This window comes from Pseudomonas sp. 05N431 (genome assembly GCF_056397005.1).
The window spans coordinates 228,122-458,807 of record NZ_JBFTMN010000004.1; the positions used below are offsets into that span (position 1 = coordinate 228,122).

194 protein-coding genes, 1 tRNA gene and 11 pseudogenes (2 of these 206 cut by a window edge) are annotated in these 230,686 nt (G+C 54.9%); 106 read left to right on the plus strand and 100 right to left on the minus strand.

Translation table 11 applies throughout. From position 1 onward, the window contains the following. From mdcH to madM, 3 genes are all read left to right on the plus strand, one after another. Positions 1 to 45, plus strand: partial view of a malonate decarboxylase subunit epsilon gene (gene mdcH / locus AC1DIG_RS08685; protein WP_477766962.1) — the end only. 876 nt of this gene lie to the left of the window's left edge; 45 of the gene's 921 nt are visible here — the last part of the coding sequence; the start codon falls outside the window, past its left edge; it ends in the stop codon at positions 43 to 45. A gap of 64 nt (positions 46 to 109) precedes the next feature. Then, positions 110 to 526, plus strand: a complete 417-nt coding sequence (gene madL, locus AC1DIG_RS08690; protein WP_477766963.1) for a malonate transporter subunit MadL — start codon at positions 110 to 112, stop codon at positions 524 to 526. Between the two features lies 1 nt (position 527). After that, a complete protein-coding gene (madM, locus tag AC1DIG_RS08695; protein ID WP_477766964.1) occupies positions 528 to 1,292 on the plus strand; it encodes a malonate transporter subunit MadM in 765 nt (254 codons plus the stop codon). Between the two features lie 110 nt (positions 1,293 to 1,402). Here the strand turns inward: madM and AC1DIG_RS08700 are convergent, their stop codons facing one another. From AC1DIG_RS08700 to ribBA, 8 genes are all read right to left on the minus strand, one after another. Next, entirely contained in the window at positions 1,403 to 2,317 is a 915-nt protein-coding gene (locus AC1DIG_RS08700; RefSeq protein WP_477766965.1) for a LysR family transcriptional regulator, read from the minus strand. A 177-nt stretch (positions 2,318 to 2,494) separates the two neighbouring features. After that, positions 2,495 to 3,538 carry an LLM class flavin-dependent oxidoreductase gene (locus AC1DIG_RS08705; RefSeq protein ID WP_477766966.1) on the minus strand — a complete coding sequence of 348 codons (1,044 nt, stop codon included), beginning with the start codon at positions 3,536 to 3,538 and terminating at the stop codon, positions 2,495 to 2,497. Positions 3,539 to 3,574: 36 nt separating this feature from the next. Beyond that, the gene (locus AC1DIG_RS08710) at positions 3,575 to 4,060 is read right to left on the minus strand and encodes a flavin reductase family protein (protein ID WP_019690471.1); all 486 of its coding nucleotides are present in this window, start codon (positions 4,058 to 4,060) and stop codon (positions 3,575 to 3,577) included. Positions 4,061 to 4,158: 98 nt separating this feature from the next. Further along, positions 4,159 to 5,313, minus strand: a complete 1,155-nt coding sequence (locus tag AC1DIG_RS08715; protein WP_477766967.1) for an ABC transporter ATP-binding protein — start codon at positions 5,311 to 5,313, stop codon at positions 4,159 to 4,161. A 17-nt stretch (positions 5,314 to 5,330) separates the two neighbouring features. Next, the gene (locus AC1DIG_RS08720; protein ID WP_477766968.1) at positions 5,331 to 6,140 is read right to left on the minus strand and encodes an ABC transporter permease; all 810 of its coding nucleotides are present in this window, start codon (positions 6,138 to 6,140) and stop codon (positions 5,331 to 5,333) included. Between the two features lie 6 nt (positions 6,141 to 6,146). Continuing rightward, a complete protein-coding gene (locus AC1DIG_RS08725; protein WP_477767293.1) occupies positions 6,147 to 7,091 on the minus strand; it encodes an ABC transporter permease in 945 nt (314 codons plus the stop codon). Then, the gene (locus AC1DIG_RS08730; RefSeq protein WP_477766969.1) at positions 7,088 to 8,113 is read right to left on the minus strand and encodes an ABC transporter substrate-binding protein; all 1,026 of its coding nucleotides are present in this window, start codon (positions 8,111 to 8,113) and stop codon (positions 7,088 to 7,090) included. Before AC1DIG_RS08730 ends, AC1DIG_RS08725 begins: the two co-directional genes overlap by 4 nt. A 227-nt stretch (positions 8,114 to 8,340) precedes the next feature. Next, positions 8,341 to 9,450: a bifunctional 3,4-dihydroxy-2-butanone-4-phosphate synthase/GTP cyclohydrolase II gene (gene ribBA, locus AC1DIG_RS08735; protein WP_477766970.1), complete on the minus strand. Its 1,110-nt coding sequence runs from the start codon at positions 9,448 to 9,450 to the stop codon at positions 8,341 to 8,343. A gap of 71 nt (positions 9,451 to 9,521) precedes the next feature. On the opposite strand from ribBA, the gene AC1DIG_RS08740 reads away from it, so the two are divergent. Beyond that, a complete protein-coding gene (locus tag AC1DIG_RS08740) occupies positions 9,522 to 9,815 on the plus strand; it encodes a DUF1330 domain-containing protein (protein WP_477766971.1) in 294 nt (97 codons plus the stop codon). A 6-nt stretch (positions 9,816 to 9,821) separates the two neighbouring features. On the opposite strand, the gene AC1DIG_RS08745 is transcribed toward AC1DIG_RS08740, so the two are convergent. The 8 genes from AC1DIG_RS08745 to AC1DIG_RS08780 form a co-directional block, all read right to left on the minus strand. Beyond that, positions 9,822 to 10,385, minus strand: coding sequence for an NUDIX hydrolase (locus tag AC1DIG_RS08745; RefSeq protein WP_477766972.1), 564 nt, complete (start codon positions 10,383 to 10,385; stop codon positions 9,822 to 9,824). 2 nt (positions 10,386 to 10,387) lie between these two features. Continuing rightward, positions 10,388 to 11,140, minus strand: coding sequence for a GntR family transcriptional regulator (locus AC1DIG_RS08750; RefSeq protein ID WP_019690463.1), 753 nt, complete (start codon positions 11,138 to 11,140; stop codon positions 10,388 to 10,390). A gap of 88 nt (positions 11,141 to 11,228) precedes the next feature. Beyond that, on the minus strand, positions 11,229 to 11,618 hold the full coding sequence (locus tag AC1DIG_RS08755; RefSeq protein WP_477766973.1) for a carboxymuconolactone decarboxylase family protein: 390 nt from the start codon (positions 11,616 to 11,618) through the stop codon (positions 11,229 to 11,231). Further along, a complete protein-coding gene (locus tag AC1DIG_RS08760; RefSeq protein ID WP_477766974.1) occupies positions 11,615 to 13,090 on the minus strand; it encodes an NAD-dependent succinate-semialdehyde dehydrogenase in 1,476 nt (491 codons plus the stop codon). Before AC1DIG_RS08760 ends, AC1DIG_RS08755 begins: the two co-directional genes overlap by 4 nt. Before the next feature lie 45 nt (positions 13,091 to 13,135). Further along, a complete protein-coding gene (locus tag AC1DIG_RS08765) occupies positions 13,136 to 13,621 on the minus strand; it encodes a flavin reductase family protein (protein WP_123581620.1) in 486 nt (161 codons plus the stop codon). Positions 13,622 to 13,633: 12 nt separating this feature from the next. Then, positions 13,634 to 15,115, minus strand: coding sequence for an aldehyde dehydrogenase (locus tag AC1DIG_RS08770; protein WP_477766975.1), 1,482 nt, complete (start codon positions 15,113 to 15,115; stop codon positions 13,634 to 13,636). After that, the gene (locus AC1DIG_RS08775; RefSeq protein WP_477766976.1) at positions 15,112 to 15,945 is read right to left on the minus strand and encodes an alpha/beta fold hydrolase; all 834 of its coding nucleotides are present in this window, start codon (positions 15,943 to 15,945) and stop codon (positions 15,112 to 15,114) included. Before AC1DIG_RS08775 ends, AC1DIG_RS08770 begins: the two co-directional genes overlap by 4 nt. A 45-nt stretch (positions 15,946 to 15,990) precedes the next feature. Continuing rightward, complete coding sequence (locus tag AC1DIG_RS08780; protein WP_285435904.1) at positions 15,991 to 16,581, minus strand: amino acid synthesis family protein; 591 nt, start codon at positions 16,579 to 16,581, stop codon at positions 15,991 to 15,993. A gap of 918 nt (positions 16,582 to 17,499) precedes the next feature. Here AC1DIG_RS08780 and AC1DIG_RS08785 point away from each other — a divergent pair. From AC1DIG_RS08785 to AC1DIG_RS08795, 3 genes are read left to right on the plus strand one after another with little or no spacing between them, the layout of a single operon-like run. Beyond that, entirely contained in the window at positions 17,500 to 18,909 is a 1,410-nt protein-coding gene (locus AC1DIG_RS08785) for a circularly permuted type 2 ATP-grasp protein (protein ID WP_477766977.1), read from the plus strand. 3 nt (positions 18,910 to 18,912) lie between these two features. Further along, entirely contained in the window at positions 18,913 to 19,863 is a 951-nt protein-coding gene (locus AC1DIG_RS08790) for an alpha-E domain-containing protein (protein ID WP_477766978.1), read from the plus strand. Beyond that, positions 19,860 to 20,657: a transglutaminase family protein gene (locus AC1DIG_RS08795; protein WP_477766979.1), complete on the plus strand. Its 798-nt coding sequence runs from the start codon at positions 19,860 to 19,862 to the stop codon at positions 20,655 to 20,657. Before AC1DIG_RS08790 ends, AC1DIG_RS08795 begins: the two co-directional genes overlap by 4 nt. 81 nt (positions 20,658 to 20,738) lie before the next feature. Here AC1DIG_RS08795 and AC1DIG_RS08800 read toward each other — a convergent pair whose 3' ends face one another. Continuing rightward, the gene (locus tag AC1DIG_RS08800) at positions 20,739 to 21,398 is read right to left on the minus strand and encodes an MliC family protein (RefSeq protein ID WP_477766980.1); all 660 of its coding nucleotides are present in this window, start codon (positions 21,396 to 21,398) and stop codon (positions 20,739 to 20,741) included. Positions 21,399 to 21,656: 258 nt separating this feature from the next. Between AC1DIG_RS08800 and AC1DIG_RS08805 the strand changes: the two genes are divergently transcribed. The 9 genes from AC1DIG_RS08805 to otnI all read left to right on the plus strand — a co-directional run bounded on the left by AC1DIG_RS08805 (position 21,657) and on the right by otnI (position 30,253). Further along, positions 21,657 to 21,815, plus strand: a complete 159-nt coding sequence (locus AC1DIG_RS08805; protein ID WP_477766981.1) for a hypothetical protein — start codon at positions 21,657 to 21,659, stop codon at positions 21,813 to 21,815. 91 nt (positions 21,816 to 21,906) lie between these two features. After that, positions 21,907 to 22,347, plus strand: coding sequence for a CBS domain-containing protein (locus tag AC1DIG_RS08810; RefSeq protein WP_477766982.1), 441 nt, complete (start codon positions 21,907 to 21,909; stop codon positions 22,345 to 22,347). A gap of 94 nt (positions 22,348 to 22,441) precedes the next feature. Beyond that, on the plus strand, positions 22,442 to 24,061 hold the full coding sequence (locus AC1DIG_RS08815) for a methyl-accepting chemotaxis protein (protein ID WP_477766983.1): 1,620 nt from the start codon (positions 22,442 to 22,444) through the stop codon (positions 24,059 to 24,061). A 164-nt stretch (positions 24,062 to 24,225) separates the two neighbouring features. After that, positions 24,226 to 24,930 (plus strand): FadR/GntR family transcriptional regulator, encoded by a 705-nt coding sequence (locus tag AC1DIG_RS08820; protein ID WP_477766984.1) that lies wholly within the window; start codon positions 24,226 to 24,228, stop codon positions 24,928 to 24,930. 14 nt (positions 24,931 to 24,944) lie between these two features. After that, positions 24,945 to 25,862, plus strand: coding sequence for an L-threonate dehydrogenase (gene ltnD / locus AC1DIG_RS08825; RefSeq protein WP_477767294.1), 918 nt, complete (start codon positions 24,945 to 24,947; stop codon positions 25,860 to 25,862). A 10-nt stretch (positions 25,863 to 25,872) separates the two neighbouring features. Continuing rightward, positions 25,873 to 27,162, plus strand: a complete 1,290-nt coding sequence (otnK, locus tag AC1DIG_RS08830) for a 3-oxo-tetronate kinase (protein WP_477766985.1) — start codon at positions 25,873 to 25,875, stop codon at positions 27,160 to 27,162. Further along, positions 27,159 to 27,797 carry a 3-oxo-tetronate 4-phosphate decarboxylase gene (otnC, locus tag AC1DIG_RS08835; protein ID WP_477766986.1) on the plus strand — a complete coding sequence of 213 codons (639 nt, stop codon included), beginning with the start codon at positions 27,159 to 27,161 and terminating at the stop codon, positions 27,795 to 27,797. Before otnK ends, otnC begins: the two co-directional genes overlap by 4 nt. Before the next feature lie 191 nt (positions 27,798 to 27,988). Then, on the plus strand, positions 27,989 to 29,449 hold the full coding sequence (locus tag AC1DIG_RS08840) for a GntT/GntP/DsdX family permease (RefSeq protein WP_477766987.1): 1,461 nt from the start codon (positions 27,989 to 27,991) through the stop codon (positions 29,447 to 29,449). 21 nt (positions 29,450 to 29,470) lie between these two features. Next, positions 29,471 to 30,253, plus strand: a complete 783-nt coding sequence (otnI, locus tag AC1DIG_RS08845; protein ID WP_477766988.1) for a 2-oxo-tetronate isomerase — start codon at positions 29,471 to 29,473, stop codon at positions 30,251 to 30,253. A 34-nt stretch (positions 30,254 to 30,287) separates the two neighbouring features. On the opposite strand, the gene AC1DIG_RS08850 is transcribed toward otnI, so the two are convergent. From AC1DIG_RS08850 to AC1DIG_RS08860, 3 genes are all read right to left on the minus strand, one after another. Continuing rightward, on the minus strand, positions 30,288 to 31,106 hold the full coding sequence (locus AC1DIG_RS08850; RefSeq protein WP_477766989.1) for a DeoR/GlpR family DNA-binding transcription regulator: 819 nt from the start codon (positions 31,104 to 31,106) through the stop codon (positions 30,288 to 30,290). A gap of 249 nt (positions 31,107 to 31,355) precedes the next feature. Continuing rightward, a complete protein-coding gene (locus AC1DIG_RS08855) occupies positions 31,356 to 31,553 on the minus strand; it encodes a YbdD/YjiX family protein (protein WP_216742984.1) in 198 nt (65 codons plus the stop codon). A 15-nt stretch (positions 31,554 to 31,568) separates the two neighbouring features. Then, positions 31,569 to 33,626 (minus strand): carbon starvation CstA family protein, encoded by a 2,058-nt coding sequence (locus tag AC1DIG_RS08860; protein ID WP_477766990.1) that lies wholly within the window; start codon positions 33,624 to 33,626, stop codon positions 31,569 to 31,571. A 368-nt stretch (positions 33,627 to 33,994) separates the two neighbouring features. Between AC1DIG_RS08860 and AC1DIG_RS08865 the strand changes: the two genes are divergently transcribed. Both AC1DIG_RS08865 and AC1DIG_RS08870 read left to right on the plus strand, forming a co-directional pair. After that, complete coding sequence (locus tag AC1DIG_RS08865; protein WP_477766991.1) at positions 33,995 to 35,356, plus strand: cache domain-containing protein; 1,362 nt, start codon at positions 33,995 to 33,997, stop codon at positions 35,354 to 35,356. A gap of 33 nt (positions 35,357 to 35,389) precedes the next feature. Beyond that, on the plus strand, positions 35,390 to 36,022 hold the full coding sequence (locus tag AC1DIG_RS08870; RefSeq protein ID WP_477766992.1) for a response regulator: 633 nt from the start codon (positions 35,390 to 35,392) through the stop codon (positions 36,020 to 36,022). A gap of 67 nt (positions 36,023 to 36,089) precedes the next feature. Here AC1DIG_RS08870 and sorB read toward each other — a convergent pair whose 3' ends face one another. Both sorB and sorA read right to left on the minus strand, forming a co-directional pair. After that, complete coding sequence (gene sorB / locus AC1DIG_RS08875) at positions 36,090 to 36,728, minus strand: SorB family sulfite dehydrogenase c-type cytochrome subunit (protein ID WP_477766993.1); 639 nt, start codon at positions 36,726 to 36,728, stop codon at positions 36,090 to 36,092. A 10-nt stretch (positions 36,729 to 36,738) separates the two neighbouring features. Further along, positions 36,739 to 37,980: a SorA family sulfite dehydrogenase catalytic subunit gene (gene sorA / locus AC1DIG_RS08880; RefSeq protein WP_477766994.1), complete on the minus strand. Its 1,242-nt coding sequence runs from the start codon at positions 37,978 to 37,980 to the stop codon at positions 36,739 to 36,741. A gap of 364 nt (positions 37,981 to 38,344) precedes the next feature. On the opposite strand from sorA, the gene AC1DIG_RS08885 reads away from it, so the two are divergent. Next, positions 38,345 to 39,013, plus strand: a complete 669-nt coding sequence (locus AC1DIG_RS08885; RefSeq protein WP_477766995.1) for an ATPase — start codon at positions 38,345 to 38,347, stop codon at positions 39,011 to 39,013. Between the two features lie 63 nt (positions 39,014 to 39,076). Here AC1DIG_RS08885 and AC1DIG_RS08890 read toward each other — a convergent pair whose 3' ends face one another. Continuing rightward, a complete protein-coding gene (locus AC1DIG_RS08890; RefSeq protein ID WP_477766996.1) occupies positions 39,077 to 40,369 on the minus strand; it encodes an OprD family porin in 1,293 nt (430 codons plus the stop codon). A 187-nt stretch (positions 40,370 to 40,556) separates the two neighbouring features. On the opposite strand from AC1DIG_RS08890, the gene AC1DIG_RS08895 reads away from it, so the two are divergent. Next, positions 40,557 to 44,060: an AAA domain-containing protein gene (locus AC1DIG_RS08895; RefSeq protein ID WP_477766997.1), complete on the plus strand. Its 3,504-nt coding sequence runs from the start codon at positions 40,557 to 40,559 to the stop codon at positions 44,058 to 44,060. A 53-nt stretch (positions 44,061 to 44,113) separates the two neighbouring features. On the opposite strand, the gene AC1DIG_RS08900 is transcribed toward AC1DIG_RS08895, so the two are convergent. From AC1DIG_RS08900 to AC1DIG_RS08925, 6 genes are all read right to left on the minus strand, one after another. Then, complete coding sequence (locus tag AC1DIG_RS08900; protein ID WP_477766998.1) at positions 44,114 to 44,866, minus strand: SDR family NAD(P)-dependent oxidoreductase; 753 nt, start codon at positions 44,864 to 44,866, stop codon at positions 44,114 to 44,116. A gap of 147 nt (positions 44,867 to 45,013) precedes the next feature. After that, complete coding sequence (locus AC1DIG_RS08905) at positions 45,014 to 45,913, minus strand: LysR family transcriptional regulator (protein WP_477766999.1); 900 nt, start codon at positions 45,911 to 45,913, stop codon at positions 45,014 to 45,016. Positions 45,914 to 46,007: 94 nt separating this feature from the next. Continuing rightward, the gene (locus tag AC1DIG_RS08910; RefSeq protein ID WP_477767000.1) at positions 46,008 to 47,222 is read right to left on the minus strand and encodes a pyridoxal phosphate-dependent aminotransferase; all 1,215 of its coding nucleotides are present in this window, start codon (positions 47,220 to 47,222) and stop codon (positions 46,008 to 46,010) included. After that, positions 47,219 to 47,869, minus strand: coding sequence for an RraA family protein (locus AC1DIG_RS08915; protein WP_477767001.1), 651 nt, complete (start codon positions 47,867 to 47,869; stop codon positions 47,219 to 47,221). Before AC1DIG_RS08915 ends, AC1DIG_RS08910 begins: the two co-directional genes overlap by 4 nt. Continuing rightward, positions 47,869 to 48,531, minus strand: coding sequence for an RraA family protein (locus tag AC1DIG_RS08920; protein WP_477767002.1), 663 nt, complete (start codon positions 48,529 to 48,531; stop codon positions 47,869 to 47,871). Before AC1DIG_RS08920 ends, AC1DIG_RS08915 begins: the two co-directional genes overlap by 1 nt. Next, entirely contained in the window at positions 48,528 to 49,196 is a 669-nt protein-coding gene (locus AC1DIG_RS08925; protein ID WP_477767003.1) for an RraA family protein, read from the minus strand. The genes AC1DIG_RS08920 and AC1DIG_RS08925 overlap by 4 nt, the downstream gene beginning before the upstream one ends. Positions 49,197 to 49,301: 105 nt before the next feature. Between AC1DIG_RS08925 and AC1DIG_RS08930 the strand changes: the two genes are divergently transcribed. The 3 genes from AC1DIG_RS08930 to AC1DIG_RS08940 all read left to right on the plus strand — a co-directional run bounded on the left by AC1DIG_RS08930 (position 49,302) and on the right by AC1DIG_RS08940 (position 52,890). Further along, positions 49,302 to 50,195 carry a LysR family transcriptional regulator gene (locus AC1DIG_RS08930; protein ID WP_477767004.1) on the plus strand — a complete coding sequence of 298 codons (894 nt, stop codon included), beginning with the start codon at positions 49,302 to 49,304 and terminating at the stop codon, positions 50,193 to 50,195. 155 nt (positions 50,196 to 50,350) lie between these two features. Continuing rightward, a complete protein-coding gene (locus AC1DIG_RS08935) occupies positions 50,351 to 51,187 on the plus strand; it encodes an alpha/beta fold hydrolase (RefSeq protein WP_477767005.1) in 837 nt (278 codons plus the stop codon). A 320-nt stretch (positions 51,188 to 51,507) separates the two neighbouring features. Beyond that, the gene (locus AC1DIG_RS08940; RefSeq protein ID WP_477767006.1) at positions 51,508 to 52,890 is read left to right on the plus strand and encodes an LLM class flavin-dependent oxidoreductase; all 1,383 of its coding nucleotides are present in this window, start codon (positions 51,508 to 51,510) and stop codon (positions 52,888 to 52,890) included. 261 nt (positions 52,891 to 53,151) lie between these two features. On the opposite strand, the gene AC1DIG_RS08945 is transcribed toward AC1DIG_RS08940, so the two are convergent. Then, positions 53,152 to 53,394 (minus strand): hypothetical protein, encoded by a 243-nt coding sequence (locus AC1DIG_RS08945; protein ID WP_477767007.1) that lies wholly within the window; start codon positions 53,392 to 53,394, stop codon positions 53,152 to 53,154. A gap of 271 nt (positions 53,395 to 53,665) precedes the next feature. On the opposite strand from AC1DIG_RS08945, the gene AC1DIG_RS08950 reads away from it, so the two are divergent. The 7 genes from AC1DIG_RS08950 (at position 53,666) to AC1DIG_RS08980 (ending at position 61,879) form a co-directional block, all read left to right on the plus strand. Further along, positions 53,666 to 54,934 carry a cystathionine gamma-synthase family protein gene (locus AC1DIG_RS08950; RefSeq protein WP_477767008.1) on the plus strand — a complete coding sequence of 423 codons (1,269 nt, stop codon included), beginning with the start codon at positions 53,666 to 53,668 and terminating at the stop codon, positions 54,932 to 54,934. 137 nt (positions 54,935 to 55,071) lie between these two features. Continuing rightward, positions 55,072 to 56,508: an amino acid permease gene (locus AC1DIG_RS08955; RefSeq protein ID WP_477767009.1), complete on the plus strand. Its 1,437-nt coding sequence runs from the start codon at positions 55,072 to 55,074 to the stop codon at positions 56,506 to 56,508. A 51-nt stretch (positions 56,509 to 56,559) separates the two neighbouring features. Then, the gene (locus AC1DIG_RS08960; RefSeq protein WP_477767010.1) at positions 56,560 to 57,450 is read left to right on the plus strand and encodes a LysR substrate-binding domain-containing protein; all 891 of its coding nucleotides are present in this window, start codon (positions 56,560 to 56,562) and stop codon (positions 57,448 to 57,450) included. 18 nt (positions 57,451 to 57,468) lie between these two features. Further along, the gene (thrC, locus tag AC1DIG_RS08965) at positions 57,469 to 58,857 is read left to right on the plus strand and encodes a threonine synthase (protein ID WP_477767011.1); all 1,389 of its coding nucleotides are present in this window, start codon (positions 57,469 to 57,471) and stop codon (positions 58,855 to 58,857) included. Next, on the plus strand, positions 58,854 to 59,291 hold the full coding sequence (locus tag AC1DIG_RS08970) for an Lrp/AsnC family transcriptional regulator (RefSeq protein WP_427533144.1): 438 nt from the start codon (positions 58,854 to 58,856) through the stop codon (positions 59,289 to 59,291). The genes thrC and AC1DIG_RS08970 overlap by 4 nt, the downstream gene beginning before the upstream one ends. Positions 59,292 to 59,407: 116 nt before the next feature. Then, positions 59,408 to 60,448 (plus strand): homoserine dehydrogenase, encoded by a 1,041-nt coding sequence (locus tag AC1DIG_RS08975; RefSeq protein ID WP_477767012.1) that lies wholly within the window; start codon positions 59,408 to 59,410, stop codon positions 60,446 to 60,448. Between the two features lie 12 nt (positions 60,449 to 60,460). Beyond that, a complete protein-coding gene (locus AC1DIG_RS08980; RefSeq protein ID WP_477767013.1) occupies positions 60,461 to 61,879 on the plus strand; it encodes an aldehyde dehydrogenase family protein in 1,419 nt (472 codons plus the stop codon). A 105-nt stretch (positions 61,880 to 61,984) separates the two neighbouring features. Here AC1DIG_RS08980 and gfa read toward each other — a convergent pair whose 3' ends face one another. The 5 genes from gfa to AC1DIG_RS09005 all read right to left on the minus strand — a co-directional run bounded on the left by gfa (position 61,985) and on the right by AC1DIG_RS09005 (position 67,199). Next, positions 61,985 to 62,563: an S-(hydroxymethyl)glutathione synthase gene (gene gfa / locus AC1DIG_RS08985; RefSeq protein ID WP_054597402.1), complete on the minus strand. Its 579-nt coding sequence runs from the start codon at positions 62,561 to 62,563 to the stop codon at positions 61,985 to 61,987. Between the two features lie 18 nt (positions 62,564 to 62,581). Next, positions 62,582 to 63,184: an NAD(P)H:quinone oxidoreductase gene (gene wrbA / locus AC1DIG_RS08990; protein ID WP_007938311.1), complete on the minus strand. Its 603-nt coding sequence runs from the start codon at positions 63,182 to 63,184 to the stop codon at positions 62,582 to 62,584. A 302-nt stretch (positions 63,185 to 63,486) separates the two neighbouring features. Continuing rightward, positions 63,487 to 64,902 carry an amino acid permease gene (locus tag AC1DIG_RS08995; protein ID WP_477767295.1) on the minus strand — a complete coding sequence of 472 codons (1,416 nt, stop codon included), beginning with the start codon at positions 64,900 to 64,902 and terminating at the stop codon, positions 63,487 to 63,489. 159 nt (positions 64,903 to 65,061) lie between these two features. Beyond that, complete coding sequence (locus AC1DIG_RS09000) at positions 65,062 to 66,114, minus strand: ornithine cyclodeaminase (RefSeq protein WP_477767014.1); 1,053 nt, start codon at positions 66,112 to 66,114, stop codon at positions 65,062 to 65,064. A 50-nt stretch (positions 66,115 to 66,164) separates the two neighbouring features. Continuing rightward, positions 66,165 to 67,199, minus strand: a complete 1,035-nt coding sequence (locus AC1DIG_RS09005) for a histone deacetylase family protein (RefSeq protein ID WP_477767015.1) — start codon at positions 67,197 to 67,199, stop codon at positions 66,165 to 66,167. A 119-nt stretch (positions 67,200 to 67,318) separates the two neighbouring features. Here AC1DIG_RS09005 and AC1DIG_RS09010 point away from each other — a divergent pair, with 119 nt between their 5' ends. From AC1DIG_RS09010 to AC1DIG_RS09030, 5 genes are all read left to right on the plus strand, one after another. Continuing rightward, a complete protein-coding gene (locus AC1DIG_RS09010; RefSeq protein ID WP_103318934.1) occupies positions 67,319 to 67,819 on the plus strand; it encodes an Lrp/AsnC family transcriptional regulator in 501 nt (166 codons plus the stop codon). A gap of 783 nt (positions 67,820 to 68,602) precedes the next feature. After that, on the plus strand, positions 68,603 to 70,402 hold the full coding sequence (locus AC1DIG_RS09015) for a Mu transposase C-terminal domain-containing protein (RefSeq protein ID WP_477767016.1): 1,800 nt from the start codon (positions 68,603 to 68,605) through the stop codon (positions 70,400 to 70,402). Between the two features lie 183 nt (positions 70,403 to 70,585). Continuing rightward, complete coding sequence (locus AC1DIG_RS09020; RefSeq protein WP_477767017.1) at positions 70,586 to 71,485, plus strand: TniB family NTP-binding protein; 900 nt, start codon at positions 70,586 to 70,588, stop codon at positions 71,483 to 71,485. Positions 71,486 to 71,492: 7 nt separating this feature from the next. Continuing rightward, positions 71,493 to 72,347 carry a hypothetical protein gene (locus AC1DIG_RS09025; protein ID WP_477767018.1) on the plus strand — a complete coding sequence of 285 codons (855 nt, stop codon included), beginning with the start codon at positions 71,493 to 71,495 and terminating at the stop codon, positions 72,345 to 72,347. A gap of 173 nt (positions 72,348 to 72,520) precedes the next feature. After that, complete coding sequence (locus tag AC1DIG_RS09030) at positions 72,521 to 73,537, plus strand: hypothetical protein (RefSeq protein WP_477767019.1); 1,017 nt, start codon at positions 72,521 to 72,523, stop codon at positions 73,535 to 73,537. 786 nt (positions 73,538 to 74,323) lie between these two features. Here the strand turns inward: AC1DIG_RS09030 and AC1DIG_RS09035 are convergent. Further along, positions 74,324 to 74,797, minus strand: coding sequence for an XRE family transcriptional regulator (locus AC1DIG_RS09035; protein WP_477767020.1), 474 nt, complete (start codon positions 74,795 to 74,797; stop codon positions 74,324 to 74,326). Positions 74,798 to 75,133: 336 nt separating this feature from the next. On the opposite strand from AC1DIG_RS09035, the gene AC1DIG_RS09040 reads away from it, so the two are divergent. From AC1DIG_RS09040 to AC1DIG_RS09065, 6 genes are all read left to right on the plus strand, one after another. Beyond that, a complete protein-coding gene (locus tag AC1DIG_RS09040) occupies positions 75,134 to 75,538 on the plus strand; it encodes a DUF6957 family protein (protein ID WP_477767021.1) in 405 nt (134 codons plus the stop codon). 19 nt (positions 75,539 to 75,557) lie between these two features. Next, positions 75,558 to 76,043, plus strand: coding sequence for a hypothetical protein (locus AC1DIG_RS09045; protein WP_477767022.1), 486 nt, complete (start codon positions 75,558 to 75,560; stop codon positions 76,041 to 76,043). Positions 76,044 to 76,807: 764 nt separating this feature from the next. Further along, positions 76,808 to 77,290, plus strand: coding sequence for a hypothetical protein (locus AC1DIG_RS09050; protein WP_477767023.1), 483 nt, complete (start codon positions 76,808 to 76,810; stop codon positions 77,288 to 77,290). A gap of 374 nt (positions 77,291 to 77,664) precedes the next feature. Next, on the plus strand, positions 77,665 to 78,021 hold the full coding sequence (locus AC1DIG_RS09055; RefSeq protein WP_477767024.1) for a metallophosphoesterase family protein: 357 nt from the start codon (positions 77,665 to 77,667) through the stop codon (positions 78,019 to 78,021). A gap of 7 nt (positions 78,022 to 78,028) precedes the next feature. Continuing rightward, positions 78,029 to 78,289, plus strand: coding sequence for a hypothetical protein (locus tag AC1DIG_RS09060; RefSeq protein ID WP_477767025.1), 261 nt, complete (start codon positions 78,029 to 78,031; stop codon positions 78,287 to 78,289). Between the two features lie 136 nt (positions 78,290 to 78,425). Then, entirely contained in the window at positions 78,426 to 79,454 is a 1,029-nt protein-coding gene (locus AC1DIG_RS09065; RefSeq protein WP_477767026.1) for a Shedu immune nuclease family protein, read from the plus strand. Between the two features lie 322 nt (positions 79,455 to 79,776). Here the strand turns inward: AC1DIG_RS09065 and AC1DIG_RS09070 are convergent, their stop codons facing one another. Continuing rightward, a complete protein-coding gene (locus AC1DIG_RS09070; protein WP_477767027.1) occupies positions 79,777 to 80,544 on the minus strand; it encodes a hypothetical protein in 768 nt (255 codons plus the stop codon). Positions 80,545 to 80,823: 279 nt separating this feature from the next. Between AC1DIG_RS09070 and AC1DIG_RS09075 the strand changes: the two genes are divergently transcribed. The 5 genes and pseudogenes from AC1DIG_RS09075 to AC1DIG_RS09095 all read left to right on the plus strand — a co-directional run bounded on the left by AC1DIG_RS09075 (position 80,824) and on the right by AC1DIG_RS09095 (position 89,846). Continuing rightward, positions 80,824 to 82,020: a hypothetical protein gene (locus AC1DIG_RS09075; protein WP_477767028.1), complete on the plus strand. Its 1,197-nt coding sequence runs from the start codon at positions 80,824 to 80,826 to the stop codon at positions 82,018 to 82,020. Between the two features lie 72 nt (positions 82,021 to 82,092). Then, on the plus strand, positions 82,093 to 83,520 hold the full coding sequence (locus AC1DIG_RS09080) for a protein kinase domain-containing protein (protein ID WP_477767029.1): 1,428 nt from the start codon (positions 82,093 to 82,095) through the stop codon (positions 83,518 to 83,520). Positions 83,521 to 83,608: 88 nt separating this feature from the next. Beyond that, a pseudogene (locus AC1DIG_RS09085) lies at positions 83,609 to 83,836 on the plus strand (methyl-accepting chemotaxis protein); the annotation flags it as partial. A 405-nt stretch (positions 83,837 to 84,241) separates the two neighbouring features. Beyond that, positions 84,242 to 88,093: a GTPase gene (locus tag AC1DIG_RS09090; protein ID WP_477767030.1), complete on the plus strand. Its 3,852-nt coding sequence runs from the start codon at positions 84,242 to 84,244 to the stop codon at positions 88,091 to 88,093. Next, the gene (locus AC1DIG_RS09095; protein WP_477767031.1) at positions 88,086 to 89,846 is read left to right on the plus strand and encodes a GTPase; all 1,761 of its coding nucleotides are present in this window, start codon (positions 88,086 to 88,088) and stop codon (positions 89,844 to 89,846) included. The genes AC1DIG_RS09090 and AC1DIG_RS09095 overlap by 8 nt, the downstream gene beginning before the upstream one ends. Positions 89,847 to 90,060: 214 nt before the next feature. On the opposite strand, the pseudogene AC1DIG_RS09100 reads toward AC1DIG_RS09095, so the two are convergent. Both AC1DIG_RS09100 and AC1DIG_RS09105 read right to left on the minus strand, forming a co-directional pair. After that, positions 90,061 to 90,246, minus strand: a pseudogene (locus tag AC1DIG_RS09100) (hypothetical protein); the annotation flags it as partial. A 6-nt stretch (positions 90,247 to 90,252) separates the two neighbouring features. After that, complete coding sequence (locus tag AC1DIG_RS09105) at positions 90,253 to 91,602, minus strand: hypothetical protein (RefSeq protein WP_477767032.1); 1,350 nt, start codon at positions 91,600 to 91,602, stop codon at positions 90,253 to 90,255. Positions 91,603 to 92,139: 537 nt separating this feature from the next. Here AC1DIG_RS09105 and AC1DIG_RS09110 point away from each other — a divergent pair. Continuing rightward, the gene (locus tag AC1DIG_RS09110) at positions 92,140 to 92,505 is read left to right on the plus strand and encodes a histone-like nucleoid-structuring protein, MvaT/MvaU family (RefSeq protein ID WP_477767033.1); all 366 of its coding nucleotides are present in this window, start codon (positions 92,140 to 92,142) and stop codon (positions 92,503 to 92,505) included. A gap of 343 nt (positions 92,506 to 92,848) precedes the next feature. Here AC1DIG_RS09110 and AC1DIG_RS09115 read toward each other — a convergent pair whose 3' ends face one another. Together AC1DIG_RS09115 and AC1DIG_RS09120 are read right to left on the minus strand one after the other, a co-directional pair. Next, positions 92,849 to 94,189: an NAD(P)/FAD-dependent oxidoreductase gene (locus AC1DIG_RS09115; RefSeq protein WP_477767034.1), complete on the minus strand. Its 1,341-nt coding sequence runs from the start codon at positions 94,187 to 94,189 to the stop codon at positions 92,849 to 92,851. A gap of 436 nt (positions 94,190 to 94,625) precedes the next feature. Next, positions 94,626 to 95,348, minus strand: a complete 723-nt coding sequence (locus AC1DIG_RS09120; RefSeq protein ID WP_477767035.1) for an HAD-IA family hydrolase — start codon at positions 95,346 to 95,348, stop codon at positions 94,626 to 94,628. A 303-nt stretch (positions 95,349 to 95,651) separates the two neighbouring features. On the opposite strand from AC1DIG_RS09120, the gene AC1DIG_RS09125 reads away from it, so the two are divergent. Together AC1DIG_RS09125 and AC1DIG_RS09130 are read left to right on the plus strand one after the other, a co-directional pair. Then, on the plus strand, positions 95,652 to 95,996 hold the full coding sequence (locus AC1DIG_RS09125; RefSeq protein ID WP_477767036.1) for a cupin domain-containing protein: 345 nt from the start codon (positions 95,652 to 95,654) through the stop codon (positions 95,994 to 95,996). A 147-nt stretch (positions 95,997 to 96,143) separates the two neighbouring features. Continuing rightward, positions 96,144 to 97,004 carry a LysR family transcriptional regulator gene (locus AC1DIG_RS09130; RefSeq protein ID WP_477767037.1) on the plus strand — a complete coding sequence of 287 codons (861 nt, stop codon included), beginning with the start codon at positions 96,144 to 96,146 and terminating at the stop codon, positions 97,002 to 97,004. A 188-nt stretch (positions 97,005 to 97,192) separates the two neighbouring features. Here AC1DIG_RS09130 and AC1DIG_RS09135 read toward each other — a convergent pair whose 3' ends face one another. Next, positions 97,193 to 97,417 carry a hypothetical protein gene (locus AC1DIG_RS09135; protein ID WP_477767038.1) on the minus strand — a complete coding sequence of 75 codons (225 nt, stop codon included), beginning with the start codon at positions 97,415 to 97,417 and terminating at the stop codon, positions 97,193 to 97,195. Between the two features lie 434 nt (positions 97,418 to 97,851). Between AC1DIG_RS09135 and AC1DIG_RS09140 the strand changes: the two genes are divergently transcribed. Next, entirely contained in the window at positions 97,852 to 98,889 is a 1,038-nt protein-coding gene (locus AC1DIG_RS09140; RefSeq protein ID WP_477767039.1) for an ABC transporter substrate-binding protein, read from the plus strand. Between the two features lie 121 nt (positions 98,890 to 99,010). Here the strand turns inward: AC1DIG_RS09140 and AC1DIG_RS09145 are convergent, their stop codons facing one another. From AC1DIG_RS09145 to AC1DIG_RS09170, 6 genes are all read right to left on the minus strand, one after another. After that, the gene (locus tag AC1DIG_RS09145; RefSeq protein WP_477767040.1) at positions 99,011 to 99,505 is read right to left on the minus strand and encodes an amino acid kinase family protein; all 495 of its coding nucleotides are present in this window, start codon (positions 99,503 to 99,505) and stop codon (positions 99,011 to 99,013) included. A 79-nt stretch (positions 99,506 to 99,584) separates the two neighbouring features. Then, positions 99,585 to 100,946 (minus strand): aminotransferase class III-fold pyridoxal phosphate-dependent enzyme, encoded by a 1,362-nt coding sequence (locus AC1DIG_RS09150; RefSeq protein ID WP_477767041.1) that lies wholly within the window; start codon positions 100,944 to 100,946, stop codon positions 99,585 to 99,587. Positions 100,947 to 101,214: 268 nt separating this feature from the next. Next, on the minus strand, positions 101,215 to 102,690 hold the full coding sequence (locus AC1DIG_RS09155; protein WP_477767042.1) for an NAD-dependent succinate-semialdehyde dehydrogenase: 1,476 nt from the start codon (positions 102,688 to 102,690) through the stop codon (positions 101,215 to 101,217). Positions 102,691 to 102,741: 51 nt separating this feature from the next. Continuing rightward, complete coding sequence (locus AC1DIG_RS09160; RefSeq protein WP_477767043.1) at positions 102,742 to 104,061, minus strand: aminotransferase class III-fold pyridoxal phosphate-dependent enzyme; 1,320 nt, start codon at positions 104,059 to 104,061, stop codon at positions 102,742 to 102,744. Positions 104,062 to 104,188: 127 nt separating this feature from the next. Further along, positions 104,189 to 104,548, minus strand: a complete 360-nt coding sequence (locus AC1DIG_RS09165) for a tautomerase family protein (RefSeq protein ID WP_477767044.1) — start codon at positions 104,546 to 104,548, stop codon at positions 104,189 to 104,191. Between the two features lie 118 nt (positions 104,549 to 104,666). Continuing rightward, a complete protein-coding gene (locus AC1DIG_RS09170; RefSeq protein WP_477767045.1) occupies positions 104,667 to 105,911 on the minus strand; it encodes a D-amino acid dehydrogenase in 1,245 nt (414 codons plus the stop codon). A gap of 245 nt (positions 105,912 to 106,156) precedes the next feature. Between AC1DIG_RS09170 and AC1DIG_RS09175 the strand changes: the two genes are divergently transcribed. After that, on the plus strand, positions 106,157 to 107,065 hold the full coding sequence (locus AC1DIG_RS09175) for an NAD(P)-dependent oxidoreductase (protein WP_477767046.1): 909 nt from the start codon (positions 106,157 to 106,159) through the stop codon (positions 107,063 to 107,065). Positions 107,066 to 107,070: 5 nt separating this feature from the next. Here the strand turns inward: AC1DIG_RS09175 and AC1DIG_RS09180 are convergent, their stop codons facing one another. The 6 genes and pseudogenes from AC1DIG_RS09180 to gabP (AC1DIG_RS09205) all read right to left on the minus strand — a co-directional run bounded on the left by AC1DIG_RS09180 (position 107,071) and on the right by gabP (AC1DIG_RS09205) (position 112,552). Beyond that, positions 107,071 to 107,568: an Lrp/AsnC family transcriptional regulator gene (locus tag AC1DIG_RS09180; protein ID WP_477767047.1), complete on the minus strand. Its 498-nt coding sequence runs from the start codon at positions 107,566 to 107,568 to the stop codon at positions 107,071 to 107,073. 136 nt (positions 107,569 to 107,704) lie between these two features. Next, positions 107,705 to 108,988, minus strand: a complete 1,284-nt coding sequence (gabT, locus tag AC1DIG_RS09185) for a 4-aminobutyrate--2-oxoglutarate transaminase (protein ID WP_477767048.1) — start codon at positions 108,986 to 108,988, stop codon at positions 107,705 to 107,707. A gap of 258 nt (positions 108,989 to 109,246) precedes the next feature. After that, entirely contained in the window at positions 109,247 to 109,966 is a 720-nt protein-coding gene (locus AC1DIG_RS09190) for a haloacid dehalogenase type II (protein WP_019649756.1), read from the minus strand. Between the two features lie 90 nt (positions 109,967 to 110,056). Continuing rightward, a complete protein-coding gene (locus AC1DIG_RS09195; RefSeq protein ID WP_477767049.1) occupies positions 110,057 to 110,386 on the minus strand; it encodes a tRNA-binding protein in 330 nt (109 codons plus the stop codon). 293 nt (positions 110,387 to 110,679) lie between these two features. Next, positions 110,680 to 111,022 (minus strand): annotated as a pseudogene (locus AC1DIG_RS09200) (transposase); the annotation flags it as partial. 96 nt (positions 111,023 to 111,118) lie between these two features. Then, positions 111,119 to 112,552, minus strand: coding sequence for a GABA permease (gabP, locus tag AC1DIG_RS09205; RefSeq protein WP_477767050.1), 1,434 nt, complete (start codon positions 112,550 to 112,552; stop codon positions 111,119 to 111,121). A gap of 731 nt (positions 112,553 to 113,283) precedes the next feature. On the opposite strand from gabP (AC1DIG_RS09205), the gene AC1DIG_RS09210 reads away from it, so the two are divergent. After that, entirely contained in the window at positions 113,284 to 116,190 is a 2,907-nt protein-coding gene (locus AC1DIG_RS09210; protein WP_477767051.1) for an FAD-binding and (Fe-S)-binding domain-containing protein, read from the plus strand. Positions 116,191 to 116,290: 100 nt separating this feature from the next. Next, positions 116,291 to 117,856, plus strand: a complete 1,566-nt coding sequence (locus AC1DIG_RS09215) for a PucR family transcriptional regulator (protein ID WP_477767052.1) — start codon at positions 116,291 to 116,293, stop codon at positions 117,854 to 117,856. A 71-nt stretch (positions 117,857 to 117,927) separates the two neighbouring features. Here AC1DIG_RS09215 and AC1DIG_RS09220 read toward each other — a convergent pair whose 3' ends face one another. From AC1DIG_RS09220 to AC1DIG_RS09250, 7 genes are all read right to left on the minus strand, one after another. Continuing rightward, positions 117,928 to 118,644 carry an ABC transporter ATP-binding protein gene (locus AC1DIG_RS09220; RefSeq protein ID WP_477767053.1) on the minus strand — a complete coding sequence of 239 codons (717 nt, stop codon included), beginning with the start codon at positions 118,642 to 118,644 and terminating at the stop codon, positions 117,928 to 117,930. Continuing rightward, complete coding sequence (locus AC1DIG_RS09225) at positions 118,641 to 119,516, minus strand: ATP-binding cassette domain-containing protein (RefSeq protein ID WP_477767054.1); 876 nt, start codon at positions 119,514 to 119,516, stop codon at positions 118,641 to 118,643. Before AC1DIG_RS09225 ends, AC1DIG_RS09220 begins: the two co-directional genes overlap by 4 nt. Next, a complete protein-coding gene (gene livM, locus AC1DIG_RS09230; protein WP_477767055.1) occupies positions 119,513 to 120,796 on the minus strand; it encodes a high-affinity branched-chain amino acid ABC transporter permease LivM in 1,284 nt (427 codons plus the stop codon). Before livM ends, AC1DIG_RS09225 begins: the two co-directional genes overlap by 4 nt. 2 nt (positions 120,797 to 120,798) lie before the next feature. Continuing rightward, positions 120,799 to 121,713 (minus strand): ABC transporter permease subunit, encoded by a 915-nt coding sequence (locus AC1DIG_RS09235; protein WP_477767056.1) that lies wholly within the window; start codon positions 121,711 to 121,713, stop codon positions 120,799 to 120,801. Positions 121,714 to 121,773: 60 nt separating this feature from the next. Then, positions 121,774 to 122,892 carry a branched-chain amino acid ABC transporter substrate-binding protein gene (locus AC1DIG_RS09240; protein WP_477767057.1) on the minus strand — a complete coding sequence of 373 codons (1,119 nt, stop codon included), beginning with the start codon at positions 122,890 to 122,892 and terminating at the stop codon, positions 121,774 to 121,776. Between the two features lie 117 nt (positions 122,893 to 123,009). Next, entirely contained in the window at positions 123,010 to 123,921 is a 912-nt protein-coding gene (locus AC1DIG_RS09245; protein WP_477767296.1) for a DMT family transporter, read from the minus strand. Between the two features lie 51 nt (positions 123,922 to 123,972). After that, on the minus strand, positions 123,973 to 124,716 hold the full coding sequence (locus tag AC1DIG_RS09250; RefSeq protein WP_477767058.1) for a haloacid dehalogenase type II: 744 nt from the start codon (positions 124,714 to 124,716) through the stop codon (positions 123,973 to 123,975). Between the two features lie 828 nt (positions 124,717 to 125,544). On the opposite strand from AC1DIG_RS09250, the pseudogene AC1DIG_RS09255 reads away from it, so the two are divergent. From AC1DIG_RS09255 to AC1DIG_RS09265, 3 genes and pseudogenes are all read left to right on the plus strand, one after another. Continuing rightward, a pseudogene (locus AC1DIG_RS09255) lies at positions 125,545 to 125,658 on the plus strand (ParA family protein); the annotation flags it as partial. Between the two features lie 202 nt (positions 125,659 to 125,860). Further along, positions 125,861 to 126,076 carry a hypothetical protein gene (locus tag AC1DIG_RS09260; RefSeq protein WP_477767059.1) on the plus strand — a complete coding sequence of 72 codons (216 nt, stop codon included), beginning with the start codon at positions 125,861 to 125,863 and terminating at the stop codon, positions 126,074 to 126,076. A gap of 6 nt (positions 126,077 to 126,082) precedes the next feature. Further along, positions 126,083 to 126,238: pseudogene (locus AC1DIG_RS09265) on the plus strand (LysE family translocator); the annotation flags it as partial. A gap of 136 nt (positions 126,239 to 126,374) precedes the next feature. Here AC1DIG_RS09265 and AC1DIG_RS09270 read toward each other — a convergent pair. After that, positions 126,375 to 126,596, minus strand: coding sequence for a hypothetical protein (locus tag AC1DIG_RS09270; RefSeq protein WP_477767060.1), 222 nt, complete (start codon positions 126,594 to 126,596; stop codon positions 126,375 to 126,377). A 317-nt stretch (positions 126,597 to 126,913) separates the two neighbouring features. Further along, positions 126,914 to 127,888, minus strand: coding sequence for a ribonuclease Z (locus AC1DIG_RS09275; RefSeq protein WP_477767061.1), 975 nt, complete (start codon positions 127,886 to 127,888; stop codon positions 126,914 to 126,916). A 361-nt stretch (positions 127,889 to 128,249) separates the two neighbouring features. Between AC1DIG_RS09275 and AC1DIG_RS09280 the strand changes: the two genes are divergently transcribed. Then, positions 128,250 to 128,708, plus strand: coding sequence for a metallophosphoesterase family protein (locus tag AC1DIG_RS09280; protein ID WP_477767062.1), 459 nt, complete (start codon positions 128,250 to 128,252; stop codon positions 128,706 to 128,708). 33 nt (positions 128,709 to 128,741) lie between these two features. Here the strand turns inward: AC1DIG_RS09280 and AC1DIG_RS09285 are convergent, their stop codons facing one another. Genes AC1DIG_RS09285 through AC1DIG_RS09300 form a run of 4 tightly spaced genes read right to left on the minus strand, consistent with a single transcriptional unit; the run spans position 128,742 to position 132,379 of the window. After that, positions 128,742 to 128,951 carry a hypothetical protein gene (locus AC1DIG_RS09285; protein ID WP_477767063.1) on the minus strand — a complete coding sequence of 70 codons (210 nt, stop codon included), beginning with the start codon at positions 128,949 to 128,951 and terminating at the stop codon, positions 128,742 to 128,744. 49 nt (positions 128,952 to 129,000) lie between these two features. Then, complete coding sequence (locus AC1DIG_RS09290) at positions 129,001 to 129,906, minus strand: plasmid partitioning protein RepB C-terminal domain-containing protein (protein ID WP_477767064.1); 906 nt, start codon at positions 129,904 to 129,906, stop codon at positions 129,001 to 129,003. Then, positions 129,906 to 130,817: a ParB/RepB/Spo0J family partition protein gene (locus AC1DIG_RS09295; protein WP_477767065.1), complete on the minus strand. Its 912-nt coding sequence runs from the start codon at positions 130,815 to 130,817 to the stop codon at positions 129,906 to 129,908. Before AC1DIG_RS09295 ends, AC1DIG_RS09290 begins: the two co-directional genes overlap by 1 nt. Beyond that, complete coding sequence (locus tag AC1DIG_RS09300; RefSeq protein ID WP_477767066.1) at positions 130,814 to 132,379, minus strand: recombinase family protein; 1,566 nt, start codon at positions 132,377 to 132,379, stop codon at positions 130,814 to 130,816. Before AC1DIG_RS09300 ends, AC1DIG_RS09295 begins: the two co-directional genes overlap by 4 nt. A 112-nt stretch (positions 132,380 to 132,491) precedes the next feature. Here AC1DIG_RS09300 and AC1DIG_RS09305 point away from each other — a divergent pair, with 112 nt between their 5' ends. Further along, positions 132,492 to 132,836 (plus strand): hypothetical protein, encoded by a 345-nt coding sequence (locus AC1DIG_RS09305; protein ID WP_477767067.1) that lies wholly within the window; start codon positions 132,492 to 132,494, stop codon positions 132,834 to 132,836. 176 nt (positions 132,837 to 133,012) lie between these two features. On the opposite strand, the gene AC1DIG_RS09310 is transcribed toward AC1DIG_RS09305, so the two are convergent. Further along, positions 133,013 to 133,207 (minus strand): DUF7693 family protein, encoded by a 195-nt coding sequence (locus AC1DIG_RS09310; protein WP_477767068.1) that lies wholly within the window; start codon positions 133,205 to 133,207, stop codon positions 133,013 to 133,015. A 175-nt stretch (positions 133,208 to 133,382) separates the two neighbouring features. Between AC1DIG_RS09310 and AC1DIG_RS09315 the strand changes: the two genes are divergently transcribed. Both AC1DIG_RS09315 and AC1DIG_RS09320 read left to right on the plus strand, forming a co-directional pair. After that, positions 133,383 to 135,515, plus strand: a complete 2,133-nt coding sequence (locus AC1DIG_RS09315) for a DNA recombination protein RmuC (RefSeq protein WP_477767069.1) — start codon at positions 133,383 to 133,385, stop codon at positions 135,513 to 135,515. Positions 135,516 to 135,832: 317 nt separating this feature from the next. Next, entirely contained in the window at positions 135,833 to 136,795 is a 963-nt protein-coding gene (locus tag AC1DIG_RS09320; protein ID WP_477767070.1) for a phospholipase D family protein, read from the plus strand. Between the two features lie 124 nt (positions 136,796 to 136,919). On the opposite strand, the gene AC1DIG_RS09325 is transcribed toward AC1DIG_RS09320, so the two are convergent. The 3 genes and pseudogenes from AC1DIG_RS09325 to AC1DIG_RS09335 form a co-directional block, all read right to left on the minus strand. After that, on the minus strand, positions 136,920 to 138,110 hold the full coding sequence (locus AC1DIG_RS09325; RefSeq protein WP_477767071.1) for a hypothetical protein: 1,191 nt from the start codon (positions 138,108 to 138,110) through the stop codon (positions 136,920 to 136,922). Between the two features lie 402 nt (positions 138,111 to 138,512). Next, positions 138,513 to 140,564 carry a DUF262 domain-containing protein gene (locus tag AC1DIG_RS09330; protein ID WP_477767072.1) on the minus strand — a complete coding sequence of 684 codons (2,052 nt, stop codon included), beginning with the start codon at positions 140,562 to 140,564 and terminating at the stop codon, positions 138,513 to 138,515. A 46-nt stretch (positions 140,565 to 140,610) separates the two neighbouring features. Continuing rightward, positions 140,611 to 140,899: pseudogene (locus tag AC1DIG_RS09335) on the minus strand (type ISP restriction/modification enzyme); the annotation flags it as partial. A gap of 501 nt (positions 140,900 to 141,400) precedes the next feature. On the opposite strand from AC1DIG_RS09335, the gene zorA reads away from it, so the two are divergent. Genes zorA through AC1DIG_RS09355 form a run of 4 tightly spaced genes read left to right on the plus strand, consistent with a single transcriptional unit; the run spans position 141,401 to position 149,579 of the window. Then, the gene (gene zorA, locus AC1DIG_RS09340) at positions 141,401 to 143,437 is read left to right on the plus strand and encodes an anti-phage ZorAB system protein ZorA (protein WP_477767073.1); all 2,037 of its coding nucleotides are present in this window, start codon (positions 141,401 to 141,403) and stop codon (positions 143,435 to 143,437) included. Between the two features lie 3 nt (positions 143,438 to 143,440). Continuing rightward, positions 143,441 to 144,151, plus strand: a complete 711-nt coding sequence (locus tag AC1DIG_RS09345; protein ID WP_477767074.1) for an OmpA/MotB family protein — start codon at positions 143,441 to 143,443, stop codon at positions 144,149 to 144,151. Then, a complete protein-coding gene (locus AC1DIG_RS09350) occupies positions 144,148 to 145,806 on the plus strand; it encodes an EH signature domain-containing protein (RefSeq protein WP_477767075.1) in 1,659 nt (552 codons plus the stop codon). Before AC1DIG_RS09345 ends, AC1DIG_RS09350 begins: the two co-directional genes overlap by 4 nt. Before the next feature lie 11 nt (positions 145,807 to 145,817). Further along, positions 145,818 to 149,579, plus strand: a complete 3,762-nt coding sequence (locus AC1DIG_RS09355; RefSeq protein WP_477767076.1) for an SNF2-related protein — start codon at positions 145,818 to 145,820, stop codon at positions 149,577 to 149,579. Between the two features lie 63 nt (positions 149,580 to 149,642). Here the strand turns inward: AC1DIG_RS09355 and AC1DIG_RS09360 are convergent. Next, positions 149,643 to 150,171, minus strand: a pseudogene (locus AC1DIG_RS09360) (tellurite resistance TerB family protein); the annotation flags it as partial. A 241-nt stretch (positions 150,172 to 150,412) separates the two neighbouring features. Here AC1DIG_RS09360 and AC1DIG_RS09365 point away from each other — a divergent pair. Continuing rightward, positions 150,413 to 151,588 carry a restriction endonuclease gene (locus AC1DIG_RS09365; protein WP_477767077.1) on the plus strand — a complete coding sequence of 392 codons (1,176 nt, stop codon included), beginning with the start codon at positions 150,413 to 150,415 and terminating at the stop codon, positions 151,586 to 151,588. Positions 151,589 to 151,750: 162 nt separating this feature from the next. On the opposite strand, the gene AC1DIG_RS09370 is transcribed toward AC1DIG_RS09365, so the two are convergent. Both AC1DIG_RS09370 and AC1DIG_RS09375 read right to left on the minus strand, forming a co-directional pair. Continuing rightward, positions 151,751 to 152,329, minus strand: a complete 579-nt coding sequence (locus AC1DIG_RS09370; protein ID WP_477767078.1) for a peptidoglycan-binding domain-containing protein — start codon at positions 152,327 to 152,329, stop codon at positions 151,751 to 151,753. Positions 152,330 to 152,749: 420 nt separating this feature from the next. Further along, positions 152,750 to 153,028: a hypothetical protein gene (locus AC1DIG_RS09375; protein ID WP_477767079.1), complete on the minus strand. Its 279-nt coding sequence runs from the start codon at positions 153,026 to 153,028 to the stop codon at positions 152,750 to 152,752. Between the two features lie 391 nt (positions 153,029 to 153,419). On the opposite strand from AC1DIG_RS09375, the pseudogene AC1DIG_RS09380 reads away from it, so the two are divergent. Then, positions 153,420 to 153,665 (plus strand): annotated as a pseudogene (locus AC1DIG_RS09380) (DNA-binding protein); the annotation flags it as partial. A gap of 556 nt (positions 153,666 to 154,221) precedes the next feature. Here the strand turns inward: AC1DIG_RS09380 and AC1DIG_RS09385 are convergent. Then, positions 154,222 to 154,297 (minus strand) — tRNA-Phe (locus tag AC1DIG_RS09385). A 150-nt stretch (positions 154,298 to 154,447) separates the two neighbouring features. Between AC1DIG_RS09385 and AC1DIG_RS09390 the strand changes: the two genes are divergently transcribed. Next, the gene (locus AC1DIG_RS09390) at positions 154,448 to 154,744 is read left to right on the plus strand and encodes an antitoxin Xre/MbcA/ParS toxin-binding domain-containing protein (RefSeq protein ID WP_477767080.1); all 297 of its coding nucleotides are present in this window, start codon (positions 154,448 to 154,450) and stop codon (positions 154,742 to 154,744) included. A 213-nt stretch (positions 154,745 to 154,957) separates the two neighbouring features. Here the strand turns inward: AC1DIG_RS09390 and AC1DIG_RS09395 are convergent, their stop codons facing one another. Further along, the gene (locus AC1DIG_RS09395) at positions 154,958 to 155,632 is read right to left on the minus strand and encodes a histidine phosphatase family protein (RefSeq protein WP_477767081.1); all 675 of its coding nucleotides are present in this window, start codon (positions 155,630 to 155,632) and stop codon (positions 154,958 to 154,960) included. A gap of 33 nt (positions 155,633 to 155,665) precedes the next feature. Further along, on the minus strand, positions 155,666 to 155,893 hold the full coding sequence (locus AC1DIG_RS09400; protein WP_477767082.1) for an AbrB/MazE/SpoVT family DNA-binding domain-containing protein: 228 nt from the start codon (positions 155,891 to 155,893) through the stop codon (positions 155,666 to 155,668). Between the two features lie 1,546 nt (positions 155,894 to 157,439). On the opposite strand from AC1DIG_RS09400, the gene AC1DIG_RS09405 reads away from it, so the two are divergent. The 4 genes from AC1DIG_RS09405 to AC1DIG_RS09420 all read left to right on the plus strand — a co-directional run bounded on the left by AC1DIG_RS09405 (position 157,440) and on the right by AC1DIG_RS09420 (position 163,662). Then, the gene (locus AC1DIG_RS09405) at positions 157,440 to 158,423 is read left to right on the plus strand and encodes a hypothetical protein (RefSeq protein WP_477767083.1); all 984 of its coding nucleotides are present in this window, start codon (positions 157,440 to 157,442) and stop codon (positions 158,421 to 158,423) included. Positions 158,424 to 158,735: 312 nt separating this feature from the next. After that, positions 158,736 to 159,944 (plus strand): HEPN-associated N-terminal domain-containing protein, encoded by a 1,209-nt coding sequence (locus tag AC1DIG_RS09410; RefSeq protein ID WP_477767084.1) that lies wholly within the window; start codon positions 158,736 to 158,738, stop codon positions 159,942 to 159,944. Between the two features lie 62 nt (positions 159,945 to 160,006). Next, positions 160,007 to 161,911 carry an ATP-dependent nuclease gene (locus tag AC1DIG_RS09415; RefSeq protein ID WP_477767085.1) on the plus strand — a complete coding sequence of 635 codons (1,905 nt, stop codon included), beginning with the start codon at positions 160,007 to 160,009 and terminating at the stop codon, positions 161,909 to 161,911. Next, on the plus strand, positions 161,911 to 163,662 hold the full coding sequence (locus AC1DIG_RS09420; protein WP_477767297.1) for a UvrD-helicase domain-containing protein: 1,752 nt from the start codon (positions 161,911 to 161,913) through the stop codon (positions 163,660 to 163,662). Before AC1DIG_RS09415 ends, AC1DIG_RS09420 begins: the two co-directional genes overlap by 1 nt. Positions 163,663 to 163,817: 155 nt before the next feature. On the opposite strand, the gene AC1DIG_RS09425 is transcribed toward AC1DIG_RS09420, so the two are convergent. Further along, entirely contained in the window at positions 163,818 to 164,690 is an 873-nt protein-coding gene (locus AC1DIG_RS09425) for a WYL domain-containing transcriptional regulator (protein ID WP_477767086.1), read from the minus strand. A 183-nt stretch (positions 164,691 to 164,873) separates the two neighbouring features. On the opposite strand from AC1DIG_RS09425, the gene AC1DIG_RS09430 reads away from it, so the two are divergent. Genes AC1DIG_RS09430 through AC1DIG_RS09445 form a run of 4 tightly spaced genes read left to right on the plus strand, consistent with a single transcriptional unit; the run spans position 164,874 to position 171,374 of the window. Beyond that, positions 164,874 to 168,599 (plus strand): ATP-binding protein, encoded by a 3,726-nt coding sequence (locus AC1DIG_RS09430; RefSeq protein ID WP_477767087.1) that lies wholly within the window; start codon positions 164,874 to 164,876, stop codon positions 168,597 to 168,599. Then, the gene (locus tag AC1DIG_RS09435) at positions 168,596 to 169,258 is read left to right on the plus strand and encodes a hypothetical protein (protein ID WP_477767088.1); all 663 of its coding nucleotides are present in this window, start codon (positions 168,596 to 168,598) and stop codon (positions 169,256 to 169,258) included. Before AC1DIG_RS09430 ends, AC1DIG_RS09435 begins: the two co-directional genes overlap by 4 nt. Then, positions 169,255 to 170,496 carry a hypothetical protein gene (locus tag AC1DIG_RS09440; protein ID WP_477767089.1) on the plus strand — a complete coding sequence of 414 codons (1,242 nt, stop codon included), beginning with the start codon at positions 169,255 to 169,257 and terminating at the stop codon, positions 170,494 to 170,496. The genes AC1DIG_RS09435 and AC1DIG_RS09440 overlap by 4 nt, the downstream gene beginning before the upstream one ends. Further along, on the plus strand, positions 170,493 to 171,374 hold the full coding sequence (locus tag AC1DIG_RS09445) for a DUF7281 domain-containing protein (protein ID WP_477767090.1): 882 nt from the start codon (positions 170,493 to 170,495) through the stop codon (positions 171,372 to 171,374). The genes AC1DIG_RS09440 and AC1DIG_RS09445 overlap by 4 nt, the downstream gene beginning before the upstream one ends. Before the next feature lie 179 nt (positions 171,375 to 171,553). Here the strand turns inward: AC1DIG_RS09445 and AC1DIG_RS09450 are convergent, their stop codons facing one another. Continuing rightward, a complete protein-coding gene (locus AC1DIG_RS09450) occupies positions 171,554 to 172,156 on the minus strand; it encodes a DUF262 domain-containing protein (RefSeq protein ID WP_477767091.1) in 603 nt (200 codons plus the stop codon). Positions 172,157 to 172,180: 24 nt separating this feature from the next. Next, entirely contained in the window at positions 172,181 to 172,585 is a 405-nt protein-coding gene (locus AC1DIG_RS09455) for a hypothetical protein (RefSeq protein WP_477767092.1), read from the minus strand. Between the two features lie 519 nt (positions 172,586 to 173,104). On the opposite strand from AC1DIG_RS09455, the gene AC1DIG_RS09460 reads away from it, so the two are divergent. Both AC1DIG_RS09460 and AC1DIG_RS09465 read left to right on the plus strand, forming a co-directional pair. Continuing rightward, positions 173,105 to 173,731, plus strand: a complete 627-nt coding sequence (locus AC1DIG_RS09460; protein WP_477767093.1) for a hypothetical protein — start codon at positions 173,105 to 173,107, stop codon at positions 173,729 to 173,731. Between the two features lie 997 nt (positions 173,732 to 174,728). Continuing rightward, positions 174,729 to 175,286: a hypothetical protein gene (locus AC1DIG_RS09465; protein WP_477767094.1), complete on the plus strand. Its 558-nt coding sequence runs from the start codon at positions 174,729 to 174,731 to the stop codon at positions 175,284 to 175,286. A 108-nt stretch (positions 175,287 to 175,394) separates the two neighbouring features. Here AC1DIG_RS09465 and AC1DIG_RS09470 read toward each other — a convergent pair whose 3' ends face one another. Then, the gene (locus AC1DIG_RS09470; RefSeq protein WP_477767298.1) at positions 175,395 to 175,715 is read right to left on the minus strand and encodes a DUF7693 family protein; all 321 of its coding nucleotides are present in this window, start codon (positions 175,713 to 175,715) and stop codon (positions 175,395 to 175,397) included. 212 nt (positions 175,716 to 175,927) lie between these two features. On the opposite strand from AC1DIG_RS09470, the gene AC1DIG_RS09475 reads away from it, so the two are divergent. Further along, positions 175,928 to 176,869, plus strand: a complete 942-nt coding sequence (locus tag AC1DIG_RS09475; RefSeq protein ID WP_477767095.1) for a hypothetical protein — start codon at positions 175,928 to 175,930, stop codon at positions 176,867 to 176,869. Positions 176,870 to 176,997: 128 nt separating this feature from the next. Here AC1DIG_RS09475 and AC1DIG_RS09480 read toward each other — a convergent pair whose 3' ends face one another. The 7 genes and pseudogenes from AC1DIG_RS09480 to AC1DIG_RS09510 form a co-directional block, all read right to left on the minus strand. Beyond that, the gene (locus AC1DIG_RS09480) at positions 176,998 to 178,536 is read right to left on the minus strand and encodes an RNA-directed DNA polymerase (protein ID WP_477767096.1); all 1,539 of its coding nucleotides are present in this window, start codon (positions 178,534 to 178,536) and stop codon (positions 176,998 to 177,000) included. Between the two features lie 324 nt (positions 178,537 to 178,860). Then, a complete protein-coding gene (locus AC1DIG_RS09485) occupies positions 178,861 to 180,456 on the minus strand; it encodes an LA2681 family HEPN domain-containing protein (RefSeq protein WP_477767097.1) in 1,596 nt (531 codons plus the stop codon). Positions 180,457 to 180,557: 101 nt separating this feature from the next. Continuing rightward, a complete protein-coding gene (locus AC1DIG_RS09490; protein ID WP_477767098.1) occupies positions 180,558 to 181,373 on the minus strand; it encodes a hypothetical protein in 816 nt (271 codons plus the stop codon). A gap of 161 nt (positions 181,374 to 181,534) precedes the next feature. Continuing rightward, positions 181,535 to 181,912 (minus strand): hypothetical protein, encoded by a 378-nt coding sequence (locus AC1DIG_RS09495; protein WP_477767099.1) that lies wholly within the window; start codon positions 181,910 to 181,912, stop codon positions 181,535 to 181,537. After that, a complete protein-coding gene (locus AC1DIG_RS09500; protein WP_248800235.1) occupies positions 181,909 to 182,328 on the minus strand; it encodes a hypothetical protein in 420 nt (139 codons plus the stop codon). The genes AC1DIG_RS09495 and AC1DIG_RS09500 overlap by 4 nt, the downstream gene beginning before the upstream one ends. A gap of 350 nt (positions 182,329 to 182,678) precedes the next feature. Then, the gene (locus AC1DIG_RS09505; RefSeq protein WP_477767100.1) at positions 182,679 to 184,010 is read right to left on the minus strand and encodes a tyrosine-type recombinase/integrase; all 1,332 of its coding nucleotides are present in this window, start codon (positions 184,008 to 184,010) and stop codon (positions 182,679 to 182,681) included. A gap of 1,602 nt (positions 184,011 to 185,612) precedes the next feature. Beyond that, positions 185,613 to 185,734, minus strand: a pseudogene (locus AC1DIG_RS09510) (DNA-binding protein); the annotation flags it as partial. Between the two features lie 261 nt (positions 185,735 to 185,995). Between AC1DIG_RS09510 and AC1DIG_RS09515 the strand changes: the two are divergent. Beyond that, the gene (locus AC1DIG_RS09515; protein ID WP_477767101.1) at positions 185,996 to 187,423 is read left to right on the plus strand and encodes a sodium:solute symporter family protein; all 1,428 of its coding nucleotides are present in this window, start codon (positions 185,996 to 185,998) and stop codon (positions 187,421 to 187,423) included. Between the two features lie 152 nt (positions 187,424 to 187,575). Here AC1DIG_RS09515 and AC1DIG_RS09520 read toward each other — a convergent pair whose 3' ends face one another. Genes AC1DIG_RS09520 through AC1DIG_RS09535 form a run of 4 tightly spaced genes read right to left on the minus strand, consistent with a single transcriptional unit; the run spans position 187,576 to position 191,579 of the window. Then, positions 187,576 to 188,664, minus strand: coding sequence for an ABC transporter ATP-binding protein (locus AC1DIG_RS09520; protein WP_019690420.1), 1,089 nt, complete (start codon positions 188,662 to 188,664; stop codon positions 187,576 to 187,578). A 40-nt stretch (positions 188,665 to 188,704) separates the two neighbouring features. Then, on the minus strand, positions 188,705 to 189,502 hold the full coding sequence (locus AC1DIG_RS09525; RefSeq protein WP_477767102.1) for an ABC transporter permease: 798 nt from the start codon (positions 189,500 to 189,502) through the stop codon (positions 188,705 to 188,707). Further along, a complete protein-coding gene (locus AC1DIG_RS09530; protein ID WP_477767103.1) occupies positions 189,499 to 190,428 on the minus strand; it encodes an ABC transporter permease in 930 nt (309 codons plus the stop codon). Before AC1DIG_RS09530 ends, AC1DIG_RS09525 begins: the two co-directional genes overlap by 4 nt. A 23-nt stretch (positions 190,429 to 190,451) precedes the next feature. Then, entirely contained in the window at positions 190,452 to 191,579 is a 1,128-nt protein-coding gene (locus tag AC1DIG_RS09535) for an extracellular solute-binding protein (RefSeq protein WP_477767104.1), read from the minus strand. 398 nt (positions 191,580 to 191,977) lie between these two features. On the opposite strand from AC1DIG_RS09535, the gene AC1DIG_RS09540 reads away from it, so the two are divergent. The 3 genes from AC1DIG_RS09540 to AC1DIG_RS09550 all read left to right on the plus strand — a co-directional run bounded on the left by AC1DIG_RS09540 (position 191,978) and on the right by AC1DIG_RS09550 (position 195,573). Next, the gene (locus AC1DIG_RS09540) at positions 191,978 to 192,760 is read left to right on the plus strand and encodes a creatininase (protein WP_477767105.1); all 783 of its coding nucleotides are present in this window, start codon (positions 191,978 to 191,980) and stop codon (positions 192,758 to 192,760) included. Between the two features lie 72 nt (positions 192,761 to 192,832). Continuing rightward, on the plus strand, positions 192,833 to 194,227 hold the full coding sequence (gene gabP, locus AC1DIG_RS09545) for a GABA permease (protein ID WP_477767106.1): 1,395 nt from the start codon (positions 192,833 to 192,835) through the stop codon (positions 194,225 to 194,227). 329 nt (positions 194,228 to 194,556) lie between these two features. After that, positions 194,557 to 195,573 (plus strand): GlxA family transcriptional regulator, encoded by a 1,017-nt coding sequence (locus tag AC1DIG_RS09550; RefSeq protein WP_477767107.1) that lies wholly within the window; start codon positions 194,557 to 194,559, stop codon positions 195,571 to 195,573. 87 nt (positions 195,574 to 195,660) lie between these two features. Here the strand turns inward: AC1DIG_RS09550 and AC1DIG_RS09555 are convergent, their stop codons facing one another. The 4 genes from AC1DIG_RS09555 to AC1DIG_RS09570 all read right to left on the minus strand — a co-directional run bounded on the left by AC1DIG_RS09555 (position 195,661) and on the right by AC1DIG_RS09570 (position 201,103). Continuing rightward, positions 195,661 to 197,001: an MFS transporter gene (locus AC1DIG_RS09555; RefSeq protein ID WP_477767108.1), complete on the minus strand. Its 1,341-nt coding sequence runs from the start codon at positions 196,999 to 197,001 to the stop codon at positions 195,661 to 195,663. Between the two features lie 302 nt (positions 197,002 to 197,303). Further along, the gene (locus AC1DIG_RS09560; protein ID WP_427533172.1) at positions 197,304 to 198,515 is read right to left on the minus strand and encodes a M24 family metallopeptidase; all 1,212 of its coding nucleotides are present in this window, start codon (positions 198,513 to 198,515) and stop codon (positions 197,304 to 197,306) included. Between the two features lie 220 nt (positions 198,516 to 198,735). Beyond that, complete coding sequence (locus AC1DIG_RS09565; protein ID WP_477767109.1) at positions 198,736 to 199,698, minus strand: GlxA family transcriptional regulator; 963 nt, start codon at positions 199,696 to 199,698, stop codon at positions 198,736 to 198,738. Further along, positions 199,682 to 201,103 carry an L-serine ammonia-lyase gene (locus AC1DIG_RS09570; protein WP_477767110.1) on the minus strand — a complete coding sequence of 474 codons (1,422 nt, stop codon included), beginning with the start codon at positions 201,101 to 201,103 and terminating at the stop codon, positions 199,682 to 199,684. Before AC1DIG_RS09570 ends, AC1DIG_RS09565 begins: the two co-directional genes overlap by 17 nt. A 690-nt stretch (positions 201,104 to 201,793) precedes the next feature. On the opposite strand from AC1DIG_RS09570, the gene AC1DIG_RS09575 reads away from it, so the two are divergent. The 6 genes from AC1DIG_RS09575 to AC1DIG_RS09600 all read left to right on the plus strand — a co-directional run bounded on the left by AC1DIG_RS09575 (position 201,794) and on the right by AC1DIG_RS09600 (position 207,462). Continuing rightward, positions 201,794 to 202,042 (plus strand): hypothetical protein, encoded by a 249-nt coding sequence (locus AC1DIG_RS09575; RefSeq protein ID WP_477767111.1) that lies wholly within the window; start codon positions 201,794 to 201,796, stop codon positions 202,040 to 202,042. Positions 202,043 to 202,045: 3 nt separating this feature from the next. After that, on the plus strand, positions 202,046 to 202,279 hold the full coding sequence (locus AC1DIG_RS09580) for a hypothetical protein (RefSeq protein WP_477767112.1): 234 nt from the start codon (positions 202,046 to 202,048) through the stop codon (positions 202,277 to 202,279). Between the two features lie 228 nt (positions 202,280 to 202,507). Continuing rightward, complete coding sequence (locus AC1DIG_RS09585) at positions 202,508 to 203,854, plus strand: carbohydrate porin (protein ID WP_477767113.1); 1,347 nt, start codon at positions 202,508 to 202,510, stop codon at positions 203,852 to 203,854. Positions 203,855 to 203,924: 70 nt separating this feature from the next. Beyond that, positions 203,925 to 204,458, plus strand: a complete 534-nt coding sequence (locus AC1DIG_RS09590; protein WP_477767114.1) for a sugar dehydrogenase complex small subunit — start codon at positions 203,925 to 203,927, stop codon at positions 204,456 to 204,458. Next, entirely contained in the window at positions 204,451 to 206,097 is a 1,647-nt protein-coding gene (locus AC1DIG_RS09595) for a GMC family oxidoreductase (RefSeq protein WP_477767115.1), read from the plus strand. Before AC1DIG_RS09590 ends, AC1DIG_RS09595 begins: the two co-directional genes overlap by 8 nt. Positions 206,098 to 206,100: 3 nt before the next feature. Next, a complete protein-coding gene (locus tag AC1DIG_RS09600; protein WP_477767116.1) occupies positions 206,101 to 207,462 on the plus strand; it encodes a c-type cytochrome in 1,362 nt (453 codons plus the stop codon). Positions 207,463 to 207,637: 175 nt separating this feature from the next. On the opposite strand, the pseudogene AC1DIG_RS09605 reads toward AC1DIG_RS09600, so the two are convergent. The 3 genes and pseudogenes from AC1DIG_RS09605 to gbdR (AC1DIG_RS09615) all read right to left on the minus strand — a co-directional run. Then, positions 207,638 to 207,981, minus strand: a pseudogene (locus AC1DIG_RS09605) (GABA permease); the annotation flags it as partial. Between the two features lie 43 nt (positions 207,982 to 208,024). After that, complete coding sequence (gbdR, locus tag AC1DIG_RS09610) at positions 208,025 to 209,128, minus strand: choline metabolism transcriptional regulator GbdR (protein ID WP_477767117.1); 1,104 nt, start codon at positions 209,126 to 209,128, stop codon at positions 208,025 to 208,027. Positions 209,129 to 209,544: 416 nt separating this feature from the next. Beyond that, the gene (gbdR, locus tag AC1DIG_RS09615; protein WP_477767118.1) at positions 209,545 to 210,648 is read right to left on the minus strand and encodes a choline metabolism transcriptional regulator GbdR; all 1,104 of its coding nucleotides are present in this window, start codon (positions 210,646 to 210,648) and stop codon (positions 209,545 to 209,547) included. Between the two features lie 724 nt (positions 210,649 to 211,372). On the opposite strand from gbdR (AC1DIG_RS09615), the pseudogene AC1DIG_RS09620 reads away from it, so the two are divergent. From AC1DIG_RS09620 to AC1DIG_RS09705, 18 genes and pseudogenes are all read left to right on the plus strand, one after another. Next, positions 211,373 to 212,212 (plus strand): annotated as a pseudogene (locus tag AC1DIG_RS09620) (NAD(P) transhydrogenase subunit alpha); the annotation flags it as partial. Positions 212,213 to 212,227: 15 nt separating this feature from the next. After that, complete coding sequence (locus AC1DIG_RS09625) at positions 212,228 to 213,769, plus strand: NAD(P)(+) transhydrogenase (Re/Si-specific) subunit beta (RefSeq protein WP_477767119.1); 1,542 nt, start codon at positions 212,228 to 212,230, stop codon at positions 213,767 to 213,769. Between the two features lie 180 nt (positions 213,770 to 213,949). Next, on the plus strand, positions 213,950 to 215,443 hold the full coding sequence (locus AC1DIG_RS09630) for an acetyl-CoA hydrolase/transferase family protein (RefSeq protein ID WP_477767120.1): 1,494 nt from the start codon (positions 213,950 to 213,952) through the stop codon (positions 215,441 to 215,443). Between the two features lie 319 nt (positions 215,444 to 215,762). Next, positions 215,763 to 215,978, plus strand: coding sequence for a DUF1127 domain-containing protein (locus AC1DIG_RS09635; RefSeq protein WP_427531189.1), 216 nt, complete (start codon positions 215,763 to 215,765; stop codon positions 215,976 to 215,978). Between the two features lie 271 nt (positions 215,979 to 216,249). Beyond that, positions 216,250 to 216,459 carry a DUF1127 domain-containing protein gene (locus tag AC1DIG_RS09640; RefSeq protein WP_477767121.1) on the plus strand — a complete coding sequence of 70 codons (210 nt, stop codon included), beginning with the start codon at positions 216,250 to 216,252 and terminating at the stop codon, positions 216,457 to 216,459. Between the two features lie 180 nt (positions 216,460 to 216,639). Then, a complete protein-coding gene (locus tag AC1DIG_RS09645; RefSeq protein ID WP_123427845.1) occupies positions 216,640 to 216,957 on the plus strand; it encodes a DUF2388 domain-containing protein in 318 nt (105 codons plus the stop codon). 106 nt (positions 216,958 to 217,063) lie between these two features. Then, complete coding sequence (locus tag AC1DIG_RS09650) at positions 217,064 to 217,372, plus strand: DUF2388 domain-containing protein (protein WP_477767122.1); 309 nt, start codon at positions 217,064 to 217,066, stop codon at positions 217,370 to 217,372. A gap of 26 nt (positions 217,373 to 217,398) precedes the next feature. Next, positions 217,399 to 217,719, plus strand: coding sequence for a DUF2388 domain-containing protein (locus AC1DIG_RS09655; protein WP_054594970.1), 321 nt, complete (start codon positions 217,399 to 217,401; stop codon positions 217,717 to 217,719). Continuing rightward, a complete protein-coding gene (locus AC1DIG_RS09660) occupies positions 217,716 to 219,677 on the plus strand; it encodes a DUF7844 domain-containing protein (protein ID WP_477767123.1) in 1,962 nt (653 codons plus the stop codon). Before AC1DIG_RS09655 ends, AC1DIG_RS09660 begins: the two co-directional genes overlap by 4 nt. A gap of 442 nt (positions 219,678 to 220,119) precedes the next feature. Further along, entirely contained in the window at positions 220,120 to 221,427 is a 1,308-nt protein-coding gene (locus tag AC1DIG_RS09665) for a CitMHS family transporter (RefSeq protein ID WP_429539623.1), read from the plus strand. 70 nt (positions 221,428 to 221,497) lie between these two features. Beyond that, positions 221,498 to 222,265, plus strand: coding sequence for a TerC family protein (locus tag AC1DIG_RS09670; RefSeq protein WP_054594967.1), 768 nt, complete (start codon positions 221,498 to 221,500; stop codon positions 222,263 to 222,265). Between the two features lie 209 nt (positions 222,266 to 222,474). Then, complete coding sequence (locus AC1DIG_RS09675; protein ID WP_477767124.1) at positions 222,475 to 224,133, plus strand: Na/Pi cotransporter family protein; 1,659 nt, start codon at positions 222,475 to 222,477, stop codon at positions 224,131 to 224,133. Positions 224,134 to 224,192: 59 nt separating this feature from the next. Further along, positions 224,193 to 225,563 (plus strand): M16 family metallopeptidase, encoded by a 1,371-nt coding sequence (locus tag AC1DIG_RS09680; protein ID WP_477767125.1) that lies wholly within the window; start codon positions 224,193 to 224,195, stop codon positions 225,561 to 225,563. Between the two features lie 240 nt (positions 225,564 to 225,803). Next, positions 225,804 to 226,847 carry a DUF5924 family protein gene (locus tag AC1DIG_RS09685; RefSeq protein WP_477767126.1) on the plus strand — a complete coding sequence of 348 codons (1,044 nt, stop codon included), beginning with the start codon at positions 225,804 to 225,806 and terminating at the stop codon, positions 226,845 to 226,847. Between the two features lie 54 nt (positions 226,848 to 226,901). Beyond that, entirely contained in the window at positions 226,902 to 228,047 is a 1,146-nt protein-coding gene (locus AC1DIG_RS09690; RefSeq protein WP_477767127.1) for an ABC transporter permease, read from the plus strand. After that, entirely contained in the window at positions 228,044 to 228,847 is an 804-nt protein-coding gene (locus AC1DIG_RS09695) for an ABC transporter ATP-binding protein (protein ID WP_477767128.1), read from the plus strand. Before AC1DIG_RS09690 ends, AC1DIG_RS09695 begins: the two co-directional genes overlap by 4 nt. A 1-nt stretch (position 228,848) precedes the next feature. Beyond that, on the plus strand, positions 228,849 to 229,787 hold the full coding sequence (locus tag AC1DIG_RS09700; RefSeq protein ID WP_477767129.1) for an MlaD family protein: 939 nt from the start codon (positions 228,849 to 228,851) through the stop codon (positions 229,785 to 229,787). Then, positions 229,784 to 230,437 carry an ABC-type transport auxiliary lipoprotein family protein gene (locus AC1DIG_RS09705; protein WP_477767130.1) on the plus strand — a complete coding sequence of 218 codons (654 nt, stop codon included), beginning with the start codon at positions 229,784 to 229,786 and terminating at the stop codon, positions 230,435 to 230,437. The genes AC1DIG_RS09700 and AC1DIG_RS09705 overlap by 4 nt, the downstream gene beginning before the upstream one ends. Before the next feature lie 154 nt (positions 230,438 to 230,591). On the opposite strand, the gene AC1DIG_RS09710 is transcribed toward AC1DIG_RS09705, so the two are convergent. Further along, positions 230,592 to 230,686, minus strand: partial view of a nucleoside recognition domain-containing protein gene (locus AC1DIG_RS09710; RefSeq protein ID WP_477767131.1) — the end only. 1,135 nt of this gene lie beyond the right edge of the window; only the last 95 of its 1,230 coding nucleotides appear in the window; its start codon lies beyond the right edge, outside the window; its stop codon occupies positions 230,592 to 230,594.

The following is a 230,686-nucleotide window of genomic DNA, read 5'->3' on the forward strand; positions in this document are numbered from 1 at the left end:
ACGTTGCAAGCGCTGCTGCGTGAGGAGGGACGTCGCCAACTCTAGACACCGCTCAGGCTGCGAAGGACAAAAACAATAACTTCGACGATGCACTTTGAGGACGACAACAATGATTATTTACGGTGTGGCACTGCTGGCGATCTGTACGCTGGCAGGGGTGTTCGTGGGTGACATGCTCGGCGTGTTGTTGGGCGTCAAGTCCAACGTCGGCGGGGTCGGTATCGCGATGATCCTGCTTATTCTCGCGAAGTTGTGGATGCACAAGCGCGGCGGCATGACCAAGGAATGCGAGCTGGGCGTCGGCTTCTGGGGCGCCATGTACATTCCGGTGGTGGTGGCCATGGCCGCGCAACAGAACGTCGTCACCGCCCTGCATGGCGGCCCGGTGGCGGTGTTGGCGGCCATCGGTTCGGTGGTGATCTGCGGTTGCACCATCGCCCTGATCAGCCGGACCCACAAAGGCGAACCGTTGCCGGACGAACCGGTCGACAGTGTGCCGACCACGCTTGCAGCAGGAGGTCGCTGATATGTGGAGCCTCTTGGAAGCGGGTCTTAAACATAACGATCTGGTCACAGCGTTCGCCTTCGTCGGGGTGATCATGTGGATCTCCGTCGTGCTCTCCAAACGCCTGACGTTCGGACGGATTCACGGCTCGGCGATTGCCATCGTCATCGGCTTGGTGCTGGCCTGGGTCGGCGGCACGCTCACTGGTGGGCAGAAAGGCCTGGCGGATGTCGCGGTGTTTTCCGGTATCGGCCTGATGGGCGGCGCCATGCTGCGCGACTTTGCGATCGTTGCCACGGCCTTCGAAGTCCAGGCCACCGAAGCGCGCAAGGCCGGTTTGATCGGCGCGCTCGCGCTGCTGCTCGGCACGGTGCTACCGTTTATTGTCGGGGCGAGCATCGCCTGGATGTTCGGCTATCGCGATGCGGTGAGCATGACCACCATTGGCGCCGGTGCGGTAACCTACATCGTTGGCCCGGTGACAGGCGCGGCGATTGGCGCCAGTTCCGACGTGGTCGCGCTGTCGATTGCCACGGGGTTGATCAAGGCCATCCTGGTGATGGTCGGCACGCCGATGGCCGCGCGCTGGATGGGGCTTGATAACCCGCGCTCAGCGATGGTCTTTGGTGGATTGGCCGGCACCGTCAGCGGTGTGACGGCGGGCCTCGCGGCGACGGATCGGCGGTTGGTGCCGTATGGTGCGCTGACGGCGACGTTTCATACCGGGCTCGGCTGTCTGCTGGGGCCGTCGTTGCTGTACTTCATCGTTCGCGGGATTGTCGGCTAGGTTCAGGATTTGATTCGCCTGTTCTGACGCCATCGCGAGCAAGCTCGCTCCCACAGGAGAACGCATTCCAATGTGGGAGCGAGCTTGCTCGCGATGGGGGCGCCTCGGTTTCAACCCTGCCGATTGGCATACATCCGACACTCCGCCAACAACGCCAGCAAGTTCGGGTCGCGCTCCTTGGCCTTCAGAAACACCACCCCAATGTGCTGCTGCAACCGATAGCGCTCCTGCAACGGGATCAGCTTCACCCGGTTCTCGTAGACCGCCGCAATCCGCCCTGGCAGCAGCGCATAACCGACCCCGGAGCTGACCATGCTCAGCAGGGTGAAGATGTCGTTGACCTGCATCGCCACCTTGGGCTCGAACCCCGCCTGCTGGAAAACCCGAATACCATCCTGGTGCGTGGCGAAGCCCTGGGTCAGGGTAATGAAGGTCTCGTTACGCACCTCGGCAAGGTCGACTTCGGCCCGTTGGGCAAACGGTGAATCGGCCGGCGTGGCGAGGAAGATGTCGTCGGAAAACAGCGGGATCTGCTCGCAGTCCGGGTCGTTGACGCTGTCGTCCAGGGACACCAGGATCGCATCGACTTCCATGTTCTTGAGCTTGTACAGCAGGTCGATGTTCGAACCGAGGATCAGGTCGATATTGAGTTCGCTGCGGCGAATCTTCAGGCCCATGATCAGCTGCGGCACAGTCTTGACCGTCAGCGAATACAACGAGCCGAGCTTGAAGCGTTCGGCCGAAAACCCCGCGGCTTCGCGGGTCAGGCGCACGCTTTCGAGCACATCCTGAATCAGCTTCTGCGCTCGCTCTTCGAGCACATAGGCGCTTTCCAATGGCGTCAGGTTACGTCCTTCATGCTTGAACAGCGGGCAGCGCAATGCGCTTTCCAGCGAGTGAATGGCCCGGTGCACGCTGACGTTGCTGGTCTGCAGTTCGGCCGCCGCACGGGCCAGGTTGCCGGTGCGCATGAACGCCAGGAACACTTCCAGCTTTTTCAGGGTCAGTTCTTCGTCGATCAGCATGGCCACTTCTCTTTTTCAGTCCGTTGATTATGCCCATGCGCTGTTGCGTTGTCCGATGTGCGGTTGCGTTCGCCTTTGTTAACTCGCAGGGGCGCCAACCGTCGCTGAGGAAGACGCCATTGCTGGCGTCTGTTTAGGCGTGGCGCCTGTCACGCAGTGAGCAGGCGCGAGGAGAATTCAGCGAAACGCTGGTACTACCTGTTTGATGAACAGCTCCAGGGATTTCTTTTTCTCCGCATGGGGCAGGCTGTTGTCGCACCAGAAGCTGAACTCGTCGACGCCCAGTTCCTGGTAATACTTGATGCGGGCAATGATTTCTTCCGGAGTACCGATCATGGTGTTCTTGCGGATGTTATCCAGCTCGAATTCCGGGCGCCCGGCGAATTTCTCTTCCGGGCTCGGCGCCAGGAAACCGTTGACGGGCACTTCCTTGTTGCCGAACCAGGCATCGAACGTACGGTAGAACTTCGAGATCGCCTTGGCGCCGACTTTCCAACCCTCGGGATCATCAACCGCGTGCACGTGTGTGTGACGCAGCACCATCAATTGCGGGCGCGGTACGTCCGGGTTGTTATCCAGGGCGGCCTGGAACTTGTTTTTCAGATCGAGGACTTCTTCGTCGCCCTTCATCAGCGGCGTGACCATGACATTGCAGCCGTTGGCTACCGCGAAGTTGTGGGAGTCCGGGTCGCGGGCGGCGATCCACATCGGCGGGTTAGGCTTCTGGATCGGCTTGGGCACACTGGTGGAGGTCGGGAATTTCCAGATGTCGCCGTCATGGGCATAGTCGCCTTGCCACAGCGCACGAACCACCGGGACCATTTCCCGCAGCGCTTGGCCACCGGAGGAGGCGGGCATGCCACCGGCCATGCGGTCGAACTCTACCTGATAGGCGCCACGGGCCAGCCCGACTTCCATGCGACCGTTACTGATCACGTCCAGCAGCGCGCATTCGCCGGCAACCCGCAAGGGATGCCAGAACGGCGCGATGATGGTACCGGCGCCAAGGTGAATGGTTGTGGTCTTGGCAGCCAGGTAGGCCAACAGTGGCATCGGGCTGGGCGAGATGGTGTATTCCATGGCGTGGTGTTCGCCAATCCACACGGTGCTGAAACCACCGGCCTCGGCCATCAGGGTCAGTTCGCTCAGGTCCTCGAACAGCTGCCGATGGCTGATGCTCTCGTCCCAACGTTCCATGTGCACGAACAGCGAAAATTTCATGACGCTTACCTCGAATCTTTGTTATTGGCGGTCGGTTCAGGCGAGGACGGGCAGCGCGCCCATCTTGCCGTGGCAGTACACCAGCGGGCCTGCAGTGTGGTGCGGCACGATCAGGTTTTTCACCGCACCGACCATGATCGCGTGATCGCCACCTTCATATTCGCGCCACAGCTCGCACTCGATGATTGCCGTGGCGTTGTTCAGCAGCGGGTTGCCCAGCGCGCTCAACGTCCATTCGATCCCTTGCGCCTTGTCCTTGCCTTTACGGGCGAAGGCATAGGCCTCGTTTTGCTGGCCGCCGGACAGTACGTGGATGGCGAAGCGTTTGTTCTTGATCAATACCGGGTAGGAATCGGAGCTGTAGTTGGGGCAGAACAGCACCAGGGCCGGGTCCATCGACAGCGAGCTGAAGGCGCTGGCGGTGAGGCCGACGACCTGCCCATCGTCATCCAGCGTGGTGATCACGGTCACCCCGGACGGAAACGAACCCATGACTTGTTTGTAGATGGCGGCATCGATCATTGGACGGTCCTCTGGCGTTGTACGACGGTTTTTATGTTTATATTGGTCTGATGGTATACCGTAATACATCGTTTGCAAGCGCTTTTTCTGAGGCCGGATCAGTGGGCGCCAGCGGCTTTGTTCAGGTCGCTTTCGGTCCATTCGGTATACACGCAAGCATCCGCTGTGGCCCAACGTACGCGTACGGGGTCGCCGGTCTTGAGTGGCATCCCGGCGGCAGAGAGCGCCTTGACGGTCATCGACGTACCGCCTGAGGTCATGACGGTGCAGGTCTGGCTTTCACCGAGGAACAGCACTTCGCCGACCGTCGCCGAGACTTCGTTCCAGCCTGCTGCCAGGGGTTCCTGAGTGGCTTGCTGGACGCTCAATGCCTGGGCCTTTTCCGGACGCACCATCAGCAGTACATCCTGATCGGTTTTCAGCCCGGCGGTCAGGCGGATCGACAGCGACTGCCCCTCGAAACTCGCGGCTGCGTTGCCCTGGGCCTTGAGCTTGAGGAAGTTCGAGTTGCCGAGGAACGACGCGACAAAGGCATTCGGCGGGTTCTGGTAGAGGTCGTAGCCGCTGCCCAGTCCGACGATCTTGCCGTGGCTGAAGATCGCGATACGTTGGGACAAACGCATGGCTTCTTCCTGGTCGTGGGTCACGTAGACGATGGTGATACCCAGACGCCGATGCAGTTGGCGCAGTTCATCCTGAAGGTCTTCACGGAGTTTTTTGTCCAGCGCACCCAAAGGCTCATCCATCAGCAGAATGCGCGGTTCATAGACCAGCGCCCGAGCAATCGCTACCCGTTGCTGCTGACCACCGGAGAGTTGCGAAGGGCGGCGATGGGCGAACTGTTCGAGTTGCACCAGTTTGAGCATCGCATCGACGCGCCGTTCGCGTTCGCTGGCGGCCAGCTTGCGGATGGCCAGGGGGAAGCCGATGTTGTCACGCACTGACAGGTGCGGGAACAGCGAGTAGCGCTGGAACACCATGCCGATGTCGCGCTTGTGCGGCGGCACGTTGACCAGCGATTGGCCATTGACCAGGATCTCGCCGCTGCTCGGGGTTTCGAAACCGGCGAGCATCGACAGGGTGGTACTTTTACCGGAGCCACTGGAGCCGAGGAAGGTCAGGAATTCACCGTCCTTGATGTCCAGCGAGATGTTGTCCACGGCAGCAAAGTCGCCGTAGTGTTTGTTCAGGTTGCACAGGCTTACCAGCGGCTGGTCGTTCTGCTGCGAGGAATCTTTGATTACGGCACTCATGTCGTACTCCTGGGCGCTCAGGCGCTGATTTCATTGCGCCGGCGAACGGCGGTGGCGACAACCATGACCAATATCGAGAGGCCGATCAGCAGCGTCGAGGCGACGGCGATCACAGGCGTCAGGTCCTGGCGCAGGGTGGTCCACATTTTCACGGGAAGGGTTTGCAGGGTCGGGCTGGCCATCATCACGCTCAGCACCACTTCATCCCAGGACACCAGGAAGGCGAACAGGGCGCCGGCAACCATGCCCGGACGAATTGCCGGAAAGGTCACCTTGAACACCGCTTGCAGGCGTGAGGCGCCACAGATCACTGCGGCATCTTCAATCGACTGATCGAACAGCTTCAGCGAGTTGATGATCGAGATGATGGTGAACGGCAGCGCAACGATGACGTGGCTGACGACGAAGGCGAACATTGTCCCGGTATAGCCGAGCTTGAGAAACAGCGCGTACACCGCCACCGCGATAATCACCAGCGGCACGATCATCGGCAGGGTGAACAGGCCATAAAGCATTTCCCGTCCCGGGAAGCGACCGCGCACCAGGGCAAACGCGGTCGGCAATCCGAGGGCTACGGCGCAGATCGTGGTCAGTACCGCGACCTTGAGGCTGGCCAGCGCTGCGTTCATCCAGTCGGCGTTGGAGAAGAACTGGCCGTACCATTTCAGCGTCCAACCCGGTGGCGGGAAGACCAGCCACTGGGAGGAGCCGAAGGACAGCAGCACGATGAACACGATCGGCAGCAGCAGGAACAGCGCGATCAGCCCAGTGGTGAAATACAGGCCGAAACGCATGCGTCGGCTCATGGCATTGGGGGTCAGGAGCATGACGGCTTACCTCGCGTTGCTGGCGCCAACCGGAGATTCCGGCTGGAGTTTCAGGTAGAAGTAGAACAACACCAGCGTGATCACGATCAGCAAGGCGGCGCCGGCACTGGCCAGGCCCCAGTTGAGGAACGACTGCACCTGCTGAATGATGAATTCCGGCAGCATCATGTTTTGCGCGCCACCCAGCAGCGCCGGAGTCACGTAGTACCCAAGGGACATCACGAACACCATCAAACCGCCGGAAAACAACCCCGGCCGGCACAGCGGCAGGAACACCCGGAAGAAGTTGGTCCACGGGCTGGCACCACAAATCGAGCCGGCTTGCAGGATCATCGGATCGATGGCCTGCATGGTCGCCTGCAATGGCAGCACGATGAACGGGATCATGATGTAGCTCATGCCGATCACCACGCCGGTCAGGTTATGCACCATTTCCAGTGGCTGATCGATGATGCCCATCGCCATCAACGCCTTGTTGATCACCCCGGACGCTTGCAACAGCACCAGCCAGGAATAGGTCCGCGCCAGCAGGCTGGTCCACATCGACAGCAGCACGATGTTCAGGATCCAGCGGCCCCAGCCACGGGGCACCAGCGTGATCGCCCAGGCCAAAGGAAAGCCCAGCAGCAGGCTGAACAGGGTCACCAGCCCAGCCACCGAGAAAGTATTGAGCAACACCCGCGCATAGGCCGAGTTGGCGAACAGCTGTTCGTAGTTACCCAGGCCTGGAGTCGGCTCCAGCACGCCACGCAACAACAGGCCGATCAACGGCGCCAGAAAGAACAGGCCGAGGAACAGCAGGGCGGGGAGCAGATTACTCGCGCCACGCCAGCGCTGTGCCAGTGACGGGGATTGCTTCATCACAGCCGCCTTGCCTGAGGACGAGCCGGCGGCGTCAGAGACGCCCCCGGTCGCAATAGAGTGACGGGACGCAGTGGCCGTCATTTTCATTTGACTAGCCATTCGTTCCACCGTGTCGCGATGGCCGGACCGTTCTTGGCCCAGTACGCGAAATCAAGAGTGATCTGATCCTTAGCGTAGGCAGTCGGCAGGTTAGGGGCCAGCACCGAATCCAGACGTGCCACGCTGTCGACGTTGACCGGCGCGTAGGCGGTCAGGTTGGAGAAGTCGGCCTGGCCTTTGGCGCCACTGGCGGTGGCCAGGAACTTCATGGCCGCCGCCTTGTTTTTCGTGCCTTTAGGCACCACCAGAATGTCAGCCATGACCAGGTTCTGTTTCCAGCTCACGCCCACCGGTGCGCCGTCTTCTTGCAGGGCGTGGATCCGACCGTTCCAGAACTGCCCCATGCTCGCTTCGCCAGAGGCCAGCAGTTGTTGCGATTGAGCACCGCCGCCCCACCAGACGATATCTTTCTTGATGGTGTCGAGTTTCTTGAAGGCGCGATCCAGGTCCAGCGGATACAGCTTGTCCGCGGCTACACCGTCGGCCAGCAGGGCCAGTTCAAGCACGCCTGGGCTCGGCCATTTGTAGAGGGCGCGTTTGCCGGGATAAGTCTTGGTGTCGAACAGTGCGGACCAGTCCTGAGGTTTGCTGGCGCCGAGCTTGCTCTGGTTGTAGCCGAGGACGAAGGAGAAGAAGAACGAACCGACGCCGTGATCGGAGACGAAACGCGGGTCGATTTTATCGCGCTGGATCACCGAGAAATCGAGAGGTTCGAGCAAGCCTTCGGAGGCTGCGCGCAAGGCGAAGTCGGCTTCGACATCGACCACGTCCCATTGCACGTTGCCGCTTTCGACCATGGCTTTGAGTTTGCCGTAGTCGGTGGGGCCATCCTGGACCACGGTGATGCCGCTGGCTTTGCTGAACGGATCGGCCCAGGCCTGCTTCTGCGCATCCTGGGTGCTACCGCCCCAACTGACGAAGTTGACGCTTTCAGCCGCCATCAACGCCTGGCTGGTCACGCTAAGCAGTCCCGCAAAAAGTATTGCGGTTGCAGATTTGTTCAACACCATTTTCACGCCCTCATTGTTGTGTTTATGAGCGGGGCTTTTGAGTGCCCGCCTATCGGGAGCAGTAGGTCCATCTGGTCAGTTACGACTGTCCGGTCTATGGAATATCATATTATGGTATTCCAAGCTTTGTGCAAGCACTTTGCCTGACCGGCTATCCGCCAAAAGTGCTTTTTTTTCCATCAGGCCGCCGGGTAGCGGCCTACGCGGGTATAGCGACAAGCCCGGAATCATTCGATGAAAGGGATGCTCTCGACCACTTCCAGGTCGTAACCGGTCAAACCGGCGTACTTCAATGGCGGGCCCAGATGACGCAGCTTGCGCACACCGAGATCCTGCAGAATCTGCGCCCCGGTACCGACTTCAGAATAGATGCGCGATTGCGAACGGCTGAACTGCCGTGGCGGCTGGGTCAGCTGGGGGACTCGCTCGAGCAGCGCCTGCGACGACTCATGGTTGGCCAGCACCACCACCACACCGCGACCTTCTGCGGCCACTCGCTGCAACGCGGCCCACAACGTCCAGTTGGAAGGGCCGCTGTATTGCGCGCCCACGAGATCGCGCAGCGGGTCGATCACATGCACGCGCACCAGCGTCGGTTCCGCCCGATGCAACTCCCCCATGACCATTGCCATGTGTACGCCGCCTTCGATGCGGTCCTCAAAGGTGATCAACCGGAAGGTGCCATGCACCGTGGGCAGTTCACGTTCGCCGATACGCACCACGGTGCGTTCGGTGCTGAGGCGATAGTGAATCAGGTCGGCGATGGTGCCGATCCTGATCCCGTGCTTGCGCGCGAACACTTCCAGGTCCGGGCGGCGGGCCATGGTGCCGTCATCATTCATCACCTCGACGATCACCGAAGCGGGTGTGAAGCCGGCCAGGCGCGCCAGGTCGCAACCGGCCTCGGTATGCCCGGCGCGGGTCAGCACGCCGCCTTCCTTGGCGCGCAACGGAAAGATATGGCCGGGTTGCACAAGATCGGCAGGCCCGGCGTTGGCGGCAACTGCCGCCGCGACGGTTCGCGCCCGGTCGGCGGCGGAAATGCCGGTGGTCACTCCGGTGGCGGCCTCGATAGACACGGTGAAGGCGGTGCTGAAGGCGCTGCCGTTGCTCGGCACCATCTGCTCCAGCCCGAGGCGTTGGCAGTGGTCGTCGGTCAAGGTCAGGCAGATCAGGCCACGAGCTTCGCGAGCCATGAAGCTGATGGCCTCAGCGTTGCAACAGTCGGCGGCGAGCAGCAGGTCGCCTTCGTTTTCCCGATCCTCGTCATCGACCAGGAGCACCATTTTGCCGAGGCGATAATCTTCGATGATTTCTTCGATGCTGTTGAAGGCCATGCTGGAACTCTCAGTGTTGGGTGGGTATATTTATTGGTATACCATAATACAAAATAAACCGAGAGGTCACTATGAAGGCGTACTGGATTGCACATGTGGATGTCACCAACCCCGATCAATACCTCCATTACACCCAGCGGGCACCGGCGGCCTTCGCGTTGTACGGTGGGCGGATGCTGGCCCGTGGCGGGCGCAGCGAAGCTCTGGAAGGGCGGCCCACACCGCAACGCAGCGTAGTGATCGAGTTCGACTCCTACGAGCAAGCGTTGGCCTGTTACCACAGCGAGCAGTATCAAGAGGCAAAACGGCACCGTGAAGGCGCGGCTCGGGCCGAAGTGATTATTGTCGAGGGCGTAGCGCCCTGAGGGCTGTCAGCGAATGAAGTGGATCTTGCCGGTGTCGTCGTTACCGATATAGATACCGTAGACCCCGGCCTCGCGTTCCTCGATGTAGCGTTCGAGGATCTGCCGGATCGCCGGGTAGTAGATGCTGTCCCAAGGGATGTCCTCGGGCGCGAAGAATTTGTAGTCGAGAGTTTCCGGCCCGTACTGGCCGGTGATCTCCAGCGCGATGGCGCGGAAGATGATGTACACCTCACTGATCGTCGGCACGCTGAAGATCGAGTAGGGCGAGAGAATTTCCGCGCGCACGCCGCTCTCTTCCCAGACTTCGCGCAGTGCTGCCTGCTCGGTGGTTTCGCCGGCTTCCATGAAGCCCGCCGGCAGTGTCCAGGTGCCAGGGCGCGGCGGGATCGCACGCTGGCACAGCAGGTACTTGCCGTCCTGTTCGATGATGCAACCGGCGATGATTTTCGGATTGACGTAATGGATGTAGCCGCAACCGCGGCACATCAGGCGCTCGTGCGTATCGCCCGGCGGAAGCTGAGACCTGAGGTCATTGCCACCGCACTTTGGACAAAAGCTCGGGCTGAACATGGTTAGCGACCTATGCGCGGTTCTTTGAGCGCGATGGGCAGGGTGATCTCCGGAATCACGCCGGTTTCTTCCTGCTTGCGCTTGAGGTAATCCAGGGCGACCTTGGCGGCGGCGCGCACGTGGTCGACACACGCCTGGTGAGCGGCCAACGGATCGCCGCTCTTGATCGCTTCGACCATGCGTTCCATTTCCTGGTTACTGCTGCTGCGACGGTTTTCCTGGGAGACCGACGTCGCCCGCAGGTAGCTGATCCGTGCTTGCAACTGACGCAGCTGGGTGGCAGCGACATGGTTGCCGGAGCCTTCGAGCAGGACGTCGTAGAAGCCCTGGACCGAGTCGATAACCTGTTGCAGTTCGCCATCCTTGAGGGCCTTGCGGTTTTCCTCGAGGGCTTTTTCCAGGGCCTTGATGTCCTTGGCCTTGGCGCGCAGGGTGAACAGCTGGACGATCAGGCCTTCGAGCACGCAACGCAGCTCATAGATATCGACGGCATCGGCCAGGGTGATGATCGCAACCCGTGGGCCCTTGGCGTCGGCGAACTCCACCAGGCCTTCGGATTCCAGGTGGCGCAAGGCTTCCCGTACGGAAGTGCGGCTGACCCCCAGGCGATCGCACAGATCGCGTTCGACCAGACGATCTCCCGGCAGAAGCTGGAAGTTCATGATGGCGCTTCGCAATTTATCCAGCACGATTTCGCGCAGGGTAACGGGGTTGCGATTGACCTTGAAGCTGTCGTCGAGTGGCAGGCGTTTCATGGGGTCCGCTCTGAATGTGGCTGTCCATGCAAAAAGAACACTTCGATCGCAAGAATCTCCGTGCCCGGTCAGATCAAACAGCCAAGGGTTAACTGGAGGCCTCGGCATCGACTTCGGCGAAGGCTTCACGGGCGAGCCGGAAACTGTCTACGGCAGCGGGGACACCGCAATAAATACCGACCTGAAGCAGAATTTCGCGTATTTGTGCACGAGTCAGCCCGTTGCGCAAGGCTCCGCGCACATGCAGCTTGAGTTCGTGGGGCCGATTGAGGGCCGAAATCATCGCCAAGTTTATCATGCTGCGCTCTTTAAGCGACAAACCCTCACGGCCCCAGACGTGGCCCCAGCAGTACTCGGTGACCATCTCCTGCAGCGGCCGGGTGAAGTCGTCGGCGTTCTCGATGGAGCGCTTTACGTAGGCTTCGCCCAGCACCTGGGTGCGGATTTTCAGCCCTTGTTCATACTTCTCGTTGTTCATCGCTGCGTGCTCCCGAAGTCTTCAAGTCCACCCATCAGGGTGTATTTGAGTTCCAGATAATCTTCGATGCCGTACTTGGAACCTTCGCGGCCCAGACCCGAAGATTTGATGCCGCCAAACGGCGCGACTTCGGTGGAGATCAGCCCTTCGTTGATCCCGACCATGCCGTACTCCAGCGCTTCGCTCATGCGCCAGGCACGGCCCAGGTCGCGGGTGTAGCAATAAGCGGCGAGGCCGAACTCAGTGTCGTTGGCCAGCTGTACGGCTTCGGCTTCCGTGTCGAAGCGAAACACCGCCGCGAGAGGGCCGAAGGTTTCCTCTTGAGCAACTTTCATCTCACCGGTCACACCGGCCAGCACCGTCGGCTGGAAAAATCCGTGGCCCAGCGCATGACGTTCGCCGCCGCAATGCAGCTGCGCGCCTAATGCGAGCGCGTCCTGGACGTGATCTTCGACCTTGGCCACGGCGCGTTCGTTGATCAGCGGACCCTGATTTACGTTGGCATCGAAACCGCTGCCAACGCGCAGTTGTTTTACGCGCTCGGCCAGTCGCGCGACAAAGGCGTCATGAATACCGCGCTGGACCAGGAAGCGATTAACGCAGACGCACGTCTGTCCGGCGTTGCGGAACTTGGCGATCAGCGCACCTTCCACCGCGCGCTCCAGATCGGCATCGTCGAACACGATGAAGGGCGCATTCCCTCCCAGCTCCAGCGAGACCTTCTTCAGCGTTGGCGCACACTGCGCCATCAACAGCTTGCCGATGGCAGTGGAACCGGTGAACGACAGTTTGCGCACCAAGGGGCTGGCGGTGAGCTCGGCACCGATGGCAACTGCGTCGCCAGTAATCACGTTGAAGATGCCCGCTGGAATTCCCGCCTGTTCGGCCAACACGGCCATCGCAAGCGCCGAGAACGGCGTCTCCGGGGCCGGTTTGACGATACACGGGCAGCCGGCCGCCAGCGCCGGACCGGCCTTGCGGGTGATCATCGCCGCCGGGAAATTCCACGGGGTGATGGCTGCAACCACGCCAATCGGTTCTTTGCTGACAACGATGCGCGCATCGGCTTTGTGGCTGGGAATGGTGTCGCCATAAATGCGTTTGGCTTCTTCGGCGAACCACTCGATGAAGCTTGCGGCGTATAGGATTTCACCCTTGGCTTCGGCCAGTGGCTTGCCTTGCTCGAGGGTGAGGATTTCGGCCAGGGCGTCGGCATGGTCCAGCATCAGTGCGTGCCAGCGCTTGAGCGTCTGGCTGCGTTCCTTGGCCGTCAGCGCACGCCAGGCCGGCCAGGCCTTGTTGGCGGCGGCGATGGCTTGGCGAGCTTCGGTGGCGCCAAGGTTTGGCACCCGGCCGATCAGTTCACCGGAGGCTGGGTTGAAGATGTCCTGACAGGCGCCATCCGGCGCATTCAGCCATTGGCCATCGATAAAGGCCTGCTGGCGGAACAGTTGCAAGGCTGCTGGGCTCATGCCGGCTCCTGAGAAAATGAGGGGGCGCGCCCCTGAAGAGAAATATCAGGCCAGGGCGGGCAACGGCCCCAGCTTGCCTTTGTGGTAGATCATCGGCGTCACCGGTTGCTCGGGCAGAATCAGGTTCTTCACCGCGCCGACGATGATGGCGTGATCGCCGCCATCGTATTCACGCCACAGTTCGCACTCGATGATCGCCGTGGCGTTGTCCAGCAGCGGGTTGCCCAGCTCACTGAGGTGCCAGGCGATGCCTTTGGCCTTGTCTTTGCCCTTGCCGGCAAACGCATAGGCTTCGGCAGTCTGGTCGGCTGACAGCAAGTGAATCGCGAACTGCTTGCTGTCACGCAGGATCGGGTACGTGTCGGAGGCATAGTTGGGGCAGAACAGCACCAGCGCCGGATCAATCGACAGTGCACTGAAAGCGCTGGCGGTAATGCCGACGATGCCGCCGTCCGGGTCCAGGGTGGTGACCACCGTGACCCCGGAAGGGAACGAGCTCATGACGTCTTTGTAAATGCCGGGTTCGATCATGTCGGCGGTCTCCTAGCGCATCACGAAGGGATCAGGCATCGGTGCCTGAGAGAGGTTGATCCACACCGTTTTCAGCTCGGTGTAGGCCAGCACCGAATCGATGCCGCTTTCGCGTCCATAGCCGCTGTTCTTGAAGCCGCCGATCGGCGCCATGGCCGATACGGCGCGGTAGGTGTTGACCCAGATGATCCCGGATCGCACATCCCGGGCCAGGCGATGAGCCCTGCCTAGATCGCGGGTCCAGATACCGGCGGCGAGGCCGAATTGCGAATCGTTGGCGATCGCCAGCGCTTCGGCTTCATCCTTGAAACGGATGACCGAGGCCACCGGACCGAAGACTTCTTCCTGCATGATCTTCATCGAGTTACGGTCGCACTCGAACAAGGTCGGTTCGTAGAACCAGCCGTCGCCCAGATTCTGCGGACGCTTGCCGCCCAGTCGCAGGCGCGCACCTTCGGCGATGGCATCGGCCACCAGCCCTTCGACCACGGCCAACTGCTGCGCGGTGGCCATCGGGCCCATTTCGCTGCTGTCTTCCTGAGGATTGCCGATGCGGATGCGCTTGGCGCGTTCGACCAGACGCGAGACGAACTCATCGTAGATTTCGTCCTGCACCAGCAGACGCGAGCCAGAAACGCAGCTCTGACCGGAGGCCGCATAGATCCCGGCAATCGCACCGTTGATTGCACTGTCGAGGTCGGCGTCGGCAAAGATGATGTTCGGCGATTTACCGCCCAGTTCCAGCGACAGCTTGGCGAAGTTCTCAGCGCTGCTGCGCACCACATGCCGCGCCGTGGCGGCACCGCCGGTGAAGGCGATCTTGCGCACCAGCGGATGGCGGGTGAGGGCCGCGCCAGTGCTGGGGCCGTAGCCAGTGACGACATTGACTACGCCTGGCGGAATCCCGGCTTCCAGCGCCAGGCGGGCCAGCTCAAGAATGGTTGCCGAAGCATGTTCCGACGGCTTGATCACGATGGTGTTGCCCGCCGCGAGGGCCGGGGCCAGCTTGATCGCTGTCAGGTACAGCGGACTGTTCCAGGGAATGATCGCCGCGACCACGCCCATGGCTTCATGCACGGTGTAGGCAAACAGGTCCGGCTTGTCGAGGGGGAGCGTGCCGCCTTCGAGTTTGTCGGCCAGACCTGCGGTGTAGTGGAAGAACTCCGGCAGATAGCTGACCTGACCGCGGGTTTCGCGAATCAGCTTGCCGTTGTCGCGGCTTTCCAGCTGCGCCAGTTGTTCTTTGTTGTCGGCGATCAGGTCACCGAGGCGGCGCAGCAGTTTGCCGCGAGCGGTGGCGGTCAGGCCGCGCCAGGCCGGGCTGTCGAAAGCCGTCTGCGCAGCCTGTACGGCGCGTTCAACATCGGCTTCGTCGGCATCGGGTAATTCAGCCCAGGCTTGAGCCAGGGCCGGGTTCAGGCTTTCAAAAGTCTTGCCGGAGAGGGCATCGACCCATTCACCGCCGATGCACATCTGGAAGCGTGCGAGTGTCATGCAACGATCCCCTTTATTTGGTTTTGTCGGGAGTACGTAGTGTCGAGAAACTCCAGCAACAGTTGGTTGACCAGGCGCGGCGATTCTACGGGCATCATATGCCGTTGCTCGGCGAGCACGGCCACGGTGGCGCCGGGAATTCGTTCGGCCAATTGCTGGGCCATTTCCGGTGTCGAACCAGGGTCGAGTTCGCCGGTGGCGACCAGTGTCGGCACCTGAATGCTGCCCAGATCTTCTGCGCGGTACATGTCCTGGGTAGCGAACAGCTCATAGGTGGTCAGGTAGCCCTGCGGATCGTTGCCCGCCAAGGTCTGGCGCAGCGCGGCGATCTGCGCCGGGTTGGCTGCCTGGTATTCACGGCTGAACCAGCGCGACAGCGCGGCTTCAGCGTTGGCATCCGGTCCGTGTTCGGCAGCCTGGGCGGTGCGGGCAATGACCCCGGCACGCTGCTCGGTGCTGCGGTTGAACACGCTATTGAGCACCACCAGGCCTTGCAGGCGTTGCGGGTAATGCAAGGCAAAAGCACGCGCCACCAGCCCGCCCATTGAAAAGCCGATGACCGTCGCCTGCGGCAATTGCAGATGGTCGAGCAACTCCAGCAACTGGTCGGCATAGCCCAGTAGCGGCGTGCCGCTTTCCGGGCGTGGGCTGGCGCCATGACCCAGCATGTCGTAGGCAATCACGCGGTATTTAGTGGACAGGCCTACAACCTGGCCGCCCCACATTTCTTTGTTCAGGCCCACGCCGTGGATCAAAACCACAGGCTGGCCTTGGCCGGTCGCCAGGTAACTGGTGCCAGCCGGGGTGCGTTCAGCGGTGAGCCGAATCATGGAGCGCTCCTGCATGCCTTTTTGTTGTTGTGGCTTTCACCGGAATTACTGGGCTTTCTCGGCAGCCAGTTCTTCCAGATCGATGTAACGGTTGCCAATGCGTGGGTGCAGGCGGCCGCCATCGGCACACCCGAGGACCACGACGATTTCGTCGGCGCGCGGTGCATCTTCGATCTTCATTTCCAGGGTGATGTAGTGCGAACGCAGACCTTCGTCGTCCTTGTGCATCATCGGAATCTGGATCGAGGTGCCCGGACCGCCGCGTTTGTTGGTAAAGCTCAGGTAACTCTTGGCTTTAACCGCTTCGCGGTAATGGTTACCGAAGCGCAGGGTGTGGATGACGGCTGAGGCGTGTTCGATTTCACCGTCGGCGCCCACTACAGCGGCCTTGCCGTAGGCTTCGATCTTCTCGGCGCCGCCAATTATGCCCACCAGGCGTTCGACCATCAGTGCGCCGAGGTCGGAGCAGTTAGCGCGAATTTCCGGTTTCAGGTCTTCGACAAAGCCGCGGCCCAGCCAAGGGTTCTTCATCACCACAGCCAGACCGACCATGGTCACCGGCTTGTCAGTGGCCTTGCCGCCTTCAATAAAGGTTTCTTCGACGTAGCTGACGATCTTGCGGATTTCGAAACTCATGAGCTGCTCCGTATTCGGGTTGAGAGGTATCAGTGCGTATGATGGTATACCATAATACTGTTAGCGCAAGAGGCTGAAATGAGTTTCCGGCCAGAAGGCGATAAAAAGAGCGAAGGGCATCTCGCAGGGGGGGTATGCGCTGTGCCGAGGGTACGGTGGAGATCGCTTGCAGACAGGACCGATCGGTCGGTTCGAAACGGGGACATCGCAGTAGGCTGGCCTGCCTGACGACGGGGAGTTCGATGGCACTTGAACGCTCATTCAACTGAATAGCGTTGTGCATCACTAGCAGGCACTTCAATTCCATGCGCAGCCATAGTGTGYATTTGTGTGCGCATTAATGGTGCAAGAATGCAAATTGATGTACGGGGCTGAAGGATTGGTATTACAAAGCTCATAAAAAGAGTGGGTAAAAATTTCCCGTTTACAGGGCAATAAAGTCAACTTATTTACCCAATGCACCGATTTTGTTCGCGCCAGAGTTGTGCAAACGGTAAGTGCAATAAACGTTTCAGCGTGTTACGAGAAAAACACCGTAAAAATGAAAGGAAATGTCGCTTCAGTATCATTATTTGGGGCTTTTCTGATTTTTACCGGCCCTGGCGTTGGGTGGGCACAGCCCTTGCAAAAGCACTTTAAAACCACCGGAAGTGTGGTTTTTGCGAGAAAAAGAAACTGGGGGCGTTACAAGTAGGAGCGCCAGTAAGCTAATCCGGAAACGGCCAGATCTCTGACGCCAGAATGCGTCAAGACGCTGTCGGAATCGTGAGCTTCCAGCTTCATAAAGGGACAGGAAGTTCTCGATGCACACTGAGGTGCTTTACAGAAACAGTACTCACTAAAACAACGTAAGGCTTCATCTATTGAAATGACAAAGTTATAAGAAAATGCCGGCTGTATCGCGGCAAGGAGTGGGGTATGTCCCGAGCTTTTTTTAATGAAATGTATGATGCGAGTGGTGGCTGCCGCCCACATTACCAGGAGTTTGCGCGCTGGTTGGCGGACACGCCCCTGGAGCTGCTGGATCAGCGTCGTCGCGAAGCCGACCTGCTGTTCCATCGAGCCGGCATCACTTTCACGTTATATGGGGACGAGCAGGGCACCGAGCGGTTGATTCCGTTCGACATCATTCCACGCAGCATCAAGGCCAGCGAGTGGCAGATGGTCGAGCGTGGCTGCATTCAGCGGGTCCAGGCCTTGAACATGTTCCTGGCCGATATCTATCACGGACAACGGATTCTCAAGGAGGGCATTATCCCGGCCGAACAGGTGTTGGCCAACGAGGGTTATCAGGTCGCCATGCAGGGCCTGAATCTGCACCGCGGCATCTATGCCCACATCTCCGGGGTCGATCTGGTCCGCGATGGCGACGGCAGTTACTACGTACTCGAAGACAATCTGCGTACCCCCAGCGGCGTCAGCTACATGCTCGAAGACCGCAAGATGATGATGCGCCTGTTTCCCGAACTCTTCGCCGCCCAGCGTGTGGCGCCCATCGACCACTATCCGAACCTGCTGCTGGACACCCTCAAGAGTTCCAGCCCCCTGGACAACCCGACGACCGTGGTACTGACCCCGGGCCGCTTCAACAGCGCTTACTTCGAACACGCGTTCCTGGCCCGTGAAATGGGCGTGGAACTGGTTGAAGGCGCCGATCTGTTCGTCCGCGACGATCATGTCTACATGCGCACCACCGCTGGCCCGAAACAGGTGGATGTGATTTATCGGCGCCTCGACGATGCGTTTCTCGACCCGCTGTCCTTCAATCCGGACTCCATGCTGGGCGTGCCCGGGCTGGTGGCGGTCTATCGCGCGGGGAACGTGATCCTCGCCAATGCCATCGGCACGGGTGTGGCGGATGACAAGTCGATCTACCCCTATGTGGGCGACATGATCCGCTTCTACCTCGCCGAGGAACCGATCCTCAAGAACGTACCGACCTGGCAGTGTCGCAAACCGGAAGAGCTGTCCCACGTGCTGGCCAATCTTCCCGAGCTGGTAGTCAAGGAAACCCAGGGTTCCGGTGGCTACGGGATGCTGGTCGGCCCGGCCGCCACGGCGGCGGAAATCGAGGATTTCCGCGCGCGTCTCAAGGCCCGCCCCGAAGCTTATATCGCCCAGCCGACGCTGTGCCTGTCCACGTGTCCGACCTTTGTCGAAAACGGCATCGCCCCACGCCACATCGACCTGCGCCCGTTTGTGCTGTCGGGCCGTGAAACCCGCCTGGTGCCTGGCGGCCTGACCCGCGTGGCATTGCGCGAAGGCTCGCTGGTGGTGAACTCGTCCCAGGGCGGCGGCACCAAAGACACTTGGGTAGTGGAGGACTAAGACATGCTTTCAAGAACCGCTTCGGACCTCTACTGGATGTCCCGTTATCTGGAGCGCGCCGAGAACCTGGCGCGCATGCTCGAAGTCAGTTACTCGCTGTCGCTGATGCCCCAGGCCGGGCGCACCGATGGCCATGCCGAGCTGGCGATGTCGCTGCTGGCCGCCGGCACGCTGGACGACTACAACCAGCGCTATGGCGAACTCAACACCGAGCGCATGCTGCATTTCTTCGCGCTGGATGAAACCAACCCTGGCAGTATCTATTGCTGCCTGCAAGCGGCGCGGGCCAACGCCCACGCGGTGCGCGGACGGATCACCGCCGACATGTGGGAGAACATCAACGCCACCTGGCTGGAGATGCGCAACATCGCCCGCAATGGCTTGGGGCGTTATGGCATCAGCCATTTCTGCGAGTGGGTCAAGGAACGCTCGCACCTGTTCCGCGGGGCGACCTCCGGCACCATCATGCGCAACGATGCCTACTGCTTCATTCGACTGGGCACCTTCCTCGAACGCGCCGATAACACCCTGCGCCTGCTGGATGCGCGTTACGAAATGTATGGCGAGGAGTCGGAGGAGGTGAGCGACAACTCGGCTCGCGGCTACTACCAATGGAGCGCCTTGCTGCGTGCCTTGTCGTCTTTCGAGGCGTTCAACGAGCTCTACCGTAATGCACCGAACGCCGAGCAGGTCTCCGAGATGCTGCTGTTGCGCGCCGCCGTTCCGCGTTCGCTGCACGCCTGCATCGAGGAACTGGACCAGATCCTCGCCAGCCTGCCGGGCAGTAACGGGCGGGCGGCCCAGCGGCTGGCCGCCGAATTGAATGCGCGGCTGCGCTACACCGGGATCGACGAAATCCTCGGCTTCGGTCTGCACCTCTGGCTGACTGACTTCATCTCCCAGGTTCGCCATCTCGGCCAGACCGTCCACGAATCCTATCTGGAGGCCGTATGAAACTGTCCATACGCCACGACACCACCTACAGCTACACCGACGATGTCTGCACCAGCATCCAGTTCCTGCGTTTGACGCCCAAGAACACCGAGCGCCAGCACATTCTGGAATGGCATCTGGAACTGCCGCGCCTGGTGCGCAGCCAACTCGATCCTTACGGCAACATCCTGCATGTATTGACGATGGACGAACCCCACGGTGCCCTCGTGCTGACCGCCTATGGTCAGGTTGAAATCGACCAGATGCTGGAGGTCGAGCACGACAATCAGTCGCCGCTGCCGTTCTTGCGCACCAGCCATCTGACCAAGGCCGACGACGCCCTGACGGCCTTTGCCATACAGCGCTGCGGTACGCGGCGTGATCGCGGGGCGTTGATTGACCTGATGAATGGCCTCGCCGAACACATGGCCTACAGCCCGGGCGCTACAACGGTGGACACCACCGCAGCCGGTGCCTTTGCCGCCGGCGTCGGGGTCTGCCAGGACCATACCCATGCCTTCCTGGCCTGCGCTCGCAGCCTTGGAATTCCTGCACGCTACGTCTCCGGTTATCTGTGCACAGAAGATGAAAGTCATCTGGCCAGCCATGCCTGGGCCGAAGCCTGGCTCGACGATGGTTGGTACAGCTTCGACGTCACCAACCGATTGGCCCGACCCGAGCGCCATCTGAAACTGGCGGTGGGTCTTGAGTACCTCGACGCTTGCCCGGTGCGTGGCATGCGTCGCGGGGGAGGGGCCGAGCAAATGCTCGCGCGGGTCCAGGTGTCGTCCCAGTTGCAGGTTCAGCACCAGTAAAGCTCACACCATAACCGGCCATACCGTCTCCATGACGGTATGGCCGCTCTCCATCTTGCCCGTGTTACTGCGAGAGGGAAATCAACTGGCGGGCTCGGCCGTACAACTCATTTCCTCTGAGCCCGGCTTTTGGAAAAGGACCACGTTGTCGTTTTGCCAAAAGCGGTAATTCCCCTGGTAATCCTTGCCTGTGTATTGGATTCCCGAATCACTCGGCACCTGGCTCAGGGTGATCGAAGTATTCGCCCATTTCAGGTACACGACACCAGGCTGCGTGCTGAAGAAAGTGGCGGCAATCAGCGTGTCAAACCCCGTACAACGAATAGCCAGGGGGCCTTCGGTGAGCCTGTCTGGATCCTTGGTTCTCACAATTGCCGAGCCTTGGCGCAACTGGTGCGCGCGTTCGGCATAACTTCGGATCGTGCACGCCTTGGGCGCAGGCGTGGAGGCACACTGATTACGGGCGTCGATCCAGAACTGCTGGTCGATCATGACTGTGTCTGGAGCCGGTACCGAATGTTCATCCGTGAGCGCCAGGCGATAAAGACGCGTCAGCTCGATATCCATCTGTGCCAGTTGCGGATCGCGACAGATAAGCTTTTCGATGGATGCCCTTGCCTGGGCACAGTCGAAACTGGTCTTGAAGGTTGGCGAAGGAGGGGCAGCATTCGCACAGGAGCTTGTCGCCGCGCACACGCTGGCAGCGAGCAGACCGGTGAAAAGGGCGGTGACCGTTTTCATGGTGGTTTCACCCAGATCATGAGGTGATGCCACGGATTGCCGTGGGACCTATCGATCCGATGAACAGTCCTTCGTTCGCAGTGGGTGTATCGCAGTGTACGTCAGTGCTCAAAACTTGCCACACCGCCCGGCGGACCCGGGTCGACGGCCTGGATGCACTTTTATAAAGCGCTATGCGTAACGATTTGCACCAGTGGGGGACAGCGCAATGAACTTTCGCCTCCCTCTATCGCTGAGGAGCCTGGGTTCGCGCACAGGATGAAGCTTCCTGCTGCCGACTGGCACAAAGGCTGCAAGGCTCGTATCAGGTTCATCTGGAACGGATTCCAGTGGACAGCCCCCTCGGTCAACGATGATCGATTGGCCGAACAAGTCATGGGCAACGTCGCTGCATCAGGCATGGACGTCTGGTTTTAACACCGTACAAGAACAGGCAAAGGCGCCTGGAACCGAAAGGTTTCAGGCGTTTTTTTTTGCTTTTTATTCGTGATTGGCTTTGGAGGTCCGTATGAAAACAGCCGCTCAGTTGTTGAAGCTGAAGGTCGTGCAAAACCAGCAGGTGCATAGCATCGCGCCAGACCAGATGGTCCTTGAAGCGCTGAAGCTGATGGCCGAAAAGAACGTCGGTGCGCTACCCGTCATAGAGGAAGGGCAGGTGGTTGGTGTGATCAGCGAACGCGACTATGCGCGCAAGGTCGTTCTACAGGGACGCTCTTCGGTCGGCACGCCGGTCAGGGACATCATGAGTGCGCCCGTCGTGACGGCAGACAGTCAGCAGAGCATCGAGCGTTGCATGGCGGTCATGACTGACAGTCATCTGCGCCATTTACCGGTGCTGGAAGGCGACCAACTGATAGGCCTGTTGTCGATTGGTGATCTGGTCAAAGAAGCGATCGCCGAGCAGGCCGATCTGATCCGGCAACTGGAACACTACATTCGCGGACATTAAAACGACCAGGAGTGAGGTGGAACCAGGGCTTACGCGGACATGAAGTTTCAAATGTGCTGCCCGTCGGGCAGGTACTAATCAGGGAGCATTTGATTTGGCCAAGTTAAGCACGGCTCAACGTATCGTCATCGGCTTTGCAATCGCGCCGTTGGTACTGACAGGCCTGGCATTTTATGCGTTGCACGATCTGGCAACGCTGAAGGAACAGGCGATGGTGATCGTCAAACAGGACTGGCCGAAAATCGATCCGATCATGGTCATTGCCACAGGTGTTCGGGACAACGCCAGGAACACCCGGGATTTGCTGATCGACAAAGACAATCAGCAAGCGCAACAGGCCATCGATACCACCAAAAAGCGCATCAGCCAGGCACTTGAAACGCTTGAGCCGTTGTTCGATCTGCCGGAAGGCAAGGCTGCCTATGTGGCCCTGAAAAAGAATCGCGAGGCTTACGTCGCCGCGTTCACCCAGGTGCAGGCGTTGATCAGGCAAGGTGCCTTTGATGCCGCAATGGCGCAGTTGAAACAGCAAGTCATCCCCGCCGAGCAGCAGGTTTATAAAAGCCTGGACGCCCTGATGGCGCTGCAAGGACAGATCTTCGCCGATCGTGAAAGGTCGGCGCAGGCCCTGTACAGCGATGCGCGCCTGAACATGTTGGGGTTGCTGGTTTTCTGCCTGGTCTCGGTCATCGCTGCGGCGGTCATCGTAACGCGCAGTGTCACCCGGCCCGTGGGTGGAGAGCCCGATGTTGCTGCGCGGGTATTGAGTCAAATCGCGCAGGGCGATTTGACGACTCAAGTGCCAGTGAATGCCAATGCCGACGGTAGCGTGATGATGAACATGCACCAGATGCAACAAAGCCTGAACGCGATGGTTAAACACATCGCGGCGTCGGTTGATCAGGTGGCCAGTTCGTCCGAAGAGCTGAGTGCGGTCAGCAGCCAGACCCGTGACAGTTTGCAGTTGCAGGGCCTGGAGATCGAGCAGGCTGCGACGGCGATCAATCAAATGACGGCGGCCGTCGACGAGGTCGCACGCAATGCTGTCAGTACCAGTGAGGCGTCCCGGGTGTCCGAGCAAACCGCGCAGCGCGGCCGTGAGCACGTTCAGGAAACGGTGGCCTCGATAAGCACGCTGGCGGACGGTATGACGGATACCTCGCAGCGTATCCAGCAATTGGCCGGGCGCGTGCAAGACATCAGCGCGGTGCTGGACGTGATTCGCAGCATTGCCGAGCAAACCAATCTGCTGGCCCTTAACGCAGCGATTGAAGCGGCCCGTGCCGGTGATGCCGGACGGGGTTTTGCGGTGGTCGCCGACGAGGTGCGGGCACTGGCCCATCGCACTCAGGTGTCGACCCAGGAAATCGAGCAGATGATTGGCAACATTCGGCTCGATACCGGGAACGCGGTGACTGCTATGCAAAGCAGTGGGCATCTGGTGCAGGCGACCCTGGAAGTCGCGCAACGCTCCGGCGAGGCACTGGAAGCGATCACCCGGTCAATCTCGCAGATCAATGAGCGCAACCTGATGATCGCCAGCGCCACGGAAGAGCAAGCATTGGTGGCCCGTGAGGTGGATCGCAATCTGGTGAGCATTCGTAATGTTTCCGAACAGGTCTTGCTGGGTGCCGAGCAGACCCACACCGCCGGTCTGGAATTGGCGCAGATGGCAGGAGCACTGCATCAGACGGTGGCGTGTTTCAAAACCTAGTCAGGCATGGGGCGGGTTGCGGGTCAATGCACCGGCGCGGCCCTTCAAGTCGAATGTTAAAAAATGTTATTTTAAAAAACAGCTTCACATTATCCGTTCATTGGAGGATTATCTGCTCAACCTGTATGACAACCTGATAACAAGACAAAAACAGGATCGCCTCGATGTTCGACAAGGTCCCGACTCACGTGCTGAGCGACAGCGTCGCTCAGCAGTTGCTGGAGAAGATTGAGACTGGTGTCTTCGGCACCGGGAGCAAACTGCCCAGTGAAGCCATGCTTTCAGAAGCGTTCGGTGTCAGTCGCACCGTGGTTCGCGAAGCCATTTCCCGTCTCAAGAACGAAGGCGTGCTGCAGCCCCGCCAAGGGCGCGGCATCTTCGTCACCGCCAACGCCAATATCCGTCCGCTGCGTATCGATTACGCCGAAGCCCATCTGCCCGGCAGTGTCTTTCACCTGTTGGCGCTGCGGCGTGCCATCGAAGCTGAAATCGCCTCCGAGGCGGCGCTCAATCGCAGCGAAGCCGATCTGGTGCTGATTGACGAAGCGCTGGTGCGCATCGATGAAGAGGTCGCTGAAGGGCTGGACGGTGTTCGCGCCGATGTGGCGTTTCACCGGGCCATCGCTCAGGCCACAGGCAATCCTTACTTCCTCAAAACCCTCGAATTCGTCAGCCAGTACCTGGAGGCCGCGACTCGAATCACCCGTACCAATGAAGCGGGCAGGGCGGATTTCTCCCGTCAGGTCCACGAAGAACACCTGGCGATCGTCGCGGCTATTCGGCTGGGCGACCCGCTCGCCGCCGGCCACGCCGCCCGCGCTCATATCTACAACGCGGCCCGCCGTCTGCGCCTTGCTGGCGCGGAATAAGCCGCTGTTTTCTCCTGGAGTACCCCATGAATAACAAGAATGTCGGTGTTGTCGGTCTGGGCGCGATGGGCTTGGGCATTGCCCGCTCGCTGTTGCGTAGCGGTTTCAATGTGCATGCCTGTGATGTGCGGGCGGCGGTGACGGAACAGTTTGCCAGCGAGGGCGGGGTGGCATGCTCATCCCCGGCGCACATGGCTGGCGAGTGTGACGTGATCGTTACTGTTGTGGTGAATGCCGAGCAGACCGAAACCGTATTGTTTGGCGAAGGCGGCGCCGTGGCGGCGTTGCGTCCTGGCAGCCTGGTGATCGGCTGCGCCACTGTGGCCCCGACCTACGCTGTCGATCTTGGTCAACGCTTGGCCGAGAAAGGCCTGCTGTATCTGGATGCACCAATCTCCGGTGGCGCGGCCAAGGCGGCCGCCGGCGAAATGACCATGATGACCTCGGGTCCGGCGGATGCTTACGCCAAGGCCGAGGCGATTCTTGCGGGCATGGCCGGCAAGGTCTATCGCCTCGGTGACGTCCATGGCTTGGGTTCGAAGGTCAAGATCATCAACCAGCTCCTCGCCGGGGTGCATATCGCAGCGTCTGCCGAAGCCATGGCGTTGGGGTTGCGTGAAGGGGTCGATGCCGACGCGCTTTACGAAGTGATCACGCATAGCGCCGGTAACTCCTGGATGTTCGAAAACCGCGTGCCGCACATTCTCAAGGCCGACTACACGCCGTTGTCTGCGGTGGATATTTTCGTCAAGGATCTGGGCCTGGTGCTGGATACCGCACGCGCCAGCAAATTCCCGCTGCCGCTGTCGGCCACCGCTCACCAAATGTTCATGCAGGCTTCCAGTGCAGGTTTCGGTCGCGAGGACGACTCGGCGGTGATCAAGATTTTCCCGGGCATTACGTTGCCCACTGCCAAGATCGAGCCTGTTTGAGGAACGCACAATGAGTACACGTCCATTACTGGGCTGCATCGCCGACGATTTCACCGGCGCCACCGACCTTGCCAACATGCTGGTGCGTGGTGGCATGCGCACCGTACAAAGCATCGGTATCCCGAGCAGCGAAGTCGCTGCCGGGATCGACGCCGATGCGATCGTCATTGCCCTGAAATCGCGTACCACACCGGTTGCCGAGGCGATCGAACAGTCCCTCGCGGCGCTGGCCTGGCTACGTGAACAAGGCTGCGAGCAGATCTTCTTCAAGTACTGTTCGACGTTCGACTCCACGGCAGCCGGTAATATCGGTCAGGTCAGCGAAGCACTGCTGGCGGCACTGGGCAGTGACTTCACGCTCGCATGCCCGGCGTTCCCGGAGAATGGCCGGACGATCTTTCGTGGTCACTTGTTTGTTCAGGATCAACTGCTCAGCGAGTCGGGCATGCAGCATCACCCGTTGACGCCGATGGCCGATGCCAACCTGGTTCGGGTTCTGCAATCGCAGACAGGTCTGAATGTCGGTTTGTTGCGCTACGACACCATTGCCCAAGGGGCCGAACAGGTGCGGGCACGAATCGCTGAATTGCGGGCTCAAGGTGTCGGCATCGCGATCGCCGATGCCTTGTCGGACAGTGATTTGTACACCCTGGGCACGGCTTGCGCCGATCTGCCGTTGTTGACCGGAGGTTCTGGACTGGCCCTGGGTTTACCGGAAAACTTCCGTCGCGCCGGAAAATTGCGCGACCTTGATGCGTCGAAACTGGCGCCGGTCTCCGGTGGCGAAGTGGTGTTGGCCGGTAGCGCCTCGGTGGCGACCAACGGCCAAGTGGCCGCCTGGCTCGAAGCTGGCCGACCGGCTCTGCGTATCGATCCGCTGGCATTGGCCGCCGGCGAACCTGTCGTCGCGCAAGCATTGGCCTTCGCCCGTGAGCACAAGGAAACCGTATTGATCTATGCCACCAGTTCGCCGGAAGAGGTCAAGGTGGTGCAACAGCAGTTGGGTGTCGAACGGGCTGGCAGTCTGGTGGAAAACGCCTTGGGTGAAATCGCCCAGGGCCTGCGCCAGAGCGGCGTGCGTCGTTTCGTGATTGCCGGTGGTGAAACCTCGGGCGCTGTGGTTCAGGCGTTGGGCGTGCAACTGCTGCGGATCGGTGCGCAGATCGATCCAGGTGTACCGGCGACAGTCAGCAGTACGGATGAACCTCTGGCATTGGCGCTGAAGTCGGGCAACTTCGGTGGCCGTGATTTCTTTAGCAAAGCCTTGCAGCAGTTGGCCCAGGTCGGAGATGCGAAATGAGCAATGAAAACGCCCTGCGCGAAGAAATCTGTGAGGTTGGCCGTAGCCTTTACGAGCGCGGTTATACCGTCGGCAGCGCCGGCAATATCAGTGCGCGTCTGGACGATGGCTGGTTGATCACACCGACTGACGTCTGCCTCGGTCGCCTCGACCCCGCGACGATTGCCAAGGTCAATCTGGCCGGCGAGTGGGTGTCCGGTGACAAACCTTCGAAGACCCTGGCGCTGCATCGCCAGGTCTATGACCGCAACCCTGGGGTTGGCGGCGTGGTTCACACCCATTCCACCCACTTGGTGGCGTTGACCCTGGCGGGCGTCTGGCAGCCAGACGACATCCTGCCGCCGCTGACCCCGTATCAGGTGATGAAAGTCGGGCATATCCCGTTGATTGGCTATCAGCGACCCGGTTCGCCGAAGGTTGCCGAGCAGGTCGCACGGCTGGCGAACAGCGTTCGCGGCGTGATGCTCGAACGGCTCGGCCCGGTGGTCTGGGAGAGTTCGGTTTCCAAGGCCAGCTACGCCCTGGAAGAACTTGAGGAAACTGCACGGCTCTGGCTGATGAGCAACCCCAAGCCGGAACCGCTCGATCAGGCAGCGCTGGACGAGCTGCGAGAGACCTTCGGTGCGCACTGGTAGAGCGCTGATCTTCTAATACGACAGATTGATAACGCAGGCCCTGTCCGGGAGACGCGCGCGACTCTCGATGGCCCCGGCTTGCTTGAAAAAACAATAACAACAGGAAATCCAGGCATGACTTATCTTCATCGCGGTATTTTCAGATCCAGTGGCAGCACCGCTTCGTTCACCCGGCGTGGAGGGTTTCTGAAATGAGCCCGTTAATCCTGATGGTGACCGCAGGGGTGGGCATCGCGCTGTTGTTGTTCCTGGTGCTCAAATACAAATTCCAGCCCTTCGTAGCCTTGATGCTGGTGAGCATTCTGGTGGCACTGGTGGCCGGGGTGAAGCCGGCCGAACTGGTCGCCACCATTGAAGGCGGCATGGGCAAGACCCTGGGCCATATCGCGATCATCATTGCCTTGGGCGCGATGATTGGCCGGATCATCGAGCTTTCCGGCGGTGCCGAGGCACTGGCCAAGACGCTGATCACCCGTTTCGGCAACCGGCGTACGCCTCTGGCGCTGACGATTGCCGGCTTCATGGTCGGGGTGCCGGTGTTCTTCGAAGTTGGCGTGATCATCCTCATGCCGCTGGCCTATAGCGTCGCTCGCAGTGCGCGTAAGCCGCTGTTGGTGTTCGCGCTGCCGATGTGCGCGGCCTTGTTGACCGTACACGCTTTCCTGCCACCACACCCGGGTGCAGTGGCGGCTGCTAGCCAGTTAGGCGCCGACCTTGGCCGCGTGCTGATGTTCGGTCTGCCGATGACCGCGCTGCTGTGCTACGTCGGTTACCGCGTGGCCGGGCGCATGACCCGTCGGGTATACCCGATGACCGACGATATCCGTGCCGAGGTCTACGGCCCGCATGTCACCAATGAAGATCTGGTCGCCTGGTCCAATGGCAACGGCAAGAGCATTGAGCGAGCCGCCGAGGCCGTGTCACACATGGGCCTGGAAGAGTCCGTCAGCAGTATCGTCTCCAAATTGCCACCGGCACCGCCGCCAGGTTTTGGCCTGATTGTCAGCCTGATCCTGTTGCCGATCATTCTGATTCTGCTGGGCACCCTGGCCACCTCGCTGCTGCCGGCCGAATCGCTTCTGCGCGGGATCATGACCGTGCTCGGCGCGCCGCTGGTAGCGCTGCTGATCGACACCTTGCTGTGTGCCTGGTTGCTGGGTTCGCGTCGGGGCTGGAGTCGCACTCAGGTGTCCGATGTGATCGGCTCGGCCTTGCCCGGTGTGGCGATGGTGATCCTGATTGCCGGTGCCGGCGGTGTATTTGGCAAGGTCCTGGTGGACACCGGAATCGGTGCCGTGGTCTCCGACATGTTGCGTACCACCGGTCTGCCGGTACTCGCGCTGGGCTTTCTGCTGACCATGCTGTTGCGTGCGGTGCAGGGCTCGACCACGGTGGCGCTGGTGACCACCGCCGGCATTATCAGTCCGCTGATCGCGACCCTCAACCTCACCCCGAACCACATGGCCCTGCTGTGCCTGGCCATGGGCGGTGGCGGGTTGGCCATGTCGCATATCAATGATGCCGGTTACTGGATCTTCACCAAGCTGGCCGGGCTGAATGTGGCCGACGGCTTGCGCACCTGGACGGTACTGACCACCTTGCTCGGTACGTTGGGTTTCGGTATTACCTTGTTGATCTGGCCGTTTGTCTAACCCTTGACCCTGGGAGCTACCATGCCTCGTTTTGCTGCAAACCTCAGCATGCTCTACCCGGAACATGCGTTTCTGGACCGCTTCGCCGCTGCCGCCGCCGATGGTTTCGAGGCAGTGGAATATCTGTTTCCCTACGACTACAGCGCCCAGGAACTCAAGCAGCGCCTGAGCGACAACGGGCTGGTGCAGGCGCTGTTCAACGCGCCGCCTGGTGACTGGGCGGCGGGGGAGCGGGGCACCGTGACGTTGCCCGGCCGGGAGAGTGAATTTCGCAGCGGTTTTGATCGCGCCCTGGAATATGCCGCCGTGCTGGGCAATTCGCGGATCCACGTCATGGCCGGCCTGTTGCCGTCGGAGAGCGACCGGGCCCGGCATCACGGTGTTTACCTGGAAAACCTCGCCTATGCCACGGCCCAGGCGGCCAAGGTCGGCGTCACGGTGTTGCTGGAGCCGATCAATACCCGAGACATGCCGGGCTTTTTCCTCAATCGGCAGGATCAGGCCCAGGCTATCTGCAAGGAAGTGGGCGCCAGCAACCTCAAGGTTCAGTTCGACTGCTATCACTGCCAGATCGTCGAGGGCGACCTGGCCAGCAAGTTGCGCCGGGACTTCGAGGGTATTGGCCATATCCAGATTGCCGGTGTGCCGGACCGGCACGAGCCGGATATTGGAGAGGTCAACTATCCCTATCTGTTCGAGTTGATCGACCAGCTGGGTTATGACGGTTGGGTAGGGTGCGAATACCGGCCACGCGGCGACACCTCGGCGGGCTTGCAATGGCTGCGCGACTGGAAGGCGCGCTAGGTTTATACGAGAGACCCGAAGGCGCGTTAGGGCCCTACACGCCACTCCCAGAGGGCAACAGCAGTTCCACACCTTGCTTGCGAATGCCATCGGCCGCCGCAGCGGTCAGCGCGTCGTCGCTGAGGATGATGTCGAACTGCTCGAGCCCGGCGATCCGGTACATGCTGAAGGTGCCGTACTTCGAACTGCTGGCTACCAGCACCGTTTGCGCGGCCGATTGCATCGCCACTTGCTTGACTTCCACTTTCAGCGCCGAAGGTGTGGTCAGGCCGCGACGCAAATCCCAGGAACTGGTGGAGATGAAGGCGATATCAGTGACCACCTGCCGCAAAGTGGCGACTGCCAAACCGCCTACGCAGGAATGGTTGGAGTGATCCAGCTGTCCGCCGGTATGAATGACCGTGACATGCGGCGCGTCCATCAAGGCTTGGGCAACACCGAAGTCGTTGGTCACCACGGTCATGCCGGAAAGCGCCTTGACGTACGGGACGATCTCCAGAGTACTGGTGCCCGCATCCAGGTAAATCGTCATATCGGCATGCAGCAGCCCGGCGGCAAGTTTCGCCATCGCCTGCTTCTGCGGCAACTCGACCACGGCCTTGAGCTGATGGCTGGGCTCACTGTGGAGTTGGCTGGCAATTCGAACGCCACCGGTGACCGAGTAGGCCCGACCTTCCTGTTCCAGCAGGGCGATGTCACGACGCACCGTCATGTGCGAGCACTCGAACATTTCCATCAACTGATGAACGCTCAGCACCTGGTGCTTGCGCAACTGGCGCAGCATCAGTTCACGGCGCTGTTCCGGAATCATCGGTGCGCCGCTTTCGGCGGCGATGTCCTTTTGGCTAGGCATTCGGGCTCCACAATGAAGAAATCCGCGGACAGGAACGCGGAGCAAACATAGTAGCGAATCTGCGTTGAAGGAACGAGTCGTTACGGATCACTAACGAAAAATGGGAGCGGACTTTTGTGGGAGCGAGCTTGCTCGCGATGACGGCTTAACATTCAACATTGCAGTTGACTGTCAGACCGCTATCGCGAGCAAGCTCGCTCCCACAAAAGCCTGCTCCCACCTCACCTCTGATCACCCGCCGTCAGCGGGTCAACAGCACTTCGGCCCAGCCTTGCTGCCGTAACGAGCCTCCTGGCGTTCCCGAAAGAACGCCTCGTAGCTCATCACCGGTTTGTCCGGGTGTTTGGTCTGCATATGCTCGACGTAAGTGTCGTAGTCGGGCATGCCGACCATCAGGCGTGCGGCCTGACCGAGGTATTTACCGAGGCGACTCAGGTCATTGAACATGCTTGCAACCCTCGATTACGCTTCCGGAATCGCCTGGAAGGGCGATTCTTTATCCGTGCGCTCTTTGCTGCCCCAGGCGGAAATACCGACCTTGATCGCATAGAACAGGATGCTGAAGACCACGAACAGGAACAGCGCCGTCAGCGTTGCGTTGGTGTAGGCGTTGTAGATCACGTGCTGCATCTGCGTGATGTCCTTGGCCGGGGCGAGGATCTGACCGTTGGCCAGGGCATCGCTGTATTTCTTSGCCAGCGACAGGAAGCCGATCGCCGGGTTGGCGTCGAACAGCTTGATGAAGCCGGCGGTGGTGGTGCAGATCAGCAGCCAGGCGGCGGGCAGCAAGGTCACCCAGATGTAGCGCTGGCGYTTCATTTTGATCAGCACCACCGTGCCGAGCATCAGCGCGATACCGGCSAGCATCTGGTTGGAGATACCGAACAGCGGCCACAAGGTGTTGATGCCACCCAGCGGGTCGATCACGCCTTGGTACAGCAGATAACCCCACATTGCCACGCAACCGGCGGTCGCGATCAGGTTGGCGGTCCAGGATTCCGTACGTTTAAGCGCCGGAACGAAGGAGCCAAGCAAATCCTGCAGCATGAAACGTCCGGCACGGGTACCGGCGTCGACCGCGGTCAGGATAAACAGCGCTTCGAACAGGATCGCGAAGTGGTACCAGAACGCCATGGTGTTTTCACCCGGCAGAACGCTGTGCAGGATCTGCGCGATACCGACCGCCAGGGTCGGCGCACCGCCGGCACGGGCCAGAACGGTGGTTTCACCGATGTCCTTGGCCACCGCTTGCAGGGCTTCCGGGGTAATCATAAAGCCCCAGCTGCTGACAGTCTGAGCCACCTGTACCACGTCACCGCCGACGATCGCCGCCGGGCTGTTCATGGCGAAGTACACGCCCGGTTCGATCACCGAAGCCGCCACCATCGCCATAATGGCCACGAAGGACTCCATCAGCATGCCGCCGTAACCGATGTAACGGGCATGACCTTCACTGGCCAACAGTTTCGGGGTGGTCCCGGAAGCGATCAGTGCGTGGAAACCCGAGACCGCGCCGCAGGCAATGGTGATGAACAGGAACGGGAACAACCCGCCTTTCCACACCGGCCCGGTGCCATCGATGAACTGGGTCAGCGCCGGCATTTTCAGCACGGGCATGGTGATCAGGATGCCGATCGCCAGGGCCATGATGGTGCCGATCTTGAGGAAGGTCGACAGGTAGTCGCGCGGCGCCAGGATCAGCCACACCGGCAGCACCGCGGCAACGAAACCGTAGCCGATCAGCATCCAGGTGATCTGCACTCCGGTGAAGGTAAAGGCTTTGGCCCAGACCGGATCAGCGGCAATCTGCCCGCCCAGCCAGATCGAACCCAGCAGCAAAAGCACGCCGACAATGGAGATTTCACCGATGCGACCCGGGCGGATGTAGCGCATGTACACGCCCATGAACATTGCGATCGGGATGGTCGCCATCACCGTGAACATGCCCCACGGGCTATCGGCCAGGGCCTTGACCACGATCAGCGCCAGCACCGCGAGGATGATGATCATGATCAGGAAGCAGCCGAACAGCGCGATGGTGCCGGGGATGCGGCCCATTTCTTCACGGACCATGTCGCCCAGGGAACGACCGTTGCGACGGGTCGACATGAACAGGACCATGAAGTCCTGAACCGCACCGGCCAGCACCACGCCGGCGATCAGCCAGAGCGTGCCAGGCAGGTAACCCATTTGCGCCGCCAGTACCGGGCCGACCAGTGGCCCGGCGCCCGCAATGGCCGCAAAGTGGTGACCGAAAAGAATGTGTTTGTTGGTGGGCACGTAGTCCAGACCATCGTTGTTGACGACGGCGGGGGTGGCCCGACCGAGATCGAGCTGCATCACCTTATTGGCGATAAACAGGCTGTAGTAACGGTAAGCGACAAGATAGATAGCGACTGCTGCGACTACGATCCAGAGGGCGTTGATGGCTTCGCCGCGGCGCAGGGCCACGACACTCAGCGCAAAAGCTCCCAGGACAGCCACGGCAAACCAGGCGAGGTGTTTAGCCAGACGGGTCATTGCGTGTCTCCTGCCGACAGCCAGTGGACTGCGGCGGTAATTTTTATAATTGTGTCCGCTATGCGGAGCTGGCCCAATATCCACGCATGCCGTCTACAAATAAATCCGCGTTACTACGTACGCAGCATCTGCGTAGTTCTACGTAGACGCCGCTGATCTCCGTGTGGGAGCGAGCTTGCTCGCGATAGCGGTACGACAGCCAACATCAATGTTGAATGTTATTCAGTCATCGCGAGCAAGTTCGCTCCCACAGGTTTCGCATTTCAACTGAGCCGCAGGTCATTCCGTCCAGCGCCGCTACTGGACGCGCGTATCTTTGGCATATGATGCCGGGCCTTCGCTTTCCCTCGGTCCGGTCAGGAGCAGAGATGCAGCTCAAACACAAAATCGTCGCGCTCGGGATTCTGCCGCTGGTGTTGGCGATTGCCGTCATCTGCGCGCTGGTGATTTCCCTGAACCGCCAACTGGGGGATCAGCAGGCACAACTGATCGAAGACAGCATTCTGGCCAGCAAGCGTGCAGAACTGAAAAACTACGTCGAAATGGCGCAAAGCCTGATCGCGCCTCTATACGACAACGGCAAGGGTGACGCGCACGCACAGCAACAAGTCCTGGAAGAACTGCGCAAGCTCAGCTTCGGTATCAATGGCTACTTCTTCGTCTACGACCGCCAGGGCCGTAGCCTGATGCACTCGCGGCAGTCGGAACTGGTGGGCAAATACCTGTGGGACATGAAGGACCCGCACGGTCTGCCGGTGATCCAGGCGTTGCTGAAAAGTGCGGAGTCAGGGGAGGGCTTTCAACGCTACGCCTGGAACAAACCCTCTTCCGGTCAAGTGACCGACAAGCTCGCCTATGTCGTGATGTTGGATCGTTGGGGCTGGATGCTCGGTACCGGCATCTACCTCGAGGACGTTGAGCGCGCAACACAGCAGGCGCGTGACGAGGTGGCTCAGGGCATTCGCAAAACGATGCTTGCCATTGCCATTGTAGCCCTCGTGGCAGTGCTGTTCGTCTTCGCTAGCGGCATGACGCTGAACGTCAGCGAACATCGTCTGGCCGACAAAAAACTCCAGCGGTTGACCCAGCGTATCGTCAGCTTGCAAGAAGAAGAGCGGTCACGGGTTTCCCGTGAACTGCATGACGGGATCAGCCAGGTACTGGTGTCCATCAAGTTTCAGTTCGAACTGGCCAGCCATGTGCTGGAGAGTGGACAAGACACGGGCTTGAGCATTTTAAGGGAAGCCACGGAGCGCCTGGGAGATGCGATTGGCGAGGTTCGCAGCCTATCTCACGACTTGCGCTCGTCGCTGCTCGACACGCTGGGGCTGTCGGCAGCAATCGGTCAACTCGCCACGGAGTTCGAGCAACGTAGCGGACTGGTGGTGACCTACAACAACAATGAATTCGAGTGTCATCTGGTCGATGGGGCAGCGGTCTCGTTGTTTCGCATTGTGCAAGAAGGCCTGACCAACATCGAACGACATGCCCAGGCGCAAAACGTATCCGTTACCCTGCACGGGTCCGAAGAGTCCATAAGGCTGACAGTGGTCGATGACGGTGTCGGTTTCAACGTCGCTCAAGTCGAACGCCGCCACGCCGGTATAGGGCTGCGGAACATCCGCGAACGGGTCGAGCATTTTGGTGGGCGATTCGAGCTTGCATCGACGCCGGGAAGAAGTGTGCTGGACGTTCTGCTGCCAATGAAAATACCCGGTCCAAAACACTGACTCAGCCAATAACAACAAGAGTGAATGCCCCTGATGAACCTGTCCTACCCAATCCGCGTCGCCCTGGTCGACGATCATTCCCTGGTCCGTGACGGGATCAAGGCGCTGCTGGCGGTCATGTCCCCCCTGGAAGTGGTGGGGGAAGCCGAGAGTGGTGCCGAGGCGATTGAGATGGTAAGGCTCTGTCAGCCGGACCTGTTACTCGTCGACATCAGTCTGAAGGACATGAACGGACTTGAGCTGACCCGGGTGTTGAGCAAGCAATATCCGTTGCTGAAGATTCTGGTACTCAGCATGTACGACAACTATGAGTATGTGAGTGAGTCTGTACGTTCTGGCGCCAGCGGCTATGTGCTGAAGAACGCACCTTCACGGGAAATCATTGCGGCCATTGAAGCGATTTCCAGCGGCGGAACGTTTTACAGTGCAGAGATCGCACAGCGGCTCATCGCCGACAAGAACACCGAGAACGAGCTGACGCCGCGCGAGAGTCAAGTGCTGCGCAAGATGGTTCAGGGAATGAACAACAAGGAAATGGCCCGCGAGCTGGACATCAGCGTTCGGACGGTGGAAACCCATCGTTTGAGCATCCGTCGCAAACTCAACATCGACAAGCCCGCGGCCTTGGTCAAGTACGCGATGGACCACGGGATCATTTCGCATTAGGCCCGTCTGGCCCGATCGTTTGGTGAGGCTAATCAGTCGCTGATACCTCATCGAGCCGGAAATGAGCTCACTGACGCAGCACGAAAGTCGCCAGGGTGTGCAGATCGTCCGGGCTTAACTGCGTGAATGGCGGCATCGGGATATTCCCCCATTTGCCGGTACCGCCGTGCTGAATGCTGGACGTTACCTTGGCCAGTGCCTGCGGGTCATTGGCATACTTTGCGGCTACATCGTGATAGGCCGGGCCTACAACCTTATGATCGGTCGCGTGGCAGCTCAGACAGGAGTTGCTCTGCAGCAAGGCCATGGCGTCGACTTTGGTTGCAGGCGCCGTCGGGGTCTGGCCTGCCGATGGGTTCGAGGCTGCCTGCACATCGGCATCGCTCGCATGGGCACTGCCGTAGGTCACCGCAAGGTAGGCGCCGATGATGCTCACATCCTGATCGCTGATCGGAGCGCCATACACGTGCTGCATCTTGCTCGCTTCCCCAGTCCACTGCGCCAGGCTCATGCCGGGAGGCTGGAAGTTGATGTAGTCGGCAGAATGGCAGGTGGAGCACTTCTGTTGAGCCAATGGGTAGCCGGGCAGGGCACTGGGTTTGAACACAGCTGTTTCGGGCGGCAAGGTGATCGACAGTGGCGCTGCGTTAGCCAGGGTCGCCAAACAAACCTGAACTGCGCAAAGCAAGGTGGTCATGCGTTTCATGCGGGGCCCCTCAGGCGACGGTCACGTGGCTGGTTTCTACAACGTGGCGGCGGTAGCCACCGGGGTTCCAGTCGGCTCGCAACGGCTGCGTCTCGCCCGCACGGTTACTGGCCCGCACCATCAACTGTGTGGCGCCCTTGCTGGTAAAGGTGATCGGCAGTGTCCACTCACGGAAGGAGAAACGGCCAAGATCCTGCCCAAGCGTGGCATCGCGCCAACTTTTTCCGCCGTCGATCGACACTTCCACCTTGTTGACCCCAACGCCACCGTCGAACGCAATGCCCTTGAGCACCACGCTTTTTTTCAACGGCAACACATCGCCGTGTTTGACGCTGGTGATGAAGCTGCGTACCGGCAACCTGGAAATTGGCGCCGTTTGCGCCGCAGTGGTGCCGGGGGCGATGCAGAAACAATCGTTATCCGGAACCCGGTAACCTTTAGCCATGAAGAAACCGTCGTAGGTATGGTCGACGACTTCGATCTCACTTAGGTGCTTGACCCAGTACGTACCGAAATAGCCTGGCACCACCAGACGTATCGGGTAACCGTTGAGGAATGGCAGGTCAGTACCGTTCATCGACCAGGCGATCATGGGCTCGCCGTCCATGGCATGGCTGATGTCCAGGGCTTTGATGTACTCCGGCGTGCTCGGTAGCACTGGCTTGTCGAGCCCACGAAATGTCACTTGCCTGGCGTCGGCTTTCACTCCGGCCTTTTCCAATACCGCCTTGAGCGGTATTCCCACCCAGCGGGCATTACCCATTGAACCATTGCCCAACTGAGCGCCGAACACCCGTGGCATCGAGAAGCCACGGCTGTTACCCGAACATTGATTGACGGCCACCACTTCTACCGGTTCGGCCAGAGCCTTGAGTTCTGCAAGGGAAAGCGACAGCGGTGTGTTGACCGAGCCCTTGATCGTCAGGCGGTAACTGTCCGGATCGATGCTGGTAGGGATATTGGCCAGGTGGTAGCGCACAAAAAACGCGTCATTCGGCGTGATAGGCCCTTCGTTGAAGATGGGGAATGGCGTCTCAAGGTGCGGCGGGCGGGTGGTTACCAGGGTCAACGGACGTTTTTGCGGGTATTGCACCAGCGGCCGCGGACCGGCAGCAAAGGTCACTTCTTCCGGGGTTTCGTCGGCTGCCTTGGCAAGGTTAGCCAATGGCGAAGCTGCCAACGCCAGGGCGAAAGCATCGCGTAGAACGCGCCGGCGACTCGGGTTGCCGTTATCAACAAGACTGAACTTCATGCTGTTCTCTCTTTGTTTTTTTACTGAGATGTATCTGACAGCACCCCCAGTTGCAGCGATGGGGGAGGAGAGGTATCCGATGTAATGCGTAAGTGTTTTTCAATTAACTGACCGACTTCGATGAGCAAGCCAGTATCGTCATGCGCAAAACGACTGCTTTTCATTGAGCGTCAGTGACTTGGCATTTGATGACAGACGATGTCGACAGGTGAGCTATAGCCTGCCCACGCTCACCACAACTGTAGCTCATAGGCTTCCCATCATTCGTTCAGTCGATAGTTGTCATCAAGGAATGCAAGTTCTGTTTTTCCGGCAAAGGAGGAAGATGGCGCTATACCAAAGGCGCTACTGAAGGAACTGCGCGATGAGAATCTCTACTTTGCTGGCACTTGTCGCCGTTTTGACCGGCAGCGTTGCGGCCACAGCGCCGGCCTACGCGGCCGAACAGTCCTGCCACTTTTTACCCGTGGTCGACAGCACCATCAGCCTGCAGCACGCTCAATCGGTGGGCGTGCTCTATAGCGAAAACACCCTCAACACCCTCGAATACCTGGAGCAGTACCATTCGGTAGCGCTGAACGGCGCGAAGAACCCTGCGCTCGACTCACGCATCAGCAACGCGTTCGTCAACAGCTCCGATCCGAAACTCGCGATCAACTGGCTCATGGGCTCGCTACAGAAAGAGTTCGCCTCGGTGACCGTCTACGACAACCTCGACGCGGTGGTGCAAGCCCATCCGGACGTGGTGGTGATGCTGGACACTTACAGCAGTCTGGTGTCGAAGCGTAACAACCAGGTTGAAGCGCGATTCATGGCCAAGTTCTACGATTCGAACCTGCAATACATCGGCCAGGCTGAAGGCTCGCGAGAACAACAAATGCCTTCGGTCTGGGTTCATGGCAAAGCAGCGCCAGAGATTGCCGCGCAGATCAACCAGCAAACCGAGCTGCAATTGAACGCGCTGAAGCAGTTTGATGCGTCACTGAAGGCACTCGTTTCATCCGGCGAAGTGGCTCGGCTTGCAACCAATTGATCGGGGCGATTCATTTCCCCGGTCAAGACTCGTGAACGGCTGCCTTCCGCCAGATTTCTGCGTTCAGAACCCCAGCGGGTACTGAATCACCACGTAGACCCGGTCAATGTCATCACCCGCCTGAGCGCTGTTGGCCCGGTGCGAGACGTGGGACAGTTGCACCGAAAGATCCTTGGCCGCACCGGACTGGACGATGTAGCGCAGGTCGATATCGCGCTCCCAGTGACGGCCGCCGGCGCCTTGTTGTGGCTGGTATTCACCGCTGACCGCGTCGAACGGGTTATAGGCGCCACCCTTGGGTGCGTGGGTGCCGTCGATGTGGCTGCCGGAAACGTAGCGGGTCATGAAATTCAGACCGGGAATGCCGAACGCACCGAGATCGAGGTCATAACGGGCTTGCCACGATCGTTCGTGAGCGCCGTTGAAGTCAGCGTATTTGATCGAGTTGGCCAGATAGATCGAGTCACCGCCGACGAAATCGAACGGCGTATCGCCGTTGATCCGTTGCCAGCCGAGCATCACCGCATGCGGACCGAAGGTGTATTTACCTGAGAGACTGAAAGCGGTGTTATCGATTTTTCCGGCCAGTGCCTGACCGGAATCGCGGGTGTGATAGAGGTTGGCGTCGAGCAATACGCCGGACTGTTTGAAGTGCAGATTGGCATAGTACTGGTGCCAGGTTTCACTGAGGTCGGAGGCGTACAGCGCGCCACCCAGCGGACTGTCGCTGAATAGATCCACGCCGACGAAGCTGATCCCGCCGGCCTTTGTGTTGGCGCCATAGCCCTGGAAATCGCCTTTGCCGGATGAATTGTCCTGGTTCTTGAACGCCGTGAAATGCCCGGCCACCAGATTCACATTGTCGATCTCGTGGCTATTGAGCAGAAAACCCGTGGCGTATTCCGGTTGCAGGCGTTTGTCCGAGGTGTCGAATACCGGTGTCTCGACGGTCATTTCGCCAAAGGCGAGGGTGGTGCGCGAGGCTTTCAGCTTGAGCGCGCCGCCAGCACTGGAGTAGTCGCTCTCGCTGCGACCGTCACTGTTCACCGGTAGCAATCCAGTGCCGGAATGACCCTTGCCGCCGTCCAGTTTCAGTCCGTAAAAAGCATGGGCATCGAGACCGAAGCCGATCATGCCTTCGGTGAAACCGGATACGAACGTACCGATAAACCCTTGAGCCCATTCCTGTTTGTAATTTTTTCCGCTGGGCGAGGGCGAGCGGTAGTCGTTGTTCAGGTAGAAGTTGCGACTGAGTACGCCGGCTTTGGCATCATCGGTAAAACCACTGGCGAGCGCGGTTTCGGTCAGTGCGAAAAGCACTACGGACCCGATTAATGGTTTGGTGAAAACCTTCATGTTTCAATGACCCGCGACAGTGGAATGTGGGTCAATGATCAAGTGGATACGCATTGGGTGATTGAGCGAATGTGCTCAGTCGCCGACATGCGTTGATTGGAGATCGCTCTCCAACACGCTACTCTCGCATCCCATTCCCCCTCCATGAAACGTCACAGTGAGTGACGGTGCGCAGTGAATCAGGACGATGAACGACTATTCCCTCAAGCTCGCAAACTACTGGCGCAACTCCCTTGCAGATGCCGAAAACGGCAATGGCACTCTATCCACGCTCCAGGCCGACAAACTGACTGTTCTGGGCCTTGACTCGTTATGCGCCGGCTGTGTGCCGGAAGAGCAGACAAGCCTGTTGTTTGCGGACGAGCCCGCCAAGTCGACCTGTGTCGAAGTGACATTGCGTCCCTTCGTTTACAAGTCGAGGCTGGAGCATCGCAAATCCCGCAACGGTCTGCCGGCGTTCATGACGCCCGTTGTTTGTCGAGTGCTCGTCACCCGTGATGGTCGTATCTATCCCTCTGCTCACACGCTGATACCCCGTGACATTCTCGAACCATTGGATCGCGACAACTTTGCGATCGGTACCCAGGCTGATCTGGACAGTTTCCTGTCCAGCGAAAAAGTCCCGCACATCGATCCGCCCACGGACGATGAGGAGCCCGCCGCAGCGCCGTACCTCGATCGTTGGAATACCTATCTGCGGTTTTGCGCAAGAATGGTCGATAAAGTCTCCAATGGCTGGGACGGGACAGAGGATGGCTTTGATCGGGCCAACTTCTGCTATTTGTTCAAGGAAACCAAGGCCGACGGCTTCAGCCGCCATATCGTCGCGCTTTACGACCATCTGCGGGACAGCAAACCCGAAACCCCGCTGTTTGACCGTTTCGCTCAGCGCGAGCCAAGCCCCGACGAAGCTTGTTTGCCCGCCAATAGTCAGTTTGCCGCGCGCCTGGGCCACGCTGGCGACGAATATGCCTTGGCGCCCGCTCAACGCGATGGCCTGGCGCATCTGCTGGTTGCTGAGGCGGGGGATGTACTGGCAATCAACGGGCCGCCGGGGACGGGTAAAACCACATTGCTCTTGTCGGTCGTCGCTTCGCTCTGGGCCAAGGCTGCCATGGAGGGGGGCGAGCCGCCAGTCATCGTCGCCAGTTCGACCAACAACCAGGCCGTGACTAACATTATCAATGCATTCGGCAAGGACTTTTCCCACGGCAGCGGTCCTTTGGCGGGGCGTTGGCTGCCAGATATCAAAAGCTTCGGTGCCTATTTCCCCAAGGCTTCGGCCGAGGCGGAGATGGCCCGCACCTACCAGACCAAGAGCTTCTATACCGAGCTGGAGTCGCAGGATTACCTGGAAAAGGCGCAGCAAGCCTACCTGGCCAAGGCTGTGATTGCCTTTGCAGACGAGCCAGAGCCAGACCTTCGACGGATCGTCGACCGACTCCAGGACGCGATCAGGGTACGCCAGCAGCATCTCACTGCAATCGAGCAAGCGTGGGCCAAGCTGGTCGGTGTTCGCGAGGCTATTCGGGCACGGTTTGGTGATGATCCCCTGGCGACTGTCGAGCGGCTCGAGGCACAGCATCTGGAGAAGGTGCAACAACTGGCAACCGCGCAAGCCTGTCTGAAGGCGTTCAAACGTTACCTGGCTCATGAGCCACTGATTTACACGCTGTTCGGCTGGTTTGGGCCGATCGCCAGCAAACGCTTGCGTCTGGCGAAACTACAGCTAGAGGATGCCAACATCGAGTTGGACAGTGCGCTCACAGTCAGCGATATCGAAACCCGCCTGACAAGCGCCGTGGTTGACGTCACCCAAGCCAACACAGCGCTCGTGGCGCAATTGCATGAAATACGCCATTTACTGCAGGACGAGCAACGTCAGGTCATGAACTGGCAGGCCGTTATCGGTGTTTTACCGATCACGAACGACAGGCCTGCTGCCGAAGTAACGTTGGACGACTGCGATCATTGGGCGGACACCTCGCTGCGCTTCGAAATTTTTCTGCTGACGACCCACTATTGGGAGGGCCGCTGGCTGATGGAGGTTACTCAAACACTGCCGGAGATTCTCAACAATCGCAGCAAAAAAGGGCGCAAGACACTGGAAAAAAACTGGCGCCGCTGGATGAAACTCACTCCCTGTGTGGTGGCGACGTTCTTCAGGCTGCCCAAGGAGCTGCATTGCAAGCGGCATGACGGCAATGGATTCGTCGATGACTATGCGCTCAATTTCATAGATCTGTTGATCGTCGACGAAGCCGGTCAGGTGCTGCCCGAAGTGGCTGCCCCCTCATTTGCGCTCGCCAGACGGGCATTGGTGATTGGCGACACCCGGCAGATCGAACCTATCTGGTCGATTCCGGCAGCCGTCGATATCGGGAACCTGCTGAGTGCCGGCCTGCTCGCGCGCGACCAGGTCGATGACGACTATGCAAACTTTTGCAACAGCGGTCGTAGCTCGGCGAATGGCAGTGTCATGGCTATCGCCCAGTCGACCAGCCGCTATCACTATGATCGCGACCTTGACCGAGGTATCTATCTATTTGAACACCGGCGCTGCTACGACTCGATCATCGATTACTGCAACGCCCTTTGCTACAAGGGCAAGCTGCAGCCTCGACGGGGACCTAAACCGCAAGGCGGATTGCCGGGGCTGGGCTACCTGCATGTTGACGGGCTGTGTCAGCAGCGCCAGGGTGGCAGTCGTCATAACCTCCTGGAGGCGCAGACGATAGCCAGATGGATTCAGGCCAATGCCGTTGAACTGACAACCCGTTACAACAAACCGCTGTGGGAAATACTCGGGGTGATCACGCCCTTCGGCGCACAGACACAGGCGATTGTTCAGGCCTGCGCCGCGCTGGGCATCAGAACCGGAAAGGGCGAGGGCGAGTTGACTGTAGGCACGGTTCACTCGTTTCAGGGCGCGGAGCGTGCAGTGGTCATCTTTTCGGCCGTTTATTCAAAACATGCCGACGGCGAATTTATCGACCGCAGGGACAGCATGCTCAACGTCGCGGTTTCCCGAGCGAAGGACAGCTTTCTGGTCTTCGGCGACATGGACCTGTTCAACCAGGTGCCGCTCTGCAAACCGCGCGGACGTCTGGCGCGTTTTCTGTTGAGGGACCCGGCGAACGAGCTCTCGTTCGTTTACCAGCCCCGTGAAGATCTGCAGACAGCGCGGACCGGCTTGAGTCATTTGCATGAGGTGGATGAGCACGACCGGTTTTTGATGCAAACACTCGAAACCGCACGCCAGCAGGTTCAGATTGTGACGCCCTGGGTGAAGTTGCGCTGGATGCAGGAGAGCGGGGCGCTGGACTTGATGAGCAGCACAGTGGAGCGGGGCGTACAGGTCGTGGTGTACACCGACCTGCGTTTCAACACGGATATCCGGTACGCCAGCCATTCAGGCGACCCCACGAAGATTGCACAATTCAAAGAGGCGGTTGCCGCGCTGCGAACCCAGGATGTTCAGGTGCGCGTGGTCAACAAGGTGCACAGCAAAATCGTCATGGCTGACGAAGAATTGCTCTGCGTCGGCTCGTTCAACTGGTTGAGCGCGCAGCGCTATGGCGATTATGTGCACCATGAAACGTCCATGGTCTATCGCGGCCCGGACGTGCGTGGCGAACTGGCAATCAATCGTGCGAGTCTGGCGCAACGAGTAACCACCGTCGAACTGTAGAATCGGATTGCGCACCACATGGTGACGGCGGCCCGAGCCCTGAGACGAGTGAATTAGAACGAGTAGCGACGCATACCGCCATCCACCAGCAATACGGTGCCGGTGATGTAGCTTGCGCGAGGGGAAGCAAGGAAGGTCACGGCGTTAGCCACATCTTCAGGCTGGCCAAAGTCACGCAGTGCAATCTCACGGTCGGCGAATTTTTTACGTTCTTCGCCCGGATACAGACGGCGGATCTGAGCCGTATCGATCAGCCCAGGCTGTACACAGTTCACAGTGATACTGTGTCGGCCAAGCTGTTCAGAAAGACCTTTTGACCATACGACGATACCGGCTTTAGCCACCATTGCCGCGTTGACGACTTCAGGCTCAAGATTGCCGGAGAGGCTGATGATTGCTCCGGACTTACGCTGTAGAAAGTTTGGCAACAGTTTTTGGGTCAGCTGACGATGACGGTCAAAGTTCAGCGTCATGCCTTCGATCCATTGTTCTTCAGGAGCATCGATGTCCATCGGACGGCTGCCGCCCGCGTTGTTGACCAGGATGTCGATGTGACCCATAGCGGCCAGAGCCGCACTTGCAATTCTTTCCGGGCCGTCAGCCGCGACAAAATCCTGAGCGAAGGTGATCGGTGCTATACCACCCGCTTCGGTGATTTCGCCTACCAAACTGGCCAGCAGCTCTTCGTTTCGCGCAGTAGCAAATACCTTCACACCTTCAGCCGCCAGGCTTTTAACAATGGCTCGTCCGAGCCCTTGGCTAGCACCGGTTACCAAAGCAGTCTTTCCAGCAAGTTGCATATCCATGACGAGTCCTCGAATAGACAGATTGAAAAATACGGTGGAGACGAACTGAGTGTTCGCCCTGATTCGAGGAGCAATTTAGACCTTGCTGAATGTGGGATAAACGGCCTGATTAGAACTTGACTGGTACTGTGTCGTTACCAATCGCTTTCACTTAAGACCTGCCTCCGAGAACAGTTCCATCAACCACTCCATGAACACACGAACTTTTGGTGAAAGGTGACGACGGTCGGTCAGGAGCATTGATACAGGCTTTGCGACTGTACGCAGTTGCGGGAGGACTTCAATCAGTTCTCCCGAGTCGATATGCCTCTGTAGCGAGGGCCGCAATCCTTGAAGCAATCCGAGCCCGGCCAGGCCGCAAGAGAGAAAAGCTTCGGAGTCGTCGACCACGATCCCGCTTTGGACTTTGACGGAAATGACGCCATCTCCATCCTGAAATTTCCACGGCATGATCTTGCGTCGATGCTCAATGAGGAAATTGACTGCCAGGTGGTTATCCAGATCATCCAGGGATCCTGGCGTACCGAATCGCTCAAGATAAGACGGCGCGGCACAGGTCACCATAGGCACCAACCCGATACGGCGCGCTATCAAACTCGAGTCGTCCAGCTCGCCCAGGCGGACGGCGCAATCTATGCCTTCAGCAATGAGATCAATGTGATGATCAGTCGATCCCAGCGTCAGTTCGACTTGTGGGTAGCGGTCTCGAAATCCGGGAAGCGCAGGAATGATGATCGCTTTTGCCAATACGACAGGAACGTCCACCCGTAGCTTGCCTCGCGGTGGGCGTGTGGGCGAAAACCAGTCGAAGGTATCTGCAAGATCGCCCAATAATTGCTTACACCGGTTGTAAAACTCCTCACCCTCTGGAGTGACGTTGACCCGTCGAGTAGTTCTATGAAGCAGCTGGACGTTCAACTCACTCTCAAGATTCTGGATAGCCTTCGAGAGTGCAGGGCGATGCAACTGGAGAGCTTCCGCTGCGCGCGTATAGCTACGCTGCTCAACAACAGCAACGAATATCTCCATCGCCTCGATCATATTCATCTGGAAGCCTCAAAACCGCAGTCCTCAGCGGGGATCTGCCGATCGCTGCAAGTGTAATCGAGTGCGAAATATTGCACGTTCATTCACCTACGGGTTAACGCAGGGCACTACAGAACGTCCGGATGGCCTCGCAAGCCTGACGCAGTGAAGCGTCATCCAGAGCATAGGCAATACGAATGTAGGGTCCAAGGCCGAACGCGCTACCGTGCACAACGGCCACATCCGCTTCATCAAGCAGTGCATGAGCGACATCTTCATCGGTGCGCAGAACTCGCCCGGCTGGGGACGTTCGGCCAATCAGTCCGGCGCAGGAGGCGAATGCATAGAACGCACCTGCTGGAGCCGCGCATTCGAGTTCTGGAATGTCGTTTAGCAGCGTCACCATCAAGTCTCGGCGGCGCTGGAACACGACACGGCTTTCGTGGATGAAATCCTTCGGTCCCTCCAGTGCAGCGAGTGCCGCCTGCTGCGAGATCGAGCTGGCGCCAGAGGTTTGTTGCCCTTGGAGCTTTTCCATAGCCTCCAACAGCCAGCGTGGCCCGGTGGCAAAACCGATGCGCCAGCCGGTCATGGCATAAGCCTTGGATACACCGTTCATGGTCAGGGTGCGCGGTGCCAGTCGCGGTTCGACTTGAGCCAGGGTCAGGAACGCTTGATCGTCGAAGATCAGGTGTTCATAGATGTCATCGGCCAGAATCAGCACTTGGGGGTGGGCTAACAACACATCGGCCAGGGCTTGCAATTCAACCTGGCCGTATACCGCGCCCGTCGGGTTGGACGGCGAATTGAGGATCAGCCAGCGGGTCTGCGGGGTGATCGCCGCGGCTAACGCGGCGGGCGTCAGCTTGAAACCGGTATCGGCATCGCAGGTAACAATCCGGGTTTCACCGCCGCACAGTTGCACCATCTCCGGGTAGCTGACCCAATACGGCGCCGGCACGATAACTTGGTCACCTTCGTTGAGGGTTGCGGCCAGGGCGTTATAGATCACCTGCTTGCCACCGTTGCAAACCAGGGTGTCTTGCCAGCTCACATCCAGGCCGTTCTCGCGGCGGAACTTGGCGGCCACCGCTTCACGCAGTGACCGCACACCGGCGACCTGGGTGTATCGGGTGTGGCCGTGCTCAATGGCGTGAATGGCCGCCTCACGTACATGTTTTGGGGTATCGAAATCAGGCTCGCCTGCGCACAGTGAAATGATCCTCACACCTTGCGCCCGGCGTTCTGCCACCCGATCCATGATTCGATAGGTCGCGGAGGGCTGTGCACTGGCCAGACGTTGGTTCAGCCGCTGGATATCGGCGCTCATGCGCGGGTTCTCCACTCAGTCAGGCTCATCAGCTCCAGGGTCGTGCGACCTTCGGACAGCGCTTGCATCATCTGTGCTTCCTTGCTCGCGCGCGCCTCGCCTTCAGCCAGTGTACGTGCCGCATCCGCCTTGGGAATGATGATCACACCGTCATCGTCAGCCACGACCAAATCGCCCTGAGTCACGAAAGCCCCGTTGAAATTGAACGGCTGGCCCACCGATGGCGCACTGGCCTTGACGGTACCTTTTACCGAAATTCCTCGGGCAAATACCGGGAACTGGCGTTTCTTCATGGCGGCGATATCGCGTACGCCGCCGTCGATGACCAGGCCAACGACGCCGGCGGCTTCCGCCGCGACGGTTAGCACCTCGCCCCAGTAACCGGCGATGAAGCCACCTGTGCCCACAACCAGCACGCTGCCGCGAGGAACTCGTTCCATCGCCAAGTGCAAGGCAAGGTTGTCACCCGGTGAGCATTCCAGAGGGTAGGCCGGGGCGGCGATAAAAGCGCCGTCCCAGATCGGACGGATGGCACTGTCAACAGCACACGGCAGATGGGATGCCTCATATAGTGTCGAGCTGCCAAGCACTTTTGCCCGTTCTTGGAAATTCAGAGGCAGGGGGAGGGGAAGCGTGGACTGGCTCATCAGACTTTTCTCTGCAGGCTGTGGTAACCCAGGGTTGCCCGGGCTTCTTTAAGGGTTTTGCCTTGGGCGATCAAGGCGCGAATGTTGGCTTCGACCGATTCGATCTGGCGGGCACATGCCGCCACCTCAGCTGCGCGAGCGCGAGGGACGATCACTACCCCATTGGCGTCGGCGACCACGATGTCGCGGGCACAGACTCGGACCGTGCCGATAGATACCGGCTGGTTGACCGACTGAACCTGCACGCGATCTTTGCCGGTGCGCATGAAGCGGCCTTTGCTGAAAATCGGATAGCCATCGCCCAGCGCTTTGTTGACATCACGGCACACACCGTCGATGACCGTCGCCGCGATCTGTCGAGTACCGGCGTACTGAGTCATGATGTCGCCCCATACGGTGCAGTCGGTGCGGCCGCCGTTGTCGATGACCACCACATCGCCGGGTGCCACGTCTTCGATGAAATCGCCAACGGTGCCGGGAGGTACGCTGGCCGAGACGTACTGCACAGTGAAGGCCGGCCCGACGATGACCTTGCGATAATTGTCCAGTGACGCTACGCCAAGGCATTGGCCGGGCAACCCGAGTTTGTCCAGCGCATCGGACACACCAGGGGTGTCCAGGCCTTCAAATAAGGCGACCAGTTCTTTGTCTTCAAGCTTCATCGGGCGTGCTCCACGTGGATCGCTTCAAACTGAGAGTCATGCATTACCTCGGCTACCGAGCGGCCGCTGCGAACAGCCGCCACCATGCCGTCCTGGCGGTGGGCGATCCGCTCGCCAAGGTCGAGCACCTTTTGGATTTCGGCCTGGGGCACGAACACCGTCCCGCAGGTGTCAGCGATCACAAAGTCATCCTCGCAGACATCGACGCCGGCCACTTTGATTGTCACGGCCGCATCGATTTGAACCACCCGATTACGCGCACTGATCATGGTCACGCCACGGCCGTAGACGGGGTAGCCAATAGACTCGCTGCCGTCGATATCGCGACTGAATCCGTCGATTACCGTGCCACGTATGTGCTTGCCGGCCGCTGCGTTGGCGAGGATGTCGCCCCAGCAGGAAATGCCTTCGATACCACCGGCGATCACCAGCACACGGTCGTCGCTGTCGATCTGTTCAACCACGGGGGTAATCAGGTGCACAGTGGGGGTGTTGTCGGATTTGGGAGCCAGCAGCACGGTGCTGGCGCGGCCAACGATCTTTGGGCAGTTCCACAATGGGCGCAGCCCCACGGTGGCACCGGGCAGACCAAGGAAGTCGAGTGCGTCGGAGACCGTGTTGGTGTCCAGCGCCTCCAAGCGATCCAGCAAACTCTTATTAGTCATGGGGGAACCCCTGTGGTGACGGAGGCGCCCAGTTTCGGCGAGACAATTTGATAGGTATATTACTAATCACAGAACTATTAGATACGTTAAACCTATGGATTATCCATGATCAATTTTCGTCTGATTCGTCATCTTTGGTTGTTCCTGGCAGTTGCCGAAGAACAGAATTTCGGCCGCGCGGCGAAGCGTTTGGGAATGTCCCAGCCACCGCTGAGCGAGCAGATTCAGGTGCTGGAGCAGGCGCTCAAAGTCAAGCTGTTCGACCGTTCGCGGCGCGGGGCGAAACTGACCCCTGTGGGAGCGGCGATCCTGCCGGCGGTGCGCAAGTTCGCCGACCAATTGGAGCGCCTGGAGCTCGCCGTAGAGGAGGCGGTAGCGGGGCAGTCGGGGATACTGACCATTGGCGCGATTTCCACGGCCATGTTTGATGTGTTGCCGGGGTTGATCGAGCAACTGAAGAACGGTTACCCGCATCTCACCGTGTCCGTACGGGAAATCGACAGTGTCGAAGCAGTCCCGGCGCTGGAAGCCGGCGACATCGACCTGGCCTTTGCCCGACTGGACGGTGACCTCGGGACTTCGATCAAATCACTACCGCTGACCGAGGATCGCCTCGTGGTGGCCTTGCCTATCGATCATCCATTGGCTTCGCGCACGCGAATCAGTCTGTCCAGCCTGTCCAACGAACCCTTGGTGATGTTTTCCCGAAAGGTCAGTCCGGTCTACTTCGACAACTTGATCGCGACCTGCCGGGCCAGTGGCTTTTCCCCTCGCGTGCTGCATGAAGTGCGCTCTGTCGCCTCGCAAATCGCCTTTGTCAGCTGTGGCCAAGGCATCGCGCTGGTACCGGCCTCACTGAGAAAACTGGCACCCGATAATGTTGTGTTGCGACCACTTAGCCAGAAGCTCAATGTCGTGACCACTGCGGTAGCCTGGAATACGGGCCGGCCCAACCCGTTGGTGGAGGAAGTGGTTGCCCTGTTTCAGGCTAAGGTCTGATTTGACTGCCGTGATTCTTTTAGGCTGATAGGTTCAGAGTATGAAAGCATTACCGAATTAGGAATTTACAGACGTCTCGATCTCCTTGAAATTGGCAGCCTTGCTGCTGGCTAACCTGTCTTGGTGGTAGCCTTTTCGTTCAAGGAGTCATTAACGTGTCATCACGAGAAACGTTCACTCGTACTCAGCTCTCTCTGTCGGTTGAGGGTGTCCAACTGAACATCTCAGCCATTCACCGTGATGGCGCCCTCGCGCCTATTGTGTTTCTGCATGGTTTTGGCTCGACCAAAGAAGACTATGCCGACATCGTGCAGCAGGATGCGTTCGCCGGGCACCCCTTCGTCGCCTATGACGCACCGGGTTGCGGTGAAAGCAAGTGCAGCGATCTGTCCAAAGTTTCCATTCCCTTTCTGCGGCAGACGGCATTGCAGGTGTTGGAGCATTTTGGCTTCGAGCGCTTCCATCTGGTAGGCCACTCCATGGGCGGATTGACTGCGCTGATGCTGGCCCATCAGTTCCCGGACAGAGTACTCAGCTTCGTTGATATCGAGGGCAATATTGCCCCGGAAGATTGCTTTCTTAGCCGTCAGATCGTCGACTATCCGGCCGAAGATCCCGAGGCGTTTTTCTCCGCATTCATCGAGCGTACTCGGCATGCTCCGGCTTATGCTAGTGCGCTCTATTCCGCGAGCTTGAGGCACAAGGTGCGTGCCGGTGCGGTGCGCGGAATTTTCCAGTCGATGGTCGATCTTTCCGATAATGCCGATCTGATGGAAAAATTCCTCGGATTAAAATGCCCCCGTATGTTCATGTACGGCGAGAAGAATGCGTCACTGTCCTATCTGTCGCATATACAGGCTGAAGGCGTGCGGCTAGCGCAAATTCCGGCCTGTGGACACTTCCCCATGTACTCCAATCCGATTGCGATGTGGCAACAGATCGCTGACTTTCAAAAAAAGCAGCCCAAGGTCAACGTCAACGGCATGGATTGACTTTAGGCTGTGCCAGCCCCCGCCTACAAAGAAGAAAATAGCCAGGCTTTGAACCCATAAATTCTATATAGCCTGAAGCTAGCTACTTATTCAATAAAGCAAGTACAAGTGAATTTTATATTGCGTTTTAATCTAATCAGATTGCTCAACTGATTGGAGGTTCGTACTTGAAAACCACAGCATTGTTGTCCTTAGGCCTGGTGTTAGCCGCCAGTTGCTCTGCGGCTTTTGCAGGGGCCATCCAGGATAGCGTGACGAAAAAAGGTTTCAAGAATCAGTGGTGACTCTCCCCGTTTAATCACTTTTTTACAGGAACCACTATGTCCGATCCAAAGCCTCTGCTGTTTGCACTATACGAACAGGCCAGCGTCGGTTGCGGCGGTGCGCCAAGTTTATGGACACACCCGGCTGACGAACGACTGACCATCAACTCTCTTGGTTACTGGTCGAACCTGGCACGCATTGCCGACCAGGCTCATCTCGATATGCTGTTTTTCGGTGATGTGCTGGGCTTCTACGATGTGTTTGGCGGTAATGCCGACGCGGCCATGAAGTGGGCGGTGGAAGCCCCGGCCAACGATCCGTTGATGATCATCCCGGCATTGGCTGCGGTGACGGAAAACCTGGCCTTCGGCGTCACTGTCTCCACCAGTTACGAACATCCTTTCACCCATGCTCGGCGCTTTAGTACGCTGGATCACCTGACCAGTGGCCGAGTTGGGTGGAACATCGTCACCTCCTACCTGACCAGTGCCGCTCGCAACTTCGGCCTGGAGCAGATGATCAAGCACGATGATCGTTATGAGCGCGCCGAGGAGTTTCTCGATGTTGTTTACAAACTCTGGGAAGGTAGCTGGGCAAACGATGCTGTGGTTGCCGACAAGTCTCGCCAGATCTATGCCAAGGGCGATCGCGTGCGACCAATCAACCATGTTGGTGAGCACTACCGGGTGGCCGGGCCGCATTTGACTTCTCCATCACCACAACGCACACCGCTGCTGATCCAGGCCGGTTGGTCAGGTCGTGGTCGTGAGTTTGCGGCCAAGCACGCGGAACTGATTTTCATCGCCAAGTCCAACCCGCTGGAGATTCGCCACGGATTGGAAGATATATGGAAACAGGCCAGGGTTCGGGGGCGTCACGCTGAGGATGTAAAATCACTGACGGTACTTCGGATCGTCACGGCCAAAACGGAGATAGAAGCCCAACGCAAATATGATGAACTGCAAAGCAACTACCACCTGCAGGCTCAACTGGTGAGTTATGCCGGCGATACCGGTATCGATATCAGCCGCTATGCGGACGGTGACGCGTTGTCGACTCACACCGAAGGCATGACCTCCTATGTGATGCGTCCCGATGGCAGTGGCAAGCCCTTGACCGCCGGCGATGTCAAACAGCGCTTTGCCAACGTCACCCGGGGCAGTGACCTGATTCTGGTGGGAACACCGCAACAAGTGGCCGATCGGATAGAGGAGCACGCCCGTATTTCCGGCACCAGCGGCTATATGCTCAACCCGCTGATTAGCCCATGCAGCCTCGAAGACTTCGTTGAGTTGGTCATTCCTGAACTACAAAAACGTGGCTTATATCGTACCCAGCCACAGAGCGGTACTTTCCGTTCGCGGTTACGGGCCGATGGCGCTAACCATTTGCCGGATTCCGCTTATGGAGCCTCGTTCCGTTTTGATAAAGATCTGTAGGGTAAAAGTGCCTATCCCGTTGAGTCGGCACAAGAGGAGGCGGCTCAACTCGCCATGCGTACATGGTCGGCGAGAGTTGGCCCCGGCGTGCACGGATAGCTGCTTGTCATGAAGGGCGGCTTTCGATGGCAGTCACTCCGGCGTCATCATCACTGCGAGCGTCATGCTGATGAATTCTTCATTCTTGTCGATGCCGTCCTAGGCGCCGCGGACATTATCGGCACCTCGGCCGCACCTCGCTGCTCAACCCACTTTTCGCGCTCACGCGGGCTTCACTTTCTCCTCTATCCGCCGCACTGCCTCCGCATCAGCGCGGAGAAGCTTGAGTTTCAGCTCTTCAAAGTCTTCGCTGCTCACCCAATCAATTCGCCATAGCATGTACAGCATGCCTTGAGCCTTGTACAACGCTTCCAGGCGCTCGGCATGATTGTCAGTTCGGCGTATGTCATCTGTCGCTTCCTCCAGGTCATCCAGGGCCTGCGCTTTGTTCTTGCCATAGCTCATGATGGGACTCCTGATATGTTGTATTACTCACCGCCTTGGTCACGATAATACGGTCGCGTCCCGGATTATTCTGGCCACACAACCTCTTGTTCATAATCATAGCGTCGTAGTGGGCAGCCGGCAGGCCTATGACGGGAACTCGCATCCAGCCATTAAAAAAAGCACCCCTAACTCCCGGATATCATGATTTTTCACAAGCATGAGCCTTCCATATAGTCCTCCCAAGCCCACTTGGAACACGGTTGTGTTTCCCTTGATGCGAGACAATTTTATGGAAAATAACAAACGCACCGTCCAGGCTTCAGAGGTTGGGATGGGGACTCGAGTCGTATGGGGAGGAGAGCAAGTTCAACATCCCTACAATGCGACCCAGACACCCATCGTGGTCAGTGCAGCCTATGGCTATGACGATATCGATAAGTGGTATGACGTGGCATTGGGAAAGGAGCCCGGCTTCATTTACAGCCGGATGAGCAATCCCACGGTCTCTGTCCTGGAAGATAAACTCTGCGAGCTCGAAAACGCAGAGTCGGCTGTAGCTTTCAGTACCGGGATGGCCGCAATCAGCGGTGTGCTGCACACCTTCCTGTCCTATGGGCAGCGTGTGATATCTACACGTGACAGCTACGGTGGTACGAACAAAATTTTTGAGGAGTTTCTTCCACGCATGGGTGTGGAGGTAACCCTTTGCGATACGCTCGACACTGTGGCGCTTGAGCAGGAGATCGCTAAAGGCTGCAGCGTCCTGTACCTGGAAACACCCACGAACCCAACGCTGAAAATCGTCGATATTCGGCGCCTTGTGGCAGCGGCGAAGCGAGTGGGCGCTTTGGTTGTTGCGGACAATACATTCGCGACGCCTCTGAATCAGAATCCGCTCGCTTTAGGCGTTGATGTGGTTGTGCACAGCGCGACCAAATTTCTGTCCGGTCATGGTGATGTACTCGGCGGTGTGGTTTGCGGTGCCGAGCATTTGATGTCTCAAGTTCGCCATTACCGCGAAATCAATGGTGCCTCGCTGGATCCTTTTTCGGCGTATCTGATCATCCGAGGCATCAAGACACTGGCTCTGCGTCTTCGCCAGCAACAGGCGAGCGCGAAGCTTCTGGCCGAGTATCTCTGTACCGAGCCGCTGGTCGAGTCTGTGAACTATCCGGGGTTGCCTCAACATCCAGGTCATGACATCGCTCGTTCGCAAATGAACGGATTCGGAGCCATCGTCAGTTTCGTGCTGAAAGGGGGCATGGACACCGTGACTCGTTTGCTGCCGCTGCTCAGATATGCGCATCGGGCGGGTAATTTGGGCGCCGTCGAGACCATCTATGGGCCGGCTCGGACGACCAGCCACGTGGAAAATACCTTGGAAGAACGTCAAGCACTTGGAATCTCCGAAGGTTTGGTTCGAGTGTCCGTAGGTATTGAAGATTCAGCAGACTTATTGGCTGATCTAAAACAAGCTTTCGCTTTAGTACGAAGTAAACACGGTGATGCAAGCCTTCACGCTGACAGTGCCCAACGCTTCATTGAGGTCGGAGCCTGAGTACGGGCAGGACTTTCGATATTCATCTTAAGCCCTTCATGAAGAATGAAAATAATAAAATCCAGCGACAACTAAATTGTACTGCCCAACAGCCAGTTACAAGGACGCTTGTCCGCACATTTCATGAGAATAAAACTATGTCTACGCATATCGAAGATAATCAGCCCGATCCAAACTCGCTTTTCAAAAAGGAAATGCAAACACGCCACATCGTGATGTTGGCACTGGGCGGAGTGATCGGTACGGGGTTATTCCTTACTTCCGGTTACACGGTTAATCAGGCAGGGCCACTCGGCGCAGTGATCGCCTACATCATCGGTGCAGTGATGGTGTATTTAGTCATGGTCTGTCTCGGTGAGCTGGCTGTACAGATGCCAGAAACCGGATCTTTCAGTAGCTACGCGACGCGATACCTGGGCCCAGGCACAGGCTATACAGTGGCCTGGCTTTACTGGCTCACTTGGGCGGTAGCTATCGGTTCAGAGTTTACAGCTGCGGGCATACTGATGGTTCGGTGGTTTCCTGATACACCGGTCTGGATTTGGAGCGCGCTGTTTGCCATTGCAGTTTTCTCAAGCAATGTTGTCTCTGTTCGGTTGTTTGCGGAGACTGAATTTTGGCTGTCGCTGATTAAGGTTCTGACCGTTATCACGTTCATTGTGATCGGCGGAGCAGCAATTTTCGGTCTTTTGCAAGTACATAATTTGCAGGGGGCGGGACTTTCCAACTTCACACGTGAGGGGCTTTTCCCCACCGGGCTCTTACCCATTGCAATGACTCTCCTGGCTGTTTCCTTCGCATTTTCCGGAACTGAGCTGATCGGGATTGCGGCAGGTGAAGCGCAAGATCCACAAACCAGCGTGCCCAAGGCAATCCGCACGACAGTGGTACGTTTGGCGCTGTTCTTCGTGGGGACAATTTTCGTTCTTGCGACGTTACTGCCACGAGAGCAGGCGGGGCTCGTAGAAAGTCCGTTTGTCATGGTGTTTGAGCTGATTGGCATCCCGTACTCTGCCGACATTATGAACTTCGTCATTCTCACGGCACTGATTTCCGCCGCTAACTCGGGGCTGTATGCCGCATCGCGCATGCTGTGGACATTGAGCGATCAAGGACATATGCCTAAGCGCTACGCCAGGCTCTCCAGTCGGGGTACACCGGTGAACGCCATCGTTCTTAGTATGGCGGGTGCAGTGGCTTCCCTGCTCAGCAGTGTGTTTGCCCCTGATACGGTTTACTTGGCCTTGGTGTCCATCTCCGGTCTGGCGGTCGTAGTCGTGTGGATGAGCATTGCTGCAAGCCAGATCGCGTTCCGTCGTCAATATGTCGCTAATGGTGGACGAGTTGAAGACCTGCATTTCCGTGTACGAGGCTATCCATGGGTACCTATCGGCGCACTGTTGTGTTGTCTGCTGGCCTGTGTGGGTATCGCTTTTGATCCGGAGCAGCGAGTGGCGCTTTACTTCGGGCTCCCCTTTATCGGGTGGTGTTATTTCGTTTACTGGATCACTCGAAACAAGAGAGCGGAGCGGTTGGCTTTAGCCACAGGTGCTCATTCCTCTGGCACCGCGTGAATTTCTCAGGCAATGATTGAGCATAGATAAAGTCCTGATGAGGTTGCGCCGATGAGTCAAAAGTCACTACCACCCTTGAATTGGTTGAGGGCATTCGAAGTATCGGCGCGTTGTTTAAACTTTACCCACGCGGCGGAAGAACTCCATTTGACTCAAGGGGCTGTGAGTCAGCAGATCCGTCAGTTAGAGAGTCACCTCGGGGTGGCACTGTTCAAGCGCTTACCCCGAGGGCTTGGCTTGACCGAGGAAGGGCAGTCGTACCTGCCTGTCGTACAAGACGCGATCAGTCGCCTGGCAGTCGGCACGAACGAGATTTTCGGCCAGCACAATCGAAGACATTTGAAGGTGCGCGGCAGCCTTTCCTTTCTTCACTATTGGTTGGCCCCCCGACTCGCAGATTTTTGTCGGGAGTATCCCCAGATTGATATTCGATATATCAGCAATATTTGGGTGAAAGAACCGGATGGCGAGGATGACCTGGAGATTCGCTGGGGATGCGGTGAGTGGTCGGGCTTGCACGCCCAGCGATTGACGTGGGACATCCTTCAGCCTGTTTGTTCCCCAAAGCTCATGGCCAGCTCACCCATACATGAACCTCGCGACTTGATGAACCATTCACTGCTTCATGTGTTGGGGTACGAAGAAGGTTGGGGTTACTGGTTGAAGCGAGTTGGAGCAGACGACGTCGACTACTCCCGTGGCCTTCAGTTTGACACGCTGATCTCCACGATCCGCATGGCCGAATTGGGGCAGGGCGTTGCGCTAGCACGGTCTTCCGTGGTCGAGGATCTGCTTAAGAGTGGGCAATTGGTTGCGCCATTCAATCACCGAATCGAGGCAAGCGAATCCTTTTATCTGGTGCACGAACAGAATGAAGTGCTATCGCCTGATGCCGCACATTTTTCTACCTGGCTGGTGGCTCAAGCTCATCGCCTTTTGTAAAACTGATTTGGAGTTGTCATGCATTATGTAAGCACTCGCGGCGGCGACATGCGTGCTGATTTTCGCAGTGTGGTTCTGTCGGGGCTCGCCGAAAACGGTGGTCTTTATGTCCCAGCCAGTTTGCCTGTCTTCACCGAGAAACAGATTGCTAGCTGGTCGTGGCTGCCGTTTGATGAGTTGGTTTGGCGAGTGGTTTCGCCTTTTGTTGGCTCTTCCATAGACGAAAGCACCCTGCGCGCCTTGCTCAGTGACAGCTATCAACAATTCAAGCACCGCGCTATTACGCCGCTTGAGCAGATCGGGCATAACGAGTGGATACTCCAGCTGTTTCATGGCCCGACCGGTTCTTCCAAGGATTTCGCCGCGCAATTGCAGTCGCGCCTGGTCAAGCATTTTCTGGAGGAGGTCGGTAAAGAAGCATTGGTCGTCGGTGCAACTAACGGTGATACCGGCGTCGCGGCGCTTGAAGCCTTTGCTGACTGCCCGGCCGCCCGCATGGCGATACTGTATCCGCGCGACGGACTTGCGCCTGAGCAACTCAGTGCCTTGCAGGCAGCCGACCCGCAGCGGGTTCAGCTGTTTCCGGTTGACGGTAATTTCGATGATTGCCAGACGCTGGTCTCCCGACTCTTGCGTGAGTGGCCGTTGGACGGAGTGTTGCCGGTCTGTTTCAACTCGACCAATTGGATCGGCGTCCTGGCCCAGATCGTTTTTTACTTTCACGCGGCCTTGCAACTGGGCGGTGGTTCTCGTCCCGTTGGCTTTAGTGTTCCAGCTGCCAGCTCGGCCGAGATCTACGCCGGTTACATTGCGCAGAAAATGGGACTACCCATCAATCAGGTGATCATTTCCACCAACAGCAATGACGCCCTGCACCAGTTTTTTCATTGCAATCGCTACTCCACCCGGATGACTAATCGAACAGTGTCGCCGGCGATGGACTTCTCGTTGTTTTCCAACCTGGAGCGGTTTATCTGGGAGATTTACGAGCACGATAGCGGCTCAACAAAAGCGCTGATGGAGCATTTTGAAAGTTGCGGAGAAATGAGCATCGGCAACCAGCAATGGCTGCGTGCCCGAGTACTCTTCGATTCCTATGCGGTAGACGAATCTCAGGTACGCGATGAAGTGGTCGAGCTGTTCCGAGAGACAGGCTCGGCCATCGATCCTCACACCGCTGTCGGTGTACTGGCCGGCAGGCTTCATCGACGCAGCCTAGGCGCGCCAATGGTCACCTTCGGGCAAATTGCGCCGGCCAAGTCAGCGGCGCTGCTGGCCGAATTGGGCGTCTGGCAAGCAAGCGTTCCGAGCATGGTCGAGGTGCGCGTGCAACCACCGTACCTGACCAAGGGCGATCTGGACGGTCTGTGCCAGGCTCTTCGTCTGGCACAGCAGAGGCCTGCATGAAGCGCATTCTGGATCCGTTGGACGAACGCATACTGGCCGAACTTACCGCCAATGGGCGAATAGCCCATATCGAATTGGGTGCCAAGATCAACCTGTCGCGCAATGCGGTGCGCCAGCGCATCGAGCGTCTTGAGCGCGACGGTGCGATCCAGGGCTATACGGTACTGCTCGGTGAGTCGCGGCGGCCTGCGTCGCTTATCAGCGCGGTGATCTTTGTCTACCGCTACGACCGCATGCGTGGCGAAGAAGTGCTGACTGCGCTGCGCTCCATTCCTGAAGTCGTGCAATGTGAAGTACTCAGTGGTGAGTTCGATTTAATGCTGCGTGTGAATGCCGCCACACCTGAACGTGTCCATCTCGTGTGGAAAGAAATCGCGGCCATGCCTGGGGTGGAAAACACCGTGACATCGTTCGTCCTTTCTGCGGTGTTTTGACAACCATCGTGCTTGGGCAAAACGCCCAACTAATACAGCACTCTGCCATATTCAACTGCCAAAGCCCGGCTCTTAGGATGTTCCTATCGAACAACATCAATACAGGAACAGCGTTTATGACTGAGTACAAAATTGCCTTGGTAGGGTTTGGTGGCGTGAACCGTGGCTTTGCTCAATTGGTCGCCGATCGTAATGCCGAGTGGAAAGAAGCCCTGGGCTTCACTATCAAAATTGTCGGTGTCACCGACCTGTTCCTCGGCTCCATCGTTGCTAAAGACGGTCTGGATGCAAAGCAGCTGGTTGCGCTGCCGATTGAGAAAGGCGCACTCGCTCAACTGCCTGGCGGCAATGCTGAGGCCTTCAACGAAACCGTGATCAAACATTCCGGTGCAGACATCATCGCTGAGGCGACTTTCACCAATCCGGTGGATGGCGAGCCTGCAACTACCTTTTGCCGCTGGGCCTTGGAAAGTGGCATTCATGTAGTGACCACCAATAAGGGGCCTATTGCGCTGCACGGTGCCGAGCTCAAAGCGTTGGCCCGTCGCAACCAGGTTGCTTTCGAATACGAGGGGGCGGTGATGAGTGGCACCCCGGTGATTCGTCTGGCCAAGCAGGCCTTGGCGGGTGCCAACGTGCAAGGCTTCGAAGGCATCCTGAACGGCACTTCCAACTACGTGCTCACCCGGATGAAAGACGGCCTGGCGTTCAACGATGCCGTCGTACAAGCGCAACAGCTCGGATACGCCGAGGCAGATCCAACCGCCGATGTGGAAGGGTTTGACGTACGCCTCAAGGTGGTGATCCTGGCCAACGAACTGCTCAATGCACGACTGAATGTCAGCGATGTAGCGTGCTCGGGTATCAGCACTATCAGCGCGGAAGATATTGCCCAGGCAAGTGCCAATGGCGCGAGCTGGAAACTGATCGGCTCGGCCAATCGTGAAGCGGATGGCTCGGTTCGAGCGAGTGTGGAAGCTCGGTTACTGTCGAACTCACATCCGCTTGCCGGAATCAGCGGTGCTACGAATGCAGTGTCATTCAATACCGAACTGCTGGGAGCTGTCACAGTGTCCGGGCCAGGGGCGGGGCGTATCGAGACGGCCTTCGCATTGCTGTCGGACATCGTCGCCATCCACACCGCCCACGGCAAATAACAGGAGATAGTCATGAGCGTATCCAGCATGGCCAGTATCCAGCTTGTTGAAGCCAAACAGATTGATGTGTTCAGCCCATTCGATGGTCGCTTGGTAGGGAGCGTCCCTTGCCTCGATGCAGCCGCCGTTCCTGGCTTGCTGGAGCGCGCGCGAATCGGCGTGCGCGAGAGTGCGGCAATGCCTCGTCACCTGCGTGCGCGCATTCTTGAGGAGGCGGCCCGGCGTGTAGAGCTTGAAGCTGAAGTGTTTGCCAAACTCATTGTTGCAGAGGCGGGGAAGACGCTGCGACAAGCAGAGAAGGAAGTGAAACGTTGTGTGAACACGCTGAAGCTATCGGCGCAAGAGGCTCTTCGTAACGCCGGGGAAGTGATTCCATTTGGGGCTTATGAAGGATCGGAGTCGCGTCAAGGTTGGTTCACGCGGGAACCGTTGGGGCTTATCGTCGCGATCACTCCCTACAACGATCCACTGAATTTGGTCGCTCATAAACTCGGCCCGGCAATCGCTGGTGGCAACGCCGTGATTTTGAAACCCTCGGAACTCGCGCCGTTGTCTGCACTCAAGCTCGTTGAGTGCTTGGTGAACGCGGGTCTTCCGCCCTCTGTGATTACCCCGGCTACTGGTGGCGTCGACTTGGGTAAAGCATTGGTGGAGGTTCGCGAAGTTCGGATGATTTCCTTTACGGGTGGTTTTGCCACGGGTGAGGCCATTGCTCGTAGTGCAGGGTTGAAGAAGCTGGCAATGGATCTGGGAGGAAATGCCCCGGTTCTTGTGCTTGAAGATTGTGATATCGAACCGACCGTGGAGTCCTGTGTGTCGGGTGCCTTTTGGGCAGCAGGGCAGAATTGCATCGGCACTCAACGCATCCTTATACATAGTTCAATTTATGAGGACTTCCGTGAGCGTTTTGTCAGCCAAACGCGCGCCTTGGTAGTGGGTGATCCTGACCAGCGGGCAACGGATGTAGGCCCGATGATTACGGAACAGGCGGCCCGTCGTACCGAACAATTGGTCAATGAAGCACTGGCCGAGGGGGCCGTTCTTCTGTGTGGGCACCATCGCCAAGGGGGAAGCTATGCGCCGACCGTGCTTGAGCATGTGAGGCATAGCAGTACGATTTGGATGCAGGAAGTCTTCGCGCCGGTGGTTATCCTGGAGCCTTTTGATCATCTGGAAGACGCTATTGCTCTGGCCAACGCAACAGAGTACAGCTTGCATGCAGGTCTTTTTACACGTGATATTTCCAAAGCATTGAAACTGGCGCGTCAGATTGAAGCGGGTGGCGTGATGATCAATGATTCTTCAGATTATCGTTTCGATGCCATGCCTTTCGGTGGTTTCAAGTACGGAAGTTTGGGACGCGAAGGTGTTCGATTTGCGTATGAGGACATGACGCAGCCTAAAGTCGTTTGCATCAGCGAGGTGGATTAAACCTGCGAAGTAAATTCGTCATCGACTCACATCGGGTGGAGGCTTTTTTCTGATTTTGGGATGTCGGGGCCGCGGTCCGACGAAGAAACCGCGGCGGCCGATCACTCAGGCGGCGGGGAGCAGGCCTTTCTGTTTGGCGACATGAGTCGCCATTGCGTCCATCAAGTCCGGGGACAGGCAGTCATAGGGCTCCAGGCCGATCGAGCGCAGGCGTTCACGGATGGCCTTCATTTGCGCTGGCGGTGTGCCGGTTTCGATGATGGAGGACACGAACGCTGCGAAGCTCGGCGCAGCCCATCCGCTCTGGGGAGAGAGCTCGGTGTGGACGAAGTCCAGACCATAAAACGCATGGTCCTTGTTCTCGATGCGCCCGAAGAGATGGGCGTGGCACTGCTTGCAGGCGTGCCGCTGGATGGTGGCGGTTTCGTCGACAATTGACAGTTTTTCACCGTGGGCAGTGACGCTGACCTTATCCCGAGGTACTACGGCAATCACGGCGAATATCGCGTTTTGCGGTTTCCAGCATTTGCTGCAGCCACACGCATGGTTATGCAGGGTTTGTGCGTCGATCTTGATCTCGACCTTGTCGGTCGCACACAGGCATTGCAGGGTGCCACCTGTGAAATTTGCGGCGGCGGGTTGGATACCATTGTCCAGTGCAGGGTGAAGTTTCAAGGTGCTCACGTTGGCTTCTCCGTTTCGTTAACCCGCGATCTTTATTGCAAGCTCAGCGACGTGTTTACCCTGGAAACGCGCAATATCCAGTTCATTTTGTGATGGTTGCCGTTTACCGTCAGCGCCTGCCAGGGTAGTCGCGCCATAGGGCGTACCGCCGGTGATCTCGCTCATGTTGGTCAGCCCTGCGCAGGTGTAAGGCACACCCACGATGACCATCCCCTGATGCAGAAGTGTGCTGTGAAACGACGTAATAGTGGTTTCCTGGCCACCGTGCTGGGTGCCGGTCGATGCAAAGACACTGCCGATTTTTCCGACCAGCGCGCCGCTCATCCACAGTCCGCCGGTCTGATCGAGAAATGTGCGCATCTGCCCCGCCATATTGCCGAAGCGCGTCGGTGTACCAAAGATGATGGCATCGTAATTGCCCAGCTCGTCAGGCGTCGCCACCGGTGCCTTCTGGTCAAGTTTGACGCCGATGGCTGCTGCCTGTTCGGCCGGGATGGTTTCAGCGACACGCTTGAGCGTCACGTCGGCGCCGGGTACAGATCGTGCGCCTTCGGCTACTGCGCCAGCCATCGTTTCGAGGTGACCGTACATTGAGTAATAGAGAACCAGTACCTTCGCCATGATTTTTCTCCTGGATTAAGCGCCATTCGATGGATTAGGAAGATCTTGGGTTACACCACTGCCAACGAACAGCAGCGGCAGGCGCAGCACTTGGTCACGAACAAAACTGCGGCTCACACCCACCCGACTGCAGGGACTTTGACGGCATGCGGATTAACACTAGCAGCTCCGTATGCTGCCTGCTGGGCAGACAGAGACGCTTTTATTGCCCTTCCACGTTGAGATAGGTGGGAAGGGCGCGCAGCAAATCCCGCATTGCACTCAAGCTTACTGCGTCGGCACCTAAAGGCAGCAGGTGAACATCAGCTGTACTGATTGGCCGAACCAGCAGCGGATCTTAGCTTCCTGGAATGGGTCAGCTGATAAGCAATGGCCAGCCAAATGAACCACCCTGGCATGACCAGTAGGGCAATACGAGTGTCAGGTCTTAATGCCAGCAGGCAGAGTACAAATCCCAGGAACGTCAAGGAAAACCAGGCCATCGGCACGCCGCCAGGCATCTTGTAGACCGATTTCGCATGCAGGTCGGGTCGGCTTTTACGATAGGCAATGTACGACGCGAGGATGGTCGACCAAGTGAAAATCACCAGGATTGCCGACACGGTAGAGACGATGGTAAACGCTGTCATGACCTCCGGAACGATGAACAGCAGTAGTACACCCACCAGCATCAACAGTGTGGTAAACGCCAGGCTCAGCAGAGGCACGCTATTACCCGACAAGCGCCGGAAAATCCCGGGAGCATTGTCGTGACTGGCCAGTCCAAACAGCATACGACTGGATGAAAATACGCCACTGTTGGCCGATGAGGCGGCAGACGTCAGCACCACAAAGTTGACGATACCTGCTGCTGCGGGAAACCCTGCAACCAGAAACAGTTCAACGAAAGGGCTCTTGTTGGGCGAAACCTGTTGCCAGGAAGTCACCGCAATAATGCAGGCCAGTGCCAGCACATAAAACAGGATTATTCTTAGCGGAATCGAGTTGATGGCTTTAGGCAGAGTCTTCTCGGGGGAGCGAGTTTCGGCGGCTGCAGTACCGATCAGCTCGGTGCCGGCAAAGGAGAAGATTGCCATCTGGAATCCGGCAAAGAAACCAAACAGGCCGTTGGGGAAGGCTGCCTGTTTATCCAGCAGGTGGTTCAGGGATGCAGTAACGCCACTGGGTGATACAAAGGAGCTGGCAATCATCACCAGGCTAACGCCAATCAGGGTGACGACGGCAATGATTTTGATGATCGCGAACCAGAACTCCACTTCACCAAAAAGCCTGACGGTCAGTACGTTCAAGGCGAACAGCGTCATTAACATACCGATGGCCGGGATCCAGGCGGGTACATCGGGGAACCAGTACTGAAAGAATCCGCCGACCACTACGGCATCACCCACCACCGCGACGCTCCAGCTCAGCCAATACGACCAGCCGAGGAAAAATGCCGCTCGCGGGCCCAGGTAGGCACCGGCGAAATCCGCGAAGGTTTTGAAGTTCAAGTTGGAGAGCAACAGTTCGCCCATGGCGCGCATGACGAAGTAGACGAACATCCCGATGATCATATAAATGAGGATGATCGACGTGCCTGAGAGGGCAATGATCTTTCCGGACCCCATAAACAGGCCTGTACCGATGGCACCTCCCATGGCCATTAACTGAATGTGACGATTGCTGAGCGTGCGCTGCAGCGCGGGCTGTTCAACCCGCTCGGACGGAGTCGATTTCATTACAAAACCTCTTGATTTTATGTTTTTGAGTTTTGGCAGAAAGTGGGGGTCTAGCGTTGTTGTTAGAGATGCAACGGCTACCGACGGTGTTGGTTTTTGGGGTTTACAGGATGGTGAGTGGCCCCTTGGCACGCTGCTCGGGGGCATCACCCAAGGTTATCAGTTGGCTGTGCGCAGACGCGCCGGTTTAGCGGGTTGCTGATCAAGCAGTTGGTAAAGGTTTTTTATATTGGCGGGGGTCGGCACTAGATGGATGCGCTCGCCGATCTCGTGCTCTCGCGCAAGGTCGTGCAGGTAGCGCAGTGACGAAAAATCTTCGAGAGCAAAACCCACTGAATCGAACACGGTGACTTGGGCGTCATTCTCGCGCCCCGGAATTCCGCCCAGCACAATGCGGAAAAACTCGACGACGGGCGAGTCGGCTTCCAGCTGTTGAATATCGCCTTCAATCCGGGTTTGCGGTTCAAATTCAACGATGATCCGGGCGTTGCGCAGGATCTCGGCGTGCAGTTCGGTTTTCCCCGGGCAGTCACCACCGACAGCGTTGATATGCATGCCGGGTTCGATCATCTCGGGCGTCAGAATCGTTGCATAAGCTTTGTCGGCGGTGACTGTAGTGACAATGTGCGCGCCCTTGACCGCTTCCTGTACGGAGGTGGACAGAATCACTTCGATACCCGGGAATGCCGACAGGTTGCGCTTCAACTTGAGTGACGCGTCACGATCAATATCGAAAATGCGGATTTCCCTGATCGACAGCATTTCGTGGAAGGCGAGGGCTTGAAATTCGCTTTGAGCGCCGTTGCCGATGATTGCCATGATGCTTGCACCAGGGCGTGCCAAGGACTGCGCGACCAGTGCGGATGTCGCGGCGGTGCGCACGGCAGTAGTCAGCGTCAATTCACTGAGCAACGTTGGATAGCCACTGTGGACATCGGCGAGAACGCCGAAAGCCATGACGGTCAGCAAGTCCCTTTGGCCATTGCCCGGGTGACCATTCACGTATTTGAACGAGTACTGTTGGCCATCGTCGGTGGGCATCAACTCGATCACACCGTCGGCGGAATGATTGGCGGTGCGGGGCGACTTATCAAACTGCGCCCAGCGTGAATAGTCAGCTTCGATGTATGTGGCCATCTCGCGGATTGCCCGACAGATACCAACCTTGGCGAACAGGCGTGCTGCATGATCGACATCGATAAAGAGAGTCATGTTTTTATTTTCCGATTCAGTAGTTGAAATGCTGTAGGGCAGGGGATGGCTCAGGCGCGTTTGCTCTCGAAGCCATGCAGTACGTTGACTGCATTGATCCCGATTTCATCGACCATGTAGCCGCCTTCCATCACGAACAGGGTGGGGCAGCCAACGCCTGCTATCAGTTCGCCAATGCCGATGAAGTCTTCGCTTTCCAGCAGGAAGTGGCTGATCGGGTCGTCCTTGAACGTGTCGACGCCGAGTGAAATAACCAGCACTTCAGGGGCGAATTGCTGGAGTTTCTTGCAGGCGTGGAGCAGGGCATTGCGGTAGCTTTCCCAAGTGGTGTTCTTCGGCAGCGGATAGTTCAGGTTGTAACCTTCGCCGTGGCCAGCGCCGACTTCGTGGCTGAAGCCTGAGTAGTACGGATAGGACACCGTCGGCTCACCGTGTAGCGAGACAAACATGACGTCACTGCGCCCGTAGAAAATGTTTTGGGTGCCGTTGCCGTGATGAAAGTCAACGTCCAGTACCGCGACACGTTTGGCACCTTGGGTAATGGCCTGTTGTGCAGCAATGGCGGCGTTGTTGAGATAGCAATAGCCGCCCATATATTCACGCGCTGCGTGATGGCCGGGCGGACGGCACAGGGCAAAGGCACTGTCGTGGCCTTCATCGATCAGCGCCAGGCCGGTGAGGGCGATGTCTGCACTGGTTTTTGCCGCTTGCCAAGTGGTGGCGGTAATCGGAGAGCCGGCGTCCATGGCGTAGAAACCGAGTTTGCCGTCGATGAAAGTCGGGACTTGTTCGTTGGACAGGTCGCGCACTGGCCATACCAGCGGCAAGGCATCGTGGGTGCGTCCAGTCGCGCACCATTCTGACCAGGCGCTTTCCAGAAAACAGACGTAGCGCTCGCTGTGCGCATTGACGTAACACGACCGATCAAATATTCGCGGTTCGACGATCTGGCCAAGGCCCACCTGCTTGACGCGGTTATGGACAGTATCGGCCCGACTGGGCTGTTCGAACGACGGCTTGAGCACACCGTCTTTCAATTCGGTGCCGTGGTGCAAGCGATGGGAATCACTGAAAACTGTAAACATTCTGCGCATCCGTTAATGTGAACCAGTGCAAATATTTTGTTCTGGTGCGGATGCGATTTCTTTGCTTTGTTTTCATGGTTTATTAGATTATTCGGGCGTTCTTACTCAGGAATAGCGTAATGCAGAAAAAATCATCCAAACGCATCAGCCTCGACGAGACTGACCTGGCGATACTCACGTTGCTGCAGGAAGATGCGAGCATTTCCAACGCCGAGCTCAGTGAGCGCCTGTCGTTAAGCCTGACGCCTTGCTGGCGACGGCGTAAGAGAATGGAGGAAGCGGGCGTAATCAAGGGCTACCAGGCCAATCTTGATCGACGCATGCTAGGGCTGGACATTTTGGCGTTCGTGCACATCCGTTTTTCCACCCATGCGGATCATGCTCCGGACGCTTTCGAGGCGGTGATTGCGCAATTGCCCGAGGTGTTGTCTTGTCACAAGATCACTGGAGATGCCGATTACGTGTTGCAAGTGTTGGCGGAGGATCTTGATAGTTACAGCGACTTTATCGAGCACGTGCTCAGGCGTCAGGTAGGTATTGCATCCATTCAGTCCAGTCTGGCTTTGCGTGAGGTTAAGACCAGTAGTCGTATCGCGATACCCAAATCGCTCAAGGACTGATGTGCCAATCGCGATTTGAGTGGAAAGCCCTAAAACCCAGCAATTCCTAATCCAAACCTTTCTCTTACGGAAATTAGTGGAATTCTTCGCGGTTTTTCCACTCAAGAAACAAAACAAATCGTGATTTTCCGCTCATTCATTTATACCCAATTCGTGAATTTCCACTCATTGATTCGAACCATTTTCAGCGTCTCGCAGAAATCTGGCTAACGCCTGCCCCCATCCTCTCCTGTGTCTCCGCATGCGCCAGTCAGAGCAACTTGGCTGCCAAGATCCCTGTCAATACTTATATATTATTCACCGCGTTCTCCGAAAGAACTAAGGAGAAAATGGCAATATATCCATAATTATTTGGCAGTTGGATCGGCCTAGCATTTAAAAAATTTTCCATCTAAATTTTAGATGGATTTTGGCGTTAAGTAATATTATTAAATTCAAATGACTAACTGGAAGTCCTAATCGGCTGTCAATATAACCATAAAGCTATGGGCGGTTTTCAGTAATAAAAAATATTCGAAAATTCTGGAGTGCCCGTTACTTAAGGCTTTCAGCGATTTAGTGCGATAACGTAAATTCAGAAAAGTTTTTATTTTACATATATTGACACAGCCAAGGGGCGCTCTTGACCTTCAAAATGGATTTGGGTTTACTGCTCGGCATCCAATAGCTGGACAGTTACAACCCGCTCTTTAAAAAATCAAAAATGGTCGATCTAAGGTCTGGCAAGTATTTCGTTAGCAATGTGAGATCTTTAGATCTGACCACGTATTAGAGGAATGGCAAATGCAAGATGTTCCTGAGCACATTTTGGAAGCTTCTAATGTGAAGCTGGATTCAACAAGTACTCTCGCCGAAATAAGACGGCATGAAGAGGCGGTTAGGCGGTACGAGATTCTCAAAGACTATTTGACAGGAACAATCAGTGCTGATGTAGCTATGGAGATTCTCTGCGTCAAGAAGTCTCGCTTTTACAAGCTACTGAAATACATGGCAGGAGCTAAAAGTTATAGGGCACTGGTATCGGATGTAACGGGAAGAAAGCCAGGCCTCACAGTGACAGATCCTGAGACACTGAAGCTGATAGAGGAGATGTTCGAGGAACACTACCCTGAGCACAAGACCATCGCGGCGGTATGGAAGCATTGCCAAACGCAGGCTGACAATAGACGGACGCTCAGGCCGAGTTACCATACCGTTGCGACTTGGATCAAAGCCAAAACAGAGTCGCTCCTGTACAAGATGACTCACACGGGCGACCAAACCAAGCAAAGGTATGGGGCAAAGCCTGGTTATAAAGTTACGAAGAGGCCGTTGGAATGGGTGCAAATCGATCATACGGTTGTCGATCTTATGGTGGTGGACGAGGACGACAGAACAGTCGTCTTAGGACGTCCTTACATCAGTGTCGCGGTTGATCTGCATACCCGTGTGATATTGGGATTCTACGTCTCATTGCTTCCGCCAAGCGCTGTATCTGTGGCAATGCTGATGGAAAACTGCGCCTTGCCCAAAGTGGCATTCCTGCAAAGCCTAGGACTCCCAGAACACCTGCTTCCCTACTACGGACTCGCGGAAGTCATCCACACCGATAACGCAAAGGAGTTCATCTCTGACGTGTTCGTCCTCAACGCCAAGGACTTTGGCATTGACGTTGAGCACCGAGATATTCCCGAAAAGCACCAAGGCGGTCACATTGAAAGTCTGATTGGTAAGTTGATGCTCAACACGATGCATCCGCTGCCAGGCACTACAGGCTCCAATGCCCAGCAGGGTAAACATCTGAAGAGTAACAAGAAGTCCGCAATCGGGTTAGCCGGACTACGGCGTATCTTGGCGTATACCTTACATGCTTACCATCAGACAAAGCACTCGGAGCTGGGGAAGACTCCTGCGGAAGCATGGGAAGGACATTTTGCTAAAAAGCCGAATAGCCGGGTTTTGGAAGCTTCCCAGTATGAAGACTTCAAATACCGGTTCTATCCAGAAATCCCGAAAAAGAAAGTTGTGCCGGGAGGCATTGAAATTTTCCGCAGGTTCTATTATGGGCGCTTTCTTAGGGATAGGGTTCGGGATGCGGTCACGGTAAAATATGACCCTTACGACTTGAGTTTCATTTACGTGAAATCAGGGGAGATCTTTGAAAAGATCTCTTGTGTACGTAATAGTTTTAACAGGAGTGCAGACTATGAAATGTACCGCTGGCAACGTCAGCAGAAGGGAGAGCGGGATGGCACCATGACGAAAGAAGGGGCGCAGTCGTATGGTGAAGTTACCAGGCAGAAAAACAAGGAGGTGAAATTAACCACTCAGGAAAAACGCAGGAGGAAGGCGGAAAAAGGCAAAGTTGACTATAAGAAACAAGCAGGCGTACACGGCAACAAGCAAGAAGACGACAGCTCTCTGAGTCGTACGACTCCGAACAAAAATAGCAGCAACAGCGAAAATACAATCAATACCACCGGCAAGACCAATAACACCAGCAAGTCATCTAAGAAATCTAATGTTTTTGACATTGGCAGTTTCTTCAAGAAAACGGAGGATGTTGACTACAACCAACCCCCGACTTTTTACGACAGCAACTGATTATACACTTATCTCGTACTTAACCTGAACGCATGGGGTTGGGTCTCTTTGTCTATTATTTGGACATCGGTCTAACGCTTGCTGATCAGAACTATCGAAGTGCCGATAACTTGAAGCAAACTTTGATAGTCTGCTGGTCGATATCTCAGGGGAATTCATGCGCTCATACTTTTGTGGACTACTATGACTGATTACTCTCACGTACACCCTGCATCCCACATCCACTTCAATGAGCCAGACGATGTTCGTCTTATCACCTGCTCCAACGACTTCTGGGTGCACCATCCTAGCGCCCAGAAAATCATACTAAGGATGGAAATGGCAATGAAGATGCGTAACAAGATTAACGCTCCAAGTATGCTTGTTACCGCTCCAGGAGGAGGGGGAAAAACCGCTCTGATTGGCGAAATGAAGGCTAGGAATGCTACGAACGAAAACAAAATGATCTTCGTGACCATGCACCAAAGCCCTAATGGCTACTCACTTAAGGATCTTATCCTGAGCGAACTTGGTCTGGGGGTAGGACGAAGGGCGCGGCAAGGCCATAACATTACTCCAGAACTTCAATACATCATTAGGACGGAAAACATTTGCGCCATTGTGATTGATGAGATTCATGATGCACTGACATTGACCGAGCTTCAGCAGCGCATCAACCTTTCGCTGCTGAAGAATCTGTCAGGCTCCACCTACGGCCTCTCGGTGTTTGCTTTCGGGGTGCCGGCAGCTGCGCGTGTGCTCCGTCAGGATCCTCAGCTTGAACGCCGATATCCTGTAGTGGCCCTTAACGGGTGGGAAAATGGGCCAGAGTTTCGAAACTTCGTGTCCAGCTATATCCACCATTTGCCGCTGAAGAACAAAACCAACTTTCAGGATCAGATGTTGTTCCTGAAAATTATGAACAAGGGGCAGGGTATCACCGATAACGTTGTGAAGATTCTGCAGGCATCTGCTATGGCGAGCATCATTGACGGCACCGAACACATCAACCACCGCCACCTCGATAACATTGACGACATTATGGCGAGTTTCAACTACGCGCTGCGTGGCGCAGAGATGCCATTAGAGGAAGAAGGGCAGTAAAGATTAGATGAAGCGAAATCTGTCATTAAGTAAAAAGCGTCAGATTGCTCGCACGGTGCTGCAAGGCCTCCACGGGTTCCAGCATCGCTGGCCTGAACGCACAAAGGTTTACGAGGCTTTGGATGGCATAGCCAAATCCGACGACGCCATTTTTGTAATGTTGCGGGGAGATGCAGGTGCAGGAATTAGCTCGATACTCGAAGAGTTTTCTTTAAAATTTCACGACGAGGTAATTGTTGTGAAACCGCGTATTTACTCATCGAGTCTTAACATGATAGGTCAGGTATTCCACGCAATCTTTCCTTTTAGCGACTTCCGCACCTACAAGCGTGTGCCTAAAAGTTTGATTGAATGCCGTCAGGCTGCCAGAAAAATTATTATCTTCGACGATCTGGATATTATTTCTAATCAAAATAGTATGGAAGAGGTGATTTTTGACCAGCTCCATCAACTTGCGCGAAGCCTTGGTTGGTATAAAATTATCATGTCTACGAGAAACAAAAGGTTGCTTCAGCGTTACTCAAAGGTCATAGGAATTACTAGCATTGTGATCCCTGTCTCTGGGATAATTCCAGCAGTCAATGTAAAGGCCGTTGTTCAAGGATTCTATGATTGGTGCAATCAGCACTACGGGACTAAAGCTCAACCGCCCTGCATGTCTCGATTTAGCAAGCTCGATCAAGATATGCCGATCGACCGTATCATCGACGTGTGCGAAACCCTGTACTGCTCGGAACTCCTGAAAGCACATCTGGATTTTAACAGCAAGACGATCACTTTTACCGGCACGCCTTTGATTTATAAATTTCCTGATAATCTTTTAGATCTTCGTCACGAAATTGAACATAATGCTTTTACCTAAAGATCAATGCGTACAAAGCAACCCTCAGTATGCGCACAGGAGCCCTTAATACTTATAAGAAATCCTCAATGGCTTAGTGGGACTTGATAGTCCTAGCAACTATTGATGGTGCGGATGATAAAGCGGCTAGTTAAACCCCTCCCAAGAAAAGAGTAGCAATAGTGAGCCCAAGAATGCATTCAGTTCCGGAACCGCTAGCAGACGAAACCCTATCGTCATGGATGTGGAGAGTAAACTCAACAGCCCGCATACCTATCATGTCTTATATGCGATTCAGTTCGCTGGAAGGCGAGATCATAGAGCGTGATAAAATAGGACTTTGGGGAGAACGGTTCGCAGATCGCGACCTCTTGACTGAAAATGGATTTATTGAAACCTTCAAAAAAGAATTCAACATCTCTCAACCCTGGTTGAATAAACGATTTCCTGAATTCAGTCAACCCACCATACCGACTCAATTCAGAAGGGCGTTTTGCTCACAATGCTTTATCGAGTCTTTCCAGAAGATTGGCATTCCGGTTAGCAAGGTTCAGTGGTGTTATCTGACCAAGCCTCTCTGCGAGTTTCATGGTACTCCACTTCATGACTCGTCGATTTTCTTTATAGATCATGACGATTACACAATTCAGGCATTTGTATCCTACTGGGATGATCATCAGTTCAAGGAGGATTGCGATTTGATCCGTGGTGCTGGAGCGATGAGAAATTCCCTGGCGCTGAAGGCTCAACAGCAATTGGATAAGCTGACGAAGCGGGCATCCAAATCTGGCCATAGCTTTGGTGTGCAAATGTTCGTGCTGACCCTAATGAGGTCAATGATGATTCCCGCGTTCCATCACGGCTATCCCAAAATAGCATTCGCACATTGGGGTGGCAGCGACCCCTATGCGGGTCTCGGGATTCATGGCGATTTTTACAATGAAATCTATCGAAGTACTTGCCTAGCGCGGTTGTACGCTCTCTATTTCAGCGCGATTATTTTGGGTTGGATTACCAGTGAACAGGCATTAAAGACTCTCCGCGAAGGTTATTTTTCCCCTTGGAATACTCACATGATATGGTCAATACTGGATGATCGTCCGGGGATATTTAGATTGCTTTTTTCGGAACTTAAGCTTTATGAAACGCCATGCCTTAATCTTACTCATTTGAATATACCTAAACTAACTCGGATTATTTATGATGTATAAAATTACGACAGTTTATTGGATGCCGGGATGTATGTTACATCGCAACGGTAGCCGATCAAGCTATCATTTTGTCGTCGCTTTACATGTAGATGTGGTTGCATGGAAGATCTTGACTTACACGTTAGGGTTCAGGGAGGGATGTGATGGATTTTCTAAACCGACCTTGATCGACTTGAAGTACCCTAATCGGTTCTGGCTCTGGCAAGCATTTCGACGGGACTTGAAGGAGCAGACGGCTTTGGTCATCCCGCCACAGGCGGTAACCAGGCTGGATTTTGACTCCTTCGGCCCTTTCCGTGTCGTTCGGAAACTTCCAGCAGCTAAGGTAGCGCTCTTAACCAATAGCCTTATGAAGGCTTTTTACGACTTAAGCTTATGGCACATTGGTTATCTCTATAACCCTATACGAACTACTAGCGCTCAGCTGCATCGAAGAATCGATAGAGCGATTGCATGCGCGAATGGATTTGCGCCGCCGTGAGCTAATTGACCTGTTGCCTATCGACACTACAGAACGTTTTCGCTTCAATCTATATAGCCAAAACAACTATAAATTTGCGTGAGCGCTGACATCATGAAAGCAAGGTCGCGGTTTAGGGCGCATAAAAACTGCTTCGGATGTTGGATGGTTCAAATTATTACGCGCCCGTTTCGTAGTATCGTAATAGCTACATGAACCAACCTCGTGAAAAATGGGCGGCGCGCTCAGGGAGACTGGTGTTTGATTAAATCACCACTAGGACAGTACGCGCGTGAGTTCATTTGCTAGGGGTGAACACCTGATTATCAGCTCTTCCTCCAATACTCCCTCACCGACGTCAACGCCAGCCCCAACTGCGCCGCTGCCTGCTGCTGCGTTACACCTTCCGCTTTGAGTGCCAGTACCGCTCTCTCGTTATCTGCGTTCAGCGGTTTACCGCGTCCTCGTTTTATGAGGTTGCCGTCAGCGTCGAACTGGTCGCTGAGCACCTTCATTCCACCTTCAGCTTCGAAGGCCGCTACATCGGTCAATGCACGGCCGATAACAGTGAGTGGCTGCTCACCCTGGCGATGAGCAATGCAGAGGGTAAGCATCGCTATTGGATCGAGGCCAAGGGATTGCGCCAGCTCGTCAAATTGCTCGACAGTGATGCTGGTCTGCGCGTTCTCGAGAGCACTGACTTTACGCCGGTGGGTCGCATCCGAGACGTCAGCGTACCTGGCGCGCCGGACGAGGCGGAGCGCCCGAAGCACACCTGCAAATGCGGTTCTCAGTTCCATGACTTTCTCAAAAGTCAGGATATAGCCATAACTGAGCTTTACGAATAAACGTCAATATAGTGTATTATCCGTTCTGTCGGGTGCTCCTGTGGGCCAGATGCCTCGGTTTGAAGGTAGTAGGGCGCCAGCAAGGCTTTCTCTAGTAGCACTAAAACCGATGTACCTGTGGGCACCCCAGATACAGAGTTGCTTTAGATACCTCGAGCACCGAGATCGGGCGAGCGCAGACCGAGATCAGCCATCACCTTGGTTCGAGGAGGGTTCGGCTTCCGGTTGTGCGACCTATGAAGGGAGCGCGCACTGAACACATTAGCTGGATTGACGGAGATTTTGAGATTGAGCACAGATGAAAACGAAGGGGCTGACGAGCTACTCACCGGCCCTGGCGAGCCCCGCAATGGATCGATGGGCTCCTACGAGATTCTCAAAGGGCTCGTGCAAGCTCTCTATCCGTACAAGCCCTATTGCTTGGTCGAGGATTGGACGATTTTTCGAGTGGATGTCACTGAAGACGAGCTCAAAAAAATTAACGACGAAGGTCAGCAACCCCTCATCGTTTTTGCTCGAAACGTCGTCTTCGACAGCGAGAGAAGGTTCGACGTCGGTGATTGGGTGCGCTCCACTTTTGCAGTTTCGTTCGAGGAAGGGTTTTTCTTTGAAACGCGGAATACGATCTATGTGTTGATGGGGCCTGGTCACGGAAAGGTAGCAAGTCTCAAGACGGTTCTTTCTTTTTTCTAGTGAGAAATCGGTTCACGAATTGATTGAAGCTGAGGTTGAGATGTTTGGAACAGATATTGGGGATCATGCAGAGGACGAAGGAACGTTCGGAACACATATTGTTGATCGGGCGGGGTACGAGGGAATGTTTGGAGAAGGTCATTCACATTGGTACAAGGTCAGTCGGTTACTTCCGACACACTGGTATCACGTGGATCTGAAAATTAGAAACGGCGACCGGATGACCCCTATCGTCGCAATGGCGGGTGATGAGCACGCATTTGAGCAGGTACTCAAGAGCTGTGGTTCTGATGCCGTCTTAACGCAAGTCCAGGTGGTCACTCCCGCGTGGATCAACAAAACTGACGGTTGGCGCATGGACAAGCTTGTTAGCTTGTCGACTGGTTTGGATAAAAATGGCGTTCAGGTATGTCTGCTAGAAATAGCCAGTGGTGTGGTGTACGCCGACGTACACGATCCAATGTTCTGTGCCGAATCCCTGGTCGAAGTCAAAAAAGTCTACTGAATCGAGATTGAGACGATGCCAAATGACACAGAGCTCGAACTCCACTCCAAACGCTTGACCGACTTTCATATTTTGCGAATTATTCGAGCGCGTAAGCATTCATATAATGAGCCCATAACCGCCTTCTTGAGTGACGTTTTCATTTACGCAAACTCAGCGGTGGGTATCGTTTATGGTCACGTGAATCAAGGCCCTCATGGGCGCTACGCAGACGAACACCTTTTGCGCACCAGCGATATCCGTCAAGCGCAAAAGGAAGGGCGGTACTGGGTGCTAACCACTCAGAATTCCCGATACGTCGTTGCTTCTTTCAAGCGAGATAACGGCAGAGCTAGTTTTAGAAACTTTCTACGGCGAGCTGAATATAGTTTTCACTAGACGAGCTCTCACTACGAACGACGCTCAAGAAGGCTGCCAGCCTCTAGGGGCGTCTATCGGATGATCCGCGAAATTTACGGGGGTAGAAGGTGAAATTACTCATTCGCAAAGGAGAGCCACTCAGCTTATCGTACGGCATTTTTGCGTCATACAATCGTGACGGCCCATTTAGAGCTCTTCAAGATTTCGACCTTTTAGAGGCGATTGAGGTATACAAAAGTCAGACCTCTGAGGCTGCGGACGAATATTCCCTGCTGTCTAATTTCCATGATTACCTAATCGCACGCCGGTACATAGAATTAACGCCGTGCCGAAATATTCACCTCGGCGAGTTCAATGGGTTCGATGTGAGACAGAAGGTCGATTCTGATGAATGAGCGTCGAGGTTGAAGCTCTTTCTGGACTGCGAGTTTTCTCAGCTCAACAAAGACACCAAGCTCATTTCTATGGCGTTGGTGGCTGAATCAGGCCAAGAGTTTTACGTCGAGCTTTTGGATACCTATGACGTCACTGACTGCAGTGCGTTTGTCATCGAGCACGTACTCCCACAGCTCAATCCATCGGTTTACGGTCAAACCTTGGTGGAAGCTCAAGCATCCTTCAGCGGCTACCTCGCGCGCTTCGATGAAATACTCGAAATATGTACGGACGCCCCGGACTGGGACTGGAATTTTTTCTGCAATTTGGCATATGTGGGCCACCGATGGCCAACTCATGTCATTAACCGGCCGACCAACCTCATCGCGCTATTCAGCAAGGTGAGCACCGACGCGCTGCAAGATGTAGAGCTCCCAGATCTGCCGCATCATGCCCTGTGGGACGCACGGATACTTGCATTGCTCTATCAGGGCTTGGTATCAGCTTCGTAGCCCATCATATGTGGAGGATTGGTGATGGCCAAGGGTGACGACGACACAGTGTACTGCGATGTTCAAATGCCGGTCGCGCAGGGCCGAGAGTTACTGCAGGTGGTCAGTGCCTTGCGCGATTCGGGAGGTCTCCGAACCTCGATACAGTTTTTGAGCATATGCAGCTTGAGCTGACGATGGCGATTGATATTGTCGAAAACCCCTGGCCTTTGGGTGCGGTCAGACCTACCAAACACTGAATATGATACGGCTAGGCGCTGGCGCGAAGAGGCGATCGCAGGTTGCGGAATTGGGAATCGAAAGTCTTCCTTGATCAGTGTGCGTCATGCAACGGTTTCAGAATTCGCGGAGCACTGCTTAGGGCGGGTAATCCAATGAAGCTTCAAATCTATTCAGATCTACACACCGAATTTTCTCGATTCGACCCTGCGCCACGCGACGCTGACGTCCTCATTCTCGCCGGTGACATCGATCTGAAATCGAGAGGTGTGAAATGGGCCAACGAGACATTCCAGTGCCCGGTGATCTATGTGTGCGGAGATCACGAGTACTACGGTGGTCACATCGATCAAACATTGCGCAAGATGAAGGGTGCAGCTTTACCTCATGTGCATGTACTGGAAAATGAGGTGCTGATTCTGGGTGAAATTCGTTTTCTAGTTACTACGGGTTGGACGGATTACACATCGACTGGCGATGCAGAGGTGGCGATTCGCACCGCATGGGAATGACTTCCGCGTGATCAGAACTGACGCCAGCTATCGACGATTGCGTCCTGCTGATCTGATTGCCAAATCAAAGGCAGCTAACAACTGGCTAGCTCAGGAATTAGCTACGCCTTTCGATGGTAAAACCGTTGTGATCACGCATCACGCGCCGGCCATGGACTATCTATCTGATGATCATCCGGGCCACCTAGCGGTTGCTTATGCGAACGACTGGTCGGATCTGTTGGGGAAGGCTGAACTGTGGGTGTATGGCCACACTCCGCCCTCATGAAAGGCCACGGCAGCTCTACACCACGGCCACATCCTTCGTCGCGAGCATGAACGCGATGTTTTAATTGCTCGAACAGCTGTAGGTGGGCTATTTTCGGCTAAAGATGGATAGAGAGATACCAAGGGGCTAGCTGTAGATGGAGATGAGTGATGAAAGATTCGAGGAGCTTTGGGGCTCAATACAGTTGGCGCAAGACATGCGGAAAGCTAGACCCGAAGATTATGACAGGTTGGCGATTGCTCTGAGCTTCAAACTCAGTCACTCAGATTTCGCTCTAGACCCTAAAGATAGTGCGGAACATTTGCTGGAAATCGTACAGAAAAAGATCGATGAAAGGCTTGCGGAAATTTTAGGCGCTGATCGCTCACGAGAGAATTTCGCTAAACAGCTAGAGCTTGCTCCAGGATTTAAGTTTTTTATGGATGTAGCTTTACGCGCTAAGAAAAAGCTCAACGAGCTGATCCAGTATATTGATGAAGATGAACCAGATGAATTTGCAGTCGAATTTGCCGAATTTGTTTTGGAAGCTATGGATGAATTTAATTCTGTAATCGTGAATGGGGATGTTCTCCCTTTGCTCCAACGAGGAATCTATGCTTCGGATATCGCACTGGCGCTAGATGTCTGGGTTACCAAGCGCGTTGATGAAGCTGGTAGCGAGCGATTCTGGCATGAAGAGCTTGAAAAAAGAAAAGGCGTGCTCGAAAGGCTCCTTGGCGGTTATGCAGTCTTCATGCAGAGCGAATTTCATGTAGGTACGACTGACGTCAAGGGAGCCGGAAGCAAGCGTGCTGATTTTGCCTATTTGAATAAGGCTAATAATATCAGCTTGGTCGAGATAAAAGCTCCCAAAACAAAACTTCTAGGAGGAAAATATCGCGATACTTACCCATTCTCAAGCGAAGTTTCTGGCGCGATCTCTCAAGTGTTGATTCAGCGAAACGAGTTGATGGTTAACTTCTACCAGAAGCGGAGTTCGGCACCATTGCCTTTTGAGGTGTTTGCTCCTCGCTGTTTTTTGATCGTCGGTGACCTAAGTAGCATATCCGATGATAGGGAGAAGCTTATGGCCTTTGAGGTGCAGCGTCAGGCTATTGCCTCGCATGTATCGATAGTTACATTTGACGAACTTTATGAGCAGTTTGCTAGCTTCCATCAAGTGTAGTGCCTTTTTGTTAGGTCGAGGGCGGCGACTAAAAGGGAGTTGTGGTCGTTTTTTTGGGGGGGGGGCGTCAATTGTGTTTCTCAGATTTGAGAAGCCTAATCAGGGGGGCGGCGGTGGAGCTCGTCCGTGTGGAGGATCGGCTTGAAGCCACGGGCTGCTTACCTGGCGCTCAGGCGATACTTCTAATGATCCAAATCTTCCAGCAACGGGAGAAGAGGTTGAACTTGATCACAAGCTAACTGAAGGTTTGGCTGCCATGCAGGAAACAGTTCAGGTTTGGCAGGTAAGGAGCAACCTGTGAGCAGTAACGCTATTGCCTAATTCATTTAGCAGAATGGATTTTATCGAAGACAAGTAGGATTTTTTCCGCCGCCTGCTTTGCCTTTTCTGGAGAAGCACATTCGCTGGCTCGGAGACGCTCGAAATGTACACCTTCATGCAAGAGCATGGTTGTCCTCGCATGGGCCTCTGCAGGTGTTTCTTGGTGAACCGTGTCGCCGTCAACCTCAACAACCATGATGATGCCTTTACGGATCAGCACAAAGTCAGGCTCGATTCTTCGGTAGTTCGATCCACCCCGTATGAACACCGGCAGCGGCGCAAACGAGATGCCCATCGACTTAAAGGCCTTGTACATATGAATCTCAGGCTGTGACCGGAAGATTAATCCGTCCGCTGTAAGTGGCGCGACATTATCAGAACGCACTCTCCCTTGATTAGATATCTTTGATCCAGAAAGCCAAGCCGTCGCCTTTTCTCGCCACTGTGGATCTTCAACAACGGCCGGAGAAATTCTCACTTCGCAAAAGGCATCAGACGGATTTTTTCTTACTATAATTTCCAGTTTCTTAAAAAGTATTGCCTCGAGCTCTGCTTTGCGTGGCTCGATCTGCGGGTACAGATTTAAAGGTACCTCCAGTATGAGAGAGTAGTAAGTCGTGCCCCCGTTCCAATTGTCGTAATGGGACTCCACGACCTCCGGTTTAGAGAAAGTCAGTACCGCGACTTCTTGAGCTGCTCCCTCAGCAGCGAATAGTCGTGCCAGGGTTCCAAGGGTTGCTTCGAGGGTGAAAATCAACTGTAGGCTCATGCATGTCCTGATTGCCAGCAACGTGGCGGCTTCTGAAAGGAGAATAGCAGCTTGGCCTGCGGCACCTATTCCTGGAGTACGGCGCTGCTAGGTGATAAAGATGACCTACAGTGAGACATCTTGAAAGCGTTGAGTGCATTTCGCTTCTCAGTAGTCCTTTAAGCCCCATTCGGATTTGATCGGCCAAAGTGGGGCACACGAGTCCTGAACTTCGCCACAGCGTACGGGAGAGAAGCGACTTAAACGTCCGGAATACAGGCACAGAAGAAAGGAAGTCAAATGTACCTATCAATCATGAAACCTGATGCTCTCCGAGAGGTTTCCGTGCTTTGTCGTGGCCTTTGGGTCGTTGAGGGGCCGGACGGCCCCGTGCTTGTCGTCAAAGTTGGAAAAGAGTTCATTCTGGCTGCGCGTGAGAAACGTGAACTGAAGCTTTATTTGGCGCCTTACGAATCGGGTGCCGTCACTGGACTTACGTTGTTGACGACATGCTTCGACGACCCACATAGCCCGCTGATGATTAAGACGCCTCTTATGGGCGGGGATCCTCTTACACAGGCATTACAAAGCCTTCCAGATGATTTCAGTGTCTGCTTCTTCGATGAGCACAACCGCGAGCTCCTGAGCTGCTCAGCGCAGGCCTGTATCAATGAGCTTCGAGAGCGTGCAAGGCTCGTCAGTCCTCTGGAAAATGAGCACTGGCATCCGATGATGGCACAGGCGGAGATCTGGTTCAGCGTCACTACAGCTGAAGATGACGCCCGCGCCATGACGGTGAGGCTCCTGGACGATCTGTTTCCCAGCGACTTCCTGATCACCGACTTTACCCGTCAAGGATTCCAAGGCTCTAAAAAGTTTTCGTACACTCAGTTGGAACGGCCAGAGCCCGGCCCGCTTCAGGAGATTGATATCATCTATCTGCTCCAGTGGGCCTATTCAGCTGAGCAAATCATCCATGGGCCCCTGAAAGTTTCCGACGGCGAAGAGCTGGCGGATGCTGTGGTTTTGGGCCGCGAGGTAACCTTGCTGCTGCAGGCCAAGGACAGTCCTAACACCGCTGCAATTTTGGGCACAAAGCTGGAACGGAAGCGGAAAAAAGCCGTTAGCCAGTTGAAGGAAGGCCTGTCGCAGTTGCGTGGCGCGATCTCGACGATCAAGCGTGAAGGAAATCCTCTACTGAAGCTTGTTAGTGGCGAGCCCCTTGTTATCGACTTGGCAGCGCGACCGTTGGTGGGCGTTGTGATCGTCAAGGAGCTATTCATCGACGCCTACGATGAGTACGGAGCCCTGATCTTGGATTTCATGGATGAAGTTGGTATTCGCGTATTAGCATTCGATTACAACGAGTTTGCGGTCATGACCCGGCATTGCCCATCAGAGCAAGCGCTATTATCTGCGTTCTGGCAAATCTCCGAATGCGCGGTTGAGCGCCGTATCTATCCCAGACTTCGCTTCCCTGGGCTTCCGCCTCGCTGATTCGGGCGGTCGGCACTGCTGCGCGGTACTCTCTAACGCACACTCAAAAGAACACTCGAAAAGGAACATGTTTTGAGCAAGCTCGAACAAGGCGCCTCATTTGGCCAATGGACACTGACGCAGCGACTCGGCAGGGGCGGGAATGGCGAAGTATGGGAGGCCATTAATGAGATCGGAGAAAGCCGGGCGATAAAAGTCCTCATTCGTGGCGGCACAGATGAGCCGTACCAGCGTTTTTGTCGAGAAATTGAAGTGTTGAAAGGACTCGGCATCCCTGAGGGGATAGTGCCTCTACTCGATAGCTACATACCAGAAAATCCCAGAAAAGAGCGGCCTTGGTATGTAATGCCTATTGCCGTTCCTTACATGGATGACGTCGAGCGGAAAAAGCCTTTCGAAATCGCCTCCGAGTTCCAGAGTTTGGCAGCAACGTTGTGTCGGCTGCACAATCAAGACATCTCTCACAGAGACATCAAGCCTGCCAACTTCCTTATTTTGGATGGCCAAGTCTGCCTTTCGGACTTTGGCCTCGTCAAAATCCCCGATGCGGAAGGAATCACGCCCGAACGACGAGACGTCGGTGCGAAATACACGATGGCTCCTGAAATGAGAAGGACGCCAAGCGAAGCCGATGGGAAGCTGGCAGACATCTACTCGTTAGCAAAATCTCTATGGATGGTGCTCACGGGTAAAAGTCTCGGATTCGATGGGCAGTATGACGCCCACACTTCTGTAGGGCTTCGTAACTACCTGTCTGACTATTACCTGACCCCATTGGATGAGCTCTTAACCGCCTGTACCGAACACGAGCCAACTGCTAGACCAGCTCTTGACCACTTCATTGAGACGCTCGAAGCATGGATGCACATCAATGACGACTTCGATGCCCGCAATGGGCATGAGTGGCGGGAGGTTTCTGAAAAGATATTTCCGTTGGGGGCGCCGGCCAGGGCTCAGTGGGAAGACCGGCGACAGATCTGCGCCGTGTTGAACGCTGCTGCGTCGAATTCAGGGCTGAATCACATGTTTTATCCGACTGGAGGTGGCATGACGCTCCTGGGAGCAGACCTTGCCCCAGAGGCGGACATGATTGAGCTGAAGGTGAGTGATCGCATGTACGAAATTTGCTGTCCTGAGCGCCTCTTTTTCGAGTCATACGCCGGAAAACCCGAGTGGAATTACTTCAGGCTTGAGCTCAAGCCTGTTTATCCAGCGTTGGAAAATGAGACTGCCCGATACCTAGAGGATTCTGAGGAGCTGACTGAAGTTCTGCCTGGGGTATACGCGCCGCTGCAAGCTTGGTTCGACAATGAGCTAAAGGGCGAACCTCTGACCGATGCCGCCAGGCGGGTAACTCGGTTATCGGGTGGAAGCTTTGTGATCTTCAGTACCTCTTCTGTCTACAACCGTGTACCAGATACCTACGATGGCCGGCACAACACGATGTCCTCTGATGAATTCAGAGCATACATCCACCGGAATGCAGATAGGGATCGTTGAATGGAACGGTGACTAACCCTAGTCGTGCCAAAGGGCGCTTACATGATGGGATTTAGCGACAAATCTGCGCGAAGTAGGGGGGGAGAGCCAGGTGGCCAGTTCATCCGAGGAGCTGAGCGCGGTCAGTAGTCAGACCAGTAGCAGTTTGCAGTTGCAGGGTCTGGAGATCGAACAGGCTGCGGCGGCTGTGAATCAAATGACGGCGGCCGTCGACGAGGACGCACGCAACGCGGTTAAAACCAGCGAGGCGTCCCAAGTGTCGGAGCAAACCGCGCAACGCGGCCGTGAACAGGTTCAGGAAACGGTGTCCTCAATACCTGACCCTGTCTGACCTATGTTTGCTTGACCCAGAGGAAGGACTCAGTAGGCATTGTCTGGCTTTTGATTGATGGGTGAGGTAGCCCGTTTTATTTCTACTTCAGATAAATTTGGGTAAGGGTACGTCCGGCCAACACGCCTTATCTCTTCCCCCAAGAAACGCTATTATTGCGCCACTAGCTTAAGCGGGGTCTTTCAAGATCGGACGCTCGTCCGTACTCCCTTGGGTATCACGACAAGGATGGTTGCGCATGGACGATTCCGTTCAGCTTGTTTCAGCCCCCGAAGCACCCCGTTCCCAAAGCACTCAAGATCCTGGCGACGCTGGTTTCAAAGTTCAACCTAGCGGATTTCCAAAATGCTATTCCGGTAATCCGGGAGCTGCGGATCCTGAATGAGACGAATGAACGATCAGGTGAATGACAAGTTGTCCCAGGCGACCGCAGATGCGGTAGCTCAAAGCCAAGAAGAACTGGCCCGCCTTAATCAACGTATCGCTTCAGTGCTCGCGCAAATGAGCAAGACAGCGGCCTTTGCCATCAGGCAGCGTGTCGCTGGGCCTGAGGGGGAGGTAGCTCAGCGATTATCCGACGTATTGATTGAAAAGCGTCGGGAGATCCTGGATCTCGTCGAGCGTCAGCGAGCGGCCTTGAGCACCTTCAATATCGTTCTGTTCGGTCGCACCGGCGCCGGCAAGAGTTCATTGATTACCGCCTTTACCCGAGGGAGTGGTTCGGCAGTTTCTCAGGGAGAGAGCGATTGGACGACAGATGTCGAGCCGCTGTCCTGGAGCGCCTGCCGTATTTATGACACTCCCGGTATCAATGGCTGGGGGCGTCGCAACTCTCGTGATGATCTTGAAGCCCGTGCCCGTAAAGCTGTCGAGGTGGCCGACTTTGTATTGGTGTGTTTTGACAGCCAAAGCCAGCAGGCTGACGAGTTTGCGAAATTTGCCGCATGGGTGAATCAATACCGTAAACCGGTAATCGCCGTGCTCAATCCTCGCAATCCTGTCTGGCGGATACCCAGTCGCGTGCCTGCGGCGACGGCCCGCGCCAATCTGTCACGCTCGGTCAGTGAGCATGCCACCAATATTCGTGATGAGCTGTCGCGCTTGGGCTTGAATAACGTCCCGGTTGTGGCGGTAAGCTCAAAGCGTGCCGTGTTCGCGCGGGCAACGTTGCCCTTTGAGGGGCCGGACTTGGAAAGCCTGGTCAAGCAGCGGGAGGCATACGGGTGTGAAAAGCTGGAGGCGTGGTCGAATTACCTTCGCCTCGAAGATTTGCTGACCCTGGCGATTGCAGAAGGCGCGGTAGCACTGCGTCTCGGCTCGCTTAATGATCAATTGCGAGGCTTGTTCACGGGCTTGGCGCATACGATAGACGAGGTACGTGATGAAGCTCTAAGCGGTGCTGAGACTCTGGAAAGTACGTTACTCGAACCCATGATGCGGTTAGTGGGATATCCGTCCGCTGATACATCGGAGCGCCGTGAGCGTCTGGTGGTCGACGGCGTGGATCTGCTTGATGCATTGGAGCACCATCGCGGTGGCCGTTTTCAGGCACCGAGTGAAGGGCAGTACACAGAGCAAGTTACATTGAGGCTGGATACAGTAATCGGCACCCTATGCCAGGCATCGCTACGAAAGGCGGATGATTGCATCCGTGAAGCCTTTGATCGAAACCAGGCGCTTACCGAGTCGACAGTGCGAGAACGATGTTTCGATGAGGAGCTCATTGCTCAACAGACGGAGGCGGTATTCAACGATACTCTGACATTTCTGCGCGACAGCGCCGGCTTAGCGCTCAGCGACGCGAAGTTGGAGTTGGCCATCCGTATCCAAGGGTGTTCGATTGATGGTGATGCAGGCAATGGCTGGAAATACAGCGCCTGGGCAATAAAAGGCGGGGGCATTCTTGCAGGCGCCCTGGGCGCCCTTGGAGGTTTAGTTGTCACTAACTTCTGGAACCCGCTCGGTTGGAGCGCAGCCGTTGCGGCAGGTGCCGTGTTGCTTGGGGGCATTGCTTCGACATTGCTGGGGTGGGGCGGCAGTGCTGCGCGAAAAAAGGCGGAGCGGGCCCGTTTGGAAGGCCGGCAGCAGGTCACTGCAGCATTGCACGCGCTGATCTATGGCGCTTACAGTCACGTCAAGCACGACGTATTGGCCCAATCCGCAAAGGTGCAGCTTCAAGCGACGCAAGACTTACTGTTGCCAGCGGTGCGCAATGTGCTTTCACTGCGTCGTATCACTAAAAGATGCGCGACAGTACAGGCGACAATTGCTCAACAATCGCAATCTCTCGAGCCGCTTCGCGACGCGCAATTGTTGGTATGGGAAATTGCCCAACACCGAGAGCGGCAAGCCTTTGCACAGCGCGCTAGTGCATCGGCGCTTTATTGGCTTGGTGAGGACTGGATTGAAGATACTGATGGTCTGGTCAGCGCGCAGGGGGCCACCAACTCCGGTACGACGCGCTCCTATGACCCGAGCATATTCGACAAGTTATTCCTCGGCATGCGTGGATTTCTCGGCCGTTTCTCACATGATGTCACCCTGCATGCAGCTCAGGAATGGCTTGCCGAGGCTCTGTATGTTTGCGCTCAAAATAAGAGCGCCGAGAAGGCTCTGGAACCTTTGGTCAAGTTTGCTGGCGTCGGAATATCCCGCATTCACGTCGTGGGCGATTACAACACGGGGAAGTCGAGTTTCATCAAGCGCTTGCTGCTAGATGGCGGCTTACCCGTGCCAGATACGCTCAAGGTGGCGGCAAAGCCTCTGACTGACACAGCGCATACTTATGATGTCGACGGTGTTCTTCTGGTCGACAGCCCCGGATTTCAAAGTAGTCACCTGGCGCACACGCGGGAAGCTTGGGCCGCCCTAGCGGATGCCAGTGTGGTGATTTTCCTGCTGCAACCCAATCTTATCCTCGGCGATGACATGCCGCTTCGCACCGCCATCGCCGGGGACTTGTCCAAGGGTATTGTCAATAAACGCGACAGCACCTACTTCATTGTCAACCGCTCGGACGAGTTGGGTGTCGACCCAGAGCTGTCCCCCGATGTCTTTACAAAATTGGTGGAGCGCAAGCGTGTGGAGCTGCGCCAGGCCCTGGCAGCACGTTCAATTCAAATCGACGATGACCAAATATTCTTTATGTCCAGCGATCCTTATGGCTTGGTGGGAGATCGCAGTGATGCTGATGCCTCGGCGTTTGACCCATACCGTGGATGGGACGGCTTCACCCCGTTCATGGAGGAGCTACGTGCTGTACGACAGGGGTTGTCGGCTTCGGGCGCTGCGCGCTCCATCCTGCATAGCGGCATCTACCGCTTGTGGCAGCAGGTGCTTTTGATGCGGCACGATATCAATCTTCAGCGCCGACAAAGCGACGAATTGGGGCAATTGAGGCTGCTGGTAGGACAATGCGCTACCAAGGGCAAGCAACTAGGTGACCGCTACTTGCTGACACTGCAAACCTTGGTGCGCGATCGGGCTGAGGTTCTCAAGCAAGCGGTGCTGGTCGAAAGTGACCCGGCCAAGCTCAAGAACAAGGTTCAGCAGCTGGAGCGCTGGTGGAAAGATCCCGAATTAGTTGTGGGACTTGATCAGTGGCAAAAGGAGTTCAGCGAGGCGCTGGAGGCTTGGCAGCGTCGGTCAAACGAGCGTATTTCCCGTCGCGTCGCCTCCGTCACCTTCCGCCAGGCGTTTGCAGGTGAACAACCGAAGACTGGGAGTTTCAACGATGCCAAAGGCAAGGGATGGGCGTTTGAAATCTTCGATAAGGTTGGACGCTCCATGGGCGGGGCCACGCGAGAGATCGTCTATGGCACGGGCAAAGCTCTTGGCTTTAAGTTTCGGCCATGGGGGGCGGTGAAATTAGCGAAAACCTTCGCCAAGGCTGGCGCTGTTATCGCAGTAGTGGGGGTCGTGGTGGATGTTGCCTTCGTCTTCGTTGATGAGCACCGCAATGCGGAGCGCGAGCGGGCCCGGCAAAACCTCGCGGAATCGCTCGAAAAGTCGGCGGAGCAATTGATCAGTATCATAAGCCAAGGGACGGACGATAACCCTGGCCTGATGAGTGGTAAAGATGACCTAGTGGCAAGCTTCCAGGCTTTTGACCGCGAGTTGGCCAACGACCTTGCAGCGCTCAACGAGAAGGTGCAGGTGAAGCTGGAGCAGGTTGCAGCCTATCGTAGGCTATGTGGCAAAGCATTGTTACTTCTTGGTAAAAGTGGGGACGAACTTGAGTAACTCGACAGCAGAACTGATCGACAGTCTTTGGCAGCATTTGCAGACGTATGCTCCTACCTTGCATTACGTCACCCAGTACCGCGACCAATGGCGAGCATTCTCCGACATACCAACCGTTCGTACGGTGATCTTCGGTGCCTACGATGCCGGAAAGAGTAGTCTTTTGAAACGCTTGCTGGTTGAGGCTCAATGCCCAGTGCCTGATTGGGTTGTCATCAGCGCACGTCGTGAGACATTCGAAAGCCGAGAAGTCCAGGCGGGCCCTATTGTTTTTGTCGACACACCAGGACTGGGTAGCGGTAACGACGAGCACGACACCATTAGCCGCAAAACGCTGCAGTTGGCCGACGCGTATGTGTGGGTGATGCCCCCGCAGTTGGTGACCTCTGGTCAAACAGATTATGTTGCGCTCCTCAAAGGGACGTTCTTCCACCCTCAGCTGCCACCTTGGGCAGTTGCTTCGGCCACGGTCGCAGTCGTTGCACGCATGGATGAGGCTGGAGTCGACCCTGGTGAAAGCCCTGAAGGGTTTGCAACGCTGGTCGACAAGAAAATGGCAGAACTGCTCAGCATGTTATCCAAAGATGGCATTGGAGGTGCCATGGCCGGCATGCATTGCGTCGTGGCCGACCCTTATCAGATGGTCGGCAACATGCCGGATCCTGATTTCACCATGTACGACATTGGCCGCTCTTGGGATGGCATTGCCGCATTGGTAGCCACGCTGGCTGGATTGGAGTGTGACAAGTTGCGTCTACGGCAGCAGGCCGGCTTACGCTTTGTGTATGCCGTGACGCGGGAGCTTGAGGAGGCAGTGCGCACACGGGACAGCGTGTTGCAACTGGAGGCTGAGCGACTGGATAACGATACGCAACGTTACGCGCTGTTTCGGCAACGGCTTGCAAGTGTAACGGCCCACTCAGAGATGGACTTACAACGCCGTGTAGAAGAAGCGCTGCGTCCCGCTGGTCAAGCGGAGCTCGCGGATATCCCGCGGGTGGTGGCACGCCTGGAAGTGATGCTGTCAGAAACGATTGATCAGTGGGCCAGCGCCAGTTGTGCTGATCTGCAGACCTTGGCTCAGGAATTCGAGCTGGAAATACAGCGGCATGCCGTAAAGCTGGACATTGCAGGGTTACTCGATAGCGCCCGGATCCAAGCTGATGCCTCGCAGTGCGTGAGCGAGCAGCCCAACTCGTTTACACGAAATCGTAAGAGGGTATTCGGTTTCTTGCCGGTCATCAGACAAACCATCAAGAGCTTGGTGGAAACCGACTTAGGCATGTCGATTCAGGATGCGCAACACAAATTGGGTGAGCTGGAGAAGCTAACGGGCGATGCGTTGGCGGAGGCGATCAAGAAGATTTTTAAATCCAAAGAACAGATGGAGAAAGCGAGTAGCTACGTTCGCTGGGCTTCAACGATCAGTGTGGTTGCCCCGCTTGTAGACCAATTGGCATCTGTTGGCAGCGATATGTTGGAGGAGCATTTAAACCAGCAGCAAATTGAGGCCGGGATCTCGAAGCGCAAATTGATCCAGCAACAGCTTGATGAGCAGGTTGGCGTCATCCGTGCTCAAGCGCAGCGATTGTACGGCGAGTTGAGCCTTGCCCTTGACCAACAGCTGCAAGCGCGCTGGCAGCTGTGTCTAGACGGCAAGCAGCAGGTGTTGGAGCAACGCCAACAGTCCTACGATTTCCTGAAAGGGCTTGGTGATCTGTTGGCTCGAAATGAACCGCTTGGGGCGGCGTAAACCACTTCTCCGTTTCCGAGCCTGGTTGATTTGTCGATAAGCGCCCCTAATTGCAACTACGCGCCCCTCATCAGAGGGCGCCTGTGTAGTGGTCAACTAATCCCGAACACGACGTTTAGTTTTTTCTCGGCCTGAACTGGCGCTAGTCCACCGTTGAATTGATGGGGCCGAATCCAGTTGTACCGTTCGCGTCCGGGCATCACGCCTTGCGTGATTAAAGCGGTTGCCACTTATGCGGCAGCAACTGATCGATCTCACTCGCTCGTTTTGTCGGCAGGCGCGTGGGCACGTCCTTCAAAAAGCATACGGATTGCCCATTCAGTGTCCGGCGTTTCAGGCTGTAATCCAGCGCTCTACTGATGGCCGAACCTTCGGGCACGAGATCGCGCTGGGCGATCATCTAACCTCACTTCCAGTCCAGACCATCTACCGCAAACTCCATCGTGCGATTGCCTTCCTGGTAAAACTGAGCCTCGATGTAGATCTTGTCGACCTTACGCAGTTCGCTGACGAAGCTGTTGTAGCCCCTAATGAAAACGTAGGTGCTGTCGTTGTCATTCGGCTCGCCGGCAGAGAATCGCTTTGGCTTTCCGTTCCCGAAGCGCACCGACACAGCGCAACCGTCATATGAATTGCAGATGAACTGGCCTTTTTGGATGTGGAGAATCACGTCCTGACCCCAACGCGGGTGCTTGCGCAGTTGGAGCGTGGCCTGTTGCGCTCCGCGGTAAGGGAAGTCGAACGACAATCTGTTGGTCGACCTAATGAAGGCTGTCGTGACCGGTTTCTGGCTCATTGAATCCTGCGTGGTCTCATAATCCCAAGCCTCTCCGGCCATCCTGCGCTGCTGAAACTCACTGGCCTTCTTGATCTCATGAGAAGCCGCCGCGAGCTTGTCCGTGTACTCCTTGTTGCCTGGGTAGAGCGCCAGCAGGGCCTTGTAGGCTGTCTCCTGGCCGGCGTAGTCGTCCTTGCCCAGTTGCGCGAGTTGGGCCTTTAGAGAGGCGGTCTGCTCGTCTCTGGCGATGTCCTTAACCTTTGCATCGACTTTAGCGAACATGGCGTCCACGTCGGCATCACCCAGGCCCTTGTACTTTTGCAACAGATTCCTGGCTTCAATGATCTTCTTCGCATCCAGCAACTGTTGAAACTCGGCAGTGATGGCTGGCTTATTTGCAACCAAATAGTCCGCATCAACCTTCCTCTGCTCGACCTTTTTCTGTGCCGATGCAGCATCTTCCGCCGCTGTTTTGGCATTGGGCTCGTCCTTTAAATGGTTGGCGAACAGGAGTATTCCTGCGAACCCAAGCGCAACGGCGCCGATCACACGAGCAGACGGCTGCAGATCAAACTGAAATCTTGTCATGAGCGCGTTGCATATCGGTGGAAGCAACAAAATGGTCGCGATCAGAGGTGGAATACCAGCTGCAGGGGCCTGGAAGATGACCGTTAGCGTCCAACCAGCGAAAAGCAGGCCGAAGATCCAGTAGAGCAATGTGCCAATGAACGACTTGGTCTTATCAGCCAATGGCACAGGTTTAGGGTCAGCCAGCTGCACCGGAACATCGACCTTCGCCAGGCCTTCAACCCAGGAAGTCGGCTTACCATCGGGGATATCCGTCTCATTGATATCAAACACCAGTGGGGCCGGCACTATCAACGGCGATGCGCAATGTGGACATTTGCCTTGCTTGCCGGCCATCTCTTTAGAGACCTGAATCGGCTTGCTGCACTTATCGCATTTGAAGTTGATCATGTTCATCCTTGAAAGGAACTAAACCCTGCACTTCAGACTAGGTTATGACCATATGCTGGTCAATTGAAGCTGTTTTTGAATCCGTTCCGAAGCGCTTACCCCTATATGGTTCAGTAGCCGCTTACGCGAAGATGCGACGGTTTCTCTGAGAAGGTTATGGGCGTGCTGGATTCCTTCAATGGGCGATAGGGCAGGGGGACGATGCGCCTGGCGAGCGTAGCAACCGATCCGGATTGGGTGTATGCGGAGGGAGATGAGGAGCCAGAGTTTCACTATCTGTTGGCAAGCTACTCGACAGCGAAGTGATTCCGTGTGACCGCCTGCTGTTGGGAGCTTCATACGACGCTCGCTTCTTGGCTAATGTCAGCGTTTAAGTTAACTGAGCTCTGCTTCTCGTCTTACTGCTCCCTAGTAGGTGAGCATGTGCGACCTCAGTGATTCAAACTATTGGTTAAAAGATCACGCAGGACACTTATCCTAAATTCAAATTGCTGCTTTTGGTGTATTGTTAGGAGACTAACTACATAGAGATCTATCATGTCTAAGCTTGCAGAATTCCGCCAACTCGAAAAACACCTAGCCGAGCAGCTCCAAGCTCTCGAAGCGCTGAAAGACGACGCTGGGCTCAAAAAAGAAATCGAATTTGAGACCAAGCTCCGCGCTTTGCTTGCAGAGTACGGTTACAGCTTGAAGAACGTGATCAACCTGCTTGATCCGCAGGCCGGTCGTCGCGCACCAGCAACCGAGTCTAAAACCGGCTCTCGTAAGCCACGCCAAGTGAAAATCTACAAAAACCCACATTCGGGTGAAGTCGTCGAAACCAAAGGCGGCAATCACAAAACGTTGAAGGAATGGAAAGCTGAGTACGGTTCCGACACCGTCGAGTCTTGGCTTACCAAGTGATTTTGGTTTGAGTACAAGCAAGGGCCCATTCAGACTGCGTGAAAACGCACTGAAGGTCAGCCCAACAAACGCCCCGACTTGTTCGGGCCGTTTGTTTTTGTGCGAGCGATAGACAAGAAAAAGGTATTTCAGCCCATTAGCGCCATCAACTGGCGGGCTCCGAGCACGCTAATCGCTCGCTTGAGGTTATAAGCGTTCACCACCAATGCAATCTCCGCTTTTGCTCCCTCCAACTGGCGCGGCAGGAGCTGTCGCTAGCTGGCAAACGATAGCTGCGACTGTCGATTGCAATTGATTGTGAGGGGCTGTTCTGCTTGCCAGGGCAACCCCTTTTTTGGTGGCCTCAGTAGCCTAGTCGATCAAGCAACTGATACCAACCGGCGACCATCCTGACGCCAGGCTCACGCAGGGAGTAGAAAGGGATGGATTTTAGTTCAGACGCTGTGAGCATTCCCAGGGACGGATTGCCACCTGTTACGACCTCTGCAACATATTTTCCCATGTTTGAGGACATGGCAACACCGAGACCGTTGTACCCCATCGCATAGGTGGTTCTTGAGTCCAAGCGTCCTAGGTGGGGAACTGCATCGAGAGTCAGTGCTACAAGGCCAGACCAGCGATGGCTTATTTTTACGTTTTCCAGCTGTGGAAATTGTTTGTGGAGCGCGAGTTCCAAAGCGCGGAATGCCGCTTCAGAGTCAGTCTTCCCGAATGCCCCACGACCGCCATACAAAAGTCGATTACCGCTTCTACGAAACCAACGCATCATCCGGCGCGTTTCGCTGTAGCTTCGACCGTCAAAGATGGGCGTCTCCATTCCCACCTCATCAAGAGGTTCTGTAGCGATAATGGCAGACCTAAAAGGCACAATCGTTTTAGTCACCGCGCTTGTCGCCTTGGTGATGTCGGTGTATGCATCGGTTGCAATGACAACCTGTGAAGCGTTGATAACGCCACCAGACGTAATTACTTTCACGCCATTGTTGTGCGTGTGGAAATTCACGACTGGAGACTCTTCGAAGATGTCGACACCACTTTCAATAAGACCAGCAGCAATACCTCGCGCAAAGTTAAGTGGATGGATCGTGCCTCCATGCTTGTTGAGTACACCACCCACGAAATCTCTCGACCCCGTCTCGCGAGCCATTTCCTCCGCTGAGATGACGCGGGTACTTTTATCGCCCAGGAATTTGCGTATCCACTCATCTTCACCGACTAACGAGGCGAAAGCTGTCTGGTGGTGTGCGCATCGCATAGTCCCGTTTTGCTGATAGTTTGCGGAGGTGATCGAGTAGGCCTCAATCAGCTCAGCAACGTGGTCAACGGCCTCGTGGGCTAGGTTGTACATGCATCGTGATGTGTCCAAACCGAAGCGGTCAGCCACATCAGAGAAGGAAACCCTGTATTTTCCCTCAACCACCCCTCCATTCCGACCGCTTGCGCCCCAGCCGATCCTGCTTGCCTCTAGGATTACTGGAGACAGGCCTTTAGCCGCGAGGTAGCGGGCAGTGCTCATACCCGTGTAGCCGCCCCCAATAATCGCAACGTCGTATTGTAGCTCTTTCGTCAACGTCGGCAGTTTGGGGCCGTTATTTGCCGTGGACTGCCAAAGCGATGCGATGTCAGGAAATGGTGGGTGATTAGCATTCTGTTTGAAAGGTGTCGAATCCTGTGCCGTGTACATGATTAAACCTCTGCTGTCGCAATTTTTCTGCTCGCTTTGTGTCTAAAAGAGCGCACGTTAATTAGTAGGCCTGCAAACAGTACAGTTTAAATAGCTCCATTATGGGGCTTTGAAAGCGCGATAATGTTGCCGCTGAGAAGGTTGTGTTTGTAGGACAGGCCGCGTAGAGGTAGACGCACATCGTGCAAGCAACTATTTTTTTCTTGGCAATCTTTCGCATGCGAAGCTGCATGATGACGACGATTTGAGTTTCATATATATGATTTGTATTTATGCTGTCTATATGGATAGGGGGGAGGGAAGCTAGTGCTCGACGAGACTTCTCTGAGTAATGCTCTAAAGTTTTAATAAAATAAATATTGGTTGCACCTAATCAACGTTCAGGAGCAACCAACTCTTTAATTCGTGTACTTGCTGCTTAAGCACGAATTATGACCTATCGCTCCGACTCAACAGCTTGAGCAAACTCGCCCAAGGTTCTGAAGTGATAGTCTGGATTGGTTGAGCCGTGTTTCGGTGTTGGCGAACCACCAAAACCCTCCTGGTCGTGACGGCGCTCAATCCAGCACACATCGTACCCGAGTTGCTTGGCGACGCCGATGTCGTGGAATTGACTCTGCGCTACGTGCATGTAATCTTCGAGGCGATAGCCAAGCACCCGCTGGGTGCCGCGCAGATACGAAAAGAACTGCGGATTAGGCTTGCAGTTTTCGACATCCTCCGCTGTAACCATGTCGTCGAATGGTTCCTGCAAGGTCTTCGCCATTTCTCGAACAGACCAATTGTCAGCGTTGCTTGCGGCGATCAGACGGAAATGCTTGCGCAATTGTTTTAACGCATCAATCGAGTCCGGGAAAGCCGGCCAGTCTGATATGGACAAACGAAGACCCTCAACATCTGCATCAGCTTTAGAAAAGCCAAATTCGGATGCCATGATGCGATAGATATGGGGGAGCATAGTGGTGAATGATACGCCAGGAGTTTCGGCATGGAGAGCTGTTTCAGCGGCAGCGAAACTCTGAAGAATCTGCTCATCAGTCAGATCGCCTCGGCCAGCTTTCTCAGCAAGAGGGCGGATGTAGTTCACTACACCCTGTTCAAAGTCAATTAGGGTGCCTACTACGTCGAAGGTCAGGGCTTTATGCTGTTTCAGTTTCATTTTTGTCTTTCCAACATGGTATGTGGTTGTGCATTGACTCTATCTCAATGCATCGAAGCCGGAAATTGACATGTTGTCATGCTTGGATCGAATTTTGTCATGGCCTGTTTTACTTTATTTTGCGTAATAATAAAGGTGCTGCGAATTTGCGTAGTCCTTGCTTTCCAAGGCTGAGTGATTTCCAAGAGCTTGGACTCCTAATCCAGATGTGATTATTTGGCTTTTGTTCCATTTGAATTTAGGTTAGTCCTGGCTCGTAGTTCGATAGGCTGTAATCGATAATAATATTTGAGGTGAGCTCCTATGAAAGTGCAGAAACTCGGAGGTCCATCCCGCATGCTAAATTTGGCTCCATGGGGGGAAGTTGGACTTCCTGGTTCACCTGTTGTGAGCCTGTCAGGAACCAAAATAGAAATAGGTGGTGAGTCGGTTGATGCAGGTGTATTCGAATGTACTCCAGGTAGTTATCGCCGTTCGGTGAAGGAGGCTGAAGTTATGCATTTTTTGAATGGGGCAGGGAGCTTTACACCGGATGGTGAGGAGTCCCTTGAGTTCGGTGTAGGTGATACATTCTTTTTTGAGGCCGATACACACGGAACTTGGAGTGTTTCTCAAACCATGCGTAAACAGTACGTCATTCTGAAGTAGCTATTGTGGCCAAGCACTGTCGTCGTAGCTCTTCGGCATCGAGGTGGTCAGGTCAACGGACGTGTCTAGTAAGCGTCGTTGAGCGTGACGCATGGCTTTCATTGCATTAAAATTTCGCATTCACGATAAGGTGGCATGGTGCTAGTGATGCGATTGGATATCGATTCCCTACGGGCGTTCAAAACGGTTCTGGAGCTTGGTGGGGTCACTCGGGCTGCAGAAAAGCTTCACTTAACCCAGTCTGCCGTAAGCCATAAAATTTCTCGCCTAGAGGAAAAGCTAGGGCGTCCGATTTTGTATAAAGGCCCCCAGGGGGTAATTCCCACTGCTGATGGTACGCAGTTGCTTAATTTTGCGAATCGTCTTGTAGCGATACATGATGAAGCAGTTGAGTTCTTCAAACGCTCCGATTTGTCTGGTGAGATTAGATTAGGAACGACCGAAGATGCTATTGATAGCAAAATGTCAGCTGTCTTCGGACGTTTTCGACGCTCTAATCCCCTCGCTTCGATGAATATTAGGGTAGCTCAGAGTCTACTGTTGAATGAATGGCTGAATACGTCTGAAATAGATTTAGCTATTTTGCAAGTTTTTGTTGATCAAAAAATGCCTGGCGACACTGAGTTATGGTGCGAGGACTTACACTGGGTAGAGTCGGTCAACCATCCATTGACGTTTAACGGTAGTGTTCCTTTCGTCTCTTTCGATAAGAATAGTTTTTATGGTCTTGCCGCAAAACAGAAGTTGGAAGAAGTTGGGTTGAGGCTTGAAAACATAGTTGAGTGCCCAAGTAGGGATGGGGTAAAGGCTGCAGTTTTGAATGGGCTCGGTGTTACACTTCTTAGTAGCAGGAATATAACGGAAGGGTTGACTGAGGTGGCAGGGGGGCTGCCTAAGCTTTCGCAGGTTTGTCACGTGTTGAGGTCGCATCCAGTTGCTGGAGGCCCTTTGCTGAAAAATTTAGTTGACGCGGTACTTAACGAGTTTTTGGAGGCGCCGCCCTCCTAAATAGGGATCTGTACTCAGACTATTAGTTGAGTGAGGATTTTTGTTTTGTTTTGTTTTGTTTTGTTTTGTTTTGTTTTGTTTTGTTTGAGGTTGACTAGGCCGGTTTTTCGTCACGAAGTGACGGGTTTGAGCTCGCAATACCTAACCAGCAACTATATTATGAAAGCGAGGTACTGGCACGGCACCCGTTATACCCCAATTTTTGGCTCTCTTTTATCGAAAGCTATCAATATTTCATTTATCAACAAATCTCGTTGTTGTTCATCGATGATCTTCACGTGATGCAGAGCAAAAACGTATCTCTTGATTTCATGAGCGTGATTTTCCAAGCGCACGGTGTCGGGACAGTCGTTTAGGTTAGCAATCATAATGCGGGCGGTACTCAAAGCTGCTTTTATGTCGATTGCGCTCATTGTAAAGCTCCAAGGGTACTTGTAATCGCTAGATTTTAGTGCCTTACCACTATACCTATGAGCTGGCTCGGATCAGCACTGTCATCAGCAACTGTCTATTTGGTCTACATCGAGCGTTGAGCGAAGTAAGAGCGAGGTGCTTAGCAGGATACTGTCACTTTAGAGTCTATCAGCGCGCAGGCCTGGCAAAACTCCTACCAAAAGAAGCATCAGAAACTCGTAAATTTCTACTATTTATACCTGACTTAAAAAACAATATCTGAATTAATCTCAGACATCCTCCCAGCAGCGAAATCACCGAGCAACCTCTATAAAAACAACCGCCCGGTTATTTTACGTTGAACATCTAATATCGAAATCATTGCAGAACAGTAATTTTTCCTGATTTAACAACTGCCTAAAACAACAATGGTTGTCATCAATGGAGAGTTCAGATGTCGAAGAACATTATTGCAATTTCCCTGCTCGGCAGTATCGCTTTAGCGAACCAAGCAATGGCTGAGAAAATAACCGTTATCTCATACGGCGGAGCGAGCAAAGACGCTCAACAAGTCGCCTTCTACAAACCGTTCAAGGATCATTCTGGAACCGACATTGTTGCCGGAGAGTGGAATGGCGAGATGGCTAAGCTGAAAGCCATGGTCGAAACAAAAAGCGTGAACTGGGACGTCCTAGACGTTGAAGATACAGACCTTGCACGAGGTTGTGAGGAAGGTCTATTCGAAAAAATCGATTACAGCAAGATCAGCAGTAAGGGGGATTTAATCTCAGGTTCACAGCAAGAATGCGGTGTCGGAATATTTGTATGGTCGAACGTCCTTGCCTATAACCCAGATAAACTCAAAGAAGCTCCCAAAGATTGGAAAGACTTTTGGGACACCAAGAAATTTCCAGGTAAGCGTAGCCTGCGCAAATCTGCTAGGGGCTCTTTAGAGTTTGCACTCATGGCTGACGGGGTGCCCGTGGCTGACGTATACAAAATTTTGTCCACGCCCGACGGCGTCAACCGTGCATTTGCAAAGCTTGATGAGCTAAAACCGTTTATTCAGTGGTGGGAAGCCGGTGCACAGCCACCACAGTACCTTGTCTCGGGCGACGTAGTCATGAGCTCAGCCTACAGCGGAAGAATTCATGCAGTTCAAAAATCGGGCGTGAATTTGAAGACCGTCTGGAATCAGAACCTGTACCAATTTGATGATTGGGCAATTCCTAAGGGGACACCGAATCTTGCGGCAGCTTATGAGTTCATCAATTTTGCAATGCGTCCGGAGCAACAAAAAATCTATACCGAAAAAATGGCTTACGGCCCTTCCAACAACATAGCAGCAAGTTTGCTGGATAAATCTCTGGCCTCAGATCTGCCCACTGCTCCTGAAAACATGAAAAACGCACTTAAAATTGATGTTGATTTCTGGTTGGAATATGGCGAAAGTCTCGAAGAGCGCTTCATTGCCTGGTCGAGTAAAAACTAGCCTTTGTCGTGCCGGGTAATACTCGGTACGTCATCCTTTCTAGCTAGCGTCAGCTATTTGATAATTGACACCAGGACAGATTCAGCGTGAGGGACTTCGACTGCTAGTCGCGGATCAACAGTCAGCTATGACTACGCACACTCATCATTTGGTTGATCGCCTCAGCCAAAAAGTGGACTGACCCGAGAGGTGAGGGCGGAAGCGCAGACAATTCATTTTCGCTAATGATGGGTACCACTCCCATATCGAGCAAGGTTCGTAGGGTCGCCCTGATACCGGATTTTCGATGGTCGATCTTCAGATCCTCCTGGTTGAGCAACACCTGCGCGCAGATTTGGCCTGACTTAGCGAACATTGTTTCCCAAAGAGTTCCCATGGCTGTTTGACCAAATGCCATAGCCGCTAACGAGAGCGTTGTTGCCCGTTGACCTTGCAATGATTTCATCCTTGCCAGCCCTACAGATATCGCGCTGTCGCAAACCAGAATGGGCCGTTTACCCTGATCGAAGCTTGATTTTGCTTGTTCAGCCCACGCCCTTACACCGTCAGCGTCGATGGCATTCCCTTTCTGGATCAGTGATCGAGTGTCTATCACCCAGACGGCTACCTCGTACACATCGTCCCCTTTGTTATCTGTTGAGTGAGCCCCTTCTGGCAAGTGCCGAAGGGGTCAGAACAAATGAATCTCTGCTCACTTACAACTGGTAAGTGGCAGCTTTCTCGATGGAGTATTTCAAGATATCAATGAGCACATCGATGTCTGCCTCGGTGTAGTTCAAGGACGGGGCGAATCCGAGGATGTCGTCAGAGAAGGCCCTAAATACCAATCCCTCTGCAAACGCGTGCTTGAGGACTTGTTGACCAAACTGCAGAGAGGTTGGAGGCTTGGCTTTAGTCTGTTTATCAACCACGAACTCCAGTGCCGCCAACATGCCTCGGCCACGAACCTCTCCCACGCAGGCGAGAGATTCCAGTTGCTTCAATTGCTCTTGGAAGTACGCGCCGACATGCAGCCCATTTTGCAGAAGGCCACCCTCCAGATAGAGGTCGAGCGTCGCGTTTGCGATTGCTGCGCTTACGGGATGACCAGCGTACGTTTGCCCATGACCCAATGCCGTTCCATCGTTGCCTGCCTGAGCGATAGCGGCATATATCTCCTCGGAAATCAGCGTCGCGCCCATCGGGGCATAACCAGAGGTTAAGCCTTTGGCAAGCGTCAACAGATCGGGACTTACACCTTCCGACTCGCACGCGAACATCGGGCCTGTACGCCCGAATCCTGTAATCACTTCATCGACAATTAACAAAATACCTAACCGATCACAGGTGTCACGAATCGCCTTCAAAAAGCCTTTAGGTGGAACGATCACTCCACCCGAGCCTTGTATAGGTTCGCAGATGAACGCAGCGACCTTCTCCGAACCGATCTCGGCGACTTTGTCCTCCAAGGCCTTGACCGTGCTGCGCAGTACCTGACTTTCATCAGGGCCTTCTGGATGGCGGTAGGTGTAAGGGGAAGGAATGTGATGCTGTTCAGCCGTGGGCACATCGAAATAGCGATGGAACAACGGTAATGCGGTCAATCCGCTGCCGTTCGAAGAGGTGCCGTGATAACCACGCTGCAATCCTATGAATTGCTTCTTCTCAGGTCGGCCAGTCGCATTGAAGTAGTAGCGAACCAAACGGATAGCTGTATCCACCGCATCCGACCCACCTTGACCGAATACGACCCGATCCAAACCTTTAGGAGCTAACGAAGCCAGGCGAGCTGCTAGCTCTATGGCTGGCTCGCTTGCAAAGTGAAAATAACCTGTGGCGTATGGCAGCGTCTCAAGCTGTTTTTTAGCTGCCTGCACGATGGTTTGTTGCCCATAGCCGGCATTGACGCACCACAAGCCAGAGAAAGCGTCCTGAACCCGCTTGCCATGAATATCAGTGAGATGGATACCTTCCGCAGATTTCCAAATACAGGGCCCCATAGCTTCATGCTGCAACAATGCAGTTACAGGGTGAACCCAATGGCGATCCTGGCGCATTAAGCGATCTACATCGTGCATAAAAACTCCAAAGACTATCGAGTCGTTTAGCTGACTAACGACTTAAAAATAATGATGAGCACAGGTTTCAAAGCACGGCTTCATACCGTTCGCATGGCGGGCAAGAAACCAATAAAAATAGAGGCTTCGCGAAAGAAGGCGTCGCCTAATCCGAGCAGCACCCTCCATATACGAGGCGCCCAACTTTTCGCTGTCGTTGAGAGACCAATGGCAATACCGACGACACTCACCGTGTGGTCGGTATTGCCAGCGTATTAACTGCGCGGGATCAATCTAGCCCGCCTTGGCATGTGTATTTGATGTGCATGTACTCCTCCAGACCATGTGTCGAACCTTCTCGACCATAACCAGAGTCCTTCACACCGCCGAACGGGGCAGCCTCGGCAGCCAAGGCGCCTTCGTTAATGCCAACGATTCCGCACTCTAGTGCTTCGGAAACACGGGTGACTCTGCGCAGATCTGTAGTGTAAAAGTAGGACGCCAATCCGAACGGTGAGTCATTGGCCCACAACAGAACTTCTGCCTCTGTTGTGAATTTCGTGATCGGCGCAACAGGGCCAAATGTTTCCTCAAGGAAGCATTTCGAGGTTTTATCAACATCGACCAACACGGTAGGTGCGTAGTAGGTGTCACTTAGGCACTCCGCCGATTGAATACGCTTGCCCCCAGTAGCAATCCGGGCGCCACGGCTTACAGCGTCAGTCACGTGACTTTCAATCTTTTCAATTGCTTTGGCATTGATCATCGGGCCAATCTGCGATGCTGGGTTGGTGGCGGGGCCGACGACCAGAGCTGAAACTCGTGCTGTCAGCTTGTCAACGAACTCGTCGTAAACCCCGTCCTGCACATAGATTCGGTTAGGGCACACACAGGTCTGACCACCGTTTCGGAACTTGGCGATCATCAATCCTTCAATTGCGTCATTTATCACTGCGTCGTCGAAGACGATGAAGGGAGCATTGCCGCCCAACTCCAATGACAATTTTTTAAGAGTGTCTGCCGATTCTCGGGCCAGGTGCTTGCCCACCGGGGTCGATCCGGTAAAGGTGATCTTACGAACTCTTGAGTCATCCAGCCAAACATCAGCCACTAACTTGGATTTTGACGTCACCACTATATTCAGAACGCCCGGTGGGACGCCGGCGAGTTCGGCCAACTTCACCAGTGCCAGTGAGGTCAGCGGCGTTTCTGCCGCAGGCTTGCACACAACGGTACAACCAGCTGCCAATGCTGGAGCAATTTTGCGAGCAATCATCGCTGCCGGAAAGTTCCAGGGAGTAATCGCCGCGATGACACCGACAGGCTCTTTATAGGCGGCCATCCGGCGCCCTGCGGCCGGAGAAGGGATGATTTCTCCGTTGGAGCGAGTCGCTTCTTCAGCGAACCACTCAACATAGCTAGCGGCATAAGCGACTTCGCCAACACCTTCTGCCAACGGCTTGCCTTGCTCGGAGGAAATGATCTTTCCCAGATCCTGCGCGTTCGCCAGAATCAGGTCATTCCAGCACTTGAGGATGTTAGCTCGTTGTTTTGCCGGAACCTTTTTCCAGGTCTTGAATGCCTCAGCCGCTGCATCAACGGCTGCTTTGGCATCGACCTCGTCGCTATCGGGTACTGTGGCATACACTTCGCCGGTAGCCGGGTTGATAACCGGCAGGATGCTTTTACTTCGAGCATCACACCATTCTCCATTGATGAAATTCATCTGGAGCAGCAACTCGGTATTCTCAATTACAAAAGACATTTTACCTCCAAAGCAACAATTACCGTCCACACGACATATTGCCCGCGCGAACTATCGAGAAAAAAACGTGGCAGCAATAGCATTCCGAACACCCTCAACCAGGGTATCAATTTCGGCGAAGGTATAATTAAATGATGGCGCAAAGGCCAACACGTCCCCTTCAGTGACTTTGAAAACAATGCCATGCTTAAGGCCATTCAATAGAATTTTTTGACCGATGTTTTCGTGATGTGCAAAGCGCACTTTACGAAACTTATCCTCTACTATCGTAACGGTTGCGAGCAGACCCTTAACACGAACATCACCGACATAAGGCATGGCCATTAATTCATATAGGCGAAGATGGAAGTGCTCGACGATGTCGACGACAGCCTCCAAAGCCCCTCCCACGGTATAGTGCTCAAGAGCAGCAGTTAACACCGAAAAATCAGCGGGTTTTGGGTGCGAGCTATCGTCAAAGTTTTTTTCCGCCGAATTTGACCGGGAGAGGGCAACTCCAACTCGATCGGCAAGCAACGCCGCACCTGTTTTCACGTAGCCGGAACTTATTCCATCACCGATCACCAAAACATCCGGAATAACAGCTTCGTCACTGCAGAAAAATATGCCGCCGGCCCGACCAAAACCGGATAACTTTTCATTTACGACAAGTAAGATATTAAGGCGATGGCATTCACTGTGCAGCCGGGCCAAAAAACCCGGGGGTATGGACTCAAGTTCTCCAAAGATCTGGACAGGTTCGACAATGATACCGGCACACCGATCAGAACCATTCAATGCAATAAATCTTTTTACAGTGGTAATTGCTTGACTTAGCCAGTCAGCAGGGTGCTTATCCTCACTTAGCATTGTCGTTTGTGAGTAACTGTGTATTGCTGGTAGGAATAACGAGCGTACATCAAGGTCAATGTCTTGCATTGACTTTGCGGCGCCCACAGTGCGCATCGTCGCCCTTCTCGTGAATTCCAATTCTAAAAAATAAGTCTTTTGTGGTAGCCCGACCGCCACGAAATAATTTCGGACCAATACCAATGCTGTTTTCAGAGCCGCATCAGCACTCTTTCTTAAAAATACGTGGGACAGCCCAGGCGGTGTGATGTCACTCAGAGTTTTACAAAACCTGGAGGCCTGAACGTCCTGGTGCTCAAGAGACACTTCCAGTTCTGCAAATTCAGGGATATAGCCTAGATTCGTGTATCCATCGCCGGAATAACAATCCTGAAAACGCCGTCCATCGCGGTTGATCAGAAAAACGCGATCTGCCCATACCCAATCATGCATGGAATTACATTGGGTAAATGGCAGCTCGCCAACTGCCAAGAGATGGCTGTGCTTGCATTGCACGATGTCTGATCCAAGATGGACGTTCATGATCGCTCCGGCTGCTAAATTTATTATTGTAAAACTGATCATTCAGAATAAAGTGACAGCGGAACCCGACGACGTAATGATCTTAAATTCGTCTGCCGAGTTCAAACCAGAATTATCACTTTTGACTCTATGGCGCTGGGCGGCCATTACGAATGCACCAGTTCTCACGCGGCAACTCAGTTAAGCCGATGAAAATATCAACATCCTGAATGCCCAAAGCACCGAAACGCTTGATGATCTCTTGGTACAGCACTTGTTTGGCGACATCCGTTCGCCCAGGAAACATCTGAATAGTTACAAGAGTGAAATTCGCCGAACTGTCCGGAGGTGTAAAAAAATACTTAGGATCATGCTCGACATATCGCAACTGTCGATCTGACGCTGGCACATTAAATGCCTTTAGCTGGGCCTCATATACCGCTTGCAGTAGCTGCTCTATTTCTTCAGCTGTACGCTTACGGCAGACTTCGATCAGGGCCAATGGCATGGCAAACCTCCAAGTTGACTCATCTTTAGATTAAAGATCCCGGCAAACTTGAACTACGAAGCTTTCCTAGGATAAATGGACAAAAAACTCCTACGACATGCAGTAGTCTGACCTGCGCTTACTGATACATCATTCCGCTCATATCAATATCTGGTTTGCGGCCAGCGACTAGGTCGGCGGTAACCTTTCCGCTGCCACAGGACATCGTCCATCCCTGAGACCCGTGTCCGGTGTTCAGGAACACGTTACTGATCTGAGTCGCACCAAATAGCGGATTGCCGTCTGGCGTAGCAGGGCGCAAACCACACCACAACTCAGCCTTGGAGTAGTCGCCGATAGTCGGGAACAGATCCTTGGCCGCTTGGGTCATGTAGCGAAAGTCCTCTGGCGAAATTCTCATGTCATAGCCGGTGAATTCAGCTGTCGCAGTCAGGCGTAAGCGATCTCCCAAAACGGAAAATGCCAAAAGGTTGTCCTCATCCAGCCCGCCCATCGTGGGCGCCTCTTCCGGTCGTTCAATAGGTACAGTCATGGAATAGCCTTTTACCGGGAACACATCGATTTTCACGCCATATTTGCGCAGCAGAACCGACGAGTACGACCCCATAGCAACCACAATGGCGTCTGCAGAAATCACGCCTTTTGAAGTGCTCACGGAGTGCACCTTGTTGTTCTCAACGTTTAGGCCCAGTACCTGTGTGTTGAACATGAATTTGACCCCCCGTTCCGCACAGACTCGCGCCAGCTCGGAGGTGAACAGACGTGCGTCGCCAGTCCCGTCCGAAGGCACGTACACTCCCCCCACCAGCTTATCGGCTACAGGTTTGAGTGCTGGTTCTAGCTCTGCTACGCGTGCCCCTGAAACCACTTCGATTTTCAACCCGGCCTGTTCCAGGACGCGCATTTGGCGTAAGCCTTCATCCATCGAATGTTGAGTTCGGTAGACGTACAAAAGCCCTTTGTCTGTGTGGAAGAACTCAATTTGGGTGTCATTCAACACCTCGCGCATTACATCTTGAGAATACGAGGCCAATCGCAAGCGGGTGGCCGCATGCTTGTCTGCGCGAGCACGTGGGCATTCGCAGAGAAACTTGATGAGCCAAGACCACATTCGTGGATCGACTTTAGGGGCGATGCGCAGGGCTTGGTCATTCCGAAAAAATGATTTGACCATGATTCGTGGTGCGGCAGGGCTTGCCCACGGGTACGAATGGCCCTGGCATAGCAGGCTTCCGTTCGCAAAGCTTGTTTCCATCGCCGCCGATGATTGACGATCAATGACCGTTACATCGTGACCGTCTTGAGCTAGATAATAGGCCGACGGAATACCTGCAAGACCCGCTCCGAGCACCAATACTTTCATAATCAGACCTTTTGAGTTTTGAGTTCGCCACCGTTTGCCTGTGACGTCTAGGTCGTGGCTCACACGACTATTTGTTACGCGTGCGCAACACATCCCAACTAGATTCGATTATGAGCACCTGCTAATTTATTTTTATTCGAAAATTTGCCGGCGACGCTGTAAATTTTCTTTTCCTCGCGCCATAAAAGTAATTTTTTTGCACCACGGCAACTTAGTATCTATTAACTAATACTGGAGGATGCACCATGAATAAAATCGTATTTGTTGACTGTACGCCAGAACTTAAAGCTCTCTTCGATGCGGGAAAGCTAAAAGCTCCTGAGGATACCTATATAAATTTTGGCGACCCTACTTCAAACGAGATAGTTTCGTTGTGTGGTGCAGCTCAGATCCTACTGGTTGAGCACACTGTTATAGATGCGCAAACACTGGATGCCTGCCCTAACCTGAAGGCCATCGTGTTCATGGGGACAGGCGCCAGTACCTATATTCCGCTTGAGTGGACAAAGAGCAAAAATATTGCAGTGAGTACGACCCCCGGTTATGGCAGTACGGCGGTGGCTGAACATGCTATGGCCTTGACCTTCGCAGCGGCTCGAAAGATTGGCCCTATGGTGAAGGACATTAAGTGCGGTGTATGGCAGCCACGCGGAGGCATGCAACTCAAAGGTCGCAAGGTTGCAGTCATTGGTTTCGGAGAGATCGGTCGTTGCTATGCAGAGATGGCTTCTGCGCTCGGTATGGTTGTTTCGGCTTGGAATCGCTCGCCGGTCGATTCATCTTTTTTTGAGCCGGATCTAGATAGGGCGCTCAACGGGGCCGAGGTGGTTTCGCTCCATTTGGCCCTTAACGAGGACACATATGGTTTTCTCAATGCATCACGCTTGCGACTGCTGAAGTCGGGAGCGTTGGTAATTAATACCGCTCGTGCCGCTTTGATCGATCAAGATGCTCTTGCTGAAGAGTTGCGATCCGGGCAGGTCGGGCACGCCGCTCTAGACGTTTTCTGGCATGAGCCCATTGGTGCTGATGATCCATGGCGCGACTTGGAAAATGTCACGTTGACCCCCCATGCTGCGTACATGACCGAAGAGGCGTACCTTGAGTTATGGAAGCGCACTCTGAAGGCGGTATCGGAGCACGCGAAGGGGTAAATCAGTCAGGCATTCCTAGTTTCTAGGAGTGCCTGCAAGTCCACACCCTCTCTTTGAAATACTGTCCTGGTAACAAAAAACGTAAAAAACCGAGCCACACCGGCATTGCTCTGTAATAACTCATCCATAATCGCTTGGTATTCCACCACGCTTTTGCAGATGAATTTCAAAACGTAGTCAATTCGCCCCGTCACCATGTGGCACTCTTGCAGATCGTGATACTTGCAAATAGCTGCTTCGAAGCGCTGAAAGCTCTCTTTACGATGCTCATCCAGCTCAATTTCAGAATAAATGGTCAGCGATCCTGTAATTTTTGCAATGTTCAATGTTGCGGAATATCTCAAGATGTAGCCGTTTTTTTCAAGTCGCTTGACTCTGATGTAGCAAGGGCTCGGCGAGAGGTTGACCTTTTCCGCAAGGGCAGCATTGGTCAACGAGCTGTCCTTTTGCAGTTGGGCAAGAATGGAAACATCTATGCGGTCGAGCCTGGATTGATCGTGCATCTCCCTTTGCCTCTCTCGTGTGAAGCTTCGCTCAGTATCTGAAAGCACATTCATCTGTGGCCTATGATGAATGCAAAAGTCGCCAAACACGGCGACTTTTACTAACTCATTAAACCGACTCAAGGAGTATGGCGGATCAAAGACTCGCGTCCAGAGCCCGCTCGAACATACCCAATGCGTCATCAACATCGCTCTCAGAGGTGTTGAGAGGGCAGAGGAAGCGCACAATGTTACGGTGAATCCCGCACTTGATCAGCAGCAGCCCCTGATCTCTGGCTTGTTCAATCACTTTTTGCGCAATGTCGGCATCAGGAGCTTTGCTGTCCCTGTCAGTCACAAACTCTACCGCCGCCATTGCCCCTAGCGTCCGAACATCACCGATGCGCGTATGACGGGCTTTGAGCTTCTCAAATCCACTCAACAGCTGGCTGCCGATGCCCTGGCTGCGCTCCAACAGATTCTCGCTTTCGAAAATGGACAGAACCGCCAAACCTGCTGCGCAACCCAGCGGGTTACCGCCGTAGGTTCCGCCCAAACCACCTGGCGTAGGAGCATCCATGATCTCTGCCTTACCGACCACACCCGACAGTGGAACTCCGCCCGCTAAGCTTTTTGCGACAGTGATCAGGTCAGGTTGGATGTCTGAGTGCTGAAATCCAAACATTTTGCCGGTACGACCGAACCCCGTTTGGATTTCGTCGCAGATCAACACAATGCCATGTCGAGTGGTCAGTTCACGCAGCGCTTTCATGAACGCGGGCGGAGCTGCTACGAAACCTCCATCACCCAGTACAGGTTCGATGATGATGGCTGCAACGCGCTCGGGCAAAATCTGCGTATCAAAAATATCTTGAAGCGATGCGAGCGCTCGTTCAGTGGAAACGCCACGATACTCATTCGGATACGTTGCGTGGTGGATGTCCGGAGCAAACGGGCCGAAGTTTTGCTTATACGGCTGGCTGAAACCGGTTAGCGAAATCCCCAAAAGCGTGCGGCCATGGAAACCGCCCCGGAAAGCGATCACGCCGGAGCGCCTGGTATGGGCACGAGCAATCTTGATGGCGTTTTCGACTGCTTCAGCGCCCGTAGTCAAGAAGACGGACTTGTACGACTCGCCACCGCCTACAAGCGCATTCAACTTGCCGGCCAGCTCAACATAAGATTCGTAAGCGCCCACCTGGAAACAAACGTGGGTAAAGCTATCTACCTGCTTCTTGATGGCATCCACAACAGCAGGGTGATTGTGCCCAACGTTCAGAACCCCGATACCGCCGACGAAGTCCAGATATTTTTTGCCGGCCGTATCCCATACATAACTGCCGGCCGCTCGGCTTATGACGATTGGGTGAGCAGACGCCACGCCACGAGATACGTTATTTTCTCGTGCCGCCAGAATAGAATTCGAACTAACGTCAGTCATTCTAAGAATCTCCTTTGATCTTTTAAACCGCACAGAAAGCGCCTGGCCGATAATTATCAGGAGACGCCGATAGATAAATAATCAACTATTGCCGAGCGATAACTTCTTCAGGGCGCAAGGCAGTTCTTATGCCCAAAAAGAAAACAAAAAAAATAAAGTAGTACTGCAACAGCCTTGGAGGCGATATCGCGATTCAGCTATTTTCTATTTTAGTGTCGATACCACCCTTAGGTGGCATCGACCATGAGCAATGTATTATTAGCTCACTAGCTTTTTATGAGCTTCGGCCATCTCTGCCATACTGGTAAAGCGGAAATCGTATTTGGCTTCAGTGGCCGGTACGTGTGTTGCTCCGAAACCTTCCTTGCCGTGACGACGGTGAATCCATGCGCCTGCCAAGCCAGCGGCATTGCCTGGTACATGGTCGTGGTACAGGCTTTCAGCAGTGTGCAGGATATCTTTCTTCTCGATACCAGCTTTAGCAAGCAGGTCGATCATGTAGGTGAAGTTGTTCGGGTTAGGTTTGTAGGAACCGACATCCTGTGCAGTCACGATGTAATCGAACTCAACACCCAGCTTCGCTTCGCTGAACTTAAATTCAGTGCGGTCAATGTTGGAAAGAATTACCAACTTGTAGTGCTGCTTCAGGTAGCGCAGGGCTTCTACAGAGTCAGGGAATGCAGGCCAATCTTTAACCGAGGTGGCGAAGAGTTCACGCTCAGCGGCGATGGGCTCAAGTTCCCACTCCTTGGCAATACGGTCATATACCGCGCCCAGAATGACTGGGTACAAGGCGCCAGGTGTCAGAGTCTGTTGCGGCGACTCATGACGCCCAAAGACTTCCAGAATCTGTTCGCGATCAAGACCCTTGCCGCTACGCGTGGCCAGAGGCTGGAGACCGTTTACGATACCTGTCTCCCAATCGATCAGGGTGCCGTAGCAATCGAATGACAGTGTAGTGAAATCAGTGAGTTTCATTGCCTTTCCTCTTAATATACCCTTCAGGTACGACGTAAAGTTATGCTAGACCAACTTTATGAGCCGCCGCGATTCGCGCCGACGTACTTCTTAAAATACTTTTTGCCCGAGCGTAACTGCGCGCTCTGGTTTCAAAAAAACTACTCCGCCAAGAGCGCTCTCTGCCCCAAGCATCAGTACCTCTGAGGCAAAACCTGCGATATTTCGTGTGCCCAGATTGACAACGCAGACTACATATTCGCCAAGTAACTTTTCTTCCGTATAAAGCTGGGTGTATTGGGCGCTGGTTGTTTTCACACCTAACTCGCCAAAATCGATCCAGAACTTATAGGCCGGCTTCTTGGCCTTTTCATTAATTTCAATTTTTATGACTTGGCCGATACGCATATCGACGCTGGAAAATGCTTCATACGGCGTCATACATCACTCCTGACATTAAACAACGAGCCAAATCATGATCAAGCTCCATTTGATTCGACGCTTGAGCCGCGCCTGGATCCCGCGTAACGCACATCCTGCCGGAAGCTTAGCGCTGGATATGAGCCTCTCTACGCGACTACGGAAATCCGTTTAACGTTTTACAATGATAGGAAGTGTGAAACTGCTAATCCACCTATCAAAAGCAGTATGAATTTGGCTGTCTGTCGGAGGTTTCGAAGGAGAAACATTGCGCTCGGGGTCTCCGTTAGGGAGCTCTGATCAGCCGTAGGGTGTTTACCTCCGTCGTTTTTTGTCGAGCTGGGCGCGTGAATGATCGTCGCATCGACGATAGTGCCCTGGCGCAGGGAAAGGCCTTCTTCCTACAAATGACCGTTGATGACGGCAAGTATTGCAGGGGCCAACTCATGCTTTTCCAGCAAGTACCAGAAGTTCATCATCGTGGTGTCTTCGGGGATCGGTGCGCTCAGGGTCAGGCTTGCAAACTGGCGCATGGGGGGGGTGATTTCATACTGTGCTCCTCCATGGCCGGGTCGTTCAGTGAGAACCCGTTTTGCAGCAGATGAATGTGTGACATGGATCAAGCGGATAGGGTTTGCGACCGCCGTCAGCCTTCGGGTCGAACATTGCTTGTATGCAGGTCTTCTCCTAAAAGAGGCTTAGCATAAAAAAGCCCAGGTCGAATTCTCTCCCTGGGCTTTTTTATCGTTTGTGTTAGCTATTTGCGTTCTGGTGGGGACGCACTGGTGTCCATGACTTGGACACGCTGCGGCGCTTAACAAGTAATCCGGTGCAGACAACCAAGGCTGCCAGTCCCGCGGTGGCCAAAACTTCACCTTGGTGGGCGGGGAGTGTCAGCATCAAACCCAGAGCTCCTACGATAAACACGATCACGGCCCAGGTAAGACCAGGATAGAGCCACATCTTGAATTCAAGGGTGTGCCCGTGCGATACCAGTTTCTTCCGCATCCGTAACTGAGAGATCGCGATCACCAAGTAAACGAGTAATGCCACTGCGCCAGAAGTCGCTAGAAGAAAGGAAAACAATCTCTCGGGGGCGAAGTAGTTGATTATCGTAGTAAAGCATCCAATGGCGGTGCTGGCGATCACAGCATAACGGGGAACTTTAGCAAGCGTAGTGACCTTCAGAATGCCTGGGGCTTCTCCTCTTTTTGCCAAGGAAAAAAGCATACGTGAAGCAGTGTAGATCGCAGAATTCAGACAGCTGGCAACAGCAATCAGTACAACTATATCAACGATGAATTTTGCGTTAGGGATTTGGAGATATTCTAGAGCGCGCTGATACGAACCTACGGCTGCCAATGCTGGGTCATTCCACGGGACGATAGATACGATCATGAAAATCGACACAATGTAGAACAAACCAATACGCCAGATCACCGAGTTTGTGGCTCGCGCGATTTGCTTGCTTGGATTATGGGACTCCGCAGCGGCGATGGTTACGATCTCTGTGCCCATGAAACTGAACATTGTGGTAAGGAGCGCGCCCAGTACCGGGCCGTATCCATTGGGGGCAAAACCACCATTGACGCTTATTAGTGCTCCAATACCACTAACTTCCCGGTTCGGCAGTCCACCGACCAAAGCTACCGCGCACACGATAATAAAGGTGATGATTGCCAGTACCTTGGCCAATGCAAACCAAAATTCAAATTCACCGTAGCGAGCCACACTATAGAGGTTCGAAAGCGTTAGGCCACACGTAACTGTTAGCGCGAAGATCCAGGTATCAATCGTTGGAAACCAGCTATGCAAAATTGCAGCGGCTGCGATTGCTTCCAGTGGAATGACAAGCACCCAGAACCACCAATACAGCCAGCCAATTGTGAAGCCTGCCCAAGGGGCTATGGCCCGACTAGCATAGGTGGAGAAGGAGCCGGTATCAGGCGATGCGACTGCCATCTCACCAAGCATTCGCATGACTAATACGACTAAAGTTCCTGCTGCAAGGTAGGAGATAAGAACTGCCGGGCCTGCAGCTGCGATGGCATGGCCTGATCCTACGAATAAACCCGCCCCAATGACCCCAGCTATGGAAAGCATTGTGACATGCCTCTGTTTTAGCCCAGGAGCAAGTGATGTGCCTCCTTGTCCTTCAGAACCGCTCGATTTGTATATTTTTGACATATGTTCACCCGTTTTTTTTATTAGGCAGGTAGTTAAAGAGTTGTCTACGTCAGGCGAAAGCACTTTTTGTTATCTGTGCCTGCTCCTGTAGATACGAGCTCGCCCCCCCCGATCAAATATCTGGGAAGTGGCACGGTTGGGCGTGCTTAAGATGTTTATTGTGGGATTTTGACTACGCCTCGTTCATTTTTGTATTCCAGATGTAAACGAAAGGAGCTTTGTTGATCGCTCAGGCTCCTCGCGCAGCGTTGTGCGACTTGATTGTGGCTTGGGATATAGGGTCGAGAATTGAGGTGGTTTTTTCTTCAAACACCAGGTGCCAATACTAGGAAGCGCTGTCCTATGCTGAATAGGACGAATCTTGGCTAGGGGCTGGGCTGCCAAGGGGGCAAGCCGTCATCTGCGACGAGGAAAAAACGGATACGGTTGCCCTTTAGGACAGACGTAGATAGGAGAGATTTTCCAGCATTGGGGAAGGTTTGATTTTTCACCGCCTCAGGATTTCAAAAAAAGCCCACTGAAAGACGAGCCGACTAAGGTGCATCGAATAGAAGATTAGGGGGGAGGGGGATTGTTCGTATGTAAGGTAGGAGGTCTACCTTGTTTAGACCTGTCATGAGCAGGTAGTGGTGCCGCAACACGCTGTTTAAAGTGAAGTGCTTAATAGTCCATTGACCGCTCTGCCCAGCGTTCTCTGATCTCAGCCAACACAGCCCACTAAGGCCCGCTTAATGACCAAGTACGTCCCTTACAAGCCGGATTTGAATGCGCTTATCACTCTGCGTGAGCAACTGACGTCGCTGACAACCGCAGAAGTGCGCTTTGATTCTGGCACGCGCGCGATCTACGCCTCTGAAGCCTCAAACTACCGCCAACTTCCCATTGGCGTGGTCATCCCGCGCACTCTGGACGACATGGTCAAAACAGTTGAGCTTTGCAGAGCCGCTGGTCTCCCCATTCTTCCGCGAGGGGCTGGCACATCAATGTGCGGGCAGTCAGTCAATGCGGCGGTAATCATCGACGCATCTAAATACCTTTCAAAAATCGAGTTAATTGATTCGGAAAACCGCGTAGCCAGGGTCGAGCCAGGTGTGATTTGCGATCAGTTGAAAACGGCTGCCAGCCGGTCTGGCCTGACTTTTGGGCCTGATCCCGCCACGCATAGTCGGTGCACCTTGGGCGGGATGATTGGCAATAACTCCTGCGGCGCGCACTCGGTGATGGCGGGCAAAACCGTCGAAAACGTGGAGCGTCTGGAGATCCTCACTTACGACGGCGCGAGATTCTGGGTAGGGCCAACGGACGAGGCGACCTATCGTGAACATTTGCAGGCAGGCGGTCAGCGGGCGGAGATCGTCAGATCTCTAAAGGCTTTGGTCGACCGATATGAAGACGAAATCCGTCAAGGATTCCCAAAGCTCAAACGTCGGGTTTCCGGCTACAACCTCGATCAGCTGCTACCTGAAAACGGCTTCAACATTGCCCGTGCGTTGGTAGGGGTTGAAGGAACATGCGTAACGGTACTGCGCGCAGAAACACGGTTGGTGGAGAATCCGCGTCATCGTGTGTTGGTGGTGCTTGGCTATTCGGATATTTTCCTGGCAGCCGACTCTGTACCTCAGCTATTGCCACTGTCCCCCATTGCCATGGAAGGGCTCGATGAAGGCATCATCGGTGGATTACGTGAGCGCGGCTTGAAGCTCGACGACATCGCGGAACTGCCGACGGGGGCAGCATGGCTGATGATTGAATTCGGCGGGGGCTCGCCCGAGGAGGCTGCTGCAGCTGCTCGTCGAGTTATCGACATTAGCGATTCACTCCCCGGTTCCCCGGCTAGTCGCCTAATCACTGACAGTGTTTTGATGAACCGGATTTGGACAATTAGGGAGACGGGCGCCTCTGCAACGTCACTGGGGCTAGACCCAAGCCAACCAGACCCTGTGGTGGGCTGGGAAGATGCGGCGGTGGAACCAGAACTGTTGGGAGCCTATCTGCGTGAATTCTCTGCCGTTGTCGCCAGCTACGGTTACAAGACCAATCTCTATGGCCATTTCGGTGACGGATGTATTCACTCTCGAATTACTTTTGATTTGAAGTCCCAAGAAGGGCTTGATACCTGGCGTGCGTTTCTCGACGAAGCTGCTCACCTGGTGGTGAAGTACGGCGGATCACTCTCGGGAGAGCATGGCGATGGGCAAGCGAAGGGAGAGTACCTGCACATCATGTACTCTCCGGCGATCATGCAGGCGTTCTCCGAGTTCAAGCGCATTTGGGATCCGCTGAACCGGATGAACCCCGGCAAGCTGATAGACGCAATGCCCGTCGACAGCCATTTGCGAATGGGCCCTGACTATGAACGTCGGCACATACCCAGTCTATTTACGTATGACAAACGTCTCGGCGACCAAGGACTGGCGAGAGAGTCGGAGCGCTGCATTGGCATGGGTAAATGCCGCTCGCTAGAAGGTGGAACCATGTGTCCAAGCTTTCGTGCAACACGCGAAGAGCGTTACTCGACAAGGGGACGAGCGCGCCTGTTTTTCGAACTGCTCAAGGGTGAGGTTATTGAGGATCAGTGGGACAGCGCGGAGGTTAAAGACTCGTTGGATATGTGCCTGGGCTGTAAGGGTTGCAAATCAGACTGCCCGACCCATGTCGATATAGCCCGCTACAAAGCCGAATTCCTGCATCGTCATTATGCCAAGCGGCGCCGCTCTCTGATGGATGCAATGATTGGTCGCATCGGTGAGTGGTTACCGTTGGTTGGCAAAGTTTCTCCCATCCTCAATTTTGCGATGACCAATAAGCCGTTCCGTGTCATCGGTGGTTATTTTGGCCTAGCACCTTCGGTCAAGTTCCCCGCCATCGCGAGTTGTAGTTTTCGCGCAGGGGACACAGCCAAGCGGCTGATGAAACGGAAATCTGAGCCAATGAGTCAAGACGTTCTGCTCTGGGTCGACAGCTTCAACAATGGCTTCACTCCGCAGGTGCTTGAAGCAGGCGTTGAGGTGCTGGAGAAACTGGGCTTTAACGTTTTGCTCATGAAAAAACACATCTGCTGCGGAAGACCCTATTACGACGTTGGGATGCTCGATGAAGCCAAGCGCAACCTTAGCGGGATCCTGTCTCAGCTTGAACCCGCTTTGGTCGCGAAAATCCCGGTGATTGTTTTGGAGCCAAGCTGCCTATCAGTCTTTCGTGACGAGATGCCAGGGCTGTTTCCGGACGATGAGCGGGCGAGCCAGCTACGCTCGTCAATCATGACCTTAAGCGAGTTTATTCAGAGTCGGGGACTGCCTCTGCCCAGCCTTGCCAAAGATGTGCACATTCATGGCCATTGCCATCAAAAGGCTTGCGGCGGAATGGGTGCAGAGCAATCACTACTCGACAAGCTCGGCAATAGCGGCCGCATCCTGCCCACAGGCTGTTGTGGCGTTGCAGGAGCCTACGCATACCACACCAAAACGGCTCCGATAGCCCAAACCATAGGTATGAACGAGTTCAAACCACACTTGGACAAGCTTTCCGCAGAAGCTGACGTGGTCGCAGACGGGTTCAGTTGCCGAGGGCAAATTAAGAAAGTGAGTGGCCGCGATCCAATACACTTGGCTCAGTTACTGGCCAAACTGATGCGCTGAATTTGGTTGAAGCCGTTGATGAGCTTAACGTAGGGAGGCCTTTCAGAGGCTTTCCTACTTTCAAGGAACAATTCGTTCACCCTTCACTCGTGGACAAACAATGAAATTATCTACCGCACTAGAGCAGACCGTTCTGCGACAAGCTACCGTCGTGGCGGGAGCCAATGGGCTGGATCGGAAAATCGGTTGGGTTCACATCATCGATCACCCAGATATCACCCAGTGGTTGAAGAAGGGCGATCTGCTGTTGACCTCAGGCTATAACTGGCCACAGGACGATGAAGCCAGCAGAGTACTGGTGCGCACGCTCAACGAACTTGGCCTGGCCGGCGTCATACTGGCCGTGCCTCATTTTCGCGAGCATTTCTCTAAAGCCACTATTGCCGAAGCGGAACAATGCAACTTCCCGCTTCTGGAACTCCCATGGGAGGTGCCTTTTAGTGAAATCACCCAAGAAATTCTGGCCAAGATCATTAATTTACAAACCGAGATTATTCAACGCTCGGACTTAATCCATCGCAAATTGACTAAGGCTGCAATCGAAGCCGATAACCTCGATAGTCTAGGCAGTGCGCTGGCCAGCGCTCTGGAGGTCTCTGCCCTCGTTGTCTCGGCTTCTGGGGATATTCTCAGCAGGCACAACATAGACACCAATGAACAGTTCGAACGGGAGCTGATTGCCAAGTTCATAGCTGAGCGCCCCCTTGAACACCGCTTTGATGAGTCCCAAACCTTGTCGATCGTCCTGCCCGGTGTCCAACCACGGTTCAGGCTTGGTTGCGCGATCTGGCTACAAGGAGAGGTCGCCGGCATTGTCTGGCTCGAAAGTCCGACAGATCAGTTTGAAGAGTTGCATTCCCGTGCGCTTGAACACTCCGCAGTTATTGCCGCCCTTCATCTTTCTCACCAGCGAGAATTGTTGGATCAGGAAACTCGCTTAGGGCACGCCCTGGTTGCAGGTCTGCTGGAGGGCAAGTTTCCGGAGACGCCCAGTGCTATTGAGCGAGCTCTGGTCTCAGGCTGGAGCGAAACTCGTGATTACAGGATCTGTTTGGTGTTGATCGACGAACCCATCCCTCTCAGCTTGGAAGGCTTCAAAAGACGTAAAGAAAAAACGGCTCGAATTTTCAACTTAATGGTTTCGAACAGTATCTCGCCACTAATCTCCGTTTCGCTCAACCAAATCAGCTTCATAATCCCCGCAACGCTTGCGCCGGAAACGATCTGGAAGCAGATACGCCATGAAGGTGGTGCGATGGCTGTGAGCCGTACTCATCGGGGCGTCTCGGGCATGGCTCAAGGGGCCGAAGACGTCGCAGCCTTGGTGCCGTTATTGCGTCCAGGGCGCCTACATGTTTTCAATGAGGTCTTGTTTCCCCGTGCCTTGATGGGAGATAAAGAAGCTAGAGCAATGCTCCTCCAGCGTCTAATCGAACCACTGGCAAATCGAAAAAACGGCACGATGTTACTGGAAACAATCTGTGCTCTTTCGAGCGAAGGGTTCCAACTTGCCAATACAGCAAAAGCTCTGGATGTGCATATCAGTACCTTGCGCTACCGCTTAGCCCGCATAGAAAAGCTCTTGGATCTCTCTTTTGAAAATCCAGAGTCGCGGTTTCAAATTCAGGTAGCTGCGGAGATGTATCGACTGGAGCACGACGAATGAGCGATTCGTGTGTGACTCCCGCTTGAAACAAGAGGAGCAGATTGCCTGCTCCTCTCCTTTACTCACTGAGCTTAGTGCCCACCCAGGTAAGCGTTGCGCACCTCATCATTCACCAGCAGTTCCTGGCCGGTACCTGTCATCCGGATTTGACCATTGACCATTACATAGGCGCGATCAGATAACTTCAAAGCGTGGTTGGCGTTCTGCTCGACCAAAAATATAGTCATGCCTGATTTCGCAAGCTCACGCAGTATCTGAAAGATCTGTTTGACCACGATTGGAGCTAATCCCAAGCTTGGTTCGTCCAGCAGTAACAACTTCGGGCGGCTCATCAGCGCTCGGGCAATGGCGAGCATTTGTTGCTCCCCCCCCGACATGGTCATGGCGCGTTGATGTCGGCGCTCCTTCAGGCGGGGAAACAGGTCGAACATGCGCTGCATGTCCTCACTGGCGTTCTTGTCGCCAATGGGGATCGTCCCCATCATCAGGTTTTCTTCGACGGTCATGTCGGGGAACACCCGCCGACCCTCGGGCGACTGGGCGATGCCATTGGACGCAATGTAGTGAGAGGACTTTGCAGCGATGTCGGTACCCTGATAAAGAATCTGTCCGCTGCTAATTCTTGGCTGGCCGAAGATCGACATCAACAATGTAGATTTACCTGCTCCGTTGGAGCCGATCAGGCTAACTGTCTCGCCCTCATTGATCTGCAGAGACACCTTTTTTAGAGCATGGACAGGCCCGTAAAAGACGTCAATTTCTTTCAATTCTAGAATTGATTTTTTCATACCAGTTCCTCTTCATCCGCACCCAGATAGGCCGCGATTACCCTTGGGTCATTACGGATTTTTTCAGGCCCGCCGGAGGCGATAACATTCCCGTGGTCGAGTACGACAATGTCGTCGGAGATGCCCATGACCATCCCCATGTCATGCTCAATCAGCACGATGGTCATGTCATGTTCATCGCGCAGTAAACGGATCATGCCGCTTAGCGCCTCAGTTTCTTGAGGGTTAAGTCCCGCAGCAGGTTCATCCAGGCAAATGACTTGAGGGCGCGTGCACATGGCCCGAGCGATTTCGAGGCGGCGTTGTTGCCCGTAGGAGAGCTCACCCGCTAAGCGGTTAGCGCAATCCACCAGATCCACTACTTCAAGCCAATAGAAGGCAGTGTTGAGGGCATCTTCCTCGGCTTTTCTATAAGCCTTGGTGTTGAGAATGCCCGCCAACATATTGCGATTGACCCACATGTGTTGGGCAACAAGCAGATTTTCTACTACCGACATTTCCTTGAATAGGCGGATATTTTGAAACGTTCGAGCCAGCCCCGCGCGGTTAATAAGGTGGGTGCCACCGAACATTTTGTAGTACAGGCGACTGAAGAAACTCTTCGGAGACACAAAGTCTAGGGGCTTGAAGGGCTCACCTAAAAGCTGGATAACATTGGTGCTCTTTTCGCGTGTATTGAGCTTTATCTGCCCGCCGGTGGCCTTGTAGAAGCCAGTGAGGCAGTTAAAAACGGTGGTTTTGCCAGCACCGTTGGGGCCTATCAATGCAAAAATGGAGTTACGGCGCACCTTTAAACTGACGTCGCTTAAGGCCTTGATGCCGCCGAAATGCATCATCAGATTGTCAACCGAAAGGATAATTTCGTTTCTCATGATGCAACTCCTTTACGCGGAACTACGCCGGTACGGCTCACACGAATCAGGCCTCGGGGCTTCCAGATCATCATCAGTACCATCAAGACACCAAACAGCAGGACTCGGTACTCGGAGAAGCTTCTCAACAGCTCCGGTGCTACCGTCAACACGAATGCCGCAATGACCACACCCACTGTTGAACCCATCCCGCCCAAAACTACGATAGCCAAAATCAGCGCCGATTCAAAAAAGGTAAAGGAGGTCGGGTTCACAAAGCCTTGATAAGTGGCGAAAAAGACACCTGCCAAGCCTGCGGTGGAAGCACCGAGAGTGAAGGCCGAAAGTTTCACAAGTACATGGTTCAATCCCATGGCGCGGCAGGCAATCTCGTCTTCGCGTAGCGCTTCCCAGGCTCTCCCAACGGGCATGCGCGTAAGTCGATGCTTGATGTAAAGCACGGCCAATACAGCCAAAAACAGCACGCCGTAAATGAAGATGAATTTCAGGCTCGGGTTATAAGCAATGCCAAGGAATTCATGAATAGGGATACCGCCTTCCTTTGCCTTACGCCCAAACTCCAAACCAAAAAAGGTTGGTAGTGGTGCGGGAAGACCGTTCGGCCCTCCAGTAAGAGACAGCCAGTTGTTGAGGACTAAGCGGATGATTTCACCGAAGCCCAAGGTGACGATTGCCAAATAATCTCCATGCATGCGCAGTACCGGGAAACCCAATATGCATCCGGCCAACGCCGCAGCAATGGCAGCCAATGGCAGCACAGACCAGAAGCCCAGCCCCAAGTATTGATACCCAAGTGCCAAGCCGTACGCTCCAATGGCGTAAAACGCGACGTAACCAAGGTCAAGCAACCCAGCCAAGCCGACCACGATGTTCAGTCCTAACCCTAGCAATACATAGATCAGGCCCAGGATCACGATTCCTAACAGGTAGGGGTTGGCAAATTGCGGGAAGATAGCTGCGATGACAATCGTCACTGGTATGACCCAGCGCAATGCCGACTTATGGCCCGGTGCCAGAACATGCACACCAGCGCCCCCGCGTTCGAGTCCCTGAGACATTCTGATGCCGATGGGCGTCTGCAGCAGAAGGCTGATGAGGAAGCGTCCGATCATGACCGCTCCCACAATCCAAGCAACGCGGCTGGGTTCCAGCTCGAAGCTATAACCTTGCAAAACAACTCCGACGATGGGGCCGAATACGATCAAGGCCAGTAGCCCAGCGAGCACCGCATCAATCAGGCTTTTTTTGATTACTTTGGGTTTGTTTTTAGCGGCAGACATAGTTATACCTTCGCCACAAGTGGACGACCCAGCAGGCCTTGGGGACGGAAAATTAGGATCAGTACTAGCAATGCGAAGCTAAAGACGTCCTTGTAGTCGGAGTTAACCAGTCCGGCGAACAGCGACTCTGAAACCCCTAGAATGACGCCACCGAGCATAGCCCCTGGTAGAGATCCGATACCTCCCAAGACGGCAGCAGTGAAAGCTTTGATACCAATGATGAAGCCGGCATAGAAGTCGAAAGTGCCAAAGTTAACCGTGATCAGCACGCCGGCTAAAGCTGCCATAGCTGCGCCGATAACAAACACATAGGAAATCACCCTATCCGTGTTGATTCCGAGGATTGAAGCCATTTTTCGGTCTTGCTGGGTCGCCCGACACATGCGCCCGAGCTTGGTGAATTTGATGATGTAGGTCAGCGCCGCCATGCCCACAAATGCAGCAACCAGAATGAATATCTTGGTATAGGTGATCTGGACAAAATCAGAACCGATATCTAGGTGCACACCACCTGCAAGCAATGTTGGAATCCCTTGCTGGTTGGGGCCCTGCGCAATTTGTGCGTAGTTTTGCAGGATCAGAGAAATGCCGATGGCGCTGATAAGCGGCGCCAGACGTGTCGAGTTACGCAGGGGCTTATAGGCCACGCGTTCGATAACAAAGCCATAGACTCCTGTTACAACAATGGTGAATGCCAGTGTCCCGAGTATCAGGAAGGGAAAGGACTCAACGCCGAAGTACGATAAAACAGCCAAACCAATAGCGGCCAAATAGGCGGAGATCATATACACATCGCCATGGGCGAAATTGATCATCCCGATGATGCCGTAAACCATGGTGTAACCAATGGCTATCAGTCCATAGACCGAGCCAAGGGTCAGACCATTTATTATTTGCTGAAGGAAGAAAACATCCACGATCAATTCTCCGAACAAGGATGAGCCCGCATGAGACACGGGCTTCGGACGCGAAGGGAATTACAACTGTCGGTAGTGACCGTTGGCATCCCACTGGTACATCACGTACGGGGAATCCTTGAGATCGCCTTTGCTGTCCCAGCTCTTGGATCCGAGGATCGTATTCACGGGATGAGATCTCAGCCACTGGCTAGCCTTGTCTCCATCAGTGGTTCCAGCGCCTGTGAATGCTGCCGCAAGCGCTTGCATCGAGGCATACGAAAACAGCGTATAACCTTCTGGCTCGAAACCAGCGGCACGCATTTTAGTAACTACATCTTTGCCCGCAGCTGAATCACGCGGATCCGCGTAGAAAGTCATCAGCAAATCTTTTGTATATTGAGGGCCACCTGCCGTGACTACGAGTTGGTCAGTCACGACGCAATCTCCAGAAATAAATTTGGCATTCACTCCCTGCTCGCGGAGCTGACGTACCAGGGGGCCGGCTTCCGGATGGCAACCGCCGAAATAGACAACTTCTGGGTTGACCTGCCGTAGTTTAGTGACAAGAGAGCTGAAATCTTTCTCCCCCCGGGTAAGACCTTCATAGAGCACAACATCAACGCCCGACGCCTTGAGTTTAGTCTTGGTCATATCGGCAAGCCCTTGCCCATATGTGTCTTTATCGTGGATGACAGCGACCTTTTTCGATTTCAGTGTATCTACGATGTAACGGGCAGCTACTTCGCCTTGCTGATCATCGCGTCCACACATACGGAACATTGTGGATAATCCCGATTCGGTTAATGCCGGTGCGGAGGAAGCTGGCGTGATGGCGAGGATTTGAGCTTCATCATAAACTTTGGAAGCCGGGATGGTTGATGATGAACAGTAGTGGCCAATCACGCCAACAACTCCCTCTGCAGTCACCAGTTGTTTGGCTGCTGAAACCGCTTGTTTCGGCTCGCAGGCATCATCGCCTTTAACCAATACAACTTTCTCTCCATTAATGCCGCCAGCACCGTTAATGTCTACCGCTGCTTGTGTCGCACCTCGCCACATTTGTTCGCCGAATGCCGCATTCGGCCCGGTATGCGGGCCCGCGACACCAATTTTTATGTCGGCGACAGCCGCTGTCGAAGCCAAAGCAACTGCCAACATGCAGCATGAGCGAAACCTAAAATTTTTCTGCGTTTTCATATGACTGCTCCATTGTTATTAATGTAATAAGCTAATAGTTTCAGGCGCACCTACTCCGTGGAAGTGATTTTCCATTTTGGTGTTACTTGAAAAAATTATCGACTTTTTAGTCGGCAGTTATAAGAAGCTCGATCCTTTGGAGCGCTCCCAAAAAAACAGGGATATCTTCTTTTTATTTTTAGTGGCAGGGGTTCCTCCCGCCGCCATAGCCATCGATATGGCAACCATGAAAGCGCCTATCCATATAGGCATTTCCATACCTTGCCCTAGATATAGGGCTAGAAAGGCAGTAGATAGCACTGGAGTTGCATAACTTAAAATAGCGACCGTTTGATGATCAGCTTTTTTCATCGCGAAGTCCCATAGGTAAAACGCACCTCCCATGGGGCCTACACCCATATATAGCAATGCCAGGCTTTCATTGCCCGTCAATGTTGGCCAAGGAGCACTGCTCCGATACATTATCAAGCAGACTAACCCAGAAATAATGCAAAACAAGCCAACTGAGGCGCTTTTAACTTTCGAGTATCTCTTTGAAGTCAAAGAGTATGCCGCCCAGACCACGGCAGAAACAAACGCAAGTCCATAGCCTGTTAGGCTGTTCAGATCGTACAACTGTTCGGGTTTACAACTGATTAGCGCGCCAATAAACCCTGCCATTCCAGCAAGTAGGCAACGCAAGGAAATTTTTCCATTTTTTACAAAGACTGGCCCTATTAAAACAATCAGGATAGGCCACAGATAGTGGATAAGACTTACACCGATCGGATCCGCTAATTGCAACGCATAAAAGTAAATGACGTGATAGCCGAGCATGCAGGCCGTTCCCACCACAAATAACTGCGTGGGCATTTTCCAGAGACGGATCCAGGGCAATCCAATGATACCGCCAACTGTTAGCGCCGCTCCGGTGATGAACATCGGATTCACCTCATTACAGAAGGTGACGCTGACCGCAAGCGTACTCCAAATCAAAATTGCACCTAATGCCGCCAACAGGTAAAACGAAGACTTTCTGCTACTCGACATATCATTCACTAAACTTTCAAAAGGCAATTAATAGAATCTAAAAGCTACGCATTAAACATTGGGGCTCTCGGTATTCTCAGATACTAATTTTTTATGGCTCTCCACCATTTTGGCCAAGCTGATAAAGCGAAAGTTATACGTGGCCTCTGTCGCGGGGACATGGATAGCGCCAAAGCCTTCTTTACCATGACGACGGTGGATCCATGAACTTGCCAATCCAGCGGCATTGGCCGGAACATGATCGTGATACAAGCTTTCCGCTACGTGTAAAATTGAGCTTTTTTCGAAACCCATTTTTTCCAAGGCATCCATCAAATAAGCGAAATTCCTCGGGTCGGGTTTATACGATCCAACATCCTGAGCGGTAACGACAAGGTCAAACTCGATACCAAGCTTTTCCTTGCTAAACTCAAATTCGCCGCGATCAATGTTCGACAAAATTGCAAGCTTATAATATTGCTTGAAGTAATTTAACGCCTCGATGGAGTCTGGGAAAGGTGGCCAATTCTTTACTGAAGTACCAAACTCCTCACGCTCCTGCTCATTGATGTCTATCTTCCATTCTTTTGCTATACGGTCATACACTTTACGTAGAATGTCTGAATACAACGCCGTTGGTGTGGTTTTTTGCTGCGGTGACTCGTGACGGCCAAAAACTTCAAGGACTTGATCGCGAGTAAGTTTTTTTCCTGAGCGGATCACTAGCGGTCTCAGGGCATTGAATATCCCAGTTTCCCAATCAATCAACGTGCCATAGCTGTCAAAGCTTAGAACTTCAAAATCTGTCAGTTTCATGCTCAATCTCTTACATTTATGGGCGGTAAGACAGAAGTCTCTGGCACAATTTTCATCCTGAAGCAGATGCCGCATCAAACAAAGAAACTTCCCCGCCCGAGCATACCCTTTCAGCCAGATGACATCCTAGACTCCATCCATGCGAATGGACTGCGTTGAGCGCAATCGGTACCTGTGGCATTGACTCCCGTGGGGGGCAGAATCCTCCGCCCGATTTACCGCCTGCACCTCTGAACGGCTAGCTGCGCATGAGGACTGCCTACACTCCACAAACGCTGCGTATACAACTCCTCCGCCTTTAGGTCGAATGATTGCTGACCCTTTATGCCTACCCGAACGCTGACCCGGCGCAAAAAATTCATAACCCTTGCCACCTTTAGGCTCATGTTTGGCATCTCCCGCTCCGAAGGTGTTCGTAGATGATTGGGCAGAGTTCAGTTCTGAGGTGATTGCGGTTCATGATAGGAGTTGGCTTACGAGCGGGACACATAGAAAAAATAGGAATGAATAGAGCTTCTTTCCCTCTCGACGTGCAGAACCTTGCTTGTTCCGTGGATTCGATTCTTCGTCCTTTGACCCCAGCGGTCACCTACGAAGCGATCAGTACGTCGATTTGCGCACTCGGGTCTGGTTCGAAACTTCCTTTGACCGCTGACGCAAGGGAGTAAATATGAGAAGGCCTATGCGACTAGGGGCCGCAGGGTGGATGTAATTGAAAGCAATCGAAGACACGGGAAGGATTAACAGGCTTGCCAGGTGCTACCTGCTGGAGAGACTCGTGGGCACACCAACCTTCATAAAAATCTCGTTTATGAGTTGTTGGCCTAAGGTTTACCTGTGCTGCCGGTGTACCTAAGCAGCTCCGTCAAGATGCGCGAATCTCACGAAGTGTCATCACCCATCATCCATTTGGCCCCTCGGCATAAGCTTTCTCGGGAGTTTTTTTGGTTTACTGGATGCTCTCGAGCGAGCCGCTTAGCTTCATCAATGGCGGGGTGCTACAAGCGTAATCGACCCCTCCGGTTGTCCCTCCAGCTAGCGTCAAATGAGCCGGAGCCGGTGATTCAGGCCAGTTCGTGCAGCTGAAATACTGACGAAACATTCTGGCCATATGATTCGCGTCACTGAATCCAGGGAGTTGGAGATGAATCGACCATCAAGAAGCATGCGCAAACTGCTCGACTCCGTCGCCACTAACAATGAGGTTGCGGCGCTCGATATGATGCGCGCTGTAGAGCAGCTCCAAGACGAATTGCTACGCCAACGGTTGCTCAACATGATTCACCGACTCAACCAGGACGCTATTGACTTACGAATGGCGCGTGACGATATCCAGGGCGGAGCCATAAAGCTCGCGTGATTGGGCTCCGTGACGTTTCTTAGTCTGTATGTCGCACTGGTCTCTTGGGCCAAGGGCGTGTTGACCTGTCCCGAGCTATCCCGGTGGGTCAGCCGGGTAGTTGAGTCGACGTTCATCTGCTTCGGAGCAGCCATCCTGACCATGCGTCGACAGGCTGCATAAGAGGAGGGCGGCTCGGTACCGATTACCGCAGCACAGGCGCCAAAACATCACCACTGATTTGATGCAGAACCTGCCTCTTTCAAGCCAGGGTATTCATCGAGCGCAAGGCTAGATCCAGCATCGTCCCGCGAATCCCTCACCGGTTATGTTTCACACCGGCTTCAGCATCCGCACGCATCTGGTCGAGTGCCTTAATGAACGCCTTGTCCTGAACTGATGGCTTGCTCGTGTATGGCTTCCGTTCCGGCTCAGGTTTCGCTGCATAAGTAGTTACCGCATCAGGGTCGTGCTGTAGCTTTTCTTGAATTTGAGCTTCGAGCATCGTACGAAGCGCGTCTTTATCTGGGCGAGTCGGCAATTTTTAAGTCCTATCGAAAAACCATCACCCGGTAATTGACTGAGCAATTGGCCGATTAATAAAAATGAAATCGACCTGTCGAGAATCTGGGCTGCGGATGCAGTCACTCGGGTGCAGGTAGAGCGGGGCGCACAATCAATTTCTGCCAACATGGCGAAGGTGTCAAATTGGGTGGATGCCTTGGGTCAATTCATAATCGGCAGGAACGCAGGCAATGAGGACAGGGCAGGAGATCGCTTCTTTGCGGCGGATGTCGCGGCTAGGCGTGCTTGTTCAATATTTACTGAGTCTGAATTCGGAAACCGATAAAGTAAGAACTATTGCGACTGAGGGCCAATGGCAATTTTCAGGCGCCCATCCCGGTCAAGGTGGTAACGTTCTAGATCACGCGCCAGGATTAACTCACCGGTGAAATATGCCGCTGCTTCCTCGCGGATATCTCCAATGAACGGGCTTCGCTCGGGATTGGATTGATAGCGTGCACTGAAGTGGGTAAGAACCAGATTTGGAATGCGGGCCGACTCGGCAAAGCGCGCCACGCTGGCGGCACTGCTATGTCCATAAGTCTCGCGAGTACGATCGATTAGTGACTGAGTGAAGGTTGCCTCGTGCACAAGCACATCTGCACCAGAAACCACCTCGGCTAGCAGTTCGGGAGTATCGTTATCGCCACAGATGATGATGCGTTGACCGGGTCGCGCAGGACGTAAATATTGCTCCCCACGAAATAGACGTCCGGCATGCTCAACCTCACGTCCATGCGCCAACTCACCCCAAAGCGGGCCGCGAGGAATACCCTCGGCTTCCAGACGTTGCACATCCAGCCGCGGATTAGGATTTGATTCGGAAAATACAAAACCATAACAAGGCACGCGATGAGAGAGAGTAACGATGTTGACCTGAACATTGCCGTTTCGCCAGCCATTGAAAGTTTCTGTTGCATGCAAATGCAACTCGAAGGGCAGGCAGGACTTGCTGACATTCAGGCTGAGGCGCACCCAGTCATGTAGCGCAACCGGCAACACTATGTCGAGCGGTTCGAGGCGCCCTGACATCCCGGCAGTGGCCAGCAGGCCGGGTAAGCCGAAGCAATGATCACCGTGTACATGCGTTATGAAGCACCCGCGAAGCTGTTGTAAAGACAACGGGGTGCGTAGAAGTTGGTGCTGGGTGGCTTCACCGCAATCCACCAGATACCAACCCCTGCCTAAGGATTCGATCAGGGCGATGCCGCTCACGTTTCGATTTCGGCTCGGAACGGCTGATGAAGTACCAAGAAACATGAGATCCATGACCGATCCTTCATTCAGGCAGTTGATCTGAAAAGCAGTCAGCTTGCGAAGCTCTGAAAAAAATCATGATTTTTTCCTCCCGCATGCCTTTTGACACCCTCGATGTGAGTTTGGCTCTAATGAGCTTCGCTTGGTTCCTGATCGTGCATGACTGTTTTTGGCTGCAGAGCTGGACGCTACGGTAGATTTTCATCTCTATCGGTTCAGCGAGCTTGGCGACCGGGTTGTTCAACTCATAGAGGATGGGTTGTGGGATAAAATGCAGCCGCTCTTAGGCAAGCGGGGCGAACGATGACGGGAGAGACTCTCCCTTTATCCCATTACATTATGGTTCGATTCCTGAGCCTATTCTGGAGATTGCATGAAAGTTGGCGTGATTTCCGATACCCACGGCTTGCTCCGCTCTGAAGCCCTTGCTGCCCTGGAGGGATGTGATCAGATCATTCACGCGGGCGACATCGGTGGCCCGGAGATTCTTGATCAACTAGCAGCTATCGCTCCACTGCACGTCGTGCGCGGGAACAATGATCAAGACGAAGCTTGGGCAGAAAGTCTCCCTGATCTTCTACGTTTCGACGTCAACGGTTGGCAGACGCTGTTGGCGCATGACATTGCTGATGTCCCAGTCGAGCTCGATGTAGGTATAAAGCTGATAATCACCGGACACTCCCACAAGCCACGAATCGAATGGCGTGGTGAGCAGCTTTACCTCAATCCCGGCAGCGCGGGACGACGACGCTTCAAGCTGCCGGTGACTCTGGCTCTGCTTGAGGTCTCTGTGACTTCAATTGAGCCTCGGTTGATTTATCTACTGGAGTGACTCGCATCGTCCGCAGTGGGGAGGTCGACCAGTTCACTCGGGTGCCATGAGCACCGCAAGCGTCATGTTGATGAACTCCTCGTTCTTGCTGATTGTGTCCAAAGCACCACGAACGTTGCCGGCGACCTCCGCTGATCCGCGCTGCTCGACCCAGAGCGTTAGCTCCATGATCGCGGCTTCGAGAGCCAGTTGGTTCTGATTGATTTTGAAGAGAAGGGAAGGGAGCAGGTCTGCATTGGACATCGCGATTCCTCCGTGGAAAAGAAGAGAGTAGTCCTTTAATGCCTGGTCGTTATTCCCGTTCTAGCTGCCGGGCATCTGAAGTCACTGCTTCCATTATCGACACCAGCTCCACGAGCAGTTCCGCATAGTGGTGTTGTAGATAGGCAGCAATGGCCTCATTACGAAGAAGCCGCATGAGATAACCTTTCGCTACGACCAAAACCAGCATGGTTTCACCTAGGGTGTCCTCGACTTGCTTGTAGTCGTGCTGCAGATTCTCCATTTCCCGCTCCATGCGAGCGATGTCCACTGCACTAACCTCGCTGGGTGACTTTTTCTTTTGTTCAACCAACATCTCTGGCCGTGAAGCTGCCAACACCATTCGCGCGTAGTTTCTGGTGAAGCAATTTGCCGAAATCATCATTTCAACCGTTTCGATCTGCCGAATTGGCTTCATCTGTCGAAGGGATCGAAAGACGTCTTGTGAGACCATCCGAACCTTGAGCATTTCGGCCACCTCTGGGGCTATGCCCTTTAGCAGATTTTCCCTCTCGTGGACTCGATCCACATTGATTCCAAGCACCTTAGCAATGCGAGATGCTTCAATCCCCTTTTTCAGGGCGGATATGATCATCTTATGTTCTTGTATCGGCGTCAGTCGGTTGATTTGCCGATTGTAGGTAAAGCCCTCGTCATCCGTAGAGATCAGGCATAGCGCTTCAATCGCACCCAGTGCCTTGAGCGCTTCTAGACGGAGATGCCCATCCAAAAGCATGTACGAAGGTATTCCATCTGCGATGACCGGCTTGGGATGAACCACCAATGGCTCGACGACTCCCAGCTCCCTTATTGAGCTCAAAATGCTGGCGTATTTTTTACTCCCTGACATCAACTGCTCAACCCTGCGCGAGGGTAGGATTCGCTCCAGAGGGATCGCGATGACGCGTTGCTCGAATGCCTGTTTGACCTCTGACATCACGGTGTCTCCCCAAATATCCGGTCGGCCAAGGGTTTGGGCATGTCCGGAATTTCTTCGTTGCGAAGCAATGTGCTGAAATAGTCATCGGTCAGCAGTTTGCGCATTGCCGTGACGATGATCAGCAGACGCTGTTCGTTGATGTCCGACTTCTTGATCATCACTTTCTGACGTCGAACCTCTTTCTGATAAGCATTGAGGAGCTTCTGGGGAGTGGTCTTCTCTGTGCTCGCTGGCAGATGTCCATATTGCTTACCGAAAGTTCTACGCCTATCAATTAGGCGGCGTACTTTCATAAGCTGCTCGCCCTTGAGTATCCCGCTTTCGTACGCATCGATCATGGCCTGCTGGACGTCGCTGTCTTTAGAGCGAGCTATATCAATCGCCAGCTTTATGGACAACCATCCTTTCTCCACCGCAGCAATAAGTCGCTCCTCTCCTTGGCGGAGCAAAACCAGAATTCCTTGTATGTAGCCCCCATCAAGACAGGTTTTGCTGGCTATCTGCTGACACGTGTAGCCGCGCTCTGAAAGGATCTGAATGGCTATCAAGAGCTCGCGATTCGAGTGCTTCCTGCGGGCCAGGTTCTCAACCAAGCCGATCAGGTATCGATCCGCCTCACTTGCACTCACCACGATGCAGGGGATTTTTTTCTCACCTAGAGCTTGAAACGCTTCAAAGCGGCCTTGGCCACAAACGATCTCGAAGGCTTCGGCACCGCTAGTTGAGGGGGCGACCGTGATTGGACGTTTAAGGCCTAACGCCGAGATGTTCTCAACCAATTTGGCAAAGACTTGCTTATTGCGCATCCGTGGATTGAGCACCCGGATATCTTCAAGTGGGATGAGGCGAATCGTCGACTCTTCCGCGACATGCATGAGAGCTCTGTGAGGGGTTTGAATTGCCGTCATGCCACCCTCCTATAATCGGCACGGCGCGACAGTTCCGAAATGATATCCAGAGTGTCGAACCGGTAAATCTCGAGGCTGGCCTGATTGCTTTCAGCGAGGCGCAACTGAGGAGATTGCATATCGATGGTGGGTAGGATGTAGTAGTCCTGAGCGGCTTCTTCCAGCTCTTTCATTCGTACGGCGACTGTGATGTCAGGATTCAGGCCTAGGTCGAAACGAATGTTCCAGCGCTTGTAGCCAGCCATTGATACCTGACAGCGACACAGGACAAGTGAGATGGATAACTCCTGGTTCACCATCATGAGATCAGTGAGTGGGTCGACCAAGACTTGGCCACCCACCTCTGCGATTTTCATGGTCGTTTGCTGAAGCAGTATCGGGTGCATCTGGCGAAGCCGTTTGTTGGCCTCGATGTAATTGTAATCGCGCGCAGGCGTGTACCCAATGAGTGAGTAACAGCGAAGCAAGCTTCCAAACCGATGCTGGTAAGCGCTACTCGAAGGACACCCCTCGGCCTCATCTATCACTAGCCCCGATAGGAAACCTCTGCGTTCATAGATAGCCTTCAATATGTGCAACATTTCGTCATCAGGCATGCGGTACGAGCGCGTTTGGATGATCGATTGGGCAGCTTGAAACAGGATCGTGCTGACGATAGGGCAGAAGGCTCCATTTGCCCGAATCCACTCTTCAGGAGGGTTCTGGGTTCGCGTCTCCTTAAGTTTGAATGAGTTATGGTTCCAGACGTTGTTGCCAACGTATTTTTCGTTGATCAACACCTGGTGTACCGTACCCCGAGACCACAATCCTTCACGATCATTGAGTATGCCTTGAGCATTCAACCAATCGGCAATTTCACGCTCACTCCTGCCTTCCTCAACGAACAATCGATAGATGTGCAGCACCATTTCGACTTCGCCGGGTGGGCCTGGCACTAAGATCACTCGGTCTGTTTGAATGCTTTTATGTTCACCGAGTCTCAATTCGTTTTTTGGTGAACCGGTGCAGTCGATCAACTGCCGCCTCAGTCCAAAGCCTGCCGGGCCTCCTTGGCGATACCCCAGCTCAATGAGTCGAGATTGCCCCGCAAAAACTTTTACTGACAATTCCCGGCTGTACTCACCAGCCATCATCCGCTTCACGCTTTTAACGATGTTGGAAACCGGTGACCCGTCGTTGGTAAATTGCTCCGCACAGTATTGAACGGAGACACCAGCTTGGCGGCAGCGTACTTCATAGCTGGCGCTGACGTCTGGATCCTGGAAGCGGCCCCAGCGGCTGACGTCATAGACGAGAACTGTTGAGTAGTCAGCACGACCGCTTTCCACGTCGAAGAACAGTTGCTTCAGTGCATCACGGCCCTCCAGGCGAAGACCACTTTTCCCTAAATCCGTGTAGACCTTGACGATCTCAAACTCGTGGTTGGCGGCATAAATGCGGATGACGTCGAGCTGATTCTCGGTCGAGTATTGCTGGTGCTCAGTGGACATGCGGACATACGCGGCTGCCAAGGTCGTGCCTGATTCATTGTGAGTATCACCCGCACCAGTGAGCCTAAGCATCGACAACATCCTCAACCTGACCCACGGCCACTAGGGCGAAATCAAAACCGTGATCAGTCACTGCGTTTTTCGGAAAAGCACTTAAAGAAGGTAGAAGATCGGGGAGAGAAAAATGTTCACAAAAACGGGCAATTCTTTTCTGGCTCAAAAACAGTATGCAGCTGAGATCGCTAGAGCCCTTCATACGGAGCTTGGTGAAACGCATCAGGCGACGAAAACACTGATGCGTTGGACGAACGCGAACGAGCGGACAGTGAAGAATTGGCTGGCCGGAAGTAATGGCCCGCGAGGTGAGCATCTGGTGGCGTTGGTCAAGCACTCCGACCTTGCCTTGGCTGCATTCCTTGGCATGGCAGGGAGACCGCTTTTGTTGACTGCATCAGAGCTCCCGTTGCTTAGGCAGAAGCTTCAGACGGCAATAGAGGGGATTGATTCGTGTCTAACGCTTAGAGATTGATATTTTGCAGCCAAGCATTCATGGCATCGCAGACAGAGTTTCGCATTCGCGTGTTCATCCATTCACCAATACCCATTGTTGACCACAACATCTACAGAGATGCGTGTCACGCTCAGCGTAGCAGTAGGAGGATTTGAAGGGATCTTGTCGCTCGGCTATTGATGGTTCGCACAGAGTCAGAACGTGTTCAGCAGACGCTCGAGCTGCTCTTGTTCCCAGCCACTTAATAGTTCGACTGGATCTGTGCCATAGCGTTGCCAGTCTTCAATAGTCCCGACGCGACCACCAGGCGCTCTGCAATCCTCGCAGTAATCCAAGGTGCCGCAATCATTGAAAAGCGTGAGCATCTTGCCGTTGATTTCTACCGGCATGGGGCCGCTATAGATTCGTTTCAGGACTGATTGCAGGCACTCGTCATTCGTGTATCAAGCGCGACGTCCTTCAGCATCCTGTAGAAGACATTTTTTATCCTTGGGGTCAGCTACGCTAAAGACCTGAGACCTCATTCACCTTCAATAATTACAACTTGGACGTAGGAGAATGGATGTGGAAAATTTGGTGATTCTCATCGTATTACCATTGGTGACCTTCATCGCGGCCTGGGCGATCGCCAGTTGGCGTGCCCAGCGCAATAACCAGCAGCTACAGACTGATCTGGAAGTGACACAGGCCGATTTGACGCGTGTCCAGGCCGAGCTATCGGAACAACAGGCCACACTTGGCACCCTGTCTGGAGAGAAAGCGGCACTGGATATTGCTTATGGACGGTTGGAAACGGAACGGGATAGCGGTAAGGCACGGATCGACCGCCTTGAGGGTGATATGGTCGCCCAGCAAGCAGAAATAGATCGCTTGCGACAATCCGAACAAGCAGCCAGAGAGACGAGTTCGAAAGCACAAGAAGCGGCCAACAAGCTGCAAGACCAGCTAGCCACTAACAGTACCGTCTTCAAAGAACGCCTCGAAGAGAAGGATCAGCGCATTTTAGATCTGGATAAAAAGCAGGTCGCCGCAGAACTGCAACAAACCAACACGGCGAAGCTGCTGTCCGAAAGTCGCGAGGCACTGAAAAAAGCCCAGACCCAGCTCGAAGAGAAACAGGTCGTTCATGAGCGTTTTGAACGTGATTGGGGTGCCCAGAAAGCCGAACTCGAGGCCCTGCGTAATACAGAAAAACAGGCCCGCGAAGCCGGAGCTACGGCACAGGAATCGGCGAACAAGTTGAAAGAACAACTTGTCATTAACGGTACGACCTCCAAGGAGCGTATCGAAGAGAAAGATCAGCGCATCATGCAGCTGGATGAAAAGCTGGCGACCACCGACGCAGCGCAAAAGCACACTGCTGCTCAACTGGCTGAGATTCGCGAGACACTGAAGAAAGCGCAGACGCAACTGGAAGAGAAGCAAGAAGCACTCACCAACTACAAAACGTGGTGGGAGCAGTGCAAAATCGAATTGAAGACCACACAAGACAGATATGCGGAACTGGATAACACCCATGGCCAGCTTAAAACCTCCTTGGCTGAAAAGCAGCAACACTTTGACGAGCAGTTGAAGCTGCTGCAGGAGAATCGGGAGGAATTAACCAAAGAGTTCGAACGACTCGCCAACGAGGTTTTGGAGCGTAAAGGCAAAGCGTTTAAAGAGTTGAACCAGGAGAGCATCACCAACCTGCTCAATCCCCTCCATACCGAAATGAAAGGCTTTAAGGCGAAGGTAGAGGATATTCATGCTAAAGATGCGGAGCAGCGCATTGAGCTCAGAACCGAGCTGAAGAACCTACAAACACTCAACAAGGAGATCACCGATCAGGCCGACAAGCTGACTACCGCCCTGCAAGGCCAAAAGAAGGTACAGGGCAACTGGGGTGAGCTAATGCTGGAGAATGTACTGGACAACTCGGGCCTGCGACTTGATATCGACTACAAACGGGAAGTCAGCTTCACCACTGAAGAGGGTCGGCAACGTCCCGATGCGATCGTCTACCTGCCACAAAAACAGCATCTGATCATCGATGCCAAGACGTCTTTAATGTCTTACACCCAGTATGTAAACGCCGATAACGACTTGGAACGAGGTCGAGCGTTGGCGGCCCATACCAAGGCTGTGAGTGACCGGGTCAATGAGTTGGCCGATCGAGATTATTTCAAGCTGCCTGGCCTGAACTCACCCGAGGTGGTGATAATGTTTATTCCGATCGAATCCGCTTATGTCGAAGCCCTTAAGTACGACGAAACCCTGTTCCAGCGGGCTATCGAGCGTAACGTGCTGGTTGCCACGCCCACCACCCTGTTGACCAGTCTTAACATCGTCCGCCAGCTGTGGCGGTTCGAGGATCAGAACAAGCACACCGCCGAGCTGGCCAACCGAGCTGAGAAGTTTTACAACAAACTCAATGGCTTCCTGACCAGCATGCAGGGGGTGGGCAACCAGTTGAACAGAGCTCGTGAAAGTTACGACAAGGCTTTCGGTCAGTTGTACAGTGGAAAAGCGAACCTGATCAAACAAGCTGCTGAGTTTAAAGACTTGGGGGTATCTGTCCAGAAAGAGCTGCCGGCCGATCTGGTCGAACGTGCAAACTTAGAGCTAAGCAGTGCCGTCGCTGAACTCGCAGAGGTTGAAGCTACGGTATTGATAGCCTCATCTAACTCCATCCGACCTAATGGTTCACACCAATAGGAGGTGATAGACACGCGAATGATTCAGCTTGAAGATTCGATGGTGGCCGTCTCCAAGGCGAGCTGGTTTTCATTGGTTTTGCATTGCAGGCAAGGGAACACTCCTCAGAATGTGGATAAAGGACGGTAGCTAGTCGAGGTTACGCGTGGTGGCTAAAGTGGCTTATTCTACCTCTGGTGGCTGACGTCATTTAGGTACCAATATTTCCAAAGGGTGCCGTCCGATTATTCAATCAGCGGGCCCTGATCACATCCGCCGCTCTCCCGCTCCAATCTGGAAGGGTTGCAATACCATTGCCAACGGAAGGACTCTGCTCAATGTTCTTGGGAAGTCGCGAACAAATTTTGTCGGCAATCAAAACTCTCATTCAGGCCCCCGATGCCGATTACGGCGTGGCGGTCGCTTTCTGGGGTAATGGCTCAGAGGCTCTGATACCCCACCAAGGAGCCGGCAGACTGATTTGCAATCTCAGTCACCCTGGAACCAACCCTTATGCTGTGGAGCGCATCATGGCGCAGCCTGGCATCCGCATGAGGCAATCTAGCCGACTGCATGCCAAGGTAGTTGTTTCCAATGCGGGTGCTATCGTGGGGTCAGCCAACTTCTCTGACGCTGCTCTGGGGTTCGAGGGGCAGGCATTGGGCTGGAATGAAGCCGGGGTGTTGCTCGACCCTGAGCGCGATGAGTTCAAGCAAGCCTTGGACTGGTTCGAGAGCACTTGGGGAAAAGCGGCCGAGGTAGCAGAGACTGATTTGGCAGCAGCCAAGGAAAGCTGGAAAGCAAGAGGCCTGCCTGAGGCGCCCGAACCTCTTCCTAATGTGAAGAAGCCGGAAGCCACTGCAGTTCCCGAACCGAGCAGCCGAGCGCCAGATCTATACGAGGAAGACATTTTTGAGAAGAAGCCTTTTTTGCGCACCTCTCCTAACCAGATGAGGATGGTCTCCGATACCCTCCAAGGCTTGTTTGATGAGTCCGTGCTTGGGATTGAGCGTGGATCCAGAGACACGAAACCAAAGGACAAGGAGCGATATGCTTCAGCTCATGCGGCCCACATCCTATGGACAGCGAGTGGACAGATCGCTGCTACAAATATCACAGGAATCCCATTTTTCAGAAATCCTGAGGAAGTCGCCGCGCGATCCAGGGAGATGGATACCTTCGACCTCGTGCTCTCATTCGTTGAGAGGCTCGCGCATGACCCCACGCTTCCAGTAAAACCATCGATCAGGTACTGGGCCAAGATTGCTCAGAAACAGATAGGCCACAGTAGCAGCTGGTAGGCACCACGTTGGCCAACGTTAGAGTGTGGAAAAATGGGCGTTGGGTAGATTCGAAAAGCAATGTGCATGACGGAGGCTTAGGTAGTGAAAACCTCGGATATTCGAGTCATTCCGGAGCGTTCTTTCATTCTGACCACCAGTCCTTTTCTGCACATGTCATTCCATAGCCGTTGAACCAGCTTTCGATATCGACGGTGAGCGAAGTGACGGATGAAGTGTTTGGGTGAAGAGGGTCGAGTAGGTTCGCTTGCGATGTAGCCCAAGCCGCCCATAGTACAGTTTGTTGCTGGCTGTGCTCTGAGGTAGCCGCACTGGCATTGCAGGTTGCCTGGATGAATGCTCTCAATCGCTGAGCCTGCTCCCAACGTTTTGTATTCTCCATGAGTTTGTGACGTAGGCGCCTATGAGTTTCTTCACGCTTGGCGCGCTCAAGTCGTACCGCTTCTTCAGCCATTCGCTCACGACGAGCCTCTTCATTTTTCAAGCGCAGAACTTTCATCGACTCAGCTATAGCCTCGAAGCCGTCGAAAATGCTCGTTAGTTTTTCCTCGATTTTTCCGGTCTTGGTGTCCGTCCAGTTCTTCCGCTTTCCGTATTCGGTGCGTGCGTCAATCTGCAGGCTTAATTCGCCAGTGGAAGACCATTCAAACTGAGGCGCGCGCAGCAATGAGAAATCAGGTTCCCATCGAGCAGTACGCCGTCGTGGCGTTGGTGGTGGAGGCGGGATAATTTGCTTACTCAAGCGCTCAGCAATTTTGATTGCCAGGGGCTCGCCGTCGACCTCGACCAACGTCTTGTCGTCCGATGTGACCTTCCATGTGTAGCCGAGTACCTCGCTCTCTTTGATTAGGGTGTCGAAAATAAGTGCGCAGCGATCAATGAGTTCGGAGGAGATTCTCGCGTCGAGCACATGTTTGCCTGTGGTCACGAGATGGCCTTCATGAGTCTTGGCCGCTTTAACGCATTTGAACCATTTGATCACCAGCGGGTGAGGCGCGAGGAGGGTGTGAGGTATTTCGATGTTTGAACGGATTGCTTTCGGTTTTATAGGTGCAGCGCTTTGCGCTGGAAGTGTGCTTCGATCCAATACTCTGAAGCTGATGGACTGTCCGTCGACGGGAGGCTTAGGTTTGCCTGGGCGTTTTGAAACTGGTCTTGCCCAATGCCCTCGAGAGGGTAGGGCTATGCCGGCTTTCCGGCAGGCCTTGGACAGCGCGACGTCTGATATGCCGATTTCTTGGGCCAGCTTCAGAACGGGTGTTTCCCAAGCCTTGTCGAACAGCTCGCCGGGAGTGAAGTTTACGATCTTGTACATATAGGTACCCGGCGCTTGGCGTTCCGATACCAGCGTAGATTCCCTCTCTCCAATCTCAAGTTAAATCTTGCGAGTGATACCGGGGGGCGCAACGTCCAGCTATTCACCTGGTTTCTTCGTAGGGGGATCACTCCGGTGCCATTAAGAGCGTCAAGTTGATGAACTCTTCATTTGCTTTAATCGTGTCCAGCGCACCGCGCACGTTGCCTCCAACCTCACCTGTGTTGAGCGGGAGGGTGTATAGGCCTTGTGGTCACAGATCGAGATCGGGTGAACCAATCAGGCCCCCACATAAGCACAGCTCCTGGCGACCGCCACCCATCCACCAAGAAGCCAACGCTGCCCGCTACGCTATACGAATGTCCCAGGGGTGGTTCCACGTCCCCGCGAGAGGAGGGCAGGTCAGTTCCCTGAGATCGCCGATGCCACAGCTACGGGTGCGGCGCTGCCGCCTACAGGCTTCGGCCACACGAGTAGCGCGGCTTTAAGCAGGGCTTTAGAACGGTTCGCGATGGCATCGTCATCCCATGCTACAAGCGCTGTCTGCTGAAAATAGGTATTCAATAGTAGAGCGCTTTGACCCAGTCGAGACCGTTTACCTAGAACCTGTTCACTGCCTGCACCCTGGGTGTCGGCAAAGGGGCCGTTGCTGATCGAGCTGTTCAGCGGCTGAGTAAGCAACGTCAGGTTCCCAAAACCATGAACTGCCGTCTCTCTGAACTGACGCTGTGCCTCGGTCATGTCTGTTATCTGATATGTAGGCAGCTTTTCCCAGCTTTGCGGTATCACATGCTCGACGGTCAAATCAGGCTGGGCTGGCACATGATTGCTCCCTTGCTGAGAGCCACGAGCGGCATACTCCAGCGCCCGCAGGACACCGCACGTTTTAACGGGGCGAAGCTCCTTGTAAACCGGACGATGACACCACTTGTCACTAAAAAGGCTGTCATCCGGCCAAACCTCGCTGAGTGCCGTCGCTGCTTGAAGCACTTTGCGTAAAGCTATGTGTGGGGCTCCGGGTGCGCCCAACACGGCTTGCAGTACACGCATGAAAAAGCGGTTGTAGCCCTTGGTAGTCAAGCCGCAGACCGCGCGTCGTATCAGATAGGAGGCTAAGTCGCCGAGAGCCTGTTTCAGCTCCGCGCTGTCGCTTGCCAACCCCTCACGCAGTGCAAGGTAAACCGGTGTAACCGTACCCACGTCAAGTGACTTAACCAAGCGCGCAAACTCAGCCAAGTGTCCGGTACCCTCTGGAGATACTAGCTCCTGGAAGTGCCGGCTAGATGCAACAAGCTGCGCCAGCTCCACTTCAAGATCGCGTTGCTGCTTTAGCCACCAAGCTTTGAATGACTGAAACACATGACTAGCTAGGGTAATTTCGTGGCTGCGCAGGATCGTGTAGTTGTAGAAGAACAAATCAATGCGCGGATAGGTCAAACGCCCCTGGCGTTCCTTTTCCCGCCAGTAGGCATTTGCCGAAACGCCCTGGCCGGTGGTCGCAACAAGATCAAATGGGCTCCAGTACCGTTCATATAGCTGCGGCACAGCTTGTCCCTGGCGAGCGGCTTCAAGGAACACGAAATTGCGTACAAGGTCAGACGCCAGCAGTGGTTCTCCACGCGCATTAAGCGTTTCGAAGATGACTTGAGGGTCGTCCTCGGCGTCCAAGGTCAGGGTCATGATCTGCACGTGGTCGGCCAATGCCATGTAAAGCGCCTGAGCTCGCTTCGACTCTAGGGGCATATGGGCTTGCAACGGCGACACGTCGTTATTGCGGCGGATGTCCGCGATCAGCGTATCCCCGACCGTGGGGTCGGCTGTAGGATTGACAACATCAGTGAGGTCAACACCCCGCATATAGGCAAGGCAGGCGTGGTAGAGGTACAGGTAAGTCTGCACCATCAGGGGGCGCTCAATCCGAGTGCGTACATCGCGTGCCGGATAAGTCGTGTACACGTCCTGAGCGTAAGTGGCGGTATCGCTCAAGCGGCGCATCTCGTCCTGCCCTGCCTGGGTTGGCCAAACTTTGTAATGATCTTCTGCACGCTGGTAAGGGCCTGGGTTTCGCACCAAGCCATCGAGCATTTGCGGTATGGGACTGTCTATCAACTCACGCGCTGCCTGGCGGAAGGCGAGTAGTAGGAGATGTAAGGTCGTCGAACGCTGTTGGCCATCAATCACCTCGAAAGCTGGCGCCCTGCCGAAACTGTTGGGCACAGGAGTCATCACAATTGAACCCAGAAAGTGCTTCTGTAACGGCTTCAATGCCGCCGTGGTGCCCGTTGATGCTAGCGACTGTTGCTCCAGCACGGCGTCTGCACGGTCTTGGATGTCAGTCCACAGCGGGCCAACCTGCTTTTCCAGCGTCCAGACGTAACCCCGCTGAAAAATGGGAATCTGGTACTGATGAGGGGTACTGAACAGGCCGGTGACCGTAGTTTTACTGGGTTGCATCCTGAAATCCTTGTCTGAGTTTCAAAAGTAGGTGACCTCAGTCGTCCTATTCGATGTTGAGGGCAGGCAGTGCCTTGACGACCTTCTGGGTTTCCACACTTACAGCCACCACACGCAGGAACAGCTCCTGTGGATGCTTAGAGTTGCCCATAGTTTTCTATGGCCCAATTGTTGTGTCGTTGACGATACCGCTGGTTTTTCCATTTTACGCACTGGCGCTCCATCACCCCGTCCAGCGCGGCCTTGCCGTTGACCACATAGTCCCATGCCTCAAGTGGGATGCCGCGTAGAGTGATGCGCTGATTCTAGATCACGGTGGTCTTGTCGCCCTTTTTTGGAGTGCCAATACCAGCGTAGATTCCCACGCTCCAATCTCAAGTCGAAGCCTACGGGCATTTTCAAGTCTACGAGGGCGTAACTCCAGCTATCCAACAGGCCCTTTTGGTGGGTCAAGCTTCCGCGATCTAGCCCCAGTGTGGGTCGATTGTGGCGCGCGAACTCTTCAGTCCTCAGTGGCCTCAGCTTCGTTTAGATCTTTTTCTTTCAATCGCCCAGGCAGAAAACAGCCAAAAGAAGCTCTTCAGGCGTGTCTACAAAACCAGGGACGATTCAATGAGCTATACATTTGTAAAGCAAACGGCCATGTTTGAGGGAAAGGTCACTGTCAGTTTCAGAGTATCCCCACGCTTTAAGTACCTGCTCGACGAAGCGGCGGCCCGTGAGCGGCCCCCCCTTTGAAAACACGCTGAAATATTGCTCTTTGTGTATTGCGAGGAGCATGGGGGTTAGGCCCCGACCGGGCCTAAGGCCGAACGCCATCTGGGAGAAAAGTCCAAGTGAACATTCAAGCGCTGATAGGATCCGCGCCAACAATTTTGCTCGTTGTGGCCTCCATCCTGGTCATTCTTTTCGTCGCATTTCTCCTCTTCTTTCTGGTTCCTGGAGTGCTGCATTGGTTTCGATTGAGAAGAATACAGCGACGTATCGCGAAGTTTTCATCTCAAAACTTCGCTGCCGAATTCAAGAAGGTGTTCGCGGGGGATAAGCGCTTATCCCATCTGTGGAAGGAATATCAGGACTCACTTCATTTCCAACACGAAGACCGCGACGGTCAGTCCGTTGTCTCCGCAGTGAGAGCCACGATGCCGGCAGAGATCTTCTTCAACAGTCAGTTCGTTGTAGATAGCCGCCTGCGATCTGAGTTCTTTAAACACCTGCCAGGGTTATTCACTGGAATCGGAATTATTGGAACATTTTCTGGCTTGATCGAAGGGCTACGGCAGTTCCAAGTGAGCGAGAACGCAGCGACGGTTCGCTCCAGCCTTGAAACGCTGATGCATCTTGTTGGCGAGGCATTCCTGATCTCTGCCGCAGCCATTACTGCGGCCATGCTGGTGACGTTGCTTGAGAAGCTCCTCCTTGCGTCTCTGTACCGCCGCACTGAAGAAATCTCGCATGAAATCGATGCCCGTTTCGACTCTGGTGCGGGGGAAGAATACCTTTCCAGGCTGGTCAAAGCGTCGGAAGACTCTGCCAGCCAATCTAAAATTCTAAAAGATGCGTTGGTCACGGAATTGGGGGTGTTACTGCGAGAGCTTACCAATGCTCAGATCGCGTCGTCGAAGGAGCAACAAACACTACTGGTTGACCGACTCACGGAAGCGTCACGGCGGGACAACGAGGCGCTGGGCGCTACCATTGTAGAAGGCATCCAACAAAGTTTGAGAGGCCCGCTGCAGGATATTGCCGAGACAGTGAAAACCGCCAGCGGAGATCAGAGCGCAACGGCGGCACAGATACTACAAGATGTGATGGCGAGCTTCAGCCAGCGCCTGAGCGACCTATTCGGTGGGCAGATCTCGGGACTCAGCGACTTAAATCAGCAAACGGCTCGAAGCATTCAGGATGCAGTCGTTACGCTGAAGTCATTGGTTGAAAATATTGAGGAATCCAGTCGCCGATCAACGGACTCTATGGCAGATCGTATGGCGCAAGCCATCGAGAAGATGGAGGTTCGGCAGGACGCGATGAATGAACAGTCTGCTGCATTCGTCGAGCAAATTCGCCAATTGATTGCTACATCTCAGTCCGAAACCAGCCAGAAACTTCAGACCACTATGGAAACCATAGGTACTCAAGTTACTGGCATGCTCGCAATGTTGAGCGAATCTCAAGCGCAGGTGTTTGATAGCAATCGGGCTCGTGAGCAATCAATGGCCGAACGTGCACAAAGTGCCGTTGATGGGATGTCGGAGTCGGTCGAGGTCGCCATCAAGGAGATGAGCGTGGCATCGACCCATATGGCACAGAGTGTGGCGGCTTTGACCCAGGCGACGAGTACCTCCATCGGCAAGATGGAAACCAGTGCTGAGATACTCGGCGCGGCCTCGAAGGATTTTGCATTAGCGGGTGAACGTGTCGCCGGTGTCATGGAGCATGCCGCAGAGGTTTCTGTGAAGCTATCGGAAACCTCAAACTCCCTCAACGCCGGTGCTTCGACGATGCAAGAACTGCTGCGCGACTACCGGGTGCAGCGTGAAGCTGTGGTATCGATGCTCACCGAACTTCGGGCCACGGTCGAAGTCGCTCGTAAAGAAGCGACATTGACTACCGACATTCTCAATCGTATCGAGGGGTCTGCGCAACGGCTGGCCATGGCTCAGAAGCAGGCCGATGAATATCTAGATGGGGTTAGTCGTGTACTCGGTGATGCCCATGCCTCGTTCGCTGCTGAGGTTAAGCGCACGCTTGACAAGGCGAATCTCGAATTCCACTCCAAACTCACTGCTGCGGTGGGTTTGTTGTCGTCTTCGCTAGTAGAGCTTGAGTTGACTCTCGCATCAACTGGCACTCTGACGTCGGCTAAGGGGTAAGCGATGCTCGGTGCCAAGATTGTCATTAAACGCGGAGGTAAAGACGAGGCAGAGAAACCATTTTGGATTTCGTTTGCCGATCTGATGACTGCGCTCATGGTTTTGTTCCTTGTCGTTATGGGTGTGGCGTTACTGGCCGTCACCAAGAACGTCACCGAGCGCGAGAAACAGGAAGAATTGCATCGCCAGGATATCGAACTCATCCTGGAGCGCTTCACTGAAGCCGCTAGGCGATTTGACGGAATAAAGATCGACAAAGAGCGGCGGGTAATCGACTTCGGTGACCGGGCCCGCTTCGCATTTGGTAAGTCTAACTTGTCTGTGGATCAGGAAAACGTCTTGCGTCAGTTCGTTCCTGAGATCCTGACCCTCGCGAATGACGAACTTGGAAAGCGCGTGCTCAAGCGAATAGTGGTGGAAGGCTATACCGATAAGACGGGCTCATACCTTAGCAACCTCAATTTGAGCCTGCAGCGTAGTCAGCGCGTGCTCTGCACGATGTTCACAAATTCAGGCCCCAACTTACTGAGCAATACACAGAAGCTGGATGTACGCAGTCTGTTTCTTGTCGGCGGTTATTCATTCAATGCAGGCAAGGACAGTGACGAAGAGAGCCGCCGTGTAGAGATGCGCATCGAGTTTCTAGGTATTGGCGAACAGCGTGCCGGTGTTGGTGCTGCTTCCGAAAACTTCGGGGAATGCGCATTGCGATGAGCAAGCTCGATCATCTCGTAACTCTATTACAGGATGGCACCCAAAAAGGTGCTAAGCCGATGCAGGCCTTCTCTGGAATTGATGATGTTCTAGTGGAGATGGCTACTCGTGCGAAGTCAAAAACTACTGGATCGGTCTCGGAGGATCATCAGCTCGAAGCAGTGCGTCGCTTCTGGGACAGTCAGGAAGTGCCTACTTTCCGGGACGCCTATTTGCTCTCATGGGGGTTATGTCTGCCACACCACCCAATGGAGCCGTGTGTACTCGAAGATCGCCCTCGATTCCACCAGTTTTTAGATAGCTTGGATAGCTGTAATTTCAAACCTCCAGCGTACCGCCGCTGCTACCAGGGACTGGTTAAGAGCTACTTTACCTACGACGCTCTGTCAGACTCGGTTCCACCCGCTGGACGCAATAACTGGAAAATTCTTCGCGATTACCTGAGTGATCGAAATAACTTGATTCGCGATGCTCAGATCAACCCCGAGTGGGTCGAAACGGCGATTGGAAATCGACAGCTATTTGGCGAAAGCCCTTGCGAGCCCTACGTTGAAGCACTGTTGAGGGGCGATGCTGGTGCGATAGACCACCTATGCGAACAACTCGGAATCGGCAAAGCTTCTTGGTTTCTTCGAGAGCTTGTACTTGCACAGGTGCGTGGTGCGACTCAGCTTGGTCATGAGCAGTTCAAGGAGCTGATGCCGCGCCTTCTGGAGTTGTTGACCAACAACGTGGTGCTACGCGATAGAGGTCTCGCCATGATCCTGGATCGCTATGTGAATGTTCCGAGAGCTCACCTGCATCAGGGGCTTCGGGAGGCCTCGGTTCAATGTTGGGGCAATCCATGGCTTCCTTCGAACGAAACACGCTGGGGTGCTGTTGTTCCCGCAGCACGAACGATGGTCGCTGATTGGCTCAAGCTTGAATTCATCGAGACGTTCTTCACGAAACTTGCCGAGGATGGACTTGGGGATCGCCGGCGCATGGATTTCTGGAAGCGCTACGTCAAGGCAATTCAGCATATCGAGTTTGCCCTAGGTTCGACCGCTAGGAGTTCACGAGAGAGGGACTTCGTTATGCTGCGCGACAAGATGAAGGGGCTCATCTGCGATCTGGACGCATCCGGTACGAACAACGCATTCATCATGAGAATGGGCGATCTGGTCGTAGTCGAATTCAGTGGTATGGGGAATGCACTGTATGGCTACGACGCTAGCAAATTATTGCCGTTTGATTCGGCAAAAACTCTTCGCCTAGCAATTAACGCCCCGAATTCCCTAAAGCATAAGTCGCCTCATAGCGTGTTGTGGTTGCAGCATCAAAACGGAATACGTGGTTGGGCAAAGTGGGAGCAAAGGTTTGAGGGAGTGATGAAGCAGAAATTCGGCATAAAACCTGAGACCAAACTTGTCTCGGACACCCCGCCAATCACTCATTCCAGCCATTCCAATTCCGCTACCCATAGCCGTGGGGCACAACTGTACAGTCGCATGGCACTAGATAGCTTGGTAAAGGAGCATGGCTTGCATTTTGAGGACAAAAATCATCAAGGCGGCTGCCTTTGGGTGCGGGCTAATGTGGATGACACCCGTGTCTCTGAAGTTCTGACTCATTGGGGGTTCCGTTACAAGGCCGGCAAGGGGTGGTGGAAGTAAGGAGGGATCGAATGCTCAAGATCTTCAGGAAGTCGAAAGAATCCAGTAACTCCGCACTCTGGAGCAGGCGATTGTTACCCGCTGGGGTTGTGCTTTCTCGTGTCGAAGGACAAGGCGGTACTCGGGTCGAAAGCTCGCTGCTGAACGGCTTCCTGACTCAGCTCGTCGATGACGGCTTGGTGCTGGATACAGCGGATGGCTACCTGCTTGGATGGGACGAGTTTTACACGGCGACCAGTCGACCTGAGTATGTGGCATTGTCGGAATTGCTCATGCTGCCTACGCGTACTGGGGCCAGGCAATTGCTTCGAAGCAACCACTCATTGACTGACTGGGGCTTCTCGGTGGTGGTTGCCGGTTGGGAATTCGGGGATGGGCGAGCATCTCAATGTGAAATGACCGGCCCGTTGATGTCGCGTGATGAGCGGGTCGAAATGATGAGCTCGGAGCAGTGGCAACTCTTCAAGGAAGTGATTAGCTTCGCAAGACGCTCTGAAGATGAGCGGGACGATCTATCCCACCGCCAAGCCTGGAGCCGGATTCGGTCTTTGGCATTGGCCGCCAATGCCCGTCTCGATGATTTCCTATATCGCTCGGTTGTCCTAGCACCGGAGAAGCTCGAGATCGGTCTGCGGCATTCCGATGCAGTGGCCGATGATCGAGTGGTCGAGATTGAGCCCGGTTTCGCTGGTGCGCCATCCGGCTGGTTGGACGCGTTCGACCGCAGCCGCGATGTGCGGGATCGCTACGATATCGTTACGCCTGACGGCATCGTACAGGTGCTGGTGACACCCAAAGTGCGTACTGTCCTCCAAGAGATCAAGCGCCTGCCTGGCCGGCGAGTCGCAGGATCCCGTGCCCAAGCCTTTTTGCTCAATCCCTATGCCACCTTGGGTGACAATGCGGTTGATGTCATCGTCGAGTCCCAATTCGAGCAGGCCCGGGAGGCGGCGGGACTCAACTACGAGCGGTTCGTGCCAACCTTCAAGCGGGACGCCTCGGGATATCCGCTCCGTATCGGACTGCTTGTCGAAACCGCCAGTCTAAGTGGCCCTACCTCATCTGAAACCCAGTGGCTGGATGATGAACCGTTGTCTTCGTTCATAAACATTGCGGATCGTGCATTCAGTCTAGGCTACCAACTGATCAGCTGGAATGGATATGAACTGGAGATACAGGGCGATACACCACGTCATATCGAAGAACTGAAAATCGCCTTACAGCAAAGACGGGCACCACCCACCCTCGTTTCCTATGCTCAAGTTCATGATCTCAGTGGCTACTCATCACGCATCGAATCCATTGGCGTTGAGAAACCGTACTACTCGCCCTATATCGCCAAGAAAAAGGATGATGAGGGCTGGTTTCCAGAAAACGTCATGCCCGTTGTGGTCTATCTACCGGATGGTGCCGCAGAACCGTTAGCGGTTCCCACCGACAGGAAGGCCATCGAAAGGTTGGAGGAAGCTGTCAAGAAAGCTAGGACTGCAGGTGAGGAAACTGTTCACCCACCGTGGCTCCCTACAGCAATCTCACTTGAGGAGGCGGAGCGGATCACCGATACCTTCAAGGAGGTCTTTAAGGAGCTTGATGAGGGCACATTCGATCCAGAAGAAGATCGTCGTCCCACCAGGAGTGCTGATCAGGTCGCCCACAAGCAACTTATCTTGAGGGCAAATATACAGTCGCTCGATTACGAGGAATTGCGCCGCGAAGCGCTTGAAGCTGTCCCTGCGCAGCCCCGGCTGCCTAAAGCCATCCGTGCCAAGTTCACTCTGCTTCCTCATCAGCGAGCAGGACTGGCATGGATGCAGCATTTATATGACTTGCAGGCCGAGTACCAGGTGCGCGGCGCGGTGTTGGCTGACGATATGGGGCTCGGCAAGACCTTCCAGCTCTTAGCCTTGATGGCTTATCTCATCGAATGCGATCCAGTTATCGAACCGATGCTGGTGGTAGCACCCGTCTCGTTGCTGGAGAACTGGGAGGAAGAAGCAGAGAAGTTCTTTGAGCCTGGCACGTTCTCTATCCTGATGGCTTATGGTGATTCACTCACGCCGTTACGTGTACCGCGCTCTCAAGTTGATCAGCGACTGCAATCTGAAGATGGGTTAGTTAAGTTTCTGACACCAAACTGGGTAGGTCACGCCAAGATTGTGCTGACAACCTATGAGACGCTTCGTGACCTTGAGTTCTCATTTGCCTCGCAGAAATGGTCACTCATGGTGTGCGACGAGGCCCAACGCATCAAAAATCCTGCTGCGATGGTTACTCGAGCAGCGAAGAAACAGCATGCTGGATTCAAGATTGTTTGCACAGGAACGCCGGTGGAAAACACGCTGGCGGACATATGGTGCTTGTTCGATTATGTCCAGCCAGGCCTGCTCGGTGCGCTGAATGACTTTGGTCAGCGGTATCGAAAACCTATCGAAGCGAAGACCGACGAAGAAAATGCGCGTGTTGATGAACTGCGTGCCCGTATTGCGCCGCAAATACTGCGTCGGCTAAAGGTTGACGTGGCTAAGGATTTGCCTAGGAAGATCATCGTCGAAGAATGTCGTAGTCTTCGGCTCTCAGAAATACAACGTAACCTCTATGCCAAGGCGGTGGAGAGCTTTAAGCGACGTGCCGATGCTGAATCTCCATCGCCGTTTAAGAATCACCTGGGCCTGCTGCACTACCTCCGTCTGATCTGTACGGATCCGCGACAACATGGTCTGAATGTGTTCAAGCCTGAGCCCACCCACGATTACCGCCGAAAGGCTCCGAAGCTCGACTGGCTTCTGACTCAATTGCTAGACATTAAGGCCAAAGGTGAGAAGGCCATCGTTTTCTGCGAGTTCCGAGAGATTCAGCGACTACTTCAGCACTATATTGAAACGGAATTTTGCTACAAACCTGACATTATCAATGGCGATACCAGCGCATCGACGAGGCACGCCGATAGTCGCCAGAAACGCATCAAAGCGTTTCAGGAGTCGGGCGGGTTCGGTGTGCTGATTCTCTCCCCAGTAGCGGTTGGCTTCGGTGTGAACATCCAGGCAGCGAACCATGTGGTGCACTACACCCGCACTTGGAATCCCGCAAAGGAAGATCAGGCGACAGATCGGGCCTATAGAATCGGCCAGAAAAAAGATGTCTATGTGTACTACCCCGTTGTTCGGGCCGATGACTTTACGACCTTCGATGTCAAGCTCGATCAGTTGCTTGCCTATAAGCGCGGATTGGCAGAGGACATGCTCAATGGCGCTGGTGATGTCAGCCCAGGCGACTTCAACCTAGTGGATGTAGTGCCGAACGCCGATCAAGAGGGTATCGACGAGCGTGTAGACCTCGACATGGCACTCCGTATGGGGTGGCAGCATTTCGAATGTCTAGCCGGTGTGCTGTGGGCTAAGCGAGGTTACTCGTGCTACCGAACTCCAGGAAGCAACGACAACGGCGTGGATATGGTGGCCCTAGGAGAAGGAAGGGGCCAGTTGGTGCAGGCAAAAACCAGTGGCACAAACGGCGCCATGTTGAGCTGGGAGGCTGTCAAGGATGTGGTGACAGGTGAGGCCTTCTATAAACGTCGTCACCCCAACGTGATTTTTGAAAAGGTTTGCTTTACGAATCAGTTCTTCAATCGTCAGGCTCATGAGCACGCCGTGTTGAATTCGGTAGAGCTGCTAGATCAGAACAGCCTAAGAGAACTGTTGGAAAAGTACCCTATCACGATGCTGGAAGTGGAGAAGATGCTGTATTCCGAATGGCGGCAAACTGATCCTGTATAGCGCTAGAAATGGGACGTTGAGGGGGGCTCTGATCATCAGAGATCAGGAGGTTGACTGTGTGCCGGGCTCGGTTTGAGTAGAGCTTGTTGCTGGCTTAACGGGGGTAATACTCGCTCCGGACGCAGCCCCGTGAAGATCGCTGTACAGCAATTGACTATCCAGTTGCAGCGCCTTGTGAACGCGCTCAAGAAGTTTCACTTCCGAAGGGCTGACGGATGCCATCGGCTTGCGCCAGGTGGGCCAGGAAGCTGGCAATCGTGCGCTTGGCTTCGACAGTTAATGGATCGAGTTTTTTCTTCAGGCTTGCCAGCGTTGGTGGTTGCTGGATTTGGATTCGCAGGCGCGCCTTGAGACGTTTGCGATGGGCAACACTAAGGTGACTCCAGGAGTCGATGTGCTGAGCAAGTAACGTGACCTCTTCATTGGAGGTGTCGCCATCGCCAGATGCGACTGAACTGGCCAGATCAAGTGTGACTGAGGCTGCGTTGTAGGCCGCTGAAGCCCGCAGTGATCCGTCTTCGGGCTGGGTCACGAACAGCGCGATACGATCTTCAGCTTTTGGAGTTCTGCTCCCAGCGAGTACGTCGGGTTTCTCACGTGTCGTCTAAATTGCTTCTGAGTCAGCAATGGTAACGTGCTTCTGCATACAGGCTCAGAGCGCAGTCAGCAAACATTCGAGTTGTTCACTCTCGTAGACGACTTAATGGCACTGAGCTATCGTCGCAACGCAGGGGTCATGCCCTTGGGTAGGGCAAGGTCAGGTCGCGCTAAAGTCGGGCCGCTTTGGTTTTGGTGACCGATGAGTCGTTATCTTTAATTCGGGATGGAAATCGATGATTTACCAATGCAGCGGATGCAACAGGACTACTTTCGAAACAGCATGCCCTTGGTGCAATAGCTCAGAGCTTTCGCCATCGTCTGAGCTGAGCTCCCGTCATCTGACGCCTCTGGATCCGTCTTTCTACCCGGATTTTCAGTACAGATCGAAAGGCCTCCTGAAAGACTTCTTGGGGAAGAAAAAGGAACAGGCTCAGCTCAATGACCTGCTGAACAATGTCCTTAGGAAGTATTCAGAGCTGAAACAGCCATACTTCACTAATTTTATTCATACCACGCGTGAAGGGGTTGGGGGCCGTGACGACAACGGCGTTCCAGGGCCAAGAATGGGTGGTGTCTACACCGAGCGAGAGCTCTTCAGGGAGGTCTTGATCCGCAAGGGGTTTGACGAGCTTGAAGAGCTGCCGTCCCTCTTGGATAAGCTGCTCCTGACTACCGCCTTCAATTCGGCCTACCTAGGTTTTTCGAGGGAGCTCAGCCGTCATATCAAGGCTGACTTCGCTGGCACTCTAAGGTCGTGGATCGAGGAGGCCGGTACCACCTTCCGAGCTGACCTTGCCTTGTTCTACTACTACCTTTGGGAAAATGACGTTCCATATCCAGGCGTCCAATTCAATCCCCAAGCTACATCCACTGCCGGTGTTCCCCTAGTGGCGAAGCCTGCATTTCGTAATGGGCTGAGCCTTTGTGAGGAGATCTACTTCGATATCTTGGTGGAGCGATTGGGAAGTCAGCTCGAGCATTTCAATCCCAACAGGTTCATCACGATGTATCTCGTGGATGCTATGGACGGATTCCAGTTCGAAGATTTTCTGGTCGAAATCTTCCAGACCATCGGATACGACGTCAAAGAGACCAAAAGAACGGCTGACCAGGGTGCTGATCTGTTCGTGAGTCGGTTCGGCAAGAACATGGTGATTCAAGCAAAAAACTACACTGGCTCTGTGGGCAACTCCGCTGTGCAGCAGGCCATCTCAGCCAAAGCCTTTTACGGCTGTGATGAGGCGATGGTTGTCACCAATTCATACTTCACCAAATCAGCAAAAGAACTGGCGAGCACAGCGGCTGTGCGATTGGTTGATCGTGAGGGGCTTCAGAGCTATCTGGATGACTACAATCAGAAACTGATCGAAATATTCCAGGTCGAGGGGGGAATAAACAGTCCTGCCTAACTTTATTTTAGAAAACTATCGACCGGCAATCACCACTATTTGTTGTTAAGGGCGGGCGGTAATAAACTGCGGTTTCATTGCGAGCTTGTGTCAAATAAATGCATTTAGATGAACGAGATGGCAATTTTTTTGACTACATGCTTAAAGTACAATCGATTCACCTTAAGGTGTACTTTGTCGAAGGAAACTTTTTTCTGCCCGAAGTCGCAATATCTCTAACGTTTTGCTATCGGCTGCTCCAGATACAACGAGACTGTATTTACGTTGAAAATCCTCAAGTGCTGCGGTAGTAGCAGGCCCCTCGAAACCATCTGGATTTGTTATTTGATAGCCTAGAACTGTGAGCAAGTACTGAGCTTCTTGAGTTTGATTACGATACGGATTCCCATCTGGACGCAAATTATCTATTGGGCTATTTTGTGCATGATTCAGCTTCAAAGAATTGCGTGCACTTGATATTTCATCTGATTTATTGTCAGCGCTAGAATTCATGTGGCTAGAAGAATTGTTTGAATTTGCAGATGTGTTTGGTGTGGGCTTCATTTCAATTTTATTAGCGATCTCTTTTGGTGCGCCTTCCTTTGGTGAGTTGGTAATTTGCAAAAATATACGTTCTTTTATCGAGTCTGGTAATGAGCTCCAAACAGAAAAAAGTATCATGCCAATTATTGCTAATCCAATAATTGGGCGACCCCACCAGCGGCGCTTCAGCGACGCATAAATATCTTCATAAATACTCACGATTTACTCTCAATAAAGTGGAAGGGGAGATAGGTATCTAATACAAACTAATTCTATTCCGCTAACTGTGTTGAGTCTCAGGTGTACGCCTATGTAAGCTTAGCGTAGACTACGTGTGCCGGCTCGATAGGCGTACGGGCTCTATGAACTACTAGGAGATGCGCATTTTTTCTCACCCTAAAGCCCGTACAGACCGAGCCAAAGGGTATCGGTTGCCTTGGGTAGGGGTGATTTTGAGCGACATTTTGTGGTCGACGACGGTTCTGGATGTAGTAATTCTAGCTAGGTTTCTCGGAGCCGATGCCAATCCAGCATTCAAGAGGTCGACACGCGTTCCGGAGGGGCCATACGCGCACGATTGGGAAAAGCTTCTTACAGAGTGGCAGAGTGAAATGCGGTAGTTAGAGCAGCATAGAGCCGCTAGAGGCAAAACCTAGTGCAAAACTCATCGATAGACCTCTCGTGGCCAGATGAGTCGAGTAGGCCGTCGACTGCCCATCCGCCGTCGTCAAATAAGAGCTGATAACTCCAGCAATTTCTCAACGGTTCTCCTACATCGATGGCCCGAAATTCACGCATCAGATCTTGCGAGCAAGCGCGGTCTCCATACTTGATCAGCCAAGTAGTAGCTCTGATGAACTGCCCATGACTGAAGACTAGGATGTCCTGAGCATCGTGATTCGCAAGCTGGGCCAGCATCGCACTCGCGCGTCCAAGCAAATGTTCGAACGATCAGCGCCAAGCCCATCAGTCATCGTCGCGTCACCGCTCTCCCTGTAGCTTTCCGCGTATGGCTTTCGGTCGGCCTGGGTGGCGCCAGTGAATCTGCTGGGGCTCAAATAAGTGAATTCCTCGACGGGGCCCAGATCTCAAATGGCGCGTCGGGGTGGTGCTGGGCAGTGGGTAATGCCGTGGCCAAACCGACGTTCGCAGCGCTCATCACAGGTTGCCTCGAGGTCTACGCAATACAGATAATGGTAAGGTGCAATCAGATTTTGGATCGCTTGTAGATGATGCAGCTTTGCTTCAATGCTCATGGGTGTCCTAACTTTGATCTGTCCAAGTACATTGCTGGCGCGGAGTGTTAGAGATGGTCTTTACCTTCACCCTTAATTATCAATTGGCGCCTGACGAGAGCGATATGGACGCGCTTGTGTATCGCTTGGCTGAAGAAGGCTGCGATGATGCATTGGTCGGTATAGGGCTGCCGGGACGTCTAGCTCTTGAGTTTATTCGTGAAGCGTTTTCTGCGCATGAAGCAATTCAGGGAGCCATAGCGGACGTAAGTCGAGCCCTACCTAACGCACGATTGATCGAGGCAGTTTTTGCTCCTGACTGACTGCAGGCGCCTTCCATTGCGCCAGTGCCGAGCATGAGGGCTCCCAGTCCACGGTAGGTCTTGCGGGCGAAGGTGTGAAAGTGATTTTTTGCGTTCCAATCATCGCTTGCCCGTCGTCCAACTGTGCTTTGATTTAAGCAGTAGGGGCCATTCGGAATATCAACGTGATTGAACGGAGTTTTAGAATTCGATTTTCCGAGATCGAAACCGCCGTGCCTTCAGCACCAGGGCTTTATGAGATCGTGACTGATGAAGGCGGGCTGCTGAAGGTAGGCATCAGCGGCAACCTGCGCAGACGATTTTCTCAACACAGGCAATCCCGGCAGTCTCGTCTCAAGCTCAAGGAAGGAGGGGATTGGAGCAACCCGAGTGATGTGATGAGCAAGCATGGAAGAGGCCAGCTAGCAGGACGCCTAGCACTAAGCCCTCGAATCGGAGACTTGAATGCACGCGCTCTTAAAAGGGGGAGGATATTTCGTGTGTTTACAAACAGCTGCGGTGCCCATAAATAGAAAACCCCTGAAGCCATAAGGAGTCAGGGGTTTAAAAGTAATGGTGCCCAGAGACGGAATCGAACCGCCGACACGGGGATTTTCAATCCCCTGCTCTACCGACTGAGCTATCTGGGCCGCGGCGGAATTAAACGTTTTTTACGGCTGAGGCGTCAAGTACGAAATCAAAAAAAACCAATGAATACCTATGCTTACGATTGTCCGTAATGTGGAAACCTCAAAAATCGTGAGCTGGAGGTGGTTATCTGGCTCAGGTCATGAGCGAGTATGAAGTCACCCGTGCAAGGATTGGGTTCAAGGTGTCCCTTGGAAATATTGAGCAGGAGAGTAGGGGCAGAAGCAGTCCTCGATCTGATCGGTCGACTGCAGAGGGAGGGTGGCGGGATGAGCGAGTCCAGTCCGGACACATGCTCTGCGGCAAGCCGAGATCGTAAGCGAATGCTGTCTTCGACTTTATCGATCAACTGGAGAGAGGAGTCGTCATTTGAGTTTCGTCATTCGCTTCATTCAAAAGAGACGCTGATCGTTTTATCGCTCATTTGGGCAGGGCCAGGCTGTGCTTAGATTTTCCGGGATGGGAGAGCGCAATAATGAGGTGCGCTTGAGCCAGTTACGCGGTCGGATTTGAATGAAAGTTTTGAGCTCTTGATCTTGAGTTTGTTGGCTTGTAACGCAGTTTTTTATGTGTAACGTTGCGATTGTTACAATGCACAAAGTTACGTTACACCGAAGCTTCCGAGCAAGCAGGCTAGACAGCGAAGCTTGGCTGAAACGGTGTCACCGAGAACGCTCGCTTGTGCAGAACTCGTCGCGAAATCTCTCTTGATCAGAAGAGTCGATCTGGCATTCGACTATCCATCTGCCGTTTTTGAACACGAGCTGATAATTCCAGCAATTTCTGAACGGTGCCCTCACATCGAGGGCCCGAAACTCACGCATCCGGTGGAGTGAAGAAGCGAGGCCTCCATGCTTGATAAGCCAAGCGGTAGCTCTGATGAACTGCCCATGGCTAAAGACCAGGATGTTCTGAGCATCGTGATCTGCAACCTTGGCCAGCATCGCATCTGCGCGCTCGAGCAGATGATCGAACGATTCAGCGCCAGGCCCATCAGTAAACTCCGCGTCACCGTTTTCCCAGTAGCTTTCCGCGTGTGGCTTACGGTCAGCCTGTGTAGTGCCGACGAAGCGGCTTGGACTCAAATACGTAAATTCTTCGACGGGCCAGATTACGAATGGAGCGTAAGGGAAGCGCTCTGTGGTTGGTAGTGCGGTTGATATGGCGCGCTCAAAGGGGGATGAGATGATCAGGTCGGGCGTGCACGTTATGGATTCAGCAAGCTCACGAGCTTGATGCTGGCCGTTTTCAGTCAGTGGTATTGAGTCCGGTGCTGCCGTGGCTAGGCCGGCGTTAGCGGCACTCTCCGCGTGGCGGATCATCCTTACGAGCTTCATAGCGGGCCCTCAGTTTGATGTAGAGGAACTTCCTCATTTGTCCTCGGCGCTGACGTGCTGTTCGCTATCCCAGGCCTCAGTGAGTTCGTCTATTCGATCCGCGATTTGAGGTGTTTTTGATAGAACGAGGCATCGCGTGTTGCCGACAAATTCTTCAATCAGATACACAGCGTCGCCAACGTCTAACTCCAATTCCTGCAGCGCTTCATCGGGAATTCGAATGGCGCCGTCGCCGTCCCATTCTTCGATGATGATTTTCATAGGTGGCTTTCTCACGTGTGGTCTCCGTTGCTTTCAGCCGGCAAGCCGTTCCCGCATGTAGATTCTCAGCAGCACGTTTTACAGACCCGGGTAATCATCAAGTCTAAGGCTAGGAGCGGCTCCATCCTCAGACTCGCACTTAGGCGCGTGTATCACTCCAGCTTCAGCGTCCGCACGCATCTGCTCGAGTTCTTTGTGAAATGCTTTGTCTTGAGCCGTGAGTTTGCTGGTGTACGGTTTGCGCTCTGGTTCAGGCTTGGCTGCATAAGTCGTTAACGCGTCTGGGTCGTGCTGCAGCTTTTCCTGGACTTGCGATTCCAGCATCGCACGGAGGGCGTCTTTATCGGGACGGGTAAGCAATTTTTTACTCCTAAATGGCAGCCAGCGATTGGCTCATTGAATGGTGTAAATGGGGCGTCCAAGCCTTAGCTGCAACCACCTGCGGTGAATGACATTATCAAGTATGAAAATAGCAAAAACAGGACGCATGTCTCAGTCTAATGTTGGGGGCCGGCCTCGGTTTCGCAAGGCCGACTTTCAACAAGCAGCAACTATTTGCAGTTGCCTGCCTTACGATATCCCGCTGCCTGGGCCTCAGATTCTGACGTGAAGGAGATCTGATTTTATTCAGACACCTGACCATACCCAAGGCACCCTATCGAAAGGTGGTAGACCTGACTTTTCCGGTTACCAATGATCGAACCCATTCTGATTGCGCTCGCAAGGGATGGCTGGACTGGTGCCCGCGGAGGTTTGACTGGAACGACGCTAACCACCCCATCACCAACGGTCTGCTTACTGGCGAGCGCAGGGCCGTGAAGCTTGATGAGCTGAGGGGGAGGTACCGTGGAACGCAGACGGAGCAGCTACTTCAGAGGCTTTTCGAGGGCTGATTTTCTGTTCTGGAGGATTGAATTTTGGATTTTCAGGACGCGTCCACCAGCCTTACCAAAAATATATTTTCGGCCCCCCTTGAAAGTAAAATTTCAAACCGGAGATCTTATATTTGAGAACAAAAAAAAGCGACGATCTCCAGAGACCCGCTTTTACTGGCTTGCCATAAGCTGTGGGGCGATCGACCCGATTGCCCTGCTTTTGCTCTTTCAGTTTTTGCTCCTTTTGCTTTTGGTCTTTTTGCTTTTTATTTTTTCGGGTTTCTGTGCGTTGGAAAGCATGAGCGGAGGGCGGCGAAGCCTGTGTTGTGTATGCTGATCGTACCTTTGCGACGTTAGTCGCAGCTACTTTTTGATTCCAAAAGACATCAGTTTTTTTTGAAAAAACGGCCGTATGCCACCTTTTTTGGGGCGACCACAGTCATACGTCAACAGGATCACGGTTTGAGACTGCAAGGTTGGATGAATGGCTCCTATGAATCCAGAGTAGTGCCGACAATCTTCATAGAGAGTGAAGCCCTTGTTATTGCGAATGCTGAAACATTGGGTTGGCACATTCGGTAGCAGGACGTTGATAGCCAAATTCAGGTGCGAGCCCAGGAATCGCTCCACCAGCGCCTCACCACGGTTAAGGATTAAGGAGTCGAGCACAGATGGGAGTTTTCGACTGGCTGTTCAACAAAAAGAAAGTAACCCCACCGAAAGGAAAGGCAATTCAATCCAGCACTCAGACGATAGAGCTAGACAAGCCTTTCTTGAGTGTCAGCGCGATCGGGTACGGTGGGCTCTACAGTCTTTCCAAATCCAAGATGTGGGCGATTTCTTGGAGAGACTCGGATCCTGTGGCTGGCCGAGGAGGGCATCGTGAAAGCGGTTATGGGGAATATGTCCTAGCTGATCTTGCCGGCGATGTTGTGTCTGCGCATGGTCAGATGCAAAGACCAAACAATGGCTCAGTTGCTGACAACGGATCGTTCTGTCTCGAAGACTGGCATTTGGGGAGCTCTTTGTCGGGTACTTTCAACGTGTTCGATTGCGCCGGTAATCCAATCGTCAGCAAAGAGCTGACGGCCAACATCTTCGGGAGTGGTATCTCAAAAAATGGAAAGCTCGCGTATTGCGCTACTGCCAATAGCAAGACCGAGCACGGCTATAAAGTCATCCTATTTGACCTGGAAACAGGTGAAGAACTGTTCTGTGTGACGCCCCGTACGCAAGGCCTCGAAACCTACATTTTCGACGAGGAGAGGAAACTCCTGATCGCAGACGTCAAGGGCGTTGGCAAATTCAGGTATGACAGCACCGGCCATTTCGTCGATGCCAGTAATCTGGACAAGGCCAATCTCGACTCCTCCGACTACAGCCGTATCATCCGCGCAGCCGAAAAGATCCTCGGGGAACAAGACGTATCAGATGAACGTGCCACTGAGGCTCTTGAAGCTGTGATGCGGGCTAGGTCACTCGGTGCTGACTCCAACCCCGCATGGAAACCCAATGCGTTAAAGGTGCAAGGCCTTGCGCACGAGATGCTGGGGCAGTTTTGTCAGGCGATCGAAGTCTATGAGGAGGCAATCACCCTGAGCCCGAAAATAGGGGTGAAGCGCCGTCTAGATGCTCTGAAAAAAAAGGTGTGCTGACAATTACCCTGCGTAAGAAGCGCAACCCTGAAGCGCCTCAGAAAATGTCGCTTCCACGAATTGTGGTGGCCAAATCCCAAGGAAAGGACTGATAAGGAGGCCGGTGAATGGGGCGTTGCATCTGTGCAATCGCGCCGGCTGAGTGCATTTGTTCAATCGCCGCTGAATTCGGGAATTGAGATACTGATCCGCCTGTACCGTTGACTGTGGTCTATGGGATCTAGGGTTAAGATATGCATCAAATTCTGCGCCGGCTCCAGCCGATTAAAATAATGACCGTGTGAGATTTACGGGATGGGTAGAGTTCAAAGGATGTTGGAAGAAGAAATGGAGCGCGGCTACTCACGCGTTGAGGATACCTACGTCTGCGAGAGGTGCATTCAAGACGTCGGGCTGAAAAAGTTCGTTAGGAGTAATCGTAGTCCCGGTACCTGCTCCTACTGCCATAGGCCGGTCAGCGTATCAACCATGGATAATGTGATAGAGCACGTGGTGAACAGCCTCTGCTTGGAGTGGGGCGATCCGGCCAATGAAGGACTTGCCTACGAGACCCGAGAAGGTGGGTGGCAGGGTGATGTCTACAACATTTATGAGCTGCTCTATGACGTCGGCCCCGATTGCCCTGAAGAGATTCTAGATACGATTGCCGCGTCAATTCATGACACAGGATGGTGCGAGAAAGACCCGTATTCTCTCCCTCTTCACAAGATATTGGTTTACGGCTGGCAGAGCTTCAGCAAATTCATCACTCACACTGCGCGATTCGTATTTTTCAGGGCGGTCAACCCAGCATACGATCGTGACCAGCACGACGAAATGAACCCAGTTGACATCCTGGAAACATTGGGCCGAGTGGTGGGGAATCTAGGTCTTATCGATACGGTTCCGGCTGGGGAAAAAATTTATCGCGTTCGGATCGTCAGCCAGGATGAGGTCATAGCGCTGGCTAAGGATCTTGGCCCACCTCCTGCCGAAATAGCAAATATGCCTAATAGAATGAGCCCCGTTGGCATTCCGATGTTCTACGGCGCATTTGATCTCAATACAGCTATACGTGAGATTTTCGAACCTGACAATGCGAAGGGGAAGAAGGTGGCCGCTGGTGAGTTCACTGCACTTCGAGATCTCAGAGTGGTGGATCTATCGAAGTCGCTTCCTGTCCCCAGTCTATTCGATCCGAAACTCCAGAAGCTGCGTAACTATTACCGCTTCATGAACAACTTTATCGACGATTTCACTAAGCCGATTGAGCGCAGTGATAGGGCACACGCTGAGTACGTACCCACCCAGGTGGTAACTGAATATTTTCGACATGTTTACCGTACGGACGATGGAGCTCAGATAGACGGGATCATCTACCCCAGCTCAAAGACATGGCAGAAAGCGATCGTGATCTTCGCTGACTCGACAGCTTGCATTGATGCTGAAGAAACGCAGGGGAGTGGGGCGCTACTTAGGTTGGACAGGGCGGTTGATGTCAGCTTGGAGGCATATGCATCTGAAGGCACCGAAAGCTTTTGAACGTGAGCCCTTTACGCCCGTCTGGCATACGACTAAATCCAAAAAAGTAAGAAAGGACTCTCATGTATCTACGTACCCTCGACATCGTTGGCTTTAAGTGTTTTGGCGACCCCTTCACCATAGAATTCCACGACGGCCTCAACATCCTCGTTGGCGAGAACGGAGCGGGGAAGACAGGCGTCATTGCTGCTGTCCGCCAGCTCTTCAATGACTCCGAGTCCGGCAAACGCCTGATCAACGAGCGGGATTTTCATCGCGGTTTCGACCAAGGGGCGATAGCGGTAGAGAAGATAGAAATCCAAGCCACCTTTGCTGATCTTGATGAGGATGACGTCATCGCATTCGAGGACTGGTGTGGAGACCATGACGAAGCGAAACTCACCTTCACCGCGTTAAATCTAGAATCTCGCGGGCGCTTCAAACACCATATTTACGGTGGCCACGAACGCACCACTGCCCTAGAAACCGAGACGCTCGATCTCATCCATTGCATCTATCTGCCGCCACTGCGCGATGCAGAAACCAAGCTGAGGGATGGACGACAGTCTCGGCTAGCCCGGCTCCTGAAGGCGCTTTGCCGGAAAGAGCTTGAGACGGCTCGAAAGGAGGGCGCACTTCATCCCCTAGAACACCGTGTTGGCGCATTCAACCAAGAACTGTCCGAAAGCGATGACTACGCAATCAAGCAGGCCAACCAACGAATTGGAGATAGCCTCAAAGCAGCCTTGGGGATGCACCTCTCCCAAAGCACGTTGATTCAGTTCTCGGAGGTGAGCTTTTCTCGCATCGTTGAGGGGCTGCGATTACTTTACTTCCCCAATCTAGCCGAAGCCGATGCAACTCAGTTTCGTTCATTGGAAGAAAACAGCCTCGGCTACAACAACCTACTCTACATTGCCTCGATCTTGGCGGAGCTGGTACTGGAGGTGGAGGAAGAACGGGGAGAGGAAACCTACCTTCGGCTCCTACTAATCGAAGAGCCAGAAGCACACCTGCATCCCCAGCTACAAATCCGTCTACTGAAACACCTCAGCTCAGTTGCCAAGGAAAAAGGCATCCAGGTAATTATCACTACGCACTCAACAGTCATCGCGTCAGCAGTATCAGTCGATCAGATCATCCATATTTCCAACACTGGCACCCCTGTTGCGATTCCCCTACGGACATGTGGCCTTCCCGATCAAAGCCGGAAGTTTGTAGATCGGTGGCTCGACGTCACGAAATCCAATCTGCTTTTCTCCAAAGGAGCAATCTTGGTTGAGGGCATCGCGGAGGCGATTGTAGTACCCGAGCTGGCACGCTGGGTTCTCGGCCAGCGCGGCGAGGGCAAGAACACGCTAGAGGATTACGGTGTGTCAGTCATCAACCTCGGCGGAATCTATTTCAAGCACTTTATGCAGTTGTTTTGCGACGTGACTGATGAAAGTACAGGACAGAATGTGCCGGTAAGGTGTGCCGGTTTGACCGACAACGATCCGCCAAAAACGGTTGAAATCGACGACGGGAACGGTGGGCAGGTGACGGTTCCGTATTTACCGCATGCTGATGACACTCGGGTTGGAGACAACCACGCATTAGCCCACATTCCCAAAATCGACCAATCCCAGTTCGCCCGACTATTCGCCGGCAAGTACAAAACATTCGAATACGATATCGCGATGGAGGGGGCGAATCTTCAAACGATGTTCACTGTCGCTGCCGACCTCTGGCCAACGCAGGAAGGAACCGTTGCTCCTGGGTTACGAGCTAGTGCGGCGCTCGACTTTGGTGGAATGACAAGCCTCGAGAGAGCAGTCTACGCGGCCAACCTGCTTGACCGTATCGACTCCAAAGAAATTGGCAAAGGTATATATGCGCAGGCATTTGCCGAGGCTCTGGAAAAATTTGAGGGCGACTTTGAAGTGCCCCGTTGTATCCGAGACGCCATCCTCTGGGCTTGCGGTCTAGAAGAAGATCCCGCGCAATGATTGAGCTAACCAAGGAACAGCAGGCCTATATTGATGCGCCGCTCGACCAGCACGTGTACCTCAAGGCCTGCCCTGGCAGCGGCAAAACTGAGGTTGTAGCTGCCATGGTGGCAAAGGTCATTGATGAGTGGACTGCCTTCCCGTCTGGAGTAGCCGTCTTGACCTTTTCGAATAGCGCAACAGATGAGCTCAAAGTTAGGTTGCGACGTTACCTCGGCGAGCCTCTCGCATTCCCTCACTTAGTGTCGACATTTGATAGCTTCGTCTTGACTCGCATTGTGGCCAATGTCGCAAAGGAGGTCACCGGCTTCGAAGGAAGGGATGGGGATAGCCGAATCAGAGTTCTGGAAAACAAAGCAAACATTTTCCTCACCAGTACCAAGATCTGTGACCGGCGGATATCTGCCTGCAAATTCAATTACGACCTCGATACAAAAGGATTCACGTTCTCGACGGGCGATCGTATTCAAGATACAGAGCTTAATGCTGCACAGATCAACAAGCCTACACACCTAGACCTAATCGCAACCAAACAACGGCTCTGGAAGTCAGGATTCGCCACCTATAGAGATGTAGATACCATTGCCTTAGCGTTATTCAAGAGACCCAAGCTGGCAACATACTTTAAGCGCTTAGCGCGGCGATTTTCCCTGATCATTGTCGACGAGTGCCAAGACCTGTCTGCGGAGCAGCTCGCTATCGTCCGGAACCTCCATGGGCTAGGCGTCAAATTCCACTTCGTTGGCGATTTGAATCAGTCAATCTACGGGTTTAGGAAGTCAGATCCAAACAAAGTCAGGAAGCTACTTGACGACCTCAATTTCGCCGAGCTTGCCCTAACAGCGAATTGGCGAAGCGGGCAGGCCATCGTAGATTTCTGCAGCGATTTGCTACGCATCGAGCGTGTGAGGGGTAATCCTGATATCGCTCCGATCAAACCGATGCTCCTTCAGTACACGAAATGTCCATCTGAACTCCTAACTAGGATTATCGAACTCACGAACAGGTATCAAGAGGTTGTGGTCGTCGCCCGTGGCCACAGCACGCTTCAACGCTTTCGTAAAGGTGACAACTTCACGGGCACCGAAGCACTGGCTCTTGCATGCGTAGCAGCCGCTAGCGGGAGCTTGAAGGAGCTCAAGGTAGCTTTGGCACAGTTTGCAGAGTGGATCGCAGATAAGCTCGCCATGCAGGTGACGCGTACAGGCCCCCACTGTCCAATCGCCGTAGAGTCCAAACTCGCTTGGCGCAAGTTCGTCCACCAATGCTTGCAGTTCTTGGTGAGTGCCGGCGCAGGCAATCTGGATTTGACTTGGACTCAGTGGGCTGCAGTAGCTAAAGGCGCCATCCGACGGCTTCCCGATCAATCTTTCGTTCTCCCAGAAATCAGCGCAGAGGTTGATGCTCTCAGGAAATTCAATCTCAGGTCTCCCGCAGGGCAAGGAGATAAGCCGCTCTCAATTCGGTTCGATCAGGGCGTAGCTCAGCAGAACTCCGTGGACAGCTTGCGCTACGAAACCATTCACCAAGTTAAAGGCGAAACTCATGATGCAACGGTGGTCGTTTCATCACTCAAGCGCAGTGTCTATCTTTCACATTGGCAAGACTGGCTAGCCGACCCGACTTCCGAAGGTGGCAGGTTCGCGTATGTGGCCAGTTCCCGGCCACGGCATCTGCTCATCTGGGCCGTGAAAACACTGAAACCTGCAGAAACAGACATTCTTACCGCCTTAGGTTTCGAGCTCGCCTGAGCCAGAGAAACCTGAGCATACGCTCAAGCTAGACCGGACGATTACAGACCAAGGATTTCATGCAAACGTAGCGCGCAGACCCGCAGGGCCATGCCGCGATGTGAGTGATTTGTTTACATACCCAAACTGCGGCTAAACAGCTGATCGCCTTCGCTTTAGTAAAGCCAGGGGCCCAACTCATCCATGTTCGCAACCACGATCTGCTGGGCCATCGGCTTCATGTGCATCTTAGTGGTATCGATCTGGTATCGATGCAAAACGTATTGAACCAGAGCGCCGCGGGTCTCGATTACGAGTCGCCCATCTTCCATTCCGTAGTCGGCCTCAATGATTGCACGCTGCCCAGCTTTCAGCCTTGGGTCTGCTTCCAGGATCACTGTTGCCGGCGTCGTCCAGCCGGGATCTAGCAAGCGAGTGTGCTCTGTGACGTCGTTCATTAGCTCCGGAGTGCCGCGGAACCGACTCAACACAAAATCACGATACTCACCGTTTTTCTCGCAATACGCCCGGACATGCCAACGCATACCAGTGTGAATGAGCGTATGAGGGGCTATGAGCCGCGTTTCGCCCTCTGGCGTCCGGAAAGACGCGTACTCGCATTCCAATCTTTGGCCCTCCCGGCAGGCCTTTAGTAGCGGCCGAAGCACCTCGGGGCGTATGGATCGGTCTGGTACATCCAAAACATCTATGTGCGCATACGCCAGCGTTAAACCTTCGATGTGCGGGGCTCGCTCGTGGTTCTGGTTTAAGAGATGAAGGTAGGCGCTGGCGCTATCTTTCATGAATAGCGGCTTGAAGTGTTTGCTAGGTACATAGCCTTTGAGATGCTTGTCGTAAACCAGATTTCTCGGTGCATGCTCATCAATGTAGGTATTGATGTCTTTCGAGGCTTGCTGGCGGCTGATACCGAAACTTTGCATCAGGTGGTTCGTAGTCAACCGGCCTTCCCACCATGCGACTGTCTCGATCAACCTGTACCTCAATGCCAGATCCCAGCGCACGGATTCGATGGCTTTGCCCCGCTTCATGACGACCTCCATCTGCTTGAAAAGTTTACCTGTATACGTAAACACCATAGATGTGTCGTCTATATCTACATATCGTTGTTGCACAGAGCAAGCACCATGGAATCGAATTGGTGCTTATTTTTGGCAACTGCCGAGCGAGAAATCGGCTGTACTGCCTTAGGGTTTCAGCCAAAGAGGCGTCCGATGTCACAATTAATCAAGATCGTCCTGATCGATTCGCTTTGCGCGGGAGCCAAAGCAGAGCTCGTTATGGACGGAAACACCAGCGTCACCGGTGAAAATGGCATCGGGAAGTCGTCGTTCATCAAATTGATCCCCGTATTCTACGGTGCATCTCCTGGACGCTTGGTGAAGGCGAGCACCAACCGTGAGAGCTTTGCGAACTGGTACTTGCCAAGGGCATCGAGCTTTATCGTTTTTGAGTACCTCAATTATGCCGGCGACGCGCGCTGCGCGATCATGCACCGTAGTGGGGAAGGGTACTCGTACCGTTTGATTTCAAACGCCTGGAACCCTGAGCTCCTGTACCGTGATTACGAAGCAGGTCAGTTAGTGTTGCCGAGTGATCTACACGGTCGTCTTACACAGCTGGGTATCTCATGCTCCCCTGAGCTACAGCCGTATCACTACCGGCAAATCATCCAATTTAACAGCGGCACAGCTCACCTCGAGAAAATCACCGACGCCGGCAAGCGTAAGCTCGTCGTGAGCCTCCGTTCTGGTTTCTCGCTGGCACCCAAGCGGAAGGATTTCAATGGAATCGATTTGGTAACGCTGGCGCTCATAGAGAGCGGTGGCACCTTCGATACCATGAAAGCGACCATGGCCGAGATTCTTCAACAAGACAATGCCGATCCCAGTCGCACTCTAATGATGCTCAACGCACAACCCTTCAGAAGTGTTGTCGACAACCGTGCTGGCTATTTACTGATGGATTCGCTCAAACCAGACATCTTTGAATTGAATCTCCAGTCCCATGAGTTTCGCGCCGTCGTACGGCAAATGGGGACACAAAAACGTCGCGTTCTGATGCTAGATGAAAAACTGAGAGAACGTCAGAACATCCGTGCCGCGGCCTTGGCTGAGCTACATAGCGAAGACGATCAGTTACAAAAGCTGAATAGAGACCGAATGGGTGACCTGAATGGTCAAAAGGGTGTAGCGAATGCCAATGTGGCGGAGGAGAACACCTGGCTCCGGAAATTCGAAAAAAAGCTTATCGAATACCAGGACAATCGTACTCAGGAGCTTTCGGAGGAATTTGATCAGCTTCCCGAGATACGAGACCAGTTGCACGTTAAACAGGAGCATCAGATCAAGTTAAACCGCCAAGGTGCAGACATCCGCAATGTCTATCAGGAGCTCGAAGCTGCAGCGAAAGAGGTCGCCGCAGACGGCAAAGGTACTGCGTTCTCTAAGTACAAAGCAGCTTCACAAGGCATCCAGCAGCGACGAAACGAACTAGCAGGTAACCAGCAAAAGCAGCTTGATGAAACACAAACTGCTCACGAAGGCGAGCTCACCGAGTATTCGCGGATACAACTGCAAGCAACGGCCACGCACGCTCGCGAGGTTTCATACTCTGACCATCTTAAAACCCTCAGCGCTCTTCCAGCAGCTCAGCGCCTGGTGGATGAGTCTCAAGGTGGCATCAACAAGCAGATACTCGTTGTTGATGAACTCCAAAAACTCCTCAATTCTATCTCAACAGAAATCGACGGTTTGTCGCAGGAACGGCAGGTACGAGCCGCGGAGTACAGCGGTTTACAGTTTAGGATGAATGCCCAAGTTGAGAGTCGGGATGGCCTCAAGCAACAGATTAATGCTAGCGCTGAAACACTGCTTGGTTTCCTACGACGCCATCACCCTACTTGGACAGAAAATATCGCTCGACTCATCCCCGTCGAGACGCTGATGCGTACGGACTTGAACCCTGCATTCCTTGAGGAGGTTCAGCAAAATCTCTATGGCGTTGAGATCAACCTTGAGGTGCTCCCTCAGGCAGCGGTTGCAAGTACTCAAACTCTTGAAACCGAGATTGCTTCATTGACTGCTCAGATCCAGGCGCTCAGCACGGATATGGAGCTAATGGAGAAACAGCAGCGTGGAGTGGAAGATCGCCTACGACAAGCTGGTGCTCGGGCATCAGCAACTCAAAAAGACTTGAGCAATGCATGCCTGGATTTGGAAATACTGAAAAGCGATCACACAGGACTGATTGACCGTGCCCGCGAGGAGGTGGCTCAAGAAACTGAAATTCAAGCAGCACGCGTTTCGGACGCCGCATCACGGCTCGAAGAACTCACCATTCAGCAAAAAAACTTGAAGAAACGGCACAAGCGCGAGATCAGCGATATACAAGCCGCGGGCGAAAGTTCGCGATCGCAGCTGGATCAGGAGCTGGCTCAAGTTGATCGAGACCAAGAAATCACTGAAAAACGCATTGATGCAACGCTAGCGGCATCACTTCACAATGCCAAAATCGATATGGATGCTCAGCTTCTGGCTGCCGGAGTAGATGACACAGCAAGCAAACGACTCAGCTTAGAGATTGCCGATTTGGAAAAGAGGGTGAAAAGCCTTCGGGATCACGAGTCGCTGATCGATAGTTACCGGCTTTGGGTTAAAGAAACAGTGCCAGCTGTACCCGATCGGAAAGCCGCTTTAGCTCGTGCCAATGCCGATCTTGATCGTATCAACCGTGCCATCGATCAGTGGCAACTGGAGTTACAGGCTTCGCAAAGGGCGATCGTTGAGCGCAGAAAAGTATTGGTCATTCAGGGGCATGAAGATGACCTGGAACTCAACGCAGTGGCACGCGTCATGCGGGAACTTAGTCAAATCGACGCAGCCGCGGAAGCTCACCTCGCCTCAACGTTGAAGGCATCAGACATCGAAGATGAGGTCGGCAAACTCCGTCGCCGTCGAACGGAATGCCACCGCAAGGGCACAGATCTATATCGTGAGATTCACAAGCGTTTCCAGAGGGATCGTTTGGTGCACACGCCACAGGGCGCAGCGATTGAACAAATCATGAATCATGCTGCGAATGCTACCTATGAGCTCGAACTCGCATGGCTGGAAGCCGCCCCAAATCTGCAGGAATACATTGAGATTTCTCATCCTGATCAAAAAACGAAGCTGATCATCCAAGCCAAAAACCTGTCAGACGAACTATGTGACAACCGCTCTAAGCTCCAGCAACTGCACCGAAGTATCCTCAAGCTAGGCCGTGACGCGACGGCAAAAGCGAGCGAAGTTCTCAGCTCCTTTGCGCAGATTCGTCAGTTCGAATTCAAGGTCTCGTCACGAATCCACGAGATGTCGTTCTGGGATGACCTTACGAACTACGAACAGCAGTACAAGCGATGGAGCGGGATGGGAGGTGAGTACCTTCCAACTGATGGTTTCATGGAAACACTTCGAACCATCGAACGCCAGATTGAAGATGGTGCCTTCACGTCCAACCTGTCGGACTGTTTCGACGTGTCAGTCACGTGCAATGACCAGGGTAGGGTGAAGGTAGCGACAAACAACGCTGAGCTCGTTCACCTGAGCAGTACCGGCCTGACAAAGATCATCGTCGCCATGATCTACGTCTCGCTGTTCGAACTGCTACGGAATGAGGCAGATTTCCAGATGTCGATCCCGATCGACGAGGCCCTCGAGCTCTCACCTGAAAACTACGTTGCTCTGGTCAGCTACTTTAATGAACGCGGACTCTCCATGCTGGCCTGCTTCCCAGGGGGGGCGCCTGAGCTTCTTCGGCAATTCAACAACCGTTACAGCCTGGAGCGCAGGGCGGACACCGATTCAATTGTGGTGAAGGAATACGGAATTGAAGAGATGGATGAGCTTGATGACTTGAACGATGCACTTGGAAATGATGGCGGGGAGGGTGCACTGTGAGCCCTTTGAGAGATGTCCTGAACAAGCTTCTTTCTGGCTGCTTCATCTGCCAGTACGCCTACCCCGAACTGCATCGGCAGTTGCGCAATGCAGAGTTTGCCGAAGGTGTCGAGAACGCGCTGGCGCCGTTAGGGCGGAAATTGGCGACACTCGGCGAGCCCGAGGCCCCCGACACATATTTCGCACGGTTTATTGATTTTTCTGAGCCGGTTGATCGTGATGCGGCCACCGCACAATTGGTCGAGCTGCGCGATCAGATACGTCCATGTCTCGATTTCATCCGTTTGATTAATCGTGCGGGGCGCAGTGAGACCTGTTTGGCCCCGGGAGATACTATCTCCTTCGCCGACATGCTCGATTCAATCGAGAACCACCCGACCTACCGTACACAGCTTTGGGACTTGAGCGGGTACGACTTTTTCAGCAAGTCCAAGAGCGGCAAGGACAACAACGATCGGCTGAAATTGGTTCTACGTGCGTTGGCAGACGCGGGCTATATCGTGAAGCGCAGCAGCGAGTCTGCCAACTACGTAGCCACAGGAAAAATGGGCTACGTGCATACCATCCTGGCATGGATAGCTGAATACAATTCGCTTAGCCTGGACGTCGGTACGAGTGAACCGCATGACGGTGAACACCAGGGAGGGCTTAACTTGTGAAGGAGGCAGACTGGATCGAGCTGGGCGATGCCCTCACGCGAAATGCTCCCTTTCTCGAAGCATTGTCTATCGCAGACGAGGAAGGGATCGCACTGCCTGAGCGAAGGACAAAAGGCGTTTCCTACCTGATGTCCAAGGGGCTAATCGAAGAAGATGATGAGCTCTACTATCTCAGTGGCCTGCTTTTAGATGTAGGTGCACAGATTTCACTTCAGGGATTCGAGCGAGCGGCTCCTGACTTGCAGGAATCCCTCATTGCCATTGAGCAGCACTGTGAGGCATACCATGAAGCCAAGGCATCTGACTCTTCCAGTGATGCCGAACGGCACCTGAAGCGTTTGACGCACAGCTGCCGCCAAGTCACCAACCATCTCCGGAGCGAGCAAGCCCAGACACGCGCCTTCATTGAGGGCGATTACGGCTTCTCACCCCGACTCAAAGATCGGTTACGGGACATCAACAATGCAATTGGCCGCCTCAAGCGCCTACACGAGAAGCTCGGCTTGTTCACTCATGTTGGCTTATCCGTCTTGACCCGAAGCGATCGCGCATTGAGGCGCATACTCCTGGACAACCTTCTCGGTGCCGTGTCGCGGAATCGTCTCGCTCTAGATGAAATGATCGGACGTCTTGACCGGCTAAGTCTGGCGGTGCGCAAGCGCAATCATATGCGCCAGGTTGCTCACGCCGTCGATGCGTTCCTCCAGGCAGGAAACCCTATCGACTTGGAGCCTCTTTTTGACAGGAAGGATGCCGCTTCCTGGGTTCCTGCAGAACGAATGGATTTGGCTGGTAGCGTGTATTGTGATGTCGATTCAGGCGAGAGCTTGGAGGCGCTTGAGCTACTGATTGCATCGCTTCCACCACCCAAAGCTCGACGGGCGGAGGAGCCGCCAAAGCCACGTGAGTCGAAGTCCGTAATTCCCCAAGACGAGCCGCCCAAGGTACTGGAAAAACCATTCGCTCGTGATCACCTCAAGCAAATGCTGCAGAGCCTGAATGAAACCAAAAAACCTCAATCAGCCGTGGCGTATTGGGAAGAGCATGGGGATCCCGAGATTTCCATGAGCATATGGCTCTATGCTCTAGATGGCTACGTGCGCCTGCAGTCCGTGGTAAGCAAGGTACGGCATAAGCCGCTTAACTATCGGCTGAATTCGGTTTACGCGCCCTACCTTCGCGTGTCCGCAAACCGACGAGTCCTTGATTTGATTCTAGAGAGGGCCGAGCGGCTATGAGCATATTTGGCAACATGAGAGCGATCAAACCCGTAGTAATCGCGATCCGGCAAGACGCCAGGAAAGTTCAGATCAATGCAACCTGGTCGCGGCTCAATAACGACTACAAAATTGGCAAGAAACTTGGCAACAACTATCTGCTTCTAACTGAGGCCGATCTCCAAACCGTCCGTATGATGCTGAAGAAAGAAGCAGGTGTGGATGCGTTGAATGTTAGCCTCGAAGATCTAGAAGGCGATCGCCTGGCCGTCGCGAAAAAATCGCGCAATGAGAAGCTAGCTCGCTTGAAGACCGGAGACCGAATAGTCATGGTTGCCTCGGTCTCTGGCCAACTGCAACTGGCTTCCGGGGTGTACAGCCACCCAATCGGCGGATGTCTCAGCGTACCGGCAGAAGAGCTCTATGGCCTTGATACCGTGCTATTGGTGGAGAACCAGGCTGTCATGTACGCGGTTCACGAGTACCGTTGGCCAAACGAGGTGAAGCACCTGCCCATGCTCTTCCGCGGAAGCCCACAAATCACACCGGCGGCTGTCACTAAGGCTTTGTCCGAGGTTAAGCGGGTCATATGCTTCCCCGATTACGACCCTCAAGGGTGGATGAATACCCTGACTGCTAAGGCCCATGGGATCGTGGTGCCGTCGATGAGCGCAATTGAAAGCATCGTTTTCGAGGAATGGGACAAGCCCCAGGACTACGCAAAACAGCACGTTGCCCGAGAATGGTTGGGGAGGGTGGATCTACCCCGTGTGCAAGATATGCTTAGGAGGGAGCTGGCTCTTTCGCAGGAGTCCATGGCGGGGATGGAGCTGGAGTTACTCGCGCTTGAATCACCGGGAGGCTTGAGCAGTTCAGTGGCACGATTGACTTCTATGTAAGATTCAGTTGGTTCATCCGCCAACTAATTCAAGCAAACATGCAAGCGGAGCGCGCAGACCAGGAAGGTCGGAGGGCGAGAGGATGGAAGCCCGCAGGGCCATGACCCGTCGATAGACGGGGCGTGGTTTACGACAGCCGGCCCCGACGGGGCATGCCTCCAAAATCAAATATTCGAAAGCTATCTAGCTGCACGCTGATCGTGCGTGCGAGGCGTTACACCCAACGCGTAAAGATCATAGGTTTTGCGCAACGCCACCTCGTCGGCAGAGGACACGTGGGAATGAGTGAAGATCGTAGACAAGAACCGCTTGCGCTCGCCGTTCCCGGTCTCAGACCATATCCTCGGCTGCCCTTGAGCGTCAGGGACAGGCAATCGATCCATAAAATATTCTTCAAGACTATGCAAGCGCTGCTGCCCATCCAGCAGGATCTCACTGTTCTCGGCCGTGGCTCTCCCTACACCTGCGGAATCGCACCAATCGTTAGTGAGATAGCTCCCCAAATCGGCCCCTGACCACACCGCAGAAATGAAGCGGGACTTCTGGCCCACATTCCACACCAGTTGCCGCTGCCAAGATGGAACCGGAATGCCCATCACGAATCGTGCAGCCCAAGGATACCTATCATGGACAGACGATGGATCTGCCTGGTACTTCTCAAAGCGGCGGGCTAGGACACCAATTGGATACTGATGAACAGTGGTGCCCAAAATCCGCTGAGGCATTTGGATCGTGGAATCAGAAGTATCGTCGTCGCCATAGCGCTGAAATAGGGTGGACATGGATTTCCTCAGAAGAGGGCTGTGCTACAGGCTGGTCGGAATGTTCGAGTGAATGCAATGCAGTCGCCAGGCATCTATCGTGGCGATGATCAAGAGGTCACGCTCTGTGGACTTGGTGTCGATCTGTTCACCGTCTATAAGTCCTTGAGCATACCCTTCCGCTCGGGCCGCAGCTTTGTCGAACTCAGGAAGGGAACCAGATGATTCGATGTAACCGATCATTCGCTCCCATGCGCTCCGTTGGCGATTGCCTTGGGTCGTCTTGGAAAACGAAATAGCGCTCTGCAGGCACTGGATGAATACAATCGTCGATAGGTTCAAAGCTGGTTTCTCATTGTCTACATACCGATGAAAAACGGATCGTTTTGAAAAACCTTGAGCGCGATCGAAGATTTTTTTGCCGTAGCGGGATGTGAGGTAATGAATCATCGCCTCTTTTAAAGCCCCCTAAAAGGGACATTAACCTTGCTTTTGCCACTCAATGACCCATTTGGGGGTCATTAACGGATGCCCGTTTTGAGTTCGCCAGAGTGGCTACCATTCAATAAGGCTGCATTGAGCGGTGGTAATATCTTCGGGAAAGGGTAGTCACGACGACTTGGGAAATGTCCTGACCTTGTCGTTCAGCCATTGGCTTCGTGACCGAGGAAAGCGGAGCGCGCAGGCCTATGGCCGAAGGCGTGAGGATGGAAGCCCAAGGGGCCATGACTGGCGCTTGCGCCAGGCTTGGTTCACGACAGCCGTACCCGAAGGGGCACGCATAAAACTGTCGTCATCCACAGACCTTGGAATTCGCTTTTTGTCATCCAAAATATCAACTCAAAATTGAAACCACGCATTGAAATCTAGATGGGGAAAGATTTTATTTTACTTCCACGCTAAAGTTTTGCTCATTTGAATCCGTTTCCTTTATTAAGCACAAATACGATTTTCGAGGCGAGATGCGTGATGAGTTACTCACAGAATGTTTGCGATCTTGAATACGGTAGTGACCTGGAGCACGAGGAAATTGAAGAATTCCATTGGCTCGGACGTGCTGGTGACACTTACGAAGCATCACTAGCATTACAATGCAAAATAATAAGAATGACACTGGATGATTTCGAGCAATACTATACGATGCATCAAGCGGCTGATGTCGCCCGGTGTATTTTCGATGCACTCGTAGCAATTGAAGAGGTTAACCCTGGGCTCTTTTCGCCTGTAGACTCTTCGACCAAGACAAAAACATATGTAGACGAATTTAAATGCTTTGCTAACGATAGGATTATTGGCACAAAGCTGCCTGAAGATGGGCAGGGCTCCTTAGAGATTTTGCTTGATCCCGATTATCTATTTATTGCTGGTGGTGAGTTTGTTGACCCCGACCCAAGGGTTGAATTTCGTAGTAGAGAAGACGCCATATTCCGCATGTTTGTGGCGACTGAAATTGGGGACACCATTGAGATGGTATTTGGCGGTTACATGATGAAATTCACTGCCAAGCAGGCCCTGTGGCTCTGGTTCCACCTGTCGATAGCATCCGATAGCTTGAGGCATCATCGCAGAGTGGGTGTCAGTTCGGGCATCCTGTAGCTTTTGCGATTCCTGTCCTCAACAGACAGAGCAAATCCAATCCTATCCTATCTCAGAGATCTTGAAATGCGGTCTCAACTGGTTATGAAATTAGCCGCTGACGCTCACAAGTGGGGCATGCCAGAGCCGTTCACAAGAAATAGCGCCGTTTCAGTGAAAGACCTTTGCGCGCAAGCGGGGATACCTTGTCGCGCCTTTGGTCACCACGCCGAAGTGGCTGGTCAAACTCCCGAGGAGCGAGCGCTGCTCAATCATCTCATAAGCTATAAGCCTCGTAAGAAGCCTGAGCGCAACGCTAGATAATTCAGCCAGGCTACATGCCCTTAGGCTATCTCAGCGTTGATGGTGCCGAAATCCAACGTAGCGGAGAGTTTCCTTTGAGGACGTGGCTAGACACCCAGCAGCGAAAGGACAGGGGAGGTGATGCCTACGATTTTCTCACGAAACGCTTAAGCGCATGACGACTCGCAATTACGCGCTCGCGTATCTCCTGGGGATCTATCGACATGCCGCCGTCAGGCGTGACCTTCAAAGTCTTCAACCCGTTTACTGACTCGATAAACGCCCGCTCACGTGCCTGCTCAGATCGAGACCTCTTGTCCCGCCAAAACCACGCCATGCACTGCCCGAACCTATTCATGTCTTTCTCTGAACGCCAAGATTTATGGGGGCATGATTGCTGATGAGCGGGTAAATGTCCTGGGCTTTTTGTGCCAACCATGATCATTCGGTCTTGCCGTGGCAAAGACGCAACCAGGAAACAAGGTCTGTACGCATCGATCGATTGCCGCCTGTTCGGGCCCAGCAGGCTCGGCTAAGGCTCAGACTTTTCCTGCGGATTCGGAGCTTGGTCTCAAGCTTAGGTGGTCAAACCTCGCGCAGCCCTAGTTCAGATTCTTAAGGCTCTATTTTCCCAAAAAAATATTCCAACTTTTCGCTAAAGTTTTTCTACAAAGCATCCGTTGTTATTTTTACGAACATAACGATGGTGACTTTTGTGATCAAAACTGAAATGCAACCGGCAGCGTTTTTTGCAGAACGCGAATTCATATGCTGGCGTGGTCGTGAATTTGACGAACTGTATCCGTGTCAGGTATCCAGGCAGGTTGATCAGTATGTCAGTTTAAAGTTAGACATCATGCCTTTTAGGTTTGCCGACGCCGTAGCTGAAGATATCGCGCGCTGTCTTTACGATGCTGTGCTCATAACCGTGGGAAATCAGGCAGGTTTTGTACCAACGCCAGCAGATCGCGACAGTATTTTGAAAAGATCATATCGAAAAAGAATGCCTGGAGAATGGAGTTACTGCGCCGATGGTAGGTTCAACTGCCACGAGACAGAAGATGGAGTCTATGTTGTTGAGCTTGCGGTGGATGAGAGCGAAAAAACTGAAAGAGTTGGGGTGTACACAGTTGAAGACGGGGGAGTTGAGCTTGTTTTCGAATTCATGTGTTATTCGTTCAGCATGCTCGATGCCGTTTGGCTTGCTAATGCGCTGATGGAGGCGATGGGGCGTGAGCCGCTGGATCTGTTAGAGACAACGAGCGGGTTGTAGGCCTCACTGAACTCAGAGTGGTGCCATAGGCCACTCTGTGCAAATCTCTGGGCTTGCTAACAAGCGACAACAGGGACTGACGCACGAATAGCATTGCTTGAGGTGCCATCAGATATTGGTGAGCAGTTCCTCAAGCTTGCGATGCTCCTCCGGGCTCAGAAGAGCTACTGGATCAAGGGCGTTGATATCTGAGGTGAATTCGTACTTTCGGTCGTCAGGACTGCAGCAGTTATCGCAGTAGTCCAACTCACCGTAATCAATGAAAAAAGTGATCATCCAGCCATCTGCTTCAACGGTCATCAGGCCACAATAGATCTCGTTCCATGTGTGCTCTGTGATTCGGCGCATTGAGCGTAAACCGAAAGAAACATCACGGAGTACTTGGTAAATCTCTCGAGCAGTGAGCTTTGCGTCTAACACGGTGTTTATCTCAAATCGGTTGAGCTTGCCCACGAAACTGATAGCTTGGCGTATGCGTACGGCGACGGTTGCAATCAGCCCCATCCACTTGGCCTAGGGCAATCGTGCCTCTCGCATATCACGAGCTATTGCATTCAGGGTAGCGGCCCCAGGTGCACACGTATTCCCAAAGCAGTTTTCGTGCAAGATGCTTAATGTACGCTTTGGTATAAGGCTCGCCTATGTCTACTGGGCACGCAGAAACCCAAAGATGCTCTAGTGGAGTCGTTTCCAGCAACGTCATCCGAAAGGTGTTACCTCCTCCTAGCGAAAAGCAGTACCTACAGGCCGCGGTTGAGCTCACCGTCTGCACCCACTACGCGCGCTTTTTCCCTGAGGGTTTTGTGTATGAAGACGAGGTGGTGCCGCCCCGGGACGTCGATTGCTCCTTCAAAAGTGAAGGGTACAAATTCAACGTTGAGGTGAAGTGCGCTGACTACACCTTGAAGCAGCAGATTGATGAGAGCGGCGCTTTCATTATGAGGGCCGTGGGGCGGATGGACGACTATGGCGACGCGGCCACTATGCTGCAGGAAGTTTTTGCGAGTGGCGGTAACGAACTCGTGAAAGGCTTGCACATGGACAACAAGCTAAAAGCATATCTGATGGACGCCCATGGCAAATTTCCGGATGCATCACGTGAAGGTGAGTACAACGTTCTAGTCGTTGGATGTGATGATGCGGTCGACATCATGCAGTGGGAAGGGTACCTCACCGGAAGCCAAGGGCTATTTACCAATCAATCCTATGCGCCGGCGGATGAATACTCCAACGTCGACATGGTCGTCCTGACCAACCTTTACCACCGTCACAAGGCGGTAGAGAAGAAGGACAAATTGACCGCTCACTGGTGGTTCGGTGAATCATTTTCACTGTTGTATGCGAACCCTCGTTCCACCAAACCTGAATCGATGGCGCTGGCCTTTGCCAAAACCCTGCGCTTCTATAACAACGACCTGGTGCAGCACCGGATGGAAGGTGATGCCCCCGAACTAGATCTGCAGAGTCTAGCGATCCCGCATTTCGTGGGTAGGGTGTTGATGGCGAACGGGCGGTACCTGTTCCAACCGGGTAAGCCAAGAGAGCTAAAGCCAGATGAGGAAGCGGTGCAAGCCGAAACCTAATCGGCTGGCGATCCGGCTGCGCATTGGTAGATGGCAAGCCAACTAGCCTCCCATCATGCGCTCCACGGCTTCAGATTCTGCTAATGTAACGTAAACCACCTTACCAAGGCCCAGGCGGTGTCCGGAGCTCAGAAGCCCGGAGCGCCGTCTTGCACCCATTTGCAGACCCAGCCATCCAGCTTGGTCAATGACACACTGTTCTTCAGTAGTTGCAGACTCACTTTTCGTTCATCTTCAGACAGTCCGCTGAGCGCCAAGATGAAGGCTCTTCGATCCCAGGAAGCAGTACCGGATACCCTTTGCTTTGCTTCCTTTGACCACGCGCGGTTCCCTCTGGAAAGCTCGGCCGCAGTCACGATGGCGATACAGCACCGTTGGACGTACTGCTTCAACACTGGCGTGTTCGCACCCACATGCCTTGCAAGGTACCAACCCATCCATACCCTTGCGCTTTGGTTCTCCAGATGGCCCTGACGGCATGCGTGGGATAGAGCTGGCGCCAACACAAGATGATCAGCAGGGGGTAGGGAATCAAAATAGAGTGCTACGTCATTGATCACCGGCAGGTAGAACTCGAGATCTTCAGTGAGGAGAGGGGCAATCGTATAATCCCGGGCATTCTTAGCCCGTCTTATGATGGCTCGCATCACCCCAAGGTCGATCACGCCTGATTCTTTTGCGCGCATGAGGGCTTCAGAGAGGCGTTCCCCAAGGCTGGAGTCATCGCTGTCTTCCGGATCCTCCTCCTCATCCTCATCGTGTTCTGCCTGTTCGTCCTGGTACTCACCGTACTGATTGCCGGCCTCAATGCTGCGCATCAGATCAAGCTTCTCCAACTGGTAGGCGTTCTTCAGCTCCACATGGAGGAAGGTCGCTGAGTCTTGAATCTTGGTCTTTTCTGAGACCAGACCTAGCCGGTGCTGTTGGTGCAGGTACACCACCAGGTCTTCCAGGATGGTCTTCAGCTCTGCCTCAGAGTCGCTGAATATCCGGTAATCATCAACGTAACGGACATGCTCGAGCCCCCTCTGCGCGATGAATTGGTCGACGTCTATCAGCGCCGCCTCCGCAAGGATGATCGAGGCCGCGGGGCCCACGGGCAACCCTTGTGAGGACTTGATGTTGAGCCGCATCAGGAAGGATTCGATCTCCTTGGAGAGGGCGGCACCAGCGCCGATTTCCTCCAGCCCATTACGGATGCGGTGCAAGTAGATCTGGTTGTAGAAATCGCTGATGTCGGTGGAGAGCACATGGCTGTGTTGGCTCGCCAGCCGCTCACAGTTTTCACGATACGTGTCAAAGCCCGATCCCCGTGAGAAGAAACTGTTGGAACTGACCTGGATACGGTAGGCACAGGACACCTCCGGCCCCATGCGCGCCTGTTCGACCTTTTCGGCCACCAGGGAAACGAGGGCGGTGTAGATCAACGCGTCGAGTGGCTCGAGTTGATGGACAACTCGGTATCCTCCTCGCGCCTTGTGCCACGGTAAGACGCGGGGCTGACTGCTCAAAACGTCTTTTAGAGGCGTTGCCAGCAGATAGGCTTTGACCTCGTCCCAACAGTGCCAGACAGCCATAAATTCGAAGGGCTTCGGGAAGAAGTCAGTGTCGTAGTAAGCACCGATGTGCCGGCGGGCAAATTCAAGGGCATCTTCCGTGAGCAGCATTCTATTAACCTTGAGCTTCGCTGGGAGGTGGTCGTCTGCTGAGCATATTCGGGATTTAGCCAGTGGTCACCCGTCTGCCGAGGTGGTTCGGCCGGATTTCAGCTTGGATGACGAGACAAACGTACCAAGCCCGGAAGGCTCTTTCCAAGCCAGACCACGCTGCCAGCAGGTATACGGCTGCTGGATAGCTGTGATAATACGTCGCCGCGAATTGGAGGAATTTTGCACCCTTTGTCCGATCGGAGTATCCGATTCGGCCATGGCGATCCGGATCAAAGAGCTGGATTTGGTACGCTGGCCTTAGAGAGGCCAGTTTCACAAGGGTTAGATCTTCAGGTCATCAGGGTAGTCTTCCACGGGAAGCCCTACAGCAATGCCTTCGTCTTTCGACCTAGTCTGCGATTCCTCATGGTGCATGGCCAAGCACAGGTAAACCAACGCGGCTCGGCATAACCGTATGATCAGGTGGGTCTTCGCAACGAGATCCTCCCTCTCGATAACAAAGGCTAGCTGGTCGGCGTGGCGCTCCGACGCACCAGCAATCCAATGGAAAGCATCTACGACCTTGGCATGCTTGTGTTCAAGATGGTTTCTCAATCCATCCAGTGCCTGCGCATCGGGAGTTGCGACGTTCCTGAGTACTTCAGAGTAGATGTCTTGGGATAGCCAGTAGAGCGCTCGAAGCGGCGAGTTGTGGGTCGATATGAACTCTTGCCGAACAGTCCATTCCTGCGTTGGGCCTCCTTTTTTGCGTGGTTCGAACCAAAGCGTTCGGAAGCTCACGCTTCGCTCAGGGATTCCCAATTGCCAATAGCCGTTGACGAAGTACGCCACCTTATCCAGCAGCGAATAGGCGTTACGGAAAGCGGTCTTGATCTGCTCCAGCCCTATCGAATACAGGGTATAGTCACAGTTGAAAGCCAGTGCGACTTCTTTGTCAGCGTAATGGACTGAGCGGGCCTGCTCGCCCTGAAACAGACAGTGACGGGTGTAGGCATACTCCTGCTTCATCTGATTAAAAAAGGCCAAGTAGGTAATGCCCACCTCCGCATTGTGGTTAGGCAGGCGCAGCGCGTCATAGGCCGCGACGGGGAGGGCGCCTAGATCGTTCATGGGGTTCAGGAACAGCTGGTTGTCCAGGCACCACTGACGATATTCACGCTCCGCTTTGGACTTACCAAGCTTGTGGTCGAACAGCTCGGTGTCATCTTCCTGGTCGACCTCTTCAGCGAGTCTCACCTGGTACCACTTGAACGCCTGAATGGCTTCATCTGTGGTTGCTCCGTCACGGCCCACCCCACCTTCGATGGCAGACTCTAAATACCGGCGCGCGTGAACAAAAAACCAATAGGTATGCCCAGGGGCGTACAGCGCGCCGCCATAGCGCACGAGACCAATCCCTAGGTTACCGAGTGCCATCCCAAGTATGGGCTGATCCACCAAAGCCCTGCGCCACTCAGACAAAGCTTCGATCCAGCGTCCGCAGGCGCTCAGGGCGTTCCCAAGGTTGCAGTGAATCTTGGCACGACGGTCGGCCGGTATGGCCGTGAAACCCTCATGCTGAATTGCTGCACGCAGGAAATACAGCTCGTTCAGCAGGGCGGGATGGTTGACAATGGTGGCCTGGTTTTCTTGATATTCGATGACGTGCAAGTGAGCCCAGGCGTTGGCACAGGAATACAAAACAAGGCACCCTGCAGTAGGTTCGCAGAGCGCCACGACCTCGCTTGCCAGCTCAGTCGCTCGCCCGAAGAGCGCGACATCCTGCGCATCACCTGCCGAGTCTACGAGGCAATCGAATGCATTCTGCAGTTGGTCAGGATGATCCCCAGAGCTGACAAGCGTCTCGACTACCTTGAGCCAAGCATGGCGATCATCGGCTAGAGGCTGGTAATTCTTCGCTGCCAGGCGTTTGTGCATTTAAGAGTCCATTGCAGTGTGTGGACTGAAGATTACGTGTTTTCGGAGAGCAGTGTGCGACAGCTAGACCCACACCAAGAGCACTGTGACGCATCCTTCTACTATGTGTGTCGCTTGGCTTCAAACTCGCCTATTATCTTTTTATGCTTATCTACCTTATTTCTTGAGTGTCGCAAAATTGTTCTTTCAAGGTGTTCTTTAAGAGGTCTCTCGCCATGAATTTTCCCATGAACTGCTGAGTCGACGCAGTTCGTGGTGTTAGACTGGATTCCTCCTGCGTCGATTATCTTTTTGACCGACATCTCCGCATGGTTGCTTACCACTTTGTGCGCTGCTTCAGGTATGGTTTGCCAGATTTTTAGGGAGGTTTCGGATATTATTGATAACACTTCTTCACCGAATGCCACAGCTTCATCACGTGTCGGGATTTGCCCTTTATGAACAGACGAATTTCTCAGGGCTGCTTGTGGGTTTGAGAGAAGTTTAGGCTGCTTCTTGAAATGAATAGCATGCAGGTAAATATACGCTCCTAGCTGCCGTTCAGATTGGGATGCAATGTCTTTCCAACATTTAACTTCTTCGTCGTTGGGGAGCCTGTGATGCAAGGCAATCGACCGACTGGCAAACTCATAAAATCGCTCAAGGCTTGCTGCAAATGACGTGATTGCTTCTCTGTAATACCCATCGAGAATGGAGTGAACACCAATTTCGAATAATATTTCGTGCTTAAATAAATTGATAAAAACAGCTGATGAGTGGCCAAATACACACTTCACCTCATAGGATACTTCATTGGTCAATTGTATTGGGTACGGGGAAAGCCGTTTTTGAGTATTAATGGGGTCTGGAGATTCTGATGACTTTTCGTGACGCGCTTGTTCATCAACACACTCTGGGCATGATAAGTATACTTGCATAATCAATAATCTCGGTTGCGAGCTTGAGCATAATCTAATTTAAATATGCCAGCCATCTTGAAAAAGTTGGAGTCACCGTAATCAAACTGCATCCTCAGGTTCGGGGTTAGCCATCGCCATCCCCGAACGAGCGCGGGATGATGACCTCCCCCCTGTTTCAGTCAGTCCAGCCTCGCTCGCCAATACGTCACAACATAGTTGAAAACGTCCAGGTAGAACGCCTCCTCATTAACCACTTCTGCGCCGCACCTACGAGCCATGGTGAAGAATCCGGCGCCCGGTTTCCAGTCGTATTGATGCACAACGAGTGCAGTCAGAAAGCCTCGGCCCTCGGCGTACTCCTCCGTTGAGATTTCATCGAGCAGAAAGCTGAGCCGGTGATCATCGTGTGCGATGGCTAATGGGAGCTGGGCGACAAAGTTACTGTATGTCACCAGCTCATGGCCCCTCATCCGAGCTTGCCTGATCAGGATTTCTCGCGCTGCGGCTTTCGCCTGCGCCCAATCGGAGTCCGGAAAGCCGTGGGTATGGCCGATCATGACTGCTTGCTCGGGTCGAGTTCCAGATAAACCTCGTCCGCATTCATGACGATGATTTGCGGATTGAGATCGTGCAGGTGGTGGAGCTTTGCATGCTCTTCAAGCGTATGTGTTAGGGCTACGAAGACCAGTTTGTTGGTGATCTTCTGCACATGACGCAGGTAAAACATCGCATGGGGAAGATCACGTTGGATACCATCGTGAGTCGTGATCGTCCGGGTATACCCTGCCTCTTCCAGCAGCTCATGGACTTGATCGTAGTGACGCTCATGGCTGAGCTGGATGCGAATGATGAACTCTTTCGAGTCTCGTAGGGGAGCGAGTGTATGCGACTTGCTCTCATCTGCTTCGAGGCGAGCCAGTAGCTGCTGGGCTTGGCTCTGCTTGTAGTTGCGAACAACGTTATCGACCGACATCAGAAACACTCCTTGTAGGTGACGTGGGGTTGCTCGGGTGCCGCCTTGAGCGCTTGCCTAAATGTACCCATTTCTTTGGCATTGTCTAGTTCAGAGGTGTCGGGTCGTGCCCGAGCCCTCGTCGTCCACGACCAGGGTCAGGTCGATCAGGCGAGAAGCACCCAAGGTGCCTGCTGCACTCCGGCAAGCTTCCCGAGATACCAGGTGTGCAATGGATGGCAGTCCAACCTAGCCGAGATCGCAATCAGCACTTCGCATGGGGTGTTGTGCTAGGCAAGATTTCTCTAGATTGGCTGGTCGCGCATTAGCATCTAGCCCGGGGGTAGGTAGGTACGGAGCAGGTGCGTGCCTCAACCTCTGTCGCGCATGCCAACGCCACGTACTGAACGACTGCGCTCCTGGTCATGCGAGTGGTAGTAGACATTCTGAGTTGTGCTGAGGCTGCTATGACGCAAGTCCATCTGCAGATCCTTAGGACTTCGCAACGGCGCATCGAGCGTCGCAGAGGTATGCCTGAGCCAGTGCGCGGAAGCCACACGCAGACTATTCATCTCGTGCTCCTCGCGATCCTCCTCGCGCATCCGCGCCAATGCGTTATCAAATACCGATTGGAGGAGGGCGCGCACTTGCCGACCAGACAGCCCTGAACGGCCTCGCAGTGTCATGAGAAGAGGCGTCTGTTCATTCCACTCTGGCAGCGGACACAGCCCAATGTATCGACGGTAGCGCGTCAGGTACTTTGAAATGTACTCATCCCTGACCGCGACCTTCCCAACCTTGTTGCCTTTCCCGATCACGTGGTACCACCAGTTGCCCTCGGGATCCAGGCGGAAATCTCCCATTATCGGGCGCCAGTTCGGCCTGCCAACGATGTCGGACACCCGCAGATACATCGCGAAGAGAGTGGCGACGATGAACAAGGTGCGCTCATGCCGCTTGGGCTCCTCAATAGCCATCCGCTCAGCGGTTTCCAGCACGTAGTCCCATTGCAAAGGGGTCAGGGCGCGATTTACCCCATCCTCTTGTGGGGCTCTACGGCTGAGGCTCTTCTTCTTGATCATCCGAAAAGGATTGGCTGCAACCGTCCCATCTTCGACCATATATTCAAAGAACCGGCTGCAGATCGTGTAAATCTGATTGATGGTGCTCGAGGAAGCTTTGTAACGAGTTGCTCCTAGGGCCGTATCAGGTGCTTCATCCCGGGAGGCATCGTTTGGAGCCGACTCCGGCTCGTTCGAAGAGTCCTTAGGGAGCTTCAAGCTGAATGGTCTCCATTTCTCGTTTGGAATAACCGGGTCACCCCAAGCAGACTCGGTATGGTCACTGGTCACAAACCGGCCCCGCACGATTGGGCCTACCCATTCAGTTGGAGGGTTACGACAGAACTCCAGGTAGTCTTCCGCATCTTGGCGTTTGAGCTGAGAAAAAGGCTTCTGCTTTATGATGAGTGTCCATAACAACAACCTCTCAACATGAGTTCTATAAGAAGTGAAAGTAAGGCTGTTGTCCGAAAAAGCGCGAAGAAACTCCCGAGTCGTCAGATAACCCTTGTTAGCCTCCACTGATGCGGGAAACATTTCAATGTACTGGCGAACGCAAGCCATACTAGGTTCACGCAAACTAAAGTCCACATCAATGAAGATTTCGTAGGTCTCAAAAATAGGCATTGGTTGCGTAGACATGTTGGTGCACTACCGTATGATTTGGCGGTGATTAAGAACTTCCAGTAATGGAAGTAACTGGAAGTTAGGGCAGGGTAGCTGCATTTTCCACCCCCCCCCCTAATTTGAACTGGTTGACATTGCTCGATGTTAGCCCCTGAAAGACGCCGTTGCAACTACCCTTGCTCAGCGGAGATAATTTTAAGCTTCGGCTTGACAAAGGTTTTAAGTATGCACTAAGGCGATTGTTCTGTTGGTTTTTCCGCAAATTTTTTAGTGTGATTTTTTACTCCTTATGTCGCGCTCGGGATTTTTGTTAATTTAATTATATATTGTCAGTTTCAGTTTGGCTTTCCGCTTCTTTATGGGTTGCGAACTTTCTGAACGATCTCAGAAATTATTTAACCTAATATTGTCAGAATGAGTGGATAAGCAGGAATGGTTTTTCCATTTAATTTTTTAAATGGAAACGCCCTCAGGAACATCCACTTATTTCGTTGAATGCCCGAGAGAGCCATGTTTTCGTGGGTTTCACGGGTTTTTAGGTACGATTAGCACATGGCATTTCCACTTATTGTTTTAATAAACAGCGGCGCCATCTAGGAAGGCTACGATCCGGCTCCGTGTCAATGATCATGTCGTTCAGGAGCAGCGGCGAGCCGACGTGCATCAGTGCGTGATTGCAAGACGAATGGTGGTGGGTATGGCGCTGGCCCAGTATTACGGGGCTTTGAGGAAGTTGCAGCGGCTTTGAGAGGCTTCGGTTTAGGCTCTGGTGTGCAAGCGGGCGCTGAGCTTCAGCAGGTCTCCGGCAAGACCTTGGCAGCGCTCTGTCAGCATGGAGTGTCCACTTATTTCGTCTCAGGAAACGGAGGGTTGGAATGTCCACTTATTTCCTCAAAAATCGCTGGAGCCCCTGTCTTGCGTGGGTTTCAGGGCAGCCATGGATTCGCACCTTCTGATCTCAGTCCACTAATTCCTCCTTGGGCTAGAGAGCTATTCCATTCGAGCTTAATTTATAAATGTTGTTTTAAATCATTAGGTTACGAGTTTTCGCCTAACAGATTTTTCCACTGGTTTCGTTAAAAAAACCTGTCGGATTGGCATATGGGATGCGCTCAAGCCCCCAGAAATCAAGGCTTGAGGGGGGATAGCGAGGGGCTTTCCACTTAAACCGCGATTGGCGCAACTGAGCGGGCAGTCTGAGAATTAGTTCGGTGCGCTTGACCTCAAGCATAGAAAGTTCCGCTCAGACACATTATTTAACATAATATACATTATGCGCCTCTATGTATTCTTACGTGGGGGACTCGGTGATCAGATTGCAAGCTCACAAGCTCTCGGAAGTAATCTCTTTTCAATTCGAGAACTAGATTCCTTGCATAGCCGTTTTGCCGCCTGGAAAAAGAATTTAACTCTACTGATGATCTGCACTTCGGCATGGAGTTGGTGCACGGATTTCACGGGCTGCCATTCGCGGCAATACCAACGTCGACTGAGTTACATTCACCTTGGTAGCTGCTCCAAAATTTGCTTCGGTCAAATGCTCAGGTTGCTATGCCGCCTACGCACGATCGATGTCATCGAAATCTCCAACCGCGACAGCGTGCGCCTGAATCTGAGCAGACGACTCTGCCCGTTCAGCCTCTCGGCGAGCTACCCAGCAGGCCGCCCACCCGCGCCGGACTGCTGCGCCCCAGCTCCAGGCGCACCCGTTCGACGGTCGACCGTTCGCCACGGGCCAGGCCGCGAAATGCTGATGAAGACGCTCTATTGGGTTTACCTCAGCAGCGATAATCTTGAGTGTGATTCGGGAATGGAACGACCTGCAAAAAATACCTTTAAGGTATCAAGTAATACTTGTTCGATATTAGACCGCCTAAACAATAGAGAGGAAACTGCCATTAATTACAAAAATACCTAAAGAGCATAATTATGAGCCGTGCCGGAGAAAACGTTCCAGCAGTATCCCCATCAACCTTCAACGCATCGATTGGGTGATGAACATGCAGCCCTCCTCTTCCTGGATTGTCCTTTCCATCACCGGTTTCTACATGCTCAGCCTCGCGCTGATCAGCTTCGGTGTTCGTCGGCATTCTCGTAGCTCCACTAACTACACCACCGGCGGCGGGCATTTCCCTGCGTTCTTGATCGGCTTTCTGATGCTGTCGGAATTCATTGGCACGGCTGTCAGTGTCGGTACCGCTCAAACAGGCTTCAAAACCGGAATCTCTGCCGCCTGGAACCTCTTCGCGCTGGCGTTGGGCTTTGTGTTGTTCGCGTGGCTGTTGGCGCGTAAATACAAAGAATTGGGTGACAACACCATCTCCGGTGTACTGGCGCGCAACTACGGGCAAAAAACACGCTTCGCCACATCGATCATCACTATCTTCGCCCTGGAGATTGTTGCGGTTTCGATCTATGCCAGCGGCGGTGCGGTTTTGGCCAGTGTGCTGCAAGTGGATCGCACTCTGGCGATCATTATTGTGGGTGTTGTGTCAGTAATGTATGTCAGCATCGGCGGTATGCGCTCGGTCATCTACACCAACTTCGTACACGCCAGCCTCAAATACCTCGGCGTCGGATTAGCGCTGTGGTTCGGCCTGAAACAGGTCGGCGGAATCAGCGCGCTGCAGACTCAATTGCCGCAAAGCATGTTCGACTGGACCGCCATCGGCTGGGGGCAAATCATCGCCTGGATGATTGCCGGTATCGGCTCGATCTTCTCCACCCAATATGTAATTCAGGCGGTTAACACCGTCAGCGACGCAGGAAAGGCGCAGCGCGCGTGCTTCTATTGCGCAATCCTGATGATCCCATTCGGTATAGGAGCTGCATTGATCGGCATGTGCAGCGCGGCGTTATTCCCCCAGGTCGATTCGCTGCAAGCCTTCCCGCGACTGATCGCAAGCATGGACCAACTGACGGCCGGCCTGGTTGTCGCAGGTTTGGCAGGTTCGCTGTTCGGCACCATCTCGGCGGTCAGCATGGGCTCGGCTACATTGTTGCTGCGCGACTTCTACGAGCCATGGTTCAACCCGGAAAAAAGCGACGTGAAATCCCTGCGCTTTGTCCGCCTGGCCACCATCGCCGTCGGCCTGCTGCCCATCGCGCTGGCCCTGACTTCTGACAAAGTGCTGATGATTGCGTTCCTCGGCAAGGCGCTACGCGCCTCTCTGGCAGTGCTGGTACTCATGGTGTTCTACGCACCGAAATTCGGCACTGCGACAGCTGCGTTTCTGAGCATCATCGTCTCCCTGGTGGCTACCGTCGGCTGGTTCCTGGCAGGCAATCCGTGGGGCATCGACAATGCCTACATCGCCCTTTTCACGCCGCTGGTGATCATGAGCATCAGCCACGTTACGCGACGCGGTGCACCACCCGAGCCGGTTGAACCGACAGCCGTAGAACAGCTGAAACAACAGGGTGCCTGACCACTTTATTAACACAGTCATCCGGCTCAAATCGATAATGCTGCTCAGGTACTAGTGACTCATCCTTGAACAGCGGGAAAATCCGAAACCTGATATGGGTTGCGGATTTTCCTGGCGTAGCGGTTGCCAAACAGTCTGGACGGCCCCGATATTCAGTCGCCGCGTAGAATCAGCGCGTACGCGCCGTCCCACTCAGCGAAGATTTTTTGGCCGCAGTGCACGCCAAGCAGGTTGTAATCGGCATGCGGTTTCTGCACCTGCAACTCGAGCCCACTGCTGGTTTCGAGGTAGATGTTTACCATCGAACCAATGAACTCTTCACCGACCACGGTGCAAACCAGCCGGTTGCGCCGGGCAGGCTGCGCGGTCAGGTCGATATGCTCGGCACTCACGCAGACAGTGACTCGCTCTGCGGGGACAACCGACTTACCCTCCGGCAGCCGCGCCTGGAACTCGCCGTGCTCCGAGTCGATACGGACCAACCCTCCATCATCGAAGCCGGCGACAGTGCCGCAAAGGATGTTCTTGCCGCCAACAAACTCGGCGACAAAGCGGTTGTGCGGTTCGATGAAAACCGCCTGCGGCGATCCAATCTGTTCAACCCGCCCCCGACTCATGATCACAACGCGATCGGCCATCGCAAAGGCTTCGGATTGACTGTGGGTGACGTAGACAAAGGTGATACCAAGGTCTTTTTGCAGCCCGGTCAGCACGCCCTGCATTCGTACGCTCAGATGAGCATCGAGCGCGCTCAGCGGCTCGTCGAGTAGCAGGATCGGCGGTTCAGTGACCAACGAACGTGCCAGCGCCACACGTTGGCGCTGGCCACCAGAGAGCAGGCTGATATCGCGCGTGGCGAATTCCTCCAACCCAAGCCGCTCAAGCCAATGCAGCGCCTTCTTGCGCCGCTCGGCCTTGGCCATGCCTCGCATCCGCAGACCGAACTCAACGTTCTCGAGCACGTTGAGGAACGGAAACAGCGCCAGGTTTTGCCAGACCAGTGGCGTCTCCCGCTCCCAGGAATAGAGGTCATTAATCCGCTCGCCGTTCAGGCGAATCTCGCCTTCGCTCGGCTTGTCGAGGCCAGCGAGCATGCGTAGCGTTGTGGTCTTGCCGCAGCCGCTCGAACCCATGATCGCGACGAACTCGCCTTTGTAAATTTCCAGGTTCATACGCTCGACGGCCTGATAGCTGCCGAAATGCTTGACCACATTATCAAATACCACCAGTGGTTGAGTCATGGTTGAATTCCTTCGGGTTCAGGTGGTTGTCAGGGGAGCCTCAGGCGCTCGCCGGCTTCTTGCGCCGCATCAGCAGCAGCTGTGCGAGGATCACCAAGGTCATGGTCGTAATGAAGACGATCGTCCCGATCGCATTGATGGTCGGGCTCACCTGCCCTTGCAAGGTATTGAGGATGCGCACCGGCACCGTTTCGTTGAGCCCCGACACGAACCAGGCGACAGCGAACTCATCGAAGGAAACAGCCATGGTCACAAACAGCGCGGCGAAAATGCTGGGCGCCGCGAACGGCAGGATCACATAGCGCATGCCCTTCCATTGACTGGCGCCGAGGTTCCACGCTGCAGCCTCAATGTTCGGATCCATCTGCGCCAGGCGCATCCGGATCACCGCCATCGCGAACGGCGCACACATCACGATATGACTGATCATTACGGCGTATATCTCGCCGGAAAGCCCGACCCGCGACAGGAAAGCCAGCATTGCCAGCCCCATGATCACCACCGGAATGGTGGGCGGCAGCAGCGCGAGCGCCATGTATATCGACTTGCCGAAGAACTGGTAGCGCAAGTCTGTATAGGCTGCAGTGAAGCCGAGCAGGGTCGATACCAGCGACACCACCACACCCACCTCGAGACTGTTCCTGAATGCCTGCCAAACCGCCGGGTCGGCGGCGATCATCTCGTACCAGTGCAGGCTGAAGCCGCCCAGCGGCAAGGATGGAAAACGGTCGATGTTGAATGAGAACACGAAGCTGCCGGCAATTGGCGTGAAGATGAAGATGAACACCAATACGACAAAGCTGCGCAGCAAGACGTTAATCAGGCGATGCTCGTTCATGCGCGCCTCCGGTAAGCGAAGCGGACTGCACCGAAGGCCGCGATCAGTAGCGTCACGATCATCATCGTTGCGATCACCGCCGCGCGTGGCCATTGCTGGCCGGATTTGGTGGTATCGGTGATCAGCGTGCTCAAGGTCGGCGGCTGGCCACCGCCCAGGTAGAGCGGACTGACAAAGTCGCCGAACGTCAGGATGAAGCAGAACAACGCCGCGACGACGATGCCGATCCGCGCGGACGGCACCACCACCTGGACGACCGTCTTCATCCGTCCGCAGCCGAGGTTGTGCGCCGCCTCGATAAGCGAGCGGTCGATGTACATCAGGCTGAACAGTTGCAACAACACCACCAGCGGCAGGCATAGCGTGAAGTAGCCGACATAGGTGCCGAACGCAGTGTTGAGCATTGGCAACGGCTGCAGCCCGATCTGGCCTAGCGCGGCGTTGAAAATGCCGTTATCGCTGAGGAACACCTGCCATGAATAGGTACGCACCAGGTAGCTGGTGAAGAACGGTGTGATTAGCAGCAGCACTAGCAACTGCTTAGCCGACTCGCGGAACTTGAAGGCGATCGCATAGGCACAAGGGAAAGCCATCATGCTGACCAGCACCGTTGCCCCCGCGGCCATTGCAAGGGTGTGGACATAGGCGTCCCAGAAGAACCCGCGGCTAAGCATGTAGCTCCAGTTCACCCACTCGAACGTCGGCACCATCCGGAAGTTGCGCACGACCCAGAAACTGATCGCCATCAGGAATGCCAGTGGGAATATGAAGAAGATCAACTGCCAGATCAGGATAGGCATCGAGAAGCTGAGGCCGTACCAGGGCAAGCGGAATCTTTTCTTGTTGCCGCGCTGCCGCGTCGGCGTCTCAGCGGCAGCGTTGCCGGCAAGCACCGGCGGCGAAGTCTTTAAATTGTCTGAAATCATTGCGACCACCTCCACGCGTCCCGTCAAGCACCCTTGTATTGCGACCAGAAGTCGTTCCACTCCTCCAGGTTTTGCTGGACCGGGAGCTCGCGGTACTTGATGCGACCGTCACGGATGTCATCCATGACGTTGCGCTGACCAAGCACCATGCCTTGACGCTTCGCTTCGACAGGATCGGTCCGGTTCAGCAGGTCCCAGCCTCGCTTGTTGGGGATGAGGGCTGGATAGGCGGCCATCTTCGCCGACTTGACCTGGCCTTCTGGTGAGGTGATGTACTGGATGAACTTCTTCGCCAGCTCCGGGCTGTGAGCTTTTCTGGCGATGCAGTAAGACTCCGTCCATTGCAACCCACCCTCCTCCGGCAGAACGGTTTTTACCGGTGCGCCGGCGCGCTGCAAGACGCCGGTGATCCAGTCGCCGATACCGCACATTGCATGGATCTGACCGTTCTTCAGCGAAGAAAAGGTTCCGCCGTAATCGAAGAAGCCGCCGATCTGCGGGCGCAGACTCATCATCTTCTGCTGGACCACCTGCCAGTGCGCGGTATCGATGTCATAGGGACGCGCATTGCCATTCATCAAACTGATCTGCCCAAGGTTCGGCAAGTGCCAGTCGAAGTGTCCAACTTTGCCTTTGAGGCTTTTGTCCCAGAACACGTCGTAGCTGCGCACTTTGGCTTCGGGAACAAGTTGGGTGTTGTAGGCGATGCCAAGAAAGCCAAACCGAATCAGGACCGAATAGAGCTTTCCCCCCTGCCAGTGGCCGGGGAAATGCTGGAACTCGGGGTAGAAGTCATCGAAGGGGTAGTCAGCGGGGTCGAGCTGCTCGATGTATTCGGCGGCATTGAGTTGTTGAACATATTCGGCGTCGGACAGGATCAGATCGAAGGTGCCGGGTGGCGATTGCGAGATCAGCCCCAGCATGTTGTCCCCACCGGTGTAGTACTTGGCCCGGACCTTGACCCCGTACATGCGCTCGAAATTGGCGACGATGTCCGGCTCTGCGTGTCCTGCCCATGCGAGGATCACCAACTCTTTTTCCGCTGCGGCAAAACTTCTCAAGGGCAGCACACCACAAAGCGCTGCGGTACCTGCCAGGATACTGCTGGTCTTGAGGAATGTACGGCGCGAAAGGTCGATGCGATTTCTCATTATTGTCTCTCCCGGGGGGATGGAAGGTGCTCTTGTCTGCGGCCTGTTATCGCTGCCAACCTGACGCTTCATTGGCTGGCCCGATGCATTGCAGCAGTTCGCTACCACCCATTTTTGTGCACGCCCGACCTGGACTTTGTCAGATCCGACTTATCGCCGTTCTTGCTCAAAAGCGGCATCTGCGTACCTTGTTACCTAGCCATAAATGCCAAATTAGAGGGGGTTTTGTCATTTATGGGTCGGATTTAGACAAATCCATGCCCTCCCTATCTGATCGAATTGCTCTGCGCAGCCCCTTCGATTCCTGCAATCCAACGGGTTGCTCGGACAACGGGCAAACGCCCCCAGCCACTGTTTAAAAATCACCGAGCGGTCAATCACTTTCTAAGGGTGTGTAGATGAACAACAGTGTCGTTATTGGAGAACTCACCTGGCCGGAGTATGCAGAGAAGGTTGCTACCGGCTGCCCTGTCTTTCTGCCGGTTGGTGCCCTGGAGCAGCACGGTCATCACATGTGTATGGAGGTCGATGTGCTACTGCCTACCGCCCTCTGCAAGGCGGTAGCGCAAAATGTCAGCGGCCTGGTTTTGCCTGCCCTGGCCTATGGCTACAAGTCTCAGCAGAAATCAGGCGGCGGCAACCACTTTCCTGGAACTACCAGCCTTGATGGCGCCACGCTGACCAGGACCGTGCAGGACATCATCAGAGAGCTTGCACGCCATGGCACACGCAAACTGGTGATGATGAACGGTCACTACGAAAACTCGATGTTCATCGTCGAGGGCATTGATCTGGCCTTGCGAGAACTTCGCTACGCCGGCATCAGTGACTTCAAAGTTGTCGTGCTGTCTTATTGGGACTTCGTCAACGATCCCGCCGTCATCGAACAGCTATACCCCGACGGATTCCTCGGTTGGGATATCGAGCATGGCGGTATTTTCGAAACGTCCTTGATGTTGGCCCTTCACCCCGACAAGGTCGATCTGAGTCGTGCGGTTGACCACCCTCCCGCCACTTTTGCGCCATACGACGTCTTCCCCATCATCCCTGAGCGCACGCCAGCCAGCGGAACGCTGTCCTCGCCTAAAGGATCCAGTCGCGAGAAAGGCGAACTGATTCTTGAAGTCTGTGTCTCGGGCATCAGCGCCGCGGTACGGGAAGCGTTTGAATTGGAGACTTGAAGAACACACGGACGTGCCGGAACAAACGCCCACGCTTTCCCCTCCCCAAATAGAATAAAAAGGGTAAGTCTCATGTCCAGCAGCTCAAACCTGGCCCCAGGCCTCAAGCAGCGTCACGTCACCATGCTGTCCATTGCCGGTGCCATTGGCGCCGGCCTGTTCATCGGTTCAGGACACGCCATCGCCGCGGCAGGGCCTGCCGCTATCCTGGCGTACATTTTTTCCGGCACCCTGGTGGTGCTGGTCATGCGCATGCTGGGAGAGATGGCGGTTGCATCGCCGGATACAGGATCATTTTCTACCTACGCCGAGCGGGCGATGGGACGCAGCGCTGGCTTCACCATCGGCTGGCTCTATTGGTGGTTCTGGGTGCTGGTCATTCCCATTGAAGCCATTGCCGCTGCCGCCATCCTGCACGCCTGGTTTCCCGCCATTCAAACCTGGGAGTTTGCGATAGCGGTCACCGGCCTGCTGACTTTGACCAATCTATTCAGCGTCGCCCGTTACGGAGAGTTTGAATTCTGGTTCGCCATGCTCAAAGTCATCGCCGTATTGGGGTTTATCGCGCTTGGCGCACTGGCCCTGGCAGGTGCATTACCGGATACGACGGTCAGTGGTGTCGTTCAATTGAGCCACGAGTTTGGTGGTTTCATGCCCCATGGCATGACTGCCGTTATCGGTGCGATGCTGACTACAGTGTTCAGCTTCATGGGCACAGAAATCGTCACCATTGCCGCTGCTGAATCTCAGAACCCCTCCAGACAGATAACCCGCGCGACAAACTCCGTCGTCTGGCGAATGGGGATTTTCTATATCGTATCGGTGTTCCTCATCATCTCCATCGTCCCTTGGAACGACCCCATGCTTATGGAAGTCGGCTCTTATCAGAGAGCGCTTGAGTTGATGAATATTCCACACGCGAAAATGATTGTAGATATCGTCGTGCTGATTGCTGTAGCCAGCTGCCTCAACTCGGCCATCTATACGGCGTCACGCATGGTCTACTCTCTGAGCAAGCGCGGGGATGGCCCTCAAGTACTTCAGAAGACCTCGTCTTCCGGGGTGCCCTATATTGCGGTGCTGGCCAGCACGGCGGTTGGTTTCCTGACCACGGCACTCAATTATTTTGCGCCCAACGAAGTGTTCTCCTTCCTCCTGGCCAGCTCTGGAGCTGTTGCGCTGCTTGTCTATCTGGCCATTGCTGTTTCTCAACTGGTACTTCGCAAAAAAATGAATGCTTCGGGACAGCCGATCGCATTCAAAATGTGGTTTTACCCTTGGCTCAGCTACCTGGTTATTTTCTGCATCCTGAGCATCCTGATTGTCATGCTGATTTTGCCAGAGCACCGCATGGAAGTGATTGCTACGGGAGCGCTCACACTGTCCATCGTTTGCATTGGCGCAATCTTCAACTCCAAGAAAACGACATTGCAAAACGTTGATATGGCTCAAGCAGAAAACGCCTGACTCGCTATCCACATAACGCCGTATACGAACGTTCATCCTCGCTCACCTCTTTGCGGCCCGCTCTCCCCCACGAGCTGGCCGGTTTTTTTTCTTTCTCCCTCCGGCCTCTCTCCCTTGGTTTTGTACACTCCCCTTCGGCTATGGAGCCAGATCCAGTCCCACTCATATTTTGCGTGCAAATTCATCTCGTTTTGGTCTATTGATCGGACACTCGGTGTAAGATCCAGAAACCTGAAACCAGGGTTAAAAATCATAAAAACGAGAGGATGTTGCCCACGTGGGCAGYTTGCCGCAGCGCGCGTCCCTTATGCAGTTGAGGAGTAGTATTAATGGCGAAACTCCAGACGGCGCCCCCCGCTGCGAGACGTTCGGCCAGTGAACAACGGCCGGTTAAAACCGTGGGCTTTCTGGTCATCCCTAACTTCACCACCATCGGCTTCGCCTCCGCCGTGGAAACCCTGCGCATGGCCAATATGGCGGCTCGCCAACCGATGTTCCGCACGGTGATCATCGCCGCCAGCCTGGAGCCGGTCACTGCCAGCAACGGCATGCGTATCCTGCCCGACTACTCCATCACCGATGCACCCAAACTCGACATTCTGTTCGTTGTCGGATCAAACCCGATCGTCTCCAATCACAGCAGCCGACCGTTGCTCAATTGGCTACGCAAGCTGGCGCATGATCAGGTGTCACTCGGCGGGATTTGCACGGGGAGCCACTTGTTGGCACGCGCCGATTTGCTCAAGGGCTATCGCTGCACGATTCACTGGGAAGACATTGAGGCGCTGAAGGAACGTTTTCCAGGGATCATCATTTCCAACCAGCTGTTCGAACTCGATCGCGATCGCTACACCTGTTCCGGTGGCGTGGCGTCCATGGACATGATGCTGCAATTGATTGCCCGCGAACCCGGTGGTCGGGACATCGCGGCGCATGCGGCCGAGTTGCTCCTGTGTGATCGGGTACGTGGCGCGCAGGAGCAACAGCGTGTGCCATTGCGGCAAAAACTGGGCACGTCCCAGCCCAAGCTCAGTCAGATGGTGGCGATCATGGAAGCCAATCTTGAGGAACCGGTGGGCCTTGAGGAACTCGCGCGGTTGAACGAGGTGTCGGTGCGGCAGCTGGAACGCCTGTTTCACAAGCACCTGCAACGCACGCCGAGTCAGTACTACCTGGAATTGCGCCTTTCACGGGCACGGCAATTACTGCTACGTAGCGAGTCGCAAGTACGCGATATCGCCCTCGCCTGCGGCTTTGTTTCACCTGCGCATTTCTCCAAATGCTACAGCCGCTTCTTCGGGGTGTCGCCCATCGGCGAGCGCAAGCAAGTGGCCTCCTTGCATTAATCCGCAGGAGCCGGCTTGCCGGCAATGGCGTCCACGAGGTCGCCATCGCCAGTAACCCGGCTTTCTACGGTATTGCGATGTTGCGGGTCAGTCCTGCAAGGCTTTATGCGCCGTTTCCCGGCTCGCCAGCATGGCAATCAACGCCACCGCCGCTGCCGCCAGCAGATACCAGGCCGGGGCCATTTTGTTGCCGGTCAGTTGAATCAGCCAGGTCGCGATAAATGGTGCGGTGCCGCCGAACACTGCATTGGCAATATTGAAGCTGAAGGCAAAACCACTGAAGCGCACACGGGTCGGGAATATCTCGGCGAGGAAGCACGGCAAGGTGCCGTCGTTCATCGCCAGGATTGCGCCGAAGGCAATCTGGATCATCAACACCACGATCAGTGGCTGGTTGTTGAGCATGCCAAACAGCGGAAACGTCAGCGCCAAAAACAGTAACGAAGCAGTCACTAACATGGTCTTGCGCCCGAACCGGTCCGACAGTTTGCCCATCAGAAAAATCAGCCCGATATAGGTCGCCAGCGAAACTGTCGAGGCCATGAACGAATCACTCTCGCTCATGCCCATTTCAGTGGACAGGTAGGTTGGCATGTAACTGAGCAACAGGTAGAACGCCACCGCATTCAGGCAGGTCACACCAATCCCGATCATCACGCTGCGCCGGTGTACGGTGAGCAACTCGCGAACGGGAGCATGGGACTTGCACTCCTTGGCTTCAAGGCGCTTTTCCATCTCCAGGAACTTGGGCGTGTCTTGTAATCTCATGCGGATATAGCGGCCCACCAGCCCGAACGGCGCCGCTAACAAAAAGGGTAAGCGCCACCCCCAGCTGTGCAGATCCTCGACACTCATCCATGAATGCAGACCGGCCACAAACACCGCGCCAAACAACAAACCGGCCGCCGTACTCGCCGGGACGATACTGGTGTACAAACCGCGCTTACCCTCAGGCGCATATTCGGCGAGAAAGGCCGATGCCCCGGCATACTCGCCGGAAGCGGAAAACCCTTGAACCAGGCGGATCATCAACAGCAAGGCCGGCGCCCACAGACCGATATGATTGTAAGTAGGGAGAACGCCGATAAAGAAGGTTGAGACGGACATGATCAGGATCGACCAGGACAACGCACTGCGCCGCCCATATTTGTCACCGAAGTGACCCCAGACCAATCCCCCTATCGGACGGACGATAAACGACAGCGCGAACACCGCGAAAGTCGCCAGCAAGCCTGTCGCCTTATCAGTTTGCGGAAAAAACGTCAGCGCGATGATCGTTGCCAGATAGCCATAGGCCGCATAGTCGAACCACTCGACAAAATTACCCATGAAACTGGCACTGGCCGCACTGCGTAATGCCTTGCGCTCGGACGTCTGTTCAAGCTGCTGTTCCAGGGGCGGTGTCAGACTTGCGCTTTGGGCGCTCATTGGGCACCTCCGGTGGTAGAAGTGCTGTTATCGAGATGAAGAGGCAACGCTTGATCGCTGCCTGAAGCAGGATTGAGGTGGCGATGCTTTGGGCCTGTGGCCGGAATCGAGACGTATAACATGACAAATACCCTCTATTGTTTTACTTGACAGGGTTAAGGGTCAGTAAATGCTGCGCGTTCTCGGCACGCATGCGTTGGTTTTTTTTTCGGTTGGATTCAATCGCCGGGACGGTTTTTTTCTACACCTTTGCCACTCATCAAAGAGAAACGCCGCACAGGTACTCTGTGCGGCGTCTGATCTTACTTTTTGATGATGTTGTGTTCCGGGCCATACGGGAATTTGGTGATGTTTTCGCCACCCTGTTCGTTGACGATCAGGATGTCATGTTCACGATAGCCACCCGCTCCCGGAAGGCCTTCAGGCAGCATGATCATCGGCTCAATGGAAACCACCATGCCCGGTTCCAGTACGGTGTCGATGTCTTCGCGCAGTTCCAGCCCGGCTTCGCGACCGTAGTAATGGCTCAGCGTGCCGAAGGAGTGACCGTAACCGAAAGTGCGGTATTGCAGCAGATCGTGTTCGAGGAATATCTCGTTCAACTGCAGGGCGATGTCGCAGCAGCGCATACCCGGCTTGATCAGTTTCAGACCGGCCTCGTGCACTTTGACGTTAACTTCCCACAAACGCAGATGCTCGTCGGAACAGTGGTCCAGGAACAATGTACGTTCCAGAGCGGTGTAGTAACCGGCGATCATCGGGAAGCAATTGAGGCTGAGGATGTCGCCCTTGTTGACCTTGCGCGAGGTCACCGGGTTATGTGCGCCGTCTGTGTTGATGCCGGACTGGAACCAGGTCCAGGTGTCCATCAGTTCGGAGTCCGGGAAGGTGCGGGCAATTTCGCGGACCATCGCCTGAGTGGCGTGCAGGGCTACTTCATACTCAGGAACCTGATCACGCAAGGCCTCTATGATGGCCGCGCCGCCGATGTCCGCCACACGGGCGCCGTGGCGGATGATCGCGTGTTCTTCGGCAGACTTGATCATGCGCATACGCATGCACGGTGCACCGATATCCACCAGTTCGGCCTGCGGGTAACGGCTGGCGAGTTTGTAGCGGTTGAGCACATTCAGATGGTCGAACTCAATACCGATACGACCGGCCTTGGGCAAGGCTTGCTGGATCGCGACGAAATAGTTGTCGCGCTGCCAGTCGGTGTAGACGATGTTCTCAGTGCCCATGGTCCGGCGCCAAGGCTGGCCGCCATCGATGTTGGCGCTGATGGTCACGGCACTGTCCTGGGTCACGACCAGCGCGTATTGACGCCCGAACGAGCAATACAGGAAATCGCTGTAGTAGTTGATGTTGTGATAGGAGGTGAAAACTGCCGCATCGATATCGTTCTGCGCCAGATAAGCCCGCAATTTGGCCTGGCGATTGGCGTATTCCTGAGCCGAGAACGTCGGTGTCACTTTTTCGCCGTTCTTGATCTGGATGGTTTTCGGCATTTGCATGTTATTTATCCTTGTCAGTGATTGAGCGACAGATGGCGCCACTCTGGCTGGTCGCTGAAGATCATTCGAACAGATGCACAGTGAGGTTTTTTGCGCGAATCCGACCTGTAGTTGGTCAGATCCGCTCTTTTCAAAAGTGGCTTTCAGCACCCTCAGACAAAAACGACAATGCCCCCGGCAAGCGCGGTGAAAGCCGCTTGGCGGGGGCATTGGCAACGGGTCAGACAAGCGCGAGCAAGCTCGCTTCCACATGTTCGCGCGGGTGCGCGCCGAAGTACTGGCGATAACAGCGGAAAAAATGTTGCAGCGAGACAAATCCGCACTCGCGAGCGACCCCCGCCATCGACCGTTTACCGGTCTGCAATAACTGACGTGCTTGTTGCAGGCGCAAGTCCAGATAGTGCCGTGATGGCGAACACCCCAGATTACGTTTGAACAACCGCTCCAGGTGTCGACGAGAAATGCCCATGGCCTCAGCCAGTTCGTCGATACCCAATGTGCGGGTCAGGTGATTGTTCATCAATTCCAGTGTCGCCTGAAGTTTTGTCGGAGTGTTGTACATCGGTTGCAGAGGCTTGGCCTGTCGGGCTACGTGTTGTTCCATGCGCAGTACCAGACCACGACCGTAGGTTCGGGCCAGCAGTTCATGCATCAGCCCTCGAACGGCCTGTGGGCCGACGCAGGTCAGACGTTGGCGGTCAACGCAGAACGGTGCGGCCACTGGCGTCAACTGATTGAAGGTACCGAAGGACAGCGATGGGTCGGGTTCCGGCAGGCTGCAGCGCAAACCGTCCAGCGCGCCTATCTGCGCCAGCAGCCAGCCGGCCTTGCCAAAGGCCCCCAGCCCGATCGGTTGCATGGCCCAGTGGCGCAGTTGCTGGCGAAGGTCTGGATTATCCGTTCGAGTGTGCAGGTTCTCGCCACCACAGAGGATCAACACATCCAGTGGCTGTGCCTGATCCAGTCGTGCGGTAGCGAAAGCCATGCCGTTACTGGCGCTCAGTTGCTGGCCTTCCAGGCTGAGAATCTGCCACTGGCAGATGCTACGCCCAGCCACCTGATTGGCCAGGCGCAAAGGTTCCAGCGCATTGGCCAAGGCATACAAATCGAAGGCATCAGTCAACCAGAAACCAATACGCAGTGCCGCCAGTGATTGCCGGCAAGATTCAGTCGGTTGCAGCATCTCCCACTCTCCTGTTGGTCATGGTGGCACAACACTCGATGGAGCTGACGGCCAGCCCGCCACGGGAGGTCTCTTTGTATTTGTCATGCATGTCGGCGCCAGTATCACGCATGGTGCGGATGACCCGATCCAGAGAGATAAAATGCGTACCGTCACCGCGCAGGGCCATTTGCGCGGCATTGATTGCTTTCACCGCGGCGATTGCGTTTCGCTCGATACATGGCACCTGCACCAATCCCCCGACTGGGTCGCAGGTCAGCCCGAGGTTGTGCTCCAGGCCGATTTCCGCTGCGTTTTCCACTTGTTCTGGACTGGCTCCCAGGATTTCCGCAAGGCCGGCAGCAGCCATCGCGCAGGCTGAACCGACCTCGCCCTGACAACCGACCTCCGCTCCGGAGATCGACGCATTGCGTTTACACAGAATGCCTACAGCCGCCGCGGCGAGAAAATAGTCCACCACGTCGCTGTCCTTGGCCTCCGGGCAGAACTTCATGTAGTACTGCAATACCGCCGGAATAATCCCCGCAGCTCCGTTCGTGGGGGCGGTGACCATGCGCCCGCCGGCGGCATTTTCTTCGTTGACCGCCAGAGCGAACAAGTTGACCCATTCCATAGCGCTCAAGGTCGAACCGATGACATTCGGTTTGCCGATTTCCAGCAGGCTGCGGTGCAGGCGCGCCGCACGGCGCTGCACATTCAATCCACCAGGTAATACACCTTCGTGTTTGAGCCCGTTGTCGACACAGGTGCGCATGGCTTGCCAGATCTGCGCCAGCCCCTGGCGGATGTCTGCTTCGCTGCGCCATGCCCGTTCGTTCTCCAGCATCAACTGGGAAATGCGCAGCCCATGAGCACTGCACTGGCTCAACAACTGTGCCGCTGTACTGAAGTCATAGGGCAGTTCGGTCAGATCTTGATCGAGTTGGCCACTTGCCGCCTGTTGCTGATCAATGACAAAGCCACCTCCAATGGAGTAGTAGGTTTCGCACAGCAGCAGATGATCATCGGCAAACGCGCTCAAGGTCATGGCGTTGGGATGGTAAGGCAGGTTCTCGTCCAGCAGGAACATGTCCCGCTGCCAGACAAAAGGCACAGGGTATTGACCGGCCAGCAGCAGGCATTGCGTTTCACGCAAATCCATCATCCTTGGCTCGATCTGTAACGGGTCGACCTTGTCTGGCCATTCCCCCATCAATCCCATGATCACTGCTTTATCGGTGCCGTGACCAATACCCGTGGCCGACAGCGAACCATACAAACGCACCTCGACGCGCTGCACCTGCGCCAGCAATTCCCGTACGCACAAGGCTTCGACAAACAGAGCCCCGGCACGCATCGGGCCGACGGTATGAGAACTGGAGGGGCCGACTCCAATCTTGAACAAGTCAAAAACACTGATAGCCATCGTTGATCTCCGCACGCCGTTTTCAAGGTTATTAGGAACCAATCGAATTGTCGGGGTCTGGGATCATCCAGACGTGTCAGAAATCGCCCCCAAAGTGTTCGCCACTACCCATTGCGGGTAGGAAGTCAACAGGTGGCCCCTGGGAGATGAGGTCAATAGTCCCCCGTTCGAGCTACCCAACATACCGCCACGCCAGCTGATCTTACCGGGCAACAAATCCTCGATCCGCGCCCATTGATCATCGGGCAGAAACGCCCGGCGACTCATCTGTTAAACCCAAACAAGAGAGTATTTCAAGCACTCGAAAGAATAACTTTTAAATGTCATGAATAGTCTTGTTTTTAAAAGCCTTGATAAAAATATTTATTGTTACGCATTGGGTAATGAAAAATTACGCATTCGGTCGGCAATCGCTTTGTGCTGACCTGCTAAGCTACCTGTCTATTCTTTGAAAAAGACAACTACGTGCACAGGCAGTGTAGAAATATCGATCTTCGAATTTTTAATTCGGATTTATCTGTATGATGGCTTTTGCAAGTGAATTCATCTTGCAAGACCAGACTTAAAAAACAGTATGTCAGGCACGTACTTTCAAGTTTTCACTAATATCCTAGTCCGCAACACTCTAACTTTCATCCGACCGGATGCTTGAAAAATCACCACCCTGGATACTGTGGAGCCCGTGTGACAATGCCAATGCGTGAAATATTCGAATCAACTCAGGCGCCGGACAGCCTTGAAAAGTTTCAGGGCGGATATGCGAATCCATCCGTGAACCGTGAGTGGGAAGTATGGAAGCGCGCATGGGAATCATGCCGTCAAAGCGAGTTGCCGGTACCGCTTGGCGTTAATCATGATCCTGCTCTAACACCTCACGAATTGGAGTTTGTAAAGAGTTTGTTTAATACCCATCTGGATTCGCAAACGCACCTGAAGTAAATCATGAATACCATCCGTTTGATATCAGCACTACTTTCAAAAATCATAGCAAACCAAAACGCCCTCGGTGCTGCCGTGGAAGAGTTAGCCCTGTGGGTTGAAGAAAGCGGATCTACTATAGTTGCTTCGAATATTCGTGGCACTCTGGAAGTTTTGCATGATAACGACGCGATCATTAATGATGGTATTGAAAAACTGATGGCCATTCAATTGATCAGATCAAGAGTCCCCGATTGAACACCGCCCATAAGCACCGGATCAACAGAATCGGCGCGAAGCCGGACAGCGACGGATATCCGCCAGCAGGCACCTCGATACATAGCCTGCAACCCTTCAATACCCGAATGAAGCAGGTTTCTTCGGAAAAGGGCTATACCTAAAAGCTACCAGGTGTTCTGCGGCAAGGCCTCCCACCGCTAGGCGGACGAAGCTCATCACTAGAAGAATATGTTGGAGAACATCTGTATGAGAAAAACAACTATTACCGGTCTGACCGCAGGATTTGTCCTGAGCGGTTTGGCAATGAGTGCCTGGTCGGATGAACCGATGTTTTCATCATCGTCTCGATGGATGACAGGTGACTGGGGTGGCCTTCGAACAGAATTGCTCGACAAGGGTTATGACTTCCAGTTCAGCTATCAGTCGGAAAGCGCTGCCAATATCAATGGTGGGTATGATCACGACCATACTGCACGCTACACCGATCAGTTCAACCTGGGTGGCGCCATCGATCTTGAAAAGGTCCTGGGTTGGCATGAAGCCAGCTTGCAACTCCTGATCACCGAGCGCAGTGGGCGAGATATTACCAATGACAGACTGACCGACCCTCGCACTGGAACCATCGGTTCTTCGGTTCAGGAGAACTATGGGCGAGGTCAAACCTGGCGTATTAGCACCTTGGCGTATCAGCAAAAGTTCTTCGACGATGTGCTCGATATCAAAGTAGGTCGGTTGCCGATTGGCAGTGACTTCGATTCGACGGGCTGCGTGTTTCAGAACAACTCCTTGTGTGGCGGTCTGGCTGGCCATGGTGCAACGGTCTGGTTCAACTCTCCGGTCAGCCAGTGGGGCGGGCGGGTCAAAGTCAACTTCACCCCGACGGTCTACGCCCAGTTAGGCGTCTACGAGTACAACCCGACCCTGCTCGATAGCAATAACGGCTTCAAGCTCAATACCTCGGGCCAGACAGGCAACACTTATCTCGGGGAAATTGGTTGGACGCCGCGGTTGGGGGATGCCGGGATGGCCGGTAAGTACATGGTGGGCACCTATTGGAACAGCGCCACGGCCAAAGACGTGTTGGAGGACGTCAACGGTAATGACAAAGCGATCACCGGCGCCCCTGTCGATCAACATGATGGTCGTTATGGCATGTACGCCTACGCCCGCCAACAGATCACGACCGTGGGGGGGGATGCCAAGCGCGGCCTGAGCCTCTTCGCCCACTTTGCGCAGTACGACAAGAAAAGCTCCACCCTCGATTGGCAGGCGCAAATGGGCGCCATTTATGCCGGTCCATTCGATGCACGCCCGAAGGATGCCCTCGCGTTCGGTCTCAGTGAGATGCACGTCAACCCGGCATTGACGAAAAACCAGGAATTGCAGAACCAGGCCAACAATCTGGTTGACTACAGCAATCCACGCTACCAACCAGTCCAGCACGCCGAGTACGTTGCCGAGATTCACTACGACTTCCAGTTGACGCCATGGCTGATGGTGCGCCCCAACATTCAATACCTCGCTCATCCGGGCGGTGTATACGAAGTCGATAACGCAACTGTTGCCGGCTTGACGATTAACACCGTGTTCTGACTTGTCTACCGGTACAAAACGATGGTGCAGGGACGCACCGCTCAGATCATCCGGCACTGCAGGAATCACCATGAATAGACTGAATGAATTAGAGAGCTCCGGCTTGCTGAAGACGACCCGGCGAATGCTGTTAAAAGGCCTGTTGACCGCCTATACCGCCTCCTTGATTCCTTTTGCACTGGCTGAGCCGATCGACAACGCAGAACAAGGCGCGTTTCTGGCACTCTCGGCGATTATTGCCGGTCGCCAGAGTCTGGACAAAGTCCTGGCAAACAACCTGTATCAGGCCCTCCTGGCCGATGACCCGGCCTTCGTCAAGGGCGTGAAGGACTTGCTTGCACTGATCAACGAGCGTCACGTGGATCCGATGCAGTTGCAGAGAACCCTGGATGATGAAAAGTCGCCCCTGGCCATCGTTCCACGCAAGATCGCCATGGCCTGGTTCATGGGCGTGGTCGGCAGTGGTGCCAAGGCCCGTTGCCTGGCCTACGAGCACGCGCTCAACGCGGAGATGGTCGCCGATGTCCTGAAACCACCTACCTACGCCTACGGTCCTTACGGAAGCTGGGCAAGCCATCCAATCGTCGAGGTGAAAAATGTCTGATCAATTGTCCGCGGACATCGTCATCATCGGTTCGGGGGTTTGCGGCTCCATGGCCGCGACCCATCTGCTCAAACAAGGCGCTTCGGTGCTGATTCTGGAAGCCGGCGGGCCTATCGAGCGAGGCCGTATCGTCGCGGCCTTCCGCAACTCCACGCGCAAGAGTGACTGGATGTCGCCCTATACCTGCAGTGACTGGGCACCTCATCCGGTCTACAAGCCGGTTGATAATGGCTACCTGATCCAGGGCGGCCCTTATCCGTACCCGGCAGAATACATCCGTGGCGTCGGTGGCACGACCTGGCACTGGGCGGCCCAAGCCTGGCGCGTGGTGCCGGGCGATATGCGGATCAAGACTCTTTACAACGTGGGCGTCGACTGGCCCATTACTTACGAAGAACTCGACCCTTTCTATCAGGAAGCGGAAGAGATCTGGGGCGTTTCGGGGGCCGACAACACCGGCTCACCGCGCAGCAAGCCGTTTCCGATGGAGCCGGTGACCGAACCTTACGCCATGCGGCGCATTCGCGAACGCCTGGCGCCGACTTACGCCGTGGTGGGCAACACCACTGGACGCAACAGTCGTCCGTACGATGGTCGTCCGGCCTGCTGTGGCAACAACAGTTGTCAGCCGATCTGCCCGATCGACGCGCAATACCATGGCGGCATTGCCATTCAGACCGCAATAGACGCGGGTGCCAAGCTGCAGATCAACGCCGTGGTCTATCGCATTGAACATGATGACAAGGGGCATATCGTCGCCGTGCATTACTATGACCCGGACAAGCAATCGCACCGGGTTACCGGCAAGACCTTCATCCTCGCCGCCAACGGCATTGAAAGCCCGAAACTGTTGCTGATGTCGGCCAGCGACAAATACCCCAATGGCCTGGCCAACAGCTCCGGCATGGTCGGTCGTAACCTGATGGACCACCCGAGCACGTCCATCACTTTCGATGCCGATGAAGAGTTGTGGCTGGGCCGCGGGCCGCAAAGTCCAAGCTCGATTAATACCATGCGCGATGGCGCCTTCCGCTCGGAGCACGCACCTTATCGCCTGGACTTCACCAATATCTCCCGGGTGAATGGAGCCACGGACGCGCTTATTGCAGCCGGGGTGTATGGCACGGAATTCGAGAAGCAGCTTCGTCACCGCGCGGCATTTGAGATGAGCCTCAAGGATGTGCTCGAAGTGTTGCCCAACCCTGAGAACCGCGTCAGCCTGAGCGATCAGAAAGACAAGCTGGGGCTGCCCAAGCCCAAGGTCAACTACGCCATCGACGACTACACCCGCAAGGGCGCGGCGCAGTCGCACAAAGACTTCGCCCGCATCGCAGAGCTGATGGGCGGGACCAATCTGCGTTACAGCGCCGAAGGCAATTTTGCCAACAACCAGCACATCACCGGCACCATGAGCATGGGTAACGACCCTCGAACCTCGGTCTGCGACAGCTATGGTCGTACCCATGACCATGACAACCTGTTCATTTGCAGCACCGGCGTGATGCCGACGGCCGCCACCATGAACTCGACCCTGACCGCCGCGGCGCTGACTTTGCGCACGGCGCACCACATCCTGCCGGATCGGGTCATTGCCCGAACTTCGCCGTCCGAGTCTGCCACCGAACAAGGGCGGGGCTGAACCATGAACTGGAAAATCACTTCGCTGGTTACCTTGATGCTGGCTGCGCTGAATGCCAGCGCGGCGGACGACGCGCAGATCCAACGTGGTAAATACCTGTCGACCGTCGGTGACTGCGTCGCCTGTCACAGCGTGCCCGGCGGCAAGCCGTTTGCCGGCGGCCTGGCGCTGCCCACGCCGATTGGCGAAATCATCGCGACCAACATCACCCCGTCGAAAACAGCGGGCATCGGCAACTACTCCCTGGAGCAGTTCAGCGATGCGCTGCGCAAAGGCATTCGCGCAGATGGCAAACACTTGTACCCGGCCATGCCTTACACCTCGTATGCCAAAGTGAGCGATGAAGACATCAAGGCCATATATGCCTACTTCATGAGCGCCGTGAAACCCGTGGATACCCCGGCCAAGCCGACCGCTCTGCCCTTCCCGTTCAACATTCGTTTCTCCATGGCTGCGTGGAACCTGCTCTTTCTCGACGATAAGGCCTTCATGCCCGATACGTCGCGTGATGCCGAGTGGAACCGAGGCGCCTACCTGGCCCAAGGTTTGACCCACTGCAGCACATGCCATTCGCCCCGCAACCTGATGATGGCTGAAGTGTCGTCAAAAGAGCTGGCGGGCGGTGATGTCGGTACCTGGCATGCACCGAATATCACCTCGGACATCAACAGTGGCATCGGGGGCTGGGACAATACCGAGCTGGTCGCTTACCTGAAAACCGGTGAAGCGCCAGGCAAAGCCCAGGCGGCCGGGCCAATGGCCGAAGCAGTGGACCACAGTCTGCAGCACCTAAACGACAGCGACCTGAAGGCCATTGCTGTCTACCTGAAGACGGTGCCTGCGCAACAAACTGCGGCAGACAGCAAGCCGGTGTATGCCCTGGGGCAAAAGACTGACGAGCTGGCCAGCATCCGTGGCGTGGCCTTGCCGGCTGATGGCGACAAGATGAGCGGTGCCCAACTGTACGATGCCCATTGCGGCACGTGTCACCAAGCTCAGGGACAAGGCAGCTTCGAGGGCGGCTTGCCGTCGTTGTTGCACAACACTGCGGTTGGGCGCAGTAACCCCAACAATCTGGTGATGGTAATTCTGGACGGCGTCAAGCGTGGCAGCGATGGTCAGGACATCAGGATGCAGGGCTTTGCCAACATCCTCAACGATCATCAGGTCGCGACGCTGGCTAGCTACCTAACCGGTCATTATGGCAACGCGGACGTCAAGGTCAGCGCCGCCTTGGTCAAGGAACTGCGGGCCGGTGGATCGGTGTCGCACCTGGCTGCGTTGGCTCAGGGAGCTATCACGGTGGGGATCATCGGGTTGCTCCTGCTGATGCTTTGGCTGGCACAGCGTAAACGTCAGTCATAGCGTTGGGTGAGTTCGTTGCCTCCTGCCGGGGAGGCAACGACAGCTTGTTTGTTCTCGGTAGAATTGCGAGCAGCATCCAGCTCTTCTGCCAGTTCTGTCACCTCCAGTTACCACCCGCCCACAAACGGCGGCGGATGTACGCGGCTTGCAGAGACGAAGCCGCCTCCTCCCCTCCTTACACCACAGAAGCCACCTTCTCAGGCTGTTCATGCTGACGCGTCAGCACAATGCCTATCAAGGAAATCACCAGTGCCAGGCTGATAGTAGAAGTCACTTCGGCACGGTGTTCAGGAGTCACCAACATAACCACCAGCGCGGCGCAGATAAATGCGATGACCAGATAGGTGAGCCACGGAAACAGCCACATGCGAAAGGTCAGCTCGACATTCTGTCGGTGCAGCATCCGACGCATGCGCAACTGAGACACTGCGATGACCGGATACACAAGCAAGGCAATGGCGCCGGAGCTGGCGAGCAGAAAGTCGAACAAACCGCGGGCATGAAATAGCTAAGGAAGCTCTGGGGTACTAACCGATACCCCAGAGTTTTGCGTGATATGAATCTATACCCGGACGCTGGCAAAGGTTGATTCGTTGCGGGCCTGGCTGAGCGTCGACAGTGCTCTAGACAACGGTGACAGCACCAAGGCTTGTGGCAACGGAATCAACGCCACTTGTTGCGCGGTGTTGGAGCCGACGCGCTCGTCGCGTGGCGGAATGCCATAGTATTCGCGATAGCACTTGGAGAAGTGTGGCGTGGATATGAACCCACAGATAGACGCCACTTCAATGATCGACATGGGTGTCTGCTTGAGCAATTGCCGCGCACGCACCAAACGCAGTTTCAGGTAGTAGCGCGACGGCGAGCAGTGCAGGTATTTCTGGAACAGCCGCTCCAGCTGACGACGCGATACCGCGACGTACACCGCCAGTTCATCGAGGTCGATCGGCTCTTCAAGGTTGGCTTCCATCAGCGCGACAATTTCCTGCAACTTCGGCTGATTGGTGCCGAGCATGTGCTTGAGCGGCACGCGCTGGTGATCCTGTTCGTTGCGAATGCGCTCGTAGACAAACATTTCCGAGATCGCCGCCGACAGTTCACGACCGTGGTCGCGGCTGATCAGGTGCAACATCATGTCCAGTGGCGCGGTGCCGCCGGAGCTGGTGAACCGGTTACGGTCGAGGGTGAACAGACGCGTGCTCATGACCACCCGCGGGAAAGCTTCCTGCATCGACGCCAGGCACTCCCAGTGCACGCTGCAATCGAAACCGTCCAGCAGACCGGCACACGCCAGGGCCCAACTGCCAGTACAGACGGCGCCGAGACGACGCGACTGGCGCGCCTGGCTTTGCAGCCACGATACGTGTTCACGGGTTACGCTGCGTTGAATGCCGATGCCGCCACAGACAATCACGGTGTCCATGGGCGGGGCTTTGTGCATGGACGCATCCGGTGTGATTTGCAGGCCGTCACTGGCCCAGACCTGACCGCCGTCAGCGGTGAGGGTGCTCCAGCGATACAGCTCACGACCCGATAGTTGGTTGGCCATGCGTAGCGGCTCGACCGCCGAGGCCAGGGAAATCAGCGTGAAATTGTCCAGCAACAGAAAGCCGATGGATTGTGGGGTGCGGTTCTGGGGTTGGGCCCCGGAGTTTTGCGACATCATTGAGGTATCTCCTCACACAGGACAGGTGATGGCCCCAGACGCAGGCTCTTTTTATTACCTGTCCAGCAAATGGCGGGCTACTGGCAGTGACGTGAGCAAGCGTCATGCCAAAGTCAAATTGAACTCCAATGACTTTTAGAAATTAACCCCACCAATTTCTGATTATAGAAGGTCGCAAGAGCAAATAGTTGCAAGCGGAAAGGTTGAGTTAGCACCATTGTTCATGAACAGTGAGCAATTCCGTACTATTAGGCACTACCATCCCTTGGCGGGTTGCAGTGAAGACGCCTTCAAGCACCCGGTAACGCGGGTCAGCAACTTATGCGCCGCGCTTTCCAGGTGAGGTCCGACAAATTCATGCACCAAAACTTCCTTGAAGCGTACTGACTTGCGCGAGGCCAGTGCATGCCTGAAATCTATATCCGGACGCTGGCAAAGGTTGATTCGTTACGGGCCTGGCTGAGCGCCGACAGCGGTCTGGACAACTGCGACAGCACCATCGCTTGCGGGATCGGCATCATCGTCACTTGTTGTGTGGTGTTGGAACTTACACGCTCGTCGCGTGGTGGAATGCCGTAGTACTCGCGGTAGCACTTGGAGAAGTGTGGCGTGGACACGAAGCCACACACCGAGGCCACTTCGATGATCGACATTGGCGTTTGCTTGAGCAACTGCCGGGCGCGGATCAGGCGCAGTTTCAGGTAGTAACGGGACGGCGAGCAGTGCAGGTATTTCTGGAATAGCCGCTCCAGCTGACGCCGGGACACGGAGACGTACACCGCCAGTTCGCCGAGGTCGATCGGCTCTTCGAGGTTGGCGTCCATCAGCGCCACTATTTCCTGCAACTTCGGCTGATTGGTGCCGAGCATATGCTTGAGCGGCACGCGCTGGTGATCCTGTTCGTTGCGAATGCGCTCATAGACAAACATTTCCGAGATCGCCGCCGACAGCTCACGACCGTGATCGCGGCTGATCAGGTGCAGCATCATGTCCAGTGGCGCGGTGCCTCCGGAGCTGGTGAAACGGTTACGGTCCAGGGTGAACAGACGCGTGCTCATGACCACACGCGGGAAAGCTTCCTGCATGGCCGCCAGACACTCCCAGTGCACACTGCAATCGAAGCCGTCGAGCAAGCCGGCACCGGCGAGGGCCCAACTGCCGGTGCACACCGCACCCAAGCGTTTGGACTGACGCGCCTGACTCTGTAGCCATGACACGTGTGCGCGTGTCACCGTCTGCTGAATGCCTATACCACCACAGACGATTACAGTGTCCAGAGTCGGGGCTTTGTGCATGGCGGCGTCAGGGGTGATCTGCAAGCCGTCGCTGGCCCAGACCTGGCCGCCGTCGGCGGTTAGGGTCGTCCAGCGATACAGCTCGCGACCGGACAATTGGTTGGCCATACGCAGGGGTTCGACGGCGGAAGCCAGAGAAATCAGCGTGAAATTGTCCAACAGTAAAAAACCGATGGACTGAGGTGCATGGTTCTGGGGTTTAGCTCCGGAGTTGAACGTCGTCATCGCGGTATCTCCTAACGCAAAGCGGGTGAATGGCCTCAGGCGGAGGCTCTCTTTATTGCCCATTCAATGCTGGGTGGGCTTTTTGTAATTACTTGCAAGAGTCACACCCAAGTTAACTGGACCTTTCCACACATCCAAAAAACGACACCACGATGTCTCTATTTGGAGGGTCGCAAGGGCCTGGGTTAAAAGACGAAAAAGCTGAGTCAGTGCCTCTACCGATAGGCGGTGGGCAATACGGTAGCAGTTGTGGGAAAGGACTCCTGGAGACGACAACGTGTTTGTCACCGACGCGCACTGGTCGGTTCTCGAACAACACATTCGCCCATTCCAGATCCAACAAGAACCGAGCAAAAAACGCTTTCTGATCCCCAAATGCACTGACGAGCAAAAATGCTTTGAATGCGACCATCACCCCTACAGCCCGCGACCTATAAAGGATTTAAGGGCGTTAGTGCGACATTCTGTCACGGGGTTGCGTGTAGTTAATTTTCTGCTCCCTCCCATAATCGGTCCCTGAAGGGCGTTATGTTCGCCCGAAAAATGTCGCTCTCCGCCCTGAGTTGGCGGGATCGTGCTGATCGGCCGCCCCAGTCGCACCCTCCGCAGTGCGCTGGCCTTCCAAGAATGATCGAAAGCAATAAGATCAAGCAGGAGATTTGACGTGCACATTGGTGTTCCTCTCGAAACCCAGACCGGTGAAACGCGGGTTGCTGCAACCCACCCGTTCAGCAATGAAACCATTGCCAARCTGGCCGAGTGCGGCATTACCGCGTTYTCCCTGGAAGCCGCGCCGCGCACCTCCCGCGCKCAGAGCCTCGATGTGCTGTCCTCGCAGGCGAACATCGCCGGCTATAAAGCCGTGTTGCTGGCCGCCCATCACTATCCGCGCTTTATGCCGATGTTGATGACGGCAGCCGGCACCGTAAAGGCCGCTCGCGTGCTGATCCTTGGCGCCGGCGTGGCAGGTTTGCAGGCGATCGCTACCGCCAAGCGTCTGGGCGCAGTGATTGAAGCGTCCGACGTGCGCCCTGCAGTGAAGGAACAAATCGAATCCCTYGGCGCCAAGTTCGTCGACGTCCCGTACGAGACCGATGAAGAGCGCGAGTGCGCCGTCGGCGTCGGCGGTTACGCACGCCCTATGCCGRCCAGCTGGATGCAACGTCAGGCCCTGGCCGTGCACGAGCGCGCCAAGCAGGCCGACATCGTCATCACCACCGCCCTGATCCCCGGCCGCAAGGCACCAGTGCTGCTGAGCGCTGAAACCGTCGCGCAGATGAAACCCGGTTCGGTAGTCATCGACCTGGCCGCTGCGCAAGGCGGCAACTGCCCGCTGACTGTGGCCGACCAGGTGATCGTCGCGCACGGCGTGACCATTGCCGGCCCGACCAACCTGGCCGCCCAGGTCGGYGCAGACGCCTCGGCGCTGTACGCGCGCAAYCTGCTGGACTTCCTGAAGCTGGTCTTCAMCAAGGAAGGTCAGTTCGAAGTGAACCTMGAAGACGACATCGTCGCCGCGTGCCTGATGTGCCGCGACGGCCAAGYCATCCGCAAAAACGCCTAAGCAGGRATTCAGACGATGGAAGAGCTTATCTCCCCCGGTATCTACAACCTGATCATCTTCGTGCTGGCGATTTATGTCGGTTATCACGTGGTCTGGAACGTTACACCCGCACTGCACACCCCGTTGATGGCGGTGACCAACGCCATTTCGGCGATCGTGATCGTCGGCGCCATGCTGGCGGCGGCGCTGACCGTACACCCGACCTCGTCGCGACGCGGCAATGTGTACGGGATGCTCGGCATGGCGCTGGCCATCGTCACCACTGTCGGGCTGGTGTTCAAGCTGGGCTCCGAGCTGGCCACCGCCGGCATCGGTTACGTGATCGTCGGCCTGCTGATCGGCGGCACTGCCGGTTCGATCATGGCCAAACGCGTCGAAATGACCAAGATGCCGGAGCTGGTCGCGTTCATGCACAGCATGATCGGTATGGCTGCGGTGTTCATCGCCATCGCCGCCGTGGTCGAGCCGCAATCGCTGGGCATCGTCAAACAACTGGGCGATTCGATTCCCGCCGGCAACCGTCTGGAGTTGTTCCTCGGCGCGGCCATCGGTGCAATTACCTTCTCTGGTTCGGTGATCGCGTTCGGCAAGCTGTCGGGCAAGTACAAGTTTCGTCTGTTCCAGGGTGCACCGGTACAGTTCGGTGGGCAGCATAAAATCAACCTGCTGCTGGGCCTGGCAACGCTGGGCCTGGGCGTCACCTTCATGATGACCGGCAACCTCGGCGCCTTCGCCCTGATGCTGGCCCTGGCCTTCGTACTCGGCGTAATGATCATTATCCCGATCGGCGGTGCGGACATGCCGGTGGTGGTGTCGATGCTCAACAGCTATTCCGGTTGGGCTGCGGCAGGTATCGGCTTCTCGCTGAACAACTCGATGCTGATCATCGCCGGCTCGCTGGTCGGTTCGTCCGGTGCGATCCTCTCGTACATCATGTGCAAGGCGATGAACCGTTCGTTCTTCAACGTACTGCTCGGTGGCTTCGGCAACAACGCAGACGCAGCCGGCCCGGCGGGCTCGAAAGAAGCCCGCCCGGTGAAATCCGGCTCGGCGGACGACGCAACCTTCCTGCTGACCAACGCCGACACCGTGATCATCGTTCCAGGCTACGGCCTGGCGGTTGCTCGGGCGCAGCACGCACTTAAAGAGCTGACCGAGAAGCTGACCCACCGCGGCGTGACCGTGAAGTATGCGATCCACCCGGTAGCCGGTCGGATGCCCGGCCACATGAACGTGCTGCTGGCTGAGGCTGAAGTGCCTTACGACCAGGTGTTCGAGATGGAAGACATCAACTCCGAGTTCGGCCAGGCCGACGTGGTGCTGGTACTGGGTGCCAACGACGTGGTGAACCCGGCGGCGAAGAACGACCCGAAATCGCCGATTGCCGGCATGCCGATTCTTGAAGCCTTCAAGGCCAAGACCATCATCGTCAACAAACGCTCGATGGCCAGCGGCTATGCCGGCCTGGATAACGAGTTGTTCTACCTGGACAAGACCATGATGGTCTTCGGTGATGCCAAGAAAGTCATCGAAGACATGGTTAAAGCCGTCGAGTAAAAACTGCTCCAACGCAATACCGAAAACCCCGGCCTTTAGTAGGCTGGGGTTTTTTATTGCCTGCAGAAAACCGACCAAAGGCTCTAAATCAGGGGCCAGCATTCGACCATGGTCGCGGGGCGAATTTTTTCGAAATCACTAGACTGCGCATCTTGCTTCCGTTGCCCGAGATAACCATCCATGTACCGTGATCGTATCCGCTTGCCTTCGTTGTTGGATAAGGTAATGAGCGCTGCTGACGCTGCCGCTCTGATTCAGGACGGCATGACCGTCGGCATGAGCGGGTTTACCCGCGCCGGCGAAGCCAAAGCCGTGCCCCATGCACTGGCCGAACGTGCCAAGGTCACACCGCTGAAAATCAGCCTGATGACCGGCGCCAGCCTGGGCAACGACCTCGACAAACAGCTGACCGAAGCCGGTGTGCTGGCCCGTCGTATGCCGTTTCAGGTCGACAGCACCCTGCGTAAGGCGATCAACGCCGGCGAGGTGATGTTCATTGACCAGCATCTGTCGGAAACCGTGGAACAACTGCGCAATCAGCAACTAAAGCTACCGGACATCGCGGTGATTGAAGCCGTGGCGATCACCGAACAGGGCCACATCGTGCCAACCACCTCGGTCGGCAACTCGGCCAGCTTCGCGATTTTCGCCAAGCACGTGATCGTCGAGATCAATCTGGCGCACAACCCGAATCTGGAAGGTCTGCACGACATCTATATCCCGACCTACCGTCCGACCCGCACACCTATTCCGCTGGTCAAGGTCGACGACCGCATCGGCAGCACCGCGATCCCGATACCGCCGGAAAAGATCGTTGCCATCGTCATCACCAACCAGTCCGACTCGCCGTCCACGGTATTGCCGCCGGACAGCGACACCCAGGCCATTGCCGATCACCTGATCGATTTCTTCAAGCAGGAAGTGGAAGCAGGGCGCATGACCAACAAGCTTGGCCCGCTGCAAGCCGGTATCGGCAGCATCGCCAATGCGGTGATGTGCGGCCTGATCGACTCGCCGTTCGAAGACCTGACCATGTACTCCGAAGTCCTGCAGGACTCGACCTTCGACCTGATCGACGCCGGAAAACTAAGCTTCGCCTCGGGTAGCTCGATCACCCTGTCGAGCCGGCGCAACGCCGATGTGTTCGGCAATCTTGCGCGTTATAAGGACAAACTGGTGCTGCGCCCGCAGGAGATCTCCAACCACCCTGAAGTGGTTCGTCGCCTGGGCATCATCGGCATCAATACGGCGCTGGAGTTCGATCTGTACGGCAACGTCAACTCCACCCACGTCTGCGGCACGCGGATGATGAACGGCATTGGTGGTTCCGGCGACTTTGCCCGCAACGCGCACCTGGCGATCTTTGTCACCAAGTCGATTGCCAAGGGCGGGGCGATTTCCAGTGTGGTGCCAATGGTCAGCCACGTTGACCACACCGAGCATGACGTCGACATCCTCGTGACCGAGATCGGCCTTGCCGATTTACGTGGTCTGGCGCCACGGGAGCGGGCGCGGGTGGTGATCGACAACTGTGTGCACCCGGACTACCGCGAAGCGCTGAATGCCTACTTCGAGGCGGCCTGCGCCGTCGGCGGACACACCCCACACATCCTGCGCGATGCCCTCAGCTGGCACATCAACCTGGAAGAAACCGGCAGAATGCTCGCCGTGTGATTGATACAGATGGCAGCTGACGCAAACACAATTTCGTCAGCTCGCCATTGCCAATCCAATATCCTTCAAAAACTGTACTGCTGTACCGGTCATTTCCTACCGTAATTGCCTACACTTTTGAGTAAAACACCAGAAAGTGCACCATTAAAGAGCAGACAGGTACAGTTGCCTCGTTTTCGAGCAGTACAGCACCTATTAACAGTTAACTGGTCCCTCACAATACAGGTGAACTGTATCTAGAGAGACTGGCCAAACGAGAGGATCATTGGCATCAGTTAAACCACTACCTAATCCCGCCATAAGCGGAAGGATGTCAACCATGGAACGTACACTCAGTTCCGAAATGTTCTTCGAAGACAACGCTGTAAAAACCCAGGCTTCCATGCCTCTTCGCGTTCTCGCCAACCTGATGCTGTGGCAGCGCCGCATCTCCAGCCGCCACCAACTGGCTCGTCTGGATTCGCGTCTGCTGGCTGACGCAGGGATTAGCGAAGCACAACGCTACGAAGAGCTGAGCAAGCCGTTCTGGCGCTAAGTTAGCGTCGCTGGCTCTCTGACCCAACGGGTCCACCGCCAGCACCCCGAATTGCACACACAAAACCCGTCGTGGGAAACCACGACGGGTTTTGTCGTTTCAGGGCAAAAAAAAGCTGGTACAGAAGGGTAGCCGTATGACAGATACAGTTTCAACAAACGTTAAACTGAACCAGTACAATTTAATGTTGGTGTAGCTGCTCCAGCGACAGCGAAACGACCAACATGGTGTCCCAAGGCTGCTTAATAAGCCTGTTCGCGAGGAATACACCATGAATCGGTTACTTGATGTTCCGCTCCCGCCTACTCGCAAGTCTTCTTTACTCAAGCTTATGGTCCGGCTGATCGTCGCTACCGGTCAAAGCATGGAAAAAGCGCGCACCCGCCGCCTGCTCGCGCAACTTAATGAACAGCAGCTGTCTGACATAGGTATCAGCCATTCAGATCGACTGGTCGAACTGGACAAACCTTTTTGGCGCTAACCGTGTCTAGATGGGGTGACAGGGCTATTCGAACGGTTGAACAACGGCCTAATATCCGAGGACAACGTGGCGAGCCCTGCGCAGAGCACGTCTGACCCCTCAGACGTTACGCATCACGCAGTGGCTGCCCGACGTTATTTTTGGCGTCACTATTTATGGTTTATTCACAGGAGTTACCCCATGTCCCGTCTTCGTCTGCTCAGCGCTGCAGCACTGCTGGCCGTGGCTGCCAATTCGCATGCCTCCAGCTTCATTATCACCACTGACACTGTCGTCGGTGCACTCAAGGACAGCTCCGACGCCACAACCAACCTTTCGTCTTCGCTGCGGGACAAGAAGATCGTTCGCGCCGCCCGTGATGACGCTGCCAGCTTCGTAGCCAGCGAGGGTGCCATCCGTGGCGTGCGCCTGGAAAGTGCTCTCGACTACATCCACACACAGGCTCCACAGTTGAAAGCCACTGACGCACAGCTGGCTCAAGCCATTCTGGCGATCTGATCAACGTCGGAAAACGGGGCTCTCACACTGTGCCCCGTTTCCTCAGCGCTGGCTCTGGCCCGGGCATTGCGCTAGCCTTGGGGCTCGTTTCCAACCGTCGAGCCTCATGCATTTTCTTTCAAAACCACTCATCACATCCCTGTTTATCACTGCCTGCTGGACCAGCCCGGCCCACGCCCTGGACCTGTCCACGCAGAACCTCGTCGTCACCACTTATGCGACAAGCAAGGTGACCTCCGCTCCCTTCGACCATAAACTGCTGCTCGCAGCCCACGATGATGCGGCGGCGTTCATTGCCAGTGACGGTCAACTGCGAGGAGCGCAACTGGAGTCCGCCCTGGTTTATCTGCGCCAGACCCAGCCAAAACTTCATGCCAGCGACCTTGAACTGGCACAGGCAATTCTCGTCCAATAGTTATCCTGTTCTTCCGGAGTTGTTCCATGCGTAGCCCGCTGATTGCTGCCACCCTTGGCCTGTTACTGTTGGCCGACGTGGCCCAGGCACATACCCTCGAAGCCACCAGTAACATGATCATCCGTGCCTCCCAGCGCACACTCGATTTCACCTCTGACACCACCACCTCGATTCGTGACCTGAAAGTCGTGCGCGAAGCCCATGATGACGCGGCCAGTTTTGTCGCCAGCAATGGCGATATCCGTGGCGCGCATCTGGAAGCAGCCTTCGACACCTTGCGCACCCGTGTGCCGGAAGCCCGCGATGCCAGTGATCAAGTCCTCGCCGAAGCCATCCTCGCACTGTGAAGACACTAACCGCCTGGCTGATGGCCGGGGCCCTATTGCTGCTTTGCAGCACGGCTCAGGCCAGCCTGCAATTACACCTCAAGGCCGACGGTCTGAGCCCGGAAGAACAACGGGCCAGCCAGGCACTGCTGGATGAAGCCATACGGGCATTGCCGCCGCGCTTCATCGAACAACTGGACCGCCGGATTGATGTTGGCTGGACCGACGAAATGCCCGGCAATGCCTACGGAGAGGCGTCTCTGACGTCAGAGGTGGACCTCAATCGCAACCTGCTCAAGGGGCTCACCGACGGCAGCGCCGCGACGAAAAAAACCAATCGCCCCCACGGCACCGTTCGCCGCGAAATGCTCGCCACGGTGCTGCATGAACTCACGCACATTTATGACCGTGCACGCTTGTGGACAAGTACCGAGCGTTTGCTGATCCAACGCTGTACGCGACAAAGCAACAGTTCGGGCCTGGTCGGCCTTCCTGATCAATGCCGCGGGCAGACTGACCGTCGTTTCACCTTGAGCGACGATCCACGCCTGCTGGACCTTGCCGGCTGGCCGCAATACGTCGGCCGTCGCGGCGAACGCGAACAACACAACCGGCAAATTGTCCGCAGCCCGGACCTCTACGAGACGAGCAGCCCCAAGGAATTTGTCGCGGTCAACATGGAGTACTTCCTCCTCGACCCGAGCTACGCCTGCCGCCGCCCGGCGCTATACCGTTATTACCAGGAACACTTCGGCTGGGCTCCACCGGCCAAGGACAGCTGCGCCCAATCCTTCGCCTTCCTGAACGCAGGCAACGACTTCGCCAAACAACCGCTGGGACAGGTCGATCCGGAAAGGGTCTACTCCGTCGACTACCTGCTGGCCGAAGCCAATCAGAATCTGGTCAGCCGCTGGGGCCACAGCATGTTGCGGCTGGTGATCTGCGCGCCCGGTCGCCCACGCGGACCGGACTGCCGACTGGATCTGGAATATTCCCTGGTGCTGTCCTACCGCGCCTTTGTCGGCGACGTACAACTGTCGAGCTGGGATGGTCTGGTCGGAAAATACCCGTCACGACTTTTCGTGTTGCCGTTGTCACAAGTCATCGACGAATACACCAAGACCGAACTGCGTAGCCTCGCCTCGGTGCCGCTCAAGCTGTCGCGCAGTGAAATTGGAGAATTGGTCGAGCACGCCGCGGAGATGCATTGGAGCTACGACGGCAACTATTACTTCCTGTCCAACAACTGCGCGGTCGAGAGCCTGAAGCTGTTGCGCAGTGGCAGTAACAATCCACAGCTGGCCGGCATGGACAGCATCATGCCCAACGGCTTGCTGGAAATACTCAAGGCCCGCGGACTGGCGGACACCAGCGTGCTCGACAATCCGCGCGAGGCCTTGCGCCTGGGCTATCGCTTCGACTCGTTCCGCGATCGCTATCAAGCGATGTTCGAGGTGCTGAAAAAGCACCTGCCAATCAAACAGGACAAGGTTGAAGACTGGATGGCGCTGACGGCCGCAGAACGTCGCCCGTGGTTTCAGCAGGCCGACCTGCGCACCAGCGCTGCATTGCTGTTGCTGGAGCAGGCGAGTTTCCGCCAGCAATTGTTGCTGGCCCAGAATGAGGTGAAACAACGCTACCTGGACGCCCGCGAGTTGAAAAACGGCGGCATGGACCAGGCCAATCAGACCTTGAAGCAGATACTCGTCAACAGTGGCTTCCTCAGCCGTCCGGCAGAACTGCTCGACAGGGGCGGCTACGGCCTGCCACAGCCCAATGAATGGAAACGCCTGGAGTCGGAAAGCAGCACTCGACAGAAGAAATTACAGGTGTTGACCGGCGATCTGGACAAAGAGGTCAGGGCGCTGCTTGAGCCTGGCCGAGCGGCTGAGATCGCCGCGAATGAGGCCAACATCAAACAATTGGGCGAACACCTGCGAGCGTTGCATAAAGCGGCCGGTGGACTGGAGTTGCCTTAAGTCAAAAGATCACAGCCGGGCAACCGGCTGTTAGTACGGCCCGGCGAATTGATACCGCGGTTGTCCACAATGACATCCGCCTGAGTGCAGTTCGCTCATAGCCGATTCCCCCATCCTCATGTTTAACAGCGTCAAACCGCGGTACGGGCCACTACTTCAGGCCCCGTCCGTCCACCTTGAACATCTCGTCCGGTGTTTGCCCAGCGAAAGCTGGCTGAAAGGTTTGCCGATTAGGATCGCCCGCACTGCCGGCAACAGACCGGTTGGCCAAACGAATGTCGCAACGTTCGCCCGGCCCAATTAACAACAACAATGGTGATTCTGATGTCCGCTCGTACCCGCCTGTTTGCCCCGACTCCCCCCGTACGCCTCGTGCTTTCCGTTCTGCGCTGACCTCACCCGGTTCGCCATTCCCTAGCCGCGCTACGTCTGGAGTAATCCCATGCTGACTTTCCTTGGCTTTGCCATGGTCATCACGTTCATGTACCTGATCATGACCAAGCGCCTTTCGGCGCTGATCGCCCTGATCATCGTTCCGATCCTGTTCGCCCTGTTCGGTGGCTTTGCCCCGAAGATCGGCCCGATGATGCTTGAAGGCATCACCAAGCTGGCCCCGACCGGGGTGATGCTGATGTTCGCCATCCTCTATTTCGCCCTGATGATCGACTCCGGCCTGTTTGACCCGGCCGTGCGCAAGATCCTCAAACTGGTCAAGGGTGACCCGCTGAAGGTATCCATCGGCACCGCGGTGCTGGCCCTGGTGGTGTCCATGGACGGTGACGGCGCCACGACTTACATGATCTGCGTAGCCGCCATGCTGCCGCTGTACAGCCGCATCGGCATGAGCCCGCGGATCATGGCCGGCCTGATCATCCTCGCCGGCGGCGTGATGAACATGACCCCGTGGGGTGGCCCGACCGCGCGTGCCGCCAGTGCGCTGCATGTCGACCCATCGGACATCTTCGTGCCAATGATCCCGGCGATGCTCGCTGGCGTGGTGGCGATCCTGGCAATTGCCTACCTGTACGGTAAACGTGAACGTGCGCGTCTGGGTGAATTGCACCTGATCGGCGACGAAATCGACCACAGCGAAATCAGCGTTTCGCAGTTCCCGGATGCTCGTCGCCCGAAACTGATCTGGTTCAACGGCGCCCTGACCCTGGCACTGATGTGTGCCCTGATCGCCGGCCTGCTGCCACTGCCGGTGTTGTTCATGGTCGCGTTCAGTATCGCAATGATCGTCAACTACCCTTGCCTGCAACAGCAAAAAGATCGTGTTGCGGCCCACGCCGGTAGCGTGTTGTCGGTGGTCGGGCTGATTTTTGCCGCCGGTATCTTCACCGGCATCCTGACCGGCACCGGCATGGTCGATGCCATGTCGAAAAGCCTGCTGGCCGTGATCCCGGATTTCCTCGGTCCGTACCTGGCCGTGATCACCGCACTGGCGAGCATGCCGTTCACCTTCTTCATGTCCAACGATGCGTTTTACTACGGTGTATTGCCGGTTCTGGCCGAAGCCGCCAGCCACTACGGCATCACCGCGGTGGAAATGGCCCGTGCCTCGATCGTCGGTCAACCCGTCCACTTGCTGAGCCCACTGGTACCCTCCACCTACTTGCTGGTGGCATTGGCCGGGATCGAATTCGGTGACCACCAACGCTTTACCTTGAAGTGGGCAGTACTGGTTTGCATGTGCATACTCGTCGCTGCATTGCTGATGGGGATTTTCCCGCTGTTCAGCACCTTGTAACGGCATCAACTCACCACGCCGCCAGCCAAGTGCTGGCGTCGTGGTTTAACACTCGCTCAAAGGAATACACATGGAATGGCTGACCAACCCTGAAATCTGGGTTGCCTTCTTCACGCTGACTGCCCTGGAAATCGTGCTGGGCATCGACAACATCATCATGATCTCGATCCTCGTCAGCCGCATGCCCAAGCATATGCAGGCGCGCACCCGGATCTTCGGCCTGGCGCTGGCCATGGTCACGCGGATCCTGCTGTTGCTGTCGATCACTTGGGTCATGCGCCTGACTGCCGACTTGTTCGTGGTCTTCGGTCAGGGTATTTCCGGGCGAGACCTGATCCTGTTCTTCGGTGGTCTGTTCCTGCTGTGGAAAAGCTCCCAGGAGATGTTTCACGCACTGGAAGGCGAAGACGAAACCGCCGACGAGCCAGGTGGCAAGGGCGGCAACTTCCTCTACACCATCATCCAGATCGCGATCATCGACATCGTCTTCTCTCTGGACTCGGTGATCACCGCGGTCGGCATGGTGTCCCATGTTCCGGTCATGGTTGCTGCAATCATCGTTGCGGTACTGGTGATGATGATGGCCTCGGGCATGATCAGCGCGTTCATCGACAAGCATCCGTCGCTGAAAATGCTCGCGCTGTCGTTCCTGCTGGTGGTGGGTACCGTGCTGATCGCCGAAGCTTTCGGTGTGCATGTCCCCAAAGGCTACGTCTACTTCGCCATGGCGTTCTCGCTGGCCGTGGAGGCGATCAACATCAAGATGCGCACCGCGATCGCGAAAAAGAAAAAACAGCAGGAGCCGGTGAAGCTGCGCAAGGACATCCCGGGTCAGTAACTCGCCACAATGAATCAAGGGGCTTTCGAGCCCCTTTTTCACGCCCGCTTGAAGCTGTTTTCATGACAGTTTTGTTTCAATCGACTCTTTAGCTATGCGATGCTGGCGCCCGGACCGTTAGCCAACTACAGCTTAAATACAGAACGTAGAACGTCGCGCGGCATCGTCAACTTGCTCCATTGGGGCGCTGTCCATTCAGGGGGCCCAGTATGCTGACCCTGCTCAATCTACTGTCCGCCGTTGCCTTGCTCATTTGGGGCACGCACATCGTCCGAACCGGCATCCTGCGGGTCTACGGCTCGAACTTGCGCCATGTCATTGGCCAGAACATGTCCAAACGCTGGCTGGCCTTCATCGCCGGGATTCTTGTCACCGCGATGGTCCAGAGCAGTAACGCCACGGCGATGCTGGTGACCTCGTTTGTCGGCCAGGGCCTGATGGCGCTGACGCCCGCCCTGGCGACCATGCTCGGTGCCGACGTCGGTACCGCGCTGATGGCGCGGGTCCTGACGCTGGATTTGTCATGGCTGTCGCCGTTGCTGATTTTCCTCGGGGTGATTTTCTTTCTCTCACGCAAGCAGACGCGTGCGGGGCAGCTCGGCCGGGTCGGCATCGGCCTGGGGCTGATTATTCTCGCGCTGCAATTGATCGTCGAAGCGGCCGATCCGATCACCCACGCTCACGGCGTCAAAGTGCTGTTTGCTTCGCTGACGGGCGACATCCTGCTCGATGCCCTCGTCGGTGCGCTGTTCGCGATGATTTCCTACTCCAGCCTGGCCGCCGTCCTGCTCACTGCAACCCTTGCCGGTGCCGGAGTGATCAGCCTGCCGGTGGCCATCGGTCTGGTGATCGGCGCCAACATCGGCAGCGGTGTCCTGGCGTTTCTCGGCACCAGCATGCAGAACGCTGCCGGACGTCAGGTTGCGTTGGGCAGCCTGCTCTACAAGATGATCGGCCTTCTGCTGATCATTCCGGTGCTCGGCCCGTTGGTGCACTGGATGGACAGCCTCAATTACCGCCCGCAAGGCCTGGTGATCGGCTTTCATCTGCTCTACAACACCGTGCGTTGCCTGGTGCTGTTGCCCAGCGTCGGCCCGATGGCCAGGCTCTGTGCCTGGCTGCTGCCTGAGCGCCCGGAAATCAACGGTCAGGCCAAGCCACGCCATCTCGACCCGGCAGCCCTGACCACGCCGAGCCTGGCCTTGGCCAACGCCGCCCGGGAAACCCTGCGCATCGGCGACCTGATCGACAACATGCTCGAAGCCATGCTCGATGTACTGCGTGGCAAGCAAACCGCCGTCACTCAGGAAGTGCGCCGCCTGAGCGATGACGTCGAAGTCCTCTGCAGCGCGATCAAACTCTATCTGGCGCAGATGCCCCGCGAAGACCTCAGCGACCAGGACAGTCGGCGCTGGGCAGAAATCATCGAACTGGCGATCAATCTGAAACTCGCCTCTGACCTGATCGATCGCATGCTGCGCAAGGTCCAGCAGCAGAAGACTTCGCAGCGCCGCTCCTTTTCCGACGTCGGCCTGGAAGAGCTGGCGGGATTGCACCATCAGTTGATCGCCAACCTGCGCTTGGGGCTGTCGGTGTTTCTGAGTGCCGACAAGGAAAGCGCCCGGCAACTGCTGCGTGAGAAACGTCGCTTCCGCGCGCAGGAAAGACGCCTGGCTCACGCCCATGTCAGCCGTTTGCACCGTAAGGTTGTGCAAAGCCTCGAAACCAGCTCGCTGCATCTGGAGCTGATCGCCGACATGAGACGCTTGAACTCACTGTTCTGTGGCAGCGCCTATGTGGTCCTGGAAACCGCCGAAACCGGTACATTGGCTGCCGACGATACGGCTGACATCACCCATTCACCCTGAACGTCTGGCGTTGACAGCAGTCACTTAGAAGATCGCTTTTACCCGCCAGGAAGGTTGCTATGCGCTGTCTGTTGTTTGCGTGCCTGCTATTGAGTTCCACCTGCTCATTTGCCCTGGATCGCTTTCAGGTCGAAGGTTATTCGCTGCCCAACGGCTTGCAATTGGTGCTCAAGCCCGGCACCGAACGCGGGCATGTTGCGATTCGCCTGGTGGTAGGCGTTGGCCTGGACGACTTCGCCTGCGCCGACAAAGAGCTGCCGCACCTGCTTGAGCATTTGCTGTTCAGTGGCGTCGACGCGAGCGGCGAAGGCGGGCTCGAGGAGCGCATGCAGGCACTGGGGGGTGAATGGAACGCCTACACCAGTAACGCCGACACCACGTTCGTCATCGAAGCCCCGGCGAAGAATCAGCGCAAAGTCCTCGACCTGCTGCTGGCGCTACTGACCCAGACCCGACTCGACGACAACGCAATCAGCGCGGCCAAACAGGTGGTCGAACGCGAAGATGGCGGCCATTACTCCCACTTGCAGCGCTGGCTCGACCGCCAGGACCTGGGCCATACGGCGAGCAATCAGCTGGCGGTGGAGCTGGGCCTGAAGTGCTCGGAGCGGGCTCAGGTAGAGCACCTGACCCGCGAACAATTGGAGAAGGTCCGCAAGGAGTGGTACGCACCAAACAACATGACGCTGATTATTGTCGGCGAGCTCGATCGCCTGTTGCCGGCCTACCTGGAGCGCACCTATGGCGAACTCAAAGCCATTGATCCCACCGAGCACTTGCCGCTGCCGGAGATCCAACACCCGGCGCTCGACGAACGTAATCTGATCCAGGGCTGGGTGGGGGGTGGCGCCAAACTGCACTGGCTGTTCCCGGAACCGGCGCTTGAGGACCAATATGACGAAACGTACGACCTGCTCAAGGACTACCTCGACTGGGCGCTTTATCGTCAATTGCGTCTGGCTCACGGATTGTCCTACGGCCCCTGGGCCGAACGCGAAGTGTTCGGCAGTGTCGGTTTCCTCAGCCTGAACGCCGATCTGGAGCGCGATGATCTGCCACAAGCGCAGCAGGTACTCGATGATCTGAAAGCCGATCTGCTCAAGAGTGGCCTCGACCCCGCAGGCTTTGAACGCCTGAAACAGGCCGCCATCGCTCGACAGGCCTGGGCCGTGCAAGGCAATAGCGGGCTCGCGGACTACTACTGGAGTGCCATCGGCGACTATGAGGACGGACATTTCGACGACCCGGCCCTACGCCTGCAAACCGTCACGCTGGACCAGGCCAACCAGACCCTGCACAAACTGCTCGATCAGCAGGGTTACATTCGCATCGAGAAGCCGCTGCTCAGTTATGACGAGGTGCTGTGGTTGCTGGGCGGGGTGTTGGGGTTGATGGCGCTGATGGGCTGGCGTATTCACCACAAGAAGTGAAAACACCACAATCCCTGTAGCAGCTGGCGCAGCCTGCGTTCGGCTGCGCAGCGGCCGTAAAATCAGACACCACGTTTTTTCAGGTAAACCGTGAAGGCAGGATTCACGACTGCTTCGCAGCCGAACGCAGGCTGCGCCAGCTGCTACAGGGATTGCGTATTGTCTGATGCTTTCTCGCAACATCAGAGTGCCAGCGTTATCCTGTCGGGGTTTTTCCCCACGACAATTGCGAACTGCCGAATGCCTATCCTGACCCATTACGTACTGCGCATCCTCGAACTGATGAAGCGCTACCCCGGGGTCATTGCGCTCGGTGGCTTCATCTCGGGGGTCTGCAGTTTCATTCTGGTCGACCGTCAACAAAGCCTGGCGACCTGGATTGCGGTGATCATGCTGGTCAGCTGGCTCTGGCTGATGCTGGAAAACAGCCTGACTGAGCTATTCACCAAAGTCTTCAAGCGTGAGATCCCGCAGCCGTTGTTGCGCTATGCGACGCAGATGATCCATCAGGAAAGTCTGTTCTTCGTCTTGCCGTTCTTTTTCATCACCACCACCTGGAACAGCGGGCAACTGGTGTTCACCGGACTGCTCGGGGCGGCGGCGCTGGTTTCGATCACCGATCCGCTGTATTACAAATGGCTGGCGCCACGCCGCTGGCTGTTTCTGGCGATGCATACGCTGACGCTGTTTGCCGCGCTGCTGACCGCATTGCCGATCATCCTGAACCTGACCACCGATCAGAGTTTCAAACTGGCTCTTGGCATAGCGATGCTGCTGTCTTTCCCAAGCCTGGCGTCGATCTTTCCGATTCGCACGATCCGCGGCGGCCTGAGCGTGCTCAGCATCACCCTGGCCATCGGCTGCGCCGGCTGGTTGCTGCGTACCTGGGTGCCGCCGGCCACTTTGTGGATGACGCAAGTGGCAATCAGCACACAACTACAAGACCGTACACCCGGCGACAGCCACAATGAAGTCAGCGTCGCCCAACTGCGCCCTGATGGTCTGTATGCCTACACCGCGATCAACGCCCCGCGCGGGCTCGACGAGCGGATTTATCACGTCTGGCAGTTCAACGGCAAAGAGGTCGACCGCATCGCACTGGATATCCACGGCGGGCGCAAGGAAGGCTACCGGGCCTGGAGCCATAAACAGAACTTCCCCGGCAACCCGGCAGGCGACTGGCAAGTGCGGGTACTGACCGAAGACGGTCAGGTGATCGGCGTACTGCGCTTTGAGGTGACCGACGCCAGTCAAAACGGCACGACGCCGAGCGAGGCAAAATAACCGGGATCATGCTATTACGTAGCACTGCGTATCGGTAGAACAAGCACGGAGATTATGAGCAGCACAATTGCCGGCAATGCCCAACTCGATACTTCGAACACCCCTGCGCGGTTGCGGGTCACGGGTGACTGGACGCTTGTCCATTACGCCGACCTCAAACGCCTGAGTCACACACTCAAAGGCCAGTACGACGACCGAACCCCCATCGACCTCAACGGCCTCGGCGCGCTCGACACCGCCGGCGCCTCGCTGCTGGTCGAGCTGCTCGGTGCCGAGCGCCTGGGCAAGTCCGCCGAGCACCCCGACTGCAGCCTGTCCGCAGCCGACCGTGCGCTGCTGCAAACCGTCTATTGCTCGCTGTCCGACTTCTGCGTCCCCATCAAAGAGCCCGAAATCAGTGTCGGCATTCAACTGCTGACCCGCATCGGGCGCGCCGTGGATGCGGTCTGGCAGGACACGCTGCAACTGTTGGGGTTTGTCGGGCTGATTCTGGAAACCATCGCTCGCAGCCTGTTTCACCCCAAGCGCTGGCGGATCACCCCGATGATCGCGCACATCGAGCAAACCGGCCTCGACGCCGCACCCATCGTCGCTTTGCTGACCTTCATGGTGGGCGCAGTGGTGGCCTTCCTCGGTGCCACGGTACTCGCCAGTTTTGGTGCGAGTATTTTTACCGTGGACCTGGTGGCGTTCTCGTTCCTGCGTGAATTTGGTGTGTTGCTGACCGCGATCCTGATGGCCGGGCGCACCGCCAGCGCCTTTACCGCGCAAATCGGCTCGATGAAGGCCAACGAAGAAATCGACGCAATCCGCACCCTGGGTCTCGATCCGATGGAGCTGCTGGTGGTGCCACGGGTGTTGGCGTTGCTGGTAGCGCTGCCGATGCTGACCTTTCTGGCGATGCTCTCGGGGATTGTCGGTGGCGGGGTGGTCTGTGCGATTTCGCTGGGCATCTCGCCGGCGATGTTCCTCTCTTTGCTGCAATCGGACATTGGCGTTCAACATTTTCTGGTCGGCATGGTCAAAGCACCGATCTTCGCTTTTCTGATCGCCTCCATTGGTTGTCTGGAAGGCTTCAAGGTCAGTGGCAGCGCTGAATCCGTTGGCGCCCACACCACGTCCAGTGTGGTGCAGTCGATTTTCGTGGTGATCGTGCTCGATGCGGTCGCCGCGTTGTTCTTTATGGAGATGGGCTGGTGAGTCGTTTACCCCGTGCGCCCTCTGAGGCGGTGATCGAAGTCCGTGGGCTGTGCAATCGCTTCGGCCGCCAGAGCGTGCATGAAAACCTCGACCTGGATTTGTACAAGGGCGAGATTCTCGCCGTGGTCGGCGGTTCAGGCAGCGGCAAATCGGTGTTGCTGCGCAGCATCGTTGGCCTGCGCCAACCCAGCGAAGGCATGGTGAAGGTGTTTGGCAAGAACCTGCCGAGCCTGACGGAGCATGAACGCTCACTGGTCGAGCGACGCTTCGGCGTGTTGTTTCAGAAGGGCGCGCTGTTCTCTTCGCTGACCGTGACCGAAAACGTCGCCTTGCCACTGATCGAGCACGCCGGCCTGAGTCGCGATCACGCCGAGCATCTGGCGGCGGTTAAGCTGGCCTTGGCCGGTCTGCCGCTGTCGGCTGCCGACAAGTACCCGGCCTCATTGTCCGGTGGCATGATCAAACGCGCGGCGCTGGCCCGCGCCTTGGCACTGGACCCGGACATCCTGTTCCTCGATGAGCCGACCGCCGGCCTTGATCCGATCGGCGCCGCGGCGTTCGATCAGTTGATCCTGACGCTGCGCGATGCGTTGGGATTGAGCGTTTTCCTGGTCACCCACGACCTCGATACGCTGTACACCATCACCGACCGGGTCGCGGTGTTGGCGCAGAAAAAAGTACTGGTGGCCGACGCCATCGACACCGTGTCGGAAACCGACGACGCGTGGATTCACGAATACTTCCACGGCCCACGCGGCCGCGCGGCGCTTTCAGCCGCTTCACAGCTTAACGAGGTATGACATGGAAACCCGAGCCCACCATGTATTGATCGGCCTGTTCACCGTATTGGTGGTGGCCGGTGCGTTGCTGTTCGGTCTGTGGCTGGCCAAGTCCAGTGTCGACACCGCCTTCAAGGACTACGAGGTGGTTTTCAATGAGGCGGTCAGTGGCCTGTCCAAAGGCAGCGCGGTGCAGTACAGCGGGATCAAGGTTGGCGACGTGGTGAGTTTGCGCCTCGACCCCAAGGACCCGCGCCGGGTACTGGCACGGATTCGTCTGGGCGGCGACACCCCGATCAAGGAAGATACCCAGGCGAAACTGGCACTGACCGGGATTACCGGCACCTCGATCATCCAGCTCAGCGGCGGCACCCCGCAAAGCCCGGAGCTGGAAGGCAAGAACGGCAATCTGCCGGAGATCGTCGCCTCGCCATCCCCCATCTCGCGGCTGCTGAACAACAGCGATGACCTGATGAGCAGCGTCAACCTGTTGCTGCATAGCGCCAACCAGATGATGTCGCCGGAAAACGTCGACCGCCTGGGCAAAACCCTTGAGAACCTGGAGCAAACCACCGGAAGCATTGCCGAGCAGCGCGGGGATCTTAGCCAGGCCATGCAACAACTGGCCTCGGTAGGCAAACAGGCCAGCGCCACCCTGGAGCAGACTTCTGCGTTGATGCGTAACGCCAACGGTATGCTCAACGATCAAGGCAAACAGATGTTCGGCAGTGCCGAGCAAGCCATGAAGTCGCTGGAGCAGAGCAGCGCGACCATCAACAGCTTGCTGACCGACAATCAGGATGCGCTGAATAACGGCATGCAGGGGCTCAACAGTCTGGCCCCGGCCATACGTGAGTTGCGCGACACCCTGAATTCGTTACGCGCCATCTCTCGTCGCCTGGATTCCAACCCCAGTGGTTACTTGCTGGGTGGTGACAAGGATAAGGAGTTCACACCATGAAGCCTGTCTACCACGCCTTTGCGCACTGCGCGCTGTTGGCAAGTTTCGCGCTGACCAGTGCCTGCTCGATTTTACCCAAGGCTGACCCCCAGGATGTCTACCGTCTGCCTGCCGCGCCGAACGCCGCGTCATCGACGCACACCAACTCAGTACCTTGGTCGCTACGTCTGTCTAAACCCCAGGCCAGCGACGTGCTCAACAGTGCAAAAATCGCCGTAATTCCTCAAGGCGACCTGATCAGCAGCTACAAGGCCTCGCGCTGGAGCGATCCTACGCCGACCCTGCTGCGCAATCGGCTGCTCGCCGGGTTTGCACAGGACGGCCGCGTACAGCGGCTCAGCACCGACGACAGCAACTTGCAGACGGATCTGGAGCTGAGCGGGAACCTGCAAGCGTTCCAGACGGAATATCAAGGCAACACCGCGCAAGTGGTCATTAGCCTGGATGCGCTACTGGTGCGTGGCAATGACCAGCGGATCCTCGCCAGCCGCCGCTTCGAAGTGCGCCAGCCATTGAGCGATGTGAAAGTGCCTGCAGTGGTGACCGGGTTTGGTCAGGCCAGTGACACGCTCACGGCGCAGGTGATTGCGTGGACGGTAGAGCAGGGGCAAAAGACCGCGACCGGCAAAAGCGCCGCAAACCCCTTGTAGCAGCTGGCGCAGCCTGCGTTCGGCCGCGTAGCGGTCGTAAAATCCTTCGACGCGGTCCGTCAGTCAGATAAGACATGCCGGATTGCGACTGCTGCGCAGCCGAACGCAGGCTGCGCCAGCTGCTACGGGACCGAGGCGGCCTTACGAACCGAGCTTATCCAAAGAACCAGTAGCAAACCCCGATCGCCCCCAGCACCCCGGCGAGCTCCGCCAGCAGTGCACAACCCACCGCATGCCGGGCACGTTGAA

Bases quoted from the DNA above. Each gene is read 5' to 3' on its own strand.
- gabP (WP_477767050.1), bottom strand. From the start codon at position 112,552: ATGTCAAAAATATACAAATCGAGCGGTTCTGAAGGACAAGGAGGCACA.
- AC1DIG_RS09130 (WP_477767037.1), top strand. From the start codon at position 96,144: ATGCGATTGGATATCGATTCCCTACGGGCGTTCAAAACGGTTCTGGAG.
- AC1DIG_RS09560 (WP_427533172.1), bottom strand. From the start codon at position 198,515: ATGCAAATGCCGAAAACCATCCAGATCAAGAACGGCGAAAAAGTGACA.
- AC1DIG_RS09210 (WP_477767051.1), top strand. From the start codon at position 113,284: ATGACCAAGTACGTCCCTTACAAGCCGGATTTGAATGCGCTTATCACT.
- ribBA (WP_477766970.1), bottom strand. From the start codon at position 9,450: ATGGCCTTCAACAGCATCGAAGAAATCATCGAAGATTATCGCCTCGGC.
- AC1DIG_RS09345 (WP_477767074.1), top strand. From the start codon at position 143,441: ATGCTCGGTGCCAAGATTGTCATTAAACGCGGAGGTAAAGACGAGGCA.
- AC1DIG_RS09295 (WP_477767065.1), bottom strand. From the start codon at position 130,817: ATGACGGCAATTCAAACCCCTCACAGAGCTCTCATGCATGTCGCGGAA.
- AC1DIG_RS09425 (WP_477767086.1), bottom strand. From the start codon at position 164,690: ATGAAGCGGGGCAAAGCCATCGAATCCGTGCGCTGGGATCTGGCATTG.
- AC1DIG_RS08945 (WP_477767007.1), bottom strand. From the start codon at position 53,394: ATGAGCTATGGCAAGAACAAAGCGCAGGCCCTGGATGACCTGGAGGAA.
- AC1DIG_RS09030 (WP_477767019.1), top strand. From the start codon at position 72,521: ATGCATTCAGTTCCGGAACCGCTAGCAGACGAAACCCTATCGTCATGG.
- gbdR (WP_477767117.1), bottom strand. From the start codon at position 209,128: ATGATGTCGCAAAACTCCGGGGCCCAACCCCAGAACCGCACCCCACAA.
- gabT (WP_477767048.1), bottom strand. From the start codon at position 108,988: ATGACTGACGTTAGTTCGAATTCTATTCTGGCGGCACGAGAAAATAAC.
- AC1DIG_RS09125 (WP_477767036.1), top strand. From the start codon at position 95,652: ATGAAAGTGCAGAAACTCGGAGGTCCATCCCGCATGCTAAATTTGGCT.
- AC1DIG_RS09065 (WP_477767026.1), top strand. From the start codon at position 78,426: ATGGAGATGAGTGATGAAAGATTCGAGGAGCTTTGGGGCTCAATACAG.
- AC1DIG_RS08730 (WP_477766969.1), bottom strand. From the start codon at position 8,113: ATGGTGTTGAACAAATCTGCAACCGCAATACTTTTTGCGGGACTGCTT.
- AC1DIG_RS08755 (WP_477766973.1), bottom strand. From the start codon at position 11,618: ATGAACAACGAGAAGTATGAACAAGGGCTGAAAATCCGCACCCAGGTG.
- AC1DIG_RS09275 (WP_477767061.1), bottom strand. From the start codon at position 127,888: ATGGATCTCATGTTTCTTGGTACTTCATCAGCCGTTCCGAGCCGAAAT.
- AC1DIG_RS09635 (WP_427531189.1), top strand. From the start codon at position 215,763: ATGGAACGTACACTCAGTTCCGAAATGTTCTTCGAAGACAACGCTGTA.
- AC1DIG_RS09280 (WP_477767062.1), top strand. From the start codon at position 128,250: ATGAAAGTTGGCGTGATTTCCGATACCCACGGCTTGCTCCGCTCTGAA.
- AC1DIG_RS08950 (WP_477767008.1), top strand. From the start codon at position 53,666: ATGGAAAATAACAAACGCACCGTCCAGGCTTCAGAGGTTGGGATGGGG.
- AC1DIG_RS09520 (WP_019690420.1), bottom strand. From the start codon at position 188,664: ATGACTCAACCACTGGTGGTATTTGATAATGTGGTCAAGCATTTCGGC.
- AC1DIG_RS09260 (WP_477767059.1), top strand. From the start codon at position 125,861: ATGAATCGACCATCAAGAAGCATGCGCAAACTGCTCGACTCCGTCGCC.
- AC1DIG_RS09035 (WP_477767020.1), bottom strand. From the start codon at position 74,797: ATGGAACTGAGAACCGCATTTGCAGGTGTGCTTCGGGCGCTCCGCCTC.
- AC1DIG_RS09015 (WP_477767016.1), top strand. From the start codon at position 68,603: ATGCAAGATGTTCCTGAGCACATTTTGGAAGCTTCTAATGTGAAGCTG.
- AC1DIG_RS09070 (WP_477767027.1), bottom strand. From the start codon at position 80,544: ATGAGCCTACAGTTGATTTTCACCCTCGAAGCAACCCTTGGAACCCTG.
- AC1DIG_RS08905 (WP_477766999.1), bottom strand. From the start codon at position 45,913: ATGAATATGATCGAGGCGATGGAGATATTCGTTGCTGTTGTTGAGCAG.
- AC1DIG_RS09555 (WP_477767108.1), bottom strand. From the start codon at position 197,001: ATGAGCGCCCAAAGCGCAAGTCTGACACCGCCCCTGGAACAGCAGCTT.
- AC1DIG_RS09310 (WP_477767068.1), bottom strand. From the start codon at position 133,207: ATGCCGGTAGAAATCAACGGCAAGATGCTCACGCTTTTCAATGATTGC.
- AC1DIG_RS09005 (WP_477767015.1), bottom strand. From the start codon at position 67,199: ATGTTTACAGTTTTCAGTGATTCCCATCGCTTGCACCACGGCACCGAA.
- AC1DIG_RS08790 (WP_477766978.1), top strand. From the start codon at position 18,913: ATGCTTTCAAGAACCGCTTCGGACCTCTACTGGATGTCCCGTTATCTG.
- AC1DIG_RS08890 (WP_477766996.1), bottom strand. From the start codon at position 40,369: ATGAAGGTTTTCACCAAACCATTAATCGGGTCCGTAGTGCTTTTCGCA.
- thrC (WP_477767011.1), top strand. From the start codon at position 57,469: ATGCATTATGTAAGCACTCGCGGCGGCGACATGCGTGCTGATTTTCGC.
- AC1DIG_RS09320 (WP_477767070.1), top strand. From the start codon at position 135,833: ATGTTCTTGGGAAGTCGCGAACAAATTTTGTCGGCAATCAAAACTCTC.
- AC1DIG_RS09350 (WP_477767075.1), top strand. From the start codon at position 144,148: ATGAGCAAGCTCGATCATCTCGTAACTCTATTACAGGATGGCACCCAA.
- AC1DIG_RS09500 (WP_248800235.1), bottom strand. From the start codon at position 182,328: ATGTCGGTCGATAACGTTGTTCGCAACTACAAGCAGAGCCAAGCCCAG.
- AC1DIG_RS08940 (WP_477767006.1), top strand. From the start codon at position 51,508: ATGTCCGATCCAAAGCCTCTGCTGTTTGCACTATACGAACAGGCCAGC.
- AC1DIG_RS09115 (WP_477767034.1), bottom strand. From the start codon at position 94,189: ATGTACACGGCACAGGATTCGACACCTTTCAAACAGAATGCTAATCAC.
- otnI (WP_477766988.1), top strand. From the start codon at position 29,471: ATGCCTCGTTTTGCTGCAAACCTCAGCATGCTCTACCCGGAACATGCG.
- AC1DIG_RS09480 (WP_477767096.1), bottom strand. From the start codon at position 178,536: ATGCTGCTCACGGAAGATGCCCTTGAATTTGCCCGCCGGCACATCGGT.
- AC1DIG_RS09670 (WP_054594967.1), top strand. From the start codon at position 221,498: ATGGAATGGCTGACCAACCCTGAAATCTGGGTTGCCTTCTTCACGCTG.
- AC1DIG_RS09195 (WP_477767049.1), bottom strand. From the start codon at position 110,386: ATGACGCCGTATGAAGCATTTTCCAGCGTCGATATGCGTATCGGCCAA.
- gabP (WP_477767106.1), top strand. From the start codon at position 192,833: ATGTCCAGCAGCTCAAACCTGGCCCCAGGCCTCAAGCAGCGTCACGTC.
- AC1DIG_RS09290 (WP_477767064.1), bottom strand. From the start codon at position 129,906: ATGTCAGAGGTCAAACAGGCATTCGAGCAACGCGTCATCGCGATCCCT.
- AC1DIG_RS09180 (WP_477767047.1), bottom strand. From the start codon at position 107,568: ATGCACGATCAATCCAGGCTCGACCGCATAGATGTTTCCATTCTTGCC.
- AC1DIG_RS09685 (WP_477767126.1), top strand. From the start codon at position 225,804: ATGCCTATCCTGACCCATTACGTACTGCGCATCCTCGAACTGATGAAG.
- AC1DIG_RS09570 (WP_477767110.1), bottom strand. From the start codon at position 201,103: ATGGCTATCAGTGTTTTTGACTTGTTCAAGATTGGAGTCGGCCCCTCC.
- AC1DIG_RS09405 (WP_477767083.1), top strand. From the start codon at position 157,440: ATGGGAGTTTTCGACTGGCTGTTCAACAAAAAGAAAGTAACCCCACCG.
- AC1DIG_RS09565 (WP_477767109.1), bottom strand. From the start codon at position 199,698: ATGCTGCAACCGACTGAATCTTGCCGGCAATCACTGGCGGCACTGCGT.
- AC1DIG_RS09240 (WP_477767057.1), bottom strand. From the start codon at position 122,892: ATGAAAACGCAGAAAAATTTTAGGTTTCGCTCATGCTGCATGTTGGCA.
- AC1DIG_RS09455 (WP_477767092.1), bottom strand. From the start codon at position 172,585: ATGATTCATTACCTCACATCCCGCTACGGCAAAAAAATCTTCGATCGC.
- AC1DIG_RS09445 (WP_477767090.1), top strand. From the start codon at position 170,493: ATGAGCATATTTGGCAACATGAGAGCGATCAAACCCGTAGTAATCGCG.
- AC1DIG_RS09655 (WP_054594970.1), top strand. From the start codon at position 217,399: ATGCGTAGCCCGCTGATTGCTGCCACCCTTGGCCTGTTACTGTTGGCC.
- AC1DIG_RS08760 (WP_477766974.1), bottom strand. From the start codon at position 13,090: ATGAGCCCAGCAGCCTTGCAACTGTTCCGCCAGCAGGCCTTTATCGAT.
- AC1DIG_RS09600 (WP_477767116.1), top strand. From the start codon at position 206,101: ATGAACTGGAAAATCACTTCGCTGGTTACCTTGATGCTGGCTGCGCTG.
- AC1DIG_RS08700 (WP_477766965.1), bottom strand. From the start codon at position 2,317: ATGCTGATCGACGAAGAACTGACCCTGAAAAAGCTGGAAGTGTTCCTG.
- AC1DIG_RS09225 (WP_477767054.1), bottom strand. From the start codon at position 119,516: ATGAGAAACGAAATTATCCTTTCGGTTGACAATCTGATGATGCATTTC.
- AC1DIG_RS09135 (WP_477767038.1), bottom strand. From the start codon at position 97,417: ATGAGCGCAATCGACATAAAAGCAGCTTTGAGTACCGCCCGCATTATG.
- AC1DIG_RS09215 (WP_477767052.1), top strand. From the start codon at position 116,291: ATGAAATTATCTACCGCACTAGAGCAGACCGTTCTGCGACAAGCTACC.
- AC1DIG_RS09020 (WP_477767017.1), top strand. From the start codon at position 70,586: ATGACTGATTACTCTCACGTACACCCTGCATCCCACATCCACTTCAAT.
- AC1DIG_RS08850 (WP_477766989.1), bottom strand. From the start codon at position 31,106: ATGCCTAGCCAAAAGGACATCGCCGCCGAAAGCGGCGCACCGATGATT.
- sorB (WP_477766993.1), bottom strand. From the start codon at position 36,728: ATGAAACGCATGACCACCTTGCTTTGCGCAGTTCAGGTTTGTTTGGCG.
- AC1DIG_RS09515 (WP_477767101.1), top strand. From the start codon at position 185,996: ATGCAGCCCTCCTCTTCCTGGATTGTCCTTTCCATCACCGGTTTCTAC.
- AC1DIG_RS09355 (WP_477767076.1), top strand. From the start codon at position 145,818: ATGCTCAAGATCTTCAGGAAGTCGAAAGAATCCAGTAACTCCGCACTC.
- AC1DIG_RS09700 (WP_477767129.1), top strand. From the start codon at position 228,849: ATGGAAACCCGAGCCCACCATGTATTGATCGGCCTGTTCACCGTATTG.
- AC1DIG_RS09000 (WP_477767014.1), bottom strand. From the start codon at position 66,114: ATGACTCTCTTTATCGATGTCGATCATGCAGCACGCCTGTTCGCCAAG.
- AC1DIG_RS09395 (WP_477767081.1), bottom strand. From the start codon at position 155,632: ATGAAGCTCGTAAGGATGATCCGCCACGCGGAGAGTGCCGCTAACGCC.
- AC1DIG_RS09010 (WP_103318934.1), top strand. From the start codon at position 67,319: ATGCAGAAAAAATCATCCAAACGCATCAGCCTCGACGAGACTGACCTG.
- madM (WP_477766964.1), top strand. From the start codon at position 528: ATGTGGAGCCTCTTGGAAGCGGGTCTTAAACATAACGATCTGGTCACA.
- AC1DIG_RS08810 (WP_477766982.1), top strand. From the start codon at position 21,907: ATGAAAACAGCCGCTCAGTTGTTGAAGCTGAAGGTCGTGCAAAACCAG.
- AC1DIG_RS09540 (WP_477767105.1), top strand. From the start codon at position 191,978: ATGAACAACAGTGTCGTTATTGGAGAACTCACCTGGCCGGAGTATGCA.
- AC1DIG_RS09680 (WP_477767125.1), top strand. From the start codon at position 224,193: ATGCGCTGTCTGTTGTTTGCGTGCCTGCTATTGAGTTCCACCTGCTCA.
- AC1DIG_RS08980 (WP_477767013.1), top strand. From the start codon at position 60,461: ATGAGCGTATCCAGCATGGCCAGTATCCAGCTTGTTGAAGCCAAACAG.
- AC1DIG_RS09105 (WP_477767032.1), bottom strand. From the start codon at position 91,602: ATGATCAACTTCAAATGCGATAAGTGCAGCAAGCCGATTCAGGTCTCT.
- AC1DIG_RS09410 (WP_477767084.1), top strand. From the start codon at position 158,736: ATGTTGGAAGAAGAAATGGAGCGCGGCTACTCACGCGTTGAGGATACC.
- AC1DIG_RS08780 (WP_285435904.1), bottom strand. From the start codon at position 16,581: ATGAGTTTCGAAATCCGCAAGATCGTCAGCTACGTCGAAGAAACCTTT.
- AC1DIG_RS09630 (WP_477767120.1), top strand. From the start codon at position 213,950: ATGTACCGTGATCGTATCCGCTTGCCTTCGTTGTTGGATAAGGTAATG.
- AC1DIG_RS08895 (WP_477766997.1), top strand. From the start codon at position 40,557: ATGAACGACTATTCCCTCAAGCTCGCAAACTACTGGCGCAACTCCCTT.
- AC1DIG_RS09490 (WP_477767098.1), bottom strand. From the start codon at position 181,373: ATGCAAGTATACTTATCATGCCCAGAGTGTGTTGATGAACAAGCGCGT.
- AC1DIG_RS09450 (WP_477767091.1), bottom strand. From the start codon at position 172,156: ATGTCCACCCTATTTCAGCGCTATGGCGACGACGATACTTCTGATTCC.
- AC1DIG_RS09505 (WP_477767100.1), bottom strand. From the start codon at position 184,010: ATGTCTACGCAACCAATGCCTATTTTTGAGACCTACGAAATCTTCATT.
- wrbA (WP_007938311.1), bottom strand. From the start codon at position 63,184: ATGGCGAAGGTACTGGTTCTCTATTACTCAATGTACGGTCACCTCGAA.
- AC1DIG_RS09325 (WP_477767071.1), bottom strand. From the start codon at position 138,110: ATGTACAAGATCGTAAACTTCACTCCCGGCGAGCTGTTCGACAAGGCT.
- AC1DIG_RS09170 (WP_477767045.1), bottom strand. From the start codon at position 105,911: ATGAAAGTATTGGTGCTCGGAGCGGGTCTTGCAGGTATTCCGTCGGCC.
- AC1DIG_RS08925 (WP_477767003.1), bottom strand. From the start codon at position 49,196: ATGACTAATAAGAGTTTGCTGGATCGCTTGGAGGCGCTGGACACCAAC.
- AC1DIG_RS09160 (WP_477767043.1), bottom strand. From the start codon at position 104,061: ATGAACGTCCATCTTGGATCAGACATCGTGCAATGCAAGCACAGCCAT.
- gbdR (WP_477767118.1), bottom strand. From the start codon at position 210,648: ATGACGACGTTCAACTCCGGAGCTAAACCCCAGAACCATGCACCTCAG.
- AC1DIG_RS09485 (WP_477767097.1), bottom strand. From the start codon at position 180,456: ATGCACAAACGCCTGGCAGCGAAGAATTACCAGCCTCTAGCCGATGAT.
- AC1DIG_RS09090 (WP_477767030.1), top strand. From the start codon at position 84,242: ATGAACGATCAGGTGAATGACAAGTTGTCCCAGGCGACCGCAGATGCG.
- AC1DIG_RS08725 (WP_477767293.1), bottom strand. From the start codon at position 7,091: ATGAAAATGACGGCCACTGCGTCCCGTCACTCTATTGCGACCGGGGGC.
- AC1DIG_RS09575 (WP_477767111.1), top strand. From the start codon at position 201,794: ATGCCAATGCGTGAAATATTCGAATCAACTCAGGCGCCGGACAGCCTT.
- AC1DIG_RS09375 (WP_477767079.1), bottom strand. From the start codon at position 153,028: ATGCTGGCCCAGCTTGCGAATCACGATGCTCAGGACATCCTAGTCTTC.
- AC1DIG_RS09640 (WP_477767121.1), top strand. From the start codon at position 216,250: ATGAATCGGTTACTTGATGTTCCGCTCCCGCCTACTCGCAAGTCTTCT.
- AC1DIG_RS08720 (WP_477766968.1), bottom strand. From the start codon at position 6,140: ATGCTCCTGACCCCCAATGCCATGAGCCGACGCATGCGTTTCGGCCTG.
- AC1DIG_RS08775 (WP_477766976.1), bottom strand. From the start codon at position 15,945: ATGATTCGGCTCACCGCTGAACGCACCCCGGCTGGCACCAGTTACCTG.
- livM (WP_477767055.1), bottom strand. From the start codon at position 120,796: ATGTCTGCCGCTAAAAACAAACCCAAAGTAATCAAAAAAAGCCTGATT.
- AC1DIG_RS09055 (WP_477767024.1), top strand. From the start codon at position 77,665: ATGAAGCTTCAAATCTATTCAGATCTACACACCGAATTTTCTCGATTC.
- AC1DIG_RS09075 (WP_477767028.1), top strand. From the start codon at position 80,824: ATGTACCTATCAATCATGAAACCTGATGCTCTCCGAGAGGTTTCCGTG.
- AC1DIG_RS08960 (WP_477767010.1), top strand. From the start codon at position 56,560: ATGAGTCAAAAGTCACTACCACCCTTGAATTGGTTGAGGGCATTCGAA.
- AC1DIG_RS09330 (WP_477767072.1), bottom strand. From the start codon at position 140,564: ATGCAACCCAGTAAAACTACGGTCACCGGCCTGTTCAGTACCCCTCAT.
- AC1DIG_RS08885 (WP_477766995.1), top strand. From the start codon at position 38,345: ATGAGAATCTCTACTTTGCTGGCACTTGTCGCCGTTTTGACCGGCAGC.
- AC1DIG_RS08705 (WP_477766966.1), bottom strand. From the start codon at position 3,538: ATGAAATTTTCGCTGTTCGTGCACATGGAACGTTGGGACGAGAGCATC.
- AC1DIG_RS08795 (WP_477766979.1), top strand. From the start codon at position 19,860: ATGAAACTGTCCATACGCCACGACACCACCTACAGCTACACCGACGAT.
- AC1DIG_RS09525 (WP_477767102.1), bottom strand. From the start codon at position 189,502: ATGAACGAGCATCGCCTGATTAACGTCTTGCTGCGCAGCTTTGTCGTA.
- AC1DIG_RS09430 (WP_477767087.1), top strand. From the start codon at position 164,874: ATGTCACAATTAATCAAGATCGTCCTGATCGATTCGCTTTGCGCGGGA.
- AC1DIG_RS09220 (WP_477767053.1), bottom strand. From the start codon at position 118,644: ATGAAAAAATCAATTCTAGAATTGAAAGAAATTGACGTCTTTTACGGG.
- AC1DIG_RS09300 (WP_477767066.1), bottom strand. From the start codon at position 132,379: ATGCTTAGGCTCACTGGTGCGGGTGATACTCACAATGAATCAGGCACG.
- AC1DIG_RS08975 (WP_477767012.1), top strand. From the start codon at position 59,408: ATGACTGAGTACAAAATTGCCTTGGTAGGGTTTGGTGGCGTGAACCGT.
- AC1DIG_RS08745 (WP_477766972.1), bottom strand. From the start codon at position 10,385: ATGTTCAGCCCGAGCTTTTGTCCAAAGTGCGGTGGCAATGACCTCAGG.
- AC1DIG_RS08865 (WP_477766991.1), top strand. From the start codon at position 33,995: ATGCAGCTCAAACACAAAATCGTCGCGCTCGGGATTCTGCCGCTGGTG.
- AC1DIG_RS08855 (WP_216742984.1), bottom strand. From the start codon at position 31,553: ATGTTCAATGACCTGAGTCGCCTCGGTAAATACCTCGGTCAGGCCGCA.
- AC1DIG_RS08915 (WP_477767001.1), bottom strand. From the start codon at position 47,869: ATGAGCCAGTCCACGCTTCCCCTCCCCCTGCCTCTGAATTTCCAAGAA.
- AC1DIG_RS09675 (WP_477767124.1), top strand. From the start codon at position 222,475: ATGCTGACCCTGCTCAATCTACTGTCCGCCGTTGCCTTGCTCATTTGG.
- AC1DIG_RS08995 (WP_477767295.1), bottom strand. From the start codon at position 64,902: ATGAAATCGACTCCGTCCGAGCGGGTTGAACAGCCCGCGCTGCAGCGC.
- AC1DIG_RS09305 (WP_477767067.1), top strand. From the start codon at position 132,492: ATGTTCACAAAAACGGGCAATTCTTTTCTGGCTCAAAAACAGTATGCA.
- AC1DIG_RS08765 (WP_123581620.1), bottom strand. From the start codon at position 13,621: ATGATCGAACCCGGCATTTACAAAGACGTCATGAGCTCGTTCCCTTCC.
- AC1DIG_RS09645 (WP_123427845.1), top strand. From the start codon at position 216,640: ATGTCCCGTCTTCGTCTGCTCAGCGCTGCAGCACTGCTGGCCGTGGCT.
- AC1DIG_RS09415 (WP_477767085.1), top strand. From the start codon at position 160,007: ATGTATCTACGTACCCTCGACATCGTTGGCTTTAAGTGTTTTGGCGAC.
- AC1DIG_RS09120 (WP_477767035.1), bottom strand. From the start codon at position 95,348: ATGAAACTGAAACAGCATAAAGCCCTGACCTTCGACGTAGTAGGCACC.
- AC1DIG_RS09690 (WP_477767127.1), top strand. From the start codon at position 226,902: ATGAGCAGCACAATTGCCGGCAATGCCCAACTCGATACTTCGAACACC.
- AC1DIG_RS09595 (WP_477767115.1), top strand. From the start codon at position 204,451: ATGTCTGATCAATTGTCCGCGGACATCGTCATCATCGGTTCGGGGGTT.
- AC1DIG_RS09535 (WP_477767104.1), bottom strand. From the start codon at position 191,579: ATGAGAAATCGCATCGACCTTTCGCGCCGTACATTCCTCAAGACCAGC.
- AC1DIG_RS09530 (WP_477767103.1), bottom strand. From the start codon at position 190,428: ATGATTTCAGACAATTTAAAGACTTCGCCGCCGGTGCTTGCCGGCAAC.
- AC1DIG_RS08710 (WP_019690471.1), bottom strand. From the start codon at position 4,060: ATGATCGATGCCGCCATCTACAAACAAGTCATGGGTTCGTTTCCGTCC.
- otnC (WP_477766986.1), top strand. From the start codon at position 27,159: ATGAGCAATGAAAACGCCCTGCGCGAAGAAATCTGTGAGGTTGGCCGT.
- AC1DIG_RS08800 (WP_477766980.1), bottom strand. From the start codon at position 21,398: ATGAAAACGGTCACCGCCCTTTTCACCGGTCTGCTCGCTGCCAGCGTG.
- otnK (WP_477766985.1), top strand. From the start codon at position 25,873: ATGAGTACACGTCCATTACTGGGCTGCATCGCCGACGATTTCACCGGC.
- AC1DIG_RS08750 (WP_019690463.1), bottom strand. From the start codon at position 11,140: ATGAAACGCCTGCCACTCGACGACAGCTTCAAGGTCAATCGCAACCCC.
- AC1DIG_RS08920 (WP_477767002.1), bottom strand. From the start codon at position 48,531: ATGAAGCTTGAAGACAAAGAACTGGTCGCCTTATTTGAAGGCCTGGAC.
- AC1DIG_RS09110 (WP_477767033.1), top strand. From the start codon at position 92,140: ATGTCTAAGCTTGCAGAATTCCGCCAACTCGAAAAACACCTAGCCGAG.
- AC1DIG_RS08805 (WP_477766981.1), top strand. From the start codon at position 21,657: ATGAAGCTTCCTGCTGCCGACTGGCACAAAGGCTGCAAGGCTCGTATC.
- AC1DIG_RS09155 (WP_477767042.1), bottom strand. From the start codon at position 102,690: ATGTCTTTTGTAATTGAGAATACCGAGTTGCTGCTCCAGATGAATTTC.
- sorA (WP_477766994.1), bottom strand. From the start codon at position 37,980: ATGAAGTTCAGTCTTGTTGATAACGGCAACCCGAGTCGCCGGCGCGTT.
- AC1DIG_RS09625 (WP_477767119.1), top strand. From the start codon at position 212,228: ATGGAAGAGCTTATCTCCCCCGGTATCTACAACCTGATCATCTTCGTG.
- AC1DIG_RS08740 (WP_477766971.1), top strand. From the start codon at position 9,522: ATGAAGGCGTACTGGATTGCACATGTGGATGTCACCAACCCCGATCAA.
- AC1DIG_RS09245 (WP_477767296.1), bottom strand. From the start codon at position 123,921: ATGTCGAGTAGCAGAAAGTCTTCGTTTTACCTGTTGGCGGCATTAGGT.
- AC1DIG_RS09285 (WP_477767063.1), bottom strand. From the start codon at position 128,951: ATGTCCAATGCAGACCTGCTCCCTTCCCTTCTCTTCAAAATCAATCAG.
- AC1DIG_RS09460 (WP_477767093.1), top strand. From the start codon at position 173,105: ATGAGTTACTCACAGAATGTTTGCGATCTTGAATACGGTAGTGACCTG.
- madL (WP_477766963.1), top strand. From the start codon at position 110: ATGATTATTTACGGTGTGGCACTGCTGGCGATCTGTACGCTGGCAGGG.
- AC1DIG_RS08840 (WP_477766987.1), top strand. From the start codon at position 27,989: ATGAGCCCGTTAATCCTGATGGTGACCGCAGGGGTGGGCATCGCGCTG.
- AC1DIG_RS09495 (WP_477767099.1), bottom strand. From the start codon at position 181,912: ATGATCGGCCATACCCACGGCTTTCCGGACTCCGATTGGGCGCAGGCG.
- AC1DIG_RS09150 (WP_477767041.1), bottom strand. From the start codon at position 100,946: ATGCACGATGTAGATCGCTTAATGCGCCAGGATCGCCATTGGGTTCAC.
- AC1DIG_RS09650 (WP_477767122.1), top strand. From the start codon at position 217,064: ATGCATTTTCTTTCAAAACCACTCATCACATCCCTGTTTATCACTGCC.
- AC1DIG_RS08870 (WP_477766992.1), top strand. From the start codon at position 35,390: ATGAACCTGTCCTACCCAATCCGCGTCGCCCTGGTCGACGATCATTCC.
- AC1DIG_RS08785 (WP_477766977.1), top strand. From the start codon at position 17,500: ATGTCCCGAGCTTTTTTTAATGAAATGTATGATGCGAGTGGTGGCTGC.
- AC1DIG_RS09165 (WP_477767044.1), bottom strand. From the start codon at position 104,548: ATGCCATTGGCCCTGATCGAAGTCTGCCGTAAGCGTACAGCTGAAGAA.
- AC1DIG_RS09705 (WP_477767130.1), top strand. From the start codon at position 229,784: ATGAAGCCTGTCTACCACGCCTTTGCGCACTGCGCGCTGTTGGCAAGT.
- AC1DIG_RS09475 (WP_477767095.1), top strand. From the start codon at position 175,928: ATGTCTACTGGGCACGCAGAAACCCAAAGATGCTCTAGTGGAGTCGTT.
- AC1DIG_RS08955 (WP_477767009.1), top strand. From the start codon at position 55,072: ATGTCTACGCATATCGAAGATAATCAGCCCGATCCAAACTCGCTTTTC.
- AC1DIG_RS09190 (WP_019649756.1), bottom strand. From the start codon at position 109,966: ATGAAACTCACTGATTTCACTACACTGTCATTCGATTGCTACGGCACC.
- AC1DIG_RS09590 (WP_477767114.1), top strand. From the start codon at position 203,925: ATGAATAGACTGAATGAATTAGAGAGCTCCGGCTTGCTGAAGACGACC.
- AC1DIG_RS09025 (WP_477767018.1), top strand. From the start codon at position 71,493: ATGAAGCGAAATCTGTCATTAAGTAAAAAGCGTCAGATTGCTCGCACG.
- AC1DIG_RS08970 (WP_427533144.1), top strand. From the start codon at position 58,854: ATGAAGCGCATTCTGGATCCGTTGGACGAACGCATACTGGCCGAACTT.
- AC1DIG_RS09175 (WP_477767046.1), top strand. From the start codon at position 106,157: ATGAATAAAATCGTATTTGTTGACTGTACGCCAGAACTTAAAGCTCTC.
- AC1DIG_RS09390 (WP_477767080.1), top strand. From the start codon at position 154,448: ATGAAGTCACCCGTGCAAGGATTGGGTTCAAGGTGTCCCTTGGAAATA.
- AC1DIG_RS09400 (WP_477767082.1), bottom strand. From the start codon at position 155,893: ATGAAAATCATCATCGAAGAATGGGACGGCGACGGCGCCATTCGAATT.
- AC1DIG_RS08930 (WP_477767004.1), top strand. From the start codon at position 49,302: ATGATCAATTTTCGTCTGATTCGTCATCTTTGGTTGTTCCTGGCAGTT.
- AC1DIG_RS08910 (WP_477767000.1), bottom strand. From the start codon at position 47,222: ATGAGCGCCGATATCCAGCGGCTGAACCAACGTCTGGCCAGTGCACAG.
- AC1DIG_RS08770 (WP_477766975.1), bottom strand. From the start codon at position 15,115: ATGACACTCGCACGCTTCCAGATGTGCATCGGCGGTGAATGGGTCGAT.
- AC1DIG_RS09585 (WP_477767113.1), top strand. From the start codon at position 202,508: ATGAGAAAAACAACTATTACCGGTCTGACCGCAGGATTTGTCCTGAGC.
- AC1DIG_RS09665 (WP_429539623.1), top strand. From the start codon at position 220,120: ATGCTGACTTTCCTTGGCTTTGCCATGGTCATCACGTTCATGTACCTG.
- AC1DIG_RS08900 (WP_477766998.1), bottom strand. From the start codon at position 44,866: ATGGATATGCAACTTGCTGGAAAGACTGCTTTGGTAACCGGTGCTAGC.
- AC1DIG_RS09365 (WP_477767077.1), top strand. From the start codon at position 150,413: ATGATTTACCAATGCAGCGGATGCAACAGGACTACTTTCGAAACAGCA.
- AC1DIG_RS09140 (WP_477767039.1), top strand. From the start codon at position 97,852: ATGTCGAAGAACATTATTGCAATTTCCCTGCTCGGCAGTATCGCTTTA.
- AC1DIG_RS08820 (WP_477766984.1), top strand. From the start codon at position 24,226: ATGTTCGACAAGGTCCCGACTCACGTGCTGAGCGACAGCGTCGCTCAG.
- AC1DIG_RS09580 (WP_477767112.1), top strand. From the start codon at position 202,046: ATGAATACCATCCGTTTGATATCAGCACTACTTTCAAAAATCATAGCA.
- AC1DIG_RS08715 (WP_477766967.1), bottom strand. From the start codon at position 5,313: ATGAGTGCCGTAATCAAAGATTCCTCGCAGCAGAACGACCAGCCGCTG.
- AC1DIG_RS09250 (WP_477767058.1), bottom strand. From the start codon at position 124,716: ATGAAACTGACAGATTTTGAAGTTCTAAGCTTTGACAGCTATGGCACG.
- AC1DIG_RS09550 (WP_477767107.1), top strand. From the start codon at position 194,557: ATGGCGAAACTCCAGACGGCGCCCCCCGCTGCGAGACGTTCGGCCAGT.